Genomic DNA, 227,561 nt, shown 5'->3' on the forward strand with positions numbered 1-227,561 from the left:
TGGTTTGACGGCAAGGTGGCGCGCTGGTGGACGCCGGACGACGTCGTGTTCGCCGACAGCCTGCCCGTCGGCGGCACCGGCAAGATCCAGAAGAACCGCTTGCGCGAAACGTATGCGCAGCACCGTTTGCCATCGGCACAGGAGACCGAAACATAGCTGTGCGCCGCATTTCACGCCGGGCGGGTAAAGTTGTGTCACTTTTAACAATCTTCTACTCACAGGAATTCCCATGCGCCTGCTTATCGCCCTCATCCTTCCCTGGCTGACGTTCTTCACGATCGGCCGTCCGATTGCCGGCGTCATCTGCCTGATTTTGCAAATCACGCTGGTTGGCTGGCTGCCAGCTGCAATCTGGGCCGTGTACGCGCTGAACGAGTACAAGACCGACAAGAAGATTGCCGAGGCCAGCCAGCGCGGTCAATTCTGAGTGGGTAAGCAGCATCCTGGCTTGCCCGAATAACACGTTCGTTCGTTTATTTGCGGTATAGTTGGCAGCTCGGTCATTCCCACTTTCAGGAGACGAAATCGACATGAGCGCCGACTACCAGGTGCACGGCAGCGTTGCCGTCATCACGCTGAACAATCCCCCCGTCAATGGCCTTGGCCTGGCAACCCGCACGGCAGCCGTTGCCGGCATCCGGCAGGCCGAAGCCGACCCGGCCGTCACGGCCATCGTGATCACCGGTGCCGGCAAGGCATTTTCGGGCGGTGCCGATATCCGTGAGTTCACGTCGCCCAAGGCGCTCACCGAGCCGACGCTGCATACGCTGATTGCCACTGCCGAAGGCGCGGCCAAGCCGGTCGTCGCTGCCATTCACAGCGTGTGCATGGGCGGCGGCCTGGAGCTGGCGCTGGGCTGCCACTACCGCGTCGCGGCGCCCGGCGCGCAGATCGCGCTGCCCGAAGTCAAGCTTGGCCTGTTGCCCGGCGCGGGCGGCACGCAGCGCCTGCCGCGCGTGCTGGGCCTCGAAAAGGCTCTCGACATGATCCTTACCGGCGCGCCGGTCGTATCCGACAAGCTGGCCGGCACGGCGCTGTTCGACCGCGTATTTGATGCGGACGTCGACCTGCTGCCGGCCGCCGTCGCGTTTGCCGAATCGGTTGCCGCCGTCCGCCCGCTGCCCAAAGTGCGCGACCGCGCCGTCGCGCACCCGGATGCCGCCGGCTTTCTGGCTGAGGCCCGTGCGCGCGTCGATGGGATGGCCGGGCCATTCCCGGCGCCGCGCGAGTGCGTCGAAACGGTGGCCGCGTCCGTGACCGCCGATTCATTCGAGGCCGGCTTGCAGTTCGAGCGCGAACGCTTCATGTACCTGACAACGACGCCCGAATCGAAGGCGCTGCGCCATGCATTCTTTGCCGAGCGCGCCGCCGGCAAGGTGCCGGGCGTGCCTCCCGACACCCAGCCACGCCCGATTGCCAGCGCGGCCGTGGTGGGCGCCGGCACGATGGGCGCCGGCATCGCGATGAACTTTGCCAATGCCGGCATTCCGGTGATCATTCTCGAGACGAAGCAGGAAGCGCTCGACAAGGGCCTGGCCGGCATCCGCGCCGTGTACCAACGCAGCGTCGCCAAGGGCAAGCTGACGGCCGACAAGCTGGCGCAGCGCATGGCCTCCATCACCGGCACGCTGTCGTACGACGCGCTGGCGCAGGCCGACATCGTCGTCGAAGCGGTGTTCGAGGACATGGACGTCAAGGAGCTGGTGTTTCGCGAGCTCGACAAACTGATGAAGCCGGGTGCGATCCTGGCCACCAATACGTCGTCGCTCGACGTGAATCGCATCGCCGCGTTCACGGGGAGGCCGCAGGATGTGATCGGCCTGCATTTCTTCAGCCCTGCGCACGTGATGAAGCTGCTCGAAATCGTGCGCGGCGCACAGACCGGGGCCGATGTGCTGGTCACCGCGCTGGCGCTGGCGAAAAAACTCAAAAAAACGGGTGTGGTCTCCGGCGTCTGCGATGGGTTCATCGGCAACCGCATGCTCGAGCAGTATCTGCGCCAGGCGTACGACTTGCTGGAAGAAGGCGCGCTGCCGGAACAGGTCGACCGCGCAATCGAGGCGTTCGGTTTCGCGATGGGCCCATTCCGGATGAGCGACCTGGCCGGCAACGACATCGGCTGGCATATCCGCAAGCGGCGTGCGATCGAGTCACCAGACTTTGCGTATTCGAAGCTGCCGGACCTGTTGTGTGAACAGGGCCGCTTCGGGCAAAAGACGGGCGCCGGCTGGTACGACTACCAGGCGGGCGCGCGGGCGGCCACGCCCTCAGGCACCGTCGACGCGATGGTGACGCAGTACTCGGGCGAGATCGGTGTCGCGCGCCGCGCGATTGCGGACGCTGAAATCGTCGAGCGGCTCGTGTATGCGCTGGTCAACGAGGGCGCCAAAATCCTCGAAGAAGGCATCGCACTGCGGGCGTCCGACATCGACATGGTCTACCTGAGCGGCTACGGTTTCCCGCTGCACCGTGGCGGACCGATGCTGTATGCCGACATGGTGGGCTTGCCGGCCGTGCTTGCAGCAATCGAGGGCTTTGCGCGCGGGCGCAATGGGGAGGCGTGGACGCCGGCGCCGCTGCTGGTGCGGCTGGCCGCGGCGAATGGCGCGTTCAACGCCTGAACATAAAACGGCTTGATGCGTGGACGGCGCCGCCTTCCACGCATCGAGCACACAACAAAATCACTAGTCGTTCGCGTAAATATTGTTGTCCTTGGTCTCCCGCACGAACAGCGCACCGATCACGAACGTGGTCATGGCGATGATGATCGGGTACCACAGGCCGTAATAGATATCGCCCTTGAACGCCACCAGCGCGAAGGCCGTCGTCGGCAACAGCCCGCCGAACCAGCCATTCCCGATGTGATACGGCAGCGACATCGACGTGTAGCGGATCCGGGTCGGGAACATCTCGACCAGCATCGCCGCGATCGGGCCATACACCATCGTCACATACAGCACGAGGATGAACAGCAGCACGACCAGCATCGGCTTGTTGATCGCGGCCGGATCGGCTTTCTCCGGATAACCCGCGCTGGCCAGCGCCCCGTTGACCTCTTTCTTGAGCGCCGCTTCGCTGGCCTTCGACGCATCGTCGAAGTTCAGGTTATCCGGCGTCATGACGGCGTTGAACGACTTGAACTCGGTCGTGCCGATCTTGATCGTGGCGACGGTGCCGGCTGGCGCATCGATCCGGTTGTAACTGACCGAGGCGGCCGTCAGCATGCGCGTGGCGATGTCGCACGACGACGGGAACTTGCGGGTGCCCGTTGCATCGATCTGAAAGCTGCAGGTGGCCGGGTCGGCCACGACGAACACGGGCGCGGTGCGCAGCGCCGTTTCCAGTGCCGGATTGCCGTAGTGCGTGATCGCCTTGAAGATCGGGAAGTAGGTCGCCGCAGCAATCGCGCAGCCGCCCAGGATGATCCACTTGCGGCCGATCTTGTCCGACAGCGCGCCAAAGATGATGAAGAAGGGCGTGGCCAGCAGCAGGGCGATGGCGATCAGGATATTGGCCGTCGGGTCGGCAATCTTGAGCGTCTTGGTCAGGAAGAACAGCGCGTAGAACTGGCCCGTGTACCAGACCACGGCCTGGCCCATCGTCAGGCCGAGCAGCGCCAGCAGGGCGATCTTGGCGTTCTTCGGTTTCAAAAACGCTTCCGACAGCGGCGCTTTCGACGTCTTGCCTTCGGCCTTCATCTTGGCAAATGCCGGCGACTCGTTCATCGACAGCCGGATCCACACCGAAATCCCCAGCAGCACGACCGAGATCAGGAACGGGATACGCCAGCCCCAGGCCTGGAATTCTTCTTCACCGATCAGCGTGCGGGTGCCCAGGATGACCAGCAATGACAGGAACAGGCCGATCGTCGCGGTGGTCTGGATGAACGCCGTGAAGAGGCCGCGCTTGCCGTGCGGCGCATGCTCGGCCACATAGGTTGCCGCGCCGCCGTACTCGCCGCCCAGCGCCAGGCCCTGCAGGATGCGCAGCGTGACCAGGATGATTGGCGCGGCGATACCGATCTGCGCATAACTGGGCAGAATGCCGACGAGGAAGGTCGATGCGCCCATCAGCAGGATCGTGATCAGGAACGTGTACTTGCGGCCGATCATGTCGCCCAGACGGCCGAACACGAGCGCGCCGAACGGGCGCACGATGAAGCCGGCGGCAAAGGCCAGCAGCGCAAAGATGAAGGTGGTGTTGGGGTCGCCGATGAAGAACTGCTTGGCGATGATCGTGGCGAGCGAACCGTACAGGTAGAAATCGTACCATTCGAACACGGTGCCGAGCGAGGAAGCAGCAATGACCTTGCGCTCTTCCTTGGTCAGGCCAGCGGTGGTGGTAGAGGGTGGTACAGCGCCGACAGTGTTGCCAGGTGTGATTGCCATGGCTTGTCTCCGTTCATTGTTTTGTGTTTAAGCGGAAAGGCTGATTGTTGGTCAGCCAACCCAATGTGCGCCTCGAACCTTACGCGAATCTTGCAAAATGGGTAGCTGCAGGTCCGCGTTGTAAATATGTTTTTCGTATGGTTTTGGCGAACGATCGTGCTCTCGCTATACTGGCTGTGAGGGGCACGCAACGCTGCCCACAACACCGACAACAGGAGCGCGAATGATCAAGCACATCGTCATGTGGAAGCTGAAAGAAGAGGCCGAAGGCGCGGACCGCGCAAGCAATGCACGCGAGATGAAACGCCGGCTGGACGAATGCGCCGCGATCGTCCCAGGCATCATCACCTTTGAAGTCACGCTGGCCCAGCCCGACCTCGAAGCAACCTACGACGTCGCGCTGTATTCCGAGTTCGCCGACCGCGCGGCGCTCGCCGCGTACATCGCGCACCCGGTGCACCAGGCCGTCGTACCATTCATCGGCGCGATCCGCGAAGGGCGCCAGTGCATGGATTACGAAATCTGACCACGCCGTGCTGACCGGAGGCCGTATGCGCACTACGCAGGAACTGTTTTCACTAAAGGGCAAGACCGCGATCGTCACCGGCGGCTCGCGCGGGCTCGGACTGCAGATGGCGCAGGCGCTGGGCGAGCAGGGCGCACGCCTGATCCTCACCTCGCGCAAGCAGGAAGAACTCGACGCTGCCGTCGCCCGGCTGCATGATCTGGGCATCGAGGCGAGCTGCTTTGCGGGCGATTTGTCCGACCCGGCGCATGCAACAAGCCTGGTTGAGACGGCGCTGGCGCGTCTGGGCCATGTCGATATCCTGATCAACAATGCCGGCGCCACCTGGGGCGCGCCGGCCGAGGATTATCCGCTCGAGGCGTGGGACAAGGTGATGAACCTGAACGTGCGCTCGGTATTCCTGGTTTCGCAGGCGGTGGGCAAGCTGTCGATGATCCCACGGCGCTACGGGCGCATCGTCAATATCGCGTCGATTGCCGGCCTGTCGGGCAACCCGCCGGATGCCATGCAGACGATTGCCTACAACACGTCCAAGGGTGCGGTCATCAACTTCACGCGCACGCTGGCCGGCGAATGGGGCCGCCACGGCATCACGGTCAATGCGATCGCGCCGGGCTTCTTCCCATCCAAAATGACCAAGGGCGTGCTGGCTGCCTACGGCGCCGAAGGCCTGGCAGCCGCAGCCCCGCTGGGACGGCTGGGCGACGACGAAGACCTGAAAGGCGCAGTGGTGCTGTTCGCCTCCGACGCCGGCAAGCACATCACGGGACAAATACTGGCGGTCGATGGCGGCGTCACCGCTGTCTGAGCGCCGTCTGAGCGCTGTCTGAACGCATGGTCAAAGGACAAAACGATGGATGATTTCAAAGGCAAGGTCGCCGTCATTACCGGCGCGGCCAGTGGCATGGGCCGCGAGTTTGCCGCCATGGCCGCCAGCCTGGGCATGAAGCTGGTGCTGGGCGATGTGCAGCGCAAGCCACTCGAGAAAGCTGCCGAGGAATTGATGGACGGCGGCGCCGAGGTCATCGCGATGGTGTGCGATGTGCGCAAGAGCGCGCACGTGCAGGAGCTGGCCGATTCGGCGATGGCGCGTTTCGGCGCAGTGCACCTGGTGTTCAACAACGCGGGCGTTGGCGCTGGTGGCCTGATCTGGGAAAATTCGAAGGAAGACTGGGAGTGGGTGCTGGGCGTGAACCTGTACGGCGTCGTCAACGGCGTGCGTGCGTTCATCCCCGTGATGCTCGAATGCGCAGCCAAGGACCCCGCGTACCGGGGCTATGTCGTCAACACCGCGTCGATGGCGGGGCTGATCAATTCACCGGCGCTGGGCTTGTACAACGTGTCCAAGCATGCGGTGGTGGCGCTGACCGAAACGCTGTATCACGACCTCAAGCTGGTCGATGCACCGATCGGCACGTCGGTACTGTGTCCATACTTCATCCCGACGCAGATCGCGCAGTCGCACCGGCACCGGCCGGACGAACTGCGCACCGACGAGATCATGACGGCGAGCCAGATGGCGGCGCAAGCGCTGACGGAAAAAGCTGTCGGCTCGGGCAAGGTGTCCGCAGCGCAGGTCGCACAGCTGACGTTCGACGCCATCCGCGCCGAGCGCTTCTATGTGTTCTCGCATCCGCAGGCGCTGGGCACCGTGGCCGAGCATGCCGATGCGCTGGTACATGGCCGGCAGCCGCCCGATCCGTATGCGGCCACGCCGCATCTGCGGGATATCCTGAAAGCGGGGCTCAAGGGCCGACGCTGAGCGCCGACCCTTTACTGCATCAAGCCGCGGCTTGCTCGCCCGGCACCACGACGCGCTCGTGCAGGTCGGGCGCGCCATTGCTGTACAGCTTGACCACCGTCGACGTGCGCGTGCCGTATTCTTCCGACTCGATGCAGACCGACGACAGCATGCGCTCCATCTCGAGCGGCACGCCCGTTTCCGGCAGGCGCAAATCGGGTGCGCGCGTCGTGTCGGCCAGCATTTCAAAGTACGCGTCTTCCGGCGCGCCCTGGCACAACAGGCTTGCGAACTGCGCTTTCGTGCGCAGCACCTTCGGCCACGGCTCGTCGAGCAGACCGTTCGAGATGCCGTAGATCCGGCCACGCTCGAGCGGCTGGCCATTGCGCGGGTCGTGTTGCCCGCGGTTCGAGTACCAGTACAGCGTCTCGCCGTCGCCCAGCACCAGGTTATAGCCGTTGTAGTGGTCCGGCTGGGCCGCGAGCTGCGCGACGTAGGCGCCCGCATCGAGCTCGCCCGCCAGGTAGTCGGCCACCAGTGCGCCGCGTGTCGGCGCATCGGGCTGACGCTCGCCCGGGCTGCGGATATTGGTCAGCGCGGCAAAGCGCGGGCCGTTGGCGCCCGTGAGCGACACGCCCATCCAGCTGCCGCCGCCTTGCAGGTCGCGCCCGGCGATCACGTGCGGATGCTCGGGCCAGGGCGCGGCGGGCAGGGCCGGGCGGTCATAGAATTCATCGCGGTTGGCGGCGGCAATAACAGGCACGCCAGGGACGACGTGCCATGCAAAGACGATCAGGCACATGGCGGCAACTCCGTAAAGACTTCGACACGGCGCGGGCCGGCCAGCAGGGATTCGAATCCGGCTTCGTCGACAGCGCGCGCGAGCGTGGCGTCAAAGCCGGCGGGGACGGACGGGTAGACTTCCATCCAGGTTTGCAGGCCATCCTGGTTACCTGGCCGGCGCTTGAGCTGTACGCTCACGCCTTCGCTGGCGACGAGGGCCGCCTGCATCGCGCGCACCAGCGGGGCCAGTTGCGCGGTGTCGGCGTCGCGCACCTTGTAATACACGTACAGGTCGGAGACGGACAGATCGGCCATCGTCAGTCGTCGATCGCGTCGAGGCTGTACGGCATTGGCAGGAAGCTCACGCGTGCACCGGTGGCCGAACCCAGGCGCACTTCTTCCGTCAGCTGCGCCAGCTTGATTTCGACCAGCGCGTCGGCGCCACCGATCCCGTTCGGTGCAACATTGACGACCATGCCGCATGGCTGGCTTGGGTCGAGGGGCGAAAAGACTTCGTCGCCGGGGCGTGCACCCGCGTCGTCGATACGGGCCAGCGCAGCGCGGCGCTTGATCTTGCCGAGGTACTTGGTGCGCGCGACGATTTCCTGGCCCGGATAGCAGCCTTTCTTGAAATTGACGCCGCCCAGCAGCTCGAGATTGATCATCTGCGGGACGAACTGTTCCTGCGTGGCCGGGCCGACCTGCGGCTCGGCCGCGTGGATCGTTGCCAGTTGCCAGGCCTGGTCGCCGCCGACGGCGAGCTGCGTGCCCAGCGCGGACAGCGCAGCGCTGGCCGTCTCGGCTGACGTGAGCCACAGGTAGCGCGGCGCGCCGAACGCATCGTTCAGGCGCAGCACGGTGCCGAACGCACCATCGGTCTTGGTCATCGGCATAGCCGGCAGCGTTGGCACGATCTGGCCAAGCGCCGCTTGCGCTTTAGCGCCGCCCAGGCCGAGCACCGTGGCGAACGGCGCTGCATCGGTTGCATCGACGAGTTTGGCCTTGGAACGCATGACGAACATCGATAGCCGTTTCTGCAGCGGCGCCTGGATGGCGCGCGGCAGTTGCAGGTACACGGCATCATTGTCGCGCCACATCAGGAAGCTCGCCTGCAGGCGCCCCTTCGGCGTGCAGAAGCCCGCGAAGCGCACGTCCGTCGCCGTCAGGTGCTCGACGTCGTTGGTCAGTTGCGTGTGCAGGAATTTGGCAGCGTCGTCACCGCTCACGGCGATCAGGCCCTGGTCGCGTACCGTCGCGATGAAGCCTGCGGTAACGTCGTCGAGCGTGAGCTGCGGGCCAGTGTCGGCGACCTGCGTAGGTACGGCTAGGTCATCGTGAGCCGGTACCGGCGAAGGCGTGTTCTGGATGTCTGTCTGGGTCGTCATCAAAATCCGCTTATATTTAGGCAATTAGGCTTTATCATTACGGCCTCATTATAGAGTTGTGTGGAAAATCGCGCCGGGCGCGGTCCATTTCGCACGTTGACCGCGCAAAGACATGGCACTGATAAAAAAATTACTCGTTACCGGCGTCATCGTTTCCGTCGCCGCCGCCAGCGGCTTTGCCTGGTGGACCAAGCAGGCCTTGCCCGTCCCCGGCGCGCCCATTGAATTTTCGATCAACCCCGGCAGCGGCGTGGCTGCCAGCGCGCAGCAGATGGCCGCCGCCGGCGTGCCCGTCAACCCGACGCTGTTCGTGCTGCTGGCGCGACTGACGGGTGATGCGGGCCGCATCAAGGCCGGCAGTTATGAGCTCAAGCCGAACACGTCGCCGCGCCGCCTGCTGTCGCAACTGGTGCGCGGCGAGTTCGCGCAAGAAGCGGTAACGATCATCGAAGGCTGGAGCTTCAAGCAGATGCGCCAGGCGATCAGCAGCCACACGCGCCTCAAGCACGATACCGTCAAACTGACCGACGCCGAACTGATGGCGAAGATCTCGACCGAGTACAAGGATCCGGAAGGCCTGTTCTTCCCCGATACCTATCTGTTCGCGAAGGGCTCGTCCGAGATCGAGATCTACCGCCGCGCGCACCAAGCGATGCTGGCCCACCTGAACGAGGCCTGGGAAAAGCGCAACAAGGAACTGCCGTACAAGACGCCGTACGAAGCGCTGATCATGGCCTCGATCGTCGAGAAGGAAACGGGACAGAAGAGCGAGCGCACGATGATCGCCGGCGTGTTCGTCAACCGCCTGCGCACCGGCATGCTGCTGCAGACCGATCCGACCGTCATCTACGGCATGGGCGACGCGTTCGTCGGCAAGATCGCCAAGAAGGACCTGCTGACCGACACGCCGTACAATACCTATACGCGCGGCGGCTTGCCGCCCACGCCGATCTCGCTGCCGGGCCTGCAGTCGCTGCAGGCCGCGCTCGCGCCGGCCGAGACGCCGGCGCTGTATTTCGTCTCGCGCGGCGACGGTACCAGCCAGTTCTCCAGCAATCTGCCGGACCATAACCGCGCCGTGAATCGCTACCAGCGCGGGATCACCACCCAATGACAGAAGGTTGTTCCATGCAGGGCAAGTTCATCACGTTCGAAGGCATCGACGGCGCCGGAAAATCGACCCATATCGGTTTCGTCACCGACTTTCTCGCAACGCACGGGAAGACCGTGTTTGCCTCGCGCGAGCCGGGCGGCACGCCGCTGGGCGAAAAGCTGCGCGACGTGCTGCTGCACGAAACCATGCACCTGGAGACCGAGGCGCTGCTGATGTTCGCCAGCCGCCGCGAGCATATCGCGCAGGTGATCGCGCCGCAGCTGGCGATGGGTCACTGGGTGTTGTCGGACCGGTTTACCGATGCCAGTTTTGCCTACCAGAGCGGTGGCAGGGGCCTGTCGCGCGAAAAGATGGAAGCGCTCGAGGCATGGGTGCACCCAGCGCTGCAGCCTGACCTGACGCTGCTGTTCGACGTGCCGCTGGAAGTAGCGCGCGAACGGCTTGCGGCCTCGCGCACGCTCGACAAGTTCGAGCGCGAGCAGGCCGAGTTCTTTGCCCGGTGCCGCGCCGAGTACCTGCGCCGCGCGGCGCAGTTCCCGCAGCGCTTCGTGGTCGTCGATTCGACGCGCAGCATCGAGGCGATCCAGCGCGAACTCGCAGCTGTCCTGGAGCGCCTGCTGTGACGATGTATCCGTGGCAGGGCGCCGCCTGGACCCAGTTGCAGGCGCTGCGCGCGCGCATGCCGCACGCGATCCTGTTCCACGGCCCGGCCGGCACCGGCAAGGCCGATTTCATCGAAGCGTTTGCCCAGGCGCTGCTGTGCGAGAACGCCCGGCCTGACGGCCAGGCGTGCGGTGTCTGCGCATCGTGCGGCTGGTTCGCCCAGCACAACCATCCCGATTACCGCCGCGTGCGGCCCGAAGCACTCGAAGACGAACCGGGCGCGGGTGACGAAGAAGGCGACGGCGATCGTAAATCGAAGTCGACCAGGGCGCCGTCGAAAGAAATCAAGATCGAGCAGATCCGGGCGCTGGCAGACTTCATGAATATCTCGACGCACCGCCAGGGCTTGCGCGTCGTGGTGCTGTATCCGGCCGAGGCATTGAATACACCGGCGTCGAACGCGCTGCTCAAGACGCTGGAAGAACCGCCACCGGGCACCGTGTTCCTGCTGTCGTCCAATAGCCTGGACCGGCTGCTGCCGACGATCCTGTCACGCTGCCGCAAGTTCGCGCTGCCGATGCCGTCGCACGACGATGCGCTGGCGTGGCTCAACGCGCAGAGCGTGCCGGATGCAGACAGCTGGCTGCGCGAGCAGGGCGGCGCGCCACTGGCGGCGCTGGCCGCGTCGGCGCACGGCAGCCGCGAAGAACTCGACGTGCTGCTCGCGTTTCTGGCGCGACCGGCGCCGGATGCGGCGCTGCGGGCGGCTGACAAGCTGGCCAAGGCCGAGCTGCCGGCATTGGTGGCGTGGACCCAGCGCTGGCTGTACGATGTATTCTCGTACAAATTGTCGGGCAAGATCCGTTACTACCCGCGCTATCAGAAAGAGCTGGCGGCGCTGGCCGGCAGGGCGCAGACGAACAACCTGCTGCGTGCGATCAAGGCCATGAACGAACGGCGCGCGGTGGCCGATCATCCGCTGTCGGCAAAATTATTTGTCGAGGACATGCTGCTTGAGTACACTGGCTGCTGTACATGAGAGGACCACGATGAGCGCCAATCCGCCAGATGCAACCGCAGCCCAGGCCCCGCGGCCGTCCGTGCTGTCGCTGGCGATCAAGGAAAAAGCGGCGCTCTATGCGGCCTACATGCCGTTCCTGCGTAATGGAGGCATGTTCGTCCCCACCAGCAAGCCGTACCAGATCGGCGACGAGATTTACCTGATCCTGGCGCTGATGGACGATCCGAACAAATACCCGATTGCCGGCACCGTCGCCTGGATCACGCCGGCGGGCGCCAACAACAACAAGGCGCAAGGCATCGGCGTGCATTTCCCGGCCGACGAATCAGGGCAGCGCGCCCGCCAGCGCATCGAAGAAATCCTCGGCGCCGCGCTGCGGTCTTCGCGCGCTACCCACACTCTGTAACTAACCAAATTCCGTAACTAACCCATTCCTGCTGCATGCCTTTCTACGTCCATCGCCTGGCACGACGCGACGACCTGCCGGTCATCGTCGATATCTATAATTCCACCATCGCCTCGCGCGACGTGACCGCAGATACCGAGCCCGTATCGGTACAGTCGCGCGAAGCCTGGTTCAACGAGCACACGCCCGACCGGCGCCCGCTGTGGGTCATCCACGATGCGCTCGATACGAGCGAACAGCCGGCGGTCATCGGCTGGCTGTCGTACTCGAACTTCTATGGCCGGCCGGCGTATTCGGGCACGGCGGAAGTGTCGATCTATATCGCTGAAAGCGCGCGTGGCCAGGGCCTGGGACGCTACTGCCTGGAGCTGGCGATCGCGTTCGCGCCCGAGGTCAAGGTGCACACGCTCTTGGGCTTCATCTTCGGCCACAATGCGCCGAGTCTGGCGCTGTTCGGTAAATACGGATTCGAGACCTGGGCCAACTTCCCGCGCGTGGCGAACCTCGATGGCATCGAGCGTGATCTGATCATTCTGGGCAAGCGCGTGGCTTGAGTTGTGACCGTGGTGCCCGTGCTCCGCCCGTGCTGCGGCCAAGCGCCTCGCGTACAATGGCGGGATGTTTATCGATTCCCACTGCCACATCAATTTTCCGGAACTGGCCGCCCGCATGCCCGAGGTGCTGGCCAAGATGGCCGAGAACCAGGTCACGCATGCCTTGTGCGTGTCGGTCGATCTGCCGGACTTTCCGCAAGTGCTCGCGCTGGCCGAGCAGTATCCCCATATCTTCGCCTCGGTCGGTGTGCATCCCGACTACGAGGACACGCTTGAACCGACCGTGCAGCAGCTGGTCGACCTGGCGGACCATCCGAAAATCGTCGCCATCGGCGAGACGGGCCTGGACTACTACCGCCTCAAGGGTGACCTCGACTGGCAGCGCGAACGCTTTCGCGTGCACATCCGCGCCTCGCGCGAAACGCGCAAACCGCTGATCATCCATACGCGCGCGGCCAGCGAAGACACGATCCGCCTGATGAAGGAAGAGGGCGCCGGCACTGACGCCGGTGGCGTGGCGGGCGTCATGCATTGCTTCACCGAGTCGCTCGAGGTGGCACAGGCGGCCATGGAGCAGGGCTTCTATATCTCGTTCTCGGGGATTGTCACCTTCAAGAGCGCCAAGGATTTGCAGGCCGTCGCGCTGGCGGTGCCGCTCGAACGCATGCTGATCGAAACCGACTCGCCGTATCTGGCGCCGGTGCCGTTCCGCGGGCGCATGAACGAGCCCGGGTATGTGGCGCACGTGGCAGAGTACATCGCCACGCTCAAGGGCGTGTCGCTGCGCGATGTCGCGGCGCAGACCAGCGAAAATTTCTTCAACCTGTTCCAGACAGCCAGGAGCTGACGCATGCGGATTGTTCGTTCGATGGCGCGCGTGTGCGCGGCGGGTGTGCTGAGCGTGATGGCCGTCGGTGCCATCGCTGCCCAGGCGCCCAATGAAAAGCAGGTGTCGTCGTTCTTCCGCGCCGTCCAGATGGACGATGCGAACACCGTGCGCAAGATGGTCGGGACGGTCGTCAACGCCAACGAACTCAATCCACTGGGCGGCGAGCCGGCGCTGGTACTGGCAATCCGCGAGGGCTCGACGGCCGTCGTGCAGGATTTGCTGGCCCATCCGGGCACCGACCTGGAACGCAAGGCGGTCAACGGCAACACGGCGCTGATGATGGCGGCGTTCAAGCGCGATGGCGACACCGTGCGCGCGCTGCTGGATAAGGGTGCCAAGGTTAACCAGCCCGGCTGGACCGCGCTGCATTACGCAGCCGCCAGCGGTGACGCCGCGATCGCGCAACTGCTGATCGAGCGTGGAGCACAGCTCGATGCACTGTCGCCACGGCCGTCCGGCGCCGTGACGCCGTTGATGATGGCGGCGCGCGAGGGACAGGACGGGATCGTGCGCCTGTTGCTGGCCAAGGGCGCGAATCCGGCCCTGAAGAACACCGAAGGCTTCACCGCCGCCCAGCTGGCGAAGCAGGCCGGGCACGACAAACTGGCCGGGCTGCTGTCCGATCGCTGATAGGGGTGGGCGAACGGCGTCGGGATTGAATTGGACGTTATTTGCCCCTCACCTCGACAGATTGCGCGCAGGAAATAGTATCCATAATAGTCCTACGGTCCCACTACACAGGACGACGAGGATAATCATGCTGAACGAACGCGAAATCGAAAGCTGCTACCTGGGGCAGTTCATTCCAGTCCACTACCATCACAATATGCTGATGGACCAGAACCGGATGCACAGCTTCAAGTCCGCCATCCACTACTCGGTCTTCCCCGGCGCCAAGGTGCTGGAACTGGGCGGCGGCACGGGCGTGCTGTCGTTCTTCGCGGCGCAGAAAGCGTCGAAAGTCTATTGCGTCGAATACAACCCGGACATGGTGCGTGAAGCGCGCCGCTTCCTGGCGATGAATCCGAACGGCCACAAGGTCGAAGTCGTCCACGCCGACGCCTTCGACTACCTGCCACCCGAGCCGGTCGATGTCGTCATCTGCGAAATGATCCACGTCGGCATGCTGCGTGAAAAACAGGTCGAAGTGATCGAGTCGTTCAAGCGTCGCTACCTGGCCAAATTCGGCGGCCCTCTGCCGCTGTTCATGCCGGAAGCCGTCATCATGGCTGTGCAGCCACTCCAGCAGGAATACGACTTCGACGGCTTCTACGCCCCGATCGTCCAGTTCCAGGAAACGGGCGTCGTCCAACCCGGCACGATCGAGCTGTCGCAACCCGCTGTCTACAGCATCATCGACTTCGGCCAACCGGTCGACAGCCTGATCGCCTGGGAAGGCTCGGTCCTGATCGAACAGTCTGGCACCCTGAACGCCATGCGCTTCGTGACGAAAAACGTCCTGGCCATCGTACAAGAGCAAGCAACGACAATTGACTGGCTGAACCACTACATGACGCTGCCGCTCTACACGCCCATCACCGTCAAAGCCGGCGACTTGCTGCGCCTGTCCTTCGCCTACCGCGCCGGCGGCTCGATCCCATCCCTGCAAGCCTCGATCCAGGCCGACGTCGTCACCCAATCCGTCACCGAAAAAATCCCCGAATACGCCTAACCCCCAATGAGGGTCAGTGTCGAATTGTTTGACAACTTCAGTAAATCAATTGCTCAATAATTCGACTCTGACCCCAATTGATGGGTCATTGCTCGCCGGATAATTAGGGTCAGTGTCGAATTGTTTGACAACTGCAGTAAATCAGTTGCTCAATAATTCGACACTGACCCTAATTGTTTGGATTGAGCCATGTGGCTATTGCTTGCGCCGTTTATCGGGATGGGCGACCGTCCGTGGCGGCGAAATGACCGTGCGTCGGATAAGGGTGGCCTGTTGAAGATGGTGGCCGGTACAGTGCCTTCCTGTTCAATGTGGAGGCAATATGCTGAGTTTTCTGGTGTGGGTGCTGCTGTTGATGGTGTGCTGGCCGATTGCGTTGCTGGCGCTGCTGGTTTATCCCATTGTGTGGCTGTTGCTGCTGCCGTTCAGGCTGCTGGGGATCGGTGTTGATGCTGTGTTCAGTCTGCTCAAAGGCATTGTCATGCTGCCGGCACGGGTGTTGGGGCAGCGCCCGGGCCACTGATAACGTTATGGCATCACTGAGTGTTGGGCAATTAACAGACGTTTCGCGCGCGATCTTTTACTGTGAAGATGCTCGCTTTCATCCGAAAGCAAACATTAAATAGAGGAAATAATATGCGCCTGGATATCTACCGCCGAGCTGAACATGATGGCAAGTTTTCGTACCTGGCCGTGCCGGAATCGAAAAGCATTCCTGAAGAAGCCACCAACACCGATTGGGAAGTCCAAGCACAGGGCTATGAGGTGGAAGACAATGCCGATGCCATCAAGGATTTCGACATCGAACACCTGAGCGACCAGATCGCTGAAAAAGGGTATGCAATCACGTCGGTGACGCACTAAGATTTTCCCGGCAGGCCCTCAGGCCTGCCAGCATCTCTTCATCGGCAAGCGCGCAATTCGCGCCTTGCCGGTGCGCCAGCATCTCTCCCTGAGAACCTGGCCTGCCCGCAACGGCCCCATAGCCGTTGTGGTATTCTGCGTCCTCGATCAAGCAAGCCAGCCACGCGATGGACTGGGACGGAGGATGGTATGAAGTGGGTTGTCGTCGGTTTTTACGTGTTATCGATCCTGCACATCCACTTCCGCGGTCGCGTCCGTCTACCGTTTCGTCGCCAGATTTTTGATCACTCGTCGTTCATGGCACCGATCAATATCTTCATGCACAAGTTTTCGCGCGTACCCAATACGCCGTTCACGCCGCTCTCCGAATTCCCGGAACTGGCCCGCCTGCAAGAAAACTGGCCGATCATCCGCGCCGAAGCCGAAAGCATGCTCGCGCTCAAGAAGATCAAGGCCGCCGAGCAGAATGACGATGCCGGCTTCAACTCGTTCTTCAAGAATGGCTGGAAGCGTTTCTATCTGAAATGGTACGACGCCAGCCACCCGTCGGCCGAGCGCCTGTGCCCGCAGACGTATGCGCTGCTGCAGTCGATCCCATCGGTCAAGGCGGCGATGTTTGCCGAGCTGCCGCCCGGCGGCAAGCTCAATCCGCATCGCGATCCGTTTGCCGGCTCGATGCGCTATCACCTGGGTCTGGCCACGCCAAACGATGATCGTTGCTTCATCGAGGTCGATGGCGAACGCCACAGCTGGCGCGATGGTCAGGGCGTCGTGTTCGACGAAACCTATATCCACTGGGCGATCAACGGCAGCGACAGCGACCGCATCATCCTGTTCTGCGACGTCGAGCGCCCGATGCGCTATCGCTGGATGCAGAGCGTGAACCGCTGGCTTGGCCGCAACCTGATGACCGCCGCGGCATCGCCCAACGAAACGGGCGACCAGGTCGGTCTGGTCAGCAAGCTGTTCCGCATTTCGTTCTACATGGGCCAGTACCGCCGCCGCTTCAAGGCGTGGAACAAGACGGCGTACAACATCACGCGCGTGGCCCTGGTCGTCGCACTGGCCGCATTCATTTACTGGATCTGACGTACGCCAACCGCGCCGATAGTCAGACGACACGACAGAGACGACACGACAAGCCATTGTAGCGAAACCGGTATATTTACCGATCTCGCTACAATGGCTTTTCTGTTTTCACCTATCGGAGAAGTCCATGGCAAAAGTACTGGTTCTGTATTACTCGACCTACGGTCACATTGAAACGATGGCCAACGCAGTGGCCGAAGGCGCGCGCGGCGCCGGTGCAACGGTCGACGTGAAACGCGTCCCTGAAACCGTCCCTGAAGACATCGCCAAGAACGGCCACTTCAAGCTCGAGCAGGCTGCGCCCATCGCCAAGGTGGATGAGCTGGAGCACTATGACGCGATCATCATCGGCGCGCCGACGCGCTATGGCCGTATGCCGAGCCAGATGGCGGCGTTCCTCGACCAGACCGGCGGCCTGTGGGCACGCGGCGCCCTGAACGGCAAAGTCGGCGGCGCCTTCACGTCCACCGCTACTCAGCACGGCGGCCAGGAAACCACACTGTTTTCGATCATCACGAATCTGATGAATCTCGGCTTGACCATCGTTGGCCTGCCATACAGCTACCAGCAGCAGATGACGCTCGACGAAGTCGCCGGCGGCAGCCCGTACGGCGCGACGACGATTGCCGGCGGCAAGGGTGAACGTCAGCCGAGCGAGATCGACCTGGGCGGCGCACGCCACCAGGGCAAGCTGATCGCCGAGACCGCCGCCAAGCTGTTCGGCTGATCGGGCGGGCGCCATCACCATGACCGATCTCTCCGCATTCCCCATCACGCAGCGATGGCCGGCGCAGCATCCGGACCGGCTGCAGCTGTACTCGATGCCGACGCCCAACGGCGTCAAGATTCCGATCATGTTGGAAGAGATCGGCTTTCCGTACGAACTGCACAAGGTCGACTTCGCCAAGGACGACCAACATTCGCCGGCGTTCCTGTCGCTCAACCCGAACAACAAGATCCCGGCGATCATCGATCCGGACGGCCCCGGCGGCCAGCCGCTGCCGTTGTTTGAGTCGGGCGCCATCCTGATCTACCTGGCGGACAAGACTGGCAAGCTCATGCCCCAAGACCCGGCCGCGCGCTATCAGGTCATCCAGTGGGTGATGTTCCAGATCGGCAGCGTGGGGCCGATGTTTGGCCAGCTGGGCTTCTTCCACAAGTTCGCCGGCAAGGACTACGAGGACAAGCGCCCCCGCGACCGCTATGTCGATGAGTCACGCCGCCTGCTTGGCGTGATTGAGGGCCAGCTGGCGCAGCACGCGTGGATCGCGGGCAACGACTTCACCATCGCCGATATCGCGATCTTCCCCTGGATCAACGGCCTGCTGAATTTTTACGAAGCAGGGGATCTGGTCGGCATCAAGGACTTCCCGCACGTGTCGATCGCGCTCACCAAATTCCTCGCGCGCCCGTCCGTACAAAAAGGCCTCAAAATCCCGGCGTGAGCAAGACCGCAGACCCGCCTCAGTAAGGACTGGCCGTCGGTCGCACGATCAGCTCGCTGACATCCACGTCCGCCGGCTGATCGATCGCGAACCCGATCGCCCGCGCGATGGCCTCCGGCTTGATCGCCACCTTGCGAAGCTCGCGCATCGCCTCGCGCGCAGCAGGATCCGAGATCGACTCGGCCAGGTCCGACTCCACGACGCCAGGCGACACCAGCGTGACGCGGATCGCGCCGCCGACCTCTTGCCGCAAACCCTCGGTGATGGCCGCCACCGCAAACTTGGTGGCGCAATACACTGCCGCTGTCGGGCTCACCGCATACGCGCCGATCGACGCGATATTGATGATCTGACCGCTGCCACGCGCCTGCATGCCGGGCAGCACGGCGGCGATACCGTGCAGCACGCCGCGGATGTTCACGTCGATCATCTGGTTCCACTCGTCGATCTTCAATGCGTCAAGCTTCGACAGCGGCATGACGCCGGCGTTATTGACGAGGACGTCGATCCGGCCATGGCAGTCGAGCGCGAAGTCGGCGAACGCTGTCATGCTCTCCATGCTGGTGACGTCGAGCCGGGCGACGTCGGCAATGCCGCCGGCCGCGCGGATGGCGCTTGCCAGCGTTACCAGTTGTTCGACGCGCCGCGCGCCGAGGATGACGCGGTGGCCTTGCGCGGCAAGAAAACGGGCGGTGGCTTCACCGATGCCGCTGCTGGCGCCCGTGATGAGGATGACTTTCGATGCGTGTTCCATGCTGTGCTCCCTGGTGTGTGATCAGTGGCGTCAGTATGGACAGGACCCGCGATGCTGCCCATGCCGAAACCTCGGCATCGATTGCACGATCCTCCGGAAATGAACAACGGCGCCCGCAGGCGCCGTTTGGTTGGCAACAATCAGCCGGCAGCAGCCGGTCAGGCCCGCGGCCGCTGGCGATGGAACGTCAACGGCGTGTACGACACGGCCGATGGCGGCGGCTGCTTCAGGATGTTCGTGCGCATGGCACCCACCACGTGCATTTCGCACGGTTTGCAATCAAAGCGCAGTGTGTAGCGGTCTTCGCCGCTGACCAGCGTCATCGGCTCGGCCTTCACCTGGCCCTGCACGCCTTGCACGCCCTTGGCCTGCTTCGGGCACAGGTTGAACGAGAAGCGCAGACAGTGCTTGGTGATCATCAGCGAGACTTCGCCGGCTTCCTCGTGCGATTCGTACGCAGCATCGATCAGCTGCACGCCATGCTTATGGTAGAACGCGCGGGCCTTGTCGTTGTAGACATTGGCCAGGTAGCTCAGCTGCACGTCCGGATACACCGGCGGCGGCGTGGTCGCCGACTTGCGCTCGGGCCGCTGCCAGGCTGCCAGGCGCGCCGTTTCGTGTGCCGCAATGGCGTCGCGGCGCAGCGCATTGATCGCCGCGCTCGGCACGAACCATGGCTGGCTCAGCTTGAGCTCGACGTGACCGGCTTCGAACATGGTGTTGCCCAGCTTGGCCAGGCTCGAACGCAGCGAGGCATCCGCCTGCGCAGCCTGCGTCGCCGGTTGCAGGGCAATTGCCGCTGCTGCATGCGACGCGATGCCGTCCTCGTCGATGATGTCCAGGCGCAGCCCATCAGCTTGTTCGCTGAGCACCAGTTCCAGCGCCACTTTGCGCTCGGACGATTTCTTGTTGAGCGTTGCTTCCCAACCGTGGTCGCGGTTGCGGTGGATGACGGTACCGACCTTCAGGCCTGCCAGCGTCTGCATCGGCTCGTTCGGATAGACGCGCCAGCGCTGGCCATCGGCCTCGTCGCCCAGCTTGTCTGCCTTGTTGGCCTGGATGCCGACCGTGTCGCGCTTGTACATATAGTTCAGGCCGTCGCCGTTGGCCATTGGCGCACTGGTGACGACATCGAAGCTGTCGCCGTTCAGGCGCGCCACGATGCCCAGTTCCACGCCCACGTACTTCGGCGAATCGAACGCGCCGATATCGGTCAGGCGGCCCTGCGCGAAGTACTCGGTATGGCCACGGTGGAAGTTCTTGTCGACGTCCGGCGTGAACATGACGCGCGTGCGGCCGCTCGAGGCGCGCACGAATTCCGGCCGCTGGTCCAGCAGTTCGTCGAGCAGCAGGCGGTAATGGGCCGTGATGTTTTTCACGTAACCCATGTCCTTGTAGCGGCCTTCGATCTTGAACGAGCGGATGCCGGCATCGACCAGTGCGCCCAGGTTGCGGCTCTGATCGTTGTCTTTCATCGACAACAGGTGCTTGTCGAACGCAACCACGCGGCCCTGGCCATCGCTCAGCGTGTAGGGCAGGCGGCAATTCTGCGAGCAGTCGCCACGATTGGCCGAGCGGCCGTTGTCGGCGTGCGAGATATAGCACTGGCCCGAATACGCCACGCACAGCGCGCCGTGGACGAAGTATTCGAGCGGCGTGTCGGTCACCTGGTGGATCTTGCGGATCTGCTCGACCGTCAGTTCGCGCGCCAGCACCAGTTGCGAAAAACCGACGTCAGCGAGGAATTTCGCTTTCTCTGGCCCACGAATATCGCACTGGGTACTGGCATGCAGCTGGATCGGTGGCAGGTCGAGCTCGAGCAAGCCCATGTCCTGGATGATCAGCGCATCGACACCGGCCTCGTACAGTTGCCAGATCTGTTTGCGCGCCAGCTCGAGTTCGCTGTCGTGCATGATCGTGTTCATCGTCACGAAGATGCGCGTCCGGTAGGCATGCGCGAACTGCACGAGTCCGGCGATGTCCTCGAGCGGGTTGCTGGCATTGTGCCGCGCCCCGAATGCCGGGCCGCCGATATAGACGGCATCGGCGCCGTGCAGGATCGCCTCGCGCCCGATCTCGGCGGTTTTGGCGGGCGAGAGCAGTTCAAGTTCGTGGGCTAGCAATGACATGGGGAATCCTTCGATGCGAAGACCGGGATTATAGCCAGTCAGCGCGCTGCCGTCATGTGCCGCGACGTCGCGGCGCCCGCCGAAGCTGGAGGATGTTAGCGCAATCCCAAGCGTTGCTGTGCTAACATCAAGCCCATTTCCCTGGCCTTGAAAACAATCCTGACATGAGTAAAGTGACGCTCGACAGCATCCGTGAAGCGATGGAACACGGCAAGCCAACGATGGTGGACGTCGCCAAGCTGGCCGGCGTCTCCGCCATGACGGTCTCGCGCGTCATGAACGGGAAAACCCTGGTGCGTGAAAGCACCCGGCGCAAGGTCGCCGATGCGGTCGCTGCACTGAACTATACGCCGAACCAGGAGGCGCGCAATCTGGCCGGTTCCAAGCCCATCCGCGTCGGTTTCTTGTACAGCAACCCGAGCGCTGCGTACCTGAGCGAATTTCTCGTGGGCCTGCTGAACCAGTCGGGCCTGAACAATGTCCAACTCTTCGTCGAGAAGTGCGAGGCGGGCAACCACGAAACCGAACACACGCAGCGCCTGATCGACAATGGCCTCGATGGCGTCATCCTGCCGCCACCGCTGTGCGACAGCGAAGCCGTGCTGGGGTGCGTGGAACGCGCCGGTATTCCCGCCGTCGTCGTCGCGTGCGGTTCGCCCGCACCGGGCCTGGGCGCGGTCAGCATCGACGACTATGATGCGGCCCACTACATGACGCGCCACCTGATCGCCCTGGGCCACCAGCGCATCGGCTTCATCGTCGGCCACCCGAACCAGAGCGCCAGCGCGCGCCGTCTCGACGGCTACCGCGCCGCGATCGCGGAAATGAACGCCGACGCAGCCGACGAACTGGTGGTGCAGGGGATGTTTACCTACCGTTCGGGCCTGGACGCGGCCGAGCAGTTGCTCGCGCTCGCCGAGCGGCCGACGGCGATCTTTGCCAGCAACGACGATATGGCTGCCGCTACGGTGGCCGTCGCCCATCGGCTGGCGCTGGACGTGCCGGGCGATCTCACGGTCACGGGCTTCGACGATACCGCGCTGGCCACCACCATCTGGCCCGAACTGACAACGGTGCGCCAGCCGATTGCCGAGATGGCGCGCGAAGCGGTGCAGGCGCTCGTGCGGCGCGTGCGGGCGATGCGCGAAGAAGAACCGGCCGAGCCGGAGCAGACGCGCATGGACTTTGTCCTGGTGCGGCGCCAGTCTGATGCCGCGCCACGCGTGCGCCCGCCGGCACGCCTGCCTGCTGCTGCGCGGAGCCTCTGACAAAGGTACCGTCCCGGCCTCGGGAGGGGCAGGGACCATCTCCCGGCACGGCTGCGAACGCCGAATCCGTCGCCGTTCCCGCCTGCCTGCAAGCATTCCAATAATTCGTTGACAACCGTCCGAGCAGAAGTTTAGACTGCAATGGTTGCGCTAACAATTCTGTTAAAGGATTGTTGTGACGCACATTAAAATAATCAGAAAGCATCAGGAGACGACCATGCAAGACCCGCACACCCGGCTACCCGCCGGCGTGGCTGCAGCCCTGCTCAGCCGCGCGCCTTCCCGTCACACCTTCTGAGTACCGGTTTGTCCCGGCTGCACAAGCCACGCTGCTTCGCATTTTTCAGCGTGCCCGCCAGGACCCGTCACCACGAACGAGAGAAAACATGACCGCATCTTCCGTCAATGCGCTACCCGGCGCGCTACCCGACGCGCTCCCCGCTGATAGTGCGTCGGCCCTGCTGGTTGGCCGCGTCTGGCGCCCGGCGCCGATCGACGGCCCGGCAGTCGTCGCTGTGCGCGCCGGCCGCATCATCGACATCACCCACCACGCGGCCACTGTGGCCGACCTGTTCGAGCGCGATGCCGCCGACATGCTGGCGATCGTCAGGAGCGCCGCGGGCGAGGATCTGGGCGACGCCGCCAGCCTGCTGCAAGCGGCGCTGGACGGTGGCCTGGGCGAGGGCGGGGTCCAGCTGCTCGCGCCATGCGACCTGCAGGCCATCAAGGCGGCCGGCGTGACCTTTGCCGTCAGCCTGCTCGAGCGTGTCATCGAAGAACAGGCCAAGGGCGATCCTGCCCGCGCTTCTGCACTGCGCACGGAACTGCAGGCCACCATCGGCACCAACCTGGCCGAGATGGTGCCGGGTTCCAGCGCCGCCATGCGCCTGAAGACGGAGCTGAGCGCGCGCGGCCTGTGGTCGCAATACATGGAAGTGGGCATCGGCCCCGACGCCGAAGTCTTCACCAAATCGCAACCGATGTCGTCGCTGGGCCATGGCGCCGTCGTTGGCCTGCACCCGTCGTCGCACTGGAACAACCCGGAACCCGAGATCGTGCTGGCCGTGAACAGCCGCGCCGAGATCGTCGGCGCCGCACTGGGCAACGACGTCAACCTGCGCGACATCGAGGGACGCAGCGCGCTCCTGCTGGGCAAGGCCAAGGACAACAACGGCTCGTGCGCCATCGGCCCGTTCGTGCGCGTGTTCGACGGCGACTTCACGCTCGACACGCTGCGCAGCTGCGAAGTCGGCATGCTGATCGAAGGCGCGGACGACGGCTTCACGCTGGCGGGTTCGAGCCGGATGCGCGAGATCAGCCGCGACCCGCTTGACCTGGTGGCCCAGACCTGCGGCGCGCACCACCAGTATCCGGACGGCTTCATGCTGTTTTTGGGAACGATGTTCTCGCCGATCAAGGACCGCGGCGCGGCCGGTGGCGGTTTCACGCACCACCCGGGCGACAAGGTCACCATCTCGACCCCGGCGCTGGGCGCCCTGGTCAACACGGTCGGCCGCAGCGACACCATCGAGCCATGGACCTTCGGTGTGCGCGCGCTGTACCAGAACCTGGCGCGGCGCGAACTGCTGGCAGGCCGTCCAGCATGACCCCTCCTGACGGCGCGCCCCACGTTTCGCTACACGTTTCGACCCACGATCCGCTTCAAGATAACCACGAGTTCACGATGCACGATTCAACACCAGATTCCACCCCCGCCGCACTGGTCTACGCGACCTATCCCGACCTGCGCGACAAGCGCGTCGTCATCACCGGTGGCGGCACCGGCATCGGCAGCGAACTGGTGACGGCATTTGCCGGCCAGGGTGCGCAGGTCTGGTTCCTCGACATCGCCAAGGACGCATCGACCGCGCTGGCCGATTCGCTGGCCGGTTCCGCGCACAAGCCGCGTTTTTTGCCGTGCGACCTGACCGACCTCGATGCGCTGGCCGCGACCTTTGCCGCCATCGAGGCGGAGGCTGGCGGCATCGACATCCTTCTCAATAACGCGGCCAACGACGACCGCCATGGCATCGACGACGTCACGCCCGACTATTGGGAAAGCCGGATGGCAGTCAATCTGCGCCACACCTATTTCTGCAGCCAGGCGGCAGTGGCGATGATGCGCCGTCAGGGCAGCGGCGTGATCCTCAATTTCGGCTCGATCTCGTGGTACCTGGCGTCGAACCAGCTGTCGCTGTACATGATGGCCAAGGCGGCGATCGAGGCGATGAGCCGCGGCCTGGCGCGCGATCTCGGCGCCGAGAATATCCGCGTCAATACTGTGATTCCGGGTGCCGTGCGCACGCCGCGCCAGCAGGCGCTGTGGCATACGCCGGAAGAAGAAGCGCGCATCCTGGCCGGCCAGTGCCTGCCGCAGCGCGTCGAGATGCAGGACGTGGCGGCGTTGTCACTGTTCCTGGCCTCGAACAACGCGCGCCGCTGCAGCGGCCGCGAATACTTCGTCGACGCTGGCTGGTACGGCGCATGACCGGCGCCGTGCACTGCCTGTGGGACGTCAAGGCCACGCTGGGCGAGGGCGCCTTGTGGGATGCGGTCCGGCGCAAGATCTGGTTCGTCGACATCAAGGGCCGCCGCATCCACTGCTGCGATGAAGACGGCGGCGCGCGCCAGAGCTGGGATGCGCCGTCGCAGATCGGCTTTCTCGCACCGAGCGACGATGGCGGCATGGTGTGCGGGCTCGAAGATGGCCTGTACCGCTTTCTTGAGACCGATGGCGCGTTCATCGCGCTGGCCCGCGTCGAAGCCGACTTGCCGGGCAACCGCTTCAACGATGGCCACGTCGATGCAGCGGGCCGCCTGTGGTTTGGCTCGATGGACAATGGCGAGAGCGAGGCCACCGGCACGCTGTACCGCTTCGACGGCGCCGGCCAGCCGGCACGCGCGATGGACGCCGGCTACATCATCACCAACGGTCCGGCCATCAGCCCGGACGCGACCACGCTGTACCACACCGACACGCTGGCGCGTACGATCCACGCCTTCGACCTGGGCCCGGACGGAACGCTCACAGGCAAGCGCCTGTTCGTCACGCACGAAGGCAGCGGCCATCCGGACGGCATGGCAGTCGACGCAGAAGGCCACCTGTGGGTCGCCGTCTTCGGCGGCTGGCGCATCGACCGCTACGATCCGCAAGGACGCAAGGTCGGTGAAGTGCGCTTCCCGTGCGCGAACATCACCAAGCCGGCCTTCGGCGGCGACGATCTGCGCACCGTGTATGCCACCACCGCGCGCAAGGGTTTGGTTGATGCCGATCTGCTGGCGCAGCCGCTGGCCGGTGGCCTGTTCACGTTCCGCGCCGATGCGCCGGGCCTGCCGCAACATGCGTTGCACCTGTAACGCGCACTGGAGAATCACCGCATGACCAAGCAATCCACCTTCCGTTTCCGCTCGCAGGACTGGTTCGACAATCCGGAGCGGATCGACATGACGGCGCTGTACCTCGAGCGCTTCATGAACTACGGGATCACGCCCGACGAACTGCGCTCGGGCAAACCGATCATCGGCATCGCCCAGAGCGGCAGCGACATCACGCCGTGCAACCGCATCCACCTGGAACTTGTCAAGCGCGTGCGCGACGGCATCCGCGACGCCGGCGGCATCCCGATGGAATTCCCGCTGCACCCGATTTTCGAAAACTGCCGCCGCCCGACCGCAGCACTGGACCGCAACCTGGCGTATCTGGGCCTGGTCGAGATCCTGCACGGCTACCCGATCGACGCCGTGGTGCTGACGACCGGCTGCGACAAGACCACGCCGGCCCAGTTGATGGCCGTGTCGACCGTCGACATGCCGGCCATCGTGCTGTCGGGCGGCCCGATGCTCGACGGCTGGTTCGACGGTGAGCTGGTGGGGTCGGGCGCCGCGATCTGGAAGGCGCGCCGCCAGCTGGCGGCCGGCTCGATCGACGAACAGAAGTTCATGAACATCGCCACTGCCTCGGCCCCGTCGGCCGGCCATTGCAACACGATGGGCACGGCGTCGACGATGAACGCCGTGGCCGAAGCGCTGGGCATGTCGCTGACCGGTTGCGCCGCAATTCCCGCGCCGTACCGCGAGCGCGGCCAGATGGCGTACGAGACGGGCCGGCGCATCGTCGGCCTGGCGATGGAAGACGTGCGGCCGTCGAACATCCTGACGCGCGACGCGTTCCTCGATGCGATCGTCGTCAATGCGGCCATCGGCGGCTCGAGCAATGCGCAGCCACACATCATGGCCATGGCGCGCCATGCCGGTGTGGAGATCACCACTGAAGACTGGATGACCTACGGTTACGAAGTGCCGCTGCTGTTGAACATGCAGCCCGCCGGCAAATATCTGGGCGAGCGCTTCCACCGCGCGGGCGGCGTGCCGGCCGTGATGTGGGAACTCGATCAGGCGGGCCTGTTGCGTTCGGATCGCCTGACGGTGACCGGCAAAACGCTGGCGCAGAACATCGACATGCACCAGACGATGGACCGCGAGATGATCCGCCCGTTTGCCGATCCGCTCAAGGAAAACGCAGGCTTCCTGGTCCTGAAGGGCAACTTGTTCGACTTCGCGATCATGAAGACGAGCGTGATTTCGCCGAGCTTCCGTGAACGCTACCTGGCCACGCCGGGCGCCGAGAACTGCTTCGAGTGCAAGGTCGTCGTGTTCGACGGCTCCGACGATTACCATGCGCGCATCAACGACCCTGAACTGGGCATCGACGAGCACACGATGCTGGTCATCCGCGGCGCGGGCCCGATTGGCTGGCCCGGTTCGGCCGAAGTCGTCAACATGCAGCCGCCCGATGCGCTGATCAAGCGCGGCATCAACAACCTGCCGACGCTGGGCGATGGCCGCCAGTCAGGCACCTCGGACAGCCCGTCGATCCTGAATGCGTCACCTGAAAGCGCAGCCGGCGGCAATCTGGCGCTGCTGCACACGGGCGACATCGTGCGCGTCGACCTGGTGCACGGCCGCTGCGACGTGCTGCTGTCCGACGCCGAACTCGAGGCGCGCAAGCTCGACACGCCGCCGGCGATCCCGCCAAGCCAGACACCGTGGCAAGAGATCTACCGCGCCACGGTGGGCCAGCTGCACACGGGCGCCTGCATGGAACTGGCCTTGCCCTATCGGGCCGTGGCCGGCGCGATGCCGCGGCATAACCACTAAACCGCAGTTTGTACGATGACTAAAAGTGGCATTAATAGCCATTCTTGAGCAGAATGTCGGAACTTCGCCCGGACCCTACCGTCCAGGCGTCGAAAATACACTGGAGACAAGCATGAAAAAACTCATCACGGCAGTCGGTATCGGTTGCGCAATGCTGTTCGCATCCGCCCCCGCCATGGCCGACGCCAAGAACCCGAAGATCGGTTTTTCGATCGACGACCTGCGCCTCGAGCGCTGGACCCGTGACCGCGATTACTTCATCGGCGCGGCCGAAAAGCTCGGCGCCAAGGTGTATGTGCAGTCGGCCGACGCCAGCGAGCAGCGCCAGATCGCCCAGATCGAGAACCTGATCTCGCGCGGCGTGGACGTGCTGGTCATCGTGCCGTACAACGCGACGGTGCTGAACAACGCGATCCGCGAAGCCAAGAAAGCCAAGATCAAGGTGCTGTCGTACGACCGCCTGATCCTCAATGCCGATGTCGACGCTTACATCTCGTTTGACAACAAGGCCGTCGGCGAACTGCAGGCACAGTCGATTGTCGCGCTCAAGCCGAAGGGCAGCTACTACCTGCTGGGCGGCGCGCCGACCGACAACAACGCCAAGATCCTGCGCGAAGGCCAGATGAAGGTGCTGCAGCCGCTGATCGACAAGGGCGACATCAAGGTCGTCGGCCGCCAGTGGGTCAAGGACTGGAGCCCGTCCGAGGCGATGGCCATCATCGAAAACGCGCTGACCGCCAACGGCAACAAGATCGACGCTGTCGTGGCCTCGAACGACGCCACCGCCGGCGGCGCGATCCAGGCGCTGTCGTCGCAGAAGCTGGCCGGCAAGGTCCCGGTCTCGGGCCAGGACGCCGACCTGGCGGCCGTGCGCCGCGTGATCGCCGGCACGCAGTCGATGACGGTCTACAAACCGCTGCGCAATATCGCCACCAGCGCCGCAACGCTGGCCGTGCAACTGGTGCGCAACGAAAAGCCTGCCTACAACGCGCAACTGAATAACGGCTTCAAGCCCGTCAACACCATCCTGCTCAAGCCAATCCTGCTGAACAAGGCCAACGTCGACATGCTGGTCAAGGACGGCTTCTATACGCAAGGCCAGCTGGCTGGTAAATAAGCCGGCGTCACCCTGCTACAGCGCCCGCGCCTGCGGGCGAACCGGCTGGCGAACCCCGCCGGCCGGTAGTCCAACGTCTTGAAACGAGTCTTTCGATGGCCGGCTATCTGCTTGAAATGAAGGGAATCGCCAAGCGATTCAACGGGGTGCCCGCGCTCGACGGCATCGACCTGGCGATCCGCCCGGGCGAGTGCATCGGCCTGTGCGGCGAGAATGGTGCCGGCAAATCGACGCTGATGAAGGTGCTGTCGGCCGTCTATCCGCACGGGAGCTGGGAGGGCGAGATCGTGCTGGACGGCCAGCCTTTGCGGGCGCGCTCGGTGCGCGAGACCGAGGACGCCGGCATCATCATCATCCACCAGGAACTGATGCTGGTGCCCGAACTGAGCGTGGCCGAGAACATCTTTCTGGGTAACGAGATCACGCTGCCTGGTGGGCGCATGGATTATCCGGCCATGAATCAGAAGGCAGCGGAGATCCTGCGCGGCCTGAAGCTGCCGGACGTGAACGTGGTGCTGCCCGTAAAGCACTACGGCGGCGGGCACCAGCAGCTGATCGAGATCGGCAAGGCCCTGAACAAGAACGCGCGCCTGTTGATTCTCGACGAGCCGTCGGCATCGCTGACGGCGTCGGAAATCGCGGTCCTGCTGGACATCATCCGCGACCTGAAAAGCCGTGGCGTGGCCTGCGTCTACATCTCGCACAAGCTCGAAGAAGTCGCGGCCATCTGCGACACGGTCGTCGTCATCCGCGACGGCAAGCACATTGCCACCACGCCGATGGAAGCGATGAGCGTCGAGCGCATCATCAACCAGATGTGCGGCCGCGAGATGAGCCAGATGTATCCGTCGCTGCCGCATCCGGTGGGCGAGGTGGTCATGGAGGCGCGCCATATCACCTGCTACGATCCGGAGCAGCCGGGCCGCAAGAAGGTCGACGACGTCTCGTTCCAGGTGCGGCGCGGCGAAATTCTCGGCATCGCCGGAATCGTCGGCGCCGGGCGCACCGAACTCGTGACGGCCATCTTTGGCGCGTATCCGGGCAAGCACGAGGGCGAAGTCTGGCTCGAGGGCCGCAAGGTCGATACGTCCGAACCCCTGAAAGCCATCCGCGCCGGCTTTGCGCTGGTGCCTGAAGACCGCAAGCACCACGGCATCGTGCGCGACCTGTCTGTGGGCGAGAACATCACGCTGTCGGTCCTGCCGCGCTTTTCGCACGCGAGCCGCATCGACGACCACGAAGAAGCGGGCGCCGTGAGTGAGCAGATCAGCCGGCTGGCGCTGAAGACCGCGACGCCGGCGCTGGCCATCACGTCGCTGTCGGGCGGCAACCAGCAAAAGGCAGTGCTGGCCAAGATGCTGCTGACCGGCCCGAAAGTGCTGATCCTGGACGAACCGACGCGCGGCGTGGACGTCGGCGCCAAGTTCGAAATCTACAAACTGATGCTGGAACTGGCGGCGCAGGGGATCGCGATCATCATGGTTTCGTCCGAACTGGCCGAAGTCCTGGGCGTGTCCGACCGCGTGCTGGTGATGAAGGAAGGGCGCCTGAACGGCGACTTCGTCAACCAGAACCTGAACCAGGAAACGGTGCTGGCCGCCGCGCTGGGCCAGGCGGCGGCAGCGCCGTCGATTCCTCACCACGCATGACAACCACAATCACACAATGACCACGATGACGTTCAAACGCATTTTCACGCAGTACAAGATTCTGGCGCTGCTGGTGGCGATCGCGCTGATCTGGGCCTTCTTCAGCTGGAAGACCGATGGCGGCTTCACCTCGGCGCGCAACCTGTCGAACCTGATGCGCCAGATGTCGGTGACCGGCATCCTCGCCTGCGGCATGGTGTTCGTCATCATTGCCGGCGAAATCGACCTGTCCATCGGCTCGCTGCTGGGTCTGCTGGGCGGCATGGCCGCCGTGCTCGATGTCACGCACGGCTTGCCGTTGCCGCTGTCGGTCATCATCGTGCTCGGTGCGGGCCTGTTGTGCGGGTTCCTCAACGGGTATCTGACGGCGTATGCGGGCATACCGTCCTTTATTGTCGGCCTGGGCGGGATGCTGGCGTACCGCGGGGTCGTGCTGGGGCTGACCGGTGGCGCCACCGTGGCGCCGGTCTCGCCGGGCATGGAGCAGCTGGGCCAGGCATACCTGCCGCCGCTGTGGGGCAGCATCCTGGGCATTGGCCTGTTCGTGCTGACGTGCGTGCTGGTCTGGCGCCAGCGCGCGAGCCAGGCGCGCCACAAGCTGCCGGTGATCCCGGTGTGGCGCTCGGCGCTGCGCGTGGTCGTGGCTGGCGCGGTGCTGGCCGGGCTGATCTCGACCTTCAACAGCTACGAAGGCATTCCGCTGCCAGTGCTGATCCTGCTGGTGCTGCTGGGCGTGTTCAGCTACATCGCGCGCCAGACCGTGTTCGGTCGCCGCATCTACGCGGTGGGCAGCAATATGGAAGCGACGCGCCTGTCCGGCATCGACGTACGCAAGGTAAAGCTGTGGATCTTCGGCCTGATGGGCCTGATGTGCGCATTGGCTGGGCTGATCAACACGGCGCGCCTGGCGGCCGGCTCGCCATCGGCCGGCGTGTCGGCCGAGCTGGACGTGATCGCTGCCTGCTTCATCGGCGGCACGTCGATGCGCGGTGGCGCGGGTACCGTGCATGGCGCACTGGTGGGCGCACTCGTGATGGCGAGCCTGGACAACGGCATGTCGATGCTGGACGTGGATGCGTACTGGCAAATGATCGTCAAGGGCCTGATCCTGACCCTGGCCGTGTGGCTGGATGTTGCGACGCGCGGCAACACCCGATAAGCTTCATTGGATTTACCGCTGCCAGCGCACCAATTGTCCGATGTGAGCCACGCACTTTGGCGCGTTTTTGATCGCCCTTAAATCGGGCAATCGTGCGCGCGCCATCCGCCGGATCTTTTCCTACACTCGACTGAACATGTACAGCTTTTTTGTTCAGTCGGGGGATGCGATGAAAACCCACGTTGGTGCCAGGAGAAGGTTTTTAAAAACAGGTATCGGGGTCACTGTTGCACAGTGCTTCCCCGGCCTGGCCGCCGCGCAGGCAAGCAGCGGCCCACGGCTCGAATGGAAGCAGTTCAAGACCACCAGCCAGTATCCCGCCTTCGTCAACGCGATTGCGACGATGCGCGCCAACGCCAATCAGGCCAGCCCGGGTTCACTGTCTTACTGGTCCAATGTGCATGTCAACACATGTCCGCACGGCGTGCCGTATTTCATTTCGTGGCACCGCGGCTATCTGTACTACTTCGAGCAGCAGTTGCGCAGCGTGTCCGGCAACCCCTACCTGACGCTGCCGTATTGGGACTATTACTCGTACGCGACCTTGCCGACGGAATTTACCGATCCGGCACCGGGCAATCCGCTGTACATGCCCAGGCAGAGTTCGAACGTGTACGGTGCGCTGAGCCTGGCGCCATTCGCGTCAACGGTGCGCAATTTTCAGCGCGGCAAAAGCAATGCGTTCGAGCCGAGCATCGAAGACGTGCACAACCCCGTCCATGATCTGATCGGCGGGGTCATGACCACGATGCAGTCGCCGCTCGACCCCATTTTTTTCCTGCATCACGCCAGCGTCGACCGCTTGACCCATGCATGGTCTCTTTTATCCGGCAAGACCATGCCCAAGTCAGCGAATCCGTATTCGTCGACCAACAGCGATGTCTACTGGGCGGGCAACCATGCGTATGCGAGCGGTCTGAGCATCGAGCGCTACAAGACCAGAATCCCCGGCTGGCTGGGCACGAGCTATGCGTCCAACGCGGTGCCGACGACGCTGCCGCCGGTCCCTGCCGCGGCGGCGGCCCGCGCTGCGCTGTTGGAGCGGCCGCCGTTCCAGTCGTTCAGGACGGTGGCGGGGCGCCGCCTGTCGAGCACACGGCGCTCAGTGAGTGGCGTAGCGCAAGTGCCGTTCGATGAGCAATCGGTGTCGGTGCTGCTGCGGCTGGGGAAAAGCGATGCGGCAGAACTGGCGCGGGTGGTTGCGCTGTGCCGTGATCGTGGTGAATACGATTCCAGCGTCGATTCCAGCATCGATTCCAGCGTCGATTCTCGACAGATGCCGGGGATGGTCAAGCTGGTGTTTGACAACTTGTCGGTGGGCGCGGCGGCGAAGAAGGGTGGCTTTTTCTATGCGCTGTATCTCGACATGCCGGCCATGGTCGCGTCGCAGGCGGAGCGTGAGGCGTCGCTCATTGGCACGCTGGGCGCATTCCAGATCGCCGCCGCAGCGCACCACGGCAAGCCACGGATCGAATTCGATGTGTCGTATCTGCTGGCGCGACAAGACCGCGTCAATTTCGGCGAGCTCGCGTTGTCCTGGGTGCGTGTCGATGGCGATCGTCCGCCGGCAGGGAAGGCGATCCTCGCCAACGAGATCCGGGTTGAACTTGCGTTCGCCCCGGACGATGCGCATGTGTTGTCAGGCGATGCCGAGGATATCGAACGGCAGCATCTGTAGACGGCCAGGCAGACCAGGGCTGATCTGTAGACGGCCAGGCAGACCAGGGCTGATCTGTAGACGGCCAGGCAGATCAGGGCTGCGGTGTTGGTTCGCGGCCCTGGCCTGCGTCAGCGGTGCTTACGCAGGCAGCTTCAGCTCGCCATTGATCAGGCGGGCGATTCGCAGCGGATTGCCGTCCTTCAGTGCATCGGGCAGCAGGCCGGCCGGCACGTCCTGGTAGCACACGGGGCGCAGGAAGCGTTCGATGGCGGTCGCGCCCACAGATGTGCTGCGTGGATCGGTCGTGGCCGGGAACGGGCCGCCGTGCACCATTGCATGCGCTACCTCGACGCCGGTCGGGAAGCCATTAAACAGGATGCGGCCGACCTTGCGCTCCAGCAGCGGCAACAGGGCGCCGGCCAGCGCATGGTCGCTTGCGACCGCATGCACGGTGGCCGTCAGCTGGCCTTCCAGATGGCGCGTGACGGCCAGTAGCTCTCCCTCATCCTGGCACGCGATCAACAGCGAGACCGGGCCGAAGATTTCTTCTTCCAGCGCCGGATTGGCCAGGAACGTGGCAGCATCGCATTCGTACAGCGCCGCTTTCGCCGCGCAGCCCGCGCCCTCGCTGCTGCCGTGCGCGACGAGCGTCACACCCGCGATGCCGGCGCGAATGCCGACCGCGTCCGTATAGGCGGTATGGATGCCCGCGGTGAGCATCGTGCCCGCCGGCTTGAGCTGCAGCGCTGCCGTTGCCGCAGCGCGGAACGCATCCAGCTGTGGCCCGGCTACGCCGATGACCAGGCCCGGGTTGGTGCAGAACTGGCCGACGCCCATCGTCAGCGAATCGACGAACGCGCCTGCCAGCGCGGCGCCGCCGCTTGCCAGGGCGCCCGGCAGCAGGTAGACCGGATTGATGCTGCTCATTTCGGCGTAGACGGGAATCGGTTCCTTGCGGCGGCTGGCGATTTGCGCCAGCGCCAGCCCGCCTGCGCGCGAACCGGTAAAGCCGACGGCGCGGATCGCCGGATGGCTCACGAGGTCGCCACCGATCATGTTGCCTTCGCCAATCAGCAGCGAGAACACGCCTTCGGGCATGCCGCAGTCGAGCGCTGCCTGCAACACGGCCTTGCCGACCAGCTCGGACGTGCCCAGGTGCGCATTGTGGGCCTTGACGACGACCGGGCAGCCGGCCGCAAGTGCCGAGGCGGTGTCGCCACCGGCCACGGAAAACGCGAGCGGGAAGTTGCTGGCCCCGAACACGGCGACCGGGCCCACGGGGATCTTGCGCATGCGCAGGTCAGCGCGTGGCGGCGTGCGTTCGGGCAGGGCCGAGTCGAGCGTCGCTTCGAGGAACAAGCCGTCACGCACGACCTTGGCGAACAGGCGCAGCTGACCGACGGTGCGGCCACGCTCGCCTTCGAGGCGCGCCGTTGGCAAACCGCTTTCCTGGCTGGCGCGCTCGATCAGCGCCGGTCCCAGGTCGATAATGCGCTGCGCGATCGTTTCAAGAAAATTGGCGCGCTCTTCCAGGCTCAGCGCGCGGTACGGCTCGACGGCAGCGTCGGCCAGCAGGCAGGCACGGGCCAGGTCGTCGGACGTGGCAAGACCGAACGCAGGTTCAAGTTCCTGCTTCGTGCCCGGGTTGTAAGCACGGACGGTGCCGGCTTCGCCGCGCACGATGCGCCCGCCAATGATCATTTCTCCGTTGATGTTCATGCAATCTCCTGTGTTGAATTCGTGTAGGTCGCCAATGTTATACGCAATCATCATTGCGTGGAGAAGTTGGCCGACATCGAAGTTCGTATCCTGAATTTTATTTGTTAGCGCGAACATTCTGCTTGCCAGCACCGGCTGGATTGTTTAGCATGGTTTGCAGCAAGCTAATAGTCGCACCCACACGCGACACATAAAAACAATCAGGAGACACCATGCCTTCCACGTACGCGCGCCAGCTTGGCGTGTTCGTGGGCGCGGTCGCGGCCATCGTCGTCGGGGCCGCCGCCACGGCCACGGCCACCGTCACGAATGCAACGACTGCAGCGACCACGACGCCATCCTCCGGCGCCGGCGTAGCGGCGACTGCAGCGACTGCATCGACCATCGCCTATGTCTGGGACAGCGTCGCCATCGGCGGCGGCGGTTTTGTGACGGCCGTGGTGCCAAGCCGCAGCGAGCCGGAAGTCGCCTATGCGCGCACCGACGTCGGCGGCGCCTATCGCTGGAGCGCAAAAGAGGGTCGCTGGTATCCGCTGCTCGACTGGGTTGGCGAAGACCAGACGGGTTTCCTGGGCATCGATGCACTCGCCGTCGATCCGCACAACGCCGGCAATATCTGGCTGCTGGCCGGCATCGCTTACCTGAACGGTGGCCGTACCGCCATCCTGCGCTCGACCGACTACGGCAAGACCTTCGACGTCGTCGATGTCACCGCCCAGTTCAAAACCCACGGCAACGGCTTCGGCCGGCAGAATGGCGAACGGCTCGCTGTCGATCCGGGATCAGCGCAAGGATCAACTCAAGCATCAACTCAAGCATCAACTCAGTCACCAAATACACGCCTGTACCTCGGCTCCCGCCGCAACGGCCTGTTCACCAGCAACGACGCCGGCAAGTCTTGGCAGAGAAACGACGCGCTGCCTGTGACGACAACGCCGAACGACGTCGGCCTGAACATCGTGCTGCCCGATCCTGCCAGCGTGCAGGCCGGCCACGCGCGCCGGGTGTTCGTCGGCGTTTCGCGCTTTGGCAGCGTCGGTCCCAATCTGTACCGCAGCGACGATGCCGGCGCGAGCTTCCAGCCGGTGACAGGCGGGCCGGCGGGCCTGATGCCACAACGCGCCGCGCTCGATGGTGCGGGCAACCTGTACATCGCCTACGCCGACGGCGCCGGTCCGCATCCGGACAAAAGCGGTACCGAGCCGATGCAACGGGGCCAGGTCTGGCGCTACAAAACCGCCACTGGCGCCTGGACCGACATCACGCCGGCCGGCTGGACGCGCCCGTTCGCCGGCATCAGCGTCGACCCGGCCAATCCGCGCCGGCTCGTCGTCTCGACCATCAACACATTCATCCCCCAGGGCGACGCCAAGGGCGACCGCATCCTGGTATCGAACGACGCCGGTGCCACCTGGACCGACGTGATTGCGCGCGGCTTCCGGCGCGACGCCGCCGGCGTGCCATGGCTCGAAGGGCACGCCATCCACTGGGCCGGGTCGGTCGAATTCGATCCCCGCGATCCCCGCGCGGTCTGGGTCACGTCCGGCAACGGCATCTTCCGCACCGAAAATATCGACGCCGTCCCGGCCACCTGGACGTTCACGGTCAAGGGGCTGGAAGAGACGGTGCCGCTTGGCCTGGTCAGCATGCCGGGCGCGCCGCTGGTGTCCGCCATCGGCGACTACGACGGCTTCGTGCATGACGACCCGGCGCGTCATGGCCGGATCCACAAGCCTGAAATCGGCACTACCACGGGCCTGGACGCGGCGGCGCGCCGGCCCGGCACCCTGGTGCGGGTTGGCGACGCGATGCTGGTCACGCGCGACGGCGGCGCCACCTGGAACAAGACGCCGGCGATGCAGGGCAAGCGGGGCCAGATTGCCATCTCGGCCGACGGCGCCACGCTCGTGCACACGCCGCAGGACTCGACGACCTCGTTCCGCTCCGGCGACACGGGCGCGACCTGGACCCCGGTCGCAGGCCTGACGGGCAACCGGATGCGCGCCGTGGCCGATCCGGTGCGAGCGAACGTGTTCTACGCGTATGATGACAAGGCCCTGGTGGCCAGCAGCGACAGCGGCGCCACGTTCACGGCGCGCGCCAGCCTGCCTTCGGGCGGCTCGCGCCTGATCCGCGCGGCGCCCGAACGTGAAGGCGACTTGTGGGCCCCGCTCAAGCAGGGTGGCCTCGCGCGCTCGATCGATGGCGGCGCCAGCTTCAAGCCGGTATTCGATATCGACTATTGCGGCGCGGTCGGCTTCGGCAAGGCTGCACCGGGCAAAACGTATCCGACGGTGTTCATCTGGGGCAGCGTGAAGGGCGTGCGCGGCATCTACCGCTCGCTCGACACGGGCGCCACCTGGCAGCGCATCAACGATGACGCGCACCAGTATGGCGGTCCTGGCGACGGCCACTTCATCGTCGGTGACATGAACCGCTTCGGCGTTGTCTACATGAGCACTGCCGGACGCGGCATCGTGCACGGAAAGCCTGTTACCCAATGACCTTGAATCACACGCTGCGCCTGGCGCTTGCCGCCACCAGCCTTGGCTTCGGCCTGACCTTTGCCGGCGCCGCGCTGGCCGCACCCGACCTCGTCTTGCGCTACCACGCGCCCGCGCAGGACAACGACACCGGCTGGGAGAAGGAAGCTCTCCCGATCGGCAATGGCCGCATCGGCGCCATGGTGTTCGGCCAGCCGGGCCGCGAACACCTGCAATTCAACGACATCACGCTCTGGACTGGCGACGACAAGACGATGGGCGCATTCCAGCCGTTTGGTGACGTGCTGGTCGACCTGCCAGCCCATGCGACCGGCGTGACCAACTACCGCCGCACGCTCGACCTGGTACGCGGCGTGCACACGGTCACTTACACGCACGATGGCGTGAACTACAAGCGCGAAGCCTGGGCCAGTTATCCAGCCCAGGTGATCGTCTTGCGCCTGTCTGCCGACAAGCCGGGCCGCTACACGGGCAGCGTCGCGCTGACCGACCGCCACGGCGCCAATCTGGCCGTCAGCGGCAACCGCCTGTACGCGGCCGGCACGCTGGCCGGCTTTGTGTTGCCCGACCAGGCGCCAAGCACGAATGTGATGTCGTATGCGAGCCAGGTGCAGGTGCAGAATGACGGCGGCAAGCTGGCCGTCGACGGCAAGCGGATCGGCTTTGCGAATGCAAATTCGGTGACGCTGGTGCTGGGCGCCGGCACCAGTTTCGTGATGGATCCGTCGCGCCGCTTCGAGGGCGGCCACCCGCTGGCGCGCGTGACGCAGCAAGTCAGCACGGCCGCCGCGCGCCCTGTCGACGAGCTGCGCGTCGAACACGAACGCGATCTGGGCGGCCTGCTCAAGCGCGTCGAGCTCGACCTGGGCCCGACGCTCGCCGAACGCCGCGCGCTGCCAACCGATGCGCGCCTCCTGGCCTATACGCGCGAAGGCGGCGACCCGGAACTCGAAGCCCAGTATTTCCAGTATGGCCGCTACCTTCTCACCGCCAGTTCGCGCGGCTCGCTGCCGGCCAATCTGCAGGGCCTGTGGAACAACAGCTATGCGCCGCCATGGAATGCGGACTACCACACCAACATCAACGTCCAGATGAATTACTGGCCGGCCGAGGTGACCAACCTCTCCGAGCTGGCCGAACCGTTCTTCGGTTTCGTGAACGGCCTGGCGCCGGTCTGGCGTCAGCAGACGGCGCAGGAATTCAAGGGCAAGGATGGCAAGCCAATACGTGGCTGGACGCTGCGTACCGAGTCGAACCCGTTCGGCGCGATGGGCTACCTGTGGAACAAGACGGGCAACGCCTGGTACGCCCAGCACTTCTGGGAGCATTACGCGTTCACGCGTGACGAACGCTTCCTGCGCGAGACCGCCTATCCGATGATGAAAGAGGCCGCCGCGTTCTGGCAGGACTACCTGAAGGTGCTGCCCGACGGACGCCTGGTGGCCCCGCAAGGCTGGTCACCCGAGCATGGCCCGGTGGAAGACGGCGTCGCCTACGACCAGCAGATCGTCTGGGACCTCTTCAACAATACCGTCGAAGCGGCTGGCATCCTGGACGTCGATCCCGAACTGCGCGCCGAGCTGACGAACATGCGCGACCGCCTGGCTGGCCCGCGCATCGGCAGCTGGGGCCAGCTGCTCGAGTGGCTGGACGAAAAGCACGACCCGGTGCTCGATACGCCCCATGACACGCACCGCCACGTGTCGCACCTGTTCGCGCTGTTCCCGGGCCGCCAGATCGGGCCCGTCAAAACGCCGGAGCTGGCCGCGGCCGCCAAGCGCACGCTCGAAGCGCGCGGCGACGCCGGCACTGGCTGGGCGATGGCGTGGAAGATGGCGTTCTGGGCCCGCCTGCATGACGGCGAACGCGCTCACCGCATGCTGCGCGGCGTGCTGGCCGCGCCGGGCGCCCGCGCCGCCGAACAGGGCGGTATCTTCTCGGAACATAACAATGCGGGCGGCACCTACCCGAACTTGCTCGATGCGCACCCACCATTCCAGATCGACGGCAATTTCGGCGCCACCGCCGCGATGGCCGAAATGCTCGTGCAATCGCACGCAGGCGAAATCCAGGTCTTGCCGGGGTTGCCGAAAGCGTGGGCCACCGGCTCGGTCAAGGGCTTGCGCGCACGCGGCGGCTTCGAAGTCGACATCGTCTGGCGCAAGGGACTGCTGAAGAACGTCACAGTACGCGCCCCGTCGAACGACGGCAAGGTCAAGCTGCGCTACGGCGCCTGGGTGACCGAAGTCGAGCTCAAACAAGGGCAGAGCCGCACCGTGTCTGCCTCGCTGTTCAAATAAAAAAACGACACCACGAAGGAGACAACCCGCATGAAGCTGAACCAGATCGCCCGCCGCCTGACGCATCTCGCGCCGCTGTGCCTGGCCTTGACGGCGCATGGCGCGCTGGCTGCGCCCGAGCTGCCCCGCCTCGAGAGCAAGGACGGCCGCCACGCGCTGATCGTCGACGGCGCGCCGTTTACGATGCTGGCCGGCCAGGCCCACAACTCCAGCAACTACCCGGCGGCCTTGCCGAAGGTCTGGGCCGCGCTGAAGGATGCAGGCGCCAACACGCTCGAGATGCCAATCGCGTGGGAACAGATCGAACCGAAGGAGGGCAGCTTCGACTTCAGTTTCCTCGACACGCTGGTGAAACAGGCGCGCGACAACAAGATCCGCCTCGTGATCGTCTGGTTCGGCACCTGGAAAAATACCGGACCAGGCTACCTGCCGGAATGGGTCAAGTTCGACAACGCGCGCTTTCCGCGCATGAAGGACAAGGACGGCAAGACCGTCTACAGCCATTCGCCGTTCGCCGAAGAGACGCTGGCGCTGGATCGCCGCGCATTCGTGCGCATGATGGAGCACATCAAGAAGATCGACAGCGCGCACCGCACCGTCATCCTGGTGCAGGTCGAGAACGAAGTCGGCACGTACGGCGTGGAGCGCGACTACGGCGCGCGCGCGCAGGCCGCGTTCGCGCAGCCCGTGCCGGCCGCTGTCGTGGCGCGCCAGACGCCGAAGGTCCAGGGTGTCACGAGCGGGACCTGGACTCAGGTCTATGGCGACTACGCCGCCCAGTACTTCCATTCGTGGGCGATCGCCAGCTACATCGAGTCGATCGCCAAGGCCGGCCGCGCGGTCTACGACTTGCCGATGTTCGTCAATAACGCGCTGCGCGAACCGGCGCTGGACGGCAAACCTGCGGCGCTGTGGAAGGACGGCGGGGGCTTTGCCAGCGGCGGGCCAACCTACGACGTGCTCGATATCTACAAGGTGGCGGCGCCCCACATCGACTTCGCCGCGCCCGACATCTACATGCCCGAATCGAAAAAGGTCACGGCGATCCTCAAGTCGTTCCAGCGGCCCGACAACGCATTGATGATCCCGGAGATGGGCAATGCGCCCGGCTACGCGCGCTATGTGTACCAGGCGCTGGGCATGGGCGCAATCGGCGTGGCCCCGTTCGGCCTGGATTACGCGGATTACAGCAACTACCCGCTGGGCGCCAAGCACACCGACAAGCGGATGGTCGAGCCATTCGCCAAGGTATATGGCGTGTTCGCACCGATGACGCGCCAGTGGGCGCGCTGGGCGTTCGAAGGCCGTACCTACGGCGTGGCCGAGGGCGACGACCGCGCCGCACAGACGGTGGCCATGAAGGGGTGGACGGCGAACGTGTCGTTCCGCGAATTCCAGTTCGGCGAGCGCCAGTACCTGAAGGACAAGAACGAGTACCAGTCGGGCACCGAGCAGCCAGGCGGCGGCGTCGCGTTCGCACAGATCGGCGACAACGAATTCGTCATCGTCGGCCAGCAGGCGCGCGTGAAACTCTCCGGCAGCGGCGCCAACGACGGCAAGCCGTCGATGCTGGCGCGCGTGGAAGAAGGGCGCTTCGACGCGAATGGCAAATGGGTCATGGAGCGCAACTGGAATGGCGACCAGACCGACTACGGTTTGAATTTGCCGGCCACGCCGACCGTCCTCAAGGTCCGGCTGGGCACCTACACCGAGTAAGCATAACAAGTACTAAGCATAACAAGTACACAACAGGAGATCGACAAATGCGTATGACACAAGTGGCGGCCGCAGTTCTGATGCTGGCGGCAACGGGGGCCGATGCCGGCACCTTCCAACAGACCGCGACCGGTATCGAAGTCAAGCCCGACAGCGGCGCCAAGGTGGTGCGGCTGAACCTCATGAGCGACAACATCGTCCAGGTGGTCAAGCTCGACCAGGCCGACAAGACGCTCACGCCGTCTCTGATGACGGTCGCCAAGCCGTGCGCGAGCAGCTGCGCCTTCACCGTCACGCCCGGCAAGGACTCAGTCCAGCTCAAGGCCGGCAAGATCGCCGCCACCGTGTCGCTCAAGGATGGCCAGGTCGCCTTCTTCGATGCGAACGGCAAGCGCTTCCTGGCGCAGGCGTCCGAATCGATGCAGCCCGTAAACGTGGGCGGCAAGCCGTTCCTGGCGATCAAGCAGGGCTTCAACCACGGTACGAAGGATGCGTATTACGGCCTGGGCCAGCACCAGAACAACCAGATGAACTACAACGGCGAAGACGTGCTGCTCCAGCAGCACAATATGATCGCCGCGGTGCCGTTCGTCGTGTCCGACAAGGGCTATGGTGTCCTGTGGGACAACAATTCGATCTCGCGCTTCGGCGACCAGACGCCGTACGATCTGATGTCGCGCGACCTGGTGCTGCGCGGCGCCGATGGCAAGAGCGAAGGCCTGACGGCCCGCTACTACATCGGTGGCAAGCTGGCGCTCACGCGGCAAGAGAAAGACATCGATTATCAGTACCTGAAGGACCTCGACGAGAACTGGCCGAAAGAACTCGGCCCGCACAAGGACCTGAAGGACGTGCGCGTGGTCTGGGAAGGCACGATGAGCAGCGACAAGCCAGGCGTGCACAAGATGCAGCTGTATTCGTCGGACTATGCGACGCTGACGGTCGACGGTAAGCAGGTCATGGACGTGTGGCGCATGGGCTGGAACCCGTGGTACCACAACTTCGAAGTCAAGTTCGCCAGGAACAAGCCGGTCAAGCTGCACCTGGAGTGGAAGCCGTCGGGCGGCATGGTCGCGATCACCCACAACAATCCGCTGCCGGCGCCGGAGCGCCATTCGCTGACGCTGTCGTCCGAGATCGCCGAAGCGATCAACTACTACGTCATCAGCGGCGAGAACATGGACCGTGCGATTGCCGGCTACCGCCACCTGACCGGCCAGCAGCCGATGATGCCGAAGTGGTCGTACGGCTTCTGGCAATCGCGCCAGCGCTATGAGACGCAGCAGCAGCTGCTCGACACGGTCACCGAATACCGCAAGCGCGGCTGGCCGCTCGATAACATCGTGCAGGACTGGTTCTACTGGCCCGAGGACGGCTGGGGTTCGCACGATTTCGACAAGAAGCGCTTCCCGAACCCGAAGGGCATGGTCGACGCGGTGCACAAGCAGAACGCGCGCATCATGCTGTCCGTGTGGGGCAAGTTCTACGCCAATACCGACAACTACAAGGAGCTCGAGTCCAAGGGCTATATGTGGACCAAGAACGTCGAGAATGGCTCGCGTGACTGGGTCGGCAAGGGTTACCTGAACAGCCACTACGATCCGTATACCAAGGAAGCGCGCGACATCTACTACCGCCAGCTCAAGACCAAGCTGGTCGACCTGGGCTTTGACGCCTGGTGGATGGACAATACCGAGCCTGACGTGCTGTCCAACAGCCGCCTGGAAGACTTCAAGGAACTGATTGGCCCGACCGTGTATGGCGCCGGCGAAATCACGTTCAATCCGTACAGCCTGGTGAGCACGGGCGCGATGGCCGATGGCCTGGCGCGCGACCAGCCGGACAAGCGCCAGTTCATCCTGTCGCGTTCGGGCTTTGCCGGCATCCAGCGCAATTCGGTGGCCGTGTGGAGCGGCGACACGGTCGGCCGCTGGAACAACCTGTTCGACCAGATCGCATCGGGCACGAACATGTCGATGTCGGGCATCCCGAACTGGACCCACGATATCGGCGGCTACGCGCAGGAAGTGCGCTACCAGACGGGCGACGTGGGCTCGGCCCAGGAAAACCGCGTCACCTCGCGCGCCGAAGCCAATCCCGAAGACATGAAGGAATGGCGTGAGCTGAACCAGCGCTGGTTCCAGTTCGGCGCCTTCACGCCGCTGTTCCGCTCGCACGGTGAAGTGGTCAAGCGCGAGATCTACAATATCGCCAATGGCGACGACACCATGCGCGACAATATGGTGTGGTACCTGAAGCTGCGCTATCGCCTGATGCCGTACATTTACACGATGGCGGCCGACACGCACTACGGTTCGGGCACGATGATGCGTGGCCTGGTGATGGACTTCCCGTACGACGAGAAGGTCAAGAACATCAAGGACCAGTACATGTTCGGTCCATCGTTCCTGGTGGCGCCGGTGTACGCGTACAAAGCCACGTCGCGCCAGGTGTACCTGCCGGCGGGCGCGGACTGGTATGACTTCCATACGGGCGAGCGCTTCAAGGGCGGCGCCACGCGCACCGTGCAGGCGCCGCGCGAGCGTATGCCGCTGTTCGTCAAGGCCGGCTCGGTCATTACGGCGGGCCCGGTGACGCAGTACGTGGATGAAAAGCCGGATGCGCCGGTCACGCTGTTCGTGTATGCAGGCGCCAATGGCGAAGCCACGCTGTACGAGGATGACGGCGTGACCAATGCCTACGAGCGTGGTGAAGCCAGCCGCATCCGCATCGCCTACGACGACAAGACCGGCGTCGTGCAGATCGGCGAGCGCGCCGGCCAGTACAAGGGCATGCCGATGAAGCGCGAGTTCAAGGTACGCGTCATCAAGCCGGGCGTGTCGACGGCGGAGAACCTGGACGCGGCCGACAAGACCGTGGTCTATGACGGCAAGCCGGTGACCATCAAGCTGTAATCACTACGGCGCTTACCAACAGCCGGGTGCGAGCGCGTACCCGGCTTTTTTCGTACTGACCTCCATGAAAAATCTCGCGTATTCATTCGCCCTGGCCGCCTTGCTGCACTTGGGACCAGCTGGCGCTGCCAACCAGATTGCGGCGGACCATCCGCATCTGGCCTACACGGGCCGCATCGACATGGCCGATGCGAAGGCGCCGGTCCTGAGCTGGCCCGGCACGTCGATTGCTGCCAACTTCACGGGGACCTCGCTGGCGATCGTGCTGGACGACCAGAACGGCAAGAATTACTTCAATGTGTTCGTCGATGGCGACACCGCGCGGCCGGTCATCCTGCAGCTGGAGAAGGGCAGCAAGACCTACCTGGTTGCCAATGGCCTGGCACCGGGCGCGCACCGTTTTCTGCTCACCAAACGCACTGAGGGCGAGGAGGGCGCGACCGTCTTCAAGGGCATCGAGCTCGATGACAAGGCGACGCTGGCGCTGCCGCCCCCACGGCCCAAGCGCAGGATCGAATTCTTTGGCGATTCGATCACGAGCGGCATGGGCAATGAAGCGCCTGACGACGGGCGGGACGACCTGGGCAAGGACAAGAACAACTACCAATCCTATGCGTCGATCGCGGCGCGCCAGCTCGGTGCCGAAGCGCACATCACGTCGCAAAGCGGCATCGGCGTGATGATCAGCTGGTTCCCGTTCACGATGCCGGATTTTTATGACCAGATGAGTGCCGTCGGCGACAACGACAGCCGCTGGGACTTCAAGCGCTGGACGCCCGACGTGGTCGTCATCAACCTGATGCAGAACGACAGTTGGCTGATCGGGCGCGACCACAAGCTGCAGCCGGAACCGACGGATGCGCAGCGCGTCGCGGCGTACCAGGCGTTCGTTGCCCGCGTGCGCGCGCTGTATCCGAACGCCTATATCGTCTGCGCGCTGGGGAGCATGGACGCGACCCGCGTCGGCTCCGTGTGGCCGGGCTACGTCACGTCGGCGGTGGCGAACCTGCGCGCATCAGGCGACGCGCGCATCGATACGCTGTTCTTCCCGTTCACCGGCTATGGCCAGCACCCGCGCGTCAGGCAGCATCAGGCCAACGCGGATCTGCTGACCGCGTTCATTCGATCGAAAATGGGTTGGGCGCGGGCTGAATAACGGCGCAGTGCCTGTCATGCCACGAGCGAGAACGTCGCACTCTCGCCAGCGCGGATCGTCGTTTGGAGATGCGTCGTTCCCGCCATGCGGGCCAGCACATGATCGAGGCAGTAGGTTGCAAGGTGGATGCGGGCCTGGTCCGGTCGGAAGTGATCCCATAACACGCTGAACCTGAAGTCGGTATTGCGTTCGTCGCTGGTGGCAGTCGCCTGTTGCCCGTCTGATGTCGATGCCTGCACCTCGAATGCCGCGTGGAGGCGTGGCCTGGCGCGAATTGCAGCGGCCATGGTGTCGGTGATCGAAAAATCGGTTTGGGTCGATGGCGGCTCGTCAGGGAACAGGTCCTCGAACGTCTTGCCTGCATCGCCCATCGCGTCATCGTGGTTCAGGTGGACGCGCACGATGTCTTCCGGCTGCAGGGGATGGTCCATCAGCCAGGTCAGATGGCCGCAGCCGCCTTCGTCGTAATTACCACCCATCGCATCGACGACGGCTTTCGACGCCCGGTCGAGCGCGCCGTGCACGGATACGTCCATGACGCGCATTGACGCCAGGTTGATCGTCGCGATCCGCACGTTATTGACGTTGACAGCAATATGTGGCATGGCGCTGGTTATCTGATGTGATAACCAACTTTAGCACGTTAAACGGGCGTCGATGACACCTGCTAAGCGTTGTTCTAAGCAACGTCTTTTTCATTAAGAAGCTCTTCTGCGCGAGTGTGCACCTTCAACAATTCATCAAGCGGCAGTAACGTGTTCCGGTACGCACGCAACGCCGTATCCATCATGCGGTACGACCGGAAAAACCGGCCTGACCTGACCTGCGGATTGGCGAACGTGATGGTGCCAAGGCAAATTGTTGCAGCGACCGCGAAAACGGGCGCGAGATCACCGGTGACGTTGGTTGCAGCGCTAAGCGCCGAGAACACGATGCCAAGAATGCCCACTAGCCAGTGTGTCCGCTCCCACCAGACGCCGTTCCAATGCCAAAGGTCTAGCTTATCTTGTAATTCTTCCGCTGCCGATTTCGCTGTAAAAGGGATAGTGGTCATGAGAAACTCCCGCGCTTGACTTGGGTGGCGATCATTGTGCGATCAATTCAGTACCCAACGATCGGCTATCGACTGATTTTTCTAACGCCAGCCTCGATTAAATCGCCGCCCGCCCGCGCTCCAATTGAGTTTTATCAAAGTATGTGGCCGGAATAGCTTGATAACAGTTTCGTCGAGCACATGCCTAAAGATTATTGCGAATAGCTGAAATAGCCGGGGTCGAATAGCCGGGGTCAAATAGCCGGGGTCAGGTCTGACATTTGGACACGAGCTTAACAGTACGTCTATTTACGGATGACTGTTTGAAAGGTCTACGGAAGAGCTCGTGTCCAAATGTCAGACCTGACCCCGCTGTTGGCTGTGACCCCGCTGTTGTGACCCCGCTGTTGGTTGCTTGACCCTGCTGTTGCTGTTCCGCGTCAGGTACGACCGCGGCAGCGCAGCCCTGCGGACGGCGTTCATTCGCCGCAAGTTGGGCGGGAGGCGGACCGCGCACAGCGGTGCAAGCGTGCCGAGGCGGCCGGTACAACATGCTAATATGACCACGTTTGATGGGGTGCGAGCAAGTAGGCGCGCCTCATCCTGTACCTCTTTACATGGTTGTGGAATGGCAAACGTCAAGGCTCCCGAATCGCATATTGCAGTTGCACCAGGTGTTGCAGGGCAGCACTCTGGGCGCGCCCGTTCGCCGGTCCGGCTGTAAGCGGGTGGACGCCGCCTTCACGCAAGAGCGCCTGCTACAGGTCCTCGACGTCGTCACTGCCCTGGCTGGCCTCGACAGTGTCGACGATGTCGTGCAGCTGTCGTTGAGCCGCATCCCCGCGATTCTGCCGATCGACCCATCCGCACTGGCCGCGATCTTTCACACGCTGCTCCAGCCTGGCCGGGATGCGCCCTCTGTGCAACAGCTCGAGCAGGCTCTGGGCACCGGCGCTGCCACCCACACGCACGCATTCACGTCGCACGAACGCGCGCTTGCGCATCACGTCTGGGTGGCCATCGGCGCGGCTCTGGCACGCATTGGCCAGGCGCGCGCCAGCGACGCCTTGCGTGAACGAGTCGCCACTCTCGAGCAGCGCTGCGCCCCGCGCGCCCTTGCGCCGGACCGTGCATGGGCCGTGAGCCTGGAGCCACTGTGCATCATCGATGCCAATGGCTATGTCGAGTTGGCCAATCCGGCGTGGCAGACGGTGCTCGGCTGGACCGAAGCCGAGATGTCCAGCCAGCCATTTACGGCCTTCGTGCACCGTGACGACCTCGCAGCGACGGAGGCGGCCTGGATCAAGGCAAGTGAGCGGGGGCAGGCGGTCGTGCGTTTCGAAAACCGCTACCGCACGAGTGGCGGGGTCTGGCGCTGGCTGTCATGGGTTGCCGTGCCGGAGGATGGCAAGGTGTACTGCGCCGCGCGCGACGTCACCGACGAAAAAATGCAGCGCGAAGCGTTGATTCTCCGCACGCGCGAACGTGACGTGCTGGCCGCGGTGTTCCAGGCCACCGATCTGCTGTTGCAGGTGATCGATGCAGACTACCGCTTCCTGGCGATCAACCAGGCCAGCATCGATGACTACTGGCGCATGTTCCAGCGCCGTGTCGCGGTCGGCGATCGTCTGACCGACGTGCTGGCCGACCGGCCAGCGCAGTTGCAGCCAGCACTGGCGCTGTGGGACCGGGTACTGCGCGGTGAGGCGTTTTCGCTGCAGCAGACGTTCGGCGAGACCACGCCCGAGCAGCGCACCTGTGAAATGCGTTTCGAGATCTTGCGGGACCAGGACGGCAAGCAAATCGGCGCCTTCATGACGGCACTGGACGTGACCGAGTGGCATGTGCAGCAGCAAGCGCTGGTGGAAACGCAGGAGGCGCTGCGGCAGTCCCAGAAGCTTGAAGCGATCGGTCAGCTCACGGGCGGTGTGGCGCACGACTTCAACAACGTCCTGGCGGTGATCAAGTCGAGCATCGAGCTGCTGCGCCGGGTGCAGCTCGGCGACGAGCGCCGCCAGCGCTTCATGGACTCGATTTCCAGCGCGGTCACGCGCGGCGCCCGCCTGACCGGTCAGCTGCTTGCCTTTGCACGCCGGCAGGCTCTGCAGCCGGCCGTGTTCGACGTCGGGAACAGCACGCGTGCGATCGGGGAAATGATCGGGAGCCTGACCGGCGTCGGGGTCGAGGTGGTGCTCGACTTGCCCGACCAGGCCTGTTTCGTCAATGCGGATCAGAGCCAGTTCGATACCGCGCTGGTCAATCTCGCCGTCAATGCACGCGACGCGATGCAGTCGCGCGGCACGCTGTCGGTCAAGGTCGAATCGGTCGACGGCTTGCCGCAGCACGGTCTGCAGCCGGCAATCAGCGGCACGTTTGTGGCCGTGTCGTTGCACGACACCGGCGCTGGCATCGCGCCGGAAAATCTTGACAAGATTTTCGAGCCGTTTTTCACGACCAAGGGCGTCGGTCACGGCACCGGCCTTGGGCTGTCTCAGGTGTTCGGCTTTGCGCGCCAGTCAGGCGGCGATGTGCGGGTCGCGAGTACGCCAGGCGCAGGCACGACCTTCACGCTATACCTGCCGTGTGCAGACCAACCGCTTGCAGGCGGCAGCACGCCAGGCGTCCAGCACACGCTGCCCGGCGGTGGAGGACTGCGCATCCTGGCGGTCGAGGACAATCCCGACTTGCGCGCGATGGTCGAGAGCTCGCTGCATGAACTTGGCTACGTAACGACCATCGTGACCAGTGCGGAGCAAGCGCTGGCACTGCTGCGCGAAGATGCCGAACCCTACGCGGCAGTATTTTCCGATGTTGTCCTGCCGGGCATGACCGGCATCGACCTGGGGCGCGCGCTGGCGCGCCTGCAGATCGATATCCCCGTCGTGCTCACCAGTGGTTACAGCCACGTGCTGGCACAGGAGACGGACCACGGTTTCCTGCTGCTGCCCAAGCCCTACGCGCTGGACGATCTTGCGCGTCTTCTCCACGAGGCCGTGCGCCGGCGCGACCGCGCTGCAAGCGTTGCCAAGGTCAGTACGACCCATGCCATGACCCTCGTCGAAACCGTCTTTGGCCAGCCGGCGCACACGCCCGACGAAGGGGTCGAGCGTGTACGGCTGGCGGAGCTGGCAGCCCTGCACGTCATGGATACCGAAGAAGAAGCGGCCTATGACGAGCTGACGCACCTGGCCAGCGCGTTCTGCCAGACGCCGATCGCGCTGGTCTCGCTGGTCGACGACGAGCGTCAATGGTTCAAGGCGCGCGTGGGACTGCAGGCCCGTGAAACACCGCGCGAACACGCGTTCTGCGCCTACGCGATCGAGCAGCCGGAGCAGATCATGCAGGTCGTCGACGCGACACTTGATGCACGCTTCGTCGGCAATCCCCTGGTGACGGGCGATCCCGGCATCCGTTTTTATGCCGGCGCGCCGCTGGTGACGTCAACCGGTCAGGCACTGGGCACGCTGTGCGTGATCGATACCGAACCGCGCAAGCTGACCGTCCATCAGCTTGACGCGCTGCGCCTGCTCGCGGCGCGCGTCATCGAGCGTCTCGAGGCCCGGCGCGTGGCGCTGAACCTCGGGGCGCCACGCGACAGCGAGCCTTAACGCGCCGCGTCGAGTTGCAGCAGATAGACATCGTTCTCACGCAGCGGCAAGGCGGTGGCAAACATGCCATCGCGCCCGATCGTCACTGGCTGCTTCTTCAACGGCTTCCCGGTCGCCGTCGCCTTCAATGCAGCGACCTGCGGCCGCGTCAGCTGCTTGGGCGAGCCCATGCCGATATACGCAGTGAACGCATCGTTCTGCTTGTAGCCGACCTGCGACACCGTCATCGTGTAGGCCCCCGGCTTCAGGCCCCGCATCGCCACCTTGACCTGACCTTTGGATTTTGGCGGCAGATCCTTGATGAAGTACTGCTGGTTGTTGATCCCCGCCGGCAGCGTGTGCGAGTAATCCCACAGCAGCACCTGCGCGTTGCCCTTGTCGTCGAGCGTCGCCGTCGAATCCTGGTCCGCGTTCTTCAGTTCGCGATCGCCCAGCTGGTTGAGGAACTGGTAAGCAAAATAAGCCGGCTTCTTGATCCCCTGCGTGTTCATCAAGCCGAACCCGCCGTGGAAGGCTTCGAAACGCGGACCGGCTTCCTCGAAGATGTCGGTAAACACCCAGTACGACATCGACTGCACGGCGCCAGTGCTCTGCTTGAGCTTTCTCAGGATGTAGGCTGGCTGGTGGTAGCTGTCGTGGGTCGGGTCGGACGGCGTGTACGACGAGCTCCATTCGGTGTAGTGCAGCTCGAGCTTCGGCATGCTGGAGGCCTCGATTTCCTTGCGGTTCTTGAGCACGTCGTGGGTCACGGCCATCGGGTCGGTGCTCAGGACCGTGCCGGTGGTGCCGAATTCGTCGAGAAAGCCCTGGTTCACGCCGTAGGAGTGGGTGGAGACGAAATCGAGCGGCACACTGTTCTTGCTGGCGTAGCCGATCATCTCGGGGATCCAGTCGCCGCCCGCAGTGGCCGGACCGCCCACGCGGTACGACGCATCGACGCTCTTGACGGCGCGCGCGGCGTGCGCGTACAGCTTGAAGTATTCGTCCTGCGTGCCGGCCCAGAAGCCGTCCAGATTCGGTTCGTTCCAGACTTCGAAGTACCAGCTTGCCACTTCCGCCTTGCCATAGCGCTCGGTCCAGTGTGTGGTGAGCGCCTTGATCAGGCGTTCCCACTGCGCGTAGTCGCGCGGCGGCGTGACGTTGCCGCGCCACCAGAAGATGGTCTTGGTGCCACTGGCCATGGCGGATGGCATGAAGCCCAGTTCCACGAACGGCTTGATGCCGACGCTCTGCAGATAGTCGAACAGGGCGTCGACGTACTGGAAGTTGTACTGCTCCTTGCCCTGCGCATCGATGCGGAAGACCGCCATGTCGTCGCTCAGCAGACCGTGCATGCGAATGTAGCGAAAGCCCGTGTCCTTGCGCAGTTCGGCCAGTTGCTGCTGCCAGTCGGCGCGCAAGCCCTCGTTGGCGCGGCCGGCGCCGACGGACAGGTTGAACATGCGATCGAGCTGGCCCTTGACCTGCGTGACGTCGACGTCAATAACACGTTGCTGCGCATGGGCCACCGCTGGCAGGGCAAGCAGCGTCGCCAGCGTCATGGTGGTAATCGTGTGCTTCATGGGGTCTTTTCTCCGGATGTGGGCGAGGGGCAGATGGGCGTGCGATGCGCTTGCGCCCGAAATGCCTTCGGCGTGCAGCCATAATCGAGTTTGAACAGCTTGTTGAAGTACGAGACGTGGTTGTAGCCGACCGTGTAGGCGATGTCGGTGATGCTGGCCGAATCGCGTTCGGCCAGCAGTCGCGCTGCTTCGGTCAGGCGCAGCCGGTTCAGGTAACCGGTGAACGTGCAACCCAGTTCGGCCTTGAGCACCTCGTTGACCTTGTTGCGGTTCACGCCAGCGCCATGCGCAACCGCGCCCAGCTCGAGCTCCGCATCGGCGAAACGGCTGGCGATGGCGTGCAGGATCGCGGATTTTTCGCGGTCCCGATGCGGGTCAAGCAGGCGCTGCTGGCAGGGCACGAGCGGTCGGTCTTTCAGTCGGTAGTCGCGTGTAGGTCTGCGATCAGCGCGCGCCGGCGGCAAACTCGCGCGCCGGCAGGCGCACCGTCACGGTCGATACCGGCGCATCGGCCGCCGTCGACAGGATCACGCGGTAATCGCCGGCGGCGATCTTCCAGCGGTTGCTGGCGCCGTCGAAGACTGCCAGCGTGCGCGGATCGATCGTCACTTCGCTGGTGCGGCTTGCGCCTGCGTCCAGTGCCAGCTTGTCCCAGCCACCGAGGCGCTTGGGCGCTTCCCAGCCGGCGCCCACTTTCGACACGTACACCTGCGGCACCGCCTTGCCGGCGCGCGCGCCGCTGTTGGCCACATTGAAGCGCACGCGGATGCTGCCGCCCGTCGCGTCGGCCTTCAGGTTCGTGTAGGTGAAGCTCGTGTACGACAAGCCGTGACCGAACGCGAACAGCGGCTTGTGGCCTTTCAGGTCGAACCACTTGTAGCCGACGGCCGCGCCCTCGATGTCGTAGTCGACGTCAAAGCGCGTGTCCTTCGGCAGGTCGATGCCGTCGATCTTCGGGCGCGGCAGCTGGTTCTCTGCCAGCGGGAAGGTCTGTGGCAGGCGACCCGACGCATCGACTTCGCCCGTCAGCACGCGCGCGATGGCTTCGCCGCCATTCGTGCCCGGATACCAGGCCTCCACCACGCCGGCCACGTCGTTCACCCACGGCATCGTGACGGGCGTGCCCGTTTGCAGCACGACGACGGTGCGGGCATTGGCCTTGGCCACCGCCGCGATCAGCGCGTCCTGGTTGTTCGGCAGCGCCAGCGTCGGCACGTCGGCCGCTTCGGATGTCCACTGCGTCGCGAACACCAGCACCATGTCGGCATTCGCCGCGACTTTCGCGGCTGCAGCGGCGTCCTTGCCATCGTGCCAGGTAATTTTGGCCTTGGTGCGCGCCGCCAGCGCCTTCATCGGCGAGCCTGGCAGGTAGACCATCGGACCTGGCCAGGCGGCCGGGCCTTCGTTCGGCACGGCCATGCCGCCGCGCGGATAGACCTGCGCCGAGCCGCCGCCCGACAGCACGCCCTTGTTGGCGTGCCCGCCAATGATGGCGATGCGCTGCACGTCCTTTGCCAGCGGCAGCACGTTGTCCTTGTTCTTGAGCAGCACGATCGCTTCTTCTGCGTCCGCCTGCGAAATCTTGCCGTGCGCCGTGTAGTCGATGTCCTTGGCCTGGACCTTGACCGGATGATCCAGCGCGCCGTGCGCGCCCAGCGCCCACAGGATGCGGGCCACCATGTCGTCCAGGCGGGCCTGCGGCACATGGCCGTTTTCGACGGCTTCCTTCAGCGCGCCGTCAAAGTAGGGCGACTTGTCGAACGGGTAGCCCGACTGCTGGTCCAGGCCCGCCAGCGCAGCGGGAATCGTCGAGTGGGCCGCGCCCCAGTCGGACATCACGTATCCCTTGTAGCCCCAGTCGCCCTTGAGCACCTTGTTCAGCAGGTGGTCGTTCTCGCAGCCATACGGCCCGTTGATGCGGTTGTACGAACACATGACCGAGCCCGGGTCGCCCCGTTCGATCGCGATCTGGAATGCCAGCAGGTCGGACATGCGGCCCGCGGCATCGTTGATCTTGACATTCAGGTGGTTGCGGCCCGTTTCCTGATCGTTATACGCGTAGTGCTTGAGCGTCGAGACGACATGGTTGGACTGCACGCCGCGAATCTGTTCGCCGGCCATGATCCCGGCCAGCAGCGGGTCTTCGCCCGTGTACTCGAAGTTGCGGCCATTGCGCGGCTCGCGCGCCAGGTTCACGCTTCCGCCCAGCATCACGTTGAAGCCCGACAGGCGCGCTTCCTTGCCGATCATCGCAGCGCCTTCGAACGCCAGCTGCGGATTCCAGGTGGCGGCCGTCGCAATCCCGGCGGGCAGCGACGTGCGCTCGCGCGCATCCTTGCCGGGTTGCGAGGCCACGCCGATGCCGGCGTCGGTCAGCCACTGCGGCGTGATGCCCAGGCGCTCGATGCCCTTGATGAAACCGGCTGACTGGGGCAGGGCGCCCTCGGGCGCTTTCTGGCCCTTGAATTCGGTGCCGAAGTAGCCGAACACCATGCCGATCTTTTCATCGAGCGTCATCTGGCTCACCAGTTTGGCAGCGCGCTGTTGGGCTGCATCCAGTGCAGCAGTCGGCGCAGCGGCTGGTGCTGCATGCGCGGCACCAAAGGCGAGGGCGGCGGCAAGGGCGATGGCCGAACGGCCGAAGGGCAAAGCTGGGTGCATGTGTATGTCTCCTTGAATTTTTATAATGGTGTTAGCAGCGCAGCGACCTTACCACCACGCACTGTAGATCGCGATCAGCGCGATGCAGATGACGGTCGCGCCGAACGCGAACCCCGGCTGCACCTTGAACATCGACGCTTCGACTTCGACGCCCTTGCTCTGCTCGAGGCCGGCCTTTGGCCACAGCTTGCTGATGATGACCATGCCGATGATGACGGCGACGAACACGATCGCCATCCGGTCCACGAACGGGATCTCGTAAATACCTGCGCTGTTTGGCACGGCAAACCCGATGGGCGCCAGGAACGACAGGTCCATCAGGCCGGGCAAAAATTTGAGGACGATCGAGCCGATAAAGCCGCCGACCGTGGCAAACATCGCTGCGCTCGCCGTGGCCGGCCGCCAGAAGAAGCCCATCAGGAACATGGCCAGGATGCCGGGCGAGACGAAGCCCGTGTATTCCTGGATGTACTGGAAGCCGCCTTTCTTGTCGATGCCCATGAATGGGGCAATCAGCACGGCCAGGAGCATGGCCACGACCACGGTCACGCGGCCGATCCAGACCATGCGCTGTTCGGAGATGCCCTTGTTGAAGGCTTTCTTGTGGATGTCGAACGTGTAGATGGTGGCGATGCTGTTGGCCTTGCCGGCCAGCGAGGCGACCACCGCCGCCGTCAGCGCGGCAAACGCGATGCCTTTCAGGCCCGTCGGCAGCAGCGTGAGCAGCACCGGATAAGCGCGGTCCGGGTTGACGTCCGCGCCGACGCCCATCGATGCGCCCAGCACGCCCTGCTGGTGCAGCACGAACGCGGCAATGCCCGGCAGGACGACGATCACGGGCATCAGGAGCTTGAGGCCGGCCGCGAACAGGATGCCCTTGCGCGCCGTGTGCAGGTCGGCGCCCAGCGCGCGCTGGATGATGTACTGGTTGCAGCCCCAGTAGTTCAGGTTCACGATCAGCATGCCGCCGATCAGGATCGACACACCAGGCAGGTCGAGGTAGTTCGGGTTGTCGCGCGTGAGCACCATGTCGAAGTGATCCGGCGCCACGCCCAGCAGGTGGTTGAAGCCGGCCATCACGCCGCCACCGCCATTGTTCTGCGCGACCAGGTCGAGCGCGAGCCAGGTGGTCACCAGGCCGCCGAGCACCAGGCACAGGACCTGGATCACGTCGGTGTAGCCGATGACCTTCATGCCGCCCAGCGTGATGATGACGGCAAATACAGCCAGGAATACCATGCAGGTCCAGACGTCGATGCCGGCGATGGCGCCGATGGCCAGCGCGCCCAGGTACAGGATCGAGGTCAGGTTCACGATGACGTACAGCGACAGCCAGAACAGCGCCATGACGGTGGCAACGGTGCTGCCGTAACGCTGTTCGAGAAACTGGGGCATCGTGTAGATGCGGTTGCGGCGGTAGATCGGCATGAAGAACACCGCCACCAGGATCAGCGTGAACGCGCCCATCAGCTCATAGACGGCGATTGCCATGCCCATCTTGAAGCCCGAGCCGCTCATGCCGATGAACTGCTCGGCCGAGATGTTCGACGCGATCATCGAGGCGCCGATGGCCCACCAGGTCAGCGAGCCTTCGGCCAGAAAGTAATCGTGCGAGGCCGATGCGGAGCGCTGCTTGCGCTTGTAGACCCAGAAGCCGTAGCCGGCCACGATGATGAAGTAGACAAAAAAGACGAACGTGTCCAGCGACGAGAAAGTCGAGCTTTGCATTGGTCGGGTTTTCCTGGAAAAGCAAACAGCCCGCTGACCTGCCGCGCGGGGCGGCAGGTCAGCGGGCGTCGTGTTTACATCGGCATCGACTTAGAACGTCACGCCCAGACGCACGCTGTAGCGGGGACCGCTGACGAACCACGCACGGCCCTTGTCGCCGATGTGGTGCGTCATGATCTGCTTGTACTTCGCGTCCGTCAGGTTGGTGCCCTGGAAGTCGAGGCGGAAGTTCTCGTTGAACTTGTAGCTGACGCCGCCATCGAGCTGACCGTAGTCGTCGGCCCAGATCGGCAAGCCCCAGGCAATCACGTTCTGATTGAGGGTCGGGCTGTCCGGATTGGTGTCGACGCCGTTGGTGCCGTTGGTGCCGTTGTTGTTGTTACCCAGCAGGCTCTTCGAGCGCCAGCTGTAGGCCAGACGCGCCGACCATGGGCCCTTGTCGTACAGCAGCGCCAGGTTGTACGAGTTGCGCGACAGGTATTCCAGCGGCAGGTCGCCGAAGGTACGGCCATCGGTGTCGCAACCGTTCAGGTTCAGGTTCAGGTTGGCTGCGCCGCTCACGTTCGAGCAGTACTGCGAGAACACCGGGCTGTACAGGTCGCGCTTGCTCTTGACGTGCGTGTAGTTGGCCTGCACACCGAAGCCCGACATCCAGCCTGGCAGCTTGTCGAAGTACTGCTGGTACGCCATCTCGATACCGCGCGCCGAACCACGTGCGCCGTTGACCGGCGTCGCCACATTGAAATCGATTACACGGCCAGTCGAGTCAGTCAGCTGGTAAGCCGAATTCTGCTTGACGATGATGTCCTTCAGGCGCTTGTCGAACACGGCGAAGGTCAGCGAACCGGCCTGGGCGAAGTACCACTCGGCGGTCAGGTCCATATTGCGCGAGGTAACCGGGCGCAGCAGTGGATTGCCGACGGATTCGCCGGTATGGGCTACCGACGTCACATTGGTGACCTGATCAGCACCGGTGCCGCTGGTCGTGCTCTGTACGCTCTGGCCCAGTGTCGTGTACGCCTGCAGCTGACCGAAGTCTGGTCGCGACATGCCCTTGCCCAGTGCAAAGCGGAACTGCAGCTGGTCGGTCGCTTTCATGCGCAGGTTCAGACTCGGCAGCCAGTTGTGATAGCTGTTCTCGTAATCCTGACGACCGGCGAACGGCGCGATGGTCGGCACGCCCAGACCGGTGGTGCCGCCTGGCGGAATGATGAAGGTCGAGTTGTACACGGTGTAACCGAACGACTTGTTGTCGGTCTTCACATAGCGCACGCCGATGTTACCGTCGATTGGCATCTTCATGTCATCAAACGCAAAGCGCAGCTGCGTGTAGATCGCCTTGGTCTTCTCGGACTGCTCGTTGTCGCCCGATGGGTTGGCTTCGCCGAAGGCAGCCGCTTTCCATGGATCGCAGCTGTTGCCGGCCTGTGCACACAGGATGTCGTGGTAGCTGTGCAGCTGGGCGTAGGTGCCTGGATAGCCGGCCACGAGCGACTTCGCCGGGAACACGACGGCCGGGACGCTGGCGTCGCCGTTGAAGAAGTTCTTGAACTGGTTGACAGTCGTCGGCGCGTTGAAGCGCGGGTCGCTCAGCGTTGCCAGCTGGTTGATCTGCCAAGGCATCATCCAGCGCTGCGAGACTGCCGACCAGTTGTAGTTCGGGTTCGAATTGATGGTCTTGGCATCGCGGTCGGTAAAGCGCACGCCGACGCGGATGTCGCGCAGGACAGGGTGGTCGAAGTCATACTTGACGTCGCCTTTCCATGCGGTCTGTTCGGTGACGCTGCGGTCGCGGTGCTCCTGGGTGAAGGCCCAGAAGTAGTTGTTCGGGTCGCTCAGGCCGGCGGTCTGGGCCGCATCGAACATCAGTTTCGGGTAGCTGCCGGTCAGGTCCAGGTTCTGCTGCTGCATGATCGTGCCCAGCGCCACGGTCGAATCGAGACCTTCCGATTCGGCCTTGACGTGCTGGATGTCCGAGGTCAGCGTCCAGTTGGTTGCCGGCTTCCACTCGACATTCCAGGCGACGTCGGTGGTCGACGAATCGCGGTTCGAAGTACGGGTATTGTTGCCGAACTCGATACCGTTATTGGTTGGATTCGACAGGATGCCGCTCATGAACGCGCCGTTGGCGTCGTACACGCCGTTGGTCACGCGCAGATTGGTGGGATTGCCTTCGGCCGAGAACAGGGCGTTCTCGTCCCACTGCATCTTGTACTTCGACTTGAAATAGGTCAGGTGGCTGCGCAGCGTGTTGTCCAGCTTCCACTGCAGTGCGGCGTAGGCGCCCTGGCGCTTGCGCTCGAAGTCCAGCGTGCGCCACTGCGCGCCTTTTGGAATCCATACCGTGCGGCCCGGCTCGGCATCGGCCACCGGGTAGTACGGCTCGACCTGGAAGGCGTCGGTGCGGGTATTGCTCCGGGAATTGGCGTAGTTGACCAGCACGCCGAACTCGCCCATGTCGGTTTTCCAGCGGTTCGAGTACATGAACGAGCCGGCCGGGTCCTTCTTCTTGTTCAGTTCGGTGTACGTGCCTTCGACGCTGCCCGAAATGCGCTGGCCCTTGATATCGAACGGCAGCGCCGTGCGCAGGTTGACCAGGCCCGAGATGCCGCCTTCGATCTGTTCGGCGGACGGATTCTTGTAGACGTCGACGCCGGCCATCAGTTCTGGCGGGACGTCCTCGAAGCTCAGTGCGCGGCCGCCGTTGGACGAGAACGAATCGCGGCCATTGAGTTCCGAGCGCACCCAGGTCAGGCCACGGATCGATACGCCCGAGCCTTCAACCGAGAAGTGTTCCGGGTCGGAACGCGACATGGTGCGGTCGATGGTGACGCCAGGGATGCGTTGCAGGACTTCGGTGATCGATTTATCGGGCAGTTTGCCGATATCGTCGGCGACGATCGAATCGACGACCTCGTCGGAGTTCTTCTTGAGTTGCTGTGCGCTGTTGAGTGCGGCGCGCTGGCCGGTAATGGTCACGACCTGTGCGTCGGCAGGGGCCGGGGCGGCTTCCTGGGCAAACGCTGCGGACAACCAGCACAGGTGTGCCACGCCCACGGCAATCGCCGATCGATTCAGATGCTTCATTCTGTTGTCTCCGTCTTTGTTGTGAAGAGCCCATCTGCCGGGACTCTCTGCTGGAAATACCGTGCTCGTCAGGGGCGTAGGGGCGGCGTCCATGCAAGCTGTAAAATAATATAACACTAAATGTTAGGCGCAACCATTTTTTGTGATGGCCTGTTGGTAAATACCATTTTTGCTACATAGCACTTGACGCGGTCGCGTCGTTTGATGTGAATAGGGTAAGCAGCGCGGTGGATGCAAGCCTGGCTGACGCTGAGCAATGGCGCGATGCGTGCCAGCGATTTCCAGCGTGAAAATCGCAAATTTGACGCACTTCTGCAACGCGCGCGAAGGCAGGCTACACTAACGCCGCCTCGTGGTTGCTAGCCGCAAGAAAGCAGGGCGGAAACAGTAAAAATGTCGATAAAACCGTCAATTTGGCGGCCAGACAGTCTTTACATCCGCCTTTGACGAAAATATTCGTCATAAAAGCGGGTCAAAACTCACGGAATGTCACCCTTTGCGAACGGCTGTGCGTAAAATACTTATTCAAGTAGTTCCGCATTTCCGCTATATTTTCAGTTGTATCTCTAAGTCAATGGATATTGCAATGATTCACATCAAACAAACAGCACTGACTCTGCGCAATGCAGCCATCGTAGCGACCGCCGTATTCGCTCTGGCCGCGTGCCAGAAAAAGGAAGCGACCGCGCCGGTGCAGACGCCGGACGTTGCCGGTCCGAATGGCGCAGCCATTGATCCGCACGCAGGCCTGAAATCCGAATCGGCCACTGCCCCTGCGGCCGTGCCGGAAACCGGTCCTGCTGAAGGCGGCACCGCGATCGGCGGCATGGTTGCCGGCCAGGATGCAGACTCGAACAAACCCCGCGACAGCGGTGCTTCAGAACCAACGGGTGGCGATGGCGCCACCACGCAGGCAGCGACGCCGCCAGCAAAATAATTGCTGGCGAGTCCAACGGCGCGCACACCGGCGCATGGTGGCGCCGGTAACGGTCAGGATGGAAAGAAAGCCAGGGCGACGACCCTGGCTGACCCCATTCTGATGTGCGCAATCCATTACTAGCAGGAGAATCTAGATGGGCATGAACAGAAGGCAGTTCCTCCGCGCAAGCGGTGCGGGACTCGCCGCCTCCACCATCGTCGCGCTCGGCTTCTCGCCGTTGCCGGCGATGGCAGAGACGCGGCACTATAAATTGGCGAAAGCCAAGGAGACGCGCAACACGTGTCCATACTGCTCGGTGGGCTGCGGCCTGCTGATGTACAGTCTGGGCGACGGCGCAAAGAACGTTACCTCGGACATCATCCACATTGAAGGCGACCCGGATCACCCGGTCAATCGCGGTACGCTGTGCCCGAAAGGCGCCGGCTTGCTCGACTTCATCCATTCGCCGAACCGTCTCAAGTTCCCGGAAATCCGCGAACCTGGCACCAACGAATGGAAACGTGTTTCCTGGGATGAGGCAATGACGCGCCTGGCCGGCCTGATGAAGGCTGACCGCGATGCGAACTTCATTCCGACCAACGCCGAAGGCCAGCTGGTCAATCGCTGGACGAGCACGGGTATGCTGTGCGCGTCCGCGTCGAGCAACGAAACGGGCTACATCACGCACAAAGCGATGCGTTCGATGGGCATGCTCGTATTCGATAACCAGGCTCGCGTTTGACACGGACCTACGGTGGCCGGTCTGGCCCCGACGTTCGGACGAGGAGCGATGACCAACCATTGGGTTGACATCAAGAATGCCGATGTTGTACTGATCATGGGCGGCAATGCCGCCGAAGCACACCCATGCGGTTTTAAATGGGTAATCGAAGCAAAGCATCACAATAAAGCCAAGCTGGTCGTGGTCGACCCGCGCTTTACGCGTTCGGCCGCCATGAGCGACTATTACGCGCCGATCCGCGCTGGCTCGGACATCGCCTTCCTGGGCGGCGTCCTGAACTATCTGCTGACCAACAACAAGATCCAGACCGAATACGTCCGGAGCTACACCAACGCCCCGTTCATCGTGAACGAAGGCTTTGACTTCCAGGATGGCCTGTTCTCGGGTTACGACGAAGCCAAGCGTCGCTACAGCAATGAAAGCTGGGGCTACGAAATGGGTGACGACGGTTACGCCAAGGTCGATCCGACCATGGAACACCCGCGTTGCGTGCTGCAAGTGATGAAGCGCCACTATTCGCGCTACACGCCTGAGCAGGTCAGCAAGATCACCGGAACCCCGGTCAAGCAATTCCTGAAGGTCTGCGAATACATCGCCTCGACTGCCCAGCCGGGCCGTGCGATGACGATTTTGTACGCACTGGGCTGGACCCAGCACAGCCAGGGTAGCCAGATCATCCGTACCGGCGCGATCATGCAGCTGCTCTTGGGTAACGTCGGTATCGCCGGCGGTGGCCTGAACGCACTGCGCGGTCACTCCAACATCCAGGGTCTGACCGACCTGGGTCTGCTGTCAAACTCGCTGCCGGGCTATCTGTCGCTGGCAACCGATAAAGAGCAGGACCTCGAGACGTACTACAAGCCGCGCGCACTGAAGCCTTTGCGTCCGAACCAGATGAGCTACTGGCAGAACTATCCCAAGTTCTTCGTCAGCCTGCAAAAAGCCTGGTGGGGCGATGCCGCGACCAAAGAAAACAACTGGGCCTTCGACTACTTGCCGAAAATCGACAAGCTGTACGACGTGCTGCAGGCGTTTGAATTGATGGGTCAAGGTAAATTGAACGGTTACATCTGCCAGGGCTTCAACCCGGTCGGATCGTTCCCGAACAAGAAGAAGATCATCGCCGGTCTGTCGAAGCTCAAGTTCCTGGTGACGATGGATCCGCTGAACACCGAAACGTCCGAGTTCTGGAAGAACTTCGGCGAGTCGAACGACGTCGATCCAAGCAAGATTCAGACGACCGTGTTCCGTCTGCCGACCACGTGCTTTGCCGAAGAAGACGGTTCGCTGTCGAACTCGAGCCGCTGGCTGCAGTGGCACTGGAAGGGCGCCGAAGCGCCGTACGAGTGCAAGCCGGACATCGAGATCATCGCTGATCTGTTCTCGCGCATGAAGAACCTCTATCTGAAAGATGGCGGTGCATTCTCGGATCCGATCACCAAGCTGTCGTGGCCGTACAAGATTCCGCATAGCCCTTCTGCTGAAGAGCTGGCCAAGGAATTCAACGGCAAGGCGCTGGCCGATATCTATGACGCGAAAGATCCGACCAAGCTTATCCTGAAGGCAGGCGAGCAGGTGCCGGGCTTCGGCGTGCTGCGCGACGATGGCAGCACCGCGAGCGGTTGCTGGGTATATGCCGGCGCATGGACGCAGGCAGGCAACCAGATGGCGCGCCGCGACAATGCGGACCCGTACAACATCGGGCAGACGCTGGGTTGGGCCTGGGCCTGGCCGGCGAACCGCCGCGTGCTGTACAACGCAGCCTCGACCGATCCTAAAACGGGCAAGCCATGGAATCCTGCGCTGAACCTGATCTCGTGGAACGGTACGGCCTGGACTGGTTCGGATATTCCGGACATCCGTCCTGACGCCGATCCGGCCGAAGAGAACCGTACGCAGCCGTTCATCATGACGTCTGAAGGTGTGGCGCGTCTGTTCGCACCGACCGGCATGGCCGAAGGTCCGCTGCCGGAGCACTACGAGCCGTTCGAATCGCCGTTCCCGGTCAATCCGATGCACCCGAAAAACCCGCTTGCCCGCGCCAATCCGGCGGCCCGCGTGTTCAAGGGCGACATGGAAGCGTTCGGTACGGCCAAGGACTTCCCGTACGTCGCGACCAGCTACCGCTTGACCGAGCACTTCCACTACTGGACCAAGAACGTTGTCTCCAACGCGATTATCCAGCCACAGCAGTTCGTGGAAATCGGTGAAGAGCTGGCCAAGGCCAAGGGCATCACCAACGGCGATATGGTCAAGGTGTCGTCGATGCGCGGCTTCATCAAGGCCAAGTGCCTGGTGACCAAGCGTATTCCGCAACTCGATTGCGATGGCATGAAGGTCGATACAGTGGGTCTGCCGAACCACTGGGGCTTTGTCGGTGTGGCCAAGCCGGGCTTCCTGGTCAACACGCTGACCCCATTCGTGGGCGACGCCAATACCCAGACCCCGGAATTCAAGTCGTTCCTGGTCAATATCGAAAGGGTCTAAACAATGTCTTCATTACAATCTCTCGATATTGCGGCGCGTTCGGCAACCACCACGCAGTCGCCGGTGGCCCGTACGCACAAGCCGGAAGTTGCCAAACTGATCGACGTGTCCAGCTGCATCGGCTGCAAGGCGTGCCAGGTGGCGTGCATGCAGTGGAACGATCTGCGCGATGAAATCGGCGAAAACCACGGTACGTACGACAACCCGATCGACCTGACGCCACAGTCGTGGACCGTCATGAAGTTCTCGGAAGTCGTGACCAAGTCCCCGGACGAGGGCGATCGTCTGGAGTGGCTGATCCGCAAGGACGGCTGCATGCACTGCGACGAGCCAGGCTGCCTGAAGGCCTGCCCGGCGCCGGGCGCGATCGTCAAGTACACGAACGGTATCGTTGACTTCATCAGCGAGAACTGCATCGGTTGCGGCTATTGCGTCGCCGGTTGCCCGTTCGATGTGCCACGCATCAGCAAGGTGGACTCGAAGGCCTACAAATGCTCACTGTGCGCCGACCGCGTTGCAGTGAACATGGAACCGGCCTGCGTGAAGATCTGTCCAACTGGCGCCATCCGTTTCGGCACCAAGGAAGACATGATCGAGTACGCGGGTGACCGCGTGGTCGACCTGAAGGAACGTGGTTACCAGAACGCCGGTCTGTACAACCCGGCTGGTGTGGGCGGCACGCACGTGATGTACGTGCTGCAGCACGCGGACAAGCCGAACCTGTACGCCGGCCTGCCCGAGAACCCGACCATCAGCCCGACCGTGGCGCTGTGGAAGGGTATCGCCAAGCCGCTGGGTGTGGCTGCAATGGTCGGTGCTGCTGTTGCCGGCTTCTTCCACTACATGAAGGTTGGCCCGATCGAGACGCACCACGACGAACCCGATGTTCAGCCGACGCCTGGTCCCGACCAGCGCGACGACGAACGGGTATAAGGAGAAGACCATGTTTATCACTCGCTATCGCGACATGACGCGCATGAACCACTGGGCCGTGGCTCTGTTGTTCATCTGCGCCGGATTGACTGGCCTTGCCTTGTTCCATCCGTCGATGTTCTTCTTCTCCATGTTCTTCGGTGGTGGACAGTGGACCCGTATCCTGCATCCGTTCTTCGGCTTGCTGATGGTGCTGGGTTTCGTGTTCCTGTTCTTCGCCGTTGTACGTGACAACTTCTGGACCAAGACCGATACGGCCTGGGTCAAGAAGGCGCCGGAACTCCTCAAGGGTAACGAGCACGCGATGCCGCCTGTACACAAGTACAATGCGGGCCAGAAAGCCGTGTTCTGGATCTTTGCCGTGAGCCTGGTGCTGCTGTTGATCACTGGCTTCATGTTCTGGCAACCGTGGTTCGCGGACTTCTTCCCGATTCCGCTGCGTCGTTTCGCGATGCTGGTGCACGCGGCTTCGGCCCTGGCACTGGTGCTGAGCGTGATCATGCACGTGTACGCCGCCATCTGGGTCAAGGGCTCGTTCCGCGCCATGACCCGTGGTACGGTGCACGAGGACTGGGCCAAGTCGCACCACCCGCTGTGGTACAAGGAAGTGGCAGAGGACGCCAAGCGCAACAAGCGCTAACGTAGTATTGTTGCTCTTCTGAGTCAGCTTCAAAACCGTCGTTCCCGCGCAGGCGGGAACCTCAGTGTGCATGCGGTTCGATTCGCTGGCACACTTGGGTTCCCGCCTCCGCGGGAACGACGTTCTTTGGCAGCTTGAACCGTATTGCCGTTGCAAGAATTCAATAGGAAGCATCCTTTCCATGAGCATTACCAAAGCCTCAAAGCTGCTCAGCCCCGAAGAAATCGCTGTCCGGGCTGGCGAGCAAATGCCGTATATCCAACTCCCGGTGCGCCGCGAGTTGTTCTCCGCCCGTGCCACCCGTCTGCGCCAATTGGCGCCGGGGCACGCGATGCACGACTTCTTGCTGTTTGCCGCCGAACTGGCCGCCGTCCAGCACGAAGTGCTGCAGGATTACCCGACTGTCACGCTGCCGACGCTGGATGACCTGGCCGCCGCCGCGCGCGCCGCCCAGGCACCGGTCCCGGCGCCGCTGTGGCCCCGCGATCCGGTTTGGCGCAGCGCGATGCGCCGCATGCTGGAGCTCCTGGTTCCGCGTCTGGCGGGCAGCCCGGCGCAAGCCGCCGTGCAAGCCCTGCTGGCTGCGGGCGACGACCATCTCGAAGGCCAGGCCGAACTGCTGCTGCAAGGCGCGGCGGGCCTGGACATGAGCGCCGCACCTTTGGTAGCGGCCGGTCTGCAGGTGTACTGGACGAACATGGTCCTGGCGATCCAGGAAGCGTATGGCGCAGCGCGCCAGCAGCCGTACGGCCGCACGCTCGACATGACGACCTGCCCATGCTGCGGTAGTCTGCCGACCGCGTCGATCACGCGGGTCGACCAGACCGGTAGCAACTTCCGCTATCTGCATTGCTCGCTGTGCTCCGCGCAGTGGCACATGGTGCGGGTCAAGTGCAGCCACTGCGAAAGCACCAAGGGCATTCACTACCATTCACTCGAGGCGCTGGCCACGGATGGCGCGGTGCAGGATGCGTCGCAGGCGTCGGTGCAAGCCGAGACGTGCGACGAGTGCCATCACTACATCAAGATCGTGCGCATGGAGCGCGAGCTCAATGTCGATCCGGTGGCGGACGACCTGGCGTCGCTGACGCTGGACATCCTGGTGTCCGAAGCGGGCTACGAAGCGCATGGCGTGAACCTGCTGCTGTTGTCGGGCGGCGAGGAAGCGCCAAGCGAACCGGCCATCGCACCACCATCGAACCGGAGTAATTGATCATGTCGCTCAGCGAGTCCGTGGTCCACGGCTCGAAGGCGACAGTCAAGGAACTGCCTTCGATCGATAAACTGCTGCGTTTGCCATCGGTGCAGGCGCAGCTGTCCGCCCATGGCCACACGCTGGTCGCCGGGCAGGCGCGCGCGCTGGTCGACGACCTGCGCGCGCAGGCGCTGGCCGGCGTGCTCGCGGCGAGCGCGGTAACGCCCGATGCGCTGGGCGGGGCGCTGGCCGAGCGCATCGCTGCGCGGATCGCGCCGCGCATGCGCCGCGTGATCAACCTGACCGGCACGGTCATTCATACCAATCTGGGCCGCTCCGTGCTGCCAGACGTGGCGATACGCCACCTGATGGCCATGATGGCCGGCCCGAACAATCTCGAATACAACCTCGACACTGGCTCACGGGGCGATCGCGACAGCATCGTCGAAGGCTTGCTGTGCGAAATCACCGGCGCCGAAGCGGCGACAGTGGTCAACAACAATGCCGCGGCGGTGCTGCTGTCGCTGGCCGCACTGAGCGGCGGGCGCGAAGCGATCATCTCGCGCGGCGAACTGGTGGAAATCGGCGGCGCCTTCCGCATGCCGGACGTGATGGACAGCGCCGGCGCGCGCATGGTCGAGGTAGGCACCACCAACCGCACGCACCTGGCAGACTACGAGCGCGCCATCACCGAGCGCACCGCAATGCTGATCAAGGTCCACACCAGCAACTATATGGTGCAGGGCTTTACCAGTGCGGTGAGCGAGGCCGAACTGGCGCCGCTGGCCCGCGCCCGCGGCGTGGCCCTGGTGTCGGACCTGGGCAGCGGCTCGCTGATCGACATGGGCAAGTACGGCTTGCCGCAAGAACCGACGCCGCAGCAGATGCTGACGGATGGCTGCGACGTGGTCATGTTCTCGGGCGACAAACTGCTGGGTGGCCCGCAGGCGGGCCTGATCGTCGGCACGCGCGAACACATCGGGCGCATCCGCAAATTCCCGATGAAGCGCGCGCTGCGGCTGTCCAAGCTGCCGCTGGCGGCGCTGGAAGCGACCTTGCAGCTGTACCTGCAACCTGAACTCCTCGTGCGCGAATTGCCGACGCTGCGCTGGCTGACCCGTACGCAGGAGCAGGTGGCCGTGGCCGCAAACGCGATCCTGGAACCGCTGCGCGCTGCGCTGGCGCCGCGCTATACGGTCGCGCTGGAACCGATGCTCAGCCAGATCGGCTCGGGCTCGCTGCCGATCGACCGCCTGCCGTCGTGCGGTCTGGCGATCGCACCGGTCCTGTCCGGCAAGCGCGGTATGGGCACGGCGCTCGACGCGCTGTCGGATGCCATGCGCAGCTTGCCGGCGCCGATCATCGGCCGGATTGCCGACGACCGCGTGCTGCTCGATTGCCGCTGCGTCGACGATCCGAGCGAGGTCATCAATCAATTGGCCGGCCTGCGCCTGGCCATCATCGGAGAAGCCCCATGATTGTCGGCACTGCAGGCCACATCGACCACGGCAAGACGGCGCTGGTGCGCGCACTGACGGGCATCGACGCCGACCGGCTGCCGGAAGAAAAGCGCCGTGGCATCACCATCGAACTCGGTTACGCCTGGATGCCGCTCGAGGACGGGCGCCGCATCGGCTTCGTCGATGTGCCGGGCCACGAGAAACTCGTGCGCACGATGGTCGCCGGCGCCAGCGGCATCGACTTCGGCTTGCTGCTGATTGCCGCGGACGATGGCCCGATGCCGCAGACGATCGAGCACGCGACGATCCTGTCGCTGCTGGGCGTGCGGCGCGGCGCGGCCGTGATCACCAAGATCGACCGCGTGGAGCCGGCGCGCGTCGCCGAGACCGAAGCCCGCGTACGCGCGCTGCTGGCCGGCAGCGGGCTGGATGAGTATCCGGTGCTGCACGTCTCGAGCGTGCGCGGCGACGGCATCGACGCCTTGCGCGCCGATCTGGTCGACGCACTGGCCGCTGCGCCGGGCGACGGCGTGGAGGGCGCAGGTTTCCGCATGGGCCTGGACCGCGCCTTCACGCTGGATGGCGTCGGCACCGTGGTGGCCGGCAGCGTCTCGGCGGGCGGCGTGACGATTGGCGATACGTTATCGCTGGCGGCCTCGCCGGACGACCCGTACCGCGTGCGCAGCCTGCAGGTGCACAGCCGCGCCGCCCAGGCTGCCGAAGCGGGCCAGCGCTGCGCCGTTGGCCTGGCGGGCCTGGAACGCACCGACGAACTGCGCGGCCAGGTGCTGTGCGATCCGGCCATTGCGCTCACCACGCAGCGGATCGATGTCTGGCTGCAGGTGGCCGCTACCGAAGACAAGCCGCTGCGCTCGGGCACACTCGTGCACCTGCACGCGGCGACCCAGGATTGCCTGGCGACGGTGGCCGTGCTGGGCCAGCCGTCGATCGCCCCGGGCGCCGGCGCGCCGGCCCAGCTCGTGCTGCACAAGCCGGCCAATGTCTGGCATGGCGACCGTTTTATCTTGCGCGACGCGTCGGCGGTGCGCACGGTGGCCGGTGGCCAGGTGCTCGATCCGCTGGGGCCGATCCGTTATCGCCAGACGCCCGAGCGCCTGGCTTACTTGGAAACGCAGCGCGCCATCGATCCGCAGACGCGCCTGCTGGGCGCGCTGGCGCAGGCGCAGTACGGCGTCAATGGCGCCACCTGGTTGCGCAGCAGCGGCCTGGCGCGCTGGCCGTTCGACCTGGCCAGCGTGCCAGATATCGTCGTCGGCGCTGGCGGCGAGTGGCTGATCGCCCGTGCGCGTCTGGATGAAGCGCAGGCCGGCCTGCTGGCGGCCTTGCGCGACTTCCACGACAAGTACCCGGATGAAATCGGCCCCGATGTGCAGCGCGCCCGCCGCCTGGCCGCGCCGCGCATGCCCGAGGCGCTGTGGCTGCAGCTCACAAACCACATGATCGAGGCCGGCGTGCTCGCGCGCCGCAATGGCTTCCTGCATTTGCCCGAACACGGCGTGGCCTTGCGCGCCGCCGAGCAGATCGTGGCCGAGCATGCACTGCCGATGCTGCGCGAAGGTCGCTTCGATCCACCATGGGTGCGCGATATCGCGCTGCAGGCACGGTTGCCCGAAGCACAGGTGCGCCAGGTGCTGGGCCGCATGGCGCGCGGCGGCGACGTGTATCAGGTGGTCAAGGACCTGTTTTATCATCCGGCCGTGATGCATGAGCTGGCGGCGCTGGCGAGGAAGCTCGCCGCGGAAGAAGCGGGTGGCCAGGTCACGGCGGCACGGTTCCGCGACCTGACGGGCCTGGGGCGGAAGCGCGCGATCCAGATCCTGGAGTTCTTTGACCGCATCGGATTGCTGCGCCGCGTGGGTGACGTGCACCTGCTGCGGCCGGGAACGTTGCTGTTTTCCGAGAAATCACCGTGAGCCTGACGCAATTTTTCCGGACAAGGTAAAATCCCGGCTCAACGGAAGGAAATCGTCCCTGGTGGGGCGGCTGGGCTTCAAACCCAGTTGGTGGCGCCATGCGTCGCCGGGTGGGTTCGACTCCCGCATCCTTCCGCCATCCTTTCTGTTGCTGTTCCTGTTCTTCACATTCCTATGATTATCCTCGGCTTCGACTATCCGGACGACTGCTATTTCGACCTCGACAATGATATGTGGTGCCGTCCGCTGCATGACGGTCGCGTGCAGGTGGGCGTGAGCGCGTTTGGTGTCCAGATCAGCGGCAACCATTTCTATATGTGCCGCCCCAAACCGGTGGGTAACGAGGTCGAGCAAGGCAAGACGGTGGGTGTCGTGGAGCTGAGCAAAACGGTCGTGACGATCAAGACGCCGGTGTCCGGGACGATCGTCGAGATCAACACGGCGCTCGAAGAAACGCCCGAACTGATTCACCAGGACCCGTACGGCGCCGGCTGGATTTCCGTGATTCAGGCCAGCGACTGGGAACGCGACCGCGCGCAGCTGGCGCATGGTGCCGACCTCGTTGAACAGGCCGAACGGCGCATGCGGCTCGAGCCGGTCGATGACTGGATCAAACCGTGATTCCAGCGCAGGCCGGTCTGGCGATCATGGTCTGGTCATGCGACCTGACGCGGCCCGAAGCCTTGACGACGCCGTTCATGACGGCGCAGGCCGCGGCGGCGCTCGACATGCCGGTCAAGATGTTGTTCACTAACCAGTCCGTCGCCTGGCTGCTGCGCCAACACAGCGCGCGCCTGACCGGCTTCGGCGCCGACCGTTGGACGGTCGCGCGGCACCTGGATGCGACGGTCGATCTGGGTGTCGAGATCCGCGCCTGCAGCCAGGCGTTGAATGCTCTTGGCGCGGACCTCACCGCATTGGCTCCCCAGTGCACCGGCGTCGAAGGCATGGTGACGTTCGTCGAGCAGGGCAGCGCGCCGGGCTGGCGCATGCTGGTGTTTTAAGCCTGCGCGTCCAGGATTCTCGCTCAGATAACACAGCCGGGGTCAGGTCTGACATTCGGACACGGCCTCAGCCTGAGCCAGGTCCAATCGTGCATCGACCAGCCTTGGCATAGACCGGTGTCAGCTCGTTTCGACTATCTGGCTGTCGAGTTCGTGTCCGAATGTCAGACCTGACCCCGGCTTTCACGGTGCAGAATACGCCAGCCAAAAAAAGCGCCGGGCTGTGAACCCGGCGCCTCTGTCACATCGGCACGAACGTTACAGCGAGCGCAGGAACGCCAGCAGCGCCTCGCGTTCAACGGTCGCCAGCTTCTCGAAGCGTTTGCGCGCGGCGGCCGCTTCGCCGTCGTGCCACAGGATCGCTTCGCTCAGGGTGCGTGCGCGGCCGTCATGCAGGTAGCCGACCTTGCCATCCTTGCCCATCACCTTGTCGCTGTAGCCGATGCCCCACAGCGGCGCGGTACGCCACATGCTGCCGGTGGCCTGGCCTTCGACGTAGTTGTCGGCCAGTCCCGGGCCCATATCGTGCAGCAGCAGGTCGGTGTATGGCCGGATGGTCTGGTCGCGCAGTTCGGCGAACTGGTGGTTCGCGCCGGTCTTCATCGACGCGGTGTGGCAGGCCACGCACCGCATCGTTTCGAACAGCTTCTGGCCCGTCGCGACCTGGCGCGTGTCGACCCGGTGCTCGTCAAGTGGCGCAACGCCTTTCGGGAAGCCGCTGGCCAGGCTGCGCTGGGCCGGAACGGCCAGCAGCGCCAGGTAGTTCGAGATCGACTGCAGCTCCGCTTCCGAGATACCGCGCTGGCGGGGCGCCGTGGCGCATGCGGCCGGGTTGGCGTCGCACGAGAGGCTCGGGTAGACGGGCGATGTCACCGCCATATCGGCCAGCAGCGCCGACGCGGCCTGGTGGCGCAGCGTCGCCTTCGACGCTTTCCAGCCAAAGCGGCCCAGGCGTACAGCACCGGTTTCGGGATCGAACACGAAGTTGGCCGTACCGCGCACGCCGTCGCCGTCCGGGCTCGAGCGCACGCGCGCCAGGATGTCGGCTTCAGGAATCGCCTCCAAGAGGCCGCTGCCGATCATCGGCTGGGCCGCGCGCAGCGAGACGGTCTCGGGTACCGGGCCGTCAAAGGCAATTTTAGGCTTGCGCAGTTCGACGTTCGTGCCGTCCGCCAGCTGGACCACGCGGGTGTCAAAGCCGGTCACGCGCACGCCGGTGCCCCAGTTCTGCGGGGTGCCGTTGCTGGAGATTGCATTCATCTGCACCGTGGTGCCGTAGGTCGGATGCGGCAGCTGCTGGCCTTGCGGACCAACGCGCGCCACGCGCACCGCCATCCCATCGAGGCGCTGGTTGATCGCCGCCGGGGCCGGGCTGCGGCCGTTGCCGACGTGGCACGCGATACAGGCCGACTGGTTGAAGCGGCCGCCCTGCAGACCCACTGCCGCCGCATACCGGTCGTTGCCCGCTTCGTTGTGCTCGCCCGTGGTGAAGTTGGTGTGCAGCAGGCGCCGGCCTTCGACGAAGCGCTGCATGTTCTGCATGCCGACGTTGTTGTGCGGCTGCTGGAACATGAACAGGCCATTGTCGCTGTAGTTGTACGACACGGAGCCGAGGCCGCCGGACAGCACGTCGTCGGGCAGCGGCACCGAGTTCAGGCGCGGCTGTACGCCGTACCACGGGCGCAGGCCCTGGCCGACGACATAGCTCCATTCCTGCGAGTAGTAGCGGATGCCGCCCGTGTCGCCCAGCGCGCCCAATGCCTCGCGCGTGGTGAAGTACGACGGCGAGACTTCGATGATGTCGCCCTTGACGAGCGGCCGGCCCGGCACGCTGCGGCCGGTCTTGAAGCCGTCGCTGTTGAGCTCGCTGTGGCCCGGATAATCCTTGACCAGCAAGGTGCAGCCGCCATTGATGCCGTTGGCGCTGGCCAGCCGGTTGTTCTGCGGATAGGGCGTTGGTTTACAGATCGGGATATCGTTATTGACCAGCTCGCCGGGCCGCATCCAGCCGTAGCCGGTCGAATACGGCTCGTCGAACTGGCGGAAGAACGCGACGCCGCCCTTGAGGAAGTCGACTGTCGTGTACTGGTTCACGACCAGCATCGGTTGCGTAACGCCGGCAACGCGGCTGTTGTCGATGATCTCGACGCCCCAAGTACGGTTCTTGTGATACTGCGGCACGAACGTCAGGTAGTTGCCCGGGCCCTTGTCAACGGGCAGGCCGCTGGCGGGGTCGATCGTGTCGTTCGGGCCGTAGCCGATCTCGTTCCACTCTTCGCCGCGCTCGCGGCCATGGCGCGCCAGGCCACGGGCGCCGAAGCGCGTCACCAGCGTGCCGTCCGCGAGGGTAAATTGCAGCGACTCGATTGGCTCAGCCGTGCCCGGCAGCGGGCTTAGCGCAGAGCCATTAGCCGGGAAGGCCACGGCCGACGTCGGCGCATCGGGCAGCGTGTTGTCGCTGCCCGGCGACTTGAACTCGACTTCAAACAGCGAGTAGCCGTATTGCGTCGCACGTGCGACACCCTGCAGGCGCAGGTAGCGGGCGCGGAATCCCAGGTTGAAGAATTCTTCGACACCACCCTTGCCAGTGCCGACATGGCGCAACTGCGTCCAGGTCACGCCGTCGTTCGACGTGAGCACCGTGTAGACCTTGCCGTACGACTGTTCCCAGGTCAGCTTCATGTAGCCGATTGCGGTGGGTGCGCCGAAATCGAAGTTGATCCAGGCGCCGTCCTCGGGTCGGCTCGACCAGCGCGTGCCGGGCTTGCCGTCGATGGCCATGCCAGCCGCCATGCCGCCGTTCTCCGGCGTCGACGACGTCGCAGCAACCGGCTTGACGGCCACGCCGGGACGGGTCAGGTCGATCGGCAGGTCGGGTGCCGGCAGGTCGGGGCTCGGCGTCGGCGCGGCCGGGGTGCCGGTAAACGCCTGGATCTCGAGAATCGAATAGCCATACTGGCCGGCCCGCTTGACACCTTTCATGCGCAGGTAGCGGCCCTGGCCATTCAGGCCCGTGAGATCCTCGGTGCCGCCGACGCTGTCGGTGACGCTCTTGATCGTGGTCCAGCTGCTGCCGTCTTCGGACACCTGTAACAGATAGGCGCTCGCATGGGCGGCTTCCCAGTCGATCCGCACACGGGTGATCGTCTGGGTCGCGCCGTAGTCGAGCGTCAGCGATTCATCGTCGGTGAAGCGGCTGCCCCAGCGCGTGGCATTGTCATGGTCGATCGCCGCCGGGCCATCGAGATCGGGCCGCTCGGCCGAGCTGGCCTGGGCCTTGACCGGGGTCAGCGCTGTTTCCGTGCTGGCGAACACGCCGGCGACGGTCCTGAACAGGCTGGCGCTGGCGTTCTGCATGACGGCGACAGGCGACTCGGCAGTGCCGCCACCACAACCCGCCAACAGCAGCGGTAACAGCAGGATGGGTGCGAGCGGCGCGCCGGGCATGCGGATGCGGCGTGACGACTGCCCGCAAGGCAGTTGATCCATGGTGAAACTCCTAGGTATGAACGTCGATGGGTGAACCTCAGCACTACTTTCCGCATGCCCCGACCATGAATACCGACCGGGATCGTTATAATTGCTCAAAGGCAATTGTTAACCATAAGGTAACCGACCCGTTGGAGACGTGTCAAGGAATCTGCGCCGATGTGACACTTGCAGCCCGTCCACCACCAATAAATACGCTCCAGGCCCGTCGCATTTCTCCAAAAACCAATCGTGCGCGACCTGCCAATTCGTACAATTGCGAATTAGCCCGTTCAGATGGGCAACAATTGTGTAAACGGAGAGACGATGGGGCGATTATTTTTGTGGGCGAAGACGCGCCCGGCGCAGTGGGCGCTGCTGGCTGCGCTCGTGGCCTGTTACCCCGTGAGCCTGCTCCTGCCGCTGTCGTGGGGCCGTGAAGCGGGCGTTCTGGAAAACCTGCAGGTGGTTGTATTGCTGAGCGGCTTCGTGGTCGCGGTCGTCGTCTTCATGCGGCGTCGTCCGGAACGCACGGCGATGCTGGCGCTGTGGGCCGCGCCCGTGTGGTTGCTGCTGGCGGGCCGCGAACTGAGCTGGGGCCGCGCCTGGCGCGCCGTGCCCGGGTTCGATGCGGCGGGCAGGGCGCTGCCGCCCGAGCCGCTGTGGTTCCAGCCGCTGGTGTGGCCGGGCGCCGTGCTGCTCATCGGCTGGCTCGTGTACAGCGCCTGGCATTACCGCATCGACGAGGTGGTGCGCCTGGCGTTCGTGCGCAGCGCGCCGTGGCTGCTGCTGTTCGTGGCGCTTGGTGCGGCCGTGGGGTCGACCTGTGCCGAGGGGCATATGTCGTGCCATATCGATCTGGTCGCCTCGCGTGCACAGGTCTTCGAAGAGCTGGTCGAACTGCTGGCCTACGTGGCGCTGTGCAGTCTGCAAGCGGTTGTCCTGAAGCACCGGGTGCCGGCCCTGGGGCCGCGCCATGAGCACGGCGTCGATGCTCGCGCAAAACGGGTGCGCTGACGCCAGTTTGCTGGCGGCGCGCATGTGGCTCGCTTGGCAAGTAGGACAAATTGCCCGTTGGTCGCGCCGCCATTTTCCTCTAGCATGATGGGTTCTGTGAAATGACCACCTGCCTGCAGCGGTCGCCCGATCATGTCGAATTCAAAAGTTGTCGAAATCCCGCCGGCCGCCCTGGCCATTTCTGATGTCGCTACTGGCGTCGCTACTGGCGTCGTTACTGGCGCCTCGCCCGCCCGTGGCCTGGCGCAGCGCGCCGGCCAGTACTGGGCGCTGACCAAGCCGCGCGTGACGCTGCTGACCGTGTTCTGCGCCGTGATCGGCAGCCTGCTGGCCACCGATGGCGCACCCGCCTGGTCCGTGTTGCTCTACAGCGCCGCTGGCATCTGGCTGCTGGCCGGCGCCGCCTTCGCCGTCAATTGTCTGCTGGAAGCGCAGGTCGATGCGCGCATGACCCGCACGGCGCGCCGGGCCACCGCGCGCGGCGACCTGGGGCCAGCCCAGACGGTCGTGTTTTCGCTCGTGCTGGGGGGCGCCGGTGCGGCCTTGCTGTACACGCAGGTCAATCCGCTGACGATGTGGCTGACACTGGCCACGTTTGTCGGCTACGCCTTCATTTATACCTTGCTGCTGAAACCGGCCACGCCGCAGAACATCGTGATCGGCGGGTTTGCCGGCGCCATGCCGCCGGCGCTCGGCTGGGCGGCGGTGGCCAATGGCGTGCCGCTCGAGGCGTGGCTGCTGGTGCTGATCATCTTTCTGTGGACGCCGCCGCATTTCTGGGCGCTGGCGATGGCGCGGCGCGACGACTACGCGCGCTCCGGCCTGCCGATGTTGCCGATCACCCACGGCATGGCCCACACGGGCCAGCAGGTATGGCGTTACAGCGTGGCGCTGGCGGTCGGGACCGCGCTGCCATGGGCGGTGGGAATGAGCGGGCTGTTCTATCTGGCGTGTGCGTGCGCGCTGAACGCCGTGTTCCTGCGCCATGGCTGGCTGGTCCACAAGCACTACAGCGACGCGATCGCGCGCAAGGCATTCGCCTGGTCGATCGTGTATCTGGCGCTGCTGTTCGGCGCGCTGCTGGCCGACCATTACCTGACGCTGCTATTGGCGGTTTGAGCCACGCTGGGTTCGTCATCGAACAGATGTGGAGAACGCTAACATCTTAAGCTGTTCCCATGACAGCTCGATACTACTCCGCCCCCACAACGAGGATGCGCAGCAATCCGGCGCCTCTACCCCTTCCAACCTTTCCGGGCGAGCGCCGCAAGATCGCGCGCCCCACAGCCTTGTTGCCCGAGGACGTGCGCGACAGCGCCGACCTGGCCCGCCTGATCGACCAACTTGGCTGCGGCGACGACCTGATCGTCGTGTCCAACCGCGCACCATGCGTGCATTCGCAGGCTGGTGACGGCGTAACTGCCCAGCGGCCCGCCGGCGGCCTGGTGACGGCGCTCGAAGCTGTCCTGTCCAAAGAAGGCGGCTGCTGGATCGCCCATGGCAGCGGCACAGCCGACCGCGCCACGGTCGATGCCAACGACCACGTCCTGCCCGAGCATCTGGACGCGCCGTACCGGCTGCGCCGCCTGTGGCTCAGCGATGCCGAAGTGGCCGGCTACTACGACGGCCTGGCCAACGAGGCGCTGTGGCCGTTGTGCCACCGCACCGGCGTCGCGCCGACGTTCCGCCTTGACGACTGGTCGCATTACGTGGCCGTCAACCGCCGCTTCGCCGACGCCGTGATTGCCGAAGCCGCGAGCGAGCGTCCCGTGGTGCTGGTGCAGGACTACCACCTGGCGCTGGTACCGCAGATGGTGCGCGAGCAGTTGCCGGACGCCGTCATTATCCTGTTCTGGCATATTCCGTTCCCGACGCCCCAGGTGCTGGCCACGTTCCCATGGGCGCAGCAGATGATGGCGGGCTTGCTGGCCAGCACCGTGATGGGTCTGCAAACGCCGGCCGATCTGACCAACTTCAGCCTGGCGCGCGCTGCCATTCCCGGCGCCCAGGGCCGCGGCGCGGCGCACGCCGGCGCCTATCCGATCTCGATTGCGTGGCCGGCCAGGAATGATGTGGCCACGCCTGGCATCCGTGACGCGGTGGGCAGCCAGTTCGGCATCGCGCCAGGCATACGGCTGCTGGTTGGTGTCGATCGAATGGATTACACGAAAGGCTTGAGCGAGCGCCTGCAGGCGTTCGAGTTGCTGCTCGAGCGGCGGCCCGACTTGCGTGGGCAGGTGACGCTCTTGCAGATCGGCGCGCCATGCCGCTCGGCGCTGGCGGCGTACCAGACGATCACGCGCGACGTGGTTGCGCTCACGCAGCGTATCAACGCACGCTTTGGCAAGGATGACTGGCAGCCGGTCGTGTTGCATGCGAAAAGCGCGGATGCAGCCACCGTTACCGCGTGCTACCGCGCGGCCGACGTGTGCCTGGTGACGAGCCTGCATGACGGGATGAATCTGGTGGCGAAGGAATTCGTGGCGGCCCGCACCGACCTGCGCGGTGCGCTGGTGCTCAGCAGCCAGGCCGGCGCTGCCGCTGAACTGCATCAGGCGCTGATCGTCGACCCGCGCGACATCGCCGGCATGGCCCGCGCCATTGAACGTGCGCTGGACATGCCGCTTGACGAGCAGACCCGGCGCCTGCGCGCGATGCGCGGCGTCGTCAGTCAATACACGGTGTTCCGTTGGGCGGCGCAGTTGCTGGTGGATGGGATGCGCATCGAGGCGAGTCGCCGGGTCACGTGTGGCCCGACACACGCTTATTCGCGTTGACCGGGTAACGATACACCCCTGTCAACACTCAGGTCGTTGGCAGGGGCACTTCCATCTCGCACGTTACGGCCAGCAGCGTATCCCCGAAGCCACCGCGCGCCCGCGCATCCAGCCTGGCGCTGGTGAACACGCGCGGCAGCGCGCTCCAGGCAAAGCGGGCGCCCGACAGTTCCAGTGCCCGCACCAGCAGCACGTCTTCATGGCAGGCCACTGCCGCAAAACCCCCGGCCGCCTGGTAGGCCAGCGCGCACACGCCCAGGTTCGCCCCGTGAATGTGACGGTGATCTTCCCGGTCATGGTAGGTGCGGGCGAAATGTTCGCGCAGCAGTTGCGCCTTGTCCGCGTGGGGTGACCAGTCATCGACCGCCACCGAGCCACAGACGACGTCTGCGCCCAGTGTGACCTGCACGGCCAGCCATTGCGGCGAGACGCGCGTGTCGGCGTCGGTGAACGCGAGCCAGCGCGCCTCGGCTGCGATCAGGTGCAGGGCGCCGGCAGCACGCGCGCTGCCAACCTGGCGCGCTGAGATTTCCAGTGCGTCGAGCCGGCAACCGGCCAGCGCGAATGCCGTCTGCCATTCGCGCACGATCGCTGCCGTGCCGTCGTCGCAGGCATCGAGCACAACGCACACCATGACCGGTTCGCCTGACAGTTGCGGATGCGTCGCTGCCCGCAGGACGGCTTGCAGGCAGGCGCCGAGGCACGCTTCTTCGTTATGGGCGGGGATGGCAACGCCGATCATGCGCGTTCTCCCTGTATTCCCTGCAGCGGCGCCACCGGGCGCCAGACGTCGAGCACGAACGCTTCGTCGCGATGGTGCAGCGAGCGGCGCAGGCCGGGCAGTGCGTCGGCAATCGCGTGCACGGTGGCCGTCGGCGTGATGCGGTCGTCGAAGTCGTGCAGGTAGTGGCACAGCACCAGTTCGCCGTCCGGCGCCAGGTTGGCCGCAGCGCCCGCCAGCATCGCGGCGATCGCGTCCTCGGCGAAGTAATACAGCAGTTCGCTGAGCACGATCAGGTCGAACGTGTCGTCCAGTGGCCAGTCGGCCGGCAGGCGGCGCGTCTCGAAACGGATGCCACGCGTGGCGGCGTCGGGTACGCGGCGCCGTGCGGCATCCAGCGCACTGGCGGCGCCGTCGCAGGCCAGCAGGCGGTCGCACCGTTCGGCCAGCGCCACGCTCATTTCACCATTGCCGCAGCCAGGCTCGAACGCGTTGCGGTAGCGCGGCTTGCCAAGGCTGGCGAGCAGGATCGCGCGCTTGCGCTGTTCATACCAGGCGCCGCGCACGTCCCACGGATCGTCCGATGCGGCGTACAGGGTTTCGAAATGGGCCAGGGGTTGGGCGTCACGCATGGTCGGGAAAATAGAGTTCAAAAGGATGCAGGACGCGTTCCATCGCAAACGCGGGCAGGATGGGCGCTGCGCCGCTGCTGGCGTCGCCCTCGATCTGGCTGTGGAAGCACCCGAGGGCGGCGCGTTTGCGCGCCAGCGCGTCGGCTGTCACCGGTAATTTACGCGCCTGGTTCATCGGCATTGCGCCGTCGCCTGGCGCGCTCCAGTGCCAGCCCCAGACTGGCGCCTGCAGCACGCGCGCGCCACGCTGGCGGGCGACGGCGCTGCAGGCCAGCGCCGTCGATTCATGGTCCGGGTGGCCGTCGAAGCGCCAGGTGGTGATGACGATGTCGCCCGGCGCGATGAGCGCGGCCAGCTGGCGCTCGAGTTCAGGCGCGGCCGCGGTGACGCCGCCGTCCGGAATATGCAGGCGACGCACGCGGTCGGCGCCGATGCCCAGGTGGGCCAGGGCGGCATCCGTTTCGTCGGTCCGTGCCTGGCGCAGGCGCTCCGGCGGCCAGGCCGGCGAGCCGGGATGGCTGGCTTCACCATCCGTGACGGCCACGATCAGCGGCGCGTCGCCGCGCGCCGCGACCAGGTGCAGCAAGGCGCCGCAGGTCAGGATTTCGTCATCGGGATGGGGCGCGACCACGACGACGCGGGTGCCGGGCGGGATCAGCGCATCCAGCGTGGTCGAGGGAACGGCGGCCAGCGCGGCGTCGCGCGCCCAGTCGGCCGCTGCCGGGCCGGTGCCGCCGATGTGACGCGAGCGGTTTATAAGGTCCATGGCGCGTCCTCCAGGGCAGCGACCAGCTTGCCGACGGCTTCCAGATCGCGCTCCGCATGGCTCTGGCGCATGAACACCGGCAGGTCCGCATACAGCTGCGCGAGCGACCCATCCTTGCACAGCGGGCCGGCGCCCAATGCGCGGCCCACCGCATGCAAGACTGTATTGGCGGTCGTTTCGACGCTCAGGCGTACGGTCATCGCCGTGCGCATGGCGTTCGCGCCTGGTGCCCGGTCGATGGCGGCTGCGGCCTCGCGGATCAGCGCGGCGCAGCCTTGCAGTGCGACCGAGACCTCGCCCAGCTGCGCCAGGCGATGGGGGTCGCTGCGCCCGGCCAGTCGTTCACGCAGCGCATCGGCCAGACGCGTGGCGGCGCCGAACCAGCATGCGGCCACGCCTGCGCCGCCTTGCCAGAAGCCGGCGCGTTCAACATAGAAGCCCGGACCAGCCAGCGGCGTCGCCACGACATCATCGAACCAGACGTCGACGCTGGCGGTGGCACGCATGCCCACCGCGTTCCAGCCGTCGTCGGTGACGCGCACGCCAGGCTGGCGCAGGTTGACCGCCGCCAGCATCGGGGCGCCAGCGTCATCCCAGCAACTCACCACCGCATGCGTGACGCCACGCGCCCCCGAGCACCAGGCCTTGCGGCCGTGCAGAACATGGCCGTGATCGACCGCTACCAGGGCCAGGCGCGCATCGGGTGGCTCCGCACACCAGGTACCCCAGGTAGCTTGCGGGGTGTCGGCCAGCGCGTGCGCCTGGGCTTCGTGCAGGATGGCCACCGCATCCGTATGGCCTTCAAACACCTTCGCCAGCGGCAAATCATGTGCGCCAACGGCGGCGAGTGCCTGCCAGCGGGCCAGCGTCGCACCGTGACCGGGTAATGGAAGGCTTGCATGGCCAGCGCGCACGAGTTCGCCCAGCGCCTCGGTCGGGGACAGGCCAGTGAGGCTCACAAACGCGCTGTGCAGCGTAGTAAGTGGAGGTGTGACTGTTGGGGTAATCTGCATGGCATCGACGTGTTTTTATTGCAACGATTCGATGCTGACAGGCGTCCATGCATATTGGCTGTACGCCATTTCACACAGGAAAGAAGTAGGCAATGTGAGCGGGTCATGATGAACCGGCACTCGTGCTTTGCGTAACGATGCTGCTACACTCCGCCATCTTCCCTCCACGGACAGCGTTGCAATGAACTTCCAGCTCGGCGATATCGGTCAGGTCATCCAATTGGCGATCGCGCCCGTGTTCCTGCTTGCCGGTGTCAACATCCTGCTGATCCTGCTGACCAACCGGCTTGGCCGCATCATTGATCAGATGCGCTTGTTGGAAGATCGCGCCATCAAGTGCGTCGATGCCGAGTGTGTGGCTGCGCTGAGCGGTCTGCACCGCCGTTCCAGCCTGATCAATATCGCGATTGCCGCCAGCACGCTGTGCGGCCTGCTGGTCTGCCTGGTGATCGCGATGCTGTTTCTCGGCGACGCCACCGGCCTGCCGCTTGTCCATCTGATCGCTGCCAGTTTCATTGGCGCGATGCTGGCCCTGACGACGGGCTTCATCTGCCTGATGCGCGAGGTATCGATGTCGTATCGCCTGATGCGCGAGCAGCAACTGGTGGCGATGGCCATGTGCGCGGGGCGCGCGGCCTGAGCTTTACCGCTCGTTGGCACGCTTGCCCGTGACATGCCCGGCGAGGAAGTCGCACATTGCTTCAGCAATCTCGGGCCAATGCGTCTCCAGCGCAAAGTGACCGGTATCCAGGAAGCGCACCTCGGCCTGCGGCAGGTCGCGTGTGAACGCGTGGGCGCCCGCCGGTACAAAGAACGGATCGTTCTGGCCCCAGATTGCGAGTAACGGCGGCTGGTACTGACGGAAATACGCGTGCAGCTGCGCGTACTGCGCGATGTTCTGTCCGTAATCGACCAGCAGGTCCAGTTGCGAATCGACCCCGATGCGTTCGGTGGCGGCGAACGCCAGCGCGTAGCCATCGGGCGCGACGCGCGAGACATCGCGAACGCCTTCCGTGTACTGCCACTTCGTCATCTCGAATGAATTGAATGTGCGCAGTGCTTCGCGATTCGCAGCGCTCGGATCGGCCCACGCGGCGCGCATCGGCGCCCAACCCGGGCTCAGACCTTCCTCGTAGCCATTGCCGTTCTGCGTCACGATGGCCGTGATGCGCTCGGGATGGCGCACCGCAAGACGCCAGCCGACTGGCGCGCCGTAGTCGAACACATACATCGCATAGGTATCCAGACCCACGGCCTCCGTGAAGGCGTCGATGACGTCCGCAAGATGCGCGAACGTGAACTCGAAGGCCGGGTCGGTGCGCGTCATGCCGAAGCCGGGCAGATCGGGCGCGACCACGCGATAGTGTTTGGCCAGCGCGGGGATCAGGTCGCGAAACATATGCGACGACGCGCCGAAGCCGTGCAGCAGCAATAGGGCAGGCGCGTCGGCCGGGCCGGCTTCGCGGTAGAACACGTCGGTGCCATCGATGGCGATGCTGGCGTAGCGTACGACAGGCGTTACGGTGGTGGACAAGGGGGTAGGGTGATCTTGCATGAATGTTCTCCTGAATGACATTGATTGACATAACCTCTAAAACTGCCTAATGAAGGTTATGGGTGCATTGTGGCATGGGTGGAGTAACCCTTCAAGTATAATCTTGATGGTTATTACATTGGAGGCAGTCATGGCCGACACATTGCAGTCCGAAGCTGGCGCAGCACCTTTGATCGCTGATCATCTGGCGCTCGACATGCTGAACACCGAGGCAGGCGTCGGCGACGCGCAGCAGGATTTCTGGTGGAGCAGCCACGCCCTGCTGGACTGGCTGGCGCGTTGCGGTATCGATGCGGGACAGCCTTCCGGACCCGCGGCGGATGCCTTCCTGCGCGACGCGAAGGTATTGCGCGCCGCCGCGCGTGATCTGATCAAGCGCCGCATGGAGGGTAAACAGGGTGATCCTGCGCTGCTCAACCGTTATCTGGCGGCGGTGGGGTCGACGCCGGCGCTTGTCTGGGACGAGGTGCAGCCGCATCTGGTGCGTCAGGGCGAGGCGCCGTCGCCAGCACGTGCGTTGGGAGTATTGGCCGAGGCTGTCGCGACCTTGCTGGCCGAGGGTGATTTCACACTGGTAAGACAGTGCGAGCATCCGGAGTGCGTCCTGTGGTTCTACGACCGCACGAAATCGCACCGGCGGCGTTGGTGCAGCATGGCGCTGTGTGGCAATCGGCATAAGGCAGCGCAGTTTCGCGCGCGAAACCGACCTGTAGCGTAGGCGTTGTAATCGATACTGCTGAAGTTGCAGTTTTTGCGCAGGCGTTAAAAAACCCGCTATGCCATGACGGCAAGCGGGTTAGTGGCGCGCTGGCGCTAAAAGACTGTCAGCGAATTACTGCATGCCGCCGCTGCTGATGAAATGCTCGCGTGCGTAGGCCAGTAGTTGGCCTTCCGATGGATGATCCACGGTTTCGACAGATTTGATCTTGTCGGCAATCGCCGGCATCTTGCTCGTCAGGTAGGAAACGAATGCGGTCTTCTCTTCGGCCGGGCCCACGACCAGAATCTGCTCGCTGTCGTTCAGCGCTGCAGCGATGTCCTTGTAGAACAGCGTGTTGTCGTCACCGTTGACGTGGTTGTCGCCGTGCTTCTGATGCGGATGCGGGTGGGTCGAATGGGTTTTCATCGACTCGGATTCCGACGCATTCTTGTCGAAGTGGATGACTTGGGCTTTGGTGTGGTCGAGCCAGACGACGGTGTTATTCAGGGACATGGTTGCTTTCATAATGAAGTGTGGGTTGAGCATAGCGCATGTCCCGCGGTGACTGGGTGCGCTACCACACGCACGTCCTGTCACAGTCGACAAAACTGAAACTCGACGAATTGCGTTCAACTCCCGATGATATCGAAACTCCTGAAGTTTCGGTATCATGGTGGCAGGAGGATTTCAACGATGAGAGCAGATTTCAGACTGGCGCGCATGCTGCACGTCCTGAGCCACATTCACGGCCGCACCAATACCACGAGTTCCGAGGAACTCGCGGTCATGCTCAATACCAATCCTGTGCTCGTTCGCCGGATGATGGGTGGACTGCGCGCCGCAGGGTATGTGACGTCGACGTCCGGGCGCAACGGCGGCTGGGTATTGGCGGTCGACCCCGACGCCATCACGGTGCTCGATGTGTACCAGGCGCTCGAAGAACCCGTGATCTTTGCAATCGGCGCAAATGTCGATCACCCGGGCTGCCCGCAGGAACAGGCGATCAATGGCGCACTCGAGGTGGCCATGGCCCAGGCAGCTGGCACGCTGCTGCGTGAATTCGGGCAGGTGCGCCTGTCGGCCTTCATCACGCCGTCGGCAACCTAGGGGGCGCGCATGCCGACGGAGATCGAGATCCATCCGGAAGCTGCGGTCGCACCCGGCTATCTGGCCAATCACGCCGCGCGCGTGTTCAACCGCGCGGTCGACGATGGTCTGCGCCCGCACGGTCTGACGCTGGCGCTGATCGGCCCGCTGCTTTTGCTGTCATGGAAGGGGGCGATGCTGCAGCGTGACATGGTGCGCGCCTCGGCCATCAAGCAGCCGGCAATGGTCGCACTGCTCGACAAGCTCGAAGGGATGGGAATGATCGAGCGTCAGGTCATGGCGGCGGACAAGCGCGCTTCGGCGGTCAGCCTGACCGAGGCGGGTCGTGCCGGCGCGGCCATTGGGCGCACGGTGCTGCTGGAGGTCAATGCCATGGGCGTGGCGGGATTCAGCGACGCCGAGGCAGCGCAGCTGGTTGGGCTGTTGGTCAGACTCATTGCGAATCTGGAAAACACCGCGAAAAATTAATATCATCTATGATGTAATTTTTCAGCGGGGGCAGGACATGTCACAACGCATCTTGATCACCGGCGCGAGCGTCGCTGGCAACACGGCCGCCTGGTGGCTGGCGTATTACGGCGTCGAGGTAGAACTGGTCGAGCGGGCGCCCGCCTTCCGGGATGGTGGCCAGAACGTCGATGTGCGGGGCAATGCCCGCGACGTGCTGCGCAAGATGGGACTCGAAGCGGCGGCCTTCCGGTGCAGCACGCAAGAATTGGGCACGGAGTGGGTGGACGAAGACAACCGCGTGATCGCGCGCTTCGAGGCAGCCGATTCCACCACAGACAATGGCCCCACGGCCGAACTGGAAATCCGTCGCGGCGATCTGGCCCGCATCATCCATGACGCCGTCTGCGAACGCGTCAATGTCCGCTTCGGTGACCACATCGCACAGGTCGTGCAGGACGATGACGGCGTTGACGTCACCTTCGACAGCGGCCGCACGGGCCGCTACGCCGCCGTGATCGTTGCCGAAGGCGTCGGCTCGAGCACCCGTGAGCTTGTGTTCCCGGGCGAAAACAAGCCACGCTGGATGAACCTGACGATCGCGTACTTCAGTATCCCGGCCACGCCACAGGACGGGCCTTATGCGCGGCAATACAACACCATCGGCGGCCGTGGCGCAACGCTGAAACCCGCCCGCGACGACAAGCTCGGCGCCTACGTGGGCGTGCACAAGACGCCCGAGGGCGAGCACCACTGGGATGCCGCGCGGCAGCGCCAGTTCATCGAGCAGCAGTTTGCGCACGATGGCTGGGAGTTTCCACGCATTCTCGAGGCCATGAAAACGACCGATGACTTTTACTTTGACGTGCTGCAGCAAGTGCGCATGCCGCGCTGGTGCGCCAACCGCGTGGCGCTGGTGGGCGATGCAGCCTGGTGCCCGACGCCGCTGACGGGTATCGGCACGTCGCTGGCCATGATCGGCGGCTATGTGATTGCCGGCGAACTGGCAAACGGCGCGGCGCCTGCAGTCGCGTTTGCCGCCTACGAACGCATCATGCGGCCGTATGTGAAGAAAGGTCAGCGCCTGCCGAAAATTGTGCCCCGCATCCTGTGGCCGCACACGCGTTTCGGTCTGGCGTTCCTGCAGCGCGCGATGCGCGTGGCTGGTTCGTCACTGGTCAAAAAGCTGATCAACAACGGATTCGCACGCGCTTCCCACGAGCTCGCGCTGCCGTCATACCGTGGTTGACGGTAGCGTTTGAACGCCTTGCGCTGGCGCTGCGTTATGAAAGCCGCCGATCTGGCTGAATTGATCGACCGCGAAATCAATGAAGGTTTTTACGCGCAGCGGCTGATAGTGGCGCGATGGCGTCAGCACGTACAAGTCTTGACTGCGGGCCATCCAGTCTGGCAATACCTGAACCAGTGCGCCGCTCCACAACAGATCGTGGATCAGCCAGTCGGGACAAATGGCAATCCCGCTGTCCAGCACGAGCGCTTCCCGGATCGCCAGCGCATTGTTGACGCGATAGCGGCTGCGGACCGGGACCTGGAGCGCCTGATCGCCACGGTGCAGATCGATCGTGGTACCGGGTGTCCATGCGAAGCGCACGAAGTCGTGACCGGTCAGATCAGCCGGCTGTTCTGGCTCGCCCCGTTGTTGCAGATACGTGGGCGAGGCCGCAAGAAAGCGCGGGATCGTGGCCAGGTGGCGGCCGGTGACATCCGGCGGCAGCGGTCCACCGAGCCGGAAAGCGATATCGACGCCTTCAGCGACCATGTCGATGTAGCGGTCGTCCAGTACCAGTTCGATCTCCACCGCCGGATGCGCTGCCAGAAAACGCCCGACGATCGCATTGATCCGCAACTGCCCCAGGCCAACGGGCGCATTGATCCGCAGAAGACCCGAGACCTGGCCTGTCATTCCCTGGACGGTGCCGACGGCAGCATCGAAGCCATCGAGCACCAGTTTGGCATCGAGGTAGAACTGCCGCCCCTGGTCGGTTGGCGACAAGCCCCTGGTACTGCGCTGAAACAGCCGCACAGACAGGTGCTGCTCGAGTTGGGCCAGGAGCTTGCTGACCGTCGGCTGCGTCGTCCCGAGTTCACGCGCTGCCGCCGACAAGCTGCCCAGCTCCAGCGTTCGTACGAAGGTACGAATGGCGCGCAGAGTATCCATCGATATATTCTTGAATGGAATGAGTGATGTTCGACTTTATCATCTTCCAGCAAAATATCGAATGACCTATCGTGTGTTCTTTATTACTGAGGATTCCCATGCGCCACTACCTACATAACGCCGCGATCTGGACCGCCATGACCCTTGCAGGCAACGCACTGGCCGAGGACGCACGTACGGATTGGGTGACGTCCTGGTACGCAGCGCCTCAGCCTGGATGGGATAGCCAATTCGTTTTGCCGATGAACGTGCCTGCCGTTCTGGATCATCAGACGGTGCGCGAATACGTTCGCATCAGTGCCGGCGGCGAGCGCATCAAACTGGTGTTCTCGAATCGCTACGGCAAAGCGCCTCTGGCAATCGGCGCGGCCAGCGTGATGATGCGCGAAGTGACGTTCGCAGGCGCACGGCAGGTAGTGATCGCACCTGGCGCGACCGTCACGAGCGACCCGGTTGCGCTATCGGTCGCGCCGTTATCGCAGCTGGAGGTTACGACCTATCTCCCCCAGCGTACCCCGGTCACCGGGTTTCACTGGGGTGCGTCGCAACGTATCAGCATCGCTGCCGGCAATGCCAGCCGGGAAGCCGAGCTTTCGAACGCGACGCGGGTGGAAGGGCGCTTGTTTCTCAGCGCTGTGCTGGTCGATGCACTGCCAGAAGGCCGCACGGTGGTGGCGCTGGGCGACTCCATCACGGATGGCAATGGATCGACGCCGGATGCAGATCGGCGCTGGCCCGATTTCCTCGCGCGCCGGCTGGCGCCGCATGGCATCGCCGTGGCCAATGCCGGCATTTCCGGTGCGCGGCTGCTGAAAGATGGCATGGGCGAGCGCGCGCTGGCGCGATTCGGGCAGGATGTGCTGGGTCAACCCGGGGTGTCGGACGTGATTGTCCTATTGGGGATCAACGATATCGGCTGGCCTGGCAGTCCATTCGCGCCGGCTGAAACGATGGTGACGCTGAACGAATTGACGGCGGGCTTTCGCCAGCTTGCGGCCACCGCGCATGCCAGAAAAATCCGGATCACGGTGGGGACGTTGCCGCCATTCGAGGGCGCGCTGGAGGGAACGCCGTTTGCCGGGCATTACAACCCGCAGAAAGAGGCATTGCGCCTGCGGTTGAATGACTGGATCCGGAGCGCCGGCATCTTCGATGCCGTGGTCGACTTCGACGCGGTGCTGCGCGATCCGGCACGGCCGCAGCGCATGCGTGTTCAATTTGATTCGGGCGACCATCTGCACCCGGGCGATGCCGGCTATCGGAAGATGGCCGATGCCATCGATATCGACGCCATCGTCGCGCGCGATCCGGGCGCTCGTCGAGATGCTGCGCCGGCGCCGAGTCAATAAGCCGGACTGATCATCCCTTGTCGTCGATGTTTTCGCCCGGGTCCGGCTTGACGCGCGTGAGCTTGTAATCGGCAGCAGAGCGTTCGAGCGCCAGGCCGAGCACATCCTTGAGGTCGTCAGGACTTGCGCCGTTGTCGAGCTGCTGCTTGGCGAACGTGTTACGCAGCGTGCGGCCGCCGGAGCGCGCCAGATCCATCCCGGCGCGCTCGAAGGTGGCGCGCATCTGCACATAGACCGTCTTTCTTGTCATCCTGGCACCGGCTGCATTGGCCGGAAAGACGAACTGGCCAGGGATGGCCAGCGTCTCGCGCTCGGCGAGCCATGGCAGCAGCTCGTCGGCGCCGTCGCGGGGGAGGGTAATCGTATGTTCGTGGCTGGTGTCATGCTTTTCGTCGGGCGTGATGGTCAGCACGATCGAGCCGTCGAGCGCCTGCTGGCGGCCGATCTCGGACATCAGCAAGCCGATCGCTTCCGATACGCGCAAACCGGCCAGGGCCATGACGACCTGCATGGCACGATCCCGCCGGCGCTTCCAGCCCTCGAACGGGGTACTGGTGCGGCGCTGTGGTGCTTCGGCTGGCAAGGCTGCGAAGAACCGTACCAACTGTTCTTCAGACAAGGTGCGGCCGGCGTCATCCCGTGTCATGTGGGCACGATCGATATTGAGGATGGCGAGCTGCGCCGGGTTGGGGTTGACGTCGAGGTGCTCATAGCAGCGCTCGAGGAGACGCAGATAGCGGTAGGCGATCTTGCTGTTGAGGATGAGCTTTCCCTTGACGGTGCGGCCGATGAACCGGGCGAGGTCGTTGTGGGTGACTATGGAGAAGGTGAGGCCTTGTTCAATCATCCAGCCCGCCACGTTGGCAAACATGAAGTTGTAGATCTTCGCGGACGCTGCAGACGGAATGCGCAACGTGCCATCGGCGGGCAGGCGGCGGCCGGTTTCGGCGAAAGCTGTAGTGGTGACGAATTCCCGGAACGCTTTGATGGGATCACGGTCCCATGAGGTTGGTGTGGACATGGAGGATGGAATCAGGTTGGGATGCACTAGAGTAGCACAAGAAGGTAACTAACCAACATGTACACAACCACACACGAATTTATCGGAGGGCTCGGCTATCTCCAGGACAACAGCTCCGACATAAGCCACCAGAAGGAAGGTCTGAGTGTGCCTCGTCGGTTAACGGTCCACATCATTGGCAAATCGAATCAGTTCGACTGATGGGCATGGCGAGTCAAGTCCAGCTGGGAATGCCGCGACGGGGGAGGGGATGACGAATGAAGTATTTGACTGTGCGTGACTTTGTATGAGCGTATGAGGGGGTTATTCAGTTACTATCAAATCGGAACACGCGTTCTATCTAATCAGGGGGAAGCATGTACCAATGTCCTCAATGTCAGGATTTCTCTCTCTCCAACTCTTCGACATTATTCATGACGCTCGACGGTACGACGACATGCCCGACATGCAGGACGACGCTGCGTATCAAGCGCAAGCCGACAAATTACCTGCTTATCGCATATATGTGTCTTCGCGCGATCCTGGGGTCAGCGCTGCCGGGCGGCTACAACGTCGGGATTCTTATCGAATTAAACCTGATGATTGCCTTGTTTTTGGTCCAGTTTATGCTGATGGAATACGAGGTTGTTGCCCTGGGTATTTCGCGAGAGTCCTCTAATATTTGATCACTCTGTACGAATCGTTGTCTCGGTTTGGACGCGATCGTTTGCTTGCGCTGTTCCGGGGAAGGCAGGGACCTGAAAGGCTGGGCTTAAACGAAACTCCAGGAATTACAGAAACTCCTGCAGAGCAAGTCGTTCTCGTGCAAAACGCCGGGCGATGAGGGCCTGGGAAGTGGTCTTTCGCAGATTCGCAGCCCGAGCACATGGCTCGCACGCAAGATTGACGGCATTGAAGAGGGCGCTTGCTGCGCTGATGCCTGGCTGACACTGACAATGACAATGACCAGAATGATTGGGTACAAGGACGGCACTTGGAGAAAGACCTGGCTCGCATGCGATCGATATTGCATTTCTTGCCCAACCATAGCCTCAATTGCGCTTTCCTACCGACGCAGTTGGCTATTTGAGTACGGAAGGTGTGCAAGGAAACTTACAGATCACTAACCACCAAATATTAAAGTAACTAACCAACTTATGTAAAAGACAAAAATAAAAACAACAGCGCAAGCAGAAGCAGCGGCATCGAAGTTGAGATGAGCTTCTGAAGAGTGAGCTCCACTGAACCTGCAGCCAGATGTCATTGCACCACGAAAGTTCAGCATGAAAAGTGATCTCCAATGATCAAAGTTGCCGAAGATAACGCGATGCAAATGACTCCACGTATTGTTTTCTCGCTATCTCAACTAACCGTAAATTCCCCAGGATTCTTGTGAAATATAAAGACTACTACCAGACCATGGACGTTCCGCGCACTGCCAGTGCTGACGAGATCAAGCAGGCGTACCGCAAGCTGGCACGCAAATTTCACCCTGATGTCTCGAAGGATGCATCGGCCAAAGAGAAATTTCAGGCGATCGGCGAGGCCTATGCGGTCTTGAAGGATCCTGAAAAGCGCCTTGCTTACGATGCGCTTGGCAAGGCGCCGGAAGGCGCCGACGTTGCGCCGCCGCCCGGATGGCAGCACAACTTCAGCACGGCTGGGGCAGGCTTCGACGAGGCTGATCTTGCCGATCTGTTCGCCGCATTCGGACGTGGAACAAGGGGTGGTCAAGCACGCCGGCCAGCGCCTGTCCGGGGCCAGGACGTGGATATTTCCGCGGACGTCACGCTCGAGCAGATTCACGGCGGCGGTGAGATTGAAGTACGTGCGAATCTGCCCGAGTCCGACGCCCGCGGCGTGCAACATCTGGTCAGCCGGACCTTTCGCATCACGATCCCAGCCGGCGCGGCCAACGGTCAGCGGCTGCGCCTGGCAGGCAAGGGTGGTCCCGGCCACCATGGTGGTCAGCCCGGCGACCTGTACGTCGCGCTGGCATTGACGCCGCACCCGTTATATCGCCTCAGCGGGCGCGATCTGTACATGGATCTGCCGCTTGCTCCCTGGGAAGCCGTGCTGGGCGCAGCGGTTCGGATTCCAACACTGGACGGGCACGTCGAACTGACTGTGAAGGCAGGATCGACAGCGGGCCAGCAACTGCGCCTGGCCAAGCGTGGCTTGCGCGGGCCCGATGGTGTTGCCGGTGCGCTTTACGCGGTCATCGTCATCAAGGTCCCATCGCAGGTCAGCGATGCCGAGCGCGCGCTGTACCAGCAACTGGCAGAGGCATCCAAGTTTCAGGCCCGTGCCAACTTCGGTTAAGGAGATTTACTCATGTCCATGCAAGTGACTCATGCGGTCTGGCTTAACGAGACGGCAGTGTGCTCGATTGATCATCTGGTTGAAGTATCTGGACTATCGCCCGATGACATCAGCAATCTGGTCGAGGATGGCGTGATGGTGCCAGCCGATGCGTCGAACCCGGGCGCCGGCTTCCATTCGGTGCACGTCCTCACCGTCAGGCAGGCGCGCAGGCTACGGGATGACTTTGAGCTGGACCGAAACGGTCTTGCACTGGCATTGACGCTGCTGCGCCGTATCGAGTCTTTGGAACAGGCGCTGCACATGGCGCAATTGGGTCATGGGTTTGTTTTGCCGGTGGCCGGGGACTCGGTTGGGAAAGACTGACCGCATGGCTGACATGGCGCATATCTGGATCAGCCCGCAGGCATCCAAGCAAAAATACAAACACCGCATAATCTATATTATGTTAAATGCGTTGTGCGTGTTAGCTGCTGATTGCAGGTAGAACGTCGGGCACGCCTCCCTCTCAGCGCAATCTACGATATGGTCCAGATCGCTGCAGATGCATCGTCAGACGCTTTCACAGCGCGTTCTGCAGTTCGTCCACTCGTGGCTTCGTAGTTCCGCAACTTGTCGAGTTGCGCCTTGAGTCCGTGGGCGATGCACGCCTCCACCAGCGCCGCGTCAGTGTACAAGCCGTAGAGATCGATCAGCCGATAGAAGCCGTCTGTCATCACCAGAATGCTGGCGTCGTCCGTCAGTTCCACACTGCGTAGACGCGCCTGAAACGGCCCATTCGGATCAAGACACAGGACACCGGGCGCTGGCGCCAGGTTTTGTGATTCGCGGCGGGCTCGCAGCATCGGGAGCATCTGTTCGCGTCGACTTGCCGGATCCGCGATACCGTCGTCTGTCATTTTCGCAATCACATCCTGCAGAACAGCTTCCTGTGGATTCACGAATGGATCCAGGTCGATACAGGGTCCGCTGGTCGTGTACAGCAGCGTCTTGCAGTCACCAAGGCAGTACAGCGTCGCGTGTGCAGCCTCGTCGTGATGCGATATCCTCAACCAGGTCATTGCTGCAATTGGCCACGCGTGCACTGGAACGTCGCGACCGGCTGTCAGGTGCATAAACTGCGCTCGGACATCGACGATCGCCATCCGGACGCAATCAGGCTGATCTCGCCCTGGTATCAGCATTTTTTGAAGTGAATCGGTAAATGCATGGACGAACCATGCGACATCGCCGTGTACTTCGTCGATGTGATCCCGTTCCGCCACGGATGAGCCACCGTCAATGACGATAATGTCGCTCACGCCGGCGCATGTGAACACTGCGATGTGGTCATCGTTGTGTTGCGAATTGGGGTTGGCACCAGCAGAAACATGTTCAATTTTCATTAGGCAACGTATATTTGATCATGCTGGGACTCTACCCTTATCAAACACAGGGGACAAGGAGATACACCTGCTTCAAAACCTAACTCGACAATATATTCCCTAATGTCGATTGAGATTATTGCAGGCTGAGTCACTCTCACACCTCTCGATGTCTGACACGTCTTGGCTGCACCTTGCCACCACCGTCATCTTCTCTCACCTTGCTGAAAGTCGCAGATGAAAAACCTGGCCATCCGACTTGTCTATTTTGCTGGCATCATCAGCGCTATCGGCGCCGTCATCCACTTCGCTGGCCATTGCTGGCGGAACCGGCTGGTTTATATTCTTCAATGCACCGCTGCAGGTCGTGGCGTCATCGCGTGCCGGAACCTGGTTGGCACCATCGAGCACCAGCATTATCGGACTACTCATGACGGTGTGCGCGGCCTACGCCTTCTCCGCATTGGGACGCTTGCCGCGACTACCGCTACCCCGCCTCATGCTGGCCGGCATGGCCGGGGTCTGCCTGTTGCGGGCTGCGGTGTTCGTGCCGCTGGCGATCAATCACCCGCAGCTGCGCACTACTTTTGAACTCATCAGCGCCGTCATTTGGGGCCTGGCCGGTGCCGGCTTCCTGGTCGCCTGCCTGGCACCCGTTCGCCAACGGCAGCCGCTGGCGCGCACGCCGCTCGGAACGATCACCTGAAGCTCCTCCCAGAGAAGGTATTGAAATCCGTTGCCTCCTCATCGTCGATTGACTGGATTCACGCTCAATGAACATCATCGAATTCTGGTTCGATTTCGGTAGCAATTACAGTTACCTGAGCATGATGCGGATACGGCGCGCAGCGGCCGCTGCCAACCTGCGTGTCGAGCTGAAGCCGTTCATGCTCGGTCCGATCTTCAAGTCGCTGGGGTGGGAAACGTCGCCATTCGTGCTGCAGACGCTGAAAGGCGATTACGTATGGCATGACTTGCGCCGCCAGTGCGTCAAATACGGCTTGCGCTGGCAACGCCCTTCCCTATTTCCCCGTCATGGGCTGCTTGCCGCGCGCATCGCACTACAGGGCGAAGGCACGTCCTGGCTTGAAGATTTCTGTGAACAGGTCATGCTGGCCAATTTCGCGGACGACCGAGAAGTTGGCGACGAGGCGGTGCTGGCCGGGATTCTCGCCGGACTTGGTGCTGACAGTGCAGAGATCATCGCGGCAGCTAAAACGGATGCGTGCAAGGCCGCGCTGCGTGCGCGCACAGCCGATGCCCAGGCCCGCGGTATCTTTGGCGCGCCCATGTTTTTCGTTGGCGACGAGATGTTCTGGGGGAATGACCGTCTTGAGGATGCCATCGCTTACGCTAAGACGATGGTAACGGCGGCAGGAGCAGCATGATTGCGTGCCGTGCCGTCGAGCAGACAATCTATGTTCCGAGTTGTGTTGGGTTGAAGATCCGATAGATACAACGCCGCTCAGGAACCGGTTACTTGCAGCGGGCGCTGAACATGCAAGAAAATCGGACGACGACATGCTCCCCTGCTCTCGCTAATTGCCGTGTGCCCGCCTGCATCCACACGTCCCATCCATTCCAGGCAGCAGCAATCCACCACAGCCGCGCACGGCACGCAGCCGGTGATTTGCACGTAACCGATGACTGCGTGACAATGCGATAACACTTACCGATCACTCAAAGGCACACCATGAACATCACCGTCCAGAATACTGTCCCCGCAACAACCCGCATCACGCTCGTCGGCGAAATGCACGATGGCACCTTCGCTGCCGAAGTCATGACCGAGACCGCCGTTCCCTACACGCCGTATTGGGATAACCTGCTCGAACAACGCATCGTCTATATCCAGCCCGATGATGAACAGCTCGAGGCCATCATCACGGCCTTGAACGAACGTCGTCTGACACTCGACGAGTTACAGAATTACGGCAGCGCTGAAGGCGGCACGTCGTCCATCCCGGTATAAGCAATCGGTCATGGCACAGGGGAAGTGGCAACGCCTCTCCTGCCGATCTGTGGTGATCACCGTCGAATCAGAGCCGGCCTCTTTTCTGTAGACTTGTTTGATATTTGGTGTCGGTTTCGGAGTAGTTAGCTTTAAAATTTTCGGTTGGAGTTGTTTTACGTGTTGGTTAGTTACATTTACAAATGGAAGACCTCGTCTTCTCTATCGTTTTAGTTGATGCCTCGGTCACCGTTCGAACGAAGAATCTCGTCATGTCGCTCATGGTCGGTCTTGTGCAGATAGGCTGCCGTCGTCGCGATATTGGCGTGCCCCGCCGTGTCCTGCAGCGTCTTGAGCTGCACTCCACTATTGGCATGGTTCGTCAGCATGCTATGCCGTAACCAGTGCGGTGACGCCAGTCTCAGCATCGAAGCACTATCGCCATCCCCTTTCGCTGCCGCGTCATCTGCTGCAAGCTGGAAGATCGCCTTGAGTGCTTCGGATGCGGCTTCGTCGGTGATCCCTACGTACTCCTTCGTGCGGCTCGACAGCACCAGAGGCATGCGATCGCCCCTGCTCGTCTGCTCTAACAGACCGAACGCACGCCGATAGTCGCGGTAGGCGCCGATGGTGGCTGGCGGCGCCGGCAGCCGGCGTGGCTTATTGCCCTTGCCCAGCACGTCGAGCCACCAGCGCCCGTCGCCCTCGCTGTAGACGGCGCCCATATTCGCGCTGACGATTTCGTTCAGGCGCGCGCCGGTCTGGGCAAACGCAATCAACAGGAAGCGATCACGCGCGCGCTGACGCGCTGTCGCTTCGGTGTCCCCAGGCCGTGCTTCAGCCGCAGCCAGCGCATAGGCAATGGCGGCCGGGCTCAGGTAGCGGGTGATGCGGCTCGCGTGTGCAGCGCGGACATTGCGCACGAGCCGCGCCGGATTGCGGCGCAGATAACCGGTCTGCTCGGCAAACGTCAGCACGCCCTTGATTGCAATCATCGCCTGGCGGCGGCTGGTGTCGGATAGGGGCCCGGTGAATGGCCGATAACGCGGATCGTTGCGTGGCCATTTGGTGGTGCTGATCCACGCGGGCGGCGGCTGCCGGATGAATTCCTTGTACAGATTGAGGTCGCCGACGTTCAGTTGCTGGAACGTCTTGCGTGCTTCTTCGCGGCACCAGGTCAGGAACCGATACAGCTCCTTTTGCAGATTGGCGATCGACTTGGGGCTGAGCTCGCCATGGGAGATGTATTCGCGCGCCAGTTCGGCGTCGCTCGTGGCGGAGGTAACCGGCTCGTCGTACATGCTGGAGAAGCTGCCCGCACCGAGCCGGCTGGCGGCCGCCCGATCAGGGTCGGCTGGTGGCAGTGGGTCGAGGTTGATCGGTACAAACACAGGCATGAGCGCTGAATAGATAACTGTATAGATATACAGTATAGCACTGTGCTGCCGGGCTTCGTAAGGGCTGCTGCCGCAAATTTTCGCTGGATTGCCCGTAACGGGCGCTCTCGTCCTACAGCGCCATGCCCTGCACGCCGATACGTGGCCGCCCTGCCCTGCATGACAATGGTTCATCCATTTCACGAAGGGGACTACCATGAACAGCAACGCACCCGCATCGACGACTGCAAACCAGGACGGCGCCACTGTCGGTATTGGCGGCCAGACCAGCGGCCAGCAAGGCGCGACGCCATCGCATGAGTCGCAGACAGAAACTGGCGGCAACGGCGGCCCGGGGCTGACCCGAAATCAATCGGGGCCGTACGTGAACGCACCCGACGGTGCCGAAGGCAATGAGCCGCCAATTACTGACGGCAGCGCAGCGCCGCAGCCAGAAGCGCCAAGCACCGTACCGCTCGATACGGCAGCAACGCACACCAATCCAGGCGCGCAGGATACGCGGCCAGGCCAGGCCGGCCCGAAAGTGACGGGCATGGGCGCGCCGGAAACGGGTGGCAATCAAACTGCAGGTGATCTGCCGCCATTCACGCGCTGATGTAAGTTGTGCCCGCAGCTGCCGTTTCGATGTTCGCCTGGCCAGCCATCCACGCAGGCCAGGCGAACGTCAAGGCTTCATGGCGGGCCGCCTGAAGCGGCATACGCACCGCTTGAGGCCTGCGCCGCCACCTGCTCCTGCTTCGCCAATTTGCGCCACCAGATCCACGACACGATCGCATTCACCCAGAAGCACATGTACAGGAACGCCGTCAGGTACAAGCCACGGCTGAAATACAGCGGCACCGCAATGGTGTTCACCAACAGCCAGACCGGCCAGCTCTCGATGCGCCGCCCCATCATCAGCAACTGCGCGATGACGGAAAACACAAGCACCGCCGAATCGATGAACGGCGCGTAAGCATTGGTATAGAAGTGAAGTGCAGCGCCATACCCGCCAGTGGCGATGAGACCGACCGGCGTCATCCAGGCCATCGTGCGCCAGCCCGCATGGGTAATCGGCAGCGGTGCGCCGCCCTTCCCATGCAACCAGCGCCACCAACCCAGCACACCCGTCACGACAAAGAATGCTTGCAGCACGACGTCGGCATACAACTGCGACTGCATGAATAGCACACCGAACAGGGTACAGCCAACAATCCCTGTCCACCACGTGTGGACGTTATTGCGGCCTGCCAGGAAGATGGCAATAGCCGTGAAGAGATTCGCGGCCAGTTCGAGGGGAGATATCATCGGATGCGGCGGGGCCAGGCTGGGAACATAGTGAATGTCCTTTGAATGAGAGCGGCTACTCTACGCCACTCTCATGCCTCGCCGCAAGTTAGTGCAAAAGAATGTTTACAGCTTGATGGTGCCGTGCTCCGAATCCAGATCCGGCTGCTTGCCGGTCACGGCTGCCTTGGCGACCGCAAACAGGCGCACCATCTTGCTGTCGTTCGAATCCCAGTATTCGGCAGCGTGCGGCACCACGCGCACGAGCACGGCGTGCTGGTCTTCCGGGCCGGCCGGGAACCAGGCTTGCACCATCGGGTTCCACATGCTGCGGATCTTGTCGCGGTCGACGATGCGTTCGGCCGTGCCGCTGACCGAGACATACGTGCTGTCATCGATATCCGAGAAACTAATGTTGACTTCAGGCTGGTGCGCGATGCTGTCCCACAGGGCGGTGGCCGAGTGCACGAAGAACCAGATGCCGCCTTCGGCATCGACGTCCTGCTTGGTCATTGGCTGGCTGGCCAGGTGATCGTGCTCGTCACGGAACGTGAACATGGCAAAGCGCAGGGAACCGATACGGTCTTCGAGGGCTGCTACGTGGGTGCGATCTGCTGTCATGGTGAATCCTTGATTGGGTGAGTAATAGCTCATCCTAACGCGCCATACGCCGCCTTTCGGTGCGCAGGCGTACATTTGCGACCCGCTGCGGATGAGTTTGGCCTGGTCACGCTGTCCCGCAGCCGGTGACAAATGGCTTATAGTATTGCCTCTGTAAACATTTCAACAATCCCATGAAATTCGACGTCGCGATCGTCGGCAGCGGCCTGGCCGGCCTGTCGGTAGCCCTGCACCTGGCCCAGACCCGCAAGGTTGCCATCATCTCCAAGCGCACCCTGCTCGACGGCGCCAGCGCCTGGGCCCAGGGTGGTATCGCGGCCGTGCTCGATTCGGGCGACAGCCACGAGCAGCATGTGGCCGATACCCTGGTTGCCGGCGCCGGTCTGTGCGACGAGACCGCCACCCGTTACATCGTCGAACACGGGCGCGAAGCGATCGAATGGCTGATCGATCAGGGCGTGCCGTTCACGCGTGACGCTACCGCCGAGATGGGCTTTCACCTGACGCGCGAAGGTGGCCACGGCCAGCGACGGATCATCCATGCGGCCGACGCCACCGGGCACGCCGTGCAAGTCACGCTGGAACAGAAGGTCCGCGCCCACCCGAATATTTCGCTGTTCGAGCACCATGTCGCGATCGACGTCATCACGTCCGCCAAGCTGCGGCCAAAGGTTGCGCATGGCAGTCAGCCGCGCTGCTACGGCTTGCACGTGCAGGATGTGAATAGTGGCGACGTGCTGACGTTCGAGGCGGAGCACACGGTGCTGGCCACGGGCGGCGCCGGCAAGGTGTATCTGTACACGACGAACCCCGACACCGCCACCGGCGATGGCATTGCGATGGCCTGGCGCGCCGGCTGCCGGGTGTCGAACATGGAGTTCATCCAGTTCCACCCGACCTGCCTGTACCACCCGTATGCGAAATCATTCCTGATCACCGAAGCGATCCGCGGCGAAGGCGGCCTGCTCAAGTTGCCACCCGAAGCGGGCGCACAGGCCGGCGAGCGCTTCATGCCAGCGCATGACGCGCGTGGCGAACTGGCGCCGCGCGATGTCGTGGCGCGCGCGATCGACTTCGAGATGAAGAAACGGGGCCTCGATTACGTCAACCTCGACATCAGCCACCAGCCCCCCGAATTTTTGATGGAACACTTCCCGACCATCTATGCGCGCTGCCTCGAACTGGGCATCGACATCACGCAGCAGCCCATCCCCGTTGTGCCGGCCGTGCACTTTACCTGCGGCGGCGTGGTCACCGACCTGGCCGGGCGCACTGATATCCCCGGCCTGTATGCGGTGGGCGAAGTCGCCTGCACCGGCCTGCATGGCGCCAACCGGCTGGCCAGCAATTCGCTGCTCGAATGCGTCGTCGTCGGCCGTGCCTGTGCGCAGCAGATCGCCGCGAGCCCGGCGATTGCCAACCCTGCGCTGCCGGACTGGGATGCCAGCCGTGTCACGAACGCCGACGAAGAAGTGGTGATCGCCCACAACTGGGACGAGCTGCGCCGCTTCATGTGGAATTACGTCGGCATCGTGCGCACGACCAAGCGCCTCGAGCGCGCGCTGCACCGGATCAAGCTGCTCAAGGAAGAGATCGACGAGTACTACCGCAACTTCCGCATCACGCCCGACCTGCTCGAGCTGCGCAACCTGGTCGAAGTCGCGCACCTGATCGTGAAAAGCGCCATGTCGCGCCACGAAAGCCGCGGCCTGCACTATTCGCGCGACTTCCCGGACACCTTGCCCAAGGCACTGCCGAGCGTGCTGACGCCGCGCCGGCGTTAGCATGGAACGGCAGCGGCTTTCGCTCACCACCGTCCTGCTGCTGAGCATCCCGCCCGTACTGTGGGCGGGCAATGCCATCATTGGCCGCCTCGTGCGCGACGCCATGCCGCCGATGACGCTCAACCTGCTGCGCTGGTCGATCGCCCTCCTCATCCTGCTGGTGCTGGGCCGCGCCGCACTACGCCCAGGCACCGGCGTGCTGCGCAACTGGCGCCGCTATGCCCTGCTTGGCCTCCTGGGCATCGGACTGTACAACTCGATGCAATACCTGGCGCTGACGACCTCGTCGCCGCTGAACGTGACGCTCGTCGCGTCCGGCGTGCCGGTCTGGATGCTGCTGGTCGGCCGGCTGTTCTACAACGTGCCGGTCAAGGGGCGGCAGATCGGCGGCGCCGTGCTGTCGATTGCCGGCGTGCTGGTCGTCATGTGCCGGGGCAGCCTGGCCGAACTGGCCGCGCTACGCCTGGTAGCGGGCGACCTGATCATGATCGTGGCGACGATTGTCTGGTCGTTCTACAGCTGGTCGCTGCTGCAGAAGGACGATGTGCCGGCGCTGCGTGCGGACTGGGCCGCCTTCCTGCTGGCCCAGGTAGCGTATGGCATGCTGTGGTCGGCCGCGCTGGCCGGCGGCGAGTGGGCGCTGGGTACGCCTCAGATCGTCTGGAGCTGGCCCCTCGCCGGCGCACTGCTGTACCTGGCGATCGGGCCGGCGATCATCGCCATGCGTTGCTGGGGCGCGGGCGTACAGCGCGCCGGGCCCGGGATCAGCGCGTTCTTCATCAATCTGACACCGCTGTTTACGGCGCTGCTATCGGCCGCCTTCCTGGGCGAACTGCCGCAGTTGTACCACGTGGCGGCGTTCGGCCTGATCGTCGGCGGCATTGTCGTGTCGGCGCGGTAAATGCAGAGCGGTGGTACGATTCCACCCATGAACGACGAACCTGGCAATTCACTTGGCGAACACCACGCGGCCACGCAACTGGCGGCGTTTCTCGAACAATATCCCCGTGCGCTGGTGCTCACCGGCGCGGGGCTGTCGACGGCATCCGGCATTCCCGATTATCGCGACCGGGATGGCGTGCGGCGCGGCAGGCTTCCCATCCAAGGCCCGGAATTCCGGCGCGACCCGGCGATCCAGCGCCGCTATTGGGCGCGCAGCATGGTGGGCTGGCGGATGATGTCGGGCGCCGCGCCCAATGCTGGCCATCGTGCGTTGGCCGCGCTCGGTACGGACAACCGCATCGGCTCGATCCTGACGCAAAACGTCGATGGCCTGCATACCCAGGCGGGCAGTCGCGACGTGCTGGAATTGCATGGCAATATCCACCATGTGACGTGCCTCGGCTGCGGCGCGAACTTCACGCGGGCCGCGCTACAGGTGCAGCTCGAGGCGGACAATCCGGGCCTGCGCCAGGTGCTCGCGCAGCCGCTGCCCGATGGCGACGCCGAAATCGATCCGGATGCGGTGACGGGTTTTACCGCGCCGGCATGCGTGCACTGTGGCGGCATGCTGATGCCCGACGTCGTGTTCTTTGGCGACAATGTGCCGGCAGCGCGCACGGCAGCTGCGCTGGCACGGATGGAGGCGGCCGACGCACTGCTCGTGGTCGGCTCGTCGCTGATGGTGTATTCGGGGTTTCGATTCTGTCGGCTTGCCGAAGCGGCCGGCAAACCGATTGCGGCGCTGAACCTGGGGCGCACGCGCGCCGACGACATGCTTGCGCTGAAGATTGAAGCATCCGCTGAGCGGGTCTTGCCGATGGTAGCTGAGTTGCTTGGAGCGTAGGGTGGACGGCTGTGCCGTCCACGCGTTCAAATCAAGCTGATTTCGTGGCGCATTGAGGATCGTTGAACGCGTGGACGGAGAATCCGTCCACCCTACGGCTTAATTGTTGCTGAACTTGATCACCAAACCAGTGATCAACGCCGCCGCCATCGCGATCGACAGCACGCCATGCAACACGGGCGAACCGATCGATGCATCCGACGCCGCAGCGTCACGTTGCATCGCCATCGCACGGCTCAACACGACCGGGCGCAGGAAACCGCGAATACCGACCAGCAGCATGCCGATGCCGAAGAACAGTTCGCCCTTCATATTGTAGAGAATCCCGTCCATCAACTGGGGCACGCCCAGCAGCAGGCCGAAGCCGAGCCAGAACAGGCGGAACACGAGCGAACGTTTCAGTTTGGTGGTGATCGACATAGTGTGGTCTGAGAGTTGAGCGGTGCGATCAGACGATGCGCAGCGAGTAATCGGTGGCGTGCACGTCCTTGGTCAGGCTGCCGATGGAAATGCGGTCCACGCCCGTTTCGGCAATCGCGCGCACGGTGTCCAGATTGATGCCGCCCGAGGCTTCCAGCAGCGCGCGGCCGGCATTGACCTGCACCGCCTCGCGCATCATGGCCAGGTCGAAGTTATCGAGCAATACCGACTTGACGCCGGCCGCCAGCGCTTCTTCCAACTGGACGATGGTTTCGACTTCGATCTGCACCGGCGCGCCAGCGTTCAGGCTGGCGGCCGCCGTCAGCGCGGGCGTGACGCCCCCGGCAGTAGCAATGTGATTTTCCTTGATCAGGATGCCGTCATACAGCGCCATGCGCTGGTTCTTGCCACCACCGACCCGCACCGCGTACTTCTGCGCCTGGCGCAGGCCCGGCAACGTCTTGCGCGTATCGAGAATCGCTGCGTTCGTGCCCGCGATGACGTTGACGTAGCGCCGGGTGGCAGTGGCCACGCCCGACAGCAGTTGCAAAAAATTCAGCGCGGCGCGCTCGGCCGTGAGCAGCGCGCGCGGGTTCGCCGTGATGGTACAGACGGTGCTGTTGGCCGGCATCAGGTCGCCTTCGGCAAACTGCCACGCGATGTCGGTGTCCTGGTCGACCGCGAGCATGACGCCCTCGAACCATGGCGCGCCACACAGCACGGCCGCCTCGCGCACGATGACGCGCGCCGTAACGCGGGTGTCGTCGGGCACGAGTTTGCCGGTCAGGTCACCGCTGCCGATGTCTTCCAGTAGCGCGGCCAGGATATTTTGTTCAAATGCCGCCTGCAGCTTGTCGTCAAACTGGGCGTGGGGATTGTGCAGACTGGTCATGCGGGGCCGACTCCGGAAAACATGGGGGCATTCTGTTCGAGCGCGCCGGTTGGCAGCGCCTTGGCGCGCTTGGCCGCCGCAAAATCGAGCATGCGGTCGATGGCGCGTTTGGCTTGCAGGCCGACGGCAGGGTCGACATGCACTTGATTGGCGCCCGATTCGAGCACCTCGGCCAGATTGCGCAGACCGTTCATCGCCATCCACGGGCAATGCGCGCAGCTCTTGCAAGTCGCGCTGTTGCCGGCGGTCGGTGCTTCGATGAAGGTCTTGCCGGGCGCGGCCATCTTCATTTTGTGCAGGATACCGTTGTCGGTGGCGACGATGAAGTGGGTGGCTTCCAGCGTCTGCGCAGCGTTGATCAGCTGCGTGGTCGAGCCGACCACGTCGGCCTGCGCCACGACGTTCGCCGGCGACTCGGGGTGCACGAGCACCTTGGCCAGCGGGTACTCGGCCTTGAGCAGGTCGAGTTCGATGCCCTTGAACTCGTCGTGCACGAGGCACGAACCCTGCCACAGCAGCATGTCGGCGCCGGTCTTGGTCTGGATGTACGAGCCCAGGTGGCGGTCGGGCGCCCACAGGATTTTCTTGCCCTGCGCGTGCAGCTCGGCCACGATGTCCAGGCCAATGGACGACGTCACCATCCAGTCGGCGCGCGCTTTGACTGCGGCGCTGGTGTTGGCGTAGACGACGACAGTGCGGTCAGGATGCTGGTCGCAGAACGCTGCGAACTCGTCGGCCGGGCAGCCGAGGTCGAGCGAACAGGTCGCGTCGAGGTCAGGCATCAGGATGGTTTTTTCGGGGCTGAGGATCTTGGCCGTCTCGCCCATGAAGCGCACACCGGCCACGACGAGCGTTTGCGCGGCGTGGTCACGGCCGAAGCGCGCCATCTCGAGCGAGTCGGACACGCAGCCGCCCGTTTCTTCGGCCAGGTCCTGCAGGTCGGCGTCCACATAGTAGTGGGCGACAAGGACCGCGCCTTTTTCTTTCAGCAGGCGCCGGATATTGTCCTTGAGCGCGTTGCGTTCGGCCAGTTCGGGCGCGCTGGGGATGCGTGCCCAGGCCTCGGCGGTGCAGGCCAGACCGGCCTGGGGCCGGTCATATTCATACGTCTTGATCGGTACGGTGTCCATACTCTTCTCGGTCTCCTTGGCAGGGGGCGCGTCGAACACGGCGCCCCTGCCAGTACTACATTACGCGTCGATGCCCTGGCTCGCCAGGTATTCCTCGTAGTTGCCACGGAAGTCGACGATCTCGTTTTCACGGATTTCCAGCACGCGCGTGGCCAGCGACGACACAAACTCGCGGTCGTGCGAGACGAAGATCAGGGTGCCGGCATATTTATCCAGCGCGATGTTGAGCGACTCGATCGACTCCATGTCCATGTGGTTGGTCGGCTCGTCCAGCAGCAGCACATTGTGACGGCCCAGCATCAGCTTGCCGTACATCATGCGGCCCTTCTCACCACCGGACAGCACATTGACCGACTTCTTGACTTCGTCGCCGCCAAACAGCAGGCGACCCAGGATCGAGCGCACGGCCTGATCGTCGTCACCCTCTTGCGTCCACTGACCCATCCAGTCGGTCAGGTTGTCGCCCACTGCGAACTCTTCGGTCGGATCCTGCGGCATGTAGCCGGGATTCGCGTTCTCGGCCCACTTGACGCGGCCTCCATCCGGCTGCAGGCCGCACAGCTCGCCGCCAATCGTGCGCAGCAGCGTGGTCTTGCCGGCGCCGTTGGCGCCGATGATCGCGATGCGCTCGCCGGCCTCGACCATGATCGAGAAATTCTTGAACAGTTGACGGTCGTAGGCTTTCGAGATGTTCTCGGCTTCCACCGCCAGGCGGTGCAGCTTTTTCTCGCCTTCGAAGCGCACGAACGGATAGGCGCGCGAGGATGGTTTGAACTCTTCGATCTTGATCTTGTCGATCTGCTTGGCGCGCGACGTGGCCTGGCGCGCCTTGGACTTGTTGGCCGAGAAGCGGCGCACGAAGTCCTGCAGTTCCGCGACCTTCTCTTTGGCCTTGGCGTTGTTCGACAGCTGCTGGTTGCGTGCCTGGGTCGAGGCCAGCATGTATTCGTCGTAGTTACCCGGATACACCTTCAGCGTGCCGTAATCCATATCGGCCACGTGCGTGCAGACCTGGTTCAGGAAGTGGCGATCGTGGGAAATGATGATCATCGTGGAGTTACGCTCGTTGAGCATGTCTTCCAGCCAGCGGATCGTGTTGATGTCCAGATTGTTGGTCGGCTCGTCGAGCAGCAGGATGTCAGGATTCGAGAACAGCGCCTGCGCCAGCAGCACGCGCAGCTTCCAGCCCGGCGCCACGGCGCTCATCGGACCCTGGTGCAGCTCGGTGCCGATGCCCAGGCCCAGCAGCAGTTCGCCGGCGCGCGCTTCAGCCGAGTAGCCGTCGTATTCGGCGACCTTGCCTTCGAGCTCGGCGGCTTTCATGTAGTCGTCGTCCGTGGCTTCGAGGTTCGCGTAGATCGCATCGCGTTCGGCGATCGCATTCCACAGCTCGGTGTGGCCCATCATGACGACGTCGAGCACGCGCGTGTCTTCGTAGGCGAACTGGTCCTGGCGCAGCTTGCCCAGGCGCTCGCCCGGATCCAGGCTGACGTTACCGGCGGACGGCTCGAGGTCGCCGCCCAGGATTTTCATGAACGTCGACTTGCCGCAGCCGTTGGCGCCGATCAGGCCGTAGCGGTTGCCGTCGCCGAAGCGCACGGAAATGTTCTCGAAGAGCGGCTTGGCGCCGAATTGCATCGTGATGTTGGCTGTGGATAGCACTGTATGACCCCAAAAAGCGTATTTGATTAACCGGCTATTTTACCATCGCATGCCCTGCAGGGCGAATGGGCTGGATTGGCGGGCGCCGTTGGCTGACGCGCGCTTAGGTGCAGCGCACGGTCGGGTAGTCCGACAGCAGCAGGCTGAAACCGTCAACGTCCGACTGCAGGCGCCCTTGCGCGCCAAACGGGATCGTGACGCGCCGTGGAATATGGCCAAAACTCAGCCCCGTCAGCACAGGCACGGGCAACGTGCGACGCACATAGTCGAGCATGGCATCAAAGTCATAACCATTGTCGAGCGGCCCCAGGCGGTAGCCGGAAAAATCGCCCAGCACCACCGCTTGCTGGCGTTCGAGCACACCCGCCTGCATCAATTGCAGCAGCAGTCTCTCGACACGGTACGGATGTTCGCTGATGTCCTCGAGCCACAGGATGCCGCCGTCGATCTGCGGAAAATACGGCGTGCCGATGAGCGAGCCGATCATCGCAAGATTGCCGCCCCAGACCGTCCCGCGCACATCCAGCTGCGGGTTGCCGCTGACGGTCTCGCGGATCGTGTGCGTCGGGCCAGCCAGACAGACCCAGAAATCGTCCAGCGTGAACGGCACCGGCTCTTCGGCGCCGAAGTCACCGGCCACCATCGGCCCGGCGTAGCTGAGCGCGCCTGTCCTGGCCATCAGGCCCATGTGCAGCGCCGTGACATCGGAAAAGCCGACAATGATCTTGCCGCTGGCGACAATCGCGTCGAAATCGATGGCCGGCAGCAGGCGGCTGATGCCGTAGCCCCCGCGCAGCGCGATGATCAGATGGATGTCGGGGTCTCGCACCGCCGCATGCAGTTGCGCGAGGCGGGCATCGTCGGTGCCGCCGAAGCGCTGGTGGGTGCAGCTGTGATCGTAGTAATTGCGGACCAGGCAGCCCAGCGCTTCAAAGCGTGCGATGGCACGCTCGACGGCGAGCGGATCGTTGGTGCAGCCGGCGGGCGCCACGATGGCGATACCGAGACGGGAAGTGATCACGGGTGGCGAGAAGACGGTAGGTGGAGTCTGGAAACATCTTACCGCGCCCACCGGTGCCGATCAAGGTCGGCCGGCAGCGCCAGCCGACTCACCCACGTCAGACTGCGCTGGCTTTTTTCGCCAATGCACGCCGCTCGGCAAAAAATGCGCGCAGCAGGCTGCTCGCCTGATCCGCCAGCACGCCACCCACCACGTCGGTATGGTGATTCAGCGATGGCTCGCCGAACAGGTTCACGACCGAGCCGCAGGCGCCGGTCTTCGGGTCCGTCGCCGCATAGATGACACGCGCCAGGCGCGCATGCATCATCGCGCCCGAGCACATGATGCAGGGCTCGAGCGTCACGTACAGCTCGCAGCCGGGCAGCCGGTAGTTGCCCAGCTTGTCGGCGGCGGCGCGCAGCGCCACGATTTCCGCATGCGCCGTGGGATCGTGCCCGCTGATCGGCTGGTTGAAACCTGTCGCGATGACTTCACCGTCCTTGACCACGACGGCGCCGACCGGCACTTCGCCACGATCCCACGCTAGTTGCGCCTGTTCCAGGGCCAGGGCCATGAAACGCGCGTGCGCCGCATCCGCAGCATCGTCATGCACGACTGCGGACGACACATCAGGCATCGGTGATCTCGGCCCAGCAGTTCGGGGTTTCGTGCAGCACGAGCTTGTGCAGGCGCAGGCCCGTGCCGAAACGGTCGATGAACACGGTCTTGAGGATCGTGAACGCCACTTGTGCCAGGTTTTCCACGGTGGGGATGCGGTCAATCACGACGGTCTTGTGATCCGGCAGCGACGACAGGAAGTCCAGCACCTTGTCATCCTTTTCGTACACGATGAAGGCATGGTCCCACACGTCGACCAGGTGCTGCTTGGCCAGTGCCTTGACGTCGGAGAAATCCATGATCATCCCGTTGTCGGAATTTCCGTCAGCGTCGATGACTTCGCCGGTCAGCGTAATTTCAAGGGTGTAACGATGCCCGTGCAGGTTGCGGCACTGGCTCTTGTGGTCGGGAATCCGGTGTCCGGCATCGAATTCAAGCTTGCGGGTAATGGTCAACATTGCTGCTTTACTAGGTAATGGAGTGATAATGGAGTGGATAAATCAGGGAATTTGGAGCAGCTTGTGGGTCTGCAGGCTCAGCTTCCATTTCGGATTGGCACGGCACGTCTCGATGGCCAGGCGGATATTCTGCGCCGCAAGCGGCCCATCCATCGCCTGCACGAAGAAGTGCTCGAAGTCGAGCCGCTCGTACGCCGCCAGGTCTTGCCCGATTTGCGGGATGACCACCTTGATCTCGCTGCCTTTTTCCACGACCAGCGTCGAGCCCATCTTGGGGCTGACACAGATCCAGTCGACGCCTTCCGGCACTGGCAGCGTGCCATTCGTTTCAATGGCGATGGTGAAGCCGCGCTCATGCATGGCGTCGATCAGGGCGCGGTCGAGCTGCAGCAGCGGTTCGCCACCTGTGAACACGACATATTTGCTGGCCGGATAGGTAGCCGGCCACAGGCCGTCGATCTCGGCGGCGAGCAGCGCCGCTTCCTTGAATTTGCCGCCGCGCTCACCATCGGTGCCGACGAAATCGGTATCGCAGAACTGGCAGATCGATGTGGCGCGGTCCTGCTCGCGGCCGGTCCACAGATTGCAGCCGGAAAAGCGGCAGAATACGGCCGGCCGGCCAGCGTGGGCGCCCTCTCCCTGCAAGGTGTAGAAGATCTCTTTAATGCTGTAAGTCACGTTAAGCCTCTCGTCAACCTTCCATTATAGCGCGGCGCATTCGCCGGCGCAGCGGATGTCGTGGACCGCTGAGAGCGTGTCGGAAACGTCAAGTTTGAGACTGAACAATATTCCTACATGAGCGGAGCGGTAAGTTCTTACGGAAACTTCCGACACCTTCACGAGGGCAATCATGAACAAACCGAACTTTTTGCTGATGACCTTGCCCTTCGTCGCCAGCAGCGCCAGCGCCAGTGACGCCTATGTCATGGTGCCGATGCTACTACGCAGCGCCGCGCCGGAACTGCTGGCGTGCATTCTGGTGACGATGGCGGCGCTGGTACTGGCATGCCTGAGCCTGCGCCGCGGCGTCGGCCTGGAAGAGCGCGTCCGCGCCCTGCACGGTCAGCTGGCGGCCGAACGTGCGTCGCGCGCGCAGTCCGAGCAGGCATTGGCGGACAACCACGACGTCGTGTATCGCCTGGTGCGCCAGAACGAAGATGTCCGCGACAGCGAACGCACGCGGATTGCGCGCGAACTGCAGAGCGAGCTGGGCCGGCGCCTGCTGACGCTGCGCACCGACCTCTCGAATCTGCATGACAGCGCCACCACGGCCCAGGCGCCAGCCCTGGCCAGCCGCCTGGACAGCGCCATCGCCCATATCGACGGTGCGATCGGCGCCGTGCGCGCCGTGGCCAGCGGCTTGCGCGGCTTCGGTGCGGGCGACGGCCTGCGCCATGCGCTGGAGCGCTGCCTGGCCGAGCACGCGCACCTGTACGGCATGCACTACCGCTTCGAGGCCGGCATCGATCCCAGCTCGCACGCCAGCCAGGATCGCGCCGCGCGGCTGGCGGTCTTTCGTGTACTGCAGGATGTCCTGGCCACGGCTGCGCGTGTCCAGGACGGCGAACTGCACGTGCGCCTGCTGGAAAATGCCAGCTCGCTGGGCCTGGAAATCGATGGCTGCGCCAGCGCCCCGGGCGAAGTCGCTTCCCTGCCGGCCGAGCTGATCGAGCAGATACGCGCCATGGGCGGCGTGCTGCGCGTCGTTGCCACCGCCTCTGAGGGTACCGGGCGCTGGTCCTTGTCGCTGCCGGTCAGGACTTCTGCCGCTGCACCTGCTGCGGAAATGGCCGTGGTTGCGTGACCAGCGTGCGACCGCACAACCGTGTACGTTAAACACAACGCTGAAACCTCCTTGCTCAAGATCAATAGCATGTGTTGATGCAAGTAGCAGAATCGGTTCCTGACGGCAGCCACCCGGTTGCCGCAAACCGAAGCGCTACCACTCGCAGAGGACTGCTCATGATCAACACAAGCAGCAGCGCGTCATACCCGACAGCCCTGCTCCAGGACGTCGCCTTCGTCGGTCAGTTGATGGAAAGCCTGTCGGTACCGGTCTTCGTGCTCGATACCCATGCACGCGTGACGATCTGGAACCGTGCCTGTGAGCAGCTGACCGGCGTGCCGGCGCCCGAAGTGCTGGGCACGGGCGACCACTGGCGCAGCTTCTATGACGTCCAGCGGCCCACGCTCGCCGATCTCGTCCTGCGTACCGGTGGCGATCCCGCACAGGCAGGCGAGGCGCTCGCCGCCCAGGGCGATGCCGGGCGCGCCACGCCGGGGCTGTCCATCGAGAGCTGGTGCGACATGCCGCGCGCCGGCCGCCGGCGCTACCTGGCGGCGGACGCCAGTCCGATCTTCGGCGCCAATGGCCAGCTGTCGGCGGTGGTCGAGACCCTGCGCGACCTGACCGATGAAAAAATGGCCCAGGCGGCACTGGAGCAACTGGCGACCCGCGACGGCCTGACGGGCCTGGCCAACCGGCGCTGCTTCGATGACACGCTGCAAGCGGAATGGGCGCGGGCGCTGCGCCAGGTGCAGCCGCTCTCGCTGCTGATGGTCGACGTCGACAACTTCAAAGCCTATAACGATGCCCATGGCCACCTGGGCGGCGACGAATGCCTGAAGCGCGTTGCGCGCGCCGTGGCCAGCGAGATGCGGGCCAATGACCTGGTGGCGCGCTACGGCGGCGAAGAATTCGCCGTGGTGCTGCCGAACCAGTCGCTCAAGGGCGCGGCCATCGTGGCCGAACGCATTCGCAGCCGGGTAGAGCAACTGCAGCTGCCGTGCCGCTTTGCCGCCGGCCACGTCACCGTGTCGATCGGCGCGGCCACGGCCATCGCCGGGCCGGACAACCATGCGAACCAGCTGGTCGCGATTGCCGATGCGGCCTTGTACCGGGCCAAGCACCTGGGGCGTAACCGGATCAGCCTGCCGATGACTGAGGCGGCCTGACAGCGTGCTGTCCACGCTTTCAACCTGCGGCGTCGGCTGAACGCGTGGACGGGAAACCCGTCCACCCTACGCCAACCCTTCGGAATACCGCGAATGAAACAAAAAAAACGGCGCCAACAGGCGCCGTTTTTACTTCTGTCAGTTACTCGACAGGCTTAACGCATCATGCGTTCCCAGCCGTGACGCACTGCCGACTTCATCTTGTCCCAGGTCGACTGCTCGCCCGGATAACGGTTGTCCCAATCGCTGCGCAGATCGGCTTCGACTTCGGTCCATGGACGGTTACGGTACTTTTCTTCGCGCGCCATCTCGGTACCGTAGTTGTAGGCCGGACGGAATTCGTCGTAGGCGCCGCCGGTGCTGCCGTAGACCGAATTCCAGTGGTTGCGGTAGTAGATGTCGTCGTCATTGTCGTCGGTCATCTTGTCCCAGCCGTGACGCACGGCGTTCTTGACGCGGTCCCAGGCCGATGGCTCGCTGCTGTCGCTGCCGGTGGTGCTGAAATCGCGGGTGCCGTCGATGCGGTTGTCCCAGCCCGTACGCAGGTCGGTTTCGACATCGTCCCATGGACGGTTACGGTACAGCTCGTTGCGGCGCATTTCGGTGCCGTACGAGTAGGCCGGCTTCAGATCGTCGTACTTTTCGCCGGTCGACGCGTAGGTGCTGTCATAGTGGCTGCGGTACTGGTCGTCGTCGTTGTCACCGGTCATGCGTTCCCAGCCATGACGTACGGCGGCCTTCATCTTTTCCCAAGTCGATGGCTCGCCACCGGTGGCATAACGGCTGTCCCAGTCGTTGCGCAGGTCGGCTTCGATATCGTCCCAGGCGCCGTTGGTGTAACGGCCGCTGCGGGCAGCTTCGCTACCGTAGCTGTAGGCTGGCGCGTACTCGTCGTACGATGCGCCGCTCGCGCCGTAGGTGGTGTCGAAATGATTGCGGTAATAGCTGTCGTCGCCGCTCAGGGAACCCATGGCGCTGCTGCCCGAACCCGATTCAAAACCGGTTGCCGTGCCCAGTGCAGCATCGGACTGGCCGCGCGAGAAGATGCGCACGCCGTTACGCTGCTTGTCGGTGAACTTGGTGCCGGTGGTGCCGACGTTGCTGGTCTTGCTCATTGTCGTATCACGCTGCAGCGAGTCACCGCGGTCAACCGCCGTCGAACCCTGGCGGATCGAACCGTCCAGTGCCGAACCCTGGATCGCCGTGTCACGCAGGGTCGAACCTTGCAGCGACGTGCCGCCGGTGGCGGTCAGGCCGCTCTGGCCCAGTGATTCCTGGTGCGTCGAGTTGGTCAGATCGGACGTGCCCAGCGATTCCTGGTGCTGGAACAGCTGACGGTCGCCTGGATTGTCCAAAGACGGGATCGCCGCGGCTTGCACCGAGCCGGCGCCAGTCGAGGTTGGAGTCGAGGTCGAGGACGGGGTCGAGCTCGATTGTGCCGACATCGACGATGCCTGCTGCATGCCGATCGTGCTGCCAGCGTGCATTGCGCCGCTGCTGAAGCCGGTCGATGCCAGATCCGGCGTGCCGCTCGAGGTTTCGTCGATGTCGGTCGGGCCGTAGCGTTCGACGATGTCGGCGCCGCGCTCGACTTCCGGCAGCGAATTGGCGACCAGCGTCAGCACATGGCTACCGCGGTTGACGGCGCCTTCGTAGCGGTTGGCGTGTTCAGCGTTATCCGAACCGAACAGGTCGCCGAAGAAATTCTTGATGCTGGCCGTGATGCCCGTGTCGCCGTCGGCGCTGCGGGTCGTGTCGAGGTCGGACGATGCGTTCAGGCTATCGCTCTGAACAATCGTGTCTGCATCGGCGGTCGACAGTCGCACATCGGTGCGGGTAAAGCCCGACGACAGCAATTCGTTCATGGCGTTTTGTGCATCAGTGCGGTTATCGAACACCGCGACGAGGGTATGTTGCATGGACGTTCCTCCGAAATAGTAGGTCTTGCGCGGGCGGCGACGCCGCCTCTTTCGTTCGCGCTATGTTGTCAACATTACTCTATTCTCGGTGGAACTCGCACACCATTGACGAGCGGAAATTTAGTTCCGCCCGACCCATGTATCCGCCCTCGTCTCGACCTGCCTCTCAGGCGAATGGATTGTCGATCGTCTTGACTTCAGGCGGCGGCAATTGCTCTGGCAATTCGCCAGCCGACGCGCGCACTTCCAGTGCGGCGACGATCTCGCCCAGCACGGCGTGCAGGCGGCGGGCGTGCGCCAGGCCGGCGACGTCCGCAGTCAGGTCGACGTCGCCCGCAATCGTGATGCGGTCGAGCCGGTTTTCCAGCGTCAGGTCGCCGATACCGATGACATCGGCTTCATTGGCAAACGGGACAAAGCTGACGGGTTTTTTCTTGCTCATGGATCCTCCGTGTTATGAACGTTTTTTGGATGGCTTGACCGTCGGCAGGCGCAGCATGCGCTCCTTTTGCTTCGTGCTCAGCGACGGCAGCAGTTCGATGCCGACGATCCGCTCAAGCTCCGCCACGGGCACGACGTTGATCGGGGCATCGGCCCGATTTTCGGTCAGCCAGGCGGCGCCCAGGCGTTGACGCGGGCTGTACACCACCTTGTACAAATGGGTCGGCACGATCACGTTGCCGACTTTTTTCAGGCTCGTGCCCAGAAATGCCGGCCCCGTGATCACGTACAGCTCGCCTTCTTTCTTCGCCATCGTGCGCACGGCGCCTTCGATCGGTGCCCAGATCTTGCGGTTATGGTCGCGGTCCTGCGGGACCATATTGGCCAGCGAAAAACTCTCACGCTGCGTGCGGCGGTCGGGCATGTTGGCGTTTGGCGCCAGGTGGCCGCGGTCGAAACCGCTGCGGGCGTAATCGGCCAACTCGGCGCGCTGGCCGCGCGGCAGGCGCGACTCGGCGTGGAATTTATCGTCCCGGTCGAGCCCCTGCGCCCGTTTGAGATTATCGGCGCGCACATATTCGGCGGACCACAATGGCGTGCGGGTCACGCCCGAATGCACGACGCCAAACACGCCATAGCACAGCTCGCGCGTGGACACGGCCAGCTTCTGGTTCTGGATTTCCGGCGGACGGCCGTCGAGGTAATGGACAGGGCAACTCGCGGCCTGGGCGGCGGCGGAAGCCAGCAGCGCGCCGGCGAATGCAAGCCGGGCGGCAATACTGGCAAAAGACAATCGGAACATGATGACGATACAGTGAGGGAAACAGCGGGCATTCTAGCTGAGCGACAATTTCCCGAGCATAAAATTCTCGTAGCGCATCCGCACCGGTGGGCTACGCACCGTCCGCGCAGTATGACGCAGTCGGTGTTGACGTGCGCCCTGCCCCCGGTCGCTGCGACATAATTGGCGCATATCAAACCAACGTTGGAGATTATCATGACCGATCAAGAACAAGCAGACCGCAAGCCAGACGCGCCGGTGCCGGCCGGTGGCCAGGAACAACGCTCCGAAAACCTGCTGCCGGGCGAAGAAGGTTTCGAGGACGGCCGCTTCGACGTCGCCGAGGAAGTCAGTCTCGACCAGCACTCCGACGAAGCGCGGCGCATCGGCCAGGCGCCGGGTAACGGCATCGCCGATTCCCTGCCAGAGGCACTGAAAGCACCGGTACCATCGCAGCAGGTGCCCGAAAAACCGTAATACCGTGATGGCGCGGCCGGCGCCAGTGGCGCCAGCCGTCTTGTTTGCGGGCAAGTCTGTCATTGACACTTGCTCATCAGCGCATTAGATTGTCAGAGTAAACACACTCGCAAGCCAGGCGCATGTTGAACGATCCGAACGACTGCCCCGACAGTCTCATTAGTAGTTGCATCCTGTTCGTCTGCACGCACCCCACCGTCAATCCGGTCGTGTCGGAAGTCGCGCGCGAACTCGGCAGAGCAGTCGTGCATGCAACCTCCCTCCAGGACGGCCTGACGCAGGTACAGGACCGCGATTTCGCCCTGGTGCTGGTTGGCTATGCGGATGACCCCGACGGCATGCTTGCCGTCGTGGCAGCCGTGCGCAGCAATGCGCGCTCGAGCCTGACCCCCATCGTCGCGATGGGCTTGCCGCTGCCTCTGCCGATGTCGCACGAGGCGCTGTATGACGCCGGCGTGATTGCCGTGCTCACCGAGCCGCTTTCACCGACGATCCTGCGCGCCAAGGCGCGCTTCTACACCGCTGCCTTCGACACGCAGATCGAGCGCCGGCGCGCCGAAGCGGCGCTCGACGATACCAGCCGGCGCCTCGCGCGCATCATTGAAGCTGCCGAACTGGGTATCTGGTCGTGGGATATTCAAGCCGATTGCGTCGATGCTGACGAGCGGGTCGCCGATCTGTTCGGTGTGCCCCGCCACGAACGCAGCAGCGCCCCGCTGGAGCGCTACCTGGCCGCCATCCATCCCGACGATGTCGAATCCACGAGCGCCGAGATCGGCGCCGCGATTGCAACGCGCAGCGCCTATGGCGCCACCTACCGGATCCGGCTGCCGGGCGGTGGCTGGCGCTGGGTGATGGCACGCGGCCATGTCGACACCGACGGCGACGGACTGCCCACAACTGTGCGCGGCGTTATCATCGACGCTACCCGCCAGCTCGAGGCGGAGCAGCAACTGCACGCGAGTGAAGAACGCTACCGTACGGTATTCAACTCGATTGACGAAGGCCTGTGCGTGATCGACGTCCTGTTCGATGCCAACGGCGCGCCATGCGACTTTCGCTTCATTGAAACCAATCCAGCCTTCATCAAGCACACGGGCCTTGTCGACGCGGTTGGCAAGACCATGCGTGACATGGTGCCAGGTCACGAACAGCACTGGTTCGACATCTACGGGCGGGTCGCCACCACGGGCGAGCCCGTGCGCTTCGAGAACGAGGCAAAGGGCCTGTCGCGCTGGTACGACGTGTACGCCACGCGCCTGGGCGGACCGCTCACGCACCGCCTCGTGGTGCTGTTTACCGATGTGACCGAACGGCGCCGCTCGGACGCCGCGCTGCGCCAGATGGCAGCCGACCTGTCCGAAGCCAACCGGCTCAAGACCGAATTTCTGGCCACGCTGGCGCACGAGCTGCGTAACCCGCTGGCGCCGATCCGCAGCGGGCTGCAATTCATCCGGCGCGCGCCGGGCGACGCCGCTGCGGTCAGCCGCGTGCACGAGATCATGGGTCGCCAGCTTGACCATCTGGTGCTGCTGGTCGACGATCTGCTCGACGTCGCCCGCATCCAGCGCGGCCAGGTCGAGCTGCGCTGCGAACCGGTCGACCTGGCCACGGTCGTGAACGCAGCCATCGAGACGAGCATGCCGCTGCTGCAGGCGGCGCGGCACAGCTTCGATCTCCATCTGCCCGCCCTGCCCCTGCCGCTGCTGGCCGATCCCACACGCCTGACCCAGGTCATCAGCAATCTGCTGAACAACGCGGCGCGCTACACGCCCAAGGGCGGGCGCATCGCGCTGCGCGCCGAACGCGAAGGCGACGAGGCCATCATTACCGTGACCGACAACGGCATTGGGATCGCACCCGAGGCGCTGGAAGCAGTGTTCCGGATGTTCACGCAGGTTGGGCAGGCGCAGCAGCCGGGTTCCGGCGGCCTCGGCATCGGCTTGTCGCTCGTGCGCAGCCTGGTCGAACTGCATGGCGGCAGCGTGCGCGCCGACAGCGCCGGCACGAATGCGGGCAGCCGTTTCACGGTGCGCCTGCCCCTTGGCAGCGAGCCTGTTGGTACAGCGCCGCCGGCAACCCAGGCGGCCCCGGCCGGTGCAGTGTCGCCCAGCAGCGTGCTGGTGGTCGACGATAACCGTGACGCGGCCGAAACCCTGGCCGCACTGCTGTCGATGCTGGGCCACAGCGCGCCGGTCGCCAACGATGGCCATCAGGCGCTGCGGATGCTGCCAGTGCTGATGCCGGATGTCGTGTTTCTGGATCTGGGAATGCCGGGCATGTCCGGCTACGAAGTCGCCACCGCGATCCGCGCCGATGCCCGCTACGCCGCCGTGCGCCTGGTGGCACTGACCGGCTGGGGCGGCGCAGCCGACCGCGAACGCACTGCACAGGCCGGTTTCGATGCGCACCTGACGAAGCCGGCAACCGTGGAAGCCATCGAGGACGTGCTACGGCAGATGACGTAGCAGATACCCAATGTCCACATAAAAAAGGCCGGTGTCCTGCGACACCGGCCTTTTCATTTCCTCTTGCTACTGGCTTAACGCGCTTGGGCAACCGCGACCAGATCTGGCGTGCTTGGCACGGCTTCCTGGTTGCTGGCGAAGAAGCGCTCGACCTTGTTGCTGCGCACGGCGCTGTCGATCAGCTCATGCATGCTGCGCGCGGTCAGATCCCACGACGTGCCGGCCACGACCTCACGCATGCGCGCTGCCATCGTTGCACGGGCTTCGGGCGTCAGCGCCAGCTGGCGCTCGCAGGCTGCGATGAAGTCAGCGTGCGATTCGGCGATCTCGACCACATCACCGTATGGCACCTTGACGTCGGTGATTGGCGTGGACACCGATGGCAATTCAGCTGCCATGTATTCCAGCACCTTGGTTGGGCTGATGAACTTGGTCGAGTCGTTGATCGCGAATGGCAGCAGGCACACATCCCAGCCGGCCAGGAATTGTGGCAGCTCGTTGTAGGTGCGCTGACCCATGTAGTGCACATTGGCCTGCTTTGGCAGCGTTGCCGGATCAATCTTGACGACCGGACCAACCAGGACGATTTGCCATTCCGGATGCGCATCGGCCATGCTCGAGACCAGGTCGACGTCGAAGCGCTCGTCGATCACGCCATAGAAGCCAAGGCGCGGATGGGCGATATGGTTCTGGTCAGGATGTGAAATCGCGGCATCCTGTGCCTGGCGGAAGTGGCCGGCGTCGACGCTGCTCGAGAAGCAGTGCGCGTTGGCGTGGCGGTCGCGCTTGGACTGGTACAGGCTCGGGCCGCCAGTGAATACCACGTCGGCGATATTGAGCAAGGCGCTTTCGCGCTGCAGCAGCTGCTTCGGCGCGTTCTTGAACATCGCCAGTTCGTCCATGCAGTCGTAGATCACCTTCGATGGCTTCAGGCCTTGCAGCAGCGGCAGCGCCATCGGGGTGTAGAACCAGACGATTGGCTCTTCGCCGGCAGGCACCAGGTCGGCCAGCAGGTTTTGCAGCGTTGGCAACTGGTCATCGTGGAAACCCCACTGATGAATCGGCGTATGCGGACGGCAGACGGTGATGTTGTCGGCAACTTCCATCTTTTCCAGGCGCGCTTCGCCGTCCGTGTGCATCGGCTCTTCGACGAAGAGAATCTTGTAGTGTTGAGCCAGACGTGTCATCAGGTGCTGGGGGCGTTGAAACACGAAATCCCAGCGGAGATGGCAGAACACGATGAGGGTCGGCATGTGAATTTTCCTTTCGCCTTGGTGGCGCTATAGTTGTTGGTAATTGTGCAGCCGGACGGTTCTTCTCTCTCTACTCGGGACCACCGCTGCTTGCGCGCGGGAACCTGGCCGGACGAGTGGATCGTAACATGCAATTTTCTTAATTTTTTGATTTGTGCATAGCAATATTTCAGGAAATGTAACAGGACTGTTGATGGTTCTTGTCGCGCCTCATAGGGAGAAGCGGTTTTTGACATGATCTCCTGTCAGTGGCGTCCTACAGCGCGACAAGAAGTTCCACTACGAATACAAGTGAAAAACTTGACGAAACTCACCAAAATTCACGCCGTAGAATCGGGGGATAAAAGCAGGTTGCGCCGCACCACGGGTCGGCAATTCCAGTACCGTCAAGCTGTCCGGGTGCGCCAGACGGCGCGCCGCCCGGGGCGGCGACGCTCAACCCGGGTGATACGGCTCGGCGCCCTCAGCATGGCCATCGTCGCTGAAGCCCACGGCGATCGACACACCTTCCAGACCAAGCGACAGCAGCGCGTCGCACAGTTCATCGACTTCAAGCACCAGATCGGCGGCCAGGTCGACCGGCTTCTCGACGCTGCCCCACGGCTGGCCACCATCCAGCGCATACAGGTTCGCGCGCAGCAGGATATGTTCGCCCATATCGATCGGCGCGACGGCCGCATGCACGGCGTCCGGCGCCAGGTCCTTGGCCTGCAGCAGGCCCTTGATGTCGGCCAGCACGCCAAGCGTTGCCAGCTCGGCCACGCCCTGCTCCTTGGCGCCGTAGAACAGGTCCTGGTATAAAAAGTTCAGGTCGAGCCGTGCAGGGTCGGCCGCCAGGCAGCGCGCGACCAATGGCGCCGCCGCCACGGTCCAGTCACGATAGCGATCCATGCGGGCCGTGAAATAGGCATCGCTGCCGGCCTCGTCCTTTGGAATCCGGTAGAACGCATCGTCGCTGCGCTTGAACGAAAAGCCGAGCAGGAAACGCAGCTCGAGCGCCGTTTCGTCGGGCGCGACCGGCTCGCCGGTCCAGCCGCGCATGCTCGCTGCGATGGTCGGGGCCGGCTGCAGTTTCTTTTCCGTCAGCGAGGCGGCTGCTTCGCGCAGCATCTCGTGCAGCGTGCCATAGGCAATATGGTCGATCTCGCCCAGATCGAACGCGTGCTGGAGCAGGATCACGCGCGCATCCGGGCTGTCGAGGCCGCCATCCTGGAAGCTGGCCACGAGCGCCTCGAACGCCGCTTCGTCCTGGAACAATTCCTGCGCCACCAAGCCGCCCTCGCTGCGCACGAACAGCGGCACCATGAAGGCGTCGATCTCGTGTTCAGGGCCGCCTTCGCGCCCCACGCGCAGCGTCGCTGCTTCTTCTTCGATACACCCGCGCAGCACGCGGCAGGCCAGCGGATCGGTGTAGCGGGCCAGTTCAATCGCCTCGTACAGGACTTCGTCGCGCTTCTTGCGCACGGCCTTGCGTACGGCCAGCACGAGCTGGTCGCGGCGCACGGTGTCGGGCTCACCCGTTTCCAGGTCTTCGCGCTCGGCGATCTCGAGCGCCAGATCGGCCATTTCCTGGGCCTGGGCATTGGTGTCCGGTTCGCGTGTGTTGTTCGAGGTGCGGGGCACCGGACGCTTGTTTTTTGGCATGTCTGAAATAGGGGATGAAGGTGAAAGAATGATCGTGCCCGCATGGTAACACCCCCGGCATGGACCCTGACAGTTGCCATCCATCGCCGCTGCGCCGACGCGCAATGCTATGCTTCGCCCTACCGTAATCTGCAGGATCACCATGCTCGACCGTTTCTTCCAACTCAGCGCCAATAACACCACCGTCCGCACCGAACTCATGGCGGGCCTGACCACGTTCCTGACGATGGTCTACATCATTTTTGTCAATCCATCGATTCTGGGCGACGCCGGCATGCCGAAGGCGTCCGTGTTCGTCGCAACCTGTCTGATCGCCGCCGGCGGCACCGCCCTGATGGGCCTGTACGCCAACTACCCGATTGCCATGGCGCCCGGCATGGGCCTGAACGCCTACTTCGCCTACGCCGTCGTGCTCGGCATGGGCATCCCGTGGCAGGCGGCGCTGGGCGCCGTGTTCATCTCCGGGTGCCTGTTCATCCTTATCACGATGGTCGGGCTGCGGGCGATGATCGTCGACGGCATCCCACGCTCGATGCGGGTCGGCATCACGGTGGGGCTGGGCATGTTCCTGGCCCTGATCGCTCTCAAGAATGCCGGCATCGTCGTCGCCAGCGACGCCACGCTCGTCAAGGCGGGCGACCTGCACCAGCCGGCAGCGTTGATGGCCGTGCTGGGCTTTTTCGTCATCGTTGCGCTGGACCGGCTGCGGGTGCGCGGCGCGATCCTGATCGGCATCGTGATGGTGACCGTGCTCAGCTTTTTCTTCGGTGGCAATACTTACCAGGGCGTGTTCTCGCTGCCACCACCCATCTCGCCGACGCTGTTCGCGCTGGATATCCCGGGCGCGCTGGCGGCTGGCATCCTCAATGTCGTGCTGGTGTTCTTTCTGGTCGAGCTGTTCGATGCGACGGGCACCCTGATGGGCGTGGCGCGCCGCGCGGGCCTTCTGGTCGAAGGCAAGATGGAGCGCCTGAACAAGGCGCTGCTGGTCGACAGCGGCGCCATCGTCGCCGGCAGCGTGCTGGGCACGTCGAGCACGACCGCGTACATCGAAAGCGCAGCCGGCGTGCAGGTCGGTGGCCGTACGGGCCTGACGGCGCTGACCGTCGCGGTGCTGTTCCTCGCCTGCCTGTTCATCGCGCCGCTGGCGTCGGTCGTGCCGCCCTACGCGACCGCGCCGGCGCTGCTGTTCGTCGCCTGCCTGATGCTGGCCGACCTGGGCGAAGTCGACTGGAGCGACACCACCGAAAGCATCCCGGCGGCCGTCACCGCGCTGGGCATGCCATTCACGTACTCGATCGCCGAAGGCATTGCGTTCGGCTTCATCAGCTACGCCGTGCTCAAGCTGCTGACGGGCCGCGCGCGCGAGGTAAAACCGGTCGTCTGGGTGATCGCCGCACTGTTCGCGTTCAAGATCGCCTACGTCGGGACGTGATTCCCAGTACGCGGCGCGATCCGGGTGCCTTGCACGCCGCATCGCGCAGCCTATGCGTTACAATATCGGCCAACTCGCGGCAACCTGTTTGCCGCGCATGATTCATGAACGATTCACGAACGATGGGCCGGTTGCCCTGCGCAGGTCTGGTGCAGTGCGGCCCATGCTTCTCAACGGATGCTGATGAAACTATCCCCGATCCTGGCGCTGCTCGTTGTCAGCGTCCACGGCGCGGCCAATGCGGCCCCCGATCTTCCTCAGGTGGGCGACGTCCATGCGCCGCTCAAAGTCATGATGCCGACCATTCCCGATGGTGGCTGGTTCACCTCGGCCGAGCTCGGCGCGATCAACACGTCCGGCAACACGAGCGGTACATCGGTGACGGGCAAGATCGACGCCCGCCACGAAACGTCGGACTGGAGCCATGAATTCATTGCCAGCGGCTACTTCAAGGAAGACGAGTACGAGAACGAAGAAGGTGAGCTGCAGCGAACGCGCTCGGCCGAGCGCTGGGCGACGTCGGCCAAGGCCTCCTTCAAGCTGCTGGGCGACGGGCGCCGCGCGTTCATCCTCGGCTCGCATGTGAACGACAAGTTCGGCGCCTACGTGCGCTATTCGTCGCTGTCGGTCGGTTACGGTTCGCGCTGGTACACGGCGCCGGACAAGACGCTCGACGTGGAAATTGGTCCGGGCTACTTCAATGGCAAGCGCGAGACGGACGAAGAAGAAGACGGCCTGACCGTGCGCGGCGCGGCGCAGTTCCGCTGGCAGGTCAGCCCGTCAGCGTACTTTTCGCAGACGCTCGCCGTCGAGAAAGGTACGTCCAATACCCATTCGGTGGCCGAGACATCCCTGTCGACCAAGATCAACGGCAGCATGCAGATGAAGGCGGGCTTCAGCGTCCGCAACGACAGCAGCGTACCTGAAGACAAGAAGAACACGGATACCCAGACCTCGCTGACGATGGTCTATTCGTTCTAGACGTTCTCGACATTCAGCGCCAGGCCAGCTCCAGCGTCGCGCCGTCGTCCCGCACGACGGCAAAGCCGCAGGCCGCGTACAGCGCGCGTGCGGCGGTATTCTCACAGCGCACACGCAGCGTCATCGTGCGCTGACCCAGGCAGGCGTCCTGCAACGCCCCCAGCACCGTGCGCGCGACACCCTGGCGGCGGGCGTGGGGCGCCACTGCCAGGTCGACCACGCGCAGCGTGTCGCTCGTCCAGTCCAGCACCACCCGTCCCAGCGCCTCTCTGCCATCGGTCAGCAGCCACGTCTCGGCAGCGGGATAGCGCTGCGCGTACTCGTCGACCTGCAGTTGCTGCTGGTGCCGCGCGATGCCCTCGATCACGCTGCGCGGCACCGGTAACGCACCCAGGTCGGGCCGCGTCGCAAGATACAGCGCCGCCAGGAACGCCGCGTCGGATGCCTGCGGCGCACGTCCCGTCAGCGCGCCGAAGCGGCGTTCGTTCACGCCCTGGCCGTGTGCGGTATCAGGCTACGCGCAAGAATCAGCGCCAGCAGACTGATCAGCGCCGCGCCGCTCAGGTAATAACCGACATACTCGAGCCCGTAATTCGTGCCCAGCCACAGCGCGATATACGGCGCGACCGACGCGCCCAGGATGCTGGCGAAGTTGAAGGTGAGCGACGCGCCGGTATAGCGCACTTCGGCCGGGAACAGCTCGGCCAGCAGCGTGCCCAGTGGCCCGTAGGTAAAGCCGACCAGGCACATGCCCAGCACCATGAAGGCGCCGACCGACCACGCGCCACCCGCCCCGAACAGCGGCCCGTACAGCAGGCCGAAGAGAGCGATCGCGCCGCTGACCAGCATCATCGCGGTGCGCCGCCCGCGCCGGTCGGCCAGCAGCGCCGACAGCGGGATGGTCAGCGCAAAGAACAGCACCGCGAACAATTGCAGCAACAGGAATTGCTGGCGCGTGTAACCGAGCTGCGCGGTTCCCCAGCTCAGCGCAAAGACCGTCATCAGATAGAAGATGACGAAGGTGGCCAGCGCAATGAACGTGCCGAGCACCAGCGCGCGGCGATGGTCGCGCATGACGGTCACGACCGGCACCTTGACCCGCGCCTTGCTGTCCAACACCTTCTGGAAGTCCGGCGTCTCGGTGATTTTCAGGCGAATGTACAGGCCCACGCCCACCAGCACAGCGCTGGCCAGGAAAGGAATGCGCCAGCCCCAGGCAAAGAAGTCGGCATCGGTCATCACTTCGCCCAGCAGCAGGAACACGCCGCCCGACAGGAAGAAGCCGATCGGCGCGCCCAGCTGGGGAAACATGCCGTACCAGGCGCGCTTGCCGGGCGGCGCGTTCTCGGTGGCAAGCAGGACCGCCCCGCCCCATTCGCCACCCAGACCAAGGCCCTGGCCGAAGCGGCACAGTGCCAGCAGCAGGGGCGCAGCCACGCCGATCTGGGCATAGGTGGGCAAGAGGCCGATCAGGATGGTCGACAGGCCCATCGTCAGCAGCGCCGCAACCAGGGTCGCCTTGCGGCCCACGCGGTCACCGAAGTGGCCAAACACGGCCGAGCCCACCGGGCGCGCAAAGAAGGCGATGGCGAATGTCGCCAGCGACTGCAGCATCGCGGCGCCCGGATCGGCCGTCGGGAAGAACAGCCGCGGAAACACCAGCACGGCGGCCGTCGCGTAGATATAGAAATCGTAGAACTCGATCGTCGTGCCGATCAGGCTGGCAAACAGGACGGTACGGGGCTTGTTGGCCGTGACGACGCTCATGCAGCCGCCTGCGCCAGCGCTTCAGTCACGGTATCGGCATCGGCCGGACGCACCACGCGCGCAACTTCCTGGCCATCCTTGAGCACCACCACCGTCGGCCACAGCTTGACGCGAAACGACCGGCCCAGCGGCCGGCCGGGCCCATCCTCGACCTTGACGTGCCTGGCAGCTGGTTGCCCGGCGACAGCCTGGGCAATGGCCGGCGCAGCCGCGCGGCAATAGCCGCACCAGTCGGTGCCGAAGTCGAGGACGAGAATGCCGGACGCCGAATCGATCTCGGCGCGCTCGGGCTGGTGGGTTGCGTAGGCTGTGGACATGCGGGTCTCCTGGTATGGCCTTGTCAATAGCATAAGCCTACCCGAAAACCCGGTTGCGGCCTATCGTGGTTGCTACTGAAACATGGTCGTCCCTGGGTGTGTCACCTAACCGACCGTCGCGGCTGACACTGTCACGCTGACGTCTCATGCAGTCTGCTCTCGAGTCAGCTCTCAATACAGTCAGCTCAAGTCGGCTCCCCCTCAGCCCTGAATTCTGAAAGGATCCACCGATGACCATGCCATCCCAACAACAAACACCACCGGGCAGCGAAGCCGCCCTGCACCCCAAAGCCGATCACGGCGAAACCTCATATCGCGGCTCCGGTCGCCTGCAGGACAAGGCCACGGTGATTACCGGCGGCGACAGCGGCATCGGCCGCGCCGTGGCGCTGGCGTACGCGCGCGAAGGCGCCGACGTCCTGATTTCGTACCTGAATGAACACGACGACGCCAAGGAAACGGCGCGCCTGGTCGAAGAAGCCGGTCGTCGCGCGATCCTGGTGCCGGGTGACCTGGCCGATCCGGCGCATTGCCGCGCGGTCATCGAGCGCGCCGTGAACGAATTCGGCCGCATCGACGTGCTGGTCAACAATGCCGCCTTCCAGATGAGCCATGAGGCCATCGAAGACATCCCGGACGACGAATGGGACTACACGTTCCAGGTGAATATCACCGCTATGTTCCATCTCTGCAAAGCTGCAGTGAAGCACATGCCACGTGGCTCGTCGATCATCAACACGACGTCGATCAACTCGGACAAGCCCAAGCCAACGCTGCTGGCCTACGCCACCACCAAGGGCGCGATCGCCAACTTCACGGGCGGCCTGTCGCAGCTGCTGGCGGACAAGGGCATTCGCGTCAACTCGGTCGCGCCGGGCCCGATCTGGACCCCGCTGATCCCGTCGACCATGCCGGCGGACGAAGTGGCAAGCTTCGGTGACGAAACACCGATGAAGCGCCCGGGTCAGCCGAAGGAAGTGGCCCCTGTGTTCGTGATGCTGGCCTCGGACGAAGCCAGCTATATCTCCGGCGCGCGGATCGCCGTCACCGGCGGCACGCCGATTCTCTGATTACTGTCCCATGTGCGCGTGCAGGCCGGGCCAACAAACCCGGCCTGTGCGCGCACGTCACGTTGACGCAGCCAACTATTAACTTAAGTACAATACGCGCTTACCCGGCACGGCGCACAGCATCTGCTGCATCCCGCCTTCTTGTCGCGCCCGTCGCCGACTATCGATGAAAACCCGCACTTACCTGTTCCTGATGGCAGGGGCGATCTTGCTACCCGTGGCAATCGCCTCATGGATCGGCCTGTCCATGCTGCTTGACTGGGAACGCGAATCGCGCCTGCGCAGCGTGCGCGAGATGGCCCGCGCCACTGCCTTCCAGATCGACCGCGAGATCGCCGCCGCCGAAGCGTCGCTGCGCGCTGTCGCCTATTCGGAAGGCATGCGCCAGCAAGACTATGCCCGCCTGCATCGCTGGACCTCGAGCACGAACAGCAACAATTCCCAATCCTGGACCGTGCTGTACGACAGCAAAGGCCGCGAACTGTTCACCACACAAGCGCCGGTCGACACCAGAATGCTGTCGAAGACCCGCGACTGGGCAAGCCAGGTATCGCCCGCCGGCGGCACCCTGGTTTCGGGCTATTTCATCGACGAATTTTCAGGGCGCCCGGCGGTAGCCGTAAGCGTGCCCGCGCCGCTGGAGGATGGCCAGTACAACATCGTCAGCCAGATCTTCGACGTGCGCTTCTTCGAGCGCATCCTGCGCCACGATGCCATTGGCGCCGACTGGAAGGTCGGGATCTTCGATCGCAACGGGCTGGCCATCATGCGCAACCGCGGGTCGGACACGCTCGGCCAGCCGATGGGCGCGGACTTCCTGGCCGCCACGCGCGCCGCGAACCACGGCGTGTTTCGCCATGTGACGCAGGATGGGCGCGATGTCTACGGCGTGTTCACGCGTTCAAAAAGCAGCGACTGGACCATCGTCATCGGCGTGCCGGTGGCGCAGATCGAGGCCGCCGCGCGCACGGCAACCTGGTATGCGGCGCTCGTGCTGGTACTGCTGCTGGGCCTGGCCGTTGCCATCGTCTTGTACCTCGGGCGGACCCTCGAGCGGGCGCTGAGCCAGGCAGCAGCGGCTGTCACGCTCTTGGCCGACGGCGCCATCGCCCTGCCCGCCCGCACCCGGGTCGAGGAAGTCGATGCATTGGTCGAAGGCCTGGCCCGCACCAGCGAAGCGCTGTCCAGTGAAAGCCAGGTGCGCAAGTCGCTGCAGGACGAACGCGAGCAGTTGCTGGTCAGCGAGCAGCGCGCGCGCCGCCTTGCCGAGGCCCAGAGCCGGGCCAAGGATGATTTTCTTGCCATGCTGGGCCACGAACTGCGCAACCCGCTGGCGGCGATCTCGGGCGCGATGTCGGTGCTGGACATGCCCAACCTCAAGCCGCAGGTCGCAGCCAATGCACGCGACATCAGCCGGCGCCAGATGCGCCACCTGACCTGCATTGTCGACGACCTGCTCGACGTGCAGCGCATCCTGTCAGGCAAGATCGTGCTGCACCGTGCCCGCATCGATGTCGCGCAGGTCGTGCGCAGCAGTGCCGAAGCCAAGGCGCTGGTCGATGCCGACGCCCACGCCTGGAGCATCGAGACAGAACCGGACGCCTGGGTCGATGGCGACCGCACGCGCCTGGAACAGGTGGTCGACAACCTGCTGCACAACGCCATCAAGTACACGCCGAAAGGCGGCCGCGTCGACGTGCGTGTCTGGCGCGACGGGGATCAGGTAGCGATCAGCGTCAGCGACACCGGCGTGGGCATCGCTCCCGAACTGCATCCGCTGATCTTCGACGTGCTGGTGCAGGGGCCGACGAGCATCGACCGCGGCCAGGGTGGCCTGGGCCTGGGCCTGGCGCTGGTCAAGCAACTCACCGCCCTGCACGGCGGCACCGTCGCCGTGCATAGCGATGGGCCAGGCAAAGGCAGTTGCTTCGTCGTGCGCGTGCCGGCTACGGCGTGATGCGTTCCCACACATAGACACCAGCGTCGGCCGGCAAACCCGTGTGCAGGCGATTGTCCTGCAGGCGCCACGTGCGCAGTGCCGGCAGATCCTGCGCCAGGCGCAAACCCACCGCATCGGGCGGACACATCGCGCGGGTCGTTGCGACCGGCCCCAGGCTCAAGGTGCCGCCCGTCGCATCGGTGGCCACAGCCTGCCACGGACCGTTGCCGCGATTGCAATCGAGCTTGACGGCCAGGCGGCCATCCTGGCCGAACGACAGCGTGAAGCCATCCGGGGTACCGGGCCGCAGCGCCTGGCTGCCATCGTCGTTCGCCTGGAACGACGCCAGGCGCCAGCTGGTGCCGGCCAGCGTGGGTGTTGCGATAGCCGTCGCGGGTGCGGTCGAGGGAGAATTTGCAGGCGCAGTTGAAGGCATGCTGGAGCAGGCGCCCAGGGCGAGGCTGACGGACAGGAGGCAAAGGCTTGCGCGCATAGTGGTTCTTTCCAGAGGTTGTAGGCGCCCAGAATATCGCATCTGCAAAGGATGACCCGCCCTGCAGGCTGGGAATCTGCCAAAGTGTCCCCACCTGATTGATATCACCTTGTCAATACGAGACCACCATGCGAATCTTCCTGCGCGCCCTCGTGGTTGCCGTCATCCTGATCCTGGGCTACGCCCTGCTGGAACCCACCATCGAACGGGCGCTGTACACGATGCGCCTGGCGTCGATGCCCAAGCCCACGGCGCTGCCCGTGCCCGTTGACGGCGTTGCGGTCCGCGCGCTGCGTGACACCTGGGGCGGCGCGCGCAGCGAAGGCCGCAAGCACGAGGGCATTGACATCTTCGCCAAACGCGGCACGCCGGTGTTATCGAGCACCGAAGGCATCGTCGCGCAGGTCGGCACCAACCGCCTTGGCGGCCTGGTGGTCTGGGTCACGGGGCCGGGTGGCCAGCGCCATTATTATGCGCACCTGGACCGTTATGCCGACGTTGAGGCTGGCATGCGCATCGAGGCCGGCCGCGTGCTTGGCTACGTCGGCAACACAGGCAATGCGAAAGGCACGCCGCCACACCTGCACTACGGCATCTATGAGACGGGCGGCGCCATCAACCCGTACCCGCTGCTGCGCGCCGAGCCAGCCGCCGAGACGACGGCTAAGGAATCGGCGCCGGCGGTATCTGGCCGCTAGGCGCTGGCTGCTGCTGCTCCTGCTGCGGCGGCGGATCGGTGACCTCGATCGCCTCTTCCTGCTGGATCTGGACCGGCTGCTGCAGGATATCCAGCTGATCGGCGCGCGATCCCGGCGCCAGTTCGATCGGGGCTTCCTCGAACATCTCTTCCTCTGGCGCTTCTTCTTCGTAGCGGCGCGGCTCCGGCCGTTTGCCACCCGGGAGCAAGGCTGCCGCATCGAGGCGTTTTGCATCGAACGCGCCGCGGAAGAAGTCGCCCACCAGCAGCGCCGCGTTGTGGCCGCCCTGCCCCCAATAGGTGCTGCGGATGGCCACGCGGTTGTCGTTGAACCCCACCCAGGCGCCCGCCACCAGGTTCGGATGCATCATGATGAACCAGCCATCGGTATTGTTCTGGGTGGTGCCGGTCTTGCCGGCAACGTCGCCATAGATACCGAAACGGCTGCGCACGCCGGCGCCCGTGCCGCGCGTGACGACGCCGCGCAGCATGTCGATCAGGGTCAGGGCCGACTGCTGCGACATGGCGCGCTCGGGCGCGCTGCCGCCGAAATCGGCAATCACGTTGCCGTCGCGGTCTTCGATGCGGCGGACAAAAATCGGCTTGCGGTATTCGCCCTGCGCGGCGATGGTCGCATAGCTGCTGACCATTTCCAGCAGCGTGACCGGGCTGGTGCCCAGCGCCAGCGCCGGTACGGCTTCGAGCTTGCTTTGACGGATGCCCAGGCGCTGGGCCAGGTCGATGATCGGTTGCAGGCCCACTTCCTGGCTCACCTGCGCGGTGATCGTGTTTTTCGAGAAGATCAGACCCTCGCGCATCGACATCGCGCGACCCGTGTTGCCGCTCATGTCGGTCGGTTTCCAGACGCTGCCATTCGCGCCGCGGAAGGACTGCACGACGTCGCGGTACATCTGGTCCTGCGGGATGCCCCGTTCGAGCGCGGCGCCATAGACGATCGGCTTGAACGTCGAGCCCGGCTGGCGTGCGGCCTGGGCCACGTGGTCGAACTGATCATGCTCGAAGTCGCGGCTGCCGACCCAGGCTTTGACCTCGCCGGTGGCCGGATCGATTGCGACAAAGCCAGCTTCCAGGCGCGACTTGGCGCTTTTCAGGTCGGCCATGAAACTGCGGTCGGCCTTGATGCGCTTGAGTGCATCGGCCGGCGCTTCGCCGCCTTCGACGGCATTACGGTACGCGCCCGTCTCGCGCACGAACGCGTCGAGCTCGCGCCCGTGCGTGATCCAGTAGTACGAGAACGGATCGACATTGCGCCGCATCGACGTGTACATGCCGCCGGACGTCGAGCGCGGCACATTCGGGTTCGCCCATTCGACGTCGGCAATGGCCTGCAGCATGTCGGCCTGGCGCTTGACGGCGCGCTCGGCGTCCGCCTGCAGCGCGGTGTCGAGCGTGGTGCGCACGACCAGCCCGTCGAGCTGCAGATTGACATCGTTTTCGTCGGCCCAGTCGAGCAGCCACTTGCGCACATAAGCGCTGAAATGGTTGTCCTTGCCGCTGCGGTCCGGCAGGCGCGCAAAGCGCAGGCGCAGCGGGCGTTTGATCAGCGCCGCATAGCGCCGCTCGTCGAACGCGCCGTGCTTGCGCATCTGGCCCAGCACGACGTTGCGGCGCGCCAGCGAGCGCACCGGATTGGCGACCGGGTTGTAGTAATGCGTGCCCTTGAGCATGCCCACCAGCGTGGCCGACTCGAGCACATCGAGTTTGGACGCCGGCTTGTTGAAATAGGTGCGCGCGGCCATTTCGATGCCGTAGGCGTTGTACAGGAACGGCACCGTGTTCAGGTAGGCCTCGAGAATCTGCGTCTTGCTGTAGGTGTTCTCGATCTTGATCGCGGTGATCAGTTCCTTCATCTTGCGGTTGATGCTGCGCGCCCGGCCGATCTCTTGCGGGAACATATTGCGCGCCAGTTGCTGCGTGATCGTCGAACCGCCCTGCGGGGTGCCTTTCACGCTCGACCACAGGGCGCCGCCCACGCGCCGGAAGTCGATGCCGTGGTGATCGTAGAAGCGGTGGTCTTCGGTCGAGATCAGTGCCTTGACGACATGGGGCGAGACCTGCGACAGCTTGACGCGCTCCTGCAGCCCCTGTTCAAAGGTGCCGAGCGACTTGCCGCCCGCATCGAGGATCACGGTCGGGCGCGCCTGGCTCGCCTGTTCCAGGTCGTCGATGCCGGGCGTCAGCGGTATCAGCACCAACAGCCAGGCGAAGATCGCCATCAGCCCGGCCGCCATTGTCCACAAGGCGATCAGCGCCAGCTTGACCGGCATCGGCCGCCCGTGCAGGCGCTGCTGCGCGCCGGACCTGAGCGCGCCGGCCCCGGTCCGGGCCCCGGTGAAACCACGCCGGACGAGGCGTTGCAAGCGTTGCTGGAAGGTCGGCGCAGGCGTGCTGCCCGTGTTGTCATCGTTCTGCTGTTGGTCCACGCGCTATCCCTGCCTGCTCAATCTGTCAATTCGGCAAGTATAGCCGACCGATGGCCTGCACCCGGCACGCCGTTGCACCAGGCGTCACGCGGTGCTGGTCCTCGGCTCGATGTGGCCGGCGCGCAGCAGCACCTCGATCCGCTCCCCCGTCTGCGGCCGGCTGTAGACGTGGCCCTGCACCGAGTCGCACCCGGCGCCGCGCAGAAAGTCGAGCTGCGCAATCGTCTCGACGCCTTCGGCAATGACGTGCATGCGCAGGCCGTGGGCCAGCGAGATAATGGCGTCGACCAGCGCCGCGCCGTCGGCGCTGCCCACCATGTCCTGCACGAACGAGCGGTCGATCTTGAGCACGTCGACGGGCAGGCGCTTCAGGTATTGCAGGCTGGAGTAGCCGGTGCCGAAATCGTCGATCGACAGTTTCACGCCCATGCGCTTGAAGCATGCCATCGTGTGGATGGCGGACTCGATGTCGCCCATCATCATGCTTTCGGTCAGCTCGATCTCGAGCGACGCCGGCGGCAGGCCGGTGTCCTGCAGCACACGCTCGACGCTGTCCAGCAGGCCGGGCTCGGCCAGCTGGCGCGCCGACAGGTTCACGGCGATGCGCAGCGGCCCCAGCCCGCTGCGTTGCCACTGCCGGTTCTGGCGGCACGCCGTCTGCAGCACCCATGCGCCGATCGGCACGATCAGGCCCGTCTCTTCGGCCAGGCCGATGAAACGCTCCGGCTGAATCGTGCCCAGCAGCGGGTGGCGCCAGCGGATCAGCGCCTCGGTGCCCACGACGCGGCCGGTGGCCAGGTCGATCTGCGGCTGGAAATGCAGCGTGAACTGCTGCTCGTGCAGCGCGCGCCGCAGCGCGCTTTCCAGCGCCAGCCGGTCGAATGCCTGCGCATTCATGTGCGGTGCGTAGAACTGGACCCCATTGCGGCCGTCCGACTTGGCGCGGTACATCGCGATTTCGGCATGCTTGACCAGCGTGTCGGCGTCGGCGCCATCGGCCGGCCAGGCCGCCACACCGGCGCTGCAGCCGAGCACCAGGTGCTGGTCGCGGAGTTGCAATGGTTCGGCTACCGCATCGCGCACCTGCCGGATGCGCGTGGCGGCCTGGCGTTCATCGCTGCAGCCGCACAGCACCAGCACGAAGTCGTCGCCACCGACACGCGCCGCCGTGTCGAGCGGGGGCAGCGTGCGCTTGATGCGCGTGGCCAGCAGGCGCAGCGCCGCGTCGCCGGCAGCGCGGCCCAGCGTATCGTTGATCAGCTTGAAGTGGTCGACGTCGAGCAGCACGACCCACACCGGCATGCCGCTCGCGGCGGCGGCAGTCGCGCGCTCGATACGGTCGGCCAGCAGCGCGCGGTTGGCCAGGCCCGTCAACGTATCGTAACGGGCATGGCGCTCGAGTTCGGCCTCGTAGCGCTTGGCGGTGGTGACATCGTAGACGGTCACGACGAAATGGCCGACCTTGCCGTCTGCGCGGCGCACAGGGGCGACGTAAACATCGGTGATCAGTTCGGCGCCGTCGCGCGCGTGCATCGTCACGTGCGCGTTTTCTTCGCGCTGCTGGCGCAGCGACGCGCACAGTACCTGCACCGACGGCTGCTCGATGTCCGGCCCGAGCAGGAGCGCGAGCGGCTGGCCGGCCAGTTCCTGCGGCGCGTAGCCGAAGGTGCGCTCGCAGGCCGGATTGGCGTAGCCGATCGGGTACCCCGGTGCACGCGCATCGACCAGCAGGATCGGATTGGCGCTGGACGCCATCGCCCGCTCGTAGACGCGCAGCGAGCCGGTGGCCCGCTCGAGCGCGGCGGTGCGCTGCCTGACCAGCGCTTCGATGCGGCGCGTGCGCGCCACGCGCTGCTGCACGAGAGTCGCGGTCGCCGCGCTCAGGATCAGGCCCAGCGCCAGCGTCACCAGCTCTCCCGCGTGGCGCCCGAACGCCTGCGACTGCTCCTCGACCACGACCTGCCAATGGCTGCCGGCGATGTCGACCGATTCGACATGCCTCAGCGTGTCGCCGTCGCCTATACGGGAAAGCCAGCCGCCGGTGCGCGCGGCGGGGCCATGCCGGTAGGCCGTCACGACCTGGCCATCGACGTCCGGCCCCTCCAGCGACAGCCCCACGGCATTGTCATCCAGCAGGCGTACCGCATGCAGTGTGCCACCCACCAGCAGCGCGACATCGATCACGACCTCGGTATGGCCGATCACGGCGGCACGACGCGCAAATACGTCCGCGGGGCGCTCGTTGCCCCGGTAGACCGGCACGGTGATCAGGATGCCGCGGCGCCCACCGCCGCCCTGCAGCAGCGTGACGAGCGGACTGGCGACCGGTGCGCCTGCATCGATCGCCGCCTGGCTGACACGGCGCAGCGGCGGATGCGACCATACGTCACTGCCGAACGCGATCGCGTTGCCCAGGATGGGCGTCACGTAATCGTTGACCAGATAAAGGGGGCGCTCGCCGGCCCGCACCAGCCCTGCAGCGCCACCCGCCACGCGTTCACGGATCTGGAAGTCTGGCCAGAAGGCCCGGCGTTCGGCTTCGAATGCCGGGCGCTCGGCAGCGCTGACGAAGCGCTGGAACACGATCGCCTTCAGGTAACCGTGATTCGCTACCAGCGGCAGCGCAAACGCATCGAATTCCTCGCGCGAGATATGGTGCGACGCGCGGAAAAACAGATTGACGGCACGCGCCGCATCGACGGCTTTGGAAAAAGCCTGCGTCACTGCGGCCACGCGCACGCCGGCGCGCTGTGCAAATTCGGCGTTGGCGCGCTCGGTCTCCAACGTGCGCACGACGCCGCACAGCGCTGCGGTCAGCATCAGTCCGAGCAGACAGGTGACCACCGCGGCCTTCGACAGGCCGCGTCCGGTACCCAATGAGCGGCGGGCGGATACGCTGTACATACAGGGGATGCTAGCGCAGAACGCGAGGCCCGGGCGCAGCGTTGATACGGCATTGCCGCACAAGAATCTGCGTGCGATGATGTGTTTTGACAACGCTTGCATTATCATCTCGCGCATGTCGTCCGAACCCCAAGCCCCTTCCCAGCCCTTGCCGCCCGACGCGCCGCCCCAACGCGTGCTGCGTCAATTCCGTATCGTCTTCAATGCGGTCAAGACCCATTTTCGCCAGCTCGAACACGAATCGGGGCTGGGCGGCGCCCAGGTCTGGGCGCTGTCGGTGATCGACAGCCAGCCCGGCATCGGCGCCACCAGCCTGAGCCGCGCGCTCGATATCCACCAGTCCACTGCCAGCAATCTGGTACGCGGCCTGGTCGAGCGCGGCTATGTGACTGCAGCGCGCGAAGGTACGGACCGGCGCAGCGTCGCGCTGCGCGTGCTGCCGGCGGGTCAGGAAGTGCTGCGCCGCGCCCCGGCGCCCCTTGCCGGCGTGCTGCCCAATGCCCTTGCCACGCTCGATGAATCGACGCTGCTGCGGCTTGAACAGGACTTGGGCACATTGATTGCACAACTCGATGCCGATGAGGCGGCGGGCAAGATTCCGCTCGGCCAGTCTTGACAGGACCAATCGAGAAACACGGGAAAAAAAAAGCCCCCCGACGAATGCGGGGGACGAAAAGAAGCGGCGCTGACCGCCTCTTCGCTGATCGGGGCAAGGTGGTCGAACGACCCACTTGCCACGTCCCTATCTTGCCCGAAAAGTATAATCAAGGCAACCTTATTTGTGCCAATGGACACAGGAGGGCGCCGCACACGCGAACACGACAGGAACAGGTATGGAAATAGCAGGCTGGTTGCAGGCAGGTGGATGGGGATTGTTGGCAGGCGGCGCGCTGATGCTGGGCGCCGGGATCGGGGTGCGCTATGCCGTGCCCAAGCGTCTGGTCGCGGCCATCATGGCGTTTGGCAGCGGCGTGCTGATCTCGGCGCTGTCGTTCGAACTAATGGATGAAGCGCTCGAGACCGGCGGGCTTGCCTCGACGGCCGCCGGGTTCGTGGTCGGCGCAGGCATCTATACGGGCGCCAACTGGCTGCTGGCGCGCAAGGGCGCCAAGCACCGCAAACGCTCGACACCGCAGGAGGGCGCCGATCCCAAGGCCAAAGCCAGCGGCACGGCCATTGCCATCGGCGCCCTGCTGGACGGGATTCCCGAGTCGATCGTCATCGGCCTGTCGCTGCTGGGCGGCCAGGGCGTCAGCATGGCGATGGTGGCGGCCGTATTTCTGTCGAACCTGCCGGAAGGATTGTCCAGCGCTGCGGGCATGAAGCGCGCCGGCCATTCGACCGGGTACATTATGGGCATCTGGGCGGCGATTGCCCTCGCCTCGGGCCTGGCGGCCACGGCGGGCTTCACGCTGTTTCACCAGTTTCCGCCTGAAATGCTGGCGGCAACCACGGCGGTGGCGGCCGGGGGCGTGCTGGCGATGGTGGTCGATACGATGATCCCCGAGGCCTTCGACGAAACCCACGATTTTGCCGGTCTGATCGTCGCCGCGGGTTTTCTTGCTGCATTTACACTGAGCAAGCTTTCTTCGTGAACTTGCCGTGCATTACTGTTTATAATCACCCCTTCAAGCGACGCCCCCTCCCCGGCGTCGCAATCCCTACTCCATCCTGACTATGCAACCCCAGTTTTCCGGCGGCACCTGGCGTGACGGCGCGGCGCCGCTCGCACTGCGCTATCTGTTCGCGCTGTTCCTGTTCGTCGTGGCGCTGGCCGCCCGCTTCATGCTGGTGGACATCCTGCCGGCGCGCGGGTTCCCGTTCCTGTCGTTCTTCCCTGCGGTACTGCTGGCGGCCTACCTGGCCGGTCTCGGGCCGGGCCTGCTGACTGCGTTCCTGAGTACCTGGGCGGCCTGGGCATTCTTCATGGGCCCGCGCCTGGCGCCGGCCGCCATGGCGCACAGCGACCTGATCGCGCTGGTGTTTTTCGCGTCGATCCTGGTCGTGGACTGCCTCGTCATCGAGCGCATGAACCTGGCCATGCGCAAGCTGCGCACGACCGGCACCCGCTTGCGCGAAAGCGAAGATGCGCTGGTGGCGCGCCAGGCCGAGCTGAGCGAAGCGAACCGGCAAAAAGACGTCTTCATCGCAATGCTGGCGCACGAGCTGCGCAATCCGCTGGCGCCGATCCTGTCGGCAGCCCAGCTGATCGCCATGCGCGCGGGCAATGACGAACCGCTGGCCCGCGCCGCGGCCATCATCACGCGCCAGGGGCTGCAACTGACGCGGCTGGTCGACGATCTGCTCGACGCGTCGCGTATCCATTCCGCCAAGCTGACACTGCAGGTCGCGCCAGCCGACCTGCGTGACGTGATCGCCAGCGCGCTGGAAACGAGCGCGCCGATGATCGAACAATCGGCCGCCAACTTCCAGTTGACGTTGCCGCCGCAACCGATTCCCGTGGACGTCGACAGCACCCGCATCGCCCAGTGCGTGTCGAACCTGTTGCACAACGCCTTCAAGTTCTCGGGCAATCAGGGCGACATCCATCTCTACATCAGCACCGCGGCCGACGGCATGGCCCGCATCCGGGTCACGGATACGGGCCGCGGCATTTCGCCGGACATGCTCCCGCGCCTGTTCGACATGTTCACGCAGGAAGGCCGCAGTGGTAACGATGGCAACAGTGGCCTGGGTATCGGCCTGGCGCTGACGCGCGACCTGGTCCTGCGCCACGGCGGCACGCTCACCGCGCACAGCGACGGTCATGGCCGCGGCGCATCGTTCGAGATCGCCCTGCCCCTGAGTACCGAAGTACACGCGGCGGCTATTGCCGCGCCGACGACAGCAAAGGTCGAAGCGCCCCGGCAGGCGCCGTCGGTGCTGGTCGTGGACGACAACGTGGATGCCGCCGAGTTGTTGCAGGCGCTGCTCGCACTGCACGGTTTCGATGTGCACATCGCCCATACCGGCGCCGCCGCCCTGGCCGCGCTGGCGCAGCATCGCTATCGTGTCTTGTTGCTCGACATTGGCTTACCCGACATGTCCGGCTACGAGGTCGCCATCGCTGCACGCGCGCAAGGCTTGCTCGACGACACGACTTTCATTGTCGCGCTGACGGGCTGGAGCGATGCCGAGTCGCGCCAGCGCTCGGTCGATGCGCGAATTGACCACCATCTGAACAAGCCGGTGCAGATGGAGGCGCTGTTGAGCCTATTCGATGCGCGGACCTTGTCGACCAATCTTACAAGTGTGTGACACGATTCGAGGTAGATTGACTTAAGTACTTGTTGGTATTGAAGATTTTGAACAGGCACGGTCCGTGCTTATTGGATATCGCAACAGCAATGTTCGGAATTCGATGTCACGTGAATGTTCATCCATCCTTTAATAGAACGGAGTGCTTTGTGAAACTGATCAAGAACCTGAGGAATGTCGCCCTTGCCGCCATGCTGTTTTCCGCTGGCGTGGCCAATGCAGCGCTGTATCAGTTCCAGCTGACCGGCGACTACGCGGCGAGCTGGCAATTAAATTCGACTGTCTCGTCGGATCTGTTTGGTGACGGTGAAGGCTTCATCCTGTGGGACGTCGCGGGTAATTTCCCCGGCTCGTCTGAAGACGTCGTGGACTTGACCTTTTATAACGAGGCCATCGGTGGCGGCATGGAAATCCTCGACTTCTACGGCAATAACCTGCTGTTGAGCACAGATGGCTTCCAGCTCTACACGGGTTCGGAAGACAGCCCGACCTTCCGCCTGGGCACGTTTGCACTGACCGAGTACCTGGGCAGTGGCAGATATTCGCTGACGGTCACGGATCTGGACGCTTTGCCTGAACCACCCGTCGACGTGCCGGAACCAGCCAGCGCTGCACTGCTGCTCGGCGGCCTGGGTGTTCTGCTGGCATCGCGCAAGCGGCGCCAGGCCAGGTAATCATCGTGGTACCGGCAAGGCTGCGCCAAACCCAGCCTTGCTATCTTTTCGGCGCTGGCGACGCAGCCACCGCCCCCTGCGTGCGCAGATACGCCACAATATCGGACGCCTGCTTCTCGCTCATGAAGCTGAGAAAGCGCATCTTGTTACCTGGCACGACCTTTTCGCTGTCGCGAATGAACGCCACCAGCTTCTGCTCGTTCCAGACAAAACCGGCCTGCTTCAACGCCGGCGAGTAGGCATACGCAGGGGCGCTGCCCGCCTTGCGGCCCACGATCCCGTTCAATTGCGGCCCGAAGCCATTGCGGGCGCCCGCGCCAACCTCATGACAGTTGGTACAGCGCGCGAACAGCCTGCGGCCGGCATCGACCTGGGCCTGCGCCGGTGCCGATGCGGGTGCCGCCAGCGTCTCGGCCCCCGTTCCCAGCAACAGCGCAACACCAATGATGAACCCGCGCATGATCACTTCACCCGCTGCTTCTCGAGCTTGCGCGCCAGTGTGCGGCGGTGCATGCCCAGCCGGCGCGCGGCCTCGGAAATATTGAAATCGGTCTCGGCCAGCACGGCGTGGATGCGCTCCCACTCCAGCGTCTTGATCGACGTCGAGCGGTTGGTGACCTCGATTTCGGCGCTGCCGGCAATGTGCCCGAACGCCGCTTCGATATCGTCGGCATCCGATGGCTTGGCCAGGTACTGAACGGCGCCCAGCTTGATCGCTTCGACCGCCGTGGCAATGCTGGCAAAGCCCGTCAGCACCACGATGAGCATGTCGGGGTCGTGCTCGTGCAGCAGTTGCACGCAGGCCAGGCCCGAGGTCTGGCCCTTGAGTTTCAGGTCGACCACGGCGTAGCCGGGGTTATGCTGCGCCAGGATGGCAGCGGCTTCATCGTGGCCGGTGGCGCCCAGCACGCGGTAACCGCGCCGCTCGAATGAACGGCTCAGCGTGCGGGCGAAGGCTTCGTCGTCTTCGATGATGAGCAGCAGCGGCTCAGGGTTCGGCATCGTTCAGTTCCTCTTCCAGTTCAATGGCCGACATCGGCAGCCGCAGCCTGACCACGGCGCCACCCTCCGGCCGGTTGGTCGCCGTCACCGTGCCGCCGAGTTTGCGCACGACGTTCACGGCCAGAAACAACCCCAGACCACCGCCGGGCTTGCCCTTGGTGGACTGGTACGGTTTGCCGAATTGCGCCAGCATGCTGGGCGCGAAGCCGGGACCACGGTCGAGCACGGACAGCACCAGCGTACGCTCGTCGATGTGCGCATCGAAGCAGACCCAGTCGGGCGAGGCTTCCAGCGCATTGTCGAGCAGGTTGTCGACCGTCTGGCGCAGCGCCGAGTCGCTTGCCACCGGCCAGTCGTCGGCGATGCGGTTATTGTACGTGAAAGCGCGCACCGGGCGGCTGGCCTGCCAGCGTTCGACCAGGCCATCGAGAAAGCCCCGCACCGTCGTGCGTTCGGCCGATTCGCCGCGCGCTTCGCCGGCCGAAAGCAGGATGCCACTGACGATCGACTTGCAGCGTTTGAGCTGGGTCTGCATCTCGGTCAGCTCGCCCAGCAGCTCGGCGTCGTCACGAAACGCGGGCATGCGCTTCCAGTCGCCCAGGATCACCGACACCGTCGACAGCGGCGTGCCCAGTTCATGCGCGGCGCCGCTGGCAAGCAGGCCCATGCGCACGATGTGTTCTTCTTCGGTTGCGCTCTGACGCAGCGCCGCCAGTTGGGTCGCCTTGTCGCGCACATTGTTCGAGATGCGCGAGACGAACAGCACCAGCAGACCGGCATTGAGCGCGAAGCAGACCAGCAAGCCCTGGACATACAGGCTGCCGATGCCGCGCTCATGGTCGAACGGCAGCGGGAGCGGCTCGGCAAACGCCGCCAGTCCCGCCATGCAGGTGATCGTGATGACGACGATGCTCCAGGTCCACAGCACCTCGAGCAGCACGGCCGAGACGATGACCTGCAGCAGGTACAGAAACGCAAACGGATTGGTGGTGCCGCCGGACAGGTACAGCAGCACGGTCAGGCTCGAGACGTCGACCAGAATGGCCATGAACATCTCGCCGTTCGAGACCGGCCGGCGTTCGTGCCAGCGCAGGTGGCTGGCGATATTGAAGGCGATCAGGCACGAGAGCACCTGCAGCATGTGCACCAGCGGCAGCGCGATCCCGAACAGCAGGATCGCGACGGCGATGGTGGTGACCTGGCCGATGACGGCGATCCAGCGCAGCTCGATCAGCTGCAGCATGTTCTTGTGGCCGGCGGCGAATTCCACGTTCGCAGCCGCCGCCGACGGCGACGTGCGCGCCGCCCGGGCGAAGAAATCCAGCGGAGATTGCATCGAAACCCGTCCGTTCAGTGCCCCGTGCGCGGCAACGCGGGCGGGACGTTAATCGTTGGCGTCGCGGGAGCGCTTCGCCTCGTAGCGGGCCACCCACCACCAGGCTGCGGCCACCATGAGGGCGAGAGCATACCAAGTCAGCGCATACACGAGGTGATTATTTGGGAACGAAATGACGGTCAGGCCGCCGACGGCGCGCTCGGGGGCGCCTGCCGGATCCTGGTTCTTGCCGGCATCGACGAAAAACGGCGCCGTGCGGGCCGGATCGAACCCGCGCGCCGCGGTCAAGGCGATGACGTCGCGCGAGTACCAGCGGTTGCCGGCAGGGTCGTTGTCGCGCAGGAAGCCGCCTTTGGGTTCGCTGATACGCAGCAAACCGGTCAGCTGCACCGGCTCGCCCGGGGCTGCGCAGGCGTCAGGCCCGGCCGTGCGCGCAGGGAAGCGGGTGGCGATATCGCCCGACGACGGGATGAAGCCGCGGTTGACAAACACGATGTGGCCCTCGTCCGTGCAGAACGGCGTGAGCAGCCAGAAGCCCGCGCCCAGCTCGGACAGCGCCTGGACGGGTGCAGTGTATTGGTAGAGATAGTGACCCGACAGGGCAACGGCCCGGTATTCGTCGGATTCTTTGGAAATCTGCGGCCACTGCGCTACCGGAGGAAGCGCAGCAGGCGCCGCATGAACACGTGCATCGACGCGTTCGATCAGGTCCAGTTTCCATTGCAGGCGAAACACCTGCCAGGTCCCCAGAACTGCAAACAGCACGAGCAGCAGCAAGGCCAGCACCGCCACCAGGCGTCGCACGAAGGGCGAACGCCGTGGCGGGGGCTGATCCTGCGCCGACAGGGTCGGCGGCTGCTGCACGTGCATTACCACGGTCAGGTCATGTCGGAGGTGTTTTCAGCACCCATGCCCGGCATCATGTTGGTGTTCATGTGGTGCATGACCCAGATCGAGCCCGACATCACAATGACCAGCAGCACGAGGGTCAGGATCAGCGCCATCATGTTCCAGCCGCCTTCTGCCTTCGAATTCAAGTGAAGGAAGTAGATCATCTGGACCACCAGCTGAACTGCGGCGAAGCCGAGGATGACCCAGCGGGTCGTTTCCGGGGCCAGCACATTGCCCATCACCAGCCAGAACGGAATCGCGGTGAGGATCAGCGACAGCGCGAAGCCGATCGCATAATCCTTGCCACTGTAGTGGATCTGGTAGCTGTCATGACCATGATGACCATGGTCGTGCTCGTTATGATGATCGCTCATGGCAGCACTCCCATCAGGTAGACAAAGGTAAACACAAAGATCCAGACCAGATCCAGGAAGTGCCAGAACAGCGACAGGCAGGCCAGGCGACGGAAGTTTTCCGGCGTCATGCCGTGCTTGGACAGCTGCACGAACAGGGTCACCAGCCACACGATACCGAACAGCACGTGCAGGCCGTGGGTACCGACCAGCGAGAAGAACGCGGTCAGGAAGCCCGAGCGCTGTGGGCCGGCGCCCAGGTGGATCAGGTGCTGGAATTCATAGATTTCCAGCGACAGGAACGCCACGCCCAGGAGGCCCGTGACGACCAGCCACAGCTTGGTCTTGCCCACGTTCTTGGCTTGCGCCGAGATCATGGCCATGCCGAAGGTGATCGACGACACCAGCAGGAAGCCGGTGTTGAGCGCGATCAGCGGCAGTTCGAACAGCTCGGCGCCGGTCGGGCCGCCCGCGTAGTTGCGGCCCAGCACGGCGTAGGCAGCGAAGAGCGATGCGAACAGCAGGCAGTCGCTCATCAGGTAGAGCCAGAAGCCGAGCAACGTGCCCTGCTCCGGGTGGTGCTCCCGCGCCATGTAGCGCGCGGTCACTTCGGCGGGTGTCATCCCGCCTGTCATGGTTGCTTTAATGTCAGACATGGCTTTCCAGCATACGAGTACGTGCGGTTTCGGTCTTCAGGACTTCTTCGGCCGGAATGTAGAAATCGCGTTTGTAGTTGAAGGTATGGGCAATGATCGTACCGAGCAGGACGATGAACGCACCGATGACCAGGGCCCACATATGCCAGATGATGGCAAAGCCGACCGCGCACGCCAGTGCCGAGATCACGAAACCGGCCCAGGTGTTCTTGGGCATGTGGATCGCGACGAAATCGGCGAGCGGACGCTGGTAACCGTTCTTCTTCATGTCGGCGAAGGTGTCGTTGTCGTGCACCACCGGCGTGAACGCGAAGTTGTAGTCCGGCGGTGGCGACGAGGTCGACCATTCCAGCGTACGGCCATCCCACGGATCGCCCGTGAAATCGCGCAGACGTGCGGTGTTGCGGTCACGGAAGCTGACATACAGTTGCATCAGCAGCGCGCCGATACCACCAGCGATCATCAGGGTGCCCAGGAACGAAATCTGGAACAGCCACTGGACCGACATGTCATCGAAGTGACTCACGCGGCGGGTGTAGCCCATGAAGCCCAGGATGTACGGTGGCGTGAACGCAACCCAGAAACCGATCGACCAGAGCCAGAACGACACGGTGCCCCAGAATTTGTCGAGCTTGTAGCCAAACGCTTTCGGGAACCAGTAGTTCAGACCCGCGAAGATACCGAACACCACGCCACCGATAATCACGTTGTGGAAGTGAGCGATCAGGAACAGCGAGTTGTGCAGCACGAAGTCGGCCGCAGGAATCGCCAGCATCACGCCGGTCATGCCACCGATGGTGAAGGTCAGCATGAACGAAATCGTCCACATCATTGGCAGTTCGAAGCGGATCTGGCCGCGGTACATGGTAAACAGCCAGTTGAAGAGCTTCGCGCCGGTCGGGATCGAGATGATCATCGTCGTGATACCGAAGAACGCATTGACACTGGCGCCCGAACCCATCGTGAAGAAGTGGTGCAGCCAGACCAGGTACGACAGCACCATGATGACGCAGGTCGCGTAGACCATCGAGGTGTAGCCGAACAGGCGCTTGCCGCAGAAGGTCGAGACCACTTCGGAGAAGATACCGAACGCTGGCAGGATCAGGATGTAGACCTCAGGGTGACCCCAGATCCAGATCAGGTTCACGTACATCATCGCGTTGCCGCCACGGTCGTTCGTGAAGAACGCGGTGTCGAACAGGCGGTCCATGCCCAGCATCGCCAGCACGGCGGTCAGGATCGGGAAGGTCACGACGATCAGGATGTTGGTGCACAGCGAGGTCCAGACGAAGACTGGCATCTTCATCAGGCCCATGCCCGGTGCGCGCATCTTGATGATGGTGACGATCAGGTTCACGCCGGACAGCAAGGTACCGACACCCGCGATCTGCAATGACCAGATGTAGTAGTCGACGCCCACCCCCGGACTGGCCAGGATGCCCGACAGCGGCGGATACGCGAGCCAGCCGGTACGTGCGAATTCACCGACGAACAGGGATGCCATGATCAGCACGGCGCCCATCGTGGTCATCCAGAACGAGAAGTTATTCAGGAACGGGAAGGCCACGTCGCGCGCACCGATCTGCAGTGGCACCACGTAGTTCATCAGGCCCGTCACGAACGGCATCGCCACGAAGAAGATCATGATCACGCCGTGGGCGGTGAAGACCTGGTCGTAGTGGTGCGGCGGCAGGAAGCCGGCGTTGTCGCCAAAGGCGAGCGCCTGCTGGGTACGCATCATCAGGGCGTCGGCAAAGCCGCGCAGCAGCATGACCAGACCGAGGATCATGTACATGATGCCGATTTTCTTGTGGTCGATACTGGTGATCCAGTCTTTCCACAAGGAGCCCCACAGGCGGAAGTAGGTCAGGATGCCCACGAGGGCAATACCGCCTACGATCACACCTGCGAAGGTAGCAAGCAGGATCGGCTCATGGAAGGGAATCGCGTCCCAGCCAAGCCGACCGAAGATAAACTTCGTCAAGTCGAAAGTGTCTTGCATGGTTACTTCTTCACAGTGTTAAAAGGGGCGACGCACATTTCCAGCGCCTCAGCCAGCATGGACTTGCCATCCTTCGGCAGCTGGCGGATGGCCGCGGCCATTTCGTTGCGCTTGTGATCCTCGTGCATTTGCTGGTTCATGCACATGGTGCCTTCAGCAACGCAGCGGTTCAGGATGCGGTTGAACAGCGCGGGCTCGACCTGTGCGTAGTGGCGCACCGGCTCCTTGGCGGTCGGTTTTTCGAGCACCATGTAGTCAGCGCGGTCGAGCACTTCGGTACCGGTCTTCATTTCCTTGACCCAGGTGTCGAAATCGGCCTGCGTCACGCCCTTGTAGGCAAACTTCATGTGCGAGAAACCGTCGCCGCTGAAGTTGGCCGAGAGGCCGCGATAATCGCCGGTCTTGTTCAGCACCGCGTTCAGTTCCGTCTCCATGCCCGGCATCGCGTAGATCATGCCAGCCAGGGTCGGGATGTAGAACGTGTTCATCACGGTCGACGACGTGATCTTGAAGCGCACCGGCACGTCGATCGGGGTCACCAGATGGTTAACCGATGCAATGCCCTGTTCCGGATAAATGAACAGCCATTTCCAGTCCAGCGCCACCACTTGCACTTCGAGTGGCTTGACCGACGCGGCGAGCGGCCGGTTGGCATCGATGCGGTCGAGCGGACGATACGGGTCGAGCTTGTGGGTACTGACCCAGGTAATCAGGCCCAGCACGATGATGATCAGGAGCGGTGCGCCCCAGATGATCAGTTCGAGCTTGGTCGAATGGTCCCAGTCAGGTTCGTAGGCCGCGTTGGCGCCCTTGCGGTAGCGCCAGGCGAACCAGACGACCAACAGCATCACCGGAATGATGATGATCAACATTAATAGAACCGATATGACGATCAGATCGGCCTGCTGCTTTGCTATATCGCCGGTGGGATTCATTACGACGGTATTGCAGCCAGCAAGCGCTGCAAGAAGAAGTAATGGCAGTCCGCGGCGGACAATTTGTGGAATCATGCTAGGTATCTAACGTTACATGGAGGGAGAGCGTGCTACTGTACTGCCAACGGTCGTCAAAGAACATTGGACAGTTTGTCCCACCCTTTGCCATAATGCAATTTTAACAATAGTGTTACCCACAATAGTGGCGACCGCGACACGACTTTTGGAGAATTAACCATGCACAGCACTACCCACGGCAGCGACGACGCCGCTCCAATCACGAGCCCAAACAGCGGCGCACGTAACATCAACGCCCGCGACGAGCACATCTCGCCCGGCGATATCGCCGTCGGCGTCATTGTCGGTCGTTCGGCGGAGTACTTCGAATTCTTCGTGTATGCCATCGCTTCGGTGCTGGTGTTCCCGTCGATCTTCTTCCCGTTTGCCGATCGCCTCGAAGGCACACTGTACGCCTTTGTCATTTTTGCGTTCGCTTTCATCGCGCGTCCGTTTGGCACCCTGCTCTTCATGTGGATCCAGAAACGCTGGAGCCTCGACATGAAACTGTTGATTGCCCTGTTCATGATGGGTACCTGCACCGTTGTCATCGCCCTGCTCCCGAGCTACAGCGAAATCGGCGGTGCCGCCATCGTGATGTTGGCGCTGCTGCGCATCGGCCAGGGTATCGCCCAGGGCGGTTCGTGGGATGGCCTGCCATCGCTGCTGGCCCTGTCGGCACCTGAAGGCAAGCGCGGCTGGTACGCGATGCTGGGTCAGCTGAGCGCGCCGCTTGGCTTCGTCATCGCCGCCGGCGTGTTCGCTTATCTGATCGGCAACCTGTCGCAGGAAGACTTCCTGACCTGGGGCTGGCGCTTCCCGTTCTTCGTCGCCTTCGCCATCAACGTCGTCGGCCTGTTCGCCCGCCTGCGTCTGGTCTCGACCACCGAGTATGCACGCCTGCTCGACACCAACCACATGACGCCTGCCCCGGTCGGCGAACTGATGCGTAATCAGGGCACCAACATCGTCATCGGCGCCATGACCGCACTGGCCAGCTACGCGCTGTTCCACCTGGTCACCGTGTTCCCGCTGTCGTGGATCCAGTTGTACGATACCCGTCCGGTCGAGTCGTTCCTGCTGGTCCAGATGGCCGGCGCTGTGCTTGCCGCGCTGGGCATCCTGGCCTCGGGCTATATCGCCGACAAGGTCGGTCGCCGCACGACGCTCGGCACGCTGGCCGCACTGATCGCGCTGTTCTCGGTCTTCGTGCCATCGCTGATCGATGGCGGCACCGCTGGCCAGAACACCTTCATCCTGGTTGGCTTCACCCTGCTGGGCCTGTCGTATGGCCAGGCAGCGGGCGCCACGACGTCGAACTTCCAGAAGCACTTCCGCTACACCGGTGCGGCGCTGACGTCGGATCTGGCATGGCTGGTTGGCGCGGCGTTCGCCCCGCTGGTCGCCCTGGGTCTGTCGGCCAACTTCGGTCTTGGCTATGTCAGCCTGTACCTTCTGTCGGCAGCCGTGGCCACGCTGGCTGCGCTGAGCCTCAACCGCAAGCTGGAAATTCGTGACTGATCTGCCCGGCACTTGCTGGCAGTAACACAACGGCCCTTCGGGGCCGTTGTTGTTTTTGGCAGCCTGCACAGGCCATGAACCGTTCGCATTACCGAATACAACATTGCATTCCAGCCAGCAATCTTTGCTGATGGTATGATCTTTACAGCCGACACGCGTGTGCCCCAACGGCCCGCGCTACAGTGACCAGTTCGCGCATCCATCGACGGATGGCGACGCTGGCACTTGCCCCGATCGCTACCGCGCGCCCGGCTTGTCTGCCGCATGGCACGACATCACGGAGCCCAGCCCGGTACACGGGACGTGGCCGTATTTCATCCTGTTCTCACGATCGCACAACCATGAATCTGCATCTGTCCCTGCTGGCTGGCGCCCTTCTCGTCACGCAATCGGCCAGCGCCGCACCGCCGGCTTGCTACAACTTTTCACCGGTAAACCAATTCAATGTTCAGGTCTCGGCCAGCTTCTGGAATCCGATCATCAGCTACGTGTCGGCCCGCAGCAAGGTCTGCATGAAGCTCAAGCTGGGCCGTACGTCGGCAGACACGACCAGCTTCGTCCTGGCCCGTGAGGTGGATTTTGCTTTTACCAATCACCTGTTCAGTCCAGAGCGCGACAAGATGCGGTGGACCGTGTTCGGAAGGCGCAACTCGCCGCCCGTGCATGGGCAGATCGTCGTGCCGGCCGACTCGCCGATCAAGGATATCCGTGAACTTGCCGGCGCTGCCGTCAGCTTTCCCGGCCCGGAAGCGCTGGTTGCCTACAAGGTCACCTATGCGCAGTTGCTGCGCGCGGACATTCCTGTGAACGTCGTGTTCGCGGGCAATCACGACGCCGCGTTCACGCAGCTGTTCGCAGGCATGGTCAAGGCCGTCGGTGCAAATTCGCAGCTGGTGGCGAACTGGAGCGGCCGCGAAGGCAGCGCGTTTCGCGTGCTGTGGAGTTCGGCCCCATTCAATGATCTCGCGCTGATGGCCTCGCCACGGGTGCCGGCCGACCAGGTGCGCGCCGTCGCCAATGCCTTCCTCACGATGCACACCGACCCGGAAGGCAAGCGCGTGCTCGCCGAATCGGGCGCGCTGATCCACGCGCCGGTGCCGCTGTCGTTCGTCGCGGCCAGCCAGGCCGACTACGCCAGCTACCGCGCGTTCTACGCCGACGCGCCGGCCAGCCTGCGGTGACACTTCTTGCCATGATATTTGCTCCGCTGCGCCTGCTCAAGCGCGTCTTCCTGCCGCGTTCCCTGATGGGGCGCGTATTCGGCGTGTTTGCGGCCACGATGCTGCTTCTGCTGGTGGCGGGCCTGGGCATGTTCTACCGCTACCAGTACCTGCAGCACATCGAAGAGACGCAGGACAATGCGCTGATGCTGGTCGAGGCGGTGATCCAGCCCATCGAAGAAAGCGTGGTCATCGGCGATTACGACACGGTCAAGCGCACGCTGGGCAAGATGCTCGTCAAATCGCCCTTCAACCGCGCCCAGTTCCTCGAGGTCGGTGGCGGCGCCATCAGTCTGGATGCGCAGGACAGCCAGCACGCAGCGCCGCCCGCCTGGTTCACGGCGCTGATCGTCGAGCGGTTCTACGATGTCAACCGGGTCATCACGGTCGGTGGCAAGGATTATGGCGTCATGCGCCTGTCGTTCGACGTGACCAAACTGGCGGCCCAACTGTGGCAGCTCATCATCGAAACAGCGGCGGTGGCCTCGGTACTGGCCTCGGCCAGCCTGCTGATGATGCGCGTGCTGCTGCGCCGCTGGCTGGACCGTCTTGGCGGCCTGCGCGACTTTGAACACGATGTCGCCGCCGGCCTGGTCACCGCCGAGGCGCCGCTGCACGACGACGCGCCGCTCGAGATCCAGGAAGCGATCCTGGCTGTCAACCGCGGCACCGCCAGCCTGCGCGTGCAGTATGGCGAGCGTATCGAGCTCCTGATGAATTCGCTCGTCCAGCACAAGAGCGCGATGGACCAGGCCGCGATCGTGTCCGAGATCGATGTCGATGGCCGCATCGCCGTCGTCAACGACCAGTTCATCGCCAACAGCGGCCTGTCGCGCGACGCCGTCGTTGGCCAGCCCCTGGCGCACCTGACCATTCCGGGTTCGGCGCCGGACTGGGCACCCGGGCCGAACGTCTGGAAAGGCGACGTCATGATCGCCGGGCGCGACCGCACGCTGCAATGGCACCGCACGATCGTGCCGATGTTCGATGCGGGCGGCACGGTACGCTATATCTGTATCGATATCGACATCACCGAGCGCAAGGCCTTCGAGCGCACGATCCTGGCCACGGCGCGCCGCGAAAACCTGATCGCCGAGCTGGGCCGCGTGGCCCTGACGGCCACCGACCTGCACCACGTATTCCGGGAGGCGATTCAGGCCGCAGCGGGGGGCCTGGATGCGCCGAGCGCGGCGCTGTTTGCCCTCGAACCGGCGCCGATCGGGCGCTCACTGGTGATCCGCGCGGGCAGCGGCGCCCTCGCCTCGGCCACCGGGTTCGCCCTTGACTGCCCGCTGGGGCCGATGCCGCAGCAAGAGCCGGCCGACCTGCTGCGGCCGCTGTTCGCGACCGTCGGCGCTGCCTACCAGGTGCGCAGCAGCGTCGATGCCTGCGTGATTTGTACGGAAAGCCCGTTTGGCGTGCTGGGCGTATTCTCGGACGACGCCCGCCAGTTCGGCGCGGACGACCGTAACTTCCTGCGCAGCATCGCGCACATCCTGGCCACCACGATCGAGCGCCACACGGCCCAGCAGCGCCTGACCTATCTGGCGCAATACGACGCCTTGACCGACCTGCCGAACCGGCGCTACCTGTCCGAGTCGCTCGACCTGGCCATCGGCGCAGCCGCCGCACAGGGGCGCCGCACCGGCGTCATGTTCATCGACCTGGACCACTTCAAGAAAGTCAACGACATGCTGGGGCATGGCGTCGGTGACCAGTTGCTGGTGCTGGCCACCAAGCGCCTGCAGGCCTGCGCGCGGCCGGGCGATCTGGTCGCGCGGCTGGGCGGGGACGAATTCGCCCTGATCCTGCCCGACGTCGTGGAAGACGGCGACGTCGGCGCGCTGTGCACCAGCATCATCGATGCGCTGGCCGCGCCATTCCTGCTGCAGGGCCAGCAATTGTTCGTCTCGGCCAGCATCGGCATCGCACGCTATCCGGAAGACGGCGCCAGTGCGGAGGCGCTGCTCAAGAGCGCCGATACGGCCATGTACGCGGCCAAACACAATGGCCGCGGCAATTTCCAGTTCTTCAGCGCCGCCATGCACGATGCGACCACCCAGCGCATCAAGCTCGAAGCCGAGCTGCACCAGGCACTGGAGCGGCGCGAGTTTTTGCTGCACTACCAGCCGAAGCTCGATCTGGTCACTGGCCAGACCAGCGGCTTCGAGGCGCTGCTGCGCTGGAACCACCCGCAGCGCGGCCTCGTGCCGCCGCTCGAATTCATCTCGGTCCTCGAAGACACGGGACTCATCATCGCGGTTGGCGAATGGGTCGTGGCGGAAGTCTGCCGCCAGCTTGGCGCCTGGCGCGCCGATGGCTTCCCGATCGTGCCGGTCGCGATCAACCTGTCGGCGCGCCAGCTCGAGCAGGATGACCTGGCCGCAACGATCGAGCGGATCGTGACCGCCAGCGGCATCGCGCCGGCACTGCTCGAGTTCGAGCTGACCGAATCGATGCTGATGGTGAACCCGGACGCCGCCGTCGCGATCCTGGGGCGCATCAAGGCGCTTGGCATGCGCCTGTCCATCGACGATTTCGGTACCGGCTATTCGAGCCTCGCGTACCTGAAGCGCTTCCCGCTCGATGCGCTCAAGATCGACCGCACCTTCGTGCGCGATTTGCCGCACGACAGCGACGACGCGGCGATCACACGCGCCGTCATCAATCTGGCGCACAGCCTGAATCTGAAGGTGGTGGCAGAAGGGGTGGAAAATCTCGAGCAGTTGTGCGAACTGAAGCACTTTGGCTGCGACGAAATCCAGGGCTATTATGTCGATCGGCCTTTGGCGCCGGCCCGCTGTTTCATTCGGGCCGACAGCGCGCCGCCGCTGGGGATGCAGCGCGACACCGCGCTGGCGATGTAACGCGGGCCGGTGTCGGCCAGCCGATCAGGCCAGCGCCGTATCGAGCACCGTCATCACGATGAACCCGATGACCAGCGCGATGCTGGCCTGGGTGCCATTGCCCGACTGGCGCGATTCGGGGATCACGTCATTGACGATGACGAGCAGCATGGCGCCGGCAGCGGCGGCCAGCGCATACGGCAGCAGCCCGGCTGCAATACCGATGAGCGCGACGCCGAACACGGCAGCGATCGGTTCGATCAGCCCCGACACGATGCCCATGCCGACAGCGGCGAGGCGGCTGTAGCCGACGGAGTGCAGCGCCAGCGCTACGACCAGGCCCTCTGGCACATCCTGGATCGATACCCCGGTGGCCAGTGATGTGGCTTTTTCCAGGTCGATGCCGGCAAACGCAACGCCGATGGCCAGGCCCTCCGGCAGGTTATGCAGCGCGACAGCCCACACGAACAGCCATGCGCGCCGCAACGACACCTGGTCGGGATCGGTAGAAAGGATGCCGTCGGTATGGACCGCGCGGCTCATCAGGAGAATCGCGCCGGCGCCGGCCAGAATGCCCGCGCCCACCATCAGGCTGGATTCCCAGCTGCCCGCCCCGGCCGACGAGGCTGCGTTCAGTGCCGGAATGACGAGCGAAAACGCAGTGGCGCCCAGCATGACACCGGCGCCGAAACCAAGGAATGAATCGTAAGTACGACGGGAAAAATTCTGTGCAAACAAGACGGGCAATGTGCCAAGCGCAGTGGCTGCTGCCGCCGCACTGCCGCCGAGCAAGGCAGCCAGCATCTTCGGGTTGGCATTCATGAACTGCTCGATCAGGCTGCCGATCAGGACAAACAGGACGACGGTGCAGATACCAGCAATAATGACGCGACGTGGGGTGAGCCAGCTCGGCATGCCGCGGTGTGGTGGGGCTTTTTCGACTTGACTATCCATGCGGCTTCCTGATAACTGAATGCCGCCTGCCACAGATCATGTGGCAGGCGGCGTGGGCATACGCTGTGCGTCTTGCTTACGTCGTCTTCTTGACGCTGGCCTTCTTTTTCTTGGCAATACCGGTATCGTCGAGCGGACCGCCGCGCGACGCCACAGTGGGTTCGCCCATTGCATTTCCGCTACTGCCACCTATCGTACCACCGGATGCAGATTGCATCATGCCCAGTTCGGAACCGGTGCGGGGCGTGGCCATCGGGTCCGACAGCGTGCGCGCCGCCATCATTTCCAGCACGTCGATATCCTCGGTTGGCAGCGCCACTTCAGCATCGCCTGCACCGCCATCGACGGCCATCTGCTTCTCGCGGTCGCTGATGAAGTCCCAGTCGGCGCCCTGGTTCCATGCACCGCGCACTTCGCCCTCGCCCTGCGACATATTGTAGTAGACGCTGGCAAACGCTGGCACCACGGGCATTTTCCCGGGCGGGAAGTTTGGCTCCATCGAATACAGGGCTTTCTCGAACGACTTCATGTGCGCCACTTCGCGCGTCATCAAAAAGCCCAGGGCTTCTTTCACGCCCGGGTCATCGGTCAGCGCAATCAGGCGCTCGTAGACGATCTTGGCACGCGCTTCGGCGGCGATGTTCGAGCGCAAATCGGCAGTCGGTTCGGAGATCGAGTCGATGTAGGCTGCGGTCCACGGCACACCGGCCGAGTTGGTCAGCGGCACGCCCGCGCCATACAGCACTTGCGTGATGTGGCTGTCATTGCCGGCGCCGGTGATGCGGCGATAGGCATCGGCTTCCATATCGACACCTTCGGCCAGCCGGCCTTTGGCGCCCTTGTTGAGCATCGCAACGATGTTGCCGATGACTTCGAGGTGGCTGAGTTCTTCGGTGGCGATATCGAACAGCAGGTCCTTGCGGCCTGGATCGTCCTCGGCAACAGCCTGGGTAAAGTAGCGCATGGCGGCGGCGAGCTCACCCTGCGGGCCGCCGAACTGTTCAAGCATCAGGTTCGCCAGGCCGGGATTGGGGCCGCTAACGCGGACGGTGTACTGCAAACGCTTATTATGAGCAAACATGGATAGTGTCCTCGATAAGGTTGTTCATCCTTTCGGCACGCGTGGTGCGTGACCATCCAGGACGGGCCGGTGCCAGAACGGCAGGCCAGTGAACACATGATCGCATGACAACTGTTGGTGGCTCGTCAGGGGTGATCCCGAGTTCGTGTAGGACTAATGTGACAAGTAGTTATTTCAATTCAACATGAATGGAGAGCTGGAAAAATTGCCCTCCGATTCTGGCCGATCTGGACTGGCACTGACACGACCTCGGCGTACAGGCCTACAGCCATTTGACAAGGTCTCCCTCACGATGTTGATCAAACAACGACGAACGGGGGTAGTACCATGTTTAACCTGAAACAACTGAGCCCAACCATTACCGACATGATCCGCTTCGATCACTCGCACGTCATGGTGACCTTCCATCAATATTCCAGCGACAAGAGCCCAACCGTCAAGAAGGCCTTGGCCGATACCATTTGCGATGCACTGGAAATCCATGCAACGCTGGAGGAAGAGATTTTCTATCCCGTAATGCGACGCGAAGACGCAAAGCAGCCATTCATCCACGAAGCTGAACCGGAACATGACGAGATGCGCCGCCTGATCGCCCAGTTGCGCCGCACCAGCGGCGCCGATCCGCGCCACGACGACCTGGTGTTGGAACTGATGCGCGACGTGATCCACCACGTGGCCGATGAAGAGACCCGCCTGCTGCCCGATGCCGAACATATCCTGGGCAAGGCGCGTCTGTCGGAACTGGGCGCAGCGATGACGCGTCGGCGTCTGCAGCTCGTCGGGCCAAAGGCTGGCAAGCTGGCGAAAGAACATCTGGTCGGTTTCTCGGGCAGCAGCGCGGCGCTGGCCGTTGGTGTAGTTGGCGCCCTGATTGCCGCCTTTGCGCTGACGCCGAAAAAGACCTGGAAAGACACATCGGCAGACGCATAACGCGCCGCCGACGTAACGCAACAGCGCTCTCGAGCACCGTCCCCGGCAACGGCGACGGTGTTTTTTTTGCGCTCTACAGGTCGGGATAAAACACGGGCATCGGGTCAAGCGTCGATTTCACGCCGAGATGCGCGCCATTCTCCCTCAGCCAGGTATCGGCCGAAGCCACGCCAAGATCGTGCAAGTGCTGCAGGAATGGCATCTCGGCACTGAATTTGGCGGAAATGCCATGCGCTGCCAGATGCTCGTTACCGCTGATCAGATGCAGGAACTTGGCGGCAGGTGTCGCACCGGCGCCGCGCATTTCATCCGTCGCGCTTCCCAGGAATTGCAACGCACTGACTTCACGGACGAAACTGATATTGAACGCGATCTCGTTCGCACGGTTGGCGATGTCGGCTACCGTGCGTGGCATATCAGGGCGCGCAATGGGATTGTTCTGGATGATCACCACATCCGTTCCGTCGCCGTGCGCCATCAGCGGTGCCAGCGGTGGGTTGGCGACATAACTGCCATCCCAGTACATCTCGCCATCGACCTCGACGGCGGCAAACACGGTCGGGAGGCAGGCCGAGGCCAGCAGGCGTTGGACATCCATCTCGTCGCGCCGGAACAGCTTGCCCGTGCCGGTGCGCACATTGGTCGCGGCAATGAACAGCTGCAGCTCTTCGCAGGCGCGTACCCGTTCGAAGTCGATGGTGGCTGCGAGAAAGTGGCGCAGCGGATTGAGCGTCAGCGGGCCTTCGAGCGTCGGGCCGGCCATGGCCCCGGCCATTTCCAGCAAGTGGTACACCGGCGAAAACGCCATCGTGAAGTGCGGCGCCATGCGATCGAGCGGCGTGCGCTGCAATGGGCTCATCGCTGCGGCCGTGCCGATCGCGCGCCAGAACTTGTCGAGTGCCTTCCTCGCACCTTCACGGCCACCGCCGCGGGCATAGCCGTCTGCAACGACGACGGCATTGATCGCGCCGGCGCTTGAGCCGCTCAGCGCATCGATCTGCAAGCCGGGCTCCTGCAGCAGGCGGTCGAGCACACCCCACCCATAGGCGCCGTAGCTGCCACCGCCCTGGATGGCCAGACTGATTGTTTTGTGGTCGGTCACGTTCTGCTCCGAAAAATCATCAAAACGTCAGCGTAATCGGTGCGCCGATTGTGCGGCGCAGCGCAGGTGCTACCCCAACCAGCGCGTCACGAGCGGCACCAGCCAGGGAGCAAGCAGCGCCGTCAACGCGCCATTCAACCCCATCGCCAGCCCGGCGAACGCCCCCATCTCGGGACTGAGCTGGAACGCACGAGCCGTGCCGATCCCGTGCGCGGCAAGCCCCATGGCGAACCCGCGCGCCGCGTCCGAGCGCACGCGCAACCCATGAAACAGCCAGGTCGAGAATATGGCGCCAAAGATGCCCGTGCCAATCACCAGCGCGGCGGTCAGGGAAGGCAGGCCGCCCAGGCGCTGGGCCACGGCCATCGCGATCGGCGACGTCACCGACTTGGGCGCGAGCGTCGCGATCAGCGCAGGCGTGGCGCCCAGCCACTGCGCCACGACGACCACCGAGACAATGGCTGTTACGCAGCCAGCAAGCAGCGCCGCCGTGAGCGGCAGCCAGTGCTGGCGCAGGCGCGGCAGCTGGCGCACCAGCGGCACGGCCAGCGCCACCGTCGCCGGGCCAAGCAGGAAGTGGACGAACTGCGCGCCGGCAAAATACCGCTCGTACGACATGCCGGACAAGCTGAGAATGCCCACGACGATGGCAATCGCGATGGCGACGGGGTTGGCGATCGGCGCGCCCTTGCACCAGGCGCCGATGCGCTGCGCGGCCAGATAGGCGCACAGCGTCATGGTCAAGCCCAGCAAGGGTGAGGCCGCCAGATAGACCCAGAACTGGTGCAGGCCGGCGAAATCAGGCATCGCGATCTTTCGTCGGTTCACCTTTCATGCCGCGCAGCAGCAGGCCCGTGACGGCCAGCGCCAGCAGCGTGCTGACGACAACCGACGCGACAATCGCCAGCCAGTGGCCACTGCCGCTGGCGGCAGCGACCACGATGCCCACGCCGGCCGGCACGAACAGCAGCGACAGGTGGGCAAGCAGCGCGTTCGCCGCCTGTTCGACCAGCGCCTGCAATTTGGGAAAGACGATCAGGGCAGCCACGAGCAGCAGCATGCCAGCCACGGGGCCGGGCAGCGGCAGGCGCAGCACGAACACGACGCCCTCCCCCAGGCACTGAAATAACAACAACACCGCAAACGCCGCCAGCATGCTTTCTCCTTGATGCAAGACGGCGGCCAGAGGCCGCCGCAAACACGCAGGATAGCAAATTACGGATCAGGCGGCGGTGGTTGCCTCGCTGGCGGCACCAATCGCACCACGCTTGACCTGGTCACGCTCGATCGACTCGAACAGCGCCTTGAAGTTGCCTTCGCCGAAGCCGTCGTCACCCTTGCGCTGGATGAATTCGAAGAACACCGGGCCCAGTTGCGCCACACCGAAGATCTGCACCAGCAGGCGCGCCTTGCCGTCCGTGACTGTGCCATCGAGCAGCAGGCCGCGCACCTTGAGCTGCTCGGCGTCTTCGCCGTGGCCCGGGATGCGCTCGTCGAGCATTTCATAATACGTCTCGGGCGGCGCCGTCATCAATGGCACGCCGGCCGCGCGCAGACTGTCGACCGTGGCGATCAGGTCGTCGCTCAGCAATGCGATGTGCTGGATGCCTTCGCCGTTGAACTGCATCAGGAATTCCTCGATCTGGCCACCGCCCGCCTTGCCCTCTTCGTTCAGGGGAATGCGGATCATGCCGTCCGGCGCGGTCATTGCCTTCGAGGTCAGGCCCGTGTACTCGCCCTTGATGTCGAAGTAGCGGATTTCGCGGAAGTTGAACAGCTTCTCGTAGAAGCCGGCCCAGTAAGACATGCGGCCGCGGTACACATTGTGCGTCAGGTGATCGATGATCTTCAGGCCGTGGCCCTCGGGGTTGCGCGGCGCGCCGTCGATGAACTTGAAGTCGATGTCATAGATCGACTTGCCGATCGTGTCGCCTTCGTCGAAGCGATCGATCAGGTACAGGGGCGCGCCGCCAATGCCGCGGATTGCCGGCAGGCGCAGCTCCATCGGGCCGGTCGGGATCTCAACCGCCTGCGCGCCCAGTTCCAGCGCCCTGGCGTAGGCCTTGTGCGCATCGCGCACGCGAAACGCCATGCCGCAGGCCGACGGGCCGTGCTCGGCCGCGAAGTAGGCGGCGTAGCTTTTCGGCTCGTTGTTGATGATGAAGTTGATGCCGCCCTGGCGATACAGCGCGACGTCCTTCGAGCGGTGCACGGCCACCTTGGTAAAGCCCAGCGCCTCGAACACGGGTTCGAGCACGCCCGGGGTTGGCGAAGCGAACTCGACGAACTCGAAGCCCATCAGGCCCATGGGATTGTCAAACAGGTCTGCCATTGTCTCTTCCTTTTATTCGTCCTACGTTGACGGTCATTCCGCGAACACGTCGGCCAGCAAACCACGCAACCACACATTGCCCGGATCCTGGTTGAAGCGGCGGTGCCAAAAAATATTCGTTTGCAGCGGCGGCAGATCCAGCGGCGGCGTTGCCCATTCGAGTGCGAACGGCAGGCCGGCCCGTTCGGCCAGTTTTTGCGGCACCGTCACCACCAGGTCGCTCGAACTGACGATGTACGGCACCGCCGTGAAATGCGGCACCCGAAAGCGCGTCGCCGGCGCAATCCCGGACCTGGCCAGCACCGCGTTGACGCGGTCGTACGGGCTGTCGGCCGCGTCCACCAGCAAATGCTCGGCCGCCGCGAAGCGCGCCAGCGTCAACGCGCCCTTGCCCAGTGGATGGCCCTTGCGGAACATCGTCACGAACGGCTGGCGAAACAAGTGCCGCTGATACAGCGCATCGGACACATCCTCGAACGGGCCCACCACCAGGTCGACCCGCCCGCCTTCCATCTCTTCTTTCAGCGTCGCCGCGCCCACGCGCACCGAGCTGAGTTCCACGTGCGGCGCCACCTGCCGGCAGCGCTCGATCAGCGTCGGCATGAAATACACCTCGCCGACATCGGTCATCGCCAGCACGAAGCGGCGGCTGCTCGTGCCGGGTTCAAACCGGCTGCGCTGGTTCAGCGCCAGCGCCACCTGCGCCATCGCCGCCCCGATCGGTTCGGCCATCTGCGTTGCCAGCGGCGTGGGCTGCATGCCACTGGCCGTGCGCACGAACAGCTCGTCGTTAAAGGCGCGCCGCAATCGTGCCAGCGCATTGCTCACTGCTGACTGGCTCAGGCCAAGGCGGCGGGCGGCGCTGGAAATCTGGCGCTCCCGATAGACTTCCTGGAACACGGACAGCAGGTTCAGGTCGATGGTGCGCGGTTCGATCATGGGTTTTCAAGGTTGCCGGCGCATTGTCCATGCGCGGTGGTGGTGGAGGCCAGCAGTATTGATGGAATCAATAGTCTACATTTTTCTATTCATCTCGTAAAACTCGGCAGATTATTCTAGAGTGACGCCATCGACCAATCGCACCACATCACCAGTCCCAGGAGACACCGCATGGCCCACCCGTCAGGTTATCTGTCCGGCTTCGGCAACGAATTTGCCACCGAAGCCCTGCCAGGTGCGCTGCCGCAGCATCGCAATTCGCCGCAGCAAGTGGCGTATGGTCTGTATGCGGAGCAGTTGTCCGGCACCGCCTTCACCGCGCCGCGCAGCCATAACCGGCGCTCGTGGCTGTACCGGATCCGCCCGGCGGCCGTGCATGGCAGCTTCGTGCCGCTGGAAGCGCCGCGCCTGGTGAGCCGTTTCGACAATGCCGCGCCGCCGAATCAGCTGCGCTGGAGCCCGCTGCCGATGCCGACGAGCCCGACCGATTTCATCGATGGCTGGGTTACGATGGCCGGCAACGGCTCGGCCGAGGCGATGACGGGCTGCGCCGTGCACCTGTACGCGGCCAACCAGTCGATGACCGGTCGCTACTTCTACAATGCGGACGCCGAACTGCTGATCGTCCCCCAGCTGGGGCGCTTGCGCATCGCTACCGAGCTGGGCGTGCTGGACGTCGAGCCGCAGGAAATCGCCGTAATTCCGCGGGGCGTGCGCTTTCAGGTGACGCTGCCCGATGGCGAAGCGCGCGGCTACCTGTGCGAGAACTTCGGCGCGCTGCTGCAATTGCCCGACATGGGGCCGATCGGCTCGAATGGCCTGGCCAACCCGCGCGACTTTCTGACGCCGACCGCGCAGTATGAAGATATTGAAGGCGATTTCGAGCTGGTCACCAAGTTCGGCGGGCGGCTGTGGCGCGCGCCGATCGGCCACTCACCGCTGGACGTGGTGGCGTGGCACGGCAACTACGCGCCCTATAAATATGACCTGCGCCACTTCAACGCCATCGGCTCGATCAGCTATGACCACCCGGACCCATCGATCTTCCTCGTGCTGCAAGCGCCATCGGATACGCCGGGCGTCGATACGCTCGACTTCGTGATCTTCCCACCGCGCTGGCTGGTGGCCGAAGACACGTTCCGGCCGCCATGGTTCCACCGCAATGTGGCGAGCGAGTTCATGGGCTTGATTCACGGCGCCTACGACGCCAAGGCGGACGGCTTCGTGCCTGGCGGCTCCAGCGTGCACAACTGCATGAGCGGGCACGGCCCGGATGCTGCGACCTTCGATAAGGCGAGCAGCGCAGACACGCGCCAGCCGCACAAGGTGGGCGACACGATGGCGTTCATGTTCGAGACACGCAATGTGCTGGTGCCGACCGAACAGGCGCTGGCGTCACCGCAATTGCAGGGGGATTATCAGCGGTGCTGGGCCGGCATTACCAAGCGCTTTCGTACGACACCATGATCATGGCGCGCGAGCCGCTCGCTCGTTATCCCGAAAAGTTCCAGTCCAGGCCGAGCTTCCTGACCAGCAGAAGTGTCAGGTAGCCGAGCACCGCGAGCAGGACCACGAAGATGATGACGACCTTGGCCACGCCGATCACCAGCCTGCGCCGGTCCATGCCGTTCTCTTTCTTGCCCTGGTCATAGTGCCATTTGATGGCGAAAAACATGCCCGTGCCAAGCACGAGCGCTTTGAACGTGAAAAAAACGATCGGGAACCATTCCATTTTTTGGGTATTTCCAAGCTGATATTGAGACTGAGGCCGCAAGGCGGTCTCTGAGCATACTACTTAAATGCAATGTCCATACCCGGACAAAATGTCCCAGTCAAGAACGATCGTAGGGTGGACGGGTTCCCCCGTCCACGCGTTCGCGGGTCCACCACAGCAACGCGAAGCCTCCTTGATTTGAACGCGTGGACGGCGCAGCCGTCCACCCTACGGTACGTCAACGCTCCCCCACATTTTTGTCATTTATGCCATGATTCGTCCGTACGCCATCGTGGCGGACCCGGCCACGGCCCGGAATGCCCGGCCATAGGCCTTTTGCTTGTCATGTCCGATATATTGATCATCCTCGTTCTGATCCTGCTGAACGGGGTGTTCGCGATGAGCGAACTGGCGCTCGTCTCCGCAAAACGCATGCGCCTCGAACGGCGCGCGCAGGAAGGCAGCCGCGGCGCGCGCAGCGCCATCGCACTGGCCGACAACCCGAGTCATTTTCTTTCCACCGTTCAGGTAGGCATCACACTGATCGGCATCTTTACCGGTGCGTTCGGTGAAGCCTCGCTCGTCACGCGCCTGCAGCCGCAGATCGAAATGGTGGGCTTCCTTGCCCCCTACGCCTACGAAATCGCGCTCTTCATCGTGGTGCTGGCCATTACCTTCGTGTCGATCGTGCTGGGCGAACTGGTCCCGAAACGCATCGCGATGCGCCATCCGGAGACGATGGCAACGCTGATTGCCCCCCCGCTGTCGGCCCTGTCGCTGATCATGTCGCCGTTCGTCAAGGTGCTCTCGCTGACGACCGAAGCGATCGTGCGCCTCTTTGGCATCCATGATGCCAAGGAAGAAGCACCGACCGAAGAAGACATCGCCGGTATGTTCAAGGAAGGCACCGACGCCGGCCTGTTTGAAAAGACCGAGTACGACATCGTCTCGCGCGCGCTGCGCCTGGACGACCGGCACCTGAAAGCGCTGATGACGCCGCGCGTCGACCTGATCATGATCGACCTGGACGCCGAACGCCGCGACACGCTCGAACTGATCGCCTGCCACACCTACAGCCGCTTCCCGGTCTACCGTGGCGACCGCGCCCAGATCCTGGGCTTCGTGAAGGTGCGCGACCTGCTGGCCCAGTCGGTGCGCCACGGCTCGCTCGAGGCGGTCAATATCGAGCATGCGGTGCAGGACGTGCTGTTCGTGCCCGAGACCGTTGGCGCGATGGTGCTGCTCGAGCTGTTCAAGAAAAACCGGGCCGAGCTGGCGCTGATCGTCGACGAGTACGGCGACATCCAGGGCATGGTCACACTGTCGGACGTGATGAGCGCGCTGGTAGGCGACGTCACCGTGAACGGTGAAGAAACCGATCCCGACGCCGTCCAGCGCCAGGATGGCAGCTGGCTGCTCGATGGCGGCGTGGATCTCGACCGCTTCCGCGACGTGTTCAACACCACCGAGCGCTTTCCGGACGAAGAACTGGGCGCGTACCACACGCTGGCCGGCTTCGTGCTGTACCAGTTCGGGTATATCCCGAAAGCGTCCGAGTCGTTCGAGTGGAATGGCTATCGCGTCGAAGTGGTCGACATGGACGGCAACCGCATCGACAAGCTCCTGATCGAACAGACCGCGCCGCCCGAACCGGCAGCGCCCGAAGAATGATCCAGGCGCGCTGAAGCAGATGGACGCAATCCGGCTGGGCCCGCTGTACCTCCCGATCGCGGTCGTCCTTTCCCTGGCGGCGGTGCTGGCGGCCACGCTCGTCGCCGAATGGTTCCGGCGCCGGCGCGGCATCGATCCGGGCAGCGCGCTGTGGAACATGATCGTGGCCGGCTTCGTCTCGGCCCGTCTCGCGTTCGTCCTGAAGCACCATGCGATCTACCTGGCCGCGCCTTTGAGCGTGCTCGACATCCGCGATGGCGGCTTCTCGTCGGTCGCCGGCCTGATCGCAGCCTGCGTGGTCGGGGCCGAGCTGACGCGCCGCCAGGCAGCACTGCGGCGGCCCGTGCTGGCCTGCTTGCTGACAGGCTGCGCGGTCTGGTTCGGCGGCACGCTGCTGAACCAGGCACTCACGCCGGTGCACACGCCGCTGCCGGACGTGATGGTGCGCCGACTCGATGGCCGCGAAGTCGCGCTGCGCAGCTTTGCCGACCGCCCCGTCGTGCTGAACCTGTGGGCCACCTGGTGTCCGCCCTGCCGTCGCGAGATGCCGGCGCTGATGGCGGCGCAGGCGGCCCACCCGGAGATCGCGTTCGTGCTGGTCAACCAGGGCGAATCGGCCGCCACCGTGACCACCTACGTCGAGCGTGAGCGCCTGCGCTTGCCAACGCAGTCGGCCACGATCGTGCTGGACCCGGGCAGTCAGGTCGCCGCGCGCCTTGGCGCGGCCGGCATGCCCACGACGCTGTTCTACGATCCGGCGGGCCGCCTGCGCACGCGCCATGTGGGTGAACTTTCGCCGGCGACACTGGCCGACAAGCTGGCCGCGATCCGGCCCTGAGCCACGTTTGTGGTACAACATGGCGCTACCGAGGAACCCATCATGCAACTGAACCCGATCCAGCTGTTCGACGCCGAGTCGTCCACCTTCACCTATATCCTTGCCGCACCCGGCGCTGTCGATGCAGCCATCATCGATCCGGTCGACCGCCACTTCGCGCGCGATCTGGCCCACCTCGAACGTCTCGGCCTGCGCCTGACGCACGTGTTCGAAACGCATGCGCATGCCGATCACGTCACGTCCGCCGGCCGCCTGCGCGCGCACACGGGCGCGAAAGCCTGCGCACCGAGCGGCTGCGGCATCGCACCTGCAGAAATCCAGCTGCAGGACGGCGACCGGATCGGCTTTGCCGACGGCGAAGAACTTGCGGTGATCCACACGCCGGGCCACACGGCCGGCAGCATGTGCTACCTGTGGCGCGGCAACCTGTTCAGCGGTGACACGCTGCTGATCGGCGGGTGTGGCCGCACCGACTTCCAGGGCGGCAGCGCGGGCGACCTGTACGACAGCGTCACCGGTAAATTGTTCACCCTAGACGCGGCCACGCGGGTCTGGCCCGGCCACGACTACAAGGGCCAGTCGGTCTCGACCATCGGCTGGGAACGCGCGCACAATGCCCGCCTGGCCGGCCGCGAGCGCGCTGACTTCATCGCACTGATGGCAGCGCTCGACTTGCCACGCCCGGGCCTGATGGATGTTGCCGTGCCGGCCAATCGCAATCTGGGCCTGGCGCACAGCGTGTAGTTGTCACGGGCGAAAAAAAGCGCGGCCGAGGCCGCGCGATCAAACTGCTACCCGTCGAGTGACGGTTGTGACATTATCAGTAACGCCAGGTCTTCTTTTGAGCGACCGGACGTTTCATGACCTTGGTCTGAAACTGTTTCCACAGCAGGCCCGCCAGGGCCATCATGATCATTTTACGCATGCTTGTCTCCAGTGAGTGTCGGCGAATTGCCATCACCACAAGCATAGCGCGCCCGTCAAAACCGTGGCGCGAGTTTGCCGCGTCCGGCCGATGCAGTAGAATCCCTGTCTTTATAGCAAGATCAAGAAACCGATAATGGACGACGGGCACCACCAACTCAAGCGCGGGCTGAAAAACCGCCACATCCAGCTGATCGCCCTGGGCGGCGCGATCGGCACCGGCCTGTTCCTCGGCATCGCCTCGACCATTCAGATGGCCGGCCCCTCGGTGCTGCTCGGGTATGCCATTGCCGGCGCGGTCGCCTTCCTGATCATGCGCCAGCTGGGCGAGATGATCGTCGCTGAACCGGTGGCCGGCTCGTTCAGCCACTTCGCCGACAAGTATTGCGGGCGCCGCGCCGGCTTCGTCTCGGGCTGGAATTACTGGGTCATGTATATCCTGGTCAGCCTGGCTGAGCTGACAGCGCTGGGCATCTATATGCAGTATTGGTTCCCCGAGCTGCCGACGTGGGTCTCGGCACTGGGCTTCTTCGTGCTCGTCAACCTGCTCAGCCTGTTGAACGTGAAGGCCTTCGGCGAGCTGGAATTCTGGTTCGCCGTCATCAAGGTGGCGGCCGTGGTCGGCATGATCGTGTTCGGCCTGTACCTGCTGATCGGCGGCGGTGCCGGCCCCGAGGCGGGCGTGTCCAATCTGTGGCGCCATGGCGGCTTCTTCCCCAATGGCGTGGGCGGTCTGGCCATGGCCATGGCGGTGATCATGTTTTCGTTCGGCGGTCTGGAACTGATCGGCATCACCGCCGCCGAAGCAGACGACCCGTCGCGCACGATCCCGCGCGCGACCAATAACGCGCTGTACCGCATCCTGATCTTCTACATCGGCGCGCTGGCCGTGCTGTTGATGCTGTTCCCGTGGCAGAAGGTCGTCACCGGCGGCAGCCCGTTCGTGCTGATCTTCGCCGCGCTCGACAACGGCTGGGTCGCCAACGTCCTGAACCTGGTCGTGCTGACGGCCGCGCTGTCGGTCTACAACGGCTGCGTGTACGCCAACAGTCGCATGCTGTTCGGCCTGGCTGCACAGGGCAATGCGCCACGCGCGCTGATGCGCACCAATGCACGCGGCGTGCCGCTCAATGCACTGGCCGTGTCGGCCGTGGCCACCGGTTCGGCGATCCTGATCAATTACTTTCTGCCGGAAGAAGCGCTCGGCATGGTGATGAGCCTGGCCGTCGCTGCGCTCGTCATCAACTGGGCGATGATTTCGTGGAGCCACCTGCGCTTCCGGCGCAGCAAGGACCACGCGGGCGAGACGACGCTGTTTCGCAGCCCGTGGTTCCCGCTGTCGAACTACGTATGCCTGGCGTTCGTCGCCATCCTGCTCGTGATCATGGCGATCACGCCAGGGCTGCGCATCTCGGTGATCTTGATCCCGATCTGGCTGGCGCTGCTGGGCCTGGGGTTCTGGCTGCGCGAGCGCAGCGCCGCTCGGAAGGGATAAACCCGGGTGCGCTGCGCTCTCAGGGGCGCAGCGACGCCTGTTGTGCGGACGCAGCACGCGATTCGGATGACCGGGTCTGTGGCGAAAACGGTATTTACAGTGCGCAGAAAAACTGTACAGTGATTGGCTGATCTGCTCTGTAGTTCCATTGCCAAAGGACTGCCATGAACCGGCCTTTCAAGTCGCGCTACGTCACCTCCGTCACCTATCTCACCGCAGTCCTGCTGCTCGCTCCGTTGGTGGCCGTCGCCCAGGACGAGGCAACTTTCTACGCCAGCGCCTACGGGGGCGTCCCCGCCGCGCCGTCGACCAGCTTTTCGGAGTTCCGCCCTACCGGTCCAGGTGTTGGGGGCACGGCCAAGTTTGGTGGCGGTCTTGGTTTCGGCGCCGCCGTGGGTCGTCGCTTTGGCAATGGGTGGGCCGTCGAGCTGGCGTGGGACGAGCGCGGCAATTATCTCAGGCGCGTCGGTGGCGTCTCAGTCGATGGCAATATCTTTTCCGAACTGGTTCTGTTGAACGGGTACTACCGCTTCCCGGCCCGGGGCGCGCTACGACCGTTCATTGGCGCGGGTCTGGGCTACGTGGTCGCCGTGGATATCGACGTTGACCGAAACGGGTCTGAGCAAGAGTATTCACGCAAAGGCGGCGTGGCGGTACAAGCGATCGTGGGCGCCGAGTACATCCTCGCGCCCCGCTGGCGCCTGAGCGGCGATGCGCGCTGGACGAGCGTCGAGAACGGCACGTTCAAGGCCTCTGATGCCGGCAATGTATTGATCGGCAAGCCGAAATATCGACCTGCTTCGCTCAATGTCGGCATCACCTATCTGTTCTAAGCGGCCCGAGGCACGTCCAACTGCCTTCCAGCGGCCTGCTTCGCTCGATGATTTTGCTGCATGGCATTTAAGCACCACCTTCCCGCTTCAGCAGGTTGGCGCTGCCGGGCCTGGGGTTCTGGCTGCGCGAACGGCATGCCAGCGTCACGCCGGCGGCCGGTCCCCGATCAGCACCAGCAGGTCGGTCACGCCGATATCGGCGCCGGCCTGCGTCAGCAAGGTGCTGGCCTGGCCACGGTGATGGGTCTGGTGATTGAAGAAGTGCAGCAGCAAGCTGCCGAACGGCTTGCAGAACGTGGCACCACGCGTGTTGCGATAAGCCAGCACGTGGTCCAGATCGGCTGCCGTTACCTCGGCCGCCAGCGCCATGATGATCCCGTCGATCCGCTCGCGCTGCACGCGCAGCAGCGGCAGGCTGTCCCCGTACGACTGGCGCAAGTCGACTGGGATCGCCGCGCCGCGCAACGTCTCGAGCGCGCAATAGTCGCTCGCATGGCCAGCAAAGCGTGACAGCCAGATGCTGTCGGCTGCGACCAGGTGGTTCAGCGTTCCCAGCAATGATCCGAAGAAGGCCCCCCTGTCGGCGGTAACGAGCTCATGCGGCAAGGTCGCGGCCGCGTCGTACAGCTGGCGGTTCATCGTCGCGTTGTAGCGTGCCAGCAGAAGAATGTCGTCGCAGATCGGCATACTGCCTCCGGTCATGGGGAAACTCGATTCTCTCACCCGCGCGTCTTTCCTCCGAAAATTAAATTGCTGCATCGCGTTGCCCGCACTACCTGGCCACAAACACAGCATGACGCTGCACAAGCCCGCCCATTCGTCTGCGCACGCCACTCCCGTATGGTGCATAGCAATATGAAAATAGTTCGCCGCAGTTGACGTAAACGTCAATCAGCACGCTATGATCTTCATGCTGCACACCACCTCACAAGGGAAAGCACATATATGAGCCAGAGCAATCCTCTGTCGCTGCACGTACCGGAGCCTACCGGCCGTCCGGGCTGCAAGACCGATTTTACGTACCTCCAGTTGACCCCTGCCGGCGCTGTCCGGCGCCCGCCCATCGATGTGGCCCCGCTCGAGACGAGCGACATGGCCCAGCAACTCATCCGCGTGCTCGACGAGCACGGCAACGCCGTGGGCCCGTGGGCCGAAGCGCCTGACCGCGAGCTGCTGCGCTTTGGCCTGCGCACGATGATGAAAACCCGCATCTTTGATGCGCGCATGGTCATCGCCCAGCGCCAGAAGAAAATGTCGTTCTACATGATCAGCCTCGGCGAAGAAGCGATTGGCACCGCCCATGCGCTCGCGCTGCAGGACGGCGACATGAATTTCCCGACCTACCGCCAGCAAAGCCTGTTGATGGCGCGCGAAGTGCCGCTGGTCGACATGATCTGTCAGCTCCTGTCGAACGAACGCGATCCTCTCAAGGGCCGCCAGTTGCCGGTGATGTACTCGGTGCGCAGCGCCGGGTTCTTCACGATCTCGGGCAACCTCGCTACCCAGTACCCGCAAGCGGTCGGCTGGGCCATGGCCTCGGCCATCAAGGGCGACACCAAGATCGCATCGGCCTGGATCGGCGACGGCGCTACCGCCGAATCCGACTTCTCCACCGCCCTCACCTTTGCCCACGTGTACCGCGCGCCGGTCATCCTCAACGTGGTCAACAACCAGTGGGCGATCTCGAGCTTCCAGGCGATTGCCGGCGGCGAGAGCGTGACCTTCGCCACCCGTGGTGTCGGCAGTGGCATCGCGTCGCTGCGCGTCGATGGCAATGATTTCCTGGCCGTGCTGGCCGCCTCGCGCTGGGCCGCCGAACGTGCGCGCAGCAATCTGGGCCCGACGCTGATCGAATGGGTCACCTACCGCGCCGGCCCGCACTCGACGTCGGACGATCCGGCGCGCTACCGCCCGGCCGACGATTACGCCCGCTTCCCTCTGGGCGACCCGATCGCCCGCCTGCGCCAGTACCTGACGAATCTGGGCTGGTGGTCGGACGAAGAGCACGACGCGACGCACACGGCGCTCGAAGCCGAGATCCTGGCCGCGCAAAAAGAAGCGGAGAGTTTCGGCATCCTGGGCGACGAGCGCGCACCGAGCGCCGCGACGATGTTCGAGGACGTTTATAAAGACATGCCGGAGCACTTGCGCCGTCAGCGTCAACAGCTGGGGGTATGAGCATGGCACGCGACGATTTACCAAAAGATGCGGCCACCGTGCCGATGACCATGATCCAGGCGCTGCGCTCGGCCATGGACGTGATGATGGAACGCGACGACAACGTCGTCGTCTACGGCCAGGACGTCGGCTACTTCGGCGGCGTGTTCCGGGTGACTGACGGCTTGCAGGCGAAGTACGGCAAATCGCGCGCGTTCGACGCGCCGATTTCCGAAGGCGGCATCGTCGGCACCGCGGTCGGCATGGCCGCGTACGGTCTGCGCCCCGTGGTCGAAATCCAGTTCGCCGACTATTTCTATCCGGCGACCGACCAGATCGTGTCCGAAGCGGCGCGCCTGCGCTACCGCTCGGCCGGCGAATTCACGGCCTCGATGGTGATCCGCATGCCTTGCGGCGGCGGCATCTATGGCGGCCAGACCCACAGCCAGAGCCCGGAAGCGTTCTTCACCCACGTCTGCGGCCTGCGCACCGTGATGCCGTCGAACCCGTACGACGCCAAGGGCCTGCTGATCGCGTCGATCGAGAACGACGATCCGGTGATCTTCCTGGAGCCGAAGCGCCTGTACAACGGCCCGTTCGACGGCCACCACGACCGGCCTGTCGTGCCATGGTCGGGCCACCCGAAAGGCGATGTCCCGACCGGCTACTACACGGTCGAGCTGGACAAGGCGGCCATCGTCCGCCCAGGCAACGACGTCACCGTCATCGCCTACGGCACCATGGTCTGGGTGGCCGAAGCGGCGGCCCGTGAATCGGGCGTCGATGCCGAAGTGATCGACCTGCGCAGCATCTGGCCGCTCGACCTGGACACGCTCGTCAAGTCGGTGCAAAAGACCGGCCGCTGCGTGATCGTCCACGAGGCCACGCAGACGAGCGGCTTCGGCGCCGAACTGGCCGCGCTGATTCAGGAACACTGTTTCTATCAGCTGGAAGCGCCGATCGGGCGCGTGGCCGGCTGGGACACCCCGTATCCGCATGCGCAGGAATGGGCTTACTTTCCAGGGCCCGACCGTGTCGGCGCGGCCCTGAAACGCGTGATGGAGGGTTGATCATGGGAATTCATGTCATCAAGATGCCGGACCTGGGCGAAGGCATTGCTGAAGTGGAAGTCGTCGCGTGGCACGTGCAGCCGGGCGATACGGTGCGCGAAGACCAGGTGCTGGCCGACGTCATGACCGACAAGGCGACGGTGGAAATTCCGTCGCCCGTCGCCGGGACGATCACGAGCCTGGGCGGCGCGATCGGCCAGTCGCTGGCCGTGGGCGCGGAACTGATCCGCCTCGAAGTCGCCGGCGCCGGCAACGTCAGCGCCGACAAGGCGCGCAAGGAGCCCGTCCAATCGGGCGCCGCGACTGCGCCGGCCGAAGAAGTCGCTGAACCGCAGCTCGAGGCGGTGGCGGCGCATGCCGCAGAAACATTAGCGCCGGCTGCTGCACCAGCAAAACCGGCACCCGCTCCGGCCGCCAAACCAGCACCAGCCAGGGCCACCTCCGGTGCGCCGCTGCGCGCCGACGGCGAAAAGCCACTGGCCCCGCCGGCCGTGCGCCAGCGCGCCTGGGACCTGGGCGTCGAACTGCAGTTCGTGCCCGGCAGCGGGCCCGCAGGCCGCATCACGCACGCCGACCTGGATGCGCACGTGGCAGGCCGTCGCGGCGGCGCGGCCAATGGCGCGATGGACGAACGCTATGCCGAACAGCATGGCGAACACGCCACGCAGATCATCGGCCTGCGCCGCAAGATCGCCGAGAAGATGCAGGAAGCCAAACGCAACATCCCGCACTTCACCTACGTCGAAGAAGTCGACGTAACCGAACTCGAAGCGCTGCGCCTGCAACTCAATGCCCGCTACGGGCAGGAGCGCGGCAAGCTCACGCTGCTGCCGCTCCTGATGCGCGCCGTGGTGCTGGCGCTGCGCAGCTATCCGATGATGAGCGCGCGCTACGACGACGAGGCTAACACCCTGACAACCTATGACGCGGCCCACATCGGCATCGCTGCGCAGACCGAATCGGGCCTGATGGTGCCGGTCGTGCGTCACGCCGAATCGCGCGACCCCTGGTCGAGCGCCGCCGAAATTGCCCGCCTGGCCGAAGCGGCCCGCAGCGGCAAGGCCACGCGCGACGAGCTGACTGGCTCGACGATCACGATCACGAGTCTGGGTGCGCTGGGCGGCATCGTCACGACGCCTGTCATCAACCGGCCCGAAGTCGCCATCGTCGGTGTGAACCGCATCGTCGACCGTCCCGTCATCCGTGACGGCGCGATGGTGGCGCGCAAGATGATGAACCTGTCGTCTTCGTTCGACCACCGCGTCATCGACGGCATGGTGGCCGCCCAGTTCGTGCAGTCGATCCGGGGCTACCTCGAATTTCCTGCCACCCTGTTCGTGGAGTAAGCGATGGAGACAATCAATACGACCCTCCTGATCATCGGCGGCGGTCCGGCCGGCTACGTGGCGGGCATCCGTGCCGGCCAGCTGGGCATCCCCACCGTGCTTGTCGAAGGCGCGCAGCCGGGCGGCACCTGCCTGAACATCGGCTGCATTCCATCCAAGGCGCTGATCCACGCGGCCGACGAGTACGCCAAGACCGTGCACTACGCGGCGCAGACGTCACCACTGGGGATCAAGGTGGATTCGCCCAGCATCGACCTCGAAAAAACGGTGGCCTGGAAGGACGGCATCGTCAAGCGCCTGACCGGCGGCGTGGGCGCCCTGCTGAAAAAACAGGGCGTGCGCGTGATACGCGGCTGGGCCCGCGTCCTCGACGGCAAGACGGTCGAGGTACAGCCGCACGAGGGTAGCGGGCAAGAGCCGGTGCGCATCCGCTGCGAACATTTGCTGCTGGCCAGCGGCTCGCACGCGGTCGAACTGCCGTTCATGCCGTTCGGCGGACCGGTGATTTCGTCGACCGAGGCGCTGTCACTGAGCGAGGTGCCGCGCCGCATGGTCGTGGTCGGCGCGGGTTATATCGGGCTGGAACTGGGTACGGCGTTTCGCAAGCTGGGCAGCCAGGTCACGGTCGTCGAGGCGGCCGAGCGCATCCTGCCAGCCTACGATGCGGATCTCGTCAAACCGGTTGCCAGTTCGCTTGAGCGCCTCGGCGTCGAGGTCCGCCTGGCCACGTCGGTGCTGGGCATGGAGGGCGAGCGGGTCAAGGTGCGCGACGCATCCGGCGTGGAAGCCTATCTCGAGGCCGATCGCGTGCTGGTGGCCGTCGGCCGCAAGCCGGCAACCACCGGCTGGGGTCTCGAACACCTGATGCTCGACATGAACGGGCGCGCCGTGAAGGTCGACGAGCAATGCCGCACGTCGATGCGCAATGTCTGGGCGATTGGCGACCTGACGGGCGAACCGATGCTGGCGCACCGCGCGATGGCGCAGGGCGAGATGGTGGCCGAGATCATCGCGGGCAAGCGGCGCTGGTTCCATCCGGCGGCGATTCCAGCCGTCTGCTACACCGATCCCGAGATCGTGGTGGCCGGCATGTCCCCTGGCGAGGCGGCAGCGGCCGGCATCGACGCCATCAGCGCCAGCTTCCCGTTCAGCGCCAATGGGCGGGCGATGACGATCGAGAGCACCGATGGGTTTGTCCGCGTCGTCGCGCGCAAGGATAACCACCTGATCCTGGGCTGGCAGGCGGTGGGCGTCGGCGTGGCCGAACTGGCGGCGGGCTTCACGCAGTCGATCGAATTGGGCGCGCAACTGGAAGACGTGGCGCGCACGATCCACGCCCATCCGACCCTCGGTGAAGCGGTGCAGGAAGCAGCGCTGCGCGCGCTGGGCCACGCACTGCATATCTGAGGCAGGGCGCCGTCCCATCCAGGGACGGCGCTTCATCCCTGCTTTCCTTCTATTGCTGCTGACCGGCTACGCGCTGGTGGCCGGCGCGACGCGGGGCCGCTTTGACAGCGCGGTGCCAAGGCGCAGCGCCGCCGCGACGGCCTCGTCGATCGGCGGCTCGTAGTTGCATGCGATCCAGCGCATCGCAATATGAATCACACCACCGATCACGCCTGCCTGCAGCAACTCGTCGTCCATCAGATCCGGCGCCACCAGGCGCGTGACAGCCAGACCAAATTCGCGCAGCGATTCGTCGAAGGTTCGATCCACGGCAGCACTCACACCACGGATTTCGACGAGGAATACGCGTGCCGAACGGGGGTCGCGCTGGATCGAAGAGAAATAAGCGTAGAGCATGGCTCGCGAGCGTGCAACCCTGCCACCGCGCGCCGATTCTCCGGCCAGCAGCACTCTTTCACGCACCAGATCGGTGATGAAATTGTAGCTGTCGATTAGGAGCATTTCGCTGTTCGCGAATGATTCGTAGAAGTAGCGCTCCGTGAGACCCGCGGCGTCGCAAACAGCCTTGACGGTCGCGTTGTGATAGCCCCGCTCGCCATATACGCTGATGGCGCCGGCAATGAGGCGGTTACGCCGGTCAGCGCGACGCTGCTCGGGCGTCTGTCCGCGATAGGAGCGAGTGTTTGATATCTCTTGAGTCATTGCAACATTCTGACACATTATCACTAATAATGATGACAATCTGCCATGTCAGTCATTGCAACAGGGTCAAGGGCGTGACACTCCCCCGGGCATTGAATTTTCTCCCGCAGACAGCAGGTAATCGACGGACCTGCTGTTCAATTTCTCTATGCAAACAGGGTATTGGCAACAGCTCCGATGGGCGAATCTGAATCTACCGGACCGAAGCTGCCAACAGTTGGCATCATGCTCTCGGCGATGAACAGACACCGTTATCTGGCAGACAAGGTGACCAGATTCATTCTAGTCCACCTATGCCACTTCGGCGAGGCTTTACAAAGAGCAAGCGGAGAGGCGGCGGATCCTGTAACGCGATCCGCCGTCCCGGTCCTGCAGCAGGTCATTGCTTATTTGTTGTCCGCACCTTTGCCAGCGCGGTCGCTGGTACCGGCAGCGGCAACCTGGCTACCTTGCGTGCCATTCTCGTCGGTCTTGCCCTGGAAACCCTCATCGGTCTGCTCTTCGGTCGAGCCGCCGGCCAGCAGGTCGTCGGTGCGACCAAGCTGTTGCAGTCCGCCGCCAGCCGTTTCGTCCTCGCTCTCGCTATTCGTTCCCGGCGCTGGCTGCTTGCTACCGCTGCCGGCAACGTCGCCGGTCGAACCCGCGCCCATCGTTGCCACACTTGTCGTGCCGGTGGTGAGCTGGTCCCAGTTACGGCCCTTGACGTCCTGATCCTTGTTGTCGTTATCGATTGGCATGCGGTGCTCCTGATGTGTGAAGAATATCGCCATCTTATGCCGATCGTGCGCCGCCGCCATAGGCGTGTGCGCCCGTTTGTTGTAGGACTGGGAGCGCACTGCATGCATCTTCCAGACCGCATGGCAATCAGCACCACTACGGAGTTGCGGCTTTGCCGAAGAGCAACATTTATGCCATTTGTCGCGTTATACTGCCGATCAACCGCATGCCCGGCGCCGCCCGTGCGAGCGTCGTTTGCGCATTTCAACATCTGCAGCCCGGTCGCCGGCGCTGCACCACTGATTTTCAGGACCATCCCCATGAAGAACCTGCCATTAGGCGCCCGCCTCGGGCTGGGCTTTGCCATTGTGCTGACGCTCCTCGTCGCACTGAGCGCGACCGCCCTCACCCGCATGGACGAAGCAGGCAGCAAGACGCACCGCCTCGTCAACACCAGCATGAAGAACCAACGCAATATTGCCGAATGGCGTCGCAATATCGAAGTCAACACCGCGATCAACGACACCGTCTACCACGCGCCGGATGCGTCGATCCTGGACGTCATCGCAGAGCGCCGCGCTGCCATCACGGCGCGCTCGGACGTCCTGCAACAGGAGATTGACGCGGCACTTGCCAACCCGGGCGTGCGTGAGCAGTTCAAGACCGTCAAGGCAGAGCGCCAGGCGTATATGGGCGCGCGCGATGCGCTGTTTGCGGCCAAGCGCGCGGGCGACCAGGCCCGGCTCGAGGAACTCTACCGTACCCGCCTGACCCCGCAGACGGATTCGTACCTGGCAACGGTACGCAAGTTCGCCGACATGCAAAGCGCGGCCACCGGCGTCATTGCAACCACCATCCTTGATTCGTACGCCAGGACCAGGGTCATCCTGTTCACGCTGTCCGGGGCTGCGCTGCTGCTGGGCATCGGCTGCGCCTGGTGGATCACCCGCTCGATCACCCAGCCACTGCGCAGCGCAGTCGCAGTGGCCGAGCGCGTTGCCGCGGGCGACCTGACCAGCCGCATCGAAACGGGCCGGCGCGACGAAGTCGGCCAGTTGCTGGACGCGCTGGGCCGCATGAACGGGAACCTGGCCGGTATCGTCGGCCAGGTGCGCGACGGTACCGCGACCATTGCTCACGTCTCGGGCGACATCGCCAGCGGCAACCAGGACCTGTCGGCCCGCACCGAGCAGCAGGCCGGCTCGCTCGAAGAAACGGCCGCCTCGATGGAAGAACTGACGTCGACCGTGCGCCAGAATACCGAACACGCGCACCGCGCCAACAGCCTGGCCGCCACGGCTGCCGGCGTGGCCGGCGACGGCGGGCGCATCGTGGGCGACGTGATCGGCACGATGGGCCGCATCGACGCGTCGTCGCAGCGCATCGTCGACATCATCGGCGTGATCGACGGCATTGCGTTCCAGACGAATATCCTGGCGCTCAATGCCGCTGTCGAAGCGGCGCGCGCCGGCGAGCAGGGCCGCGGCTTCGCCGTGGTTGCCGGTGAAGTGCGTACGCTGGCCCAGCGCTCGGCGGGCGCGGCCCGGGAAATCAAGGCACTGATCGATGATTCGGTGGCCCAGGTACGCGAAGGCACGCGCCAGGTCGACCTGGCCGGCACGACCATGCAGCAGATCGTGCACAGCATCGGCCAGGTCACGGTGATCGTGAGCGAAATCGCCGCCGCCAGCGAAGAGCAAAGCGCCGGCATCGAGCAGGTCAACACCGCGCTGGTCGAGATGGACCACGTCACGCAGCAAAACGCCGCCCTCGTCGAAGAAGCCGCCGCGGCGGCCGACGCGATGCGCGAGCAGGCCAGCCAGCTCGCGTCGGTCGTGGCCACGTTCCGCCTGGCGCAGTCAGTGTTATCTGTTGATGACGCTGATAGCAATGCGAAGCAATTGCCCTGGCAAAATAATTCGCTCTCCATCCAGCGCCCAGCGCCAGCCCAGGTAATTGGGCAGGTAGCGCGACGCCACGCCGCGAAAGCGCTGTAGCCAGGCCTTGAAACGCTGATGGTAAGCGTTGACGTTCTGCACGTGGATAGCGAGATTGCCCAGTCGTCTCGCACGCACACCGGCGCGCAGGTTGACCGTCTCGCTTTGGCAGCCTGAGCCGCTGCTAGAATGCCCGGCTGACGGGATCACGGGAAGGAACAGGCATGGGGATCGGTGTGTTGTGCGGCTTGCTGGCTGGCGCCATGTGGGGCATCGTGTTCATCGCGCCGGCCTATCTGGCCGCGTTCACCCCGCTGCAACTGACCGTCGGGCGCTATCTGGCCTACGGCGCCATCGCCCTCGTGCTCCTGGGCCCGCGCCTGCGCGCCCTCCTCGCCAGCCTGTGCCGGGCCGACCTGTACGCGCTCGCGCGCCATGCGCTGGCCGGCAACCTGGTGTACTACGTGCTGCTGACGTATGGCGTGCAGTATGCGGGGGTCGGGCCGACCTCGCTGATCGTCGGCATGGTGCCGCTGGTGGTCACGCTGCTCGGTCGCCATGACCACGGCGCGGTGCCGCTGCGGCGCATGCTGGCCCCTCTGCTGCTGGTCGCGGCCGGCATCGCCTGCATCAACATCGACACCTTCATGCATGCACCGGTCGATGCATCGGGCATCGCCATCGCCGGCGGCGTGCTGTGCGCCACCGGCGCCTTGCTGTGCTGGAGCTGGTACGCGCTCGACAATGCGCGCTACCTGAAGAACAACCCGCGCTTTGGCAGCGGCGAATGGTCGGCGCTGTACGGCCTGGCCACCGGCGTGCTGTCCCTGGTGCTGGCACCGTTCGCGTTCTGGGACATCGGCGCACCAGTGGCGGGCGAGCGCGACTGGACCGTGTTCTGGGCCTGCAATGCCCTGCTGGCGCTGGGGGCGTCGGTCATTGGCAACCATTTCTGGAACGTGGCCAGCCGCCGTGTGCCCGTCACGCTGACGGGCCAGCTGATCCTGTTCGAAACATTGTTCGCGCTGCTGTACGGCTGCATCTATCGCGGCGCCGGGCCACGGCCACTGGAACTGGCGGCAATCGCGCTGTTGATCGCCGGTGTGGCCTGGTCGGTCAGGCTGCACGGCGTCGTGGAAGATCGCGCGGTGGCAAGACCCGTGCGTGAGCACCATTGACAATCCCGCAAGGCGCCGTTCAGGTGCGAAGCAAACAACACAGCCATACAGTGTTCTTGGATAAACAGAGGCGATGCTGGGCATAAATGTTGACCTGCCGCAATCATCTGCATAATAATAACAGCCGTAATTGTTTGTTGCCTGGAAATTCGAGCTCGTGTAGCCCGTTCCATCCGGCGGCAAGAACCCTGGCAGTATGTTTCGCCGGAGTCAGAACCCCCGGGATTCTCCCACATCGTCCGGGTTCGGTTGTCCCTTTCGTCCGCTGAGGATGTAGATGAGTTTCACGAATAATCGATTTACGCTGTTGACCTTCGGTGCTTTCGCCCTGCTGCTATGCGCAATGGGCGCCGCGGCGCTGCATTTGAGCGTCGAAACCATGTTTGTGGTCTCGGTGCTGATGTTCGTCACCTGCGTGTCGAGCGCGGTGCACCTGTACGGCGTGCGCATGGGCCTTCGGCTTATGGTTCTGGCTGTGAGTATTGGTTTCTTCGCCGAATACATGGGTGAAAACTACGGCTGGTTCTTCGGCGACTACGATTTTACCGACGGACTCGGACTGCGGCTGCTGGGCGTGCCAGTCGTGATTCCGCTCATGTGGTTCAACCTGGTACACATGTGCCTCGTTCTTGGCAACATCATCCTGTTTCGCACGCCCGTCGCGCCAGCCGGAGGTGTCGGTACGATCATCGCGTCCTCCGTATTCTGCGGCATGCTCGTAACGGCCTACGACCTCGGGGCGGACCCGTATATGGTCTTTGTCGCCAAGGCGTGGATCATGACCAAGACCGACGGCTACTGGTTCGGGGAAACCCTGCAGGGCTTCGTGGGCTGGATGTCGATTTCGACGGTGATCGCCGCGCTGTTCAATCTGCTGACCCGTTCTGCCCCGCCACCGGCCGTCGCTGAGCCGTTCAGGAAAGTGCATGCGCTAGTGCCGGTCCTGATCTATGCAGACCTGATGGTATTTCTGATGATGCACGGCGAACCCGTTGAAACGCGGACGATCGTCTTGTTCGCGATGGGCATCCCCCTGCTTGCTGCTTTACTGACGTACCAGCAATGGTCCTTCCGGCCCAACGCTGCGTCCGATTGACAGGGTGACGCGCATGCAATGGACCGACAAACTGATTGATGGTTTCAAGTACTGCGGCGACCCCACAGCCGACCGCGCCGTGGCCGCCTTGCTCTCAAGCCAAAGCGAGCCCGACACAGGCGCAGACGGCAAGCTACACGCGCTACAGCAAGCTTTCGCCTTTCTGAGGCCCTTGTCCCTCAATCAGGATATCGCTGCAGGGGTCGCCGAGCGGCGCACGCTCCACGGCGAACACGATGAGCTCGCTAACCTCGTTGAGTCATGCGCGGCCTTGCCGGAATGGGCCGACCACCAGCAGATCGAGCGGGCCGAACGGCTGTTTCGGGAAGGTGGCGTCGTTTCCTGCATCCTGTTCTTTTGCGCCTGCCTGCCGGAAGTGTATGTCGTTCCCGATATCTCGACCGTTCTGCGTGCTACCGGCAATCTGGAGAAAATGACCGACCAGCGCATCCGCGCAACGTCCGCCATGATCATGGCAGCCCTGATGAGCGGCGGTCTGCGCAAGGAGCTTGGTGCAGGCCGGCCGAAAGTGCTGAAGGCGCGATTCATCCACGCTGTCATGCGCCACCTGTTTCTGCGCGGCAGTCCGCAGGAGCGTGTCGTCCAGGGCCAGCTGCAGGAAGTGCCCCCGCTGGCACAGGCCGCCCGTACTGAAAACACCTTTCGCCAGGCGCTTGCCCACGGGTGGAAACCGGCTAACGATGGGCTTCCGTGTAATCAGGAAGAACTCTCGTACACTCTGCTGACCTTCGGCTTCGTCTACCTGCGTGGCCTGCGCCGACTCGGCCTCGGCTTTGCGAAGCCGGACGAGGAAGCCTATCTCCACCTGTGGAACGTGGTCGGCTATCTGCTGGGCATTGATGCGCAGATGATGGCGCATACGATGGACGACGCCGCTATCCTTTTCGCGCGTCTGCAGGCGCGTGCGCGGGCCAAGCCACTGGCGGACGACCCGCGCCGCGCACTTGGCGGCGCCTTGCTGGGATCGATCGAGAAATCGATCCCGCATGCCCTGTTGCAGCCGGCCGCCGCACTGGTGGTCGAACACCTGACCAGCGCAGCAACCGCGCGCGACCTGGGCTTTCACGCGCGCGCATCGCTTGCCTCGCGCTGCGTATTCGCCGCCGGCATGGGCACGACGAAGCTCATCGATCGCGTCGTCCGCAAGCTCAGCCCTGAGTTTTCCCTGGTCCGCTTCCTGTTCAGAGTAGCCGGCTACAAACTGGTGCATGCCGTCCTGACCGACGACGCCAGCCCGATCGATCTGCCAGAAAGTACCAGACGAGAGATCAACGCCATGCTCGAGGAGTGGAGCAGCGACCGTCACGCGCCGCGGTGGATGAACAGGATGGAGGACTATTTCACGACCAGAGGCGACTGGAGCGAATCGATCGGCGTGTAGGGCAAAGAGCGCACGGCGATCAGGCAGGCGCACGAGCAGGCGCTGATCACATGAACACATGCCGGCGCCTGCCATATGCGCAACAGAGACAGGAGCAGCCCCGGCAGGCCAGCCCGAAACGGGTGGCGGCGTCCGCTTAGCCGGCTGGCAGCTGGACCGGCGCGTCGGCGGTGGGAAGCAGCAGATCGACGCCCACCGTCGTACCGCGCGAAGTGCTGGCGATCGTGAGCGCACCACCGGCCAGGCGCGCGCGTTCGCGCATGCCGGGCAAGCCCCAGTGCCCCTGGCGCGCGCCGCGGGCCAGGATGTCGGGCGGGATCCCCTGCCCGTCGTCGCTCACGGCCAGGCGCAGGTTGCCACCCTGGCACGTGAGTTCAAGCACCACCTGGCGCGCGCCGGCGTGGCGAAACGCATTGGACAGGGCTTCGCGGCCGATCGTGAACAGTTCTTCTTCGACGTCCGGCGCCAGCACGGGCAGCGCGCCGCTGCTGCGCACGACGAAGCGCACGCCGGCCGGCGCCGCGAACTGCTTGCCCGCCTCGGCCAGCGACTGCGCCAGCATCCCGTCGCGCACCGCCAGCCGCCGCAATTGCGTGAGCCGCTCGCGGCCTTCGTCGATCACGTTTTCGGCCCGGACCAGAACATCCTCGACATCGGCGCGCAAGCTGCCTTCGCCCGGCAGCTTGCCCATCAGGACATGCATGCGCAGCACCAGCGCCTGCACGCTTTGCAGGAACGTGTCGTGCAGCGTACGGGCGATGCGTTCGCGCTCGAGCATGCGCACCTTGACGTCATGGTGCAGGCGCCGCGCGACCAGCCGCAAGCGCCAGCGGTGCAGCGCCCAGCCAATGGCCAGCAGCACGAACCCGCAGGCCAGCTGGAACGGGAGCGTCTGCGTGAAGGCGGCCTCGATGCGCAGCGCCGCGCGCGCCGGCGCGGGACTCCAGACGCCGTCCTCGTTGGCGGCGATGACTTCGAAGGTGTAGGCGCCCGGCGCCAGGTTCGTGTACACGGCCTGGCGCACGTTGCCGGCGTCGCGCCAGTCGCGGTCTTGCCCCAGCAGGCGATAACGAAAGCGCACGCGCTCCGGCATCGACAGCGCCGTGGCGGTAAAGTCGATTTCCAGCCGCGGCGTGCGGGCCGGCAGCACCACCGGCGCGCCGGCAGGATAGCTGCGTTCGTCCGTGCGGATGGCGCCCACCAGCACGGTCGGCGGGCGCGGATTGCGCGGGATGGCAGCCGGGTCAATGTGGCCGACGCTGTTCGAGGTGGCGTACCACAGGCGGCCGTCGGTTGCCTCGACCAGCGATGGCAGCGGCCGGATCTGCGCCGGCATCCCCAGGTGCCCATCGAGATGGTCGAACCGTTCGGCAGCCACGTCCGGACGCAGCCGGGCAGTGGCATCCGCCAGCGCCCGCGCGTCGATGCGCGCCAGCCCGCCCGTGTCGTGCAGCCACAGTTCGCCGCCGGCACGTTCCACGATGCCCGAGACGCCGTAGAAGGCGCCGCGCCCCGTTTCGGCCAGCGGTACGAAGCGGCGGCCATCGAACCAGGCCAGGCCACGGTCGCCGCCGACCCAGGTCCGGTCGCGCCCCTGGACGATGGCCAGCGTATTGCCTACGGCCAGGCCATCCTTGTCAGTGAAGCGGCGTACCTGGCCGGCGTCCAGCACGGCGATCCCGTTATCGACATAGCCGAACCAGATGCGCCCGGCGCGGTCAGTGGTGAGGGTGATGGCGGTTGGCATACGCAGGTCGGCATGCCCGCCACCGGCGCGCCAGACGCCGTCCTGCAGCACGTGCACCCCCTTGCCTGTCACCGACAGCCACAATGCGCCATCCGGCGCCACGGTGATCGCCTGGACGACCTGCGGCGCGAGGTCGGGCGGCAGCGGCGTACGCGTGGTGGCGCCCTGCGCCACGCGCCACAAGCCACCATCGGCGGCAAACCAGAGCGTGCCATCGGCCTGGCGGTGCGTCGCGCTGGCGCGGTAGATCGGCACGCTGCGGCGTCCGCCCTGCCGGTCGACGACGAAGGTGGGCACCGGGAACGCGTTTTCGTGATGGCGGTTGATGACCCATACGGCGCCGTCGTCGCCCGCAATCACGCCCGGCAGCCCGGTCTGGCCTTTCGGCAGTGTGATTGTCGCCAGGCGCGGCTCGCGTACGCGGTCGATGCCGTTCTCGGTGGCGAACCACAGATTGCCTTCACGGTCCGTCAGTGAGCTGGTCATCGACTTGCCCGAGAAACCGTTGGCCGGCATGAACTGTTGCACGGGCTTCTTCTGTTCGTCGAGCAGCTGCAGCGCATCGCCCGCATTCACCCACAGTCGGTGGCGGCGATCGATGGCATACGTCAGCATCGGCAAGCCACCGTTGTTCAGCGTGAACGGGGTCACGCTGCCGGTATCCGGGTCGAACAGTTGCAGGCCGCGAGCGCGGCTGTTGATCAATACCTGACGCTCGGTTAGGAGGTCGCCCCCATCGACGCCCGCCTGGTCGAGCACGCGCCTGAACGTGTAGACGCGGCCCGGCGTGCTTTGCCCACTTTGCCCGCTTTGCTCATGACGTTCGCTCCGGTAGACGCCATCGGCGCCATACACCAGCATGCTGCCGTCGGGCAGGACGGTGTGGAACCGTTGCGCACCCTCGGGCAAGCCCTCGGCCGCCGTCACCAGACGCCAGTGTTCTCCATCGAACGCAAACAGGCCGCGGCTGCCGGTGGCCCAGAAGCTGCCGTCGGGCAGATGGATAAAGTAGTACACCGCACCCTGCGGCCCGCCGCTGCCCGTGTAGTGCTGCACGGCGCCGGGCGTAAAGCGGCTGATGCCGCCGAATTGGTAGCCGACCCAGATTGTGTCGCCGACCGCCTTGACAGCGGTAATGGCCGGCGAATGGAGGGGGTGGCCATACACGGCGCGGTTGCGCACGAAGCGCGCGCCGTCGAAGCTGTACAGGCCATCGGTGGCAGCGAACCACAGCAGGCCATTGCCATCCTGGGCCATCGAAAACACGTTTGCTGGCGCGCCATCCTTGCGGGTCCAGCCGGTGTGTTGCAGATCGGTGCGCCAGGGAGTGATGGCGGCTGGGGACTGGGACTTTGATTGAAACTGATGTGCATGACTGACGGGGGCATGCGCCAACGACGTGGCGGCCAGCGTCCATGCAACGATACGTAGGCAAAGCGGGGCCATGCGGGCTTTTCGTCGATGTGCGTTCTTGTTATTGGTCGTACCGCACAATCATAGCTGGCGTGGCATAAAAAGCAAGGCGCAGTCAGCGTTATCTACTGATGACTCTGATTGCGATGTGAAACAAGTGCTCGGGCGAACTGACCCTGTCGCCATCCAGCGCCCAGCGCCAGCCCAGGTAGTTAGGCAAATAGCGCGATGCCACGCCACGAAAGCCGAGCAGCCAGGCCTTGAAACGCTGGTGATAAGCGTTCACGTTCTGCACGTGGATGGCACTGTTGCCGAGATGCCTGACGCGCACGCCTGCACGCAGATTGACCGCTGCGTGGGCAATTTTGTGCTTGCGTGCAAAAGCCCGATAGGCCGGATGGCTGTCGCTGACCAGCAGCGCTCGGGGATCGAGCTTGGGCAGCAGATCGCGCTCGAGTTGCGCCGCCGTTACCGCACCACGACCGGTAACGGCATCGATAGTGCGTCCTTCGCGGTCACGAGCCACCAGGATACAGTCGAGCTCGCGCGAAATGCCCGGCCTGGTCGCACGACCGCCGCGGCGGCGCGCCGGGCGGTCGAGTGTGCGGGAGCCTTTTTGCGATTCGAGCAGGAATGTTTCGTCGGCCTCAACAATGCCATTCAGCGCTGCGGGCCGGTCGAGTTTGCTCCAGTGCAGGAAGCGGTGGCGCCATCGAAAAGCGGTATTGCGGTGCACGCCAACCCGGTCTGCCGCCTTGCGCACCGGGAGTGACTGGAGCAGCACTTGCGAGTACGTGAGCCATTTGGCCTTCAGCCTGAGCCGCGCGAGCGGCGTGCCGGTCAGGTCGTTGAACGTGCGGCCGCAGGCGCAGCATCGGTAGCGCTGCAGGTCATTGGCAAAGCCGTGGCGGTAGTAGCGCTCATTGCCGCATCTGGGGCAGCAGCGGCCTGGCGTCCTGACCTCGGTGATCAGCGCGACCACCTGCTCGAGCCCGGCCAAGGGGTGCAAAGCACCGAGCACTTGCCGGCGTTGCGGCTGGTTGAGCAACGGCAGTTTTGCGAACCAGTTCTTGAAACGCGGCGCTTTCATGATCGACTCCTGACGCTGGGGACAGGGGTAGGACCACAGTACCGCTCATGAGTTCAAAGCTCGTCTCTATTTAACGTTGACAGCGCCAAAAGCAAGGGCTGCCGCTCGCCTGAACGGCAGCCCTGGATGTTTCAGGTCTTGCTGCGCGACTTGAACGTCACCACGCGGTACAGATACCAGCCGAGCAGGCCGATCAAGACCGCCTTCGACACCGGATCGACATACTCGGCCACGCGCTCGTACTGGCTCTCGAGTGCATAGCCGGCGCCGGTCAGGATGCCTGTCCAGATCAGCGAACCGATCGTCGAGAACAACAGGAACTGGCCCATCGACATCTTGGCCAGGCCTGCCGGCACCGAAATCAGCGTGCGGATCGCCGGAATCAGGCGCCCCAGCAGCACCACCTTCTTGCCATGTTTTTCGAACGCGGCCATCGCGTGCTCGATGTCGCCGTGGGTGACGGTCATCCAGCGCGCGTGCTTGTCGGCGAAGGCTTCGAGCCGCTCCTTGCCATACACCTTGCCGGCGTAATACCAGGGCAAGGCGCCGGCCACCGAGCCGGCGGTACCGGCCAGCAGCACGCCGACCACGTTCAGGTCACCGCGCGCAGCGACGAATCCGGCAAACGGCATGATCAGCTCGGACGGAATCGGCGGAAAGATGTTTTCCAGCGCCATCAGGGCAAAGACGCCCAGATAGCCGCTCTTTTGCATGAACTCGGTGATGAACTCGAACACGGGACGTACTCCATATCATTGGGCAGCCTCTACGATACCACTTTCAAAAAAGACATCTGTTCTGCTGCGCGCGCCAGACATGGGGTGACAGGCCGATGACATCGTGAAAGCTGCGGGTAAAGTGCGACTGGTCGCAAAACCCGTGCGCGTGCGCGATCGTCGTCAGTGGCGTGCTGGACGCAACCATGGCGTCGCAGGCGGCTGCCAGCCGGCGCCGCAGCACGTACACGCGCGGCGGCACGCCGACGCTGTGCTTGAACGCGCGCGTGAAGTGGCTCACGCTCAGGCCAAGGGTGGCGGCCAGACGCTCGGTGCGCAGCGTGGCCGCGAGGTTGGCGTCGATGTAGTCGGTGACGCGCTGGATCTGCCAGTGCGGCAAGCCGCCATGCTGGCGCGGCGGCGATGAAGACAGCTGCATGGAATCCCTCCGGAAAGTTCGGTAACGATCCGGATGGTGCAATGGCGTGGTCGATGGCGACAGACCACGATGGGGCGCTGCTGCCCCCCACGAAAGTGGGGGTGCGACAAAGGATTGCCGTGCCGCGCCTATATCTCGAGAAACCCGCGCTCGATGCCGATCGTCACCGCATGCGTGCGGTTGTTCGCACCCAGCTTGTCCATGATGCTGCGCAGGTGGCCCTTGACGGTGTCCTCGGACAGCGTGAGCAGGCGCCCGATCTCCTTGTTGCCATTGCCGCGCGCGGTCAGCTCGAGTACCTGCAGCTCGCGCACGGTAAGCGTTTCGTGGCCCAGGTGGCGCGCCAGCTCGCCGGCGATCTCGGCCGGAATATAGCGGTGGCCGCCCGCCAGCACCCGGATGGCATCGGTGAGCTCCTTGCGCAGCGAGCTCTTGAGCAGATAGCCCTGCGCCCCGCTCTTGATCGCCTGCATGGCGCGCGCATCGCCGCGGAACGTGGTCAGGATCGCCAGGCACGCCTGCGGAAATTCGGCGCGGATCGCGACAATCGCCTCCATGCCGTTCAGGTTCGGCATCTGCAGGTCGATCAGCGTCACATCGGGGCGCAGCGTGCGGTACAGCGCCACGGCTTCATTGCCATCGGCCGCCTCGCCCACCACCTGCATGTCGGCCTGGCTGTGGATGACGGCGGCGATCCCCTCGCGCATGAGCGGATGGTCGTCGGCGATCAGGATGGTGATCGGGGCGGTTCGTTGATGCACGGCGGTCCTCTTCTGGTTGTGGTCACCTGGATGATGCCGTCACCCTGCGGGGGCGTCCAGTCATGGCGTGTGGGGCGCGGTACGGTCCGGTGCCAGCCACATCGCCGCGAGCACGACATGCAGCACGGCGGCGAGCGGCGCAGACCAGGGCGAGACCGCGATGGCCAGCCCGTACAAGCCCACCGACACCTGGTTTTTGCGCGCGTGCCAGGCTGGCGCATGGGCCGCGCCATCGCTCGCACCGAGCCGCCACGACAGCAGCAGAAACGACAAAGAGCACAGCAGCAGCACGACACCGTACAGCGCGACCGGCGCCGGCGCCATCGGGTGTTCGCCGGCCCAGGCCGTGACGAACGGAATCAGCGACATCCAGAACAGCAGGTGCAGATTGGCCCACAGCACGGCCCAGTCCACGCGCCCGACCCGTTCCAGCAGCGCGTGGTGGTTCACCCAATAGATCCCCACGTACAAGAAACTCAGCGCATAGCGCAACCAGCCCGGGATGACGCCGGCCACGTCGGCCAGCGTCGTGCCGTGCGGCGGCTCGAGCTCCAGCACCATGATCGTGATGATCACGGCGATGACGCCGTCGCTGAACGCTTCGAGCCGGGCTTTGTTCATGCAACGGCCTCAAGCGACGGCACGCACAGGTGCAGCACCAGGATCGCCAGCGGCACGCTCAGCGCGACGAAGCCGAACGCCAGGAACAGCCAGGCGCCACCGGCGCACCCTGCGGCAAACCCGCACAGCGGCCAGAAGAACTTGCTGCAGCGGGCTGCCGTGGCGGCATCACCCGCGCCGCGCAGGCGGTCGACCGTATCGATCACCAGTTGCGTGACGTTCCCGGTCATCATGGACGTGGGCGCGAGATGCGCCAGCAGCAGCTTGCTGGCGGCGCTGTGCGCGCCCATCGCCGCCGCGCCGAACAGGCCGGCCGCCATCGCCAGCGCCGACATCGTGCGCGCCACCGGCTCGGCCAGCATGCCGCATACCATGAAGCCGGTCAGCAGCGCCAGTTGCAGCAGGTACGATGGCCGGTGCGCGCTGGCGCCACGCCGCTCGCACGACGCGACCAGCAGCCGTGCGGCAACGATGCCGGCAATGAAGGCCGGGAACGCCAGGATCTTCAGCAGCGACGGAATCTGGCCCGGGTCGGCCAGCGACGCACCCAGCAGCACGAAGTTGCCGGTGACGTGCGCCGTGAACAGGCCAAACAGCGCCATGAAACCAAGCGTGTCGACGTAGCCGGCAAACAAGCCCATATTGAAGCCATGCAGCCGGGAAGGATGTGGCGGCGGCATGTCAGAACGCGAAGCAGCTGCAACCGAGCGCGCCCCAGAAGCCGCTGTAGCTCGATATGGGAATCGTCGATTGACGCGCATGATCGTGGCTGTGCGCATGCACGCCGCACGGGCCGCTGCACTGGTGCGGCAATGCCATCTTTGGCTGTGCAGCCGTCTTGCGCCAGTGCCCCGGCACGCTCGCCACCGGCGACCAGTCGGGCAGCACGGGAATCGGCGGCAAGCCAAGATCGCTGAACTCGGCCGCGCCGTAGACGATCCGGCCACCGACCACCGTCAGCACCGATTCGATCGCCTTGATGTCTTCGGCATCGACCGTGAAGAAATCGGCCGACAGCACGGCCAGGTCGGCAAACATGCCTTCGCGGATGCGCCCCTTGCCGTCCTGCTCGTTCGAGAACCAGGCGCTGCCGGCGGTCCACAGTTCGAGTGCGACCTGGCGTGGCAGGTAGCCGGCGCTGCCGTACAGGGCCAGGCCGCCGACGGTGCGACCGGTGACGAGCCAGTACAGCGCCGTCCACGGGTTGTAGCTGGCCACGCGCGTGGCATCGGTGCCGGCGCCGACCGGCACGCCAGTTGCCAGCATCTGCTTGATCGGCGGCGTGGCGGCCGCTGCTTCGCTGCCGTAACGGTCGACAAAGTACTCGCCCTGGAACGCCATGCGGTGCTGGATCGCGATGCCGCCGCCCAGCGCCGCGACGCGGTCGATATTGCGCTGCGTGATCGTCTCGCAATGGTCGAACATCCAGTGCAGGCCATCGAACGGGATGTCGCGGTGTACTTTTTCGAACACGTCGAGCATGCGCGAGATCGATTCGTCGTACGTTGCGTGCAGGCGAAACGGCCAGCGCTGCGCCACCAGGTGGCGCACGACGCGTTCCAGTTCGCCTTCCATGGCCGGATCGAGATCCGGACGCGGCTCGAGAAAATCTTCGAAGTCGGCCGCCGAGAACACCAGCATCTCGCCGGCGCCGTTATGCCGGTAGTAGTCGCTGCCCTGCCATGGCGTCACCATGCCGGTCCAGCGCTGGAAGTCTTCCAGCTCGCTTCCCTTGTGTTGCGTGAACAGGTTGTAGGCGATACGGATCGTCAGCTGGTTCGCCGCGTCGAGTTGCTCGACGACGGCGTAATCCTCGGGATAATTCTGAAAGCCACCGCCGGCGTCGATGGCGCTCGTGATCCCCAGGCGATTGAGTTCGCGCATGAACTGGCGGGTCGAGTTAACCTGCAGGTCATGCGGCAGCACGGGGCCCTTGGCCAGCGTGGCATACAGGATCATCGCGTTGGGCCGCGCGATCAGCATGCCGGTCGGATTGCCGGCGCTGTCGCGCACGATCTCGCCGCCCGGCGGATTGGGCGTGTCCTTCGTGTAGCCAACGGCGCGCAGTGCGGCCCGGTTGAGCAGCGCGCGGTCGTACAGGTGCAGGATGAACACGGGCGTGTCCGGCGCCGCCGTGTTGATCTCGTCCAGCGTCGGCATGCGCCGTTCGGCAAACTGGAATTCGTTCCAGCCGCCCACCACCCGCACCCACTGCGGATTGGGGGTGCGCTCGGCCTGCGCCTTGAGCATGCGCAGGGCATCGGCCAGCGACGGCACGCCTTCCCAGCGCAGCTCGAGGTTGTAGTTCAGGCCACCGCGAATCAGGTGCAGGTGCGAGTCGTTCAGGCCTGGAACGACGGTGCGGCCACGCAGGTCGATGACCTGGCTGCCTTCTTCGCGGTGGCGCATGACGACATCGATGTCACCCACCGCGATGAAGCGCCCGTCGCGAATCGCCACGGCAGAGGCTTGCGGCTGTTCACGGTCGACCGTGTGAAAGCAGCCATTGATCAGGATAAGGGCCGGCGACGCGGCGCGTGGGGTGGCCATGATCGTTACGCCGGTACGGGCGCCAGGACCTCGTGCGTGCCCGCCGCCCGCGCGGGCGCCTTGTGCACCATCGTGTAGGCATAGTCCACGCCCATGCCATAGGCGCCCGAATGCTCGGTGACGATCTTGATGACGGCGTCGTAGGTCTCGCGGCGCGCCCAGTCGCGCTGCCATTCGAGCAGTACCTGCTGCCAGGTCACCGGCACCACACCGGCCTGCACCATGCGCAGCATCGCCATGTCGTGCGCTTCCTTGCTGGTGCCGCCCGAGGCGTCCGAGACCATGTAGATCTCGTAATCGCCTTCGAGCATCGCGCACAGAGCGAACGTCGTGTTGCACACTTCGGTCCACAAGCCCGCCACGACGACCTTCTTGCGGCCATTGGCCGCCAGGGCGTCGCGCACCTTCTGGTCGTCCCACGAATTCATCGAGGTGCGCTCGAGGATCGGCTGGCCCGGGAACACGTCGAGCAGCTCGGGATAGGTGTGGCCCGAGAACGAGGTGGTCTCGACCGTCGTGAGCGTGGTCGGGATATTGAAGACCCGGGCCGCCTTGGCCAGCCCGACCACATTGTTCTTCAGGACCTGGCGGTCGATCGACTGCACGCCGAAGGCCATCTGCGGCTGGTGGTCGATGAAGATCAGTTGCGAATTCTGCGGGGTCAAAACGTCGAGTTTCGGGTTGGTCATGGTGGTCTCCCTGTGATGGTGGATGGTTCGTCGAATCTGGTTCAGCCCTGGCCCGTGGCGGGCGGCTCGTCGGCTCCCGGCGCAGGGGTCGGCGCTAGTCCTGGCGCGGGCGCCTTGGCCGCAACGCCCGTGATGCGCGGGGTACACTCGCTGGCGAACCAGCCGGCGGTCACCGGGGCGCCGTCGAGCAGGCGCTTGGCGACCGGCACGATCTGCTCGCCGATCAGCATGCCCAAGAGGCCGATCAGCGCGATGGCGGGCGGCGCGGGCGAGCGCACGTTGATCAGGCCATACAGCAAGCCGGCCAGCACACCGGCGCCCAGCGATATCAGGTACATGGCCTGCTCCTTGACGTACATTGCGTTGTGACCGGGCCGGAAGCGGCGCCTGACGGGATGAAGTATCGCTACCCGCCCGCCGTGGCGATAGAATCAGACTGCTATTTTTCGCGCCCGGGGCTTGGTGGCGCCGGCGCTTGCCGCTACCATGGCTGGATACCGATTCCAGGATGCCTACTTGCTCAAGCTTAGCCTCGACGCCCTTCAGATCATCGACACCATCGCCCGCCGCGGCTCGTTCGCGGGCGCGGCCAAGGAATTGTTTCGCGTGCCGTCCACCATCTCGTACACGGTGTCCAAGCTCGAGGACGACCTGGGCGTGCGCCTGTTCGACCGCTTCGGGCCGAAGGTCACGCTGACGCCGGCAGGCCAGGCATTGCTCAAGGAAGGCCGCTACCTGCTGCGCGCCGCCGGCGACCTGGAGTCGCGCGTGCGGCGCGTGGCCTCGGGCTGGGAAACGGATTTTGCGATCGGGATGGATTCGGTGCTGGGCGCGGGTGGCCTGCAGCAGGACATCGAAGCGTTCTACGAAGTGGCCGACCACACGCGCCTGCGTATCGTGCGCGAGTCGCTCGGTGGCACCTGGGACGCGTTGCTCGACCGCCGTGTCGACCTGCTCGTGGGCGCTGCCGGCGACGGGCCGTCGGGCGGCGGCTACACGGCCGAACCGATCGGCACGAGCAGCTTCGTGTTCGCAGTCGCGCCGCACCATCCGCTGGCAGCGCTGGACCACGCGCTTGACAAGGCCGATCTGCTGCCGTACCGGGCGATCACGGTGTCGGATTCGGCGCGCGTGCTGGGCGCGCGCACCGTAGGCATCCTGTTCGGACAGGCCACGCTGGCCGTGCCCGACATGCGCACCAAGTATGAATTCCAGGTGCAGGGGCTGGGCTTTGGCTTCCTGCCCGAGGCCTGGGCCAGGCCGGCCATCGCGCGCGGCCAGCTCATTGAAAAACAGGTGGTGGAACCCAAGCCCGACGAAACCTTTTATCTGGCCTGGCGCAGCACCGAGGATGGCGCGGCGCTCACCTGGTGGATCGACCGGATGCGCACGAGTTCACCGTTCGCGCGCATGGCCGTCGATCCGTGTGCGAGCGCGTAAACGACGAGCCGCCCCGGGCCCGGGGCGGCGTTACTGCCTGAAAATATTTACTGCGGCAGATCGAACACCAGCACTTCAGCTGCCTCGGCCTGGCCCAGCGTCACCGCCGGTTCACCGGTGATTTTGAGCGCGTCGCCACCGCCGAGCGCCACGCCGTTGACCGTGATCTGGCCACGAATCACGTGGACATAGGCCTGGCGGCCATCGGCCAGCGCATGGGTCGCCCCATCTGCGCCGTTGAAGATGCCCGCATAAATCGACGCATCCTGGCGGATCGAGACTGAGCCATCGCGGCCATCGTTCGACGCCACCACGCGCAGCTTGCCGGTCTTCGAGGCCGTGTCGAAGTGCTTTTCTTCGTAGCGCGGCTCGGCGCCGATTTCGTTCGGCTCGATCCAGATCCTGCAGGAAGTGCACGCCTTCGGTCTTCGAACCATTGAACTCACTGTGCACGACGCCCGTACCGGCGCTCATGACCTGCACATCGCCGTAGCGCAGCACCGAGCCGTTGCCCATGCTGTCCTTGTGCGCCAGGGCGCCTTCGAGCACGTACGAGATGATTTCCATATTACGGTGACCGTGCGAATCGAACCCGCGACCGGCTTCCACATGGTCATCATTGATGACGCGCAGCGGGCCGAACCCCATGTGTTTCGGATCGTGATAATGACCGAACGAAAACGAGTGCTGCGAGTTCAACCAGCCAAAACTGGCGCCACCACGTTCATTGCTTTTACGGACGTTCAACATCATGTGCTCCTTTTGTGAGGTGATCATCGAGCTGCTCGACTCTGGTTGCCCCTACTGATAGCAACCGGTCCTTGCCCTGATCTCGATGCGATGGAGCCATTATGCACCGCCCCTTCGCACTTGAAAAACGAGTTATCTGCAAGGCTATCGTCAATATTTTCGATGATACATACAGTGCGGGTAGCCGCGCACGATTGAATCGCATTCGCCTGCCGCAGCGTACTCAGGTAGCATATTTACAACCATGCACAGCACCTATTCCACCGCGTTCAAGCTCCCTGACGCATCCAGCATCGATGGCGTCACCACAGACTGGGACTTCACGCCGTCACCCGTCATGCGCTGGGAGCGGCGTCAGATGGCGGAGCGCTTTGCGCGCGCCGTCCACCGGCGCCCGGCCTCGCACGTCGTCGTGCCGGCCAGCGCGCAGAAGGCGTGGATCGTGTACTTCCTGTTTGCGCCGGACGGCGTCCTGCAGTCGGCGCACCGCTTTACGCTGGCGCGGCTGCGCGAAGAAGGCTTGCCGATCCTCGTGGTGTGCAGCTGTGCGGACAAATCCCGGATGCCGGCCGATTTGCCGGCCCTGTGCGATGCGCTGTTGTGGAAAGCGACGCCAGGCTACGATTTTTCGGCGTACACGCTGGCGCTGCGCCATCTCAGCCGCCGCTCGCCGGGCGCCGACGTCATCGTCATGAACGATTCGGTGTTCGGGCCGTTCACGCCGCTGCGGCCCGTGCTGGACAGCGGTCGCTGGGACCTCACGGGCTTCACGGCGTCGAGCGAACTGACCAACCACGTGCAGTCGTATGCCTTTTGCCTGCGCGACGTGACGCCGGCACGCATGGCGCGCCTGGCCACGGTGTTCTTTCCGTTCGGCGCCCTGAGCGCGCCGCAGGACGTCATTGCGCTGCAGGAGACGCGCATGGCGCGCGTGGCCGCGCGCTCGATGACGGTCGGCGCGCTGTGGTTCAGCGACGCCACCGGGGTCCACAACCCCACCCTCGTCAAACCGATGGAACTGCTCGATGCCGGCTTCCCGTTCCTCAAGCGGGCCTTGCTGACCAAGAGCAGCAACTACATCGAGCGCGACGTGGTGCTCGAGCGGCTGGCCCGCCTCGGCCACCCACTCGACGTTTGACGCCAGATACGTCATGCCGTGGTTCAGAACTTCACGGCCGCGCGCGCATAGTAGTAACCGCCGTTGATGCCATACGGCGAAAAGCCCGGGTAGATCGTCACCGCACCGTTGTCCAGATTGGCGCGCTGCTCGGCCAGCGTCAGTGCGTTGACCTTGTCCGGGTACTCGTTGAACAGGTTGTTCGCGCCCAGCGACAGGCTCCAGGCCTTGCTGATCTGGTAGCTCACTTCCAGGTCAGTCAGCAGGCTGGCCTTGATCCGGTTTTCGCGATACACCGCGCCGTCGGTCGAGAACTGTTCGGACGATTTGCCGAAGTAGTTCTCACGCAGGTTCACGGTCCAGTCACCCATGCGCCACAGGCCGCCCAGATTCAACCGCACCTTTGGCGAAGCCGTTTCCAGGTGCGAGATCGCGGTGGCGTCGAGCAGCGTCTGCGCGCCCAGCTGCGTCGGCGCCTGGTTGATCTTGATGACCTCGACCTTGTTGTAATTGGCCGCGGCCGACCAGTCCACGCGGCCGTAAGCGCCGTAGTTGCTGCTCAGGGTGGCGACGAGTTCAGCGCCGCGGCTGCGGGTGTTGACCGCATTGGTGAAGATGTTGATACCGGTCTGCACGACGGTCGGATCGAGCACATTGCCATTGGCCAGGATTGCCGCCGTGACGGCCGGCGAATTGATGGCGCCGCCCGAACCGTATAACGAGCCGCTGCCGACGATGCGGTCGCGGATCGTGATCTGGTAGGCGTCGAGCGTGACGGACATGCCGGCCATCGGATTGAGCACCAGGCCCGCGCTGATATTGGTCGACGCTTCCGGCTTCAGGCCGTCGATCCCCACCAGCCGGGCGCCCGGCGAATTCGGCGCCAGTTGCACAAAGGCGCTGCGTGGCGACACGTTGGTGGCCGAATAGAACGATTCGGCCAGTGTCGGCGCGCGAAAGCCATTGCTGTAGGTGGCGCGCACGGCCACGTCCGGCGTGAAGTCGTAACGGCTCGTGAGCTTGCCGACCTTGGCGTTGCCGAAGTCGCTGAAATCCTCGAAGCGTCCGGCGATGTCGATCGTCCAGCCAGCCACGGGCTGCACGGCAATATTCGCGTAGACCGCCTTGTTGTTGCGGCTGTGTTTTCCGGCGTCGGTCAGCGAAAAGCCCGGGAACGATTGCGCGCCTTCCTTGTAGCGCGATGCGGCGTCGCCCGCAACGATCGCGTAGGTGTCGCGGCGGTGCTCGAGGCCCAGCGCCAGCGTCAGCGGCGTAGCCATGCCGGCGTCGAACTCGCGCCGCAGGTCGAGGTTGTTGGTCCATTGGCTGGCCTGGAATTGCCCGGCCTTGAAGGACAGCGGTGTCGCACCCGTATCGGCAAACAGCGAGATATTGGCCGAATTGGCCACACCCAGCTTGGCCACGTCCTTGCCGTAGGTGCTGGATAAGTCCCAGTTCCAGTTGCCGAACACCTTGCCCTTGATGCCGAACGTGAACGCATAGTCTTCTTCGTCGAACGTCTCCTGCGGGCTGAAACCCAGCGGGTAGATCGCGGGCAGGCGGTTGGGCATGCGGTAGTTCTCGAAGGCGCGCGCTTCCTTCTTGCCGTAGGTGGCAAAGCTGTACAACTCGGTGTCGCCACCCAGGTCCACGCCGAAATTGGCCGCGAAGATGTGCTGGCGGTACTGGGCGTCGCCCTGGATCTTGTTCAGGTACGGGTAGCCCGGCGCATTGACGAGCGACGGCATCGCCGCCATCGTTGCCGGATCGACGACACGCGGATCGATCCCGCCGCGCTCCGAAAAGCCGTGGTACTTCGTTTCCGCCGTCAGCGACAGGTAAGCGTTGGTGAATGGGGTCAGGCCGATATTGGCCATGCCGTCGCCCGTGTGCCCGCCGCCGTCCATGTAGCCACCGCCACTCACGTTGGCGCTGCCGCCACGGTAATTGGACTTGAGAATGATGTTGATGACGCCGGCAATGGCGTCGGTGCCGTACTGCGCGGCCGCGCCGTCCTGCAGCACTTCGACGCGCTCGATCGCCGCTACCGGAATGAAGTTCAGGTCGGCTGCGGCGCCGCCCTGGAAGGCGCCGGCCAGCACGGCCAGGTTGGCGGTGCCGTGGCGGCGCTTGCCGTTGACCAGCACCAGCGTGTTGTTCGGCGACAGGCCGCGCAGGCGTGCCGACAGCGTCATCGCCGCCATGTCGCTGCCGAAGGCCTGGGCATTGAGCGACGGCAGGTTCTGGGCCAGGGCCTGGATCAGGTCGGGCTGGCCGGTGCGGGCGAGCGACGACGCGTCGAGCACCTGGATCGGCGAGGCGCTGTCCTCGACCGTCAGACCGGCGGCGCGCGTGCCCGTGACGATCACGACGCCGGTACTGGCAAGCGCGGGGGCGTCTGGCGCGACGGCCGCCGCCGCCGCGGTGTCGACAACTGAGTCGACAGCGGGATCGACCGCCTTGTCGGCGGCGTGGCCCGGCACGCCCCACGACAGCAAGGCGGCTGCAACACTGGTATGAAGGATGGTCTTGTACATGGTGGTTCCCTGTTGGCCTAGTTTGTTATTGGTCTGGTTGGCGTGGCCCGGCGCGGGCCGCGCCGCTTACTTCTTCGCTGCCACGACTTCGATTTCCACGAGCCAGCCGGCATTACTCAGGCCCGCCACCTGCATCACCGCGCGCGCCGGGAGGTTGGGCTGGGCGCCGCCAAAGAACTGGGTGTAGCTGGCCATGAAGCCGGTGACGTCGGCGCGCCCTTTCTGCGCCGGATCCCCCACCAGGAACACCTGCATCTTGACGACGTCGCCCATGCCAAGCCCCATGCCGGCGAGGATCTCCTTGATCTTCTGGAGCACGCCGACCGTCTGCGTTTTGGTGTCGCCAAAGGCTGCGATGGTGTCGGGGCCAGCCGCCTTGTCGACGATGGGCGGCACCTGACCGCTGATGAAGTGGATCGTCGCGCCGGGCGGCACCGACACGGCCAGGGCGATCGGGAAATCCGAGTTCGGGATCTTGTGGCGCACGATGTCCGTGGCTGCGGCGCTGGCAATGGCCGGCGCCAGCAACAGCGCAGCGGCCAGGCACGAGGTAGAGCGGAGAGCGGCAAAGGTCATTGGATCGTCTTTCATGGGCATGGGAAGGAAAAGAAAGGAAAGGAAGAGCCTCAGTGCTTGTTGCCGAAGCGGCTGTCGCCCGCCGGTGCGACCTGCAGCGCCGCGCGCCGCATGGTGACCTCGGCGCCGGTGATTGGCGGCGCACGGTTGCCCCAGCTGCTGCGCGCATAGGTCAGCACGGCGGCGATATCGGCGTCATCCAGGCTGGTGCTGAAATCGGGCATGCCGCCGCGCCCCTTGAGCAGCACCTCGGCCGCCGCATCGGCCGGCCCGATGGCGACCGGGCTGGCGACGAGCGCCGGGAACGCGCCGGGAATGCCGCGGCCATTGGCCTGGTGGCACGCCGCGCAATTTTTGGCGAACAGGGTCTTGCCGTCGGCCGGCGCGGGTGCCTGGGCCTGGACCGTGCCAGCCAATGAACAGACAATGACGAGTGCAAGGCTTGGACTCTTCATGCGCTGGCCCTCCGGTGCAGCGTCTCGACCTGCTGCCATGCCGATTCGATGGCGCCGGCTTGCCAGCCGGTCAGGTAGCTCAGGTGTTCGCCGGCCAGCAGCACCCGGCGCTCGCCGTCGAGCAAAATCGGGTAGGCGCTCTTGCGCGCAGCGTCGGTCCATTCGGCCCAGCCGCCCAGGCTGTACTGCACGCGGTGCCAGGCAACCGAGAAGCTGCTCTCGTAGCTTGCACGGTAGGCAGGAAAGATCTTTTCGCCGGCTGCGAGGGCGAACTCGGTCCGCTCGCCAGGGGTCATCCCGCTGACTTCAATGGCGTCGAGCGCGTAGTGGTAGTAGCCCAGCACGACACCCTTTTTCTGCTGCCAGCCGCCGGACGGCAACGAGATCGTGTTGATCCCTTTCAGATCGGTCAGCACGTGGCCGCCGTAGATGTGGTCGTCTTCTTCCCAGAAGCGCCGTCCCATCTGCAGGCCGATCTTGCCGACCGGCGCGTACGGGACGGCCTTGATCGCGGCCTTGAATCCGTCGGAGAAATCGGTATCGATCATGCGCAGCACCGACAGCGGCACCGTGCACACGCAATAATCGGCCGTGACGCGCGAGAGCGCGCCGCTGGCCGTGTCGCGCACGTCGATCGTGACCTTGTCGTCGCCCTGGCGGATGCGCTGGACTTCGGCGTGGTAGCGGATGCGGCCGCCCAGCCGGCTGGCGAAGGCGCGTGGGATCGCGTCCATGCCGCCGACCGGCTGGAACATCGTGGCGTGCATCGGGAACTCCTGCACGGCGCTGTAGACCTTGCCGACCCGGGCGGCCAGCAGATCGTGAAACGCCAGCGGATCGGACGGCGTGCCGGCGCCGGGCACCAGCCCCGCACCGGGGTTGGTGGCAAAGCCACGGCCGCTGCGGCCCTTGTAGGCCAGGTCGGCCGCGTCCAGCGCCCCTTCGTGCTTGAGGTAATCGAGCAGCAGGCGCTGGTCGTCGCCGGTCAGTTGCGTGTCGAGCGCGTGGCCGGTGACCGATTTGGCCAGCAGTTCGGCGACATGGCCGCGCATGTCGGCCTTGATCTGGGCGCCGCGCAGGCGCTGCTTCGACAGCGGCCCGCCATCCTCGAGATACACGTACGCATGGTCATTCTCGTTGACCATCACTTCGAGCGGCACCTTGAACTGGCGCGCGTAGTAGAGCGTGGACTGGTGATCCAGCGGGATGCGCCACGGGCCGTGGTTGATGTACTGGCCCGCGTCGAAGCGGCACTGCTGGGCCTCGCCGCCCAGTTCGTGCAGCTTGAAGTCCTTGCGCGCCGTCTGGCAGCGCCCGCCCGCATAGGGCCGCGCCTCGAGTACGTGGACTTCGTAGCCCAGCTTGCCCAATTCGTAGGCTGCCGTCAGGCCGGCCAGACCGGCGCCCAGCACGACGACTTTTTTAGCTTTGCCAGAGCCAGCGAGCACGGGCGGCGTCGTGGTCCGGGAGGCAATCCCCATGCCCCAGGCATTCATCGAGCCCATCAACAGCGCTGAACCGCCAACGGCAGCGGCGCGGTACAAAAACTCACGTCGGGTCAACGACGGTGTCAAACGTTTCATTGCTACCTCCACTTGGCGTTACTGAAAGACCGTACAACTAATGGCCTATCAGCAATACCTGTGCCAAGTGACTGATGAAATCGTCAATACCAACGATATTAAAATAAAGTACAGCGCCTTTTCTGCCGAACGTAAGCCCGGCGTAAGCGCAATCCTGCGAACAAGATTCCGGTAGGGTGATTTTCCGGTCGTATTGACAAACGTAACGCAGCAGGCGGGATTCGCGTCGCATACCGCGTCGATACTTTATTTATCCTGACCCGCCCAGGATCGTGCTCAGCCAGCATATCGGCCCCACGCACGTGCCGGGAGCATGCCAAATCGTGACTGCACCATTGTGGCGTAAATACGCACTTCATTGGATGCGATCGATGTCGTCGCGTTCCAGCCAGTAGTTGAACTGGCCATAGCTAGGAATCGCGCCGCGGGGGTAATCGGCGAAGTGCTCGCGCAGCATCTGGCGGTACGCTGCCGGCCGCGAGAAGCGCGGATGGGTGGTGGCAAACTGTGCAGCAGCGGCCAGGAACAGCGCCCGCAGCGCAGCGTCGGTATTCGTCCCCGCATTGGCGCTGCTCGTCGCACCATTGCGCGGACGGCCGCGCTTGACGCCGGCGCTGGCCGCCCGCGTCTTGCCACGCGCGCCGGAGTTGGCGTAATCGGGCAGCAACGCGTCGATTGTCTGGCCCCGCTCCCAGTAGCGGCGCAGGTAGCGCATGAGGCTGGCGACGGAGATCCCGTGGGCGCAACTGTAGGCGCTGAGCAGGGCTGCGCGCGGACGCGGCAGATAGAGCTGCGGCAAGTCTTGATGCAAGGCCGTGACGGCATCCCACGCCTTCATCTGCAGCAGGTGGTGTTTGCCGGATGGCGCATCGACGCGCGGCGCGCGGCAAGGGTCAGCGAGCAGCAACCGGGCGCGCCGCGTCGACACGTCCGCTACCAGCACGTGCAGCGGCGTGCTGCGCGGTGTCGCGCTTGGGCGCCGCAGTGCAAAGGTATAGGCCACGGACTGCGTGACGTCGATCCACAGGATCCGCACCAGATGGCCCGGGGGATCGCGGTATTCAAGGACATCGTTCTGCAAGAACATCGGCCGCTCCTGGCGTTGAGTTCATTGCTTATATGCAAAGAACGCGCCAGGCACGGTCATGGCGGCCCGCGTCGGGGCCGCCGACAGATCATTTCTGCGCCAGGATCCATTTCGCCAGCACTTTGGCTTCAGCGTCCGTCACCTGCGGATTGGCCGGCATCGGGATCGGCCCCCAGGTGCCGCTGCTGCCTTTCTGGATCTTCTGGACGAGGCGCGCTTCGGCGCCGGCATCCTTTGCGTACTTGGCCGCGACATCCTTGTAGGCCGGCCCGACGAGCTTGGTGCCGACGGCGTGGCAAGCCATACAGGCCCGGGCCTTGGCCAGGTCGGGGTTCGCCTGGGCGGCGGGGATGGCGGCGACGGCAAAGGTCGCTGCCAGTGTCAGGGTCAGGTATTTCTTCATGATGCTCCAGTGGCTGGGTTGATCGCAAGGCGCAGGCGCCCTGGCGGGCACCACCTGACATCATAGCGGGAAACCCCATCGGCATGGGCTGCACGGCGCCGCATGACCAGCCTCCGACACGCTCGTCATTAAATTTGAATGGGAATGATTCGCATTACCAATTAGAATGACGCCGTTCTGCGGAATTTACCTGTTTTTACGTGTTTACGCAGAAATTTGCTTCGAATGATAAAAAGGATGCCTGAAGAATGACTGATCGTTTGCCTGCCCCGCGGTGTGCCCGCACCCTATTGAGTCTGGCCATCGGCGCCATGCCGCTCGCCGGTTTTGCCGCAACCTTGTCTGCTGACGATTTGCCGGCAACCATGCCGACCGTGGTCGTGACGGCAGCCGGCTTCGAGCAGACGATCCGTGAAGCGCCTGCCTCGATCACAGTGCTGACCCGTGAACAGCTCGAAAAAGAGCGATTCGGCAATCTGGCGCAGGCGCTTGAAAGCGTGGAAGGCATCGACGTCGGCGCAGCCGGTGACAAGACCGGCGGCATGAACATCAGCATCCGGGGCATGCCGAGCGACTACACGCTGATCCTGATCGACGGCCGGCGTCAGAACGCGGCCGGCAACGTCACGCCAAATGGCTTCGGCGGCACCTCGACCAGCTTCATGCCGCCTGTCAGCGCCATCGAGCGCATCGAAGTCATCCGCGGTCCGATGTCGACGCTGTATGGCTCGGACGCCATGGGCGGCGTGATCAACATCATCACGCGCAAGGTCGGCAAGCGCTGGGCCGGTTCGGTGGCAGCCGACTACACGCTGCAGGAGGACGCCCAGTTCGGCGACGTCAAGGGCGCCAGGTTCTACCTGAGCGGCCCGCTCAAGGCCGACGTGCTGGGGCTCTCGCTGCGCGGCAGTACCCTGCGCCGCGACGAGGCCAGCATCTCGTACGACGAGATCAATCCGGCCCGGCCGCTGGTCCAGAACGCGAACCCCGTCAAGCAGAAGATCGACAACGTGGGCGCGCGGCTGGCGTTCACCCCGCATCGCAACCATGAACTGGTGCTCGACGCCGACAGGACGCGTCAGACCTATAACAACACGCGTGGCCAGCTTGGTACGCTGGGCACGGGCGGCTACGGGCCACAGCAGAAATACAACCGCGAGCAAACCACGCTGTCGTACAAGGCGCGCCTGCCGTTCGGTACCTGGGACAGCAGCTATATGGTGAACAACACGGAAACCATCGGCCGCACGATTCCGCCGGGTACGCCGGGTACGCCGGGTACGCCGGGCGCGGTACCGGGCACGCCCCGCACGCTGGAAGTCGAGAGCAAGGTGTTCGATACGAAGCTGCTAATGCCATGGGGCGCGCACCTGACCACCATCGGCGCCCAGCACTGGGATGCCGAGATGATCGACGGCGTCGCGCCGCAAGCATTCGCCTTCACGCAGAAAGCCCTGTTTGTCGAAGACGAGTGGCGCCTGCATGAGCGGGTGTCGCTGACGATCGGTGCGCGCTACGACGACCACAGCATCTTCGGCGGCCAGACGAGCCCCCGCGGCTACCTGGTCTGGAGCGCCTCGCCCCGCTGGACCGTCAAGGGCGGCGTGAGCAAGGGTTACAAGACCCCGCGCGTCGAGCAGCTCACCCCCGGCATCAACGGCTTCGGTGGCCAGGGCACGATCCCGCTCGTGGGCAGCCCGAACCTGCAACCTGAAACCAGTGTCACCACCGAACTGGGCGCCTATTTCGACAATGGCGTCGGCTGGACCGCCAACGCCACCGTGTTCAACAACGATTTCAAGGACAAGATCACCAGCGGTACTGGCCTGATTAATTGCACGTACCGCCCGGCGCCCAACCGGCCGGGCTGCGTCAGCTTCGGCAACTGGCCGAACGTCGACGCCTTCGGCCAGTCGATCAATGTCGACGAGGCCGTCACGCGCGGCGTTGAATTCGCCACCCGCTTCCCGCTCGCGGCCGGCTGGGCCGCCAGCGCCAACTACACGTACACCGACAGCGAACAGGAAAGCGGCGAGAATGCCGGCAAACCGCTGTCCGACACACCGAAGCACGCGTTCAATGCGCGCCTGACGTGGGACGTGTCGCCCGACTGGAATGCGTGGCTGCGCGCCGAATACCGCAGCGAGCGTTTTCGTGATCCGGGGACGTCGGCCGCCACCCGCGCGGCGCGGGATGCACTGGGCGACTTTAAGGGCTACACGATGCTGCACCTTGGCACCAGCTACCAGGTCACGCCGGCCATCACGCTCAATGCCGCGATCTACAATCTGCTGGATAAAGATTTCATCGACTACCGGCCGTATCGCGCAACGCCGGCGGCAGCGCCGACCTACAGCAGCGTCTACGTCAACAATCTTGACGGGCGCCGCCTGTGGCTGTCGATGAACGTGGACTTCTGAGCAGCGGATGAAGCGGCGCTAGGCATCCGCCAGGCGCAGATCGGGGTCGGCCTCGAACACCCCGGCCAGCCAGCTGGCAAATGCCTGCAGGCGGGGATTGGCGATGCGCCCGCGCGGGTACAGCAGCGACACCGGCATCGGCGTCGGGCACATGGCGGGCAGCACGACGGCCAGCGCGCCCTGCGCCACGTGCGTGCGCACCTGGTAGCGCGCCAGTTGCGCCAGCCCCAGTCCCTGCAGCGCGCACAGCAAGTTGGCCTCGGCATCGTTCACGGCGATGCCGCCATCGATGGCCACCCGGACTACGCTCCCCGTGCCCTCTTCTTTCTCTTCACCCGCGAGCGTCCACTCGAACGCGCGGCCGGTGCGGCCGGAGAAATGCACGATCGCATCGTGCTGGGCCAACGCATCGACCGTTGCAGGCGTGCCCCGTTTCGCCAAGTAGCCGGGCGTGGCAGCAATGACAAAGCGCATCAGGCCGATCCGGCGTGCGACCAGGCTGGAATCGGGCAAGTCGCCCACGCGCAACGCGCAATCGATTCCTTCGGCGGTCAGGTCGACCAGGCGGTCGCCCAGGCTGATGGTGAGATCGAGCGCCGGATATGCCTGGCGAAACTCGCCAATGCGCGGCAGCACGATCGCGCGGCCCAGCGAGCCCGGCAGATCGACGCGCAGCCGGCCCTGCATCCGGCCCGCGTGCTCGCCCAGAAAGTCGGCTTCGGCGTCGTCAATGGCAGCCAGGATGGCGTTGCAGTGGGCGTAGTAGCGCTCGCCCTCGGGCGTCAGTGACAACCGGCGCGTCGTGCGCTGCAGCAGTTGTGCGCCCAGATAGCGTTCGAGATTTTGCAGCGTCGCCGTCAGCGAGGCACGTGGCAAGTCCAGCGACTCGGCCGCGCGCGTAAAACTGTTCGCCTCGACGATGCGCACGAACGTCTGCATCGCTTTCACCTTGTCCATGATTGTTCATATAAAGTGAATGGTATAAGCGCATTATGCCCTGATTATCTTTATGGGCGAACTGGCTACCATGGCGTCATTCCCTCACTCAATTCCATGGAGTTCGCCATGAACACCCCCAGGTCATCATCCATCTCGTCCGGCATGGTCATGCTACTGGCAGCTGCCGCCGGCATCATCGTCGCCAATCTCTACTATGCGCAGCCGCTCGTCGGCCCGATCGGCGCTGCGCTGGGCCTGCCGCCGGCAGCGGCCGGGCTGATCGTCACGCTGACCCAGATCGGCTACACGCTGGGACTTCTGTTCATCGTGCCGCTGGGCGACCTGGTGGAAAACCGGCGCCTGATCGTCACCGGTCTTCTCGTCACGAGCGCTGCCTTGCTGGTCGCGGCCACCGCCACCACCGCGTGGGCATTCCTGCTGGCCGCGCTGACCATCGGCCTCGGTGCCGTGGTGGCCCAGGTGCTGGTGCCGTTTGCCGCGCACCTGGCGCCGGAAGCCACGCGCGGCCAGATCGTCGGCAAGGTGGTCAGTGGCCTGCTGCTGGGCATCATGGTGGCGCGGCCGGTCGCGAGCGTGCTCGCAGGCCTGGGCGGATGGCAAACCGTGTTCGGGATCGCCGCCGCGCTGGTTGCCCTGCTGGCCGTGGTCCTGCAGCTGAAGTTGCCGCTGCGCCAGCCAACGGCGACACAACCGTACCGGCGCCTGATCGGCTCGCTGTGGCCGTTGCTGGCAACAACCGTGGTGCTGCGCCAGCGCGCGCTGTATCACGCTGGCCTGTTCGGCGCCTTCAGCCTGTTCTGGACCGTGGCCCCGCAAGCGCTGGCCGGCCCCGCCTTCGGCCTCACACAGAACGGGATCGCGCTGTTTGCCCTGGTCGGCATGGCCGGCGCCGTGGCCTCGCCTGTTGCCGGGCGCCTGGCCGATGCCGGCCACACGCTGCAAGCCACTGCCGTTGCCCTGGTTGTCGGCGCGCTGAGCTTCCTGCTGCCCCTGTTTGCACCGGCGTCAAAACCGGTCGCGCTCGGCTTGCTGGCCGTGGCCGCCATCGCCCTGGACGCTGCGGTCGCCGCCAACCTGGTGCTGGGCCAGCGCGCGCTGTTCGCGCTGGGCGCCGACATGCGCAGCCGGCTGAACGGTCTGTACTTCGCGCTGTTCTTTGCCGGCGGCGCGGTCGGTTCCGCGCTGGGCGGCTGGGTATATGCGTCGTATGGCTGGCACGCGGCGCTGCTGGTCGGCATGCTGCTGCCAGCGCTGGCGCTGCCGGTCTGGATCCACGAAGCCACCAGGCATGCGGCCGCACGCCAGAGTGCATAGACCACGCGCCGGATTAAGATGTGTTTTAATCAACCTTTATCCTGACCCGGAGCACGCAATGCACACGAACGACCAAGGCGCGACGCCGACCAAAGCCGAACTGGACGAAGCCGCGCTGAACATGGCGCGCAATATGTTCCAGTACGCGCGCTCAGGCGACGCCGATCACCTCGCCGCCTTCCTGTCGCGCGGCCTGCCGCCGAACCTGCGCAACGAAAAAGGCGACAGCCTCCTGATGCTGGCCAGCTACCACTGCCACCTGGAGGCGACGCGGGTATTGCTCGAGCACGGCGCCGATCCGCACCTGATCAACGATGCTGGCCAAACGCCGTTGCACGGCGCGGCGTTCAAGGGCGACCTGGCGGTCACGACGCTGTTGCTTGACAAGGGCGCGTTGCCGGACTTTGCCGGCCCGTCCGGCCGCACGGCGCTGATGTTCGCCGCAATGTTCAACCGCGTCGCCATTGCCAAGCTGCTGATGGAACGCGGCGCCGACCCGTCAGCGCGTGATGGGGCCGGCACGACCGCCTACGATGCAGCGATCAAGATGGGCGCGGCCGACACTGCGGCCTTGCTGGCGCCGGCGAACTGACGACGCCGACCCTGCATCAGGCGCTGCTGATCAGGCGCTGCTGATCAGGCTTTGCTGCGCGCCGACCGCTGACGCCGGCGCGCCCACCAGGCCGCCACCAGGCCGAGGCCGACGATGGCGCCCGTGGCCGGTTCCGGCACCGCGATCGCTTCCGGGGCCGCAGCCATCAGCATGCCGCTGGCGCCACTGCAGTCGGGATACTGGAGACCGCACCCGAACGGCTCATCGCTGTTGGCGTCGGTCACGCTGAACAGCGCGCCCTGGCTCACCATGCGAAAGTCGGAATTGCCATCCGAGGCGAAGATGCTGCCGCCGAGCAGGCCACCCGCCAGAAATGTCACGTCCATGACGATGCGGTCGTAATAATTGCGCGGCGGCGTGAGGTAGCCGTAGTCGATCAGGTTGTGCTGGCCGCTGACGGTCGGATGATCGAACCAGTAGCGCAGCGACAATAGGCTCGACTGCGGATCCAGGCATGGCGGACCGATGTCGCATTCGTTACGGATATTCAGGTACAGCGAACCGGCGGCGACGGCTTCGTCGGAGAACGCCAGTTCCAGGTTGAGGCCGGTAGGCATCGAGCTGGACGCGCTCACTTGCTGCCAGCTGTAGGTAACCGCGGCCTGGGCCGGCAGTGCCAGAGTGGCAGCCAGCAATGCGACGATGAGGGCAATGCGCGTCATCAGTGATCTCCTCGGAAAGGTCCTACGGTACCTCAGCAAGAATCGCGCCCATGAATCCCGTTCCAGCATCCCCTTGATTCTAAACAACATTTATGACGGATGCGTAGGTTGCGGCGTCAACGTGTCAAATTATCCGACAAAGGATGTCACAATCGCAATGGTCAATGCTGGGATCACCCGCGCCCGTTCTGCAGCTACCGCCGTCCGGCGCATCCCCTATAATCGTGGGCGCCCCGACGCCGGGGCGCGACTCCACTTACCCGAAGGACCCCGATGAAAGCCCTGCCCCTGCCCGTCCTCATGCTCGCCCTGCTGACCGCCAGCAGTACTGCGCTTGCCGACGATGCCGCCTTGCTCAAATGCCGGACCCTGAGCGACACCGCCATGCGCGTGGCGTGCTACGACGCGATTCCTGTCGGCGCCACCGGTCCGGGCGCTGCTGCTGCCACTGCTGCTGCCACTACACCGACCCGTACGCCGGAACAGAACTTCGGGCTGGAAGCAGTCAAGCAGCGTGAGGCGCAGCCAGCGTCCATCCGCAGCACGGTCGTGGGCGACTTCGATGGCTGGGGCCCCGGCTCGCAGATCCGCCTGGCCAATGGCCAGGTCTGGCGCGTCATCGACGGCAGCGACGCCGTCCTGCCGCGCACGAAGGATGCGGCGGTGACCATCGAGCGCAACGTATTTGGCACGCTGTTCCTGAAAGTCGATGGCGGTAACAGCTCGGCCAAAGTGCGCCGGGTGAAATAAACGCTAGGCGGGCGTGCGCACCATGTACAGCGCGCCGGGCGGATAGGTGTGCAGGCCGGCGCACTGCGTCGAGGCGGCGCGCCAGCCCAGCGCATGCCAGAATCGCGCGCTGTCCTGCACCGATACCAGGGCCGCATGTGCCAGTCCGAGCGTGCGCGCGCAACGCAATGCGTCGTCCACCAGCGCGCGCGCCATCCCACGCCCCAGTGCGCACGCTTCGATTGCCAGGTCGTGCAGGTACAGGGTGTCCGGCTGGTCCGAAACGGTGAACGGGGCGTTCAGCTCCGTGACCAGCCCCAGGCGCGACGGATAGGTGAACAAATAGCCGCGCACGCTGCCCTCGTGAAGGCCAACCAGACAGGTGCCGTGCGCCGCCGCTATCCGGCTTGCCACCACCGCGGCAGGCTCCTGCATCGCGGCCGGATAACAGGCGGCCTGGATGCGCAGCACGGCATCGAGATCGGTGGACAGCATCGGGCGCAGGGAGATCGACATGAGAGATGGTAGGGCGAAAAAACGCGCATCGTAGCATGCGCTTGACGCCCGTCCTGGCATCGCGCATTCTAGCTGTCTTGACAACATCGACTCATCACCGACAGGAACCAGCATGCGCAGCACCAGCGAAGCCACGCCGTCAACCCGCCCCGAATACATTCTCCACGCCAGCTGCCCGGCCGGCATCGGCATCGTCGCGGCCGTTGCGACGTTCCTGGCCGAACGCGATTGCTATATCTGCGCGCTCGAGCAGTTCGACGATGATTCCACCGCACGCTTCTTCATGCGCGCCGTATTCCGCCAGCAGGACAAGTCGCCGGCCATCGACGCCATCCGCACCGAATTCGACAGCATGGTCGCGACGCGCCTGGACATGGGCTGGAAAATCTACGATCCACTCGACCCGGTGCGCACCGTGATCATGGTCTCGAAGACCGACCACTGCCTGGACGACCTGCTGTACCGCCGCCGTACGGGCGAACTCAATCTGTCGATCACGGCGGTCGTATCGAACCACCTCGACCTGCGCCCGATGGTCGAGCGCGAAGGCATCCGCTTCATCTTCCTGCCGGTCACCAAGGACAACAAGGCGCAGCAAGAGGCGCGCCTGCTGGAAATCGTCGACGAGACCGACTCCGAACTCGTGGTCCTGGCGCGCTATATGCAGATCCTGTCGGATGGGCTGGCGCGCCGCCTGGCCGGCAAGTGCATCAACATCCACCACTCATTTTTGCCCGGGTTCAAGGGCGCCAAGCCGTACCAGCAGGCGTTCGACCGGGGCGTCAAGCTGATCGGCGCAACGGCCCACTATGCCACGCCCGACCTGGACGAAGGCCCGATCATCGAACAGGTGCTCACGCGCGTGGACCACAATTACCGGGTCGACCAGCTGACCCGCGTGGGGCGCGACAACGAATGCCTGGCGCTGGCCACGGCGGTCAAGTTCCATATCGAGCGCCGTGTGTTCGTGGACGGCAACAAGACCGTCGTGTTCCGCGGACCGTAATGACACTGACAACAACGTTGACTTATACTTAATGTAGGTGCGTTAGCTAACCGTCGCAAATGTAACAGGACGTTATGTTCATATCTTCTCACAGAGGGGAAGAACATGGAACATCAACAGCAGCATCCGGTGCGCCTGCGCATCAACGGCCAGGACCGGGAATTCAACGTCGAATCGTGGGTAACGCTGCTTGACCTGCTGCGCGAGCGCGCAGGCATGACCGGCACCAAGAAGGGTTGCGATCAGGGCCAGTGCGGCGCCTGCACCGTGCTCGTGGACGGCAAACGGATCAACTCGTGCCTGACGCTGGCCGTCATGCAGGACGGCCGCGAGATCACTACCGTCGAAGGCCTGGCCACCGGCGAAGACCTGCACCCGCTGCAGCAGGCATTCATCGACTGCGACGCGTTCCAGTGCGGCTACTGTACGCCGGGCCAGCTGTGTTCGGCCGTGGGCCTGATCAACGAAGGCCAGGCCACGTCGCGCGACGACGTGCGTGAACTCATGAGCGGCAACCTGTGCCGCTGCGGCGCGTACCCGCAGATCGCCGATGCGGTCATCAAGGTTCTCGACATGCGCGAGACGAAAAAAACCACCGAGGGCTTCACGACCGGGGCGGTGCTGTCATGAACCCGTTCGCCTTTACCCAAGCCACGGACGTCGACGCGGCGCTGGCCGCCCTGCTCGACCCTGACACCCGCCCGATCGCCGGCGGCACCAATCTGCTCGACCTGATGAAGGAAAGCGTGATGAAGCCGTCACGCCTGGTCGACATCAACAACCTCGGCCTGGACCAGGTTGAAGAAAAAGACGGCGGCCTGCTGCTTGGCGCCCTTGCCCGCAACGCGGACACGGCCTACCACCCGGTGGTGCGCGAGCGCTATCCGCTGCTGTCGTCGGCGATCCTGGCCGGCGCCTCGCCGCAACTGCGCAATATGGCGTCCAACGGCGGCAACCTGATGCAGCGCACCCGCTGCGTCTACTTCTATGACGTCGGCACCGCCTGCAACAAGCGCGAACCCGGCACCGGCTGCCCGGCGCGCGAAGGCCTGAATCGCCAGCTGGCGATCCTGGGCACCAGCGAAAGCTGCATCGCTACCCATCCGTCGGACATGTGCGTTGCACTGCGCGCGCTCGACGCGACGGTGCACGTGCGCTCGATGAGCGGCGCGCGCGACATCCCGTTCGCCGAGTTCCACCGCCTGCCGGGCGATACGCCCCAGATCGACAACACGCTGCAGCCAGGCGAGATGATCACCCACATCACCGTGCCCGAAGCGGACCGCTTCATCGACCACAGCGCCTACATCAAGGTGCGCGACCGCCTGTCGTACGCGTTTGCGCTGGTGTCGGTGGCTGCTGCGCTGGACCTCGATGCCGACGGCACGATCCGCGCTGCGCGCATCGCGCTCGGCGGCGTGGCCCACAAGCCATGGCGCATCGAAGCGGCTGAAGAAGCGCTCGTCGGCCAGGCAGTGGGCGAAGCGGCCTTCCTGCAAGCCGCCGAGACGATCCTGCAAGGCGCCCAGGGCTTCGGCCAAAACGACTTCAAGCTGCCGCTGGCGCGCAACGCCATCGTGCAAGCCTTGACCACCGCCGCGCGTGGCACCGACCATGCGCGCGGACTCGATGCACAAGGAGAACAAGCATGACCGACCTGATTCCTGAACTGCGCGCGCCGAGCGCGCCGGCTGGCACCGGCCGCGTGAAAAGCGGCATGGCGGTCTCGCGCATCGACGGCCGCGCCAAGGTCACCGGTGAAGCACAATACGCCGCCGAATACTTTGCCCCCGACCTGGCCTACGGCGTGGTCGTGAGCGGCACCGTGGCCAAGGGCCGCATCACCGGCATCGACACGGCCGAGGCGCTGGGCGTCGCGGGCGTGCTGTCCGTGATGACGCACGAGAACCGCCCCAAGATGCGCTCGTTCGACCTGGCCTGGAAAGACATGACGGCCCCGGCCGGCTCGCCGTTCCGCCCCCTGTTCTCGGACGAGATCTTCTACAGCGGCCAGCCGGTGGCGCTGGTGCTGGCCGAGACGTTCGAAGCCGCGCGCTACGCTGCGTCGCTGGTGCGCGTGCACTACGATGTCGATGCGCACGAAACCAATCTGCTGGAAAGCCTTGACCAGGCCTACGAGCCACGCAAGATGAAGGCCGGTTTCGTGCCGCCAAGCTCGATCGGCGACGGTGAAAAGGCATTCGAGGCGGCCGAAGTACGGGTCGACTCGCAGTACTACAACGGCGTCGAGCACCACAATCCGATGGAGATGTTCGCCTCGACCGTGATTCGCGCTGAAAACGGCCACCTGACCATCTACGACAAGACGCAAAGCTCGCAGAACAGCCGCTGGTATGTCTCGCACGGCTTCGGCCTGTCGAGCGACGAAGTCACCGTGCGCAACCCGTACGTGGGCGGCGCCTTCGGTTCCGGCCTGCGCCCGCAGTACCAGCTGCCGCTGGCCGTGATGGGCGCGTTGCAACTGGAGCGTTCGGTGCGCGTGGTGCTGACGCGCCAGCAGATGTTCAGCTTCGGCCATCGTCCGGAAACCTGGCACCGCATCCGTCTGGGCGCTGCGCCGGACGGCACGCTCAAGGCGATCTGGCACGAAGCGATCCAGGAAACCTCGCGTCTCGAGGATTACGTCGAAGTGATCGTCAACTGGTCGGGCCAGCTGTATGCGTGCACCGACATCAAGCTCGGCTACCAGGTGGTCGCGAACGATCGCTTCACGCCGCTGGACATGCGCGCCCCGGGCGCCGCCCACGGTGTGCACGCCATGGAAGTGGCGATGGACGAGCTGGCCTACGAGTTGAAAATGGATCCGCTGGCACTGCGCCTGAAAAACTACACCGAGATCTCGCCGATCGAGGACAAGCCGTTCTCGAGCAAGGAACTGCGCGAGTGCTATCGCCAGGGCGCCGAGCGCTTCGGTTGGGAAAAGCGTCCGCTCGAGCCACGCTCGATGCAGGACGGCGACGAGCTGGTGGGCTGGGGCATGGCAACCGGCATCTGGGATGCGATGGTGATGGTCGCCCGCGTCAGCGCCGTGTTGCACAGCAACGGCCGCCTGGTCGTGAGCAGTGCAGCGACCGATATTGGCACCGGTACCTATACCGTGATGTCGATGATTGCGGCCGAGGCCATGGGGTTGCCGATGGAACTGGTGACGTTCCAACTGGGTGATTCGACGCTGCCGATGGCGCCGATCGAAGGCGGCTCATCGCACGTGACCACGGTGGGCTCGGGCGTGTTCGGTGCCTGCGAAAAGCTCAAGAAGTCGGTGCTCAAGATGGCAACGAAGATGGCCGATTCGCCGCTGGCCAAGGCGCGCCTGCGCGACGTCGAATTCGGCGACGGCGCGATTTTCCTGAAAACGGACCCGTCGCGCCGCGTGGAACTCACGCAGGTGCTGGCCAATGCGGGCGTCGATCAGGTCGAAGAGAAATACTTCATGACGCCGCAAATGCTCAAGCAGCGCAAGTACGCGCGCGCCGTGCACTCGGCCGTGTTCTGCGAAGTGCGCGTCAATGAAAAGCTCGGCATGGTGCGCGTCACGCGCGTGGTCAGCGCGATTGCGGCCGGGCGCATCATCAGCGCCAAGACGGCGGCCAGCCAGATCAGCGGCGCGGTCGTCTGGGGCATCAGCCAGGCACTGCATGAAGAAACCCATACCGATCACAAGTACGGGCGTTTCATGAACCACAATTTCGCCGAGTATCACGTGGCGGCCAATGCCGACATCCACGATATCGACGTGATCTTCGTGGAAGAAGACGACCGTATCGTCAGCAAGCAGCTCGGCGCCAAGGGCGTAGGCGAGATCGGCATCGTGGGTGTGGCGGCGGCGGTCTCGAACGCCATCTTCCATGCCACCGGTACGCGCCTGCGCACGACACCGATGACGCCAGCGAAATTGCTGCTCGGGGATCGGGAACTCCCGGTGCAGCCGCCGGTCTGACAATACGGCGCTGCAGCGACCAGAAACGCCATCTTCGGATGGCGTTTTTTGTTTTCGGATGGGCGTTTTCGGCCCATTCGTTCTTGCCCAAAAGAGCGTCATGCATACCACATACGTATTTCCACGTAGTTGCATAACAATATGTTTGCTGGTAAAACATATGGTGCGTAAGACAACGCCACAAGGGAGCACGGCACAGTCATAGTGCCGGTTGCCAGACTAAACCAAAAATGAGATCCGAGGACGACACCATGAAGCTCAAGATGCTGTGCGCAGCCGCCTGCCTGACCGCTTTCGGCACGGGCTTGGCCCATGCCCAGGCCTATCCGACCAAGACCATCACCATGATCGTGCCGTTCGCGGCCGGCGGCCCGACCGACACCGTCGCGCGCCTTGTGGCGCAATCGATGGGCACCACGCTCAAGCAGCAGATCATCGTCGAGAACGTTGGCGGTGCCGGCGGTACCATCGGCGCGGCGCGCGCCGCCAAGTCCGCACCCGACGGCTACACGCTGTTCCTGCACCACATCGGCCAGTCGACCGCGCCAGCGCTGTACCGCAAGCTGCCGTATGACGCGATCACCAGCTTCGAGCCGATCGGCCTGATCACCGACGTGCCGATGACTGTCGTCGCCAAGGCGAACTTCCCGGCCAAGGACATGAAAGAGCTGATCACGTACGTGAAAGCCAACAAGGACAAGGTCACCTACGCGCACGCCGGCCTGGGTTCGGCATCGCACCTGTGCGGCATGCTGCTGCAGACCGCGATGGGCGTCGAGCTGACCACCGTGCCGTACAAGGGCACCGGTCCGGCAATGAATGACCTGCTGGGCGGCCAGGTGGACTTCATGTGCGACCAGACCACCAACACCACCAGCCAGATCAAGGGTGGCAAGATCAAGGCCTACGGCGTGACGACCAAGACCCCGGTCGCCTCGCTGCCGAACCTGCCGACGCTGGACAAGGCTGGCCTGCCAGGCTTCGAAGTCGGTGTCTGGCACGGCCTGTACGCGCCGAAAGGCACGCCGAAGCCAACGGTCGACGCGCTGTCGAACGCGCTGCGCACCGCGCTGCGCGATCCGAACGTCGTCAAGCGCTTCGCCGACCTGGGTACCGAACCGGTCCCGACCAATCAAGCCACGCCGGAAGCGCTGCGCACGCACCTGAAGCAGCAGATCGACCTGTGGGGTCCGATCATCAAGAAAGCCGGCGCCTTCGCCGACTGATGCCCTGTTGACGACCTCGCGCCGCGCCGGCCTGTCCGGCTGCGGTGCGGCGTTGTCGCATCCGGAGCCCGGCCGCCGTCGTTGTCATCGTCGTTGTCATCGTCGTTGCGCGGGGCTGCATCCGTGATCCGCATTCACGCATTTCGAACCACTGCATCTGCATCACCGCATCTGCATCACCATAAAGGGGACCACCACCGTGCCAGCATTTATCCGCCATCCGAAAGACTTTTGGAGCGGCATCGTCTTTCTCATTTTCGGTCTGAGCGCCGTGATCATCGGCCAGGAGTATGAGCTGGGCAGTGCCGGCCGCATGGGTCCGGCCTACTTCCCGATCGCGCTGGGCATCCTGCTGTCGCTGATCGGCCTGGCGTCGTTCGTGCGCTCGTTCTTCCGTCCGGGTGAGGCGATCGGCCGCATCTATTATCGCGAGCTGACCATCGTACTGGTCGCCGTGCTGCTGTTCGGCTTCCTGGTGCGCAATGCCGGCCTGGTGCCTGCAGGCTTCCTGCTGATCCTGATCAGTTCGTACGCCAGCGATAAATTCGAATTGAAGAAGTCACTCGCGCTGGCCGCGGGCATGACGTTGTTCGCAGTTGGACTGTTCGTCAAGCTGCTTGGCTTGCCGATGCCGATCATTGGCCCTTGGCTCGGTGGGAATTAAATCATATGGAACTTTTCAGTAACCTCGCACTGGGCCTCGAGACGGCCCTGTCCATGCAAAACCTGTTCTACTGCCTGGTCGGCGTATTCGTCGGCACTGCAGTGGGCGTCCTCCCGGGCCTGGGTCCGATCGCCACCATCGCGATGCTACTGCCAGCCACGTTCGGCCTGCCACCGGAGTCGGCCCTGATCATGCTGGCCGGTATCTACTACGGCGCGCAATACGGTGGCTCAACCACCGCCATTCTGGTCAACCTGCCGGGCGAATCCTCGTCGGTGGTGACGGCACTGGACGGCTACCAGATGGCCCGCAACGGCCAGGCCGGCAAGGCGCTGGCCACCGCGGCAATCTCGTCGTTCTTTGCCGGTACCGTCGCCACGATCCTGCTGGCAGTGGCCGCGCCACCACTGGCCGACCTGGCGCTTGAATTCGGCCCGGCCGAATACTTCTCGCTGATGGTGCTGGGCCTGGTGGCTTCGGTCGTGCTGGCCAGCGGTTCGCTGCTCAAGGCCATCGGCATGGTGCTGCTCGGCCTGTTGCTGGGCGTGGTCGGTACCGACGTGAACTCGGGTTCGGCGCGCTACACCTTCGACATGCCGGAACTGGCTGACGGCATCAACTTCGTCATCGTCGCGATGGGCATGTTCGGTATCGGCGAAATCATCCGCAATCTCGAGCACAACGAAGACCGCAATCTGGTGATGAAGAAAGTCACCGGGCTGATGCTCAACAAGGAAGACTTCAAGCGCATCATGTGGCCGGTCATCCGCGGCACGGGCCTGGGCTCGCTGCTGGGCATCCTGCCGGGCGGTGGCGCCATGCTGGCCTCGTTCGCGTCGTACTCGCTCGAGAAGAAAGTGTCGAAGAACTCGGCCAACTTCGGCAAGGGCGCCATCGAAGGTGTTGCGGCGCCGGAAGCGGCCAACAATGCCGGTGCGCAGACTTCGTTCATCCCGATGCTGACGCTGGGCATTCCGTCGAATCCCGTGATGGCGCTGATGATCGGCGCGATGATCATCCAGGGCATTCAGCCTGGTCCTGCCGTCATGACCGAACAGCCTGGCCTGTTCTGGGGCCTGATCGTCTCGATGTGGGTCGGTAACCTGTTCCTCGTCGTGCTGAACCTGCCGATGATCGGTATCTGGGTGCGCATGATCATGGTGCCGTACCAGATGCTGTACCCGGCCATCCTGATGTTCTGCGCGATCGGTGTATTCAGCCTGAACAACAGCACCTTCGATGTCTACCTGATGGCGCTGTTTGGCCTGCTCGGCTACCTGTGTGCCAAGCTCGAACTGGAGCCCGCGCCGATGCTGCTTGGCTTCATCATCGGTCCGATGATGGAAGAATACCTGCGCCGCGCCCTGCTGCTCTCGCGCGCCGACCCGATGGTATTCATCGAGCGCCCAATCTCGGGCGTCATGCTGGGCCTGGCCGCTGCGGCAATGATCGTCGTGCTGCTGCCATCGCTGCGCAAGAAACGCGAAGAAGCCTTCCAGGAAGACTAAGGCCCAAGCCAGCGTCAACCCGCACCACCCGCGCCGCCCGGCGCCGGCCCCCAGGCCGGCCCGGGCGGTCGCCGTTTACGCCCGAGAGCACACTTCCTCCCGCCCCCGTCACCAGATACTGAACAATCAGGGTCAGAGTCGACTTATTGGGCAATTCCTCAATGTTGTCAAACAATTCGACTCTGACCCCAATTGGAAAGCAATGGCCGCGCGGAATGCTGCCTGAGGGCATTGCAAACAGGCCATTGATGGAGATTTATTGGTCAATAATTCGACTCTGACCCTAATTGGAGGGTCGGGTCGGGCGGCGCCAGGCGGTTACTCGCGGCGTTCGGTGTGCAGGGGGAGGAGGACGGTGAAGGTGCTGCCGTGGCCGTTGCCGGGGCTGTGGGCGGTGACGGTGCCGTCGTGGGCTTCGACCAGGTTCTTGACGAGGGCAAGGCCCAGGCCGAGGCCGCCGCCGGTGCGGTCGGCTGAACGTTCGGCCTGAACGTAAAGGTCGAACAGGCGCGGCATCAGGTCGGGCGCGATGCCCATGCCGTTGTCGGTGACCCGCAGCGCTGCCATCGTGCCCCGTTTTTCAAGAAAGACGTGGATGATGCCGCCGCTGTCCGTGTAGCGAATCGCATTGGTCAGCAGATTGCTCACGACCTGGATCAGGCGCGTGCGGTCGCCCAGCACCAGCAGGCTGGGCATGCCTGGTGCCTGCTCGATGCGGTGCCGTTTCTGGTTTGCCGCCGACTGCACCTGCTCGAGTGCGGCGGCGATGACGTCGGCCAACTCCACCGGCGCTTTTTCCAGTTGCACCAGGCCGCGGCTCACCCGCGAGACGTCCAGCAGATCCTCGACCAGCCGGCTCATGTGCGTGACCTGGCGCCGGATCAGTTCACCCATCTGGTTGGCGCGCTGCGATGTCACGCCCTCGGGCAGCAACATGCTCGCTGCCATGGAAGCCGCCGACAGCGGCCCGCGCAGTTCGTGGCTCAGTGTGGCGAGAAATTCGTCCTTGCTGCGATCGGCTTTCTGCAGCGCGGCAGCCTTGTCGTCCAGCAGGTCATTCAGGGCTTCGATATTGCGGTTGCGCTCTTCGAGGCGGGTCGAGACGAGTTGCAGTTCTTCCTGCCGCGCCTGCAGCGCGCCGAGGGCGTCGGCCAATTCGCGGTTCTGGTGCCGTGCTTCCGACAATGCCGCGTGGTTGGGCAGCGTCTCGAATTGCGCAACGAGCGGGCCGAACCCGTCGGCGCTGATGAAACCCGTATTGGCCGGAAAACGCTTGCCGACCGTGATCCGGGTGCCGGATGGCCCGCTGGCGATGTCAAACTGGTCCATCAGCCGGCGCGCCGACAGGATGCCGACACCCATGCCGGATGTCGACCGGTACGCGCCCGACAGGACATGCCCGACGTCGGCGATGCCGGGTCCGCGGTCGGCAAACGTGATGGAAAGATGCTGCGGCGCTACTACGCCTTCGGCCACGAATGAGACCGAACCGGCGCCGGCATAGTTGAAGATGTTGCGCGCCAGCTCGGACACGACCGTGCCGATACGGGCCTGGTCGACCGAACCGAACCCGCAGGCGCCGGCGATCTGGCGCGCACGCTGGCGCGCGGCGATCACATCGAATTCGGTATCGACATTGAGCGTCAGGATGGCCTGCGTCATGCGCACTGGGGAAAGATCATGGTGTCGCTCTACAGAGATGAGTGGCATCTGGAGAGCGCAGAAGCCGGTGGCGGGCCGAATTATACCCCGCCACCATGGCGCATTGTCCTACAAATTGTTACACGCGATCTCGCCGCAACGCGACACTACCAATTACACGCCCACCATCGAGACGGCCTTCGTATTGAGATACGATTCCAGCGCTTCCGGTCCGCCCTCCGAGCCGTAGCCGGAATCCTTGATGCCGCCAAACGGCAGCTCGGCGCTTGGCGTGGCCGGCTGGTTGATCCACAACATGCCCACTTCAACACGGTTCATCAGCAACTGCGCGTTCTTGATCGAGCGCGTGAAGGCATAACCGGCCAGGCCATACGGCAGGCGATTGGCTTCGGCGATCATGTCTTCCAGGCTGTCGAAACCCCGGATGCCGGCGATCGGGCCGAACGGCTCGTCGTTGAACATGCTGGCGTCCAGTGGCACGTCGGCCAGGATGGTCGGTGCGAAGAAGTTGCCGCTGGTGCCCACGCGTTCACCGCCCGTTGCCACCGTGGCGCCGCGAGTGCGCGCATCGTCGACCACCTTGGCCATCGCATCCAGACGGCGTGCGTTAGCCAGCGGCCCGAGCGTCGTGCCATCGGCCATACCGTCGCCCAGCTTGAGGCTTTCGGCGTGCTGCACGAGTGCGCGCGTGAACTCTGCCTTGACGGCGTTGTGCACGAGGAAGCGGGTCGGCGAGATGCACACCTGGCCGGCATTGCGGAACTTGGCCGCGCCGGCCGCCTTGACGGCCAGCGCCACGTCGGCATCCTCGGCGATGATGACCGGCGCATGGCCACCCAGCTCCATCGTCGCGCGCTTCATGTGGGCGCCGGCCAGCGCGGCCAGTTGCTTGCCCACTGGCGTCGAGCCGGTGAACGTCACCTTGCGGATGATCGGGCTTGGAATCAGGTAGCCCGAAATCTCGGCCGGGTCACCGAACACCAGGCCGACGACGCCCGGCGGCAGGCCGGCATCGACGAAGCACTGCAGCAGCGCCGCTGGCGAAGCCGGGGTTTCTTCCGGCGCCTTGCACAGGAACGAGCAGCCGGTGGTGAGCGCTGCCGCGAGTTTGCGCACGATCTGGTTGATCGGGAAGTTCCAGGGTGTGAACGCTGCGACCGGGCCGACCGGCTCTTTCAGCACGAGCTGCTGCGCGGCCGGGTTGCGCGACGGGACGATGCGGCCATACACGCGCATGCCCTCGGCGGCAAACCAGTCGATGATCTCGGCGCCAGCCAGGGCCTCGCCCTTGGCTTCGGCCAGCGGTTTACCCTGCTCCTGCGTCAGCAGGCGCGCGATGTCGCCGGCGCGCTCGCGCAGCAGCGTCGCGGCGCGGCGCATGATCGCGGCGCGTTCGGCGGCAGGCACGGCGCGCCAGGTCTCGAAGCCCTTCTGGGCGGCGGCCAGCGCGCGATCGAGGTCAGCGATGCTGGCGTGGGCAACCTTGCCGATCGGCTGGCCGGTGGCCGGATTGATCACCGGGATGGTCTTGCCGCCGCTGGCGTCGTGCCATTCGTTGGCGATGAGGAGACGGGTATCGGGGTAGCTGGAAGTCGTCATGGTAAGTGGTCCTGTGGTAAGGACGACAATCTTACCGTGGATGGCGACTCCCTGCAGAGGACCCCTCCGCTTCGACGGCGCCCGCTTCGGCCATCGACCGGATGCGCGCCGCCATCGCCTCCATCGAAAACGGCTTGGTGAGCACCGCCATCCCCGGATCGAGGTAGCCATTGTTCAGCACCGCATTCTCCGCGTAGCCAGTGATGAACAAGACCTGCAGCCCGGGCCGGACCGCGCGCCCGGCATCGGCCATCTGGCGTCCATTCATGCCGCCAGGTAGCCCCACGTCCGTGACCAAGAGGTCGATCCGCGCGTCCGATTGCAGCATCTTGAGACCCGTCGCGCTGTCGGCTGCTTCGATCCAGCCGAAGCCGAGATCCTGCAGGATGTCGATGACAAGCATGCGCACGGTCGGTTCGTCGTCGACGACCAGCACGGTCGCCACCTGCCCCGACTGCGTCAGCGCGGTCGGCACCGCGACATCGGGTTCCAGGTCAGCAGCGCCAGCGCCGTAATGCCGCGGCAGATAGATGCTCACGGTCGTGCCCTGCCCCACTTCAGAATAGATGCGGACCTGGCCGCCCGACTGCTGGGCAAAGCCATAAATCATCGACAGCCCGAGGCCCGTCCCCTGGCCGATCGGCTTGGTCGTGAAGAACGGCTCGAACGCACGCGCAACGACGTCCGGCGCCATGCCCACACCGGTATCGCTGACGGACAAGGCCAGGTACTGGCCCTCTGCCATATTCTGCTGGCGCGCGACGCGTTCGTCGATCCACTTGTTGGCCGTTTCGACCGTGATGGCGCCGCCATCGGGCATGGCGTCGCGCGCATTGATGCACAGATTCAGCAGCGCATTTTCGAGCTGCGACGCATCGACCAGCGCCGGCCACGCATCGGCAACGCACACCACCTCGATCCGCACGGCCGGCCCCACCGTGCGCTGGACCAGCTCCTGCATGTCGGTGACGAGCCGGTTCACGTTCGTCGGCTTGGGCATCAAGGTTTGCTGGCGCGAGAACGCGAGCAGGCGGTGGGTCAGGGCCGCGGCCCGCTTGGACGCGCCCAGCGCCGTCGCAATGTAGCGCTCGAACTCGTTGTAGCGCCCCTGCTGCATGCGCATCTGCATCAGCTGCAGGGCGCCCGAAATACCGGCCAGCAGATTATTGAAATCGTGCGCCAGGCCGCCAGTCAGCTGGCCCACCGCCTCCATCTTCTGGCTCTGACGCAGCGCATTCTGCATTGCCTCGAGTTCAGCCAGTTGCTCCTGGTCGCGCGTGATGTCGCGCCCCACCGCATTGATCATCGCGTCGTGCGCACGCGTCGACCACGAGATCCAGCGATAACTGCCATCCCGATGGCGGTAGCGGTTATCGAACCGATGATGGCCGATCCCCTGCGACAATTCACGCGCGCCGGCAATCGTACGCGCGATATCGTCCGGATGAATCAGGTCGAACAGGTTCGACCCGATCAACTCGTGCTCGCGCCAGCCCAGCACGGCCGACCAGGCCGGATTGGTGGCCGTGATCGCCCCATCGAACGTACAGCGCAGCATGATGTCCGACGACAGCGTCCACAGCGCATTGCGATCCTGCGCCCGCTCCGCCACCTGGCGCTCGAGATCGAGCAGTATCCGCTTGCGCTGGTCGATGTCGTCGAATACCAGAATGATGCCGGCCTGCGCGCCAGCACTGTCGATCAGCGGCACGGCGCTGACGGCGACCCAGGTTTCCGTGCCGTCCGCCGCGCGCCGCAGAAATTCGTCGCCCGGCGCGACGAGTTCGCCGCGCAATGCGCGCGCACTCGGATAGTCGTCGGGCGCCAGCAACCGACCCTGCGCATCGAACCCGCGCCAATGTTCCCAGGCGCGCTGCAGGCCATGCGCGGGCGAGAAATCGGGGACAAAGGTCTGGAAGACCGGGTTATTCAGGATGGCATGCCCAGTCATGTCAAACAGGCAGATACCCACCGGCAGGTGCTCGATGACGGTGGCGAGCCGGCTGGCCGCTTCCCTGCGCGCCACAATCTCCTGCTCCAGCGCGATATTGCGCTTGATGAGCTGGGTCTGCGCCGCGTCGCGCTCTCTGGCGGCGATGACACCAGCCGTCGTTTCGGTGGCGATATTGAGCAGGCCAGCAATGTCGCCGTTGTCACGCAGCGGGCTGTACGCAAACGACCACCACGTCTCTTCTTCATAGCCACTGCGCGTCATGACCAGTGGCAGATCGGTGAAACTGACCGCTTCGCCGGCCATCACGCGCGCCACCAGCGGACCGATATCGGCCCATACATCCCACCAGACTTCGGGCAATGGTCGCCCCAGCGCGCCTGGATGGCGTTTGCCGAGAAACGGCACGTACGCCGCGTTGTAGAGCAACGTCTGCTCTGGCCCCCAGGTGGCGCACATCGCCACCGGCGTTGCCAGCATCATGCCGAAGACGGCTTCGAGTGCCGCAGGCCAGGCTGCGCGTGCACCCAGTGGGGTCCCGCTCCAGTCGAATGCCGCGATGTCGGCGTGCGCCTCGCTCACGCCCCTTCCTCGGTGACGAGTGACAGGGTGAGGGGCACCGGGCGACGGTTGACGAGCATGTAATTACGTTGGCGCATGTAAATATGTAGTGTGAAGCGACATCAATGACCACCGGAATTTTTGCACAATTTGGCGGTTCGCGTTGGGCCGTTACGCTCAGCAGTACCGCCCGCGCAACGGCGCCCCAGGGGACGGCACGCATCAATTTATTAATCATGCGACAATTCGCCACCGAATTTCCGGCTGTATGTACCAAGACCATTTCAAGAGAGTGCCGCCCATGTCACCGCCCAAGCCCCGCCACGGCTCCCCGCTGTTATTGCTCCCGATCGCGCTGATCATCATCGCGCTGGCCGTCCTCTTCGCCTGGATTGGCGGCTGGTTCGGCAACAAGAACGTCACGCCCCAAACGATGGTCAATACCGCCGAAGCCTCCGGCACACAGCAGCCGGGCGTGCGCCGTGCGCATGCCAAGGGCATCTGCATCGTCGGCACCTTTGCACCGACGCCCGCCGCTGCGCAACTGTCGACCGCGCGCGTGTTTTCGCAGCCGTCGACGCCCGTCCTCGGCCGCTTTTCCAGCCCTGGCAACGACCCGCATTCGCCCGACAACAAAGCGGCCGTGCGCGGCATGGCGCTGCAGCTGAAAACGGACGACGGCCAGGAATGGCGCATGGCGATGAACAGCTTCCCGTTCTTTGCCGCATCCACCCCGGAAGCCTTCCAGGCGCTTAACGCCGCCCGCCTGCCCGACCCGGCCACTGGCAAGCCGGATCCGGCGAAGATGGACGCCGTGCTGGCCGCCCATCCGGAGATCAAGAAGTTCATGGCGTGGTCCAAGAGTGCGCCGACGCCCGACAGCCTGGCCAATACGCGCTTCAATGGCGTGAATGCGTTTCGCCTGACAAATGCTGCCGGGGCGACGCGCGCCGTGCGCTGGTCGATGCGCCCGCACACGCCGTTCGTGGCGGCCGATCCCGAGCAACTGAAAACCGCCGACCGCGATTTCCTGGCGGCGGACCTCGATCGCCGTCTGGCGGCTGGCCCGCTGAAATGGGACATGGTCATGCAATTCGCCGAACCGGGCGACCCGATCGAAGACCCATCCAAAGCCTGGCCCGATACGCGCCCCGAGACGCTCGCCGGCACGCTGACGCTGGTGCGCGCCGAACCGCAGGTCACAGGCCCGTGCCTCGATTTGAACTTCGATCCGCTGATCCTGCCGAAGGGCATTGCCGGCACCGACGATCCCGTGCTGCACGCGCGTTCGTCGATCTATTCGGTCTCGTTCAACCGCCGCGAGCGTGAAATCAGCACGGGCAACCTCCACACCGGGAGCGTGCGATGAACCGTCCACGCCACTTCAACCTGCTCGCCCGCGTACTCCACTGGTCGATGGCCGTCGCGATCCTGGCGATGCTGTTCGTCGGCGCCGCCATGGTGGTGTCGCTGCGCCACCGCGAATTCCTGCTCGACCTGCACCGCCCGCTGGGCCTGGCGATCCTGCTGCTGGCGATCGTGCGCCTCGTGAATCGCCTGCTGAACGCACCACCGCCGCTGCCAGCCGATCTGCCGCGCATCCAGGTGTGGGCGGCCACCGCGTCGCACTGGGCGCTGTACGCGCTGATGCTGGCCATGCCGCTGATCGGCTGGGCCATGCTGTCGGCCGGCGGCTATCCGATCGTGCTGTTCGACGGCGTGAACCTGCCGGCAATCCTGCCGCACAGCCCCGCCATGTACGGCTTCCTGCGTCCGCTGCATGGCGTGCTGGCGTATGTGCTGTTCTTCACGATCCTGGCGCACCTGGGCGCGGCGCTGTACCACGCGTGGGTCCGGCGTGACGAGGTGTTCGGGCAAATGGCCAAGGGCGACTGAGTTATTGGTGCAGCACCGCACCGAGCCTGGGGAGCTCGCCACGTATCGTATTGACTCCATCTGCAGCGGGCGCACGGGCGCCCGCCGCGGATTCACTTTTCAAGCGAGACGTTCATGCAAAAATACACAGCAGCCATCGTGGGTGGCTTGATCGCAGGCGTGGTCACGACGGCCGTCATGGTCGCAGGCCGCAAGTCGGGTGTGCTCACCAAAACGCTCGACCGTGATGCGGTCGACTGGATCGACGATGTGACGGGCTCGCGCGCCGTCATTGGCGACGCCGGTACCAGCGCCGTCGAATTCGTCAATCACCTGGGCGCCTCGGCCGCCTTTGCTGCCGCCGTCCCGAAGCTGCGCGAACTGGCCCCAAGCCTGTCGCCGGCCGCCATCGGCACGCTGTACGGCACGGCGCTGTACGCCGTGAATATCGGCGCCATCGCGCCGGTCCTGGGCATCACCGAAGGCGAAGTGGCGGCCGGCCCGCGCAAGGCCGGCGAGCGCTGGGCGATCCACGTGCTGCAGGCCGTTGTCACCGCCGTGCTGGCTGATCGCCTGACCGGTCCTTCGCGCCGCCGTTGATCTGGCTGGACGCGGCACACGTCCTGCGTCCCTAGTCGAAGCGGCGCTGCAACACCAGCAGCGCCGCGCCACCCAGCCCCACCCATAGTACGATCCAGAACAGGTCCTGGCCTGCCAGCAGGCCTGCTTGCCGTGCCAGTTCGGCGCCACCGTCAAACAGCAGCGACGATTTCTCGGCCAGGCGCGATGCATGCAGCGCCGTGCGCTCCTGCAGCCCGATATTGGTCATCCCCACGCCCAGCGCGAGGCCGGCCTGTCCCAGCACGTTTTTCAGTTGCTGGGCATTCGAGAACACCACATTGTCCGCCTGCAGCTCCTTGAACGCGTGGATCGCCGTCGTCGCCATCCCCAGCGTGAGAAAGCCGCCAAACAGGCCAAGCCAGAAGATCACCGCATCCCACGCATACGCGCGCGGGTCCAGCGTCGCAAAGCGCCAGCCGAGCAAGGCCAGCATCAGAAAGCCGGTGACGAAAAACTTGGTCGGATGCGGACGCCGCTTGACCAGTTCGAGCATCACGAAGAACGCGATGACCGTGGCCAGCAACCCTGTCCCCTGCAGTTCGCCAGCCTGCTCCAGTCCGACGCCTAGACCCTTCTGCACCACCTGCGGCAGCAGCGTGTTGACCATGCCGAGCATCGCGTAACAGACGCTGAAGATGACGAGGCCCAGCCGATAGCGCGGGCTGCGCAGCACGCCCAGCTGCAGGAACGGCGCGCTGCGGCGCGCATGCAGCAACCCGAACGCGGCCAGCAGCGCAAGTCCCAGCACCAGATGCGCCAGCAGCGCGCCGCGTTCGCCATGCCAGTCATATGTCAGGTGCTGCAACGCGTACAGCGTGATGGCCGCGCCGGCCGCCAGCAGCATCGCGTCGATGGCATGCATGCGCGACGGTGACCCGCCGGAGGCGCGATCGAGCGTGACGGCGTCCTGTGGCATCCAGCGCGCAGCGATCAGCGCGCCCAGCGTCGCGAGCGCGGCCAGCACCAGGAACATCCCGCCCCACGCCTCGTGGCCCAGCATCTTTGCGGCCACCCACGGCCCGAGCGCCAGCCCGCCCGACAAGGCGGCGCCATACGCGGCGATGCCCTGCAGGCGCTGCGGCGATGGCGGGATCAGGTTGACCATCATGCGCGAGACCGTCATGAACACGCCGCCGCCCAGCGCCATCAGCAGGCGGCCGCAGGCAAAGCCGGCCACGCTGGCGCTCGTGGCGCACACCCACGCGCCGAGCAGGTAGAACAGCACGGCGCCCAGCAGGTAGTTGCGCCAGCCGAGGCGCTGCAGCAGCACGGTCATCTGCGAAATCGCCAGCACCGCCACGGCGGCATACAGCGCCGACACCGTCGCGTATTCTTCGGGCGAGGCGCCGATATGGCCCATGATCGCGGTCGCCGCCAGCACCGTCATCCCGGTCGACAGAAATTCGATCAGGTTGAACACGAAGATGGCGCCCAGCAGCGCCGGGCGCGGCGTCGTGACGATGGCGGCTGCGTTCAACGCGCCACCACGGCCGCTGGCGCGCCGAGCGCGCGGCGGATCGCTGCATCGGCGCCGTGCGATTCCGTCTCGAACACGACCGTCTCGTACGAATGGCGTACCGCGCCGGCCTGCATCAGGCTCGGACCATCGGCGCGGCTGGTATCGATCGCGACCTTCATCGACAGACCCAGGCGCAGCGGATGGCGCGCCAGCTCCTGCGCGTCGAGTGCAATGCGCACCGGCACGCGCTGCACGACCTTGATCCAGTTGCCAGTCGCGTTCTGCGCCGGCACGGCGGCAAACGCGCTACCGGTACCGGCTTCCTGGCCGGCCACGCGGCCGTGAAACACGACGTCGGCGCCGTACACGTCCGACGTCACGGCCACCGGCTGGCCGATGCGCACGTCCTTCAGCTGCGTCTCTTTCAGGTTGGCCGTGACCCACATCTGGTCGAGCGGGACGATCGCCATCAGCGGCGCGCCCTGCGCCACGCGCTGGCCGATCTGCACATTGCGCCGGGCGACAATGCCGCCCACCGGCGCGGCCAGCGTCGTGCGGGCCAGGCCCAGTGACGCGTCGCGCAGGCCGGCAATCGACGACAGCACGTCCGGATGCTGCTCGAGCGTCGTGCCGTCCACCAGCGCGCGCGCCGCATCCACCTGCTGGCGCGCCGCATTCAAGGCAGCGCGGGCGGCGCCCACGGCATCGTCAGCGTGGCGGATGTCTTCGCCCGACACGGCGCCCGTATCGGCCAGCTGACGGCGGCGCGCCAGATCGCTCTCTGCCCGGGCCAGGTCGGACTCACGCTGCACGACAGTTGAGCGCAGCTGCCCGACGCCGGCCAGTTGCGAGCGCACCTGGCGCGCTGACCTGGCCAGCGCCGCTTCGGCGCGGTCCAGCGCCAGCCGGGCGTCGACGTCGTTGAGCTGGACCAGCACCTCGCCCGGCCTCACGAAATCGGTGTTATCCGCCGCGATGCGCGTGACGGTGCCCGCGACCTGCGGCGTGACGTGCACCAGATTGCCCTCCACGTAAGCGTCTTCGGTCTGCTGGCTGTTCCAGCCAATACCCAGCACCCCGGGCGAGGACCAGGCAATGCCGGCGGCAGCGGCCAGCACGGCGGCGGACAAGCCAAGCGCCAGCTTGCGCCGGCTTTGCGGCGCGTGATTCGTTTGTTCAGTCATGTGATGATTCCAACGTTCTCAATGGATGGCGGCCTGAAAGCCCCCACCCAGCGCGCGCACGAGATGCACGTCCAGCGTGTAAGCACGGGCCGCGAGGTCGGCCTGGCCCCGGCGCTGCGCGACGACCTGGGTTTCGGCAATCAAGACCTGCACAAAATTGCCAAGGCCCGCGCGGTAGCGCTGCTCGGCCAGCGCGTAGGCTTCTTCGGCCGCAATGAGCGCCGCGTCCTGCTCGCGCCGGCGTTCGCCCAGCCAGCGCAGCGACGTCAGTTGCGCACCCACGTCACGCAGCGCTTCGAGCACGGCGCCGTTGTACTGCGCGACGGCGAGATCGTAGTCGGCGTTACGCGCCGCCAGATTGCTGCGCAGGCGCCCGCCATCGAGCAGCGGCAAGGTCACGAGCGGACCGGCGGCAAACGTGCGGCTGCCACCCTGCACCAGCCGGTCGAAGCCCAGGCTGGCCAGGCCACCCGAGACACTCAGGTTCACGGTCGGATAGAACTGCGCTTTGGCGACGTCGATGTCGCCGCTGGCCGCTTCGACCTGCCAGCGCAGCGCCACCAGCTCCGGCCGGCGCCCGAGCAGCGCGGCGGGAATGTCTGCCGGCACGCCCGGTGGCCGGGCCGGCGCCAGGTGCGGCCGCGCGATCGTCGCACCGGCATCCTGTCCGTGCCCGCTCAGGGCCGCGAGCTGGCCGCGCGTCAGCGCCAGCGCTTCGTCGAGCGCCGCGATTTCGCCGCGCGCCGACGGAACGCCAATCTCGGCCTGCCGGAGTTCCGCCTTGCTATCCAGTTGCGCCGCCACGCGCTGGCGTACCAGGTCGGCGATGCGGGTACGCTGGCGCAGTTCCTGTTCGGCCAGGTCGCGCCGCGTGTACAGGTGGTCCAGCTGCAGATAGGCTTGCACGACGGCGCCGGCCACAGCCAGGCGCGCTGCCTGCGCTTCGGCCTGGCGTGCATTCACACGCCCGGCAGCAGCGGCCACGCCGGCCGCGTTCTTGCCCCAGAAATCCAGTTCGTAACCGAGGCTGACCCCGAGATCGTTTGCCCACTGCCAGCTGCCTGCAAGGGGTTTCGGTACGCTGCCGTTGTCGCTGTAGCGCTGGCGCACCGGGTGCGCCGTGGCGCTGGCCTGCGGCGCCAGTGCGGCGGCCGCCAGGCCTTCAAGGGCGGCCGCCTGGCTCACGCGCGCCAGTGCGGCAGCAATCGTGGGGCTGGCCTCGCGCGCCCCGTCGACCAGTTGGTCGAGCTGCGGGTCGCCGTAGGCGCGCCACCAGTCCTGCGCGGGCCAGGGTGCAGGTGCAGACGCAGATGCAGGTGCAGATGTCGACAGCGCCTGCGCCGAGAGCGTGCGCGTGGAATGCGCCGCCGCATCGACGTTCAGGCGGGCCGGCGTGGGCTGCGGTCCCATCGACACGCAGCCAGTCAGTAACAGGATCGCAGCGCCCAGGGCCAGGCGGCATGCGCCCCGGCCCGGCGTGCGTGTGGGTTGAAGCATGGTGTGCCTCGGCGTTTTTCGGGAAGGCCGAAGCTTACGCGGCGCGGCCCGTGCCGGCCATGCCCTCAAACGCATGCAGGTCATGCAGATTCTGCATGACCTGCATGCACCTGATGGCTCAAAGATCGACGGATACGGGGTCCGACGCGGTCAGCGTGGAACGCACGAACGCGCGCAGCCAGACACTGGCCGGATCGCGATGACTGCGCTCGTGCCAGTACAGCGCCAGATGCACGGGTGGCAGGTCGATCGGCAGGGGCGCCAGCACGAGGCCCAGGTCGCGCGCCAGCGGCCGGGCCAGGCGCAGCGGAATGGTGGCGATGGCGTCGGTATGCAGCGCGATGTGGGCCGCCGACGTGTAACTGGGCACGTGACACAGGATGCGCGACGGCGCGAGCAGCGTCTCCAGCTTGCGCGTGACGGCTCCGTTGTGCTGGCTCGTCTGCTCCATCTCGATCAGCACGTGCCGGTGCGTCAGGTAGGCATCGCGATCGAGCTGGCCGGCGCACGGATGCCCGGCCCGCATCACGCACGCATACTCGTCGGTCCAGAGCTTGCGCCGGCGGATATTGTTGACCAGTTGCGGAAAGCGGCCGATGGCCAGGTCGATGTGACCGCGCTCGAGCTGGGCCTCGATCGCGCCCGGGTCGATGTGGACGCTGCGCAGTTGCAGCCCGCTGGCGCCATCGTCCAGGCGCGCCAGCCCAGCCAGCAACTGCGGCAGAATGTTCACGACGGCGCCGTCGACCATATACAGGCCGAACGAGCGCTGCGCAGTGAGCGGATCGAAGACAGCGGGACCGCTGTCGAGTTCACGCGCTGCGTCGAGCACGGCCGCGATCGGGCCTGCCAGCGCCAGCGCGCGGGTGGTCGCGACCACGCGCTGGCCGGTACGCACGAACAGCGGGTCGTCGAAGTGGGTACGCAAGCGGGCCAGCGCGCGGCTGACCGTGGGCTGGC

At 64.3% G+C, this 227,561-nt stretch carries 200 protein-coding genes, 1 tRNA gene and 2 pseudogenes (2 of these 203 running past the window's edge); 110 read left to right on the forward strand and 93 right to left on the reverse strand.

What is annotated here, in order from left to right; all coding sequences use genetic code 11:
- From ACZ0AJ_RS07970 to ACZ0AJ_RS07980, 3 genes are all read left to right on the forward strand, one after another.
- Positions 1-156: the 3' portion of a 3-(methylthio)propionyl-CoA ligase gene (locus tag ACZ0AJ_RS07970; RefSeq protein WP_499453731.1), read on the forward strand. The gene continues 1,512 nt to the left of window position 1, outside the view; only the last 156 of its 1,668 coding nucleotides appear in the window; its start codon lies beyond the left edge, outside the window; it ends in the stop codon at positions 154-156.
- A 73-nt stretch (positions 157-229) separates the two neighbouring features.
- Complete coding sequence (locus ACZ0AJ_RS07975) at positions 230-427, forward strand: YqaE/Pmp3 family membrane protein (protein ID WP_499453733.1); 198 nt, start codon at positions 230-232, stop codon at positions 425-427.
- Positions 428-530: 103 nt separating this feature from the next.
- On the forward strand, positions 531-2,621 hold the full coding sequence (locus ACZ0AJ_RS07980) for a 3-hydroxyacyl-CoA dehydrogenase NAD-binding domain-containing protein (protein WP_499454457.1): 2,091 nt from the start codon (positions 531-533) through the stop codon (positions 2,619-2,621).
- A gap of 63 nt (positions 2,622-2,684) precedes the next feature.
- Here ACZ0AJ_RS07980 and ACZ0AJ_RS07985 read toward each other — a convergent pair whose 3' ends face one another.
- On the reverse strand, positions 2,685-4,388 hold the full coding sequence (locus ACZ0AJ_RS07985) for an MFS transporter (protein WP_499453735.1): 1,704 nt from the start codon (positions 4,386-4,388) through the stop codon (positions 2,685-2,687).
- A 223-nt stretch (positions 4,389-4,611) separates the two neighbouring features.
- Here ACZ0AJ_RS07985 and ACZ0AJ_RS07990 point away from each other — a divergent pair, with 223 nt between their 5' ends.
- From ACZ0AJ_RS07990 to ACZ0AJ_RS08000, 3 genes are read left to right on the forward strand one after another with little or no spacing between them, the layout of a single operon-like run.
- Entirely contained in the window at positions 4,612-4,914 is a 303-nt protein-coding gene (locus tag ACZ0AJ_RS07990; RefSeq protein ID WP_499453737.1) for a Dabb family protein, read from the forward strand.
- Positions 4,915-4,939: 25 nt separating this feature from the next.
- Positions 4,940-5,722: an SDR family oxidoreductase gene (locus ACZ0AJ_RS07995; protein ID WP_499453739.1), complete on the forward strand. Its 783-nt coding sequence runs from the start codon at positions 4,940-4,942 to the stop codon at positions 5,720-5,722.
- 45 nt (positions 5,723-5,767) lie between these two features.
- Complete coding sequence (locus tag ACZ0AJ_RS08000; RefSeq protein ID WP_499453740.1) at positions 5,768-6,676, forward strand: SDR family oxidoreductase; 909 nt, start codon at positions 5,768-5,770, stop codon at positions 6,674-6,676.
- A 19-nt stretch (positions 6,677-6,695) separates the two neighbouring features.
- Here ACZ0AJ_RS08000 and ACZ0AJ_RS08005 read toward each other — a convergent pair whose 3' ends face one another.
- The 3 genes from ACZ0AJ_RS08005 to ygfZ are packed head-to-tail and all read right to left on the reverse strand — an operon-like array spanning position 6,696 to position 8,823.
- Positions 6,696-7,457: an NRDE family protein gene (locus ACZ0AJ_RS08005; protein ID WP_499453742.1), complete on the reverse strand. Its 762-nt coding sequence runs from the start codon at positions 7,455-7,457 to the stop codon at positions 6,696-6,698.
- Entirely contained in the window at positions 7,448-7,753 is a 306-nt protein-coding gene (locus ACZ0AJ_RS08010) for a DUF4936 family protein (protein WP_499453744.1), read from the reverse strand. The genes ACZ0AJ_RS08005 and ACZ0AJ_RS08010 overlap by 10 nt, the downstream gene beginning before the upstream one ends.
- Positions 7,754-7,755: 2 nt before the next feature.
- Entirely contained in the window at positions 7,756-8,823 is a 1,068-nt protein-coding gene (ygfZ, locus tag ACZ0AJ_RS08015) for a CAF17-like 4Fe-4S cluster assembly/insertion protein YgfZ (RefSeq protein WP_499453746.1), read from the reverse strand.
- 112 nt (positions 8,824-8,935) lie between these two features.
- On the opposite strand from ygfZ, the gene mltG reads away from it, so the two are divergent.
- The 13 genes from mltG (at position 8,936) to ACZ0AJ_RS08080 (ending at position 18,480) form a co-directional block, all read left to right on the forward strand.
- Positions 8,936-9,937, forward strand: coding sequence for an endolytic transglycosylase MltG (gene mltG / locus ACZ0AJ_RS08020; RefSeq protein ID WP_499454462.1), 1,002 nt, complete (start codon positions 8,936-8,938; stop codon positions 9,935-9,937).
- 14 nt (positions 9,938-9,951) lie between these two features.
- Positions 9,952-10,560, forward strand: coding sequence for a dTMP kinase (gene tmk, locus ACZ0AJ_RS08025; protein ID WP_499453748.1), 609 nt, complete (start codon positions 9,952-9,954; stop codon positions 10,558-10,560).
- 2 nt (positions 10,561-10,562) lie between these two features.
- Positions 10,563-11,579, forward strand: coding sequence for a DNA polymerase III subunit delta' (locus ACZ0AJ_RS08030; RefSeq protein ID WP_499456760.1), 1,017 nt, complete (start codon positions 10,563-10,565; stop codon positions 11,577-11,579).
- A gap of 10 nt (positions 11,580-11,589) precedes the next feature.
- Entirely contained in the window at positions 11,590-11,967 is a 378-nt protein-coding gene (locus ACZ0AJ_RS08035; RefSeq protein ID WP_183552247.1) for a PilZ domain-containing protein, read from the forward strand.
- A 35-nt stretch (positions 11,968-12,002) separates the two neighbouring features.
- Complete coding sequence (locus ACZ0AJ_RS08040; protein ID WP_499453750.1) at positions 12,003-12,521, forward strand: GNAT family N-acetyltransferase; 519 nt, start codon at positions 12,003-12,005, stop codon at positions 12,519-12,521.
- A 64-nt stretch (positions 12,522-12,585) separates the two neighbouring features.
- On the forward strand, positions 12,586-13,368 hold the full coding sequence (locus tag ACZ0AJ_RS08045) for a TatD family hydrolase (protein ID WP_499453752.1): 783 nt from the start codon (positions 12,586-12,588) through the stop codon (positions 13,366-13,368).
- A gap of 3 nt (positions 13,369-13,371) precedes the next feature.
- Positions 13,372-14,040: an ankyrin repeat domain-containing protein gene (locus tag ACZ0AJ_RS08050; RefSeq protein WP_499453754.1), complete on the forward strand. Its 669-nt coding sequence runs from the start codon at positions 13,372-13,374 to the stop codon at positions 14,038-14,040.
- A gap of 127 nt (positions 14,041-14,167) precedes the next feature.
- A complete protein-coding gene (locus ACZ0AJ_RS08055; RefSeq protein ID WP_499453756.1) occupies positions 14,168-15,082 on the forward strand; it encodes a class I SAM-dependent methyltransferase in 915 nt (304 codons plus the stop codon).
- A gap of 322 nt (positions 15,083-15,404) precedes the next feature.
- Positions 15,405-15,605, forward strand: a complete 201-nt coding sequence (locus tag ACZ0AJ_RS08060; RefSeq protein WP_499453757.1) for a hypothetical protein — start codon at positions 15,405-15,407, stop codon at positions 15,603-15,605.
- A 113-nt stretch (positions 15,606-15,718) separates the two neighbouring features.
- Complete coding sequence (locus ACZ0AJ_RS08065) at positions 15,719-15,946, forward strand: DUF6139 family protein (protein WP_183552258.1); 228 nt, start codon at positions 15,719-15,721, stop codon at positions 15,944-15,946.
- 189 nt (positions 15,947-16,135) lie between these two features.
- Positions 16,136-17,035, forward strand: coding sequence for a lipid A hydroxylase LpxO (gene lpxO / locus ACZ0AJ_RS08070; protein ID WP_183552261.1), 900 nt, complete (start codon positions 16,136-16,138; stop codon positions 17,033-17,035).
- A 127-nt stretch (positions 17,036-17,162) separates the two neighbouring features.
- On the forward strand, positions 17,163-17,762 hold the full coding sequence (gene wrbA, locus ACZ0AJ_RS08075) for an NAD(P)H:quinone oxidoreductase (RefSeq protein ID WP_499454467.1): 600 nt from the start codon (positions 17,163-17,165) through the stop codon (positions 17,760-17,762).
- Positions 17,763-17,781: 19 nt separating this feature from the next.
- Positions 17,782-18,480, forward strand: a complete 699-nt coding sequence (locus ACZ0AJ_RS08080) for a glutathione binding-like protein (protein WP_499453761.1) — start codon at positions 17,782-17,784, stop codon at positions 18,478-18,480.
- Between the two features lie 19 nt (positions 18,481-18,499).
- Here the strand turns inward: ACZ0AJ_RS08080 and ACZ0AJ_RS08085 are convergent, their stop codons facing one another.
- Both ACZ0AJ_RS08085 and ACZ0AJ_RS08090 read right to left on the reverse strand, forming a co-directional pair.
- Complete coding sequence (locus ACZ0AJ_RS08085; protein ID WP_499453763.1) at positions 18,500-19,234, reverse strand: SDR family oxidoreductase; 735 nt, start codon at positions 19,232-19,234, stop codon at positions 18,500-18,502.
- Positions 19,235-19,392: 158 nt separating this feature from the next.
- The gene (locus ACZ0AJ_RS08090) at positions 19,393-21,363 is read right to left on the reverse strand and encodes a peptidase U32 family protein (protein WP_499453765.1); all 1,971 of its coding nucleotides are present in this window, start codon (positions 21,361-21,363) and stop codon (positions 19,393-19,395) included.
- A 164-nt stretch (positions 21,364-21,527) separates the two neighbouring features.
- Here ACZ0AJ_RS08090 and ACZ0AJ_RS08095 point away from each other — a divergent pair, with 164 nt between their 5' ends.
- The 9 genes from ACZ0AJ_RS08095 (at position 21,528) to ACZ0AJ_RS08135 (ending at position 33,391) form a co-directional block, all read left to right on the forward strand.
- Entirely contained in the window at positions 21,528-22,631 is a 1,104-nt protein-coding gene (locus tag ACZ0AJ_RS08095; RefSeq protein WP_183552276.1) for a LacI family DNA-binding transcriptional regulator, read from the forward strand.
- Between the two features lie 386 nt (positions 22,632-23,017).
- Positions 23,018-24,238, forward strand: coding sequence for a fumarylacetoacetate hydrolase family protein (locus ACZ0AJ_RS08100; protein WP_499453768.1), 1,221 nt, complete (start codon positions 23,018-23,020; stop codon positions 24,236-24,238).
- Positions 24,239-24,315: 77 nt separating this feature from the next.
- Positions 24,316-25,119 (forward strand): D-xylose 1-dehydrogenase, encoded by an 804-nt coding sequence (gene xylB / locus ACZ0AJ_RS08105; RefSeq protein WP_499453770.1) that lies wholly within the window; start codon positions 24,316-24,318, stop codon positions 25,117-25,119.
- Positions 25,116-25,988 (forward strand): SMP-30/gluconolactonase/LRE family protein, encoded by an 873-nt coding sequence (locus ACZ0AJ_RS08110; RefSeq protein WP_499453772.1) that lies wholly within the window; start codon positions 25,116-25,118, stop codon positions 25,986-25,988. Before xylB ends, ACZ0AJ_RS08110 begins: the two co-directional genes overlap by 4 nt.
- Before the next feature lie 21 nt (positions 25,989-26,009).
- Positions 26,010-27,788 (forward strand): IlvD/Edd family dehydratase, encoded by a 1,779-nt coding sequence (locus ACZ0AJ_RS08115; RefSeq protein WP_332532123.1) that lies wholly within the window; start codon positions 26,010-26,012, stop codon positions 27,786-27,788.
- Between the two features lie 112 nt (positions 27,789-27,900).
- Complete coding sequence (gene xylF / locus ACZ0AJ_RS08120; protein ID WP_183552288.1) at positions 27,901-28,905, forward strand: D-xylose ABC transporter substrate-binding protein; 1,005 nt, start codon at positions 27,901-27,903, stop codon at positions 28,903-28,905.
- A gap of 95 nt (positions 28,906-29,000) precedes the next feature.
- Entirely contained in the window at positions 29,001-30,554 is a 1,554-nt protein-coding gene (gene xylG, locus ACZ0AJ_RS08125) for a D-xylose ABC transporter ATP-binding protein (RefSeq protein WP_499453774.1), read from the forward strand.
- 16 nt (positions 30,555-30,570) lie between these two features.
- Positions 30,571-31,713, forward strand: coding sequence for a sugar ABC transporter permease (locus tag ACZ0AJ_RS08130; protein ID WP_499453776.1), 1,143 nt, complete (start codon positions 30,571-30,573; stop codon positions 31,711-31,713).
- A gap of 67 nt (positions 31,714-31,780) precedes the next feature.
- Positions 31,781-33,391, forward strand: a complete 1,611-nt coding sequence (locus ACZ0AJ_RS08135; RefSeq protein WP_499454473.1) for a tyrosinase family protein — start codon at positions 31,781-31,783, stop codon at positions 33,389-33,391.
- A 120-nt stretch (positions 33,392-33,511) separates the two neighbouring features.
- On the opposite strand, the gene ACZ0AJ_RS08140 is transcribed toward ACZ0AJ_RS08135, so the two are convergent.
- Entirely contained in the window at positions 33,512-35,092 is a 1,581-nt protein-coding gene (locus tag ACZ0AJ_RS08140; protein WP_499454475.1) for an aldehyde dehydrogenase (NADP(+)), read from the reverse strand.
- Between the two features lie 212 nt (positions 35,093-35,304).
- On the opposite strand from ACZ0AJ_RS08140, the gene ACZ0AJ_RS08145 reads away from it, so the two are divergent.
- The 5 genes from ACZ0AJ_RS08145 (at position 35,305) to ACZ0AJ_RS08165 (ending at position 45,683) form a co-directional block, all read left to right on the forward strand.
- Entirely contained in the window at positions 35,305-37,596 is a 2,292-nt protein-coding gene (locus ACZ0AJ_RS08145) for an exo-alpha-sialidase (protein WP_499453780.1), read from the forward strand.
- Positions 37,593-39,896 carry a glycoside hydrolase family 95 protein gene (locus ACZ0AJ_RS08150; protein WP_499454477.1) on the forward strand — a complete coding sequence of 768 codons (2,304 nt, stop codon included), beginning with the start codon at positions 37,593-37,595 and terminating at the stop codon, positions 39,894-39,896. Before ACZ0AJ_RS08145 ends, ACZ0AJ_RS08150 begins: the two co-directional genes overlap by 4 nt.
- 30 nt (positions 39,897-39,926) lie before the next feature.
- On the forward strand, positions 39,927-41,612 hold the full coding sequence (locus ACZ0AJ_RS08155; protein WP_499453784.1) for a DUF5597 domain-containing protein: 1,686 nt from the start codon (positions 39,927-39,929) through the stop codon (positions 41,610-41,612).
- Positions 41,613-41,659: 47 nt separating this feature from the next.
- Positions 41,660-44,527, forward strand: a complete 2,868-nt coding sequence (locus ACZ0AJ_RS08160; protein WP_499454480.1) for a glycoside hydrolase family 31 protein — start codon at positions 41,660-41,662, stop codon at positions 44,525-44,527.
- Positions 44,528-44,591: 64 nt separating this feature from the next.
- Positions 44,592-45,683, forward strand: coding sequence for an SGNH/GDSL hydrolase family protein (locus ACZ0AJ_RS08165; RefSeq protein WP_499454482.1), 1,092 nt, complete (start codon positions 44,592-44,594; stop codon positions 45,681-45,683).
- A 14-nt stretch (positions 45,684-45,697) separates the two neighbouring features.
- Here the strand turns inward: ACZ0AJ_RS08165 and ACZ0AJ_RS08170 are convergent, their stop codons facing one another.
- Both ACZ0AJ_RS08170 and ACZ0AJ_RS08175 read right to left on the reverse strand, forming a co-directional pair.
- Positions 45,698-46,288 carry a hypothetical protein gene (locus tag ACZ0AJ_RS08170; protein WP_499453791.1) on the reverse strand — a complete coding sequence of 197 codons (591 nt, stop codon included), beginning with the start codon at positions 46,286-46,288 and terminating at the stop codon, positions 45,698-45,700.
- Positions 46,289-46,362: 74 nt separating this feature from the next.
- Positions 46,363-46,737 (reverse strand): hypothetical protein, encoded by a 375-nt coding sequence (locus ACZ0AJ_RS08175; protein WP_499453792.1) that lies wholly within the window; start codon positions 46,735-46,737, stop codon positions 46,363-46,365.
- Positions 46,738-47,444: 707 nt separating this feature from the next.
- On the opposite strand from ACZ0AJ_RS08175, the gene ACZ0AJ_RS08180 reads away from it, so the two are divergent.
- Entirely contained in the window at positions 47,445-50,324 is a 2,880-nt protein-coding gene (locus ACZ0AJ_RS08180) for a PAS domain-containing protein (RefSeq protein WP_499454485.1), read from the forward strand.
- Here ACZ0AJ_RS08180 and ACZ0AJ_RS08185 read toward each other — a convergent pair.
- From ACZ0AJ_RS08185 to ACZ0AJ_RS08205, 5 genes are all read right to left on the reverse strand, one after another.
- A complete protein-coding gene (locus ACZ0AJ_RS08185; protein WP_499454487.1) occupies positions 50,321-51,886 on the reverse strand; it encodes a GH39 family glycosyl hydrolase in 1,566 nt (521 codons plus the stop codon). The two genes, ACZ0AJ_RS08180 and ACZ0AJ_RS08185, sit on opposite strands and share 4 nt — an antisense overlap.
- Positions 51,883-52,287: a helix-turn-helix domain-containing protein gene (locus tag ACZ0AJ_RS08190; protein WP_499453796.1), complete on the reverse strand. Its 405-nt coding sequence runs from the start codon at positions 52,285-52,287 to the stop codon at positions 51,883-51,885. Before ACZ0AJ_RS08190 ends, ACZ0AJ_RS08185 begins: the two co-directional genes overlap by 4 nt.
- A 43-nt stretch (positions 52,288-52,330) precedes the next feature.
- A complete protein-coding gene (locus tag ACZ0AJ_RS08195) occupies positions 52,331-54,547 on the reverse strand; it encodes a beta-glucosidase family protein (protein WP_499453797.1) in 2,217 nt (738 codons plus the stop codon).
- Positions 54,548-54,595: 48 nt separating this feature from the next.
- Positions 54,596-56,275: a sodium:solute symporter family transporter gene (locus tag ACZ0AJ_RS08200; protein WP_499453799.1), complete on the reverse strand. Its 1,680-nt coding sequence runs from the start codon at positions 56,273-56,275 to the stop codon at positions 54,596-54,598.
- 90 nt (positions 56,276-56,365) lie between these two features.
- Entirely contained in the window at positions 56,366-59,362 is a 2,997-nt protein-coding gene (locus ACZ0AJ_RS08205; RefSeq protein ID WP_499454490.1) for a TonB-dependent receptor, read from the reverse strand.
- Positions 59,363-59,948: 586 nt separating this feature from the next.
- Between ACZ0AJ_RS08205 and ACZ0AJ_RS08210 the strand changes: the two genes are divergently transcribed.
- The 10 genes from ACZ0AJ_RS08210 (at position 59,949) to ACZ0AJ_RS08255 (ending at position 70,676) form a co-directional block, all read left to right on the forward strand.
- Positions 59,949-60,299 (forward strand): hypothetical protein, encoded by a 351-nt coding sequence (locus ACZ0AJ_RS08210; protein WP_258834160.1) that lies wholly within the window; start codon positions 59,949-59,951, stop codon positions 60,297-60,299.
- A 136-nt stretch (positions 60,300-60,435) separates the two neighbouring features.
- A complete protein-coding gene (gene fdnG / locus ACZ0AJ_RS08215) occupies positions 60,436-63,510 on the forward strand; it encodes a formate dehydrogenase-N subunit alpha (protein ID WP_258834161.1) in 3,075 nt (1,024 codons plus the stop codon).
- A gap of 3 nt (positions 63,511-63,513) precedes the next feature.
- Positions 63,514-64,443: a formate dehydrogenase subunit beta gene (fdxH, locus tag ACZ0AJ_RS08220; RefSeq protein WP_499453804.1), complete on the forward strand. Its 930-nt coding sequence runs from the start codon at positions 63,514-63,516 to the stop codon at positions 64,441-64,443.
- Between the two features lie 10 nt (positions 64,444-64,453).
- On the forward strand, positions 64,454-65,083 hold the full coding sequence (locus ACZ0AJ_RS08225) for a formate dehydrogenase subunit gamma (protein WP_499453806.1): 630 nt from the start codon (positions 64,454-64,456) through the stop codon (positions 65,081-65,083).
- 181 nt (positions 65,084-65,264) lie between these two features.
- Positions 65,265-66,296, forward strand: a complete 1,032-nt coding sequence (fdhE, locus tag ACZ0AJ_RS08230; RefSeq protein ID WP_499453808.1) for a formate dehydrogenase accessory protein FdhE — start codon at positions 65,265-65,267, stop codon at positions 66,294-66,296.
- A 2-nt stretch (positions 66,297-66,298) separates the two neighbouring features.
- Complete coding sequence (gene selA / locus ACZ0AJ_RS08235; protein ID WP_499453810.1) at positions 66,299-67,756, forward strand: L-seryl-tRNA(Sec) selenium transferase; 1,458 nt, start codon at positions 66,299-66,301, stop codon at positions 67,754-67,756.
- Positions 67,753-69,672: a selenocysteine-specific translation elongation factor gene (selB, locus tag ACZ0AJ_RS08240; RefSeq protein WP_499453812.1), complete on the forward strand. Its 1,920-nt coding sequence runs from the start codon at positions 67,753-67,755 to the stop codon at positions 69,670-69,672. The genes selA and selB overlap by 4 nt, the downstream gene beginning before the upstream one ends.
- Before the next feature lie 43 nt (positions 69,673-69,715).
- Positions 69,716-69,811: transfer RNA gene (locus tag ACZ0AJ_RS08245), tRNA-Sec, on the forward strand.
- A gap of 35 nt (positions 69,812-69,846) precedes the next feature.
- Positions 69,847-70,293, forward strand: a complete 447-nt coding sequence (locus tag ACZ0AJ_RS08250; RefSeq protein WP_499453813.1) for a glycine cleavage system protein H — start codon at positions 69,847-69,849, stop codon at positions 70,291-70,293.
- Positions 70,290-70,676, forward strand: a complete 387-nt coding sequence (locus ACZ0AJ_RS08255) for a DsrE family protein (RefSeq protein WP_499453814.1) — start codon at positions 70,290-70,292, stop codon at positions 70,674-70,676. Before ACZ0AJ_RS08250 ends, ACZ0AJ_RS08255 begins: the two co-directional genes overlap by 4 nt.
- A 258-nt stretch (positions 70,677-70,934) precedes the next feature.
- On the opposite strand, the gene ACZ0AJ_RS08260 is transcribed toward ACZ0AJ_RS08255, so the two are convergent.
- The gene (locus ACZ0AJ_RS08260; RefSeq protein ID WP_499454495.1) at positions 70,935-74,165 is read right to left on the reverse strand and encodes a di-heme oxidoredictase family protein; all 3,231 of its coding nucleotides are present in this window, start codon (positions 74,163-74,165) and stop codon (positions 70,935-70,937) included.
- A gap of 306 nt (positions 74,166-74,471) precedes the next feature.
- Between ACZ0AJ_RS08260 and ACZ0AJ_RS08265 the strand changes: the two genes are divergently transcribed.
- From ACZ0AJ_RS08265 to ACZ0AJ_RS08275, 3 genes are all read left to right on the forward strand, one after another.
- On the forward strand, positions 74,472-75,161 hold the full coding sequence (locus ACZ0AJ_RS08265) for a hypothetical protein (protein ID WP_499453817.1): 690 nt from the start codon (positions 74,472-74,474) through the stop codon (positions 75,159-75,161).
- Between the two features lie 132 nt (positions 75,162-75,293).
- Positions 75,294-76,280, forward strand: a complete 987-nt coding sequence (gene cyoE, locus ACZ0AJ_RS08270; RefSeq protein WP_499453818.1) for a heme o synthase — start codon at positions 75,294-75,296, stop codon at positions 76,278-76,280.
- 95 nt (positions 76,281-76,375) lie between these two features.
- The gene (locus tag ACZ0AJ_RS08275) at positions 76,376-77,938 is read left to right on the forward strand and encodes an alpha,alpha-trehalose-phosphate synthase (UDP-forming) (RefSeq protein WP_499453820.1); all 1,563 of its coding nucleotides are present in this window, start codon (positions 76,376-76,378) and stop codon (positions 77,936-77,938) included.
- Positions 77,939-77,966: 28 nt separating this feature from the next.
- Here the strand turns inward: ACZ0AJ_RS08275 and ACZ0AJ_RS08280 are convergent, their stop codons facing one another.
- The 4 genes from ACZ0AJ_RS08280 to ACZ0AJ_RS08295 are packed head-to-tail and all read right to left on the reverse strand — an operon-like array spanning position 77,967 to position 81,016.
- Positions 77,967-78,680 carry a glycosyltransferase family 2 protein gene (locus ACZ0AJ_RS08280; protein ID WP_499453821.1) on the reverse strand — a complete coding sequence of 238 codons (714 nt, stop codon included), beginning with the start codon at positions 78,678-78,680 and terminating at the stop codon, positions 77,967-77,969.
- The gene (locus ACZ0AJ_RS08285) at positions 78,677-79,291 is read right to left on the reverse strand and encodes a methyltransferase domain-containing protein (protein ID WP_499453822.1); all 615 of its coding nucleotides are present in this window, start codon (positions 79,289-79,291) and stop codon (positions 78,677-78,679) included. The genes ACZ0AJ_RS08280 and ACZ0AJ_RS08285 overlap by 4 nt, the downstream gene beginning before the upstream one ends.
- Positions 79,284-80,057, reverse strand: coding sequence for a PIG-L deacetylase family protein (locus tag ACZ0AJ_RS08290; RefSeq protein WP_499453823.1), 774 nt, complete (start codon positions 80,055-80,057; stop codon positions 79,284-79,286). Before ACZ0AJ_RS08290 ends, ACZ0AJ_RS08285 begins: the two co-directional genes overlap by 8 nt.
- Positions 80,045-81,016 (reverse strand): acyl-CoA dehydrogenase family protein, encoded by a 972-nt coding sequence (locus ACZ0AJ_RS08295; RefSeq protein ID WP_499453825.1) that lies wholly within the window; start codon positions 81,014-81,016, stop codon positions 80,045-80,047. Before ACZ0AJ_RS08295 ends, ACZ0AJ_RS08290 begins: the two co-directional genes overlap by 13 nt.
- A 235-nt stretch (positions 81,017-81,251) precedes the next feature.
- On the opposite strand from ACZ0AJ_RS08295, the gene ACZ0AJ_RS08300 reads away from it, so the two are divergent.
- Positions 81,252-81,710 (forward strand): DUF2721 domain-containing protein, encoded by a 459-nt coding sequence (locus ACZ0AJ_RS08300; protein ID WP_499453827.1) that lies wholly within the window; start codon positions 81,252-81,254, stop codon positions 81,708-81,710.
- Positions 81,711-81,713: 3 nt separating this feature from the next.
- Here the strand turns inward: ACZ0AJ_RS08300 and ACZ0AJ_RS08305 are convergent, their stop codons facing one another.
- On the reverse strand, positions 81,714-82,625 hold the full coding sequence (locus ACZ0AJ_RS08305) for an alpha/beta fold hydrolase (RefSeq protein ID WP_499453828.1): 912 nt from the start codon (positions 82,623-82,625) through the stop codon (positions 81,714-81,716).
- A gap of 130 nt (positions 82,626-82,755) precedes the next feature.
- On the opposite strand from ACZ0AJ_RS08305, the gene ACZ0AJ_RS08310 reads away from it, so the two are divergent.
- On the forward strand, positions 82,756-83,343 hold the full coding sequence (locus tag ACZ0AJ_RS08310; RefSeq protein WP_499453829.1) for a CGNR zinc finger domain-containing protein: 588 nt from the start codon (positions 82,756-82,758) through the stop codon (positions 83,341-83,343).
- Between the two features lie 114 nt (positions 83,344-83,457).
- Here the strand turns inward: ACZ0AJ_RS08310 and ACZ0AJ_RS08315 are convergent, their stop codons facing one another.
- Positions 83,458-83,838: a translational machinery protein gene (locus ACZ0AJ_RS08315; RefSeq protein ID WP_499454500.1), complete on the reverse strand. Its 381-nt coding sequence runs from the start codon at positions 83,836-83,838 to the stop codon at positions 83,458-83,460.
- 180 nt (positions 83,839-84,018) lie between these two features.
- On the opposite strand from ACZ0AJ_RS08315, the gene ACZ0AJ_RS08320 reads away from it, so the two are divergent.
- From ACZ0AJ_RS08320 to ACZ0AJ_RS08330, 3 genes are read left to right on the forward strand one after another with little or no spacing between them, the layout of a single operon-like run.
- The gene (locus ACZ0AJ_RS08320; RefSeq protein WP_499453832.1) at positions 84,019-84,432 is read left to right on the forward strand and encodes an Rrf2 family transcriptional regulator; all 414 of its coding nucleotides are present in this window, start codon (positions 84,019-84,021) and stop codon (positions 84,430-84,432) included.
- A gap of 9 nt (positions 84,433-84,441) precedes the next feature.
- Positions 84,442-84,900, forward strand: coding sequence for a MarR family winged helix-turn-helix transcriptional regulator (locus ACZ0AJ_RS08325; protein ID WP_499453833.1), 459 nt, complete (start codon positions 84,442-84,444; stop codon positions 84,898-84,900).
- A gap of 37 nt (positions 84,901-84,937) precedes the next feature.
- Positions 84,938-86,128: an FAD-dependent monooxygenase gene (locus ACZ0AJ_RS08330; RefSeq protein ID WP_499453834.1), complete on the forward strand. Its 1,191-nt coding sequence runs from the start codon at positions 84,938-84,940 to the stop codon at positions 86,126-86,128.
- Here the strand turns inward: ACZ0AJ_RS08330 and ACZ0AJ_RS08335 are convergent.
- Positions 86,114-87,058, reverse strand: a complete 945-nt coding sequence (locus ACZ0AJ_RS08335; protein WP_499453835.1) for a LysR family transcriptional regulator — start codon at positions 87,056-87,058, stop codon at positions 86,114-86,116. The genes ACZ0AJ_RS08330 and ACZ0AJ_RS08335 overlap by 15 nt on opposite strands.
- Before the next feature lie 98 nt (positions 87,059-87,156).
- Here ACZ0AJ_RS08335 and ACZ0AJ_RS08340 point away from each other — a divergent pair, with 98 nt between their 5' ends.
- Positions 87,157-88,407, forward strand: a complete 1,251-nt coding sequence (locus ACZ0AJ_RS08340) for an SGNH/GDSL hydrolase family protein (RefSeq protein WP_499453836.1) — start codon at positions 87,157-87,159, stop codon at positions 88,405-88,407.
- Positions 88,408-88,417: 10 nt separating this feature from the next.
- On the opposite strand, the gene ACZ0AJ_RS08345 is transcribed toward ACZ0AJ_RS08340, so the two are convergent.
- Positions 88,418-89,428 carry a tyrosine-type recombinase/integrase gene (locus ACZ0AJ_RS08345; protein ID WP_499453837.1) on the reverse strand — a complete coding sequence of 337 codons (1,011 nt, stop codon included), beginning with the start codon at positions 89,426-89,428 and terminating at the stop codon, positions 88,418-88,420.
- Positions 89,429-89,841: 413 nt separating this feature from the next.
- On the opposite strand from ACZ0AJ_RS08345, the gene ACZ0AJ_RS08350 reads away from it, so the two are divergent.
- From ACZ0AJ_RS08350 to ACZ0AJ_RS08360, 3 genes are all read left to right on the forward strand, one after another.
- Entirely contained in the window at positions 89,842-90,093 is a 252-nt protein-coding gene (locus ACZ0AJ_RS08350; protein WP_499453838.1) for a hypothetical protein, read from the forward strand.
- Positions 90,094-90,799: 706 nt separating this feature from the next.
- A complete protein-coding gene (locus ACZ0AJ_RS08355) occupies positions 90,800-91,729 on the forward strand; it encodes a DnaJ C-terminal domain-containing protein (protein ID WP_499454504.1) in 930 nt (309 codons plus the stop codon).
- A 12-nt stretch (positions 91,730-91,741) separates the two neighbouring features.
- Positions 91,742-92,095: a chaperone modulator CbpM gene (locus tag ACZ0AJ_RS08360; RefSeq protein ID WP_499453842.1), complete on the forward strand. Its 354-nt coding sequence runs from the start codon at positions 91,742-91,744 to the stop codon at positions 92,093-92,095.
- Between the two features lie 152 nt (positions 92,096-92,247).
- Here the strand turns inward: ACZ0AJ_RS08360 and ACZ0AJ_RS08365 are convergent, their stop codons facing one another.
- Positions 92,248-93,114 (reverse strand): hypothetical protein, encoded by an 867-nt coding sequence (locus ACZ0AJ_RS08365; RefSeq protein WP_499453843.1) that lies wholly within the window; start codon positions 93,112-93,114, stop codon positions 92,248-92,250.
- Positions 93,115-93,352: 238 nt separating this feature from the next.
- Between ACZ0AJ_RS08365 and ACZ0AJ_RS08370 the strand changes: the two genes are divergently transcribed.
- The 3 genes from ACZ0AJ_RS08370 to ACZ0AJ_RS08380 all read left to right on the forward strand — a co-directional run bounded on the left by ACZ0AJ_RS08370 (position 93,353) and on the right by ACZ0AJ_RS08380 (position 95,065).
- Positions 93,353-93,799 (forward strand): hypothetical protein, encoded by a 447-nt coding sequence (locus ACZ0AJ_RS08370; RefSeq protein ID WP_499454506.1) that lies wholly within the window; start codon positions 93,353-93,355, stop codon positions 93,797-93,799.
- 67 nt (positions 93,800-93,866) lie between these two features.
- Positions 93,867-94,481, forward strand: coding sequence for a 2-hydroxychromene-2-carboxylate isomerase (locus ACZ0AJ_RS08375; RefSeq protein WP_499453846.1), 615 nt, complete (start codon positions 93,867-93,869; stop codon positions 94,479-94,481).
- Between the two features lie 305 nt (positions 94,482-94,786).
- Positions 94,787-95,065: a hypothetical protein gene (locus ACZ0AJ_RS08380; RefSeq protein WP_332532062.1), complete on the forward strand. Its 279-nt coding sequence runs from the start codon at positions 94,787-94,789 to the stop codon at positions 95,063-95,065.
- A gap of 209 nt (positions 95,066-95,274) precedes the next feature.
- On the opposite strand, the gene ACZ0AJ_RS08385 is transcribed toward ACZ0AJ_RS08380, so the two are convergent.
- Positions 95,275-96,441, reverse strand: coding sequence for a tyrosine-type recombinase/integrase (locus ACZ0AJ_RS08385; protein WP_499453847.1), 1,167 nt, complete (start codon positions 96,439-96,441; stop codon positions 95,275-95,277).
- Between the two features lie 196 nt (positions 96,442-96,637).
- Here ACZ0AJ_RS08385 and ACZ0AJ_RS08390 point away from each other — a divergent pair, with 196 nt between their 5' ends.
- Entirely contained in the window at positions 96,638-97,036 is a 399-nt protein-coding gene (locus ACZ0AJ_RS08390; RefSeq protein WP_499453848.1) for a hypothetical protein, read from the forward strand.
- 77 nt (positions 97,037-97,113) lie between these two features.
- Here the strand turns inward: ACZ0AJ_RS08390 and pnuC are convergent, their stop codons facing one another.
- Positions 97,114-97,728, reverse strand: a complete 615-nt coding sequence (gene pnuC / locus ACZ0AJ_RS08395) for a nicotinamide riboside transporter PnuC (RefSeq protein ID WP_499453849.1) — start codon at positions 97,726-97,728, stop codon at positions 97,114-97,116.
- Positions 97,729-97,833: 105 nt separating this feature from the next.
- Positions 97,834-98,328: a pyridoxamine 5'-phosphate oxidase family protein gene (locus tag ACZ0AJ_RS08400; RefSeq protein WP_499453850.1), complete on the reverse strand. Its 495-nt coding sequence runs from the start codon at positions 98,326-98,328 to the stop codon at positions 97,834-97,836.
- Between the two features lie 173 nt (positions 98,329-98,501).
- On the opposite strand from ACZ0AJ_RS08400, the gene nadB reads away from it, so the two are divergent.
- From nadB to ACZ0AJ_RS08415, 3 genes are read left to right on the forward strand one after another with little or no spacing between them, the layout of a single operon-like run.
- Positions 98,502-100,112, forward strand: a complete 1,611-nt coding sequence (gene nadB, locus ACZ0AJ_RS08405) for an L-aspartate oxidase (protein WP_499453851.1) — start codon at positions 98,502-98,504, stop codon at positions 100,110-100,112.
- A gap of 1 nt (position 100,113) precedes the next feature.
- Positions 100,114-101,013, forward strand: coding sequence for a DMT family transporter (locus ACZ0AJ_RS08410; RefSeq protein WP_499454511.1), 900 nt, complete (start codon positions 100,114-100,116; stop codon positions 101,011-101,013).
- Positions 101,014-101,898 carry an NAD-dependent protein deacetylase gene (locus ACZ0AJ_RS08415; RefSeq protein WP_499453852.1) on the forward strand — a complete coding sequence of 295 codons (885 nt, stop codon included), beginning with the start codon at positions 101,014-101,016 and terminating at the stop codon, positions 101,896-101,898.
- Between the two features lie 99 nt (positions 101,899-101,997).
- On the opposite strand, the gene ACZ0AJ_RS08420 is transcribed toward ACZ0AJ_RS08415, so the two are convergent.
- The 8 genes from ACZ0AJ_RS08420 to queE all read right to left on the reverse strand — a co-directional run bounded on the left by ACZ0AJ_RS08420 (position 101,998) and on the right by queE (position 108,756).
- Positions 101,998-102,318, reverse strand: a complete 321-nt coding sequence (locus ACZ0AJ_RS08420) for a hypothetical protein (protein WP_183552409.1) — start codon at positions 102,316-102,318, stop codon at positions 101,998-102,000.
- Positions 102,319-102,346: 28 nt separating this feature from the next.
- The gene (gene nadC / locus ACZ0AJ_RS08425; RefSeq protein WP_499453853.1) at positions 102,347-103,210 is read right to left on the reverse strand and encodes a carboxylating nicotinate-nucleotide diphosphorylase; all 864 of its coding nucleotides are present in this window, start codon (positions 103,208-103,210) and stop codon (positions 102,347-102,349) included.
- Positions 103,207-104,340, reverse strand: coding sequence for a quinolinate synthase NadA (gene nadA, locus ACZ0AJ_RS08430; RefSeq protein WP_499453854.1), 1,134 nt, complete (start codon positions 104,338-104,340; stop codon positions 103,207-103,209). Before nadA ends, nadC begins: the two co-directional genes overlap by 4 nt.
- A gap of 60 nt (positions 104,341-104,400) precedes the next feature.
- A complete protein-coding gene (locus tag ACZ0AJ_RS08435; RefSeq protein WP_183552413.1) occupies positions 104,401-106,002 on the reverse strand; it encodes an ABC-F family ATPase in 1,602 nt (533 codons plus the stop codon).
- 103 nt (positions 106,003-106,105) lie between these two features.
- Entirely contained in the window at positions 106,106-107,023 is a 918-nt protein-coding gene (ldcA, locus tag ACZ0AJ_RS08440; RefSeq protein WP_499453856.1) for a muramoyltetrapeptide carboxypeptidase, read from the reverse strand.
- Positions 107,024-107,120: 97 nt separating this feature from the next.
- Positions 107,121-107,639: a tRNA adenosine(34) deaminase TadA gene (gene tadA, locus ACZ0AJ_RS08445; protein ID WP_499453857.1), complete on the reverse strand. Its 519-nt coding sequence runs from the start codon at positions 107,637-107,639 to the stop codon at positions 107,121-107,123.
- Positions 107,632-108,078, reverse strand: coding sequence for a 6-carboxytetrahydropterin synthase QueD (gene queD / locus ACZ0AJ_RS08450; protein ID WP_183552419.1), 447 nt, complete (start codon positions 108,076-108,078; stop codon positions 107,632-107,634). The genes tadA and queD overlap by 8 nt, the downstream gene beginning before the upstream one ends.
- 42 nt (positions 108,079-108,120) lie before the next feature.
- Positions 108,121-108,756 carry a 7-carboxy-7-deazaguanine synthase gene (queE, locus tag ACZ0AJ_RS08455; RefSeq protein WP_183552421.1) on the reverse strand — a complete coding sequence of 212 codons (636 nt, stop codon included), beginning with the start codon at positions 108,754-108,756 and terminating at the stop codon, positions 108,121-108,123.
- 172 nt (positions 108,757-108,928) lie between these two features.
- Here queE and ACZ0AJ_RS08460 point away from each other — a divergent pair, with 172 nt between their 5' ends.
- Positions 108,929-109,882, forward strand: a complete 954-nt coding sequence (locus tag ACZ0AJ_RS08460; protein WP_499453859.1) for a sensor histidine kinase — start codon at positions 108,929-108,931, stop codon at positions 109,880-109,882.
- 230 nt (positions 109,883-110,112) lie between these two features.
- Entirely contained in the window at positions 110,113-111,033 is a 921-nt protein-coding gene (locus ACZ0AJ_RS08465) for a GGDEF domain-containing protein (RefSeq protein ID WP_499456761.1), read from the forward strand.
- A gap of 155 nt (positions 111,034-111,188) precedes the next feature.
- On the opposite strand, the gene ACZ0AJ_RS08470 is transcribed toward ACZ0AJ_RS08465, so the two are convergent.
- The 3 genes from ACZ0AJ_RS08470 to ACZ0AJ_RS08480 all read right to left on the reverse strand — a co-directional run bounded on the left by ACZ0AJ_RS08470 (position 111,189) and on the right by ACZ0AJ_RS08480 (position 114,195).
- Positions 111,189-112,952, reverse strand: coding sequence for a hypothetical protein (locus ACZ0AJ_RS08470; protein WP_499453861.1), 1,764 nt, complete (start codon positions 112,950-112,952; stop codon positions 111,189-111,191).
- A 166-nt stretch (positions 112,953-113,118) separates the two neighbouring features.
- Entirely contained in the window at positions 113,119-113,394 is a 276-nt protein-coding gene (locus ACZ0AJ_RS08475; RefSeq protein WP_499453862.1) for a hypothetical protein, read from the reverse strand.
- 12 nt (positions 113,395-113,406) lie between these two features.
- Entirely contained in the window at positions 113,407-114,195 is a 789-nt protein-coding gene (locus ACZ0AJ_RS08480) for a DNA/RNA non-specific endonuclease (RefSeq protein ID WP_258834206.1), read from the reverse strand.
- A gap of 195 nt (positions 114,196-114,390) precedes the next feature.
- Here ACZ0AJ_RS08480 and ACZ0AJ_RS08485 point away from each other — a divergent pair, with 195 nt between their 5' ends.
- Both ACZ0AJ_RS08485 and ACZ0AJ_RS08490 read left to right on the forward strand, forming a co-directional pair.
- Positions 114,391-114,651: a hypothetical protein gene (locus ACZ0AJ_RS08485; RefSeq protein WP_499453864.1), complete on the forward strand. Its 261-nt coding sequence runs from the start codon at positions 114,391-114,393 to the stop codon at positions 114,649-114,651.
- Between the two features lie 122 nt (positions 114,652-114,773).
- Positions 114,774-117,119 (forward strand): ATP-binding protein, encoded by a 2,346-nt coding sequence (locus ACZ0AJ_RS08490; RefSeq protein WP_499453866.1) that lies wholly within the window; start codon positions 114,774-114,776, stop codon positions 117,117-117,119.
- A gap of 74 nt (positions 117,120-117,193) precedes the next feature.
- On the opposite strand, the gene ACZ0AJ_RS08495 is transcribed toward ACZ0AJ_RS08490, so the two are convergent.
- Together ACZ0AJ_RS08495 and ACZ0AJ_RS08500 are read right to left on the reverse strand one after the other, a co-directional pair.
- Entirely contained in the window at positions 117,194-118,372 is a 1,179-nt protein-coding gene (locus ACZ0AJ_RS08495; RefSeq protein WP_499453867.1) for a glycosyltransferase, read from the reverse strand.
- A 435-nt stretch (positions 118,373-118,807) separates the two neighbouring features.
- Positions 118,808-120,016 carry a hypothetical protein gene (locus tag ACZ0AJ_RS08500; RefSeq protein ID WP_499453868.1) on the reverse strand — a complete coding sequence of 403 codons (1,209 nt, stop codon included), beginning with the start codon at positions 120,014-120,016 and terminating at the stop codon, positions 118,808-118,810.
- A 142-nt stretch (positions 120,017-120,158) separates the two neighbouring features.
- Here ACZ0AJ_RS08500 and ACZ0AJ_RS08505 point away from each other — a divergent pair, with 142 nt between their 5' ends.
- The gene (locus ACZ0AJ_RS08505) at positions 120,159-121,451 is read left to right on the forward strand and encodes an NCS2 family permease (RefSeq protein WP_499453870.1); all 1,293 of its coding nucleotides are present in this window, start codon (positions 120,159-120,161) and stop codon (positions 121,449-121,451) included.
- Positions 121,452-121,628: 177 nt separating this feature from the next.
- Entirely contained in the window at positions 121,629-122,432 is an 804-nt protein-coding gene (locus ACZ0AJ_RS08510; RefSeq protein ID WP_258834212.1) for a DUF481 domain-containing protein, read from the forward strand.
- 13 nt (positions 122,433-122,445) lie between these two features.
- Here the strand turns inward: ACZ0AJ_RS08510 and ACZ0AJ_RS08515 are convergent, their stop codons facing one another.
- From ACZ0AJ_RS08515 to ACZ0AJ_RS08525, 3 genes are read right to left on the reverse strand one after another with little or no spacing between them, the layout of a single operon-like run.
- Entirely contained in the window at positions 122,446-122,922 is a 477-nt protein-coding gene (locus ACZ0AJ_RS08515; protein WP_499453872.1) for a GNAT family N-acetyltransferase, read from the reverse strand.
- Entirely contained in the window at positions 122,919-124,199 is a 1,281-nt protein-coding gene (locus ACZ0AJ_RS08520) for an MFS transporter (protein ID WP_499453873.1), read from the reverse strand. The genes ACZ0AJ_RS08515 and ACZ0AJ_RS08520 overlap by 4 nt, the downstream gene beginning before the upstream one ends.
- A complete protein-coding gene (locus ACZ0AJ_RS08525) occupies positions 124,196-124,516 on the reverse strand; it encodes a thioredoxin family protein (protein ID WP_499453875.1) in 321 nt (106 codons plus the stop codon). Before ACZ0AJ_RS08525 ends, ACZ0AJ_RS08520 begins: the two co-directional genes overlap by 4 nt.
- A gap of 230 nt (positions 124,517-124,746) precedes the next feature.
- Here ACZ0AJ_RS08525 and ACZ0AJ_RS08530 point away from each other — a divergent pair, with 230 nt between their 5' ends.
- Together ACZ0AJ_RS08530 and ACZ0AJ_RS08535 are read left to right on the forward strand one after the other, a co-directional pair.
- Entirely contained in the window at positions 124,747-125,586 is an 840-nt protein-coding gene (locus ACZ0AJ_RS08530; RefSeq protein WP_499453876.1) for a glucose 1-dehydrogenase, read from the forward strand.
- A 166-nt stretch (positions 125,587-125,752) separates the two neighbouring features.
- Entirely contained in the window at positions 125,753-127,543 is a 1,791-nt protein-coding gene (locus ACZ0AJ_RS08535) for an ATP-binding protein (RefSeq protein WP_499453877.1), read from the forward strand.
- Here the strand turns inward: ACZ0AJ_RS08535 and ACZ0AJ_RS08540 are convergent.
- A complete protein-coding gene (locus ACZ0AJ_RS08540) occupies positions 127,533-128,018 on the reverse strand; it encodes an META domain-containing protein (protein ID WP_499453879.1) in 486 nt (161 codons plus the stop codon). The genes ACZ0AJ_RS08535 and ACZ0AJ_RS08540 overlap by 11 nt on opposite strands.
- Before the next feature lie 128 nt (positions 128,019-128,146).
- Between ACZ0AJ_RS08540 and ACZ0AJ_RS08545 the strand changes: the two genes are divergently transcribed.
- A complete protein-coding gene (locus ACZ0AJ_RS08545) occupies positions 128,147-128,716 on the forward strand; it encodes a M23 family metallopeptidase (protein ID WP_499453880.1) in 570 nt (189 codons plus the stop codon).
- On the opposite strand, the gene ACZ0AJ_RS08550 is transcribed toward ACZ0AJ_RS08545, so the two are convergent.
- Entirely contained in the window at positions 128,682-131,159 is a 2,478-nt protein-coding gene (locus tag ACZ0AJ_RS08550; RefSeq protein ID WP_499454522.1) for a penicillin-binding protein 1A, read from the reverse strand. The genes ACZ0AJ_RS08545 and ACZ0AJ_RS08550 overlap by 35 nt on opposite strands.
- A gap of 84 nt (positions 131,160-131,243) precedes the next feature.
- Entirely contained in the window at positions 131,244-134,063 is a 2,820-nt protein-coding gene (locus ACZ0AJ_RS08555; protein ID WP_499454524.1) for a bifunctional diguanylate cyclase/phosphodiesterase, read from the reverse strand.
- A 115-nt stretch (positions 134,064-134,178) separates the two neighbouring features.
- On the opposite strand from ACZ0AJ_RS08555, the gene ACZ0AJ_RS08560 reads away from it, so the two are divergent.
- The 4 genes from ACZ0AJ_RS08560 to ACZ0AJ_RS08575 all read left to right on the forward strand — a co-directional run bounded on the left by ACZ0AJ_RS08560 (position 134,179) and on the right by ACZ0AJ_RS08575 (position 137,995).
- Entirely contained in the window at positions 134,179-134,679 is a 501-nt protein-coding gene (locus tag ACZ0AJ_RS08560) for a MarR family winged helix-turn-helix transcriptional regulator (RefSeq protein WP_499453886.1), read from the forward strand.
- 217 nt (positions 134,680-134,896) lie between these two features.
- On the forward strand, positions 134,897-135,658 hold the full coding sequence (locus ACZ0AJ_RS08565; RefSeq protein WP_499453887.1) for a ZIP family metal transporter: 762 nt from the start codon (positions 134,897-134,899) through the stop codon (positions 135,656-135,658).
- A gap of 82 nt (positions 135,659-135,740) precedes the next feature.
- Positions 135,741-137,321 carry an ATP-binding response regulator gene (locus ACZ0AJ_RS08570; RefSeq protein ID WP_499454527.1) on the forward strand — a complete coding sequence of 527 codons (1,581 nt, stop codon included), beginning with the start codon at positions 135,741-135,743 and terminating at the stop codon, positions 137,319-137,321.
- Positions 137,322-137,470: 149 nt separating this feature from the next.
- On the forward strand, positions 137,471-137,995 hold the full coding sequence (locus ACZ0AJ_RS08575; RefSeq protein WP_499453891.1) for a PEP-CTERM sorting domain-containing protein: 525 nt from the start codon (positions 137,471-137,473) through the stop codon (positions 137,993-137,995).
- A gap of 40 nt (positions 137,996-138,035) precedes the next feature.
- Here the strand turns inward: ACZ0AJ_RS08575 and ACZ0AJ_RS08580 are convergent, their stop codons facing one another.
- Genes ACZ0AJ_RS08580 through cyoA form a run of 8 tightly spaced genes read right to left on the reverse strand, consistent with a single transcriptional unit; the run spans position 138,036 to position 145,245 of the window.
- Positions 138,036-138,455 carry a c-type cytochrome gene (locus ACZ0AJ_RS08580; protein WP_499453892.1) on the reverse strand — a complete coding sequence of 140 codons (420 nt, stop codon included), beginning with the start codon at positions 138,453-138,455 and terminating at the stop codon, positions 138,036-138,038.
- Positions 138,456-138,457: 2 nt separating this feature from the next.
- On the reverse strand, positions 138,458-138,997 hold the full coding sequence (locus tag ACZ0AJ_RS08585; protein ID WP_343026973.1) for a response regulator transcription factor: 540 nt from the start codon (positions 138,995-138,997) through the stop codon (positions 138,458-138,460).
- Positions 138,984-140,333 carry an ATP-binding protein gene (locus ACZ0AJ_RS08590; RefSeq protein ID WP_499453895.1) on the reverse strand — a complete coding sequence of 450 codons (1,350 nt, stop codon included), beginning with the start codon at positions 140,331-140,333 and terminating at the stop codon, positions 138,984-138,986. The genes ACZ0AJ_RS08585 and ACZ0AJ_RS08590 overlap by 14 nt, the downstream gene beginning before the upstream one ends.
- Before the next feature lie 48 nt (positions 140,334-140,381).
- The gene (locus ACZ0AJ_RS08595; RefSeq protein ID WP_499454530.1) at positions 140,382-141,203 is read right to left on the reverse strand and encodes an SURF1 family protein; all 822 of its coding nucleotides are present in this window, start codon (positions 141,201-141,203) and stop codon (positions 140,382-140,384) included.
- Between the two features lie 8 nt (positions 141,204-141,211).
- The gene (gene cyoD, locus ACZ0AJ_RS08600; RefSeq protein ID WP_258834230.1) at positions 141,212-141,598 is read right to left on the reverse strand and encodes a cytochrome o ubiquinol oxidase subunit IV; all 387 of its coding nucleotides are present in this window, start codon (positions 141,596-141,598) and stop codon (positions 141,212-141,214) included.
- A complete protein-coding gene (cyoC, locus tag ACZ0AJ_RS08605) occupies positions 141,595-142,233 on the reverse strand; it encodes a cytochrome o ubiquinol oxidase subunit III (protein ID WP_499453896.1) in 639 nt (212 codons plus the stop codon). The genes cyoD and cyoC overlap by 4 nt, the downstream gene beginning before the upstream one ends.
- Complete coding sequence (gene cyoB / locus ACZ0AJ_RS08610; RefSeq protein WP_258834232.1) at positions 142,226-144,235, reverse strand: cytochrome o ubiquinol oxidase subunit I; 2,010 nt, start codon at positions 144,233-144,235, stop codon at positions 142,226-142,228. Before cyoB ends, cyoC begins: the two co-directional genes overlap by 8 nt.
- Positions 144,236-144,237: 2 nt before the next feature.
- A complete protein-coding gene (cyoA, locus tag ACZ0AJ_RS08615) occupies positions 144,238-145,245 on the reverse strand; it encodes a ubiquinol oxidase subunit II (RefSeq protein WP_183552478.1) in 1,008 nt (335 codons plus the stop codon).
- A 162-nt stretch (positions 145,246-145,407) separates the two neighbouring features.
- On the opposite strand from cyoA, the gene ACZ0AJ_RS08620 reads away from it, so the two are divergent.
- The 3 genes from ACZ0AJ_RS08620 (at position 145,408) to ACZ0AJ_RS08630 (ending at position 150,835) form a co-directional block, all read left to right on the forward strand.
- A complete protein-coding gene (locus ACZ0AJ_RS08620; protein WP_258834234.1) occupies positions 145,408-146,748 on the forward strand; it encodes an MFS transporter in 1,341 nt (446 codons plus the stop codon).
- 341 nt (positions 146,749-147,089) lie between these two features.
- Positions 147,090-147,929: a phosphate/phosphite/phosphonate ABC transporter substrate-binding protein gene (locus tag ACZ0AJ_RS08625; RefSeq protein ID WP_499453898.1), complete on the forward strand. Its 840-nt coding sequence runs from the start codon at positions 147,090-147,092 to the stop codon at positions 147,927-147,929.
- 11 nt (positions 147,930-147,940) lie between these two features.
- Positions 147,941-150,835 carry a putative bifunctional diguanylate cyclase/phosphodiesterase gene (locus ACZ0AJ_RS08630; protein ID WP_499453900.1) on the forward strand — a complete coding sequence of 965 codons (2,895 nt, stop codon included), beginning with the start codon at positions 147,941-147,943 and terminating at the stop codon, positions 150,833-150,835.
- Between the two features lie 24 nt (positions 150,836-150,859).
- On the opposite strand, the gene ACZ0AJ_RS08635 is transcribed toward ACZ0AJ_RS08630, so the two are convergent.
- The gene (locus tag ACZ0AJ_RS08635; RefSeq protein ID WP_258834237.1) at positions 150,860-151,768 is read right to left on the reverse strand and encodes a ZIP family metal transporter; all 909 of its coding nucleotides are present in this window, start codon (positions 151,766-151,768) and stop codon (positions 150,860-150,862) included.
- Between the two features lie 76 nt (positions 151,769-151,844).
- Positions 151,845-152,849 carry a manganese catalase family protein gene (locus ACZ0AJ_RS08640; RefSeq protein WP_499453901.1) on the reverse strand — a complete coding sequence of 335 codons (1,005 nt, stop codon included), beginning with the start codon at positions 152,847-152,849 and terminating at the stop codon, positions 151,845-151,847.
- A 327-nt stretch (positions 152,850-153,176) separates the two neighbouring features.
- On the opposite strand from ACZ0AJ_RS08640, the gene ACZ0AJ_RS08645 reads away from it, so the two are divergent.
- Entirely contained in the window at positions 153,177-153,779 is a 603-nt protein-coding gene (locus ACZ0AJ_RS08645) for a hemerythrin domain-containing protein (RefSeq protein ID WP_499454535.1), read from the forward strand.
- A gap of 73 nt (positions 153,780-153,852) precedes the next feature.
- Here the strand turns inward: ACZ0AJ_RS08645 and ACZ0AJ_RS08650 are convergent, their stop codons facing one another.
- The 5 genes from ACZ0AJ_RS08650 to ACZ0AJ_RS08670 all read right to left on the reverse strand — a co-directional run bounded on the left by ACZ0AJ_RS08650 (position 153,853) and on the right by ACZ0AJ_RS08670 (position 158,152).
- Positions 153,853-154,881 (reverse strand): patatin-like phospholipase family protein, encoded by a 1,029-nt coding sequence (locus ACZ0AJ_RS08650; RefSeq protein WP_499453905.1) that lies wholly within the window; start codon positions 154,879-154,881, stop codon positions 153,853-153,855.
- Positions 154,882-154,950: 69 nt separating this feature from the next.
- Complete coding sequence (locus ACZ0AJ_RS08655; RefSeq protein WP_499453907.1) at positions 154,951-155,688, reverse strand: LrgB family protein; 738 nt, start codon at positions 155,686-155,688, stop codon at positions 154,951-154,953.
- Entirely contained in the window at positions 155,681-156,037 is a 357-nt protein-coding gene (locus ACZ0AJ_RS08660; RefSeq protein WP_499453909.1) for a CidA/LrgA family protein, read from the reverse strand. Before ACZ0AJ_RS08660 ends, ACZ0AJ_RS08655 begins: the two co-directional genes overlap by 8 nt.
- A 66-nt stretch (positions 156,038-156,103) precedes the next feature.
- Positions 156,104-157,213 carry a 4-hydroxyphenylpyruvate dioxygenase gene (gene hppD, locus ACZ0AJ_RS08665; protein WP_499453910.1) on the reverse strand — a complete coding sequence of 370 codons (1,110 nt, stop codon included), beginning with the start codon at positions 157,211-157,213 and terminating at the stop codon, positions 156,104-156,106.
- Positions 157,214-157,246: 33 nt separating this feature from the next.
- A complete protein-coding gene (locus tag ACZ0AJ_RS08670; protein ID WP_499454539.1) occupies positions 157,247-158,152 on the reverse strand; it encodes a LysR family transcriptional regulator in 906 nt (301 codons plus the stop codon).
- A gap of 171 nt (positions 158,153-158,323) precedes the next feature.
- Between ACZ0AJ_RS08670 and hmgA the strand changes: the two genes are divergently transcribed.
- Positions 158,324-159,619, forward strand: a complete 1,296-nt coding sequence (gene hmgA, locus ACZ0AJ_RS08675; RefSeq protein WP_499453914.1) for a homogentisate 1,2-dioxygenase — start codon at positions 158,324-158,326, stop codon at positions 159,617-159,619.
- 25 nt (positions 159,620-159,644) lie between these two features.
- Here hmgA and ACZ0AJ_RS08680 read toward each other — a convergent pair whose 3' ends face one another.
- Positions 159,645-159,827 carry a hypothetical protein gene (locus tag ACZ0AJ_RS08680; protein ID WP_499453916.1) on the reverse strand — a complete coding sequence of 61 codons (183 nt, stop codon included), beginning with the start codon at positions 159,825-159,827 and terminating at the stop codon, positions 159,645-159,647.
- 384 nt (positions 159,828-160,211) lie between these two features.
- Between ACZ0AJ_RS08680 and ACZ0AJ_RS08685 the strand changes: the two genes are divergently transcribed.
- The 5 genes from ACZ0AJ_RS08685 (at position 160,212) to ACZ0AJ_RS08705 (ending at position 165,627) form a co-directional block, all read left to right on the forward strand.
- Positions 160,212-161,537, forward strand: coding sequence for a hemolysin family protein (locus ACZ0AJ_RS08685; RefSeq protein ID WP_499454542.1), 1,326 nt, complete (start codon positions 160,212-160,214; stop codon positions 161,535-161,537).
- A 19-nt stretch (positions 161,538-161,556) separates the two neighbouring features.
- Positions 161,557-162,375, forward strand: coding sequence for a TlpA family protein disulfide reductase (locus ACZ0AJ_RS08690; RefSeq protein WP_499453917.1), 819 nt, complete (start codon positions 161,557-161,559; stop codon positions 162,373-162,375).
- A 42-nt stretch (positions 162,376-162,417) separates the two neighbouring features.
- Entirely contained in the window at positions 162,418-163,119 is a 702-nt protein-coding gene (locus tag ACZ0AJ_RS08695; protein WP_499453920.1) for an MBL fold metallo-hydrolase, read from the forward strand.
- 316 nt (positions 163,120-163,435) lie between these two features.
- Positions 163,436-164,794 (forward strand): amino acid permease, encoded by a 1,359-nt coding sequence (locus tag ACZ0AJ_RS08700; RefSeq protein WP_499453921.1) that lies wholly within the window; start codon positions 163,436-163,438, stop codon positions 164,792-164,794.
- A gap of 164 nt (positions 164,795-164,958) precedes the next feature.
- The gene (locus tag ACZ0AJ_RS08705; protein ID WP_499453922.1) at positions 164,959-165,627 is read left to right on the forward strand and encodes an outer membrane beta-barrel protein; all 669 of its coding nucleotides are present in this window, start codon (positions 164,959-164,961) and stop codon (positions 165,625-165,627) included.
- 144 nt (positions 165,628-165,771) lie between these two features.
- Here the strand turns inward: ACZ0AJ_RS08705 and ACZ0AJ_RS08710 are convergent, their stop codons facing one another.
- Positions 165,772-166,329 carry a DinB family protein gene (locus tag ACZ0AJ_RS08710; protein ID WP_499453924.1) on the reverse strand — a complete coding sequence of 186 codons (558 nt, stop codon included), beginning with the start codon at positions 166,327-166,329 and terminating at the stop codon, positions 165,772-165,774.
- Between the two features lie 243 nt (positions 166,330-166,572).
- Between ACZ0AJ_RS08710 and ACZ0AJ_RS08715 the strand changes: the two genes are divergently transcribed.
- Genes ACZ0AJ_RS08715 through lpdA form a run of 4 tightly spaced genes read left to right on the forward strand, consistent with a single transcriptional unit; the run spans position 166,573 to position 171,607 of the window.
- Positions 166,573-167,805, forward strand: a complete 1,233-nt coding sequence (locus ACZ0AJ_RS08715; protein WP_183552559.1) for a 3-methyl-2-oxobutanoate dehydrogenase (2-methylpropanoyl-transferring) subunit alpha — start codon at positions 166,573-166,575, stop codon at positions 167,803-167,805.
- A gap of 2 nt (positions 167,806-167,807) precedes the next feature.
- A complete protein-coding gene (locus tag ACZ0AJ_RS08720) occupies positions 167,808-168,854 on the forward strand; it encodes an alpha-ketoacid dehydrogenase subunit beta (protein ID WP_229424618.1) in 1,047 nt (348 codons plus the stop codon).
- A gap of 2 nt (positions 168,855-168,856) precedes the next feature.
- Positions 168,857-170,200, forward strand: coding sequence for a dihydrolipoamide acetyltransferase family protein (locus tag ACZ0AJ_RS08725; RefSeq protein WP_499454545.1), 1,344 nt, complete (start codon positions 168,857-168,859; stop codon positions 170,198-170,200).
- A gap of 3 nt (positions 170,201-170,203) precedes the next feature.
- Complete coding sequence (lpdA, locus tag ACZ0AJ_RS08730; RefSeq protein WP_499454548.1) at positions 170,204-171,607, forward strand: dihydrolipoyl dehydrogenase; 1,404 nt, start codon at positions 170,204-170,206, stop codon at positions 171,605-171,607.
- Between the two features lie 66 nt (positions 171,608-171,673).
- On the opposite strand, the gene ACZ0AJ_RS08735 is transcribed toward lpdA, so the two are convergent.
- Together ACZ0AJ_RS08735 and ACZ0AJ_RS08740 are read right to left on the reverse strand one after the other, a co-directional pair.
- The gene (locus ACZ0AJ_RS08735) at positions 171,674-172,309 is read right to left on the reverse strand and encodes a TetR/AcrR family transcriptional regulator (protein ID WP_499453927.1); all 636 of its coding nucleotides are present in this window, start codon (positions 172,307-172,309) and stop codon (positions 171,674-171,676) included.
- A 386-nt stretch (positions 172,310-172,695) separates the two neighbouring features.
- Positions 172,696-173,046 carry a hypothetical protein gene (locus ACZ0AJ_RS08740; protein WP_499453929.1) on the reverse strand — a complete coding sequence of 117 codons (351 nt, stop codon included), beginning with the start codon at positions 173,044-173,046 and terminating at the stop codon, positions 172,696-172,698.
- Positions 173,047-173,346: 300 nt separating this feature from the next.
- Here ACZ0AJ_RS08740 and ACZ0AJ_RS08745 point away from each other — a divergent pair, with 300 nt between their 5' ends.
- Positions 173,347-175,023, forward strand: coding sequence for a methyl-accepting chemotaxis protein (locus ACZ0AJ_RS08745; protein WP_499453930.1), 1,677 nt, complete (start codon positions 173,347-173,349; stop codon positions 175,021-175,023).
- Here ACZ0AJ_RS08745 and ACZ0AJ_RS08750 read toward each other — a convergent pair.
- Positions 174,955-175,125 (reverse strand): annotated as a pseudogene (locus ACZ0AJ_RS08750) (IS1595 family transposase); the annotation flags it as partial. The gene ACZ0AJ_RS08745 and the pseudogene ACZ0AJ_RS08750 sit on opposite strands and share 69 nt — an antisense overlap.
- Positions 175,126-175,187: 62 nt before the next feature.
- Between ACZ0AJ_RS08750 and ACZ0AJ_RS08755 the strand changes: the two are divergent.
- The 3 genes from ACZ0AJ_RS08755 to ACZ0AJ_RS08765 all read left to right on the forward strand — a co-directional run bounded on the left by ACZ0AJ_RS08755 (position 175,188) and on the right by ACZ0AJ_RS08765 (position 178,639).
- Positions 175,188-176,141 carry a DMT family transporter gene (locus ACZ0AJ_RS08755; RefSeq protein ID WP_499453931.1) on the forward strand — a complete coding sequence of 318 codons (954 nt, stop codon included), beginning with the start codon at positions 175,188-175,190 and terminating at the stop codon, positions 176,139-176,141.
- Positions 176,142-176,418: 277 nt separating this feature from the next.
- Positions 176,419-177,237 carry a carotenoid biosynthesis protein gene (locus ACZ0AJ_RS08760; protein WP_499453933.1) on the forward strand — a complete coding sequence of 273 codons (819 nt, stop codon included), beginning with the start codon at positions 176,419-176,421 and terminating at the stop codon, positions 177,235-177,237.
- 13 nt (positions 177,238-177,250) lie between these two features.
- Positions 177,251-178,639 carry an oxygenase MpaB family protein gene (locus ACZ0AJ_RS08765; RefSeq protein WP_499453935.1) on the forward strand — a complete coding sequence of 463 codons (1,389 nt, stop codon included), beginning with the start codon at positions 177,251-177,253 and terminating at the stop codon, positions 178,637-178,639.
- A gap of 136 nt (positions 178,640-178,775) precedes the next feature.
- Here ACZ0AJ_RS08765 and ACZ0AJ_RS08770 read toward each other — a convergent pair whose 3' ends face one another.
- The 10 genes from ACZ0AJ_RS08770 to ACZ0AJ_RS08815 form a co-directional block, all read right to left on the reverse strand.
- Positions 178,776-181,832 carry a sensor histidine kinase gene (locus ACZ0AJ_RS08770; RefSeq protein ID WP_499453936.1) on the reverse strand — a complete coding sequence of 1,019 codons (3,057 nt, stop codon included), beginning with the start codon at positions 181,830-181,832 and terminating at the stop codon, positions 178,776-178,778.
- An 88-nt stretch (positions 181,833-181,920) separates the two neighbouring features.
- On the reverse strand, positions 181,921-182,889 hold the full coding sequence (locus ACZ0AJ_RS08775; RefSeq protein WP_499453937.1) for an IS1595 family transposase: 969 nt from the start codon (positions 182,887-182,889) through the stop codon (positions 181,921-181,923).
- Positions 182,890-183,020: 131 nt separating this feature from the next.
- A complete protein-coding gene (locus tag ACZ0AJ_RS08780; RefSeq protein WP_499453939.1) occupies positions 183,021-183,626 on the reverse strand; it encodes a DedA family protein in 606 nt (201 codons plus the stop codon).
- A gap of 43 nt (positions 183,627-183,669) precedes the next feature.
- Entirely contained in the window at positions 183,670-184,044 is a 375-nt protein-coding gene (locus tag ACZ0AJ_RS08785) for a helix-turn-helix domain-containing protein (protein WP_499454553.1), read from the reverse strand.
- 128 nt (positions 184,045-184,172) lie between these two features.
- Complete coding sequence (locus ACZ0AJ_RS08790) at positions 184,173-184,805, reverse strand: response regulator (protein WP_183552584.1); 633 nt, start codon at positions 184,803-184,805, stop codon at positions 184,173-184,175.
- A 60-nt stretch (positions 184,806-184,865) separates the two neighbouring features.
- Positions 184,866-185,426 (reverse strand): TMEM175 family protein, encoded by a 561-nt coding sequence (locus tag ACZ0AJ_RS08795; RefSeq protein ID WP_499453943.1) that lies wholly within the window; start codon positions 185,424-185,426, stop codon positions 184,866-184,868.
- Positions 185,423-186,106, reverse strand: coding sequence for a YoaK family protein (locus ACZ0AJ_RS08800; RefSeq protein ID WP_499453944.1), 684 nt, complete (start codon positions 186,104-186,106; stop codon positions 185,423-185,425). Before ACZ0AJ_RS08800 ends, ACZ0AJ_RS08795 begins: the two co-directional genes overlap by 4 nt.
- 1 nt (position 186,107) lies before the next feature.
- On the reverse strand, positions 186,108-187,976 hold the full coding sequence (locus tag ACZ0AJ_RS08805; RefSeq protein WP_499454556.1) for an amidohydrolase: 1,869 nt from the start codon (positions 187,974-187,976) through the stop codon (positions 186,108-186,110).
- 5 nt (positions 187,977-187,981) lie between these two features.
- A complete protein-coding gene (locus ACZ0AJ_RS08810; RefSeq protein ID WP_499453945.1) occupies positions 187,982-188,665 on the reverse strand; it encodes a hydrolase in 684 nt (227 codons plus the stop codon).
- 41 nt (positions 188,666-188,706) lie between these two features.
- Positions 188,707-189,003: a XapX domain-containing protein gene (locus tag ACZ0AJ_RS08815; RefSeq protein ID WP_499453946.1), complete on the reverse strand. Its 297-nt coding sequence runs from the start codon at positions 189,001-189,003 to the stop codon at positions 188,707-188,709.
- A 178-nt stretch (positions 189,004-189,181) separates the two neighbouring features.
- Here ACZ0AJ_RS08815 and ACZ0AJ_RS08820 point away from each other — a divergent pair, with 178 nt between their 5' ends.
- Positions 189,182-190,105: a LysR substrate-binding domain-containing protein gene (locus tag ACZ0AJ_RS08820; protein ID WP_499453948.1), complete on the forward strand. Its 924-nt coding sequence runs from the start codon at positions 189,182-189,184 to the stop codon at positions 190,103-190,105.
- Positions 190,106-190,152: 47 nt separating this feature from the next.
- Here ACZ0AJ_RS08820 and ACZ0AJ_RS08825 read toward each other — a convergent pair.
- Positions 190,153-190,855: pseudogene (locus ACZ0AJ_RS08825) on the reverse strand (pirin family protein).
- 244 nt (positions 190,856-191,099) lie between these two features.
- Here ACZ0AJ_RS08825 and ACZ0AJ_RS08830 point away from each other — a divergent pair.
- Positions 191,100-191,993, forward strand: coding sequence for a rhamnan synthesis F family protein (locus ACZ0AJ_RS08830; RefSeq protein WP_499453951.1), 894 nt, complete (start codon positions 191,100-191,102; stop codon positions 191,991-191,993).
- Between the two features lie 23 nt (positions 191,994-192,016).
- On the opposite strand, the gene ACZ0AJ_RS08835 is transcribed toward ACZ0AJ_RS08830, so the two are convergent.
- From ACZ0AJ_RS08835 to ACZ0AJ_RS08860, 6 genes are all read right to left on the reverse strand, one after another.
- Positions 192,017-194,509, reverse strand: coding sequence for a TonB-dependent receptor plug domain-containing protein (locus ACZ0AJ_RS08835; RefSeq protein WP_499453952.1), 2,493 nt, complete (start codon positions 194,507-194,509; stop codon positions 192,017-192,019).
- A 66-nt stretch (positions 194,510-194,575) separates the two neighbouring features.
- Positions 194,576-195,100, reverse strand: a complete 525-nt coding sequence (locus tag ACZ0AJ_RS08840; protein ID WP_499453953.1) for a RidA family protein — start codon at positions 195,098-195,100, stop codon at positions 194,576-194,578.
- Between the two features lie 35 nt (positions 195,101-195,135).
- Positions 195,136-195,540 carry a c-type cytochrome gene (locus tag ACZ0AJ_RS08845; RefSeq protein ID WP_499453954.1) on the reverse strand — a complete coding sequence of 135 codons (405 nt, stop codon included), beginning with the start codon at positions 195,538-195,540 and terminating at the stop codon, positions 195,136-195,138.
- Positions 195,537-197,123 carry a flavin monoamine oxidase family protein gene (locus ACZ0AJ_RS08850; protein ID WP_499453955.1) on the reverse strand — a complete coding sequence of 529 codons (1,587 nt, stop codon included), beginning with the start codon at positions 197,121-197,123 and terminating at the stop codon, positions 195,537-195,539. Before ACZ0AJ_RS08850 ends, ACZ0AJ_RS08845 begins: the two co-directional genes overlap by 4 nt.
- Positions 197,124-197,478: 355 nt before the next feature.
- Positions 197,479-198,210: a hypothetical protein gene (locus ACZ0AJ_RS08855; RefSeq protein WP_499453956.1), complete on the reverse strand. Its 732-nt coding sequence runs from the start codon at positions 198,208-198,210 to the stop codon at positions 197,479-197,481.
- A gap of 88 nt (positions 198,211-198,298) precedes the next feature.
- Positions 198,299-198,613: a c-type cytochrome gene (locus tag ACZ0AJ_RS08860; protein WP_499453958.1), complete on the reverse strand. Its 315-nt coding sequence runs from the start codon at positions 198,611-198,613 to the stop codon at positions 198,299-198,301.
- Positions 198,614-198,861: 248 nt separating this feature from the next.
- Here ACZ0AJ_RS08860 and ACZ0AJ_RS08865 point away from each other — a divergent pair, with 248 nt between their 5' ends.
- Complete coding sequence (locus tag ACZ0AJ_RS08865; RefSeq protein ID WP_499453960.1) at positions 198,862-201,033, forward strand: TonB-dependent receptor domain-containing protein; 2,172 nt, start codon at positions 198,862-198,864, stop codon at positions 201,031-201,033.
- Between the two features lie 18 nt (positions 201,034-201,051).
- Here ACZ0AJ_RS08865 and ACZ0AJ_RS08870 read toward each other — a convergent pair whose 3' ends face one another.
- The gene (locus tag ACZ0AJ_RS08870) at positions 201,052-201,990 is read right to left on the reverse strand and encodes a LysR family transcriptional regulator (RefSeq protein ID WP_499453962.1); all 939 of its coding nucleotides are present in this window, start codon (positions 201,988-201,990) and stop codon (positions 201,052-201,054) included.
- Between the two features lie 108 nt (positions 201,991-202,098).
- On the opposite strand from ACZ0AJ_RS08870, the gene ACZ0AJ_RS08875 reads away from it, so the two are divergent.
- Entirely contained in the window at positions 202,099-203,307 is a 1,209-nt protein-coding gene (locus ACZ0AJ_RS08875) for an MFS transporter (protein WP_499453964.1), read from the forward strand.
- Positions 203,308-203,365: 58 nt separating this feature from the next.
- Complete coding sequence (locus ACZ0AJ_RS08880) at positions 203,366-203,899, forward strand: ankyrin repeat domain-containing protein (RefSeq protein WP_499453965.1); 534 nt, start codon at positions 203,366-203,368, stop codon at positions 203,897-203,899.
- A 44-nt stretch (positions 203,900-203,943) separates the two neighbouring features.
- On the opposite strand, the gene ACZ0AJ_RS08885 is transcribed toward ACZ0AJ_RS08880, so the two are convergent.
- The gene (locus tag ACZ0AJ_RS08885; RefSeq protein ID WP_499453966.1) at positions 203,944-204,582 is read right to left on the reverse strand and encodes a PEP-CTERM sorting domain-containing protein; all 639 of its coding nucleotides are present in this window, start codon (positions 204,580-204,582) and stop codon (positions 203,944-203,946) included.
- 273 nt (positions 204,583-204,855) lie between these two features.
- Between ACZ0AJ_RS08885 and ACZ0AJ_RS08890 the strand changes: the two genes are divergently transcribed.
- A complete protein-coding gene (locus ACZ0AJ_RS08890) occupies positions 204,856-205,332 on the forward strand; it encodes a hypothetical protein (protein ID WP_499454562.1) in 477 nt (158 codons plus the stop codon).
- Between the two features lie 3 nt (positions 205,333-205,335).
- On the opposite strand, the gene ACZ0AJ_RS08895 is transcribed toward ACZ0AJ_RS08890, so the two are convergent.
- Positions 205,336-205,827, reverse strand: a complete 492-nt coding sequence (locus tag ACZ0AJ_RS08895) for a GNAT family N-acetyltransferase (RefSeq protein ID WP_499453969.1) — start codon at positions 205,825-205,827, stop codon at positions 205,336-205,338.
- A gap of 112 nt (positions 205,828-205,939) precedes the next feature.
- Between ACZ0AJ_RS08895 and purU the strand changes: the two genes are divergently transcribed.
- From purU to ACZ0AJ_RS08930, 7 genes are all read left to right on the forward strand, one after another.
- Positions 205,940-206,833, forward strand: coding sequence for a formyltetrahydrofolate deformylase (purU, locus tag ACZ0AJ_RS08900; protein ID WP_258834275.1), 894 nt, complete (start codon positions 205,940-205,942; stop codon positions 206,831-206,833).
- A gap of 105 nt (positions 206,834-206,938) precedes the next feature.
- Positions 206,939-207,463: a (2Fe-2S)-binding protein gene (locus ACZ0AJ_RS08905; RefSeq protein ID WP_499453971.1), complete on the forward strand. Its 525-nt coding sequence runs from the start codon at positions 206,939-206,941 to the stop codon at positions 207,461-207,463.
- Positions 207,460-208,485: an FAD binding domain-containing protein gene (locus ACZ0AJ_RS08910; RefSeq protein WP_499453972.1), complete on the forward strand. Its 1,026-nt coding sequence runs from the start codon at positions 207,460-207,462 to the stop codon at positions 208,483-208,485. The genes ACZ0AJ_RS08905 and ACZ0AJ_RS08910 overlap by 4 nt, the downstream gene beginning before the upstream one ends.
- A complete protein-coding gene (locus ACZ0AJ_RS08915) occupies positions 208,482-210,794 on the forward strand; it encodes a xanthine dehydrogenase family protein molybdopterin-binding subunit (RefSeq protein WP_499453973.1) in 2,313 nt (770 codons plus the stop codon). The genes ACZ0AJ_RS08910 and ACZ0AJ_RS08915 overlap by 4 nt, the downstream gene beginning before the upstream one ends.
- Before the next feature lie 251 nt (positions 210,795-211,045).
- A complete protein-coding gene (locus ACZ0AJ_RS08920; protein WP_499453974.1) occupies positions 211,046-212,020 on the forward strand; it encodes a tripartite tricarboxylate transporter substrate binding protein BugD in 975 nt (324 codons plus the stop codon).
- Between the two features lie 199 nt (positions 212,021-212,219).
- Positions 212,220-212,684 (forward strand): tripartite tricarboxylate transporter TctB family protein, encoded by a 465-nt coding sequence (locus ACZ0AJ_RS08925; RefSeq protein ID WP_499453975.1) that lies wholly within the window; start codon positions 212,220-212,222, stop codon positions 212,682-212,684.
- Positions 212,685-212,689: 5 nt separating this feature from the next.
- On the forward strand, positions 212,690-214,192 hold the full coding sequence (locus tag ACZ0AJ_RS08930; protein ID WP_183552632.1) for a tripartite tricarboxylate transporter permease: 1,503 nt from the start codon (positions 212,690-212,692) through the stop codon (positions 214,190-214,192).
- Positions 214,193-214,510: 318 nt separating this feature from the next.
- On the opposite strand, the gene ACZ0AJ_RS08935 is transcribed toward ACZ0AJ_RS08930, so the two are convergent.
- The 3 genes from ACZ0AJ_RS08935 to ACZ0AJ_RS08945 form a co-directional block, all read right to left on the reverse strand.
- Entirely contained in the window at positions 214,511-215,854 is a 1,344-nt protein-coding gene (locus ACZ0AJ_RS08935) for an ATP-binding protein (protein ID WP_499453976.1), read from the reverse strand.
- A 153-nt stretch (positions 215,855-216,007) separates the two neighbouring features.
- Positions 216,008-217,453 carry an NAD-dependent succinate-semialdehyde dehydrogenase gene (locus ACZ0AJ_RS08940; protein WP_499453977.1) on the reverse strand — a complete coding sequence of 482 codons (1,446 nt, stop codon included), beginning with the start codon at positions 217,451-217,453 and terminating at the stop codon, positions 216,008-216,010.
- Positions 217,454-217,484: 31 nt separating this feature from the next.
- On the reverse strand, positions 217,485-219,986 hold the full coding sequence (locus ACZ0AJ_RS08945) for a PAS domain-containing hybrid sensor histidine kinase/response regulator family protein (RefSeq protein ID WP_499454567.1): 2,502 nt from the start codon (positions 219,984-219,986) through the stop codon (positions 217,485-217,487).
- A gap of 280 nt (positions 219,987-220,266) precedes the next feature.
- On the opposite strand from ACZ0AJ_RS08945, the gene ACZ0AJ_RS08950 reads away from it, so the two are divergent.
- From ACZ0AJ_RS08950 to ACZ0AJ_RS08960, 3 genes are all read left to right on the forward strand, one after another.
- Complete coding sequence (locus ACZ0AJ_RS08950) at positions 220,267-221,334, forward strand: catalase family peroxidase (RefSeq protein WP_499453978.1); 1,068 nt, start codon at positions 220,267-220,269, stop codon at positions 221,332-221,334.
- Positions 221,331-221,861: a cytochrome b gene (locus tag ACZ0AJ_RS08955; protein ID WP_499453979.1), complete on the forward strand. Its 531-nt coding sequence runs from the start codon at positions 221,331-221,333 to the stop codon at positions 221,859-221,861. Before ACZ0AJ_RS08950 ends, ACZ0AJ_RS08955 begins: the two co-directional genes overlap by 4 nt.
- Positions 221,862-221,975: 114 nt before the next feature.
- On the forward strand, positions 221,976-222,440 hold the full coding sequence (locus ACZ0AJ_RS08960; protein WP_499453980.1) for a hypothetical protein: 465 nt from the start codon (positions 221,976-221,978) through the stop codon (positions 222,438-222,440).
- 31 nt (positions 222,441-222,471) lie between these two features.
- Here the strand turns inward: ACZ0AJ_RS08960 and ACZ0AJ_RS08965 are convergent, their stop codons facing one another.
- The 4 genes from ACZ0AJ_RS08965 to ACZ0AJ_RS08980 form a co-directional block, all read right to left on the reverse strand.
- Entirely contained in the window at positions 222,472-223,938 is a 1,467-nt protein-coding gene (locus tag ACZ0AJ_RS08965; RefSeq protein WP_499453981.1) for an MFS transporter, read from the reverse strand.
- Entirely contained in the window at positions 223,935-225,104 is a 1,170-nt protein-coding gene (locus ACZ0AJ_RS08970) for an HlyD family secretion protein (RefSeq protein ID WP_499453983.1), read from the reverse strand. Before ACZ0AJ_RS08970 ends, ACZ0AJ_RS08965 begins: the two co-directional genes overlap by 4 nt.
- Before the next feature lie 18 nt (positions 225,105-225,122).
- Entirely contained in the window at positions 225,123-226,601 is a 1,479-nt protein-coding gene (locus ACZ0AJ_RS08975) for an efflux transporter outer membrane subunit (protein WP_499453985.1), read from the reverse strand.
- A gap of 118 nt (positions 226,602-226,719) precedes the next feature.
- Positions 226,720-227,561, reverse strand: partial view of a LysR family transcriptional regulator gene (locus ACZ0AJ_RS08980; protein ID WP_499453987.1) — the 3' portion only. 88 nt of this gene lie beyond the right edge of the window; 842 of the gene's 930 nt are visible here — the last part of the coding sequence; its start codon lies off the right edge, out of view; its stop codon occupies positions 226,720-226,722.

Source organism: Telluria sp. AC161 (genome assembly GCF_979258535.1).

Excerpts from the sequence above, each read along its gene's own strand:
- ACZ0AJ_RS08050 (WP_499453754.1), top strand. The coding sequence starts at position 13,372 with ATGCGGATTGTTCGTTCGATGGCGCGCGTGTGCGCGGCGGGTGTGCTG.
- ACZ0AJ_RS08725 (WP_499454545.1), top strand. The coding sequence starts at position 168,857 with ATGGGAATTCATGTCATCAAGATGCCGGACCTGGGCGAAGGCATTGCT.
- ACZ0AJ_RS08715 (WP_183552559.1), top strand. The coding sequence starts at position 166,573 with ATGAGCCAGAGCAATCCTCTGTCGCTGCACGTACCGGAGCCTACCGGC.
- ACZ0AJ_RS08885 (WP_499453966.1), bottom strand. The coding sequence starts at position 204,582 with ATGACGCGCATTGCCCTCATCGTCGCATTGCTGGCTGCCACTCTGGCA.
- fdhE (WP_499453808.1), top strand. The coding sequence starts at position 65,265 with ATGAGCATTACCAAAGCCTCAAAGCTGCTCAGCCCCGAAGAAATCGCT.
- ACZ0AJ_RS08690 (WP_499453917.1), top strand. The coding sequence starts at position 161,557 with ATGGACGCAATCCGGCTGGGCCCGCTGTACCTCCCGATCGCGGTCGTC.
- ACZ0AJ_RS08340 (WP_499453836.1), top strand. The coding sequence starts at position 87,157 with ATGCGCCACTACCTACATAACGCCGCGATCTGGACCGCCATGACCCTT.
- ACZ0AJ_RS08155 (WP_499453784.1), top strand. The coding sequence starts at position 39,927 with ATGAAGCTGAACCAGATCGCCCGCCGCCTGACGCATCTCGCGCCGCTG.
- ACZ0AJ_RS08320 (WP_499453832.1), top strand. The coding sequence starts at position 84,019 with ATGAGAGCAGATTTCAGACTGGCGCGCATGCTGCACGTCCTGAGCCAC.
- ACZ0AJ_RS08710 (WP_499453924.1), bottom strand. The coding sequence starts at position 166,329 with ATGACCGGAGGCAGTATGCCGATCTGCGACGACATTCTTCTGCTGGCA.
- ACZ0AJ_RS08280 (WP_499453821.1), bottom strand. The coding sequence starts at position 78,680 with ATGATCGGCGTTGCCATCCCCGCCCATAACGAAGAAGCGTGCCTCGGC.
- ACZ0AJ_RS08290 (WP_499453823.1), bottom strand. The coding sequence starts at position 80,057 with ATGGACCTTATAAACCGCTCGCGTCACATCGGCGGCACCGGCCCGGCA.
- ACZ0AJ_RS08640 (WP_499453901.1), bottom strand. The coding sequence starts at position 152,849 with ATGTTTGCTCATAATAAGCGTTTGCAGTACACCGTCCGCGTTAGCGGC.
- ACZ0AJ_RS08525 (WP_499453875.1), bottom strand. The coding sequence starts at position 124,516 with ATGTCCACAGCCTACGCAACCCACCAGCCCGAGCGCGCCGAGATCGAT.
- ACZ0AJ_RS08500 (WP_499453868.1), bottom strand. The coding sequence starts at position 120,016 with ATGCCAAAAAACAAGCGTCCGGTGCCCCGCACCTCGAACAACACACGC.
- ACZ0AJ_RS08465 (WP_499456761.1), top strand. The coding sequence starts at position 110,113 with ATGGAAAGCCTGTCGGTACCGGTCTTCGTGCTCGATACCCATGCACGC.
- ACZ0AJ_RS08685 (WP_499454542.1), top strand. The coding sequence starts at position 160,212 with ATGTCCGATATATTGATCATCCTCGTTCTGATCCTGCTGAACGGGGTG.
- ACZ0AJ_RS08260 (WP_499454495.1), bottom strand. The coding sequence starts at position 74,165 with ATGGATCAACTGCCTTGCGGGCAGTCGTCACGCCGCATCCGCATGCCC.
- ACZ0AJ_RS08940 (WP_499453977.1), bottom strand. The coding sequence starts at position 217,453 with ATGACGACTTCCAGCTACCCCGATACCCGTCTCCTCATCGCCAACGAA.
- ACZ0AJ_RS07995 (WP_499453739.1), top strand. The coding sequence starts at position 4,940 with ATGCGCACTACGCAGGAACTGTTTTCACTAAAGGGCAAGACCGCGATC.
- ACZ0AJ_RS08645 (WP_499454535.1), top strand. The coding sequence starts at position 153,177 with ATGTTTAACCTGAAACAACTGAGCCCAACCATTACCGACATGATCCGC.
- ACZ0AJ_RS08835 (WP_499453952.1), bottom strand. The coding sequence starts at position 194,509 with ATGTACAAGACCATCCTTCATACCAGTGTTGCAGCCGCCTTGCTGTCG.
- ACZ0AJ_RS08585 (WP_343026973.1), bottom strand. The coding sequence starts at position 138,997 with ATGCCGAACCCTGAGCCGCTGCTGCTCATCATCGAAGACGACGAAGCC.
- nadB (WP_499453851.1), top strand. The coding sequence starts at position 98,502 with ATGAAATTCGACGTCGCGATCGTCGGCAGCGGCCTGGCCGGCCTGTCG.
- ACZ0AJ_RS08390 (WP_499453848.1), top strand. The coding sequence starts at position 96,638 with ATGAACAGCAACGCACCCGCATCGACGACTGCAAACCAGGACGGCGCC.
- ACZ0AJ_RS08735 (WP_499453927.1), bottom strand. The coding sequence starts at position 172,309 with ATGACTCAAGAGATATCAAACACTCGCTCCTATCGCGGACAGACGCCC.
- wrbA (WP_499454467.1), top strand. The coding sequence starts at position 17,163 with ATGGCAAAAGTACTGGTTCTGTATTACTCGACCTACGGTCACATTGAA.
- ACZ0AJ_RS08385 (WP_499453847.1), bottom strand. The coding sequence starts at position 96,441 with ATGCCTGTGTTTGTACCGATCAACCTCGACCCACTGCCACCAGCCGAC.
- ACZ0AJ_RS08285 (WP_499453822.1), bottom strand. The coding sequence starts at position 79,291 with ATGCGTGACGCCCAACCCCTGGCCCATTTCGAAACCCTGTACGCCGCA.
- ACZ0AJ_RS08960 (WP_499453980.1), top strand. The coding sequence starts at position 221,976 with ATGCAAAAATACACAGCAGCCATCGTGGGTGGCTTGATCGCAGGCGTG.
- ACZ0AJ_RS08060 (WP_499453757.1), top strand. The coding sequence starts at position 15,405 with ATGCTGAGTTTTCTGGTGTGGGTGCTGCTGTTGATGGTGTGCTGGCCG.
- ACZ0AJ_RS08975 (WP_499453985.1), bottom strand. The coding sequence starts at position 226,601 with ATGCTTCAACCCACACGCACGCCGGGCCGGGGCGCATGCCGCCTGGCC.
- ACZ0AJ_RS08415 (WP_499453852.1), top strand. The coding sequence starts at position 101,014 with ATGCAGAGCGGTGGTACGATTCCACCCATGAACGACGAACCTGGCAAT.
- ACZ0AJ_RS08865 (WP_499453960.1), top strand. The coding sequence starts at position 198,862 with ATGACTGATCGTTTGCCTGCCCCGCGGTGTGCCCGCACCCTATTGAGT.
- ACZ0AJ_RS08855 (WP_499453956.1), bottom strand. The coding sequence starts at position 198,210 with ATGTTCTTGCAGAACGATGTCCTTGAATACCGCGATCCCCCGGGCCAT.
- ACZ0AJ_RS08630 (WP_499453900.1), top strand. The coding sequence starts at position 147,941 with ATGATATTTGCTCCGCTGCGCCTGCTCAAGCGCGTCTTCCTGCCGCGT.
- cyoA (WP_183552478.1), bottom strand. The coding sequence starts at position 145,245 with ATGATTCCACAAATTGTCCGCCGCGGACTGCCATTACTTCTTCTTGCA.
- ACZ0AJ_RS08765 (WP_499453935.1), top strand. The coding sequence starts at position 177,251 with ATGCAATGGACCGACAAACTGATTGATGGTTTCAAGTACTGCGGCGAC.
- cyoD (WP_258834230.1), bottom strand. The coding sequence starts at position 141,598 with ATGAGCGATCATCATAACGAGCACGACCATGGTCATCATGGTCATGAC.
- hppD (WP_499453910.1), bottom strand. The coding sequence starts at position 157,213 with ATGGCAGACCTGTTTGACAATCCCATGGGCCTGATGGGCTTCGAGTTC.
- ACZ0AJ_RS08090 (WP_499453765.1), bottom strand. The coding sequence starts at position 21,363 with ATGTCATTGCTAGCCCACGAACTTGAACTGCTCTCGCCCGCCAAAACC.
- ACZ0AJ_RS08950 (WP_499453978.1), top strand. The coding sequence starts at position 220,267 with ATGTCACCGCCCAAGCCCCGCCACGGCTCCCCGCTGTTATTGCTCCCG.
- ACZ0AJ_RS08625 (WP_499453898.1), top strand. The coding sequence starts at position 147,090 with ATGAATCTGCATCTGTCCCTGCTGGCTGGCGCCCTTCTCGTCACGCAA.
- nadA (WP_499453854.1), bottom strand. The coding sequence starts at position 104,340 with ATGGACACCGTACCGATCAAGACGTATGAATATGACCGGCCCCAGGCC.
- ACZ0AJ_RS08470 (WP_499453861.1), bottom strand. The coding sequence starts at position 112,952 with ATGCAACATACCCTCGTCGCGGTGTTCGATAACCGCACTGATGCACAA.
- ACZ0AJ_RS08305 (WP_499453828.1), bottom strand. The coding sequence starts at position 82,625 with ATGCAAGATCACCCTACCCCCTTGTCCACCACCGTAACGCCTGTCGTA.
- ACZ0AJ_RS08460 (WP_499453859.1), top strand. The coding sequence starts at position 108,929 with ATGAACAAACCGAACTTTTTGCTGATGACCTTGCCCTTCGTCGCCAGC.
- fdxH (WP_499453804.1), top strand. The coding sequence starts at position 63,514 with ATGTCTTCATTACAATCTCTCGATATTGCGGCGCGTTCGGCAACCACC.
- hmgA (WP_499453914.1), top strand. The coding sequence starts at position 158,324 with ATGGCCCACCCGTCAGGTTATCTGTCCGGCTTCGGCAACGAATTTGCC.
- ACZ0AJ_RS07980 (WP_499454457.1), top strand. The coding sequence starts at position 531 with ATGAGCGCCGACTACCAGGTGCACGGCAGCGTTGCCGTCATCACGCTG.
- ACZ0AJ_RS08670 (WP_499454539.1), bottom strand. The coding sequence starts at position 158,152 with ATGATCGAACCGCGCACCATCGACCTGAACCTGCTGTCCGTGTTCCAG.
- nadC (WP_499453853.1), bottom strand. The coding sequence starts at position 103,210 with ATGACCAGTCTGCACAATCCCCACGCCCAGTTTGACGACAAGCTGCAG.
- ACZ0AJ_RS08795 (WP_499453943.1), bottom strand. The coding sequence starts at position 185,426 with ATGAACAAAGCCCGGCTCGAAGCGTTCAGCGACGGCGTCATCGCCGTG.
- xylG (WP_499453774.1), top strand. The coding sequence starts at position 29,001 with ATGGCCGGCTATCTGCTTGAAATGAAGGGAATCGCCAAGCGATTCAAC.
- ACZ0AJ_RS08310 (WP_499453829.1), top strand. The coding sequence starts at position 82,756 with ATGGCCGACACATTGCAGTCCGAAGCTGGCGCAGCACCTTTGATCGCT.
- ACZ0AJ_RS08775 (WP_499453937.1), bottom strand. The coding sequence starts at position 182,889 with ATGAAAGCGCCGCGTTTCAAGAACTGGTTCGCAAAACTGCCGTTGCTC.
- lpxO (WP_183552261.1), top strand. The coding sequence starts at position 16,136 with ATGAAGTGGGTTGTCGTCGGTTTTTACGTGTTATCGATCCTGCACATC.
- ACZ0AJ_RS08490 (WP_499453866.1), top strand. The coding sequence starts at position 114,774 with ATGTTGAACGATCCGAACGACTGCCCCGACAGTCTCATTAGTAGTTGC.
- ACZ0AJ_RS08595 (WP_499454530.1), bottom strand. The coding sequence starts at position 141,203 with ATGCACGTGCAGCAGCCGCCGACCCTGTCGGCGCAGGATCAGCCCCCG.
- ACZ0AJ_RS08145 (WP_499453780.1), top strand. The coding sequence starts at position 35,305 with ATGCCTTCCACGTACGCGCGCCAGCTTGGCGTGTTCGTGGGCGCGGTC.
- ACZ0AJ_RS08200 (WP_499453799.1), bottom strand. The coding sequence starts at position 56,275 with ATGCAAAGCTCGACTTTCTCGTCGCTGGACACGTTCGTCTTTTTTGTC.
- ACZ0AJ_RS08000 (WP_499453740.1), top strand. The coding sequence starts at position 5,768 with ATGGATGATTTCAAAGGCAAGGTCGCCGTCATTACCGGCGCGGCCAGT.
- ACZ0AJ_RS08250 (WP_499453813.1), top strand. The coding sequence starts at position 69,847 with ATGATTATCCTCGGCTTCGACTATCCGGACGACTGCTATTTCGACCTC.
- cyoC (WP_499453896.1), bottom strand. The coding sequence starts at position 142,233 with ATGTCTGACATTAAAGCAACCATGACAGGCGGGATGACACCCGCCGAA.
- ACZ0AJ_RS08560 (WP_499453886.1), top strand. The coding sequence starts at position 134,179 with ATGTCGTCCGAACCCCAAGCCCCTTCCCAGCCCTTGCCGCCCGACGCG.
- selB (WP_499453812.1), top strand. The coding sequence starts at position 67,753 with ATGATTGTCGGCACTGCAGGCCACATCGACCACGGCAAGACGGCGCTG.
- tadA (WP_499453857.1), bottom strand. The coding sequence starts at position 107,639 with ATGCCTGATGTGTCGTCCGCAGTCGTGCATGACGATGCTGCGGATGCG.
- ACZ0AJ_RS08055 (WP_499453756.1), top strand. The coding sequence starts at position 14,168 with ATGCTGAACGAACGCGAAATCGAAAGCTGCTACCTGGGGCAGTTCATT.
- ACZ0AJ_RS08770 (WP_499453936.1), bottom strand. The coding sequence starts at position 181,832 with ATGGCCCCGCTTTGCCTACGTATCGTTGCATGGACGCTGGCCGCCACG.
- ACZ0AJ_RS08195 (WP_499453797.1), bottom strand. The coding sequence starts at position 54,547 with ATGCACCCAGCTTTGCCCTTCGGCCGTTCGGCCATCGCCCTTGCCGCC.
- ACZ0AJ_RS08955 (WP_499453979.1), top strand. The coding sequence starts at position 221,331 with ATGAACCGTCCACGCCACTTCAACCTGCTCGCCCGCGTACTCCACTGG.
- ACZ0AJ_RS08970 (WP_499453983.1), bottom strand. The coding sequence starts at position 225,104 with ATGACTGAACAAACGAATCACGCGCCGCAAAGCCGGCGCAAGCTGGCG.
- ACZ0AJ_RS08805 (WP_499454556.1), bottom strand. The coding sequence starts at position 187,976 with ATGGCCACCCCACGCGCCGCGTCGCCGGCCCTTATCCTGATCAATGGC.
- ACZ0AJ_RS08345 (WP_499453837.1), bottom strand. The coding sequence starts at position 89,428 with ATGTCCACACCAACCTCATGGGACCGTGATCCCATCAAAGCGTTCCGG.
- ACZ0AJ_RS08510 (WP_258834212.1), top strand. The coding sequence starts at position 121,629 with ATGCTGATGAAACTATCCCCGATCCTGGCGCTGCTCGTTGTCAGCGTC.
- ACZ0AJ_RS08505 (WP_499453870.1), top strand. The coding sequence starts at position 120,159 with ATGCTCGACCGTTTCTTCCAACTCAGCGCCAATAACACCACCGTCCGC.
- xylB (WP_499453770.1), top strand. The coding sequence starts at position 24,316 with ATGCACGATTCAACACCAGATTCCACCCCCGCCGCACTGGTCTACGCG.
- ACZ0AJ_RS08540 (WP_499453879.1), bottom strand. The coding sequence starts at position 128,018 with ATGCGCGCAAGCCTTTGCCTCCTGTCCGTCAGCCTCGCCCTGGGCGCC.
- ACZ0AJ_RS08555 (WP_499454524.1), bottom strand. The coding sequence starts at position 134,063 with ATGTACAGCGTATCCGCCCGCCGCTCATTGGGTACCGGACGCGGCCTG.
- ACZ0AJ_RS08475 (WP_499453862.1), bottom strand. The coding sequence starts at position 113,394 with ATGAGCAAGAAAAAACCCGTCAGCTTTGTCCCGTTTGCCAATGAAGCC.
- ACZ0AJ_RS08570 (WP_499454527.1), top strand. The coding sequence starts at position 135,741 with ATGCAACCCCAGTTTTCCGGCGGCACCTGGCGTGACGGCGCGGCGCCG.
- ACZ0AJ_RS08485 (WP_499453864.1), top strand. The coding sequence starts at position 114,391 with ATGACCGATCAAGAACAAGCAGACCGCAAGCCAGACGCGCCGGTGCCG.
- ACZ0AJ_RS08150 (WP_499454477.1), top strand. The coding sequence starts at position 37,593 with ATGACCTTGAATCACACGCTGCGCCTGGCGCTTGCCGCCACCAGCCTT.
- ACZ0AJ_RS08325 (WP_499453833.1), top strand. The coding sequence starts at position 84,442 with ATGCCGACGGAGATCGAGATCCATCCGGAAGCTGCGGTCGCACCCGGC.
- ACZ0AJ_RS08360 (WP_499453842.1), top strand. The coding sequence starts at position 91,742 with ATGTCCATGCAAGTGACTCATGCGGTCTGGCTTAACGAGACGGCAGTG.
- ACZ0AJ_RS08100 (WP_499453768.1), top strand. The coding sequence starts at position 23,018 with ATGACCGCATCTTCCGTCAATGCGCTACCCGGCGCGCTACCCGACGCG.
- ACZ0AJ_RS08720 (WP_229424618.1), top strand. The coding sequence starts at position 167,808 with ATGGCACGCGACGATTTACCAAAAGATGCGGCCACCGTGCCGATGACC.
- ACZ0AJ_RS08205 (WP_499454490.1), bottom strand. The coding sequence starts at position 59,362 with ATGAAGCATCTGAATCGATCGGCGATTGCCGTGGGCGTGGCACACCTG.
- ACZ0AJ_RS08535 (WP_499453877.1), top strand. The coding sequence starts at position 125,753 with ATGAAAACCCGCACTTACCTGTTCCTGATGGCAGGGGCGATCTTGCTA.
- ACZ0AJ_RS08565 (WP_499453887.1), top strand. The coding sequence starts at position 134,897 with ATGGAAATAGCAGGCTGGTTGCAGGCAGGTGGATGGGGATTGTTGGCA.
- purU (WP_258834275.1), top strand. The coding sequence starts at position 205,940 with ATGCGCAGCACCAGCGAAGCCACGCCGTCAACCCGCCCCGAATACATT.
- ACZ0AJ_RS08160 (WP_499454480.1), top strand. The coding sequence starts at position 41,660 with ATGCGTATGACACAAGTGGCGGCCGCAGTTCTGATGCTGGCGGCAACG.
- pnuC (WP_499453849.1), bottom strand. The coding sequence starts at position 97,728 with ATGATATCTCCCCTCGAACTGGCCGCGAATCTCTTCACGGCTATTGCC.
- ACZ0AJ_RS08085 (WP_499453763.1), bottom strand. The coding sequence starts at position 19,234 with ATGGAACACGCATCGAAAGTCATCCTCATCACGGGCGCCAGCAGCGGC.
- ACZ0AJ_RS08210 (WP_258834160.1), top strand. The coding sequence starts at position 59,949 with ATGATTCACATCAAACAAACAGCACTGACTCTGCGCAATGCAGCCATC.
- ACZ0AJ_RS08095 (WP_183552276.1), top strand. The coding sequence starts at position 21,528 with ATGAGTAAAGTGACGCTCGACAGCATCCGTGAAGCGATGGAACACGGC.
- ACZ0AJ_RS08300 (WP_499453827.1), top strand. The coding sequence starts at position 81,252 with ATGAACTTCCAGCTCGGCGATATCGGTCAGGTCATCCAATTGGCGATC.
- ACZ0AJ_RS08315 (WP_499454500.1), bottom strand. The coding sequence starts at position 83,838 with ATGTCCCTGAATAACACCGTCGTCTGGCTCGACCACACCAAAGCCCAA.
- ACZ0AJ_RS08045 (WP_499453752.1), top strand. The coding sequence starts at position 12,586 with ATGTTTATCGATTCCCACTGCCACATCAATTTTCCGGAACTGGCCGCC.
- ACZ0AJ_RS08870 (WP_499453962.1), bottom strand. The coding sequence starts at position 201,990 with ATGGACAAGGTGAAAGCGATGCAGACGTTCGTGCGCATCGTCGAGGCG.
- ACZ0AJ_RS08785 (WP_499454553.1), bottom strand. The coding sequence starts at position 184,044 with ATGCAGCTGTCTTCATCGCCGCCGCGCCAGCATGGCGGCTTGCCGCAC.
- ACZ0AJ_RS08800 (WP_499453944.1), bottom strand. The coding sequence starts at position 186,106 with ATGCCGCCGCCACATCCTTCCCGGCTGCATGGCTTCAATATGGGCTTG.
- ACZ0AJ_RS08815 (WP_499453946.1), bottom strand. The coding sequence starts at position 189,003 with ATGTACCTGATATCGCTGGGCGCCGGTGTGCTGGCCGGCTTGCTGTAT.
- ACZ0AJ_RS08175 (WP_499453792.1), bottom strand. The coding sequence starts at position 46,737 with ATGACCACTATCCCTTTTACAGCGAAATCGGCAGCGGAAGAATTACAA.
- ACZ0AJ_RS08680 (WP_499453916.1), bottom strand. The coding sequence starts at position 159,827 with ATGTTTTTCGCCATCAAATGGCACTATGACCAGGGCAAGAAAGAGAAC.
- ACZ0AJ_RS08895 (WP_499453969.1), bottom strand. The coding sequence starts at position 205,827 with ATGTCGATCTCCCTGCGCCCGATGCTGTCCACCGATCTCGATGCCGTG.
- ACZ0AJ_RS08760 (WP_499453933.1), top strand. The coding sequence starts at position 176,419 with ATGAGTTTCACGAATAATCGATTTACGCTGTTGACCTTCGGTGCTTTC.
- ACZ0AJ_RS08845 (WP_499453954.1), bottom strand. The coding sequence starts at position 195,540 with ATGAAGAGTCCAAGCCTTGCACTCGTCATTGTCTGTTCATTGGCTGGC.
- mltG (WP_499454462.1), top strand. The coding sequence starts at position 8,936 with ATGGCACTGATAAAAAAATTACTCGTTACCGGCGTCATCGTTTCCGTC.
- ACZ0AJ_RS08935 (WP_499453976.1), bottom strand. The coding sequence starts at position 215,854 with ATGACGCAGGCCATCCTGACGCTCAATGTCGATACCGAATTCGATGTG.
- ACZ0AJ_RS08920 (WP_499453974.1), top strand. The coding sequence starts at position 211,046 with ATGAAGCTCAAGATGCTGTGCGCAGCCGCCTGCCTGACCGCTTTCGGC.
- ACZ0AJ_RS08890 (WP_499454562.1), top strand. The coding sequence starts at position 204,856 with ATGAAAGCCCTGCCCCTGCCCGTCCTCATGCTCGCCCTGCTGACCGCC.
- ACZ0AJ_RS08350 (WP_499453838.1), top strand. The coding sequence starts at position 89,842 with ATGACGCTCGACGGTACGACGACATGCCCGACATGCAGGACGACGCTG.
- ACZ0AJ_RS08905 (WP_499453971.1), top strand. The coding sequence starts at position 206,939 with ATGGAACATCAACAGCAGCATCCGGTGCGCCTGCGCATCAACGGCCAG.
- ACZ0AJ_RS08915 (WP_499453973.1), top strand. The coding sequence starts at position 208,482 with ATGACCGACCTGATTCCTGAACTGCGCGCGCCGAGCGCGCCGGCTGGC.
- ACZ0AJ_RS07985 (WP_499453735.1), bottom strand. The coding sequence starts at position 4,388 with ATGGCAATCACACCTGGCAACACTGTCGGCGCTGTACCACCCTCTACC.
- ACZ0AJ_RS08130 (WP_499453776.1), top strand. The coding sequence starts at position 30,571 with ATGACCACGATGACGTTCAAACGCATTTTCACGCAGTACAAGATTCTG.
- ACZ0AJ_RS08400 (WP_499453850.1), bottom strand. The coding sequence starts at position 98,328 with ATGACAGCAGATCGCACCCACGTAGCAGCCCTCGAAGACCGTATCGGT.
- ACZ0AJ_RS08380 (WP_332532062.1), top strand. The coding sequence starts at position 94,787 with ATGAACATCACCGTCCAGAATACTGTCCCCGCAACAACCCGCATCACG.
- ACZ0AJ_RS08840 (WP_499453953.1), bottom strand. The coding sequence starts at position 195,100 with ATGAAAGACGATCCAATGACCTTTGCCGCTCTCCGCTCTACCTCGTGC.
- ACZ0AJ_RS08115 (WP_332532123.1), top strand. The coding sequence starts at position 26,010 with ATGACCAAGCAATCCACCTTCCGTTTCCGCTCGCAGGACTGGTTCGAC.
- ACZ0AJ_RS08700 (WP_499453921.1), top strand. The coding sequence starts at position 163,436 with ATGGACGACGGGCACCACCAACTCAAGCGCGGGCTGAAAAACCGCCAC.
- ACZ0AJ_RS08545 (WP_499453880.1), top strand. The coding sequence starts at position 128,147 with ATGCGAATCTTCCTGCGCGCCCTCGTGGTTGCCGTCATCCTGATCCTG.
- ACZ0AJ_RS08480 (WP_258834206.1), bottom strand. The coding sequence starts at position 114,195 with ATGTTCCGATTGTCTTTTGCCAGTATTGCCGCCCGGCTTGCATTCGCC.
- ACZ0AJ_RS08080 (WP_499453761.1), top strand. The coding sequence starts at position 17,782 with ATGACCGATCTCTCCGCATTCCCCATCACGCAGCGATGGCCGGCGCAG.
- ACZ0AJ_RS08660 (WP_499453909.1), bottom strand. The coding sequence starts at position 156,037 with ATGCTGGCGGCGTTTGCGGTGTTGTTGTTATTTCAGTGCCTGGGGGAG.
- ACZ0AJ_RS08330 (WP_499453834.1), top strand. The coding sequence starts at position 84,938 with ATGTCACAACGCATCTTGATCACCGGCGCGAGCGTCGCTGGCAACACG.
- ACZ0AJ_RS08010 (WP_499453744.1), bottom strand. The coding sequence starts at position 7,753 with ATGGCCGATCTGTCCGTCTCCGACCTGTACGTGTATTACAAGGTGCGC.
- selA (WP_499453810.1), top strand. The coding sequence starts at position 66,299 with ATGTCGCTCAGCGAGTCCGTGGTCCACGGCTCGAAGGCGACAGTCAAG.
- ACZ0AJ_RS08495 (WP_499453867.1), bottom strand. The coding sequence starts at position 118,372 with ATGCCGACCCTCATCGTGTTCTGCCATCTCCGCTGGGATTTCGTGTTT.
- ACZ0AJ_RS08830 (WP_499453951.1), top strand. The coding sequence starts at position 191,100 with ATGCACAGCACCTATTCCACCGCGTTCAAGCTCCCTGACGCATCCAGC.
- ACZ0AJ_RS08030 (WP_499456760.1), top strand. The coding sequence starts at position 10,563 with ATGTATCCGTGGCAGGGCGCCGCCTGGACCCAGTTGCAGGCGCTGCGC.
- ACZ0AJ_RS08040 (WP_499453750.1), top strand. The coding sequence starts at position 12,003 with ATGCCTTTCTACGTCCATCGCCTGGCACGACGCGACGACCTGCCGGTC.
- ACZ0AJ_RS08005 (WP_499453742.1), bottom strand. The coding sequence starts at position 7,457 with ATGTGCCTGATCGTCTTTGCATGGCACGTCGTCCCTGGCGTGCCTGTT.
- ACZ0AJ_RS08530 (WP_499453876.1), top strand. The coding sequence starts at position 124,747 with ATGACCATGCCATCCCAACAACAAACACCACCGGGCAGCGAAGCCGCC.
- ACZ0AJ_RS07990 (WP_499453737.1), top strand. The coding sequence starts at position 4,612 with ATGATCAAGCACATCGTCATGTGGAAGCTGAAAGAAGAGGCCGAAGGC.
- ACZ0AJ_RS08850 (WP_499453955.1), bottom strand. The coding sequence starts at position 197,123 with ATGAAACGTTTGACACCGTCGTTGACCCGACGTGAGTTTTTGTACCGC.
- ACZ0AJ_RS08755 (WP_499453931.1), top strand. The coding sequence starts at position 175,188 with ATGGGGATCGGTGTGTTGTGCGGCTTGCTGGCTGGCGCCATGTGGGGC.
- ACZ0AJ_RS08580 (WP_499453892.1), bottom strand. The coding sequence starts at position 138,455 with ATGCGCGGGTTCATCATTGGTGTTGCGCTGTTGCTGGGAACGGGGGCC.
- xylF (WP_183552288.1), top strand. The coding sequence starts at position 27,901 with ATGAAAAAACTCATCACGGCAGTCGGTATCGGTTGCGCAATGCTGTTC.
- ACZ0AJ_RS08520 (WP_499453873.1), bottom strand. The coding sequence starts at position 124,199 with ATGAGCGTCGTCACGGCCAACAAGCCCCGTACCGTCCTGTTTGCCAGC.
- ACZ0AJ_RS08880 (WP_499453965.1), top strand. The coding sequence starts at position 203,366 with ATGCACACGAACGACCAAGGCGCGACGCCGACCAAAGCCGAACTGGAC.
- ACZ0AJ_RS08110 (WP_499453772.1), top strand. The coding sequence starts at position 25,116 with ATGACCGGCGCCGTGCACTGCCTGTGGGACGTCAAGGCCACGCTGGGC.
- ACZ0AJ_RS08140 (WP_499454475.1), bottom strand. The coding sequence starts at position 35,092 with ATGAACATCAACGGAGAAATGATCATTGGCGGGCGCATCGTGCGCGGC.
- ygfZ (WP_499453746.1), bottom strand. The coding sequence starts at position 8,823 with ATGACGACCCAGACAGACATCCAGAACACGCCTTCGCCGGTACCGGCT.
- ACZ0AJ_RS08035 (WP_183552247.1), top strand. The coding sequence starts at position 11,590 with ATGAGCGCCAATCCGCCAGATGCAACCGCAGCCCAGGCCCCGCGGCCG.
- ACZ0AJ_RS08810 (WP_499453945.1), bottom strand. The coding sequence starts at position 188,665 with ATGACCAACCCGAAACTCGACGTTTTGACCCCGCAGAATTCGCAACTG.
- ACZ0AJ_RS08930 (WP_183552632.1), top strand. The coding sequence starts at position 212,690 with ATGGAACTTTTCAGTAACCTCGCACTGGGCCTCGAGACGGCCCTGTCC.
- ACZ0AJ_RS08335 (WP_499453835.1), bottom strand. The coding sequence starts at position 87,058 with ATGGATACTCTGCGCGCCATTCGTACCTTCGTACGAACGCTGGAGCTG.
- queD (WP_183552419.1), bottom strand. The coding sequence starts at position 108,078 with ATGTTGACCATTACCCGCAAGCTTGAATTCGATGCCGGACACCGGATT.
- ACZ0AJ_RS08275 (WP_499453820.1), top strand. The coding sequence starts at position 76,376 with ATGCGCAGCAATCCGGCGCCTCTACCCCTTCCAACCTTTCCGGGCGAG.
- ACZ0AJ_RS08225 (WP_499453806.1), top strand. The coding sequence starts at position 64,454 with ATGTTTATCACTCGCTATCGCGACATGACGCGCATGAACCACTGGGCC.
- ACZ0AJ_RS08365 (WP_499453843.1), bottom strand. The coding sequence starts at position 93,114 with ATGAAAATTGAACATGTTTCTGCTGGTGCCAACCCCAATTCGCAACAC.
- ACZ0AJ_RS08620 (WP_258834234.1), top strand. The coding sequence starts at position 145,408 with ATGCACAGCACTACCCACGGCAGCGACGACGCCGCTCCAATCACGAGC.
- ACZ0AJ_RS08860 (WP_499453958.1), bottom strand. The coding sequence starts at position 198,613 with ATGAAGAAATACCTGACCCTGACACTGGCAGCGACCTTTGCCGTCGCC.
- ACZ0AJ_RS07975 (WP_499453733.1), top strand. The coding sequence starts at position 230 with ATGCGCCTGCTTATCGCCCTCATCCTTCCCTGGCTGACGTTCTTCACG.
- ACZ0AJ_RS08695 (WP_499453920.1), top strand. The coding sequence starts at position 162,418 with ATGCAACTGAACCCGATCCAGCTGTTCGACGCCGAGTCGTCCACCTTC.
- ACZ0AJ_RS08705 (WP_499453922.1), top strand. The coding sequence starts at position 164,959 with ATGAACCGGCCTTTCAAGTCGCGCTACGTCACCTCCGTCACCTATCTC.
- ACZ0AJ_RS08635 (WP_258834237.1), bottom strand. The coding sequence starts at position 151,768 with ATGGATAGTCAAGTCGAAAAAGCCCCACCACACCGCGGCATGCCGAGC.
- ACZ0AJ_RS08740 (WP_499453929.1), bottom strand. The coding sequence starts at position 173,046 with ATGCCAATCGATAACGACAACAAGGATCAGGACGTCAAGGGCCGTAAC.
- ACZ0AJ_RS08590 (WP_499453895.1), bottom strand. The coding sequence starts at position 140,333 with ATGCAATCTCCGCTGGATTTCTTCGCCCGGGCGGCGCGCACGTCGCCG.
- ACZ0AJ_RS08745 (WP_499453930.1), top strand. The coding sequence starts at position 173,347 with ATGAAGAACCTGCCATTAGGCGCCCGCCTCGGGCTGGGCTTTGCCATT.
- ACZ0AJ_RS08875 (WP_499453964.1), top strand. The coding sequence starts at position 202,099 with ATGAACACCCCCAGGTCATCATCCATCTCGTCCGGCATGGTCATGCTA.
- ACZ0AJ_RS08420 (WP_183552409.1), bottom strand. The coding sequence starts at position 102,318 with ATGTCGATCACCACCAAACTGAAACGTTCGCTCGTGTTCCGCCTGTTC.
- cyoE (WP_499453818.1), top strand. The coding sequence starts at position 75,294 with ATGTCGAATTCAAAAGTTGTCGAAATCCCGCCGGCCGCCCTGGCCATT.
- ACZ0AJ_RS08170 (WP_499453791.1), bottom strand. The coding sequence starts at position 46,288 with ATGCCACATATTGCTGTCAACGTCAATAACGTGCGGATCGCGACGATC.
- ACZ0AJ_RS08375 (WP_499453846.1), top strand. The coding sequence starts at position 93,867 with ATGAACATCATCGAATTCTGGTTCGATTTCGGTAGCAATTACAGTTAC.
- ACZ0AJ_RS08185 (WP_499454487.1), bottom strand. The coding sequence starts at position 51,886 with ATGAAGCACACGATTACCACCATGACGCTGGCGACGCTGCTTGCCCTG.
- ACZ0AJ_RS08910 (WP_499453972.1), top strand. The coding sequence starts at position 207,460 with ATGAACCCGTTCGCCTTTACCCAAGCCACGGACGTCGACGCGGCGCTG.
- ACZ0AJ_RS08065 (WP_183552258.1), top strand. The coding sequence starts at position 15,719 with ATGCGCCTGGATATCTACCGCCGAGCTGAACATGATGGCAAGTTTTCG.
- cyoB (WP_258834232.1), bottom strand. The coding sequence starts at position 144,235 with ATGCAAGACACTTTCGACTTGACGAAGTTTATCTTCGGTCGGCTTGGC.
- ACZ0AJ_RS08265 (WP_499453817.1), top strand. The coding sequence starts at position 74,472 with ATGGGGCGATTATTTTTGTGGGCGAAGACGCGCCCGGCGCAGTGGGCG.
- ACZ0AJ_RS08165 (WP_499454482.1), top strand. The coding sequence starts at position 44,592 with ATGAAAAATCTCGCGTATTCATTCGCCCTGGCCGCCTTGCTGCACTTG.
- lpdA (WP_499454548.1), top strand. The coding sequence starts at position 170,204 with ATGGAGACAATCAATACGACCCTCCTGATCATCGGCGGCGGTCCGGCC.
- ACZ0AJ_RS08655 (WP_499453907.1), bottom strand. The coding sequence starts at position 155,688 with ATGCCTGATTTCGCCGGCCTGCACCAGTTCTGGGTCTATCTGGCGGCC.
- ACZ0AJ_RS08410 (WP_499454511.1), top strand. The coding sequence starts at position 100,114 with ATGGAACGGCAGCGGCTTTCGCTCACCACCGTCCTGCTGCTGAGCATC.
- tmk (WP_499453748.1), top strand. The coding sequence starts at position 9,952 with ATGCAGGGCAAGTTCATCACGTTCGAAGGCATCGACGGCGCCGGAAAA.